We start from the raw sequence: 227,451 nt of genomic DNA, 5'->3' as shown, positions 1-227,451 counted from the left end.
AGACTGTTCATGCGACGGACTCCCCCACCCCGACCGCCAGCGCCCTCGCGACGAGTCGTCGAACCACCTCGACTGCGCACGCGAGTCCGAAGGCAGCAACAGCCAAGCACCCCGCTGCGGCGGCCCAACTCAGGCCGCCGGCCGCGGCCAGCGGTCCGGACAGACTGGCGGCGACCGCCGTCAGAAGCAGCACGTGAAGCAGCGGACCGAGCCACGGAAACGCCAGGATGCCTGCGAGCACCAGTGGTGCGATGAGGCCCTGTGTCCAGACGAGTCCGGCAGTGTCGGGCGCCGGATCGGACCGCAACAGGCCGGCAAGTGTCCACGCGGTCCGAGGCCACAAGGCAATCACCGCACTCTCGATCAGGGTGCCGGTCAACAGCAACCCGACGACTACGGGCCGGGACATCCCGGGACGGCGCGAGACGAGAGGTAGAACGCGTCCGGTCGCCTCCGACAGTCCGGCGATCAGCAGCAGCGCCACAACAGGCGACATGAGTCAGGCTCGCCGTGAGGGATCGACCGGCGCTTCGCGATCGACTGGCCCGGCCGCTCGCAGGTACTGCTCGAGCTCGTCGGCGGCCCGACGGAACCCACCCGGCTCACGCTCGGCGACCTGCAGGGCCGCTGCTGCCGTACGGAACTTGGGCTCCTCGAGAAGTTGGCGTGCGAGTTTCCGCCCGAGGGCCTCGGTAATGTCCTGGTTTCGGATCGTCAAACCGGCCCCGAGCTCGACGACCCGGCCGGCCACCAACGGCTGATCGGCTCCCTGGGGAACCACGAGCATCGGCACGCCGGCGTACATCGCCTCGTTGACGCCGTTCATGCCGCCGTGCGTCACGAACAGGGACGCGCGAGCCAGCACCTCCGGCTGAGGGACAGAGCGACGAACGAGAACGTTCGCGGGCAACGGCGTGAGCGCGGAGGGATCGGTCTGCCCAGTTGCGACGACCACTGTCTCGGCCAGAGGCGCGAGCGCGGTCGCGAGCGTGCGGAGCAGCTGCGGATCCGCTGTGAACACGGTGCCCATCGAGATGTAGACGACCCGGGACTGCAGTCTGTCGATCGGGAACGACGGGTCGGGCGGACGAGCCCCGATGCTTGGCCCGACGAAGCGGAACGACTCGTCGAACCCTTCGGCAGCCGGCTGAAATGTCCGGGAGGTGTAGACGAGATTGAGTGCCTGGCGAATGTTGCCCAAGTCAAGCAATGGCAGCCCGCGCGTCGCGAAGCGCCGACGTAGTTCCCACCGAGATCGCACATACCCCTTGACGTGGACCGGATGAGCCGCTGCCGCCAGCAGCAAGCTCCTCGACAGCCCGGTCGGGCTGGGCGCCCGCCGATTGAACGCGAAGGTCGTGAACGACGACGCCACCGGCACGTCGAGCTCGCGGGCTGCTATCGCACCCCACAGACAAGCAGAGTCATGGACGATGAGATCGGGCTGTACCTCACGCAGCTCACCGAGTACGTCGGGCAGCACTTGCACGGCGGTGCGCGCCAGCCCGTCCAGCAACGCAATCGGCGTAGGCGGATCGGGCAACGCCTGATCGCCGCCGGCGTAGCACCGTACCGTGGCGCCGGCCCGCTCGACCTGTGGCCTGAAAGCAGGCGAGGTGTGGTAGCTGACCGTGTGACCACGTCGGACCAGTTCGGCGACGATCGGAAGGGTCGGGTTGACCCGCCCGGGCATCGCGATGTTGAGGAAGGCGATCGTGCTCATTGACTCGTTCCTGTCTCGGCGCGAGCCTGCGACGGCTCGGTGTCAGGGTCGACTCGGTACAGCCCGGGGCCATCGACCTCGAGTTCCTCGAGAAAGCGCTCCGCCGTGACCGTCGCTGTGGTGATCAACCGCTCTGAATGCCCGAAGTCCCACGGGGCCGGCCATTGGTCGACGCCGGTAGGCAGCACGACGGTAGGGATGTGTTGGGACACATCGTGCAGATCGGACTCGATCTGATGGTGCACCTGGAGTACGGCGGCCCTCGAGGCGATCGCACCGGCGCGGCGGCGTGGTGTCACCGGCGGCAACGGCCAACTCGCCGGCCCGGTCGAGAGAACCAGCACGCTGGCCGCCCCCACCGCGTAGGCCGCCCGCACCGGAACGTAGGCGATCAGACCACCGTCGACAAGAGTCCGGTCGTCCCGTACCACCGGTGGCAGAACGCCGGGGATGGCAGAACTCGCCAGCAGCGCTGACTCGAGGTCTCCGCAGTCAAGCCGAACCTCGGCACCGGACGCGAGGTCCATTGCGACGGCGGTGAACGGGATCGGCAAATCGTCGATCCATGCCGGCAGCTCAGCACCTGCGATCAACCGGCGCAGGCCACGATCGGAGAACAGGCTCGCACGCGAGGACAGGTAGCCGAGCGGGAACACCTCACGACGACGCAGATGAATCCACACCTCGTCCAACCGTGCCGCGGCAGAGGCGGGATGCGCAGCGGCAATGGCACCGGTGAGGGCCCCGACCGACGTACCAACGATGAGGTCCGGGACGAATCCGCGACGTTCCAGCGCGTGCCCGACGCCGACATGGGCCGCGCCGAGCACACCACCACCGCCCAGGACCGCGGCGACCGGACGGGGCAGCGCCGCCAACCCTCCACTGCTCATGCCCTGCATGGCCCACCTCGTGGCGCTGACTGACTGACTCACTCACAGAGGAAGACCGAGTACCTCCCCTCTGTGTGACACACCAGCGGCCGAACGCTTTCGAGTGCCAGCTGCCACGCCAGCGAGGTCGTGGGTCAGGCGGTCTTGTGGCGGGCTCCGCCCTCGAGGTGGATCGTCTCTCCCGAGATGAAGCCCGCGTGGAGGAGCCACATCACCGTGTCGACGACGTCCTCGGTCTCGCCGTGCCGTCCGACCAGCGTGCCGGCGGCGCTCTTGCTCAACAGGGCGGCCTTCTTGTCGCCGAGCCGGTCCCAGGCACCCGAGTCGACGACACCGGGCGAAATGGCGTTGACCCGCACCGGGGCGAGGTCCGCCGCGAGGTGGCGAGCGAGAAACTCGACCGCGCCGTTCGTGGTCCCCTTGACCAGTGAGCCCGGCCCAGGCCGCCAACCGACAATGCCGGAGAACAACACGATCGATCCAGCCGGCCGCAGCACCGCAGCGAACTGCTTCGCAACCAGCATCGGTCCGATCACCTTCGCCGTGAACGCGGCCACCAGTTCGTCCTGGTCCAGGTCGACCGCACGAACGTCGTGCGGCGCGGAACCAGTCATCACGATGTGATCGACGCCATCCTCGAGCCGTGCGGCCGCGGCGGCGATCGTCGTCTCGTCCTGTAGATCGATGCGCACCGCGGTCGCACCGATCTCGCTCGCCAGCGCGTCGGCGGCCGCCAGGTCGCGTGCGCCGATCACCACGTCGTACCCGTCCTTCACCGCACGCCGCGCGACGGCCGCCCCCAGCGCCCGTGCACCACCGATGACCAGGATCCGCTGCATCTGTGTCACTCCCTTTCGTAGGATCGGATCAACGGTATGGATTTGATACCGGTATCTTCAACGGAACTGGGAGCACCCATGGGCAAGGCCTACAACGTGATGGCAGCCAGCTGCCCGAGCCGTACGGTGCTGCACCGCATCGGTGCCCGCTGGACGGTGTTCGTCGTCAACGCCCTCGCCGACGGACCGCGTCGCTTCACCGACCTGAAGTCCCACATCCAGGGCATCACGCCGAAGGTCCTGACCGAGACCCTCCGCTCCCTGGAAGTCGACGGTCTGATCAGCCGGCACGAGTACGACGCGAACCCGCCGCATGTCGAGTACGACCTGACGCCATTGGGACGTTCCCTCCTCGTCCCGCTCCTCGCCGTACGGCGCTGGGCCGAACAACACGTCCCCGACATCGAAGCCGCCCGAGCCCGCCACGAGAACGTCACTGCACCTTCTTCTCGCCGGCCGTGACCGGCAAACCGAGCCGGTTGCCCGGAATCGGCGCAGGGCAGGTCCCGTACGCCGTGAACGCGAACGGCAGATTCACCGTCCGGTTGAAGTCGACCAGGACGGACTGGTCGCGCTCGACCACCCCGGTGGTGACCGTGCGCCACGGAGCCGTGCCGTCGCCGTTGGTGTCGTCATGGAACGACAGCGACAGCCGGCCATCACCCGCGGGCGTCGCCACCAGCTCGTACGCCGAGTCACCGAGCGCAAGGTGGACAGTGCCCACCGCAGTGACGTGCTGACGCAGATCATTGCGGGCCGTGGAAACCTCCACCCGCTCGGGTTCGGCGTACGGCGTGTAGTAGAGCCGCGCACCACCCAGTCCTGATTCAACGGGTACGTCGGAACGCCAGTGAAGTCACGCCGTGTCGGGGCCTGCGGATCGCGCTGGCGAACGGCGTACCGCCCGCCCCGCAGCACCAGTTCGACGAGCCGATCTCCACAGAGCAACCAACTGAGCGAAGCCGCCTCGGCCACAACAGACGAGACCGTGCCGTGGACCGGATCACCGTTCACGGTGAGCTCGCCGTCGGCAGTGACGTACGCACGTCCGTCGGTGGCCCACCAGATCCCCGGCAAACCGGACAGGGCGGTCGGTGACGCGGGCAGCCAGTCGAAGGCGACCACGGTCAGCCAGCCGTAGTCCGTGTTCAGATCTTGCTCGCGCGCCGCATGCCAGGTGTGCCAGTCCTGCTCGAGGTCGGAAACGACAGTCATGAGGCCAGCTCCTTCCGGGTCTGCTGCTCGCGGTGCGCCACTTCGGACCGCACCGACGGGATGACGTCGCGACCGAAGTCGATCGCATCGTCGTAGATGTCGTACCCGCGGGCGGAGAAGATCCGGATCCCGAGGTCGTCGTAGTCCAGCAACGCGGCCGCGACGGTGTCCGGCGTACCGACCAGCGCGGTCGAGTTGCCGCCGCCACCGGTCAGGCCGGTCGGTGCGGTCCACAGCGCGCGGTCGTGCCGCTCGCCCTCCGCGACCGCCTTCAGCAACCGTTGCGATCCCGCGTTCTCCGGCGACTTCGAGCGCAGCCGCGTGCTGATCGGGACGTCACCTGCCTGGACGTCCTTGATCCGGCCGAGGATGCTCTCGGCCTTCTCCCAGGCCAGCTCCTCCGTCGGAGCGAGGATCGGGCGGAACGCGATCTGGATCGTCGGTCGATCGGGGCGGCCGGCCCGCGCCGCCTCGGTGTCGATCGTGGCCACCTGGTCGCGGGTGCCGGCGCGGCTCCCCCCACAACGCGAAGATGTCCGCCTCGGCCGCACCCACGGCGTACGCCGCCTGCGACGATCCACCGAACGAGATCCGCGGCCGCGGTTGCTGCAGCGGCTTGATGTCGGCCACGAACTGCTCGAACCGATAGTGCTGCCCGGCGAAGTCGAAGCGCTCGTCCGAAGTCCAGGCCTGCTTGAGGATCTGGATGAACTCTCGGGTCCGGCCGTACCGGTCGTCCTTGGCCAGGAAGTCGCCTTCGGCGGCCTGGTCGGCGGTCGACCCGCCGGTGATCACGTGCACCTCGTCCGCTCCGGACGAGCGGTGAAGAGCTGTTGATAGTGGGCGAAGGTCAGCTCCTTGTCGATCAAGGGCCGCAGCTGGCGATCGAAATCCAGTACACCGTCACCCAGCTCGGTCAGCGCCGCCTTGGTCAGGTAGCGGGTCGGCACCGGTTTCGTCCCGGCGACGGTGTAGCCGAGTTTCGCGTGATACGGCACACCGCGCCGGGACCCGACGTACAGGATCGGCTCGTGGCCGGACGGGCGATAGCTGAGCAGGCCGTCGCACTCGTCGTACCAGCCGCCGCGGCCCTCGGTGAGGAGCACCATCAGGTCGATGAACGCCTGGCCGAAGCCACGCACGATGACGTTGTCGCCCGGGTGCAGGTCGTCGAGATCGACGTCCGCGGTGTACCCGGGCGGGATGTACGTCAGGCCGGCGTCGTAGGCCTGGGCCGCCCAGGCCGCCTCCGAAGCCGTCGGGAACCGCTCGAGGTAACCGAGTGCGAGGACGACCACGTCCGCCCGCAGCTCTTTGCCAGAGGCAAGGATCACGCGATGGTCGGCGGTCAGCTCGATCGCTCGTTCCGGATGGGTGGTGACGGTCGCCGGGACCTCGCCGACGACGCGTTGCCAGGCCCAGGCGAGGTACTCCGCCTGCACCACGCGCGGCGGGAAGTCCATCGGGCCGGGCAGCTCCAGCCCGGCCCGCTCCAGGATCACCGCGCCTTCTCCGGCGACCCAGGTGGCCAGATCCGGCCCGGGCACCACAGGTCCTTCGCACTCCACCGATTCGTCGGTGAAGATCGTGACGTCCGACGTCATCGAGTTCATCCAGAGCAGCCGCGACTGTTCCCGCCGCCAGATCCGTCCGCCGCCGGCCGGATACGGATCCACGACGTGGATCTCCACTGGGCGGTCGCCCAGCAGCTCCGGCGCGTTCGCCGCGAACCGCTCGAGGAGCCCGACGGTCCGCGGTCCGCCGCCGACGAACACGACCGTCGCGGGCGGCTCCTCCCACGATCTACGCAGGTCGGCCACGGTCATGCCGTCACCCCGAGGTGGGAGCGGAGCGTCGTACCGGCGTACTCGGAACGGAAGACGCCGCGCTCGCGGAGCAGCGGGACGACGCGGTCGACGAAGTCGTCCAAGCCACCGGGTGTGAGATGCGGGACGAGGACGAAGCCGTCCGCCGCGTCCTCCTGCATGTGACGGTTGATCGCCTCGGCGACCGTGGCCGGTGAACCGATGAAGGTCTGGCGGTTCTGCTGGTTGATCACGGTCTGCCGCAGTGACCAACCGTTCGCCTCGGCCTGAGCCCGCCACCCGGCGACGATCGGGCCGGGATCGTTGTAGCCGACCCGGCCTTGGGTCACCGTCGACCCGACCACCGGGTCCTCCGCCGGCAGCGGACCATCCGGGTCGTACCCCGACAGGTCGCGACCCCAGAGCAGCTCCGCCAGGACGATCGCGGTCGGTCCGGACACCTGCTGCTCCCGGATGTACTGCGCCTTCTCGACAGCCTCGGCATCGGTGTCGGCGACCACCACCGTCACCGCGGGCATGATCTTCAGCGACTCCTCGCTCCGCCCGTACCGCGCCATCCGTGCACCGCGCCGAGCGCGAACCCCAGCACAGTGCCGTAGACAGTCAGCTGCACCGTCACCCAGAGCGCCGAGAAGATTGTCCTGGTGGTGAAGAACTGGAAGAACGTCGGCCAGTCCCAACCCGGGTTCGTGGCGAGTCCGTGCACGAACATCGCCAGCAGCACATTATGCGGACACCCGTAGTGCGACTGTCGCGGCTCGTGCTGCGGAGGGAGCGATCGTGCGCGCGCAACAGAAGCGGCCGCGGACCTGAGGTCCGCGGCCGCTCTCGTAGTGCTACATAGGGGATCAGGTGCCCGGAGCGATCGCACAGGCCGAGACACAGACCCAGGTGCCCTCACGCTTCTGGTACGCGTCCGTGTACAGAGCTTCCTGCTCCGCGCCATCGGCGAGCATCGTGTACGTGCTGCGACCGTGGATCAGTGCAACATCGCTGAGGATGCGGACCCTGACGTCGTGCACGGCGAGATCCTTGAAGGGCCGCGGCTTGGCGATGTACTCGAGGAACTCCTCACGGTTGCGGGTGACGCCCGGGGTCTGCACGACGAAATCCTCAGCAAGCAACTCGCTGAAGCGCGTGGCATCGCTGGCCTGGTCGGCTTCGACGTAGTCGAGGTTGAGCCGTTCGAGGATCGCCAGATCCTCGGGCGACTGCTTGGTGTCGCTCAATTCCCTACTCCTTCTGTGTGCGGTCCGACGGTCGTTGCAGGCGTGCACAGCGACCGGCGTCATCGTGCAAGTGATCAGTGTTCGGTCCGTGGCGCCGTCTTACCGATGCGTCGAGGGGCGCGCCAATTTGCGGAGTTGTTGGTAAGACGGCGCGACGGATCGACGCTCATCAGTGGACGAGGACTTCGCGGTTTCGGGACTGGAGAGAGGCACAACTCGATGCAAGGTGTGAGCCTGGCGATCAACCTGGGCCGCCGGGGCGGAACGCGCCGGCTGGCGTTCGTCTCCGCGGTGGTCTCGCTGATAGCCGTGTTTGCTGCGGTGGGCTCGACCATCCCCCTTTTCAACATCTACCGGGCCGAGGACGGGTTCACCAACGCCGACATCTCGCTGACCGTCGTCGCCTACTCCGCCGCGACTCTCAGCACGCTGCTGGTGCTGGGACGACTGTCCAATCATGTGGGCCGACGGCCGCCCGCCATCGCCAGCCTCGGACTACTCGTACTGGGTTGCCTGCTGCTCTTGAACGTGCACGACATCGGCATCCTGATCGCCGGCCGGCTCCTGATGGGCCTCGGCGCCGGGCTGGCCAGCAGCACCCTCACCGCCTACATCGTTGACGCCGCACCGGCCAGGCCGACCTGGCTTGCTTCCGTTGCGTCCAGCCAGACAGTCATGCTCGGTCTCGCCGTGGGTGCCATCGCCTCAGGTGCCTTGGTCCAGTTCGGCCCGTGGCCACGCGACCTCATCTACCTGGTTGTCATCGGCCTGCTCTTGCTGTCTGCCGCACTCGTCGCCATCAGCCCAGAGACAGTGACTCCGAGGCCGGGCGGTTGGCGATCACTGCGCCCCAGCGTTCGCGTGCCGGTCCGAGTCAGGCATCTGCTCCCCGTCGCGGCCGCGGTGCTCCTGGCCACCTGGGCGACTGGGGCCTTCTACCAGGCCTTCGTGCCCGCACTGGTCGCAGATCAACTTCACACCAACAACTCGCTCGTCCTCGGACTGGTGTTCGCCGCTTACATGGGCCCCAGCGCTCTGGGCGCTCCCCTTGGCGGCCGGTTCTCACCTGCGGCAGCTCAGCGCATCGGCATGATCGCCTTCCTGGCGGGATGGATCGGCCTGATCACAGCGATCAGCACCGGTGCATTGCCGTTGTTCATCGCCGCAACCATCATCGCGGGAGCCGCTCAGGGCATCGCCATCAGCGCCGCCACCCGTGGTCTGCTGTACGGCAGTACCCTGCCCGACCGGGCACCAACCTTCGCCGTGGTCTATCTCCTCAGCTACAGCGGCGCGACCGTTCCCAGCCTCATCTCCGCCCGACTCTCCACCATCTTCGCCCTACCGCAGATCGCGCTCGGATACGGCGGACTTGCCCTCGTCGCCACGCTGTTCACTGCCGCCGCTGCACACAACCCGCACACCCGAGACGACCAAGAACAGCCAGAATTCTGAGCGACCGACGTCGGAGCGCGCGGCAGGTTCACACTGCGACCGACCGCTGATCCCCTGCGTCAGGCCGAGCGGGTCGAACTGACCGTGGCCTCCTTGGCTTCGGTCTCGAACGCCTCCCGCGGGCTCTGGACCGAAGCCAGCGAGACGATGTCCCGACCGTAGAAGAACGCGATCAGCCAGACGGCGAGAACCCGGAACTTGCGGTCCCAGGTCGGGACGGCGAGCACGTGGTAGCCGCGGTGCATCAGCCACGCCGGCAGGCCCTTGATCACGATGCCGCGGTACTGGAAGATCCCCTTCCCCAGGCCGAGCGTCGCGATCGCGCCGAGGCTGCGGTGCACGTAGTTCCGCGGTTCGCGGCCCCGTAGCGCCCGGACCAGATTCTTCGCCAGCCGCTTGCCCTGCCGGACAGCATTCTGCGCGTTCGGAACCGTGAACGCACCCGGCACCGACGAGGCCAGGTCGGGAACCGCGGCATCGTCACCCGCGGCCCACGCGTCAGGCACGATCTCGTCGTCGGTGCCGATCCGCAGGTCGGCGCGGACCTGGACCAACCCCCGCGGAGTGTGCGGCAGATCGGTGTAGTTCCGGAGCAGTCTGGTCGCGGCATTACCCGCCGTCCAGACGACCAGCTCCGAGTCGAACGTCGTACCGTCCGACAGCACGACATGCCCGTCCTCGGCCGAGTCCATCGTGGTGCCCAGGTGCACGTGCGCGCCACGGCGTTCGAGCATCCTCACCACCCACCGGCCGGGCTTCTCGGTCACCTCCGGCAGGATCCGTCCCGTCGCCTCGACCAGGTGGAACGCCAGGTCGTCCGCGGACAGCTCCGGGTAATGCTTGACCAGCGCCTGCGCTAGCGACATCAACTCGGCGAACCCCTCCACCCCGGAGAAACCACCGCCGACGAAGGTGAACGTGAGCAACCTGCTCCGCTCCCGGCCCGGCGGCAGACAAGCCGCCTCGTCGAACGCGGTCAGCACCCGGTCCCGGATCGCCACCGCTTCCTCGACGTGCTTCAGCCCGATCGCGCGATCGGCCACGCCGGGGACATCGAACGTCCGGGTCACCGCACCAGCGGTCACCACCAGGATGTCGTACGTCATGGTGAAGTCCGACCCCTGCGCCGGCCGGATGACGACCGTCCGCGCCTGGTGCTCGATGTGGTTGACCATGCCGGCAACGAGCTTGGTCCGGTGCAGGTTGCGCCGCAGCGAGATCGCCGCGTGCCGCGCCTCGACCGAGCCGGCCACGACCTCGGGCAGGAAGGGCTGATAGGTCATGTACGGCCGTGGATCGACCACGACCACCTCGGCCTCATCGCGCCGAAGCTTCTTCTCCAGCTTCCACGCCGTGTAGAACCCGGCGTACCCACCGCCGATCACCAGGACCCTGCGCACCGACTCACCCTCCGTCCATTCACTTCACCAGTCGAGAACCAGCAGATACCCGATTCGTGCCATGACCTGGCCTCGATCTTTCGTGGTTGGTTGAGGGGTGGTGTCGGGTCACCCGTGGCAGTATCCCCCGCATCCCACAGAAGCCAGACGATGCAGGTCAGCCGTCGTCTCATCCAGGGTCAACGACTTGCATGGTGTCGTACGCCAGGGGCAGGCTCGTCCAATGGAGTTCCGCCTGCTTGGATCCTTCGAGGCAATGGATGCGGGCCGGCGTATCCCGCTGCGGCTTCGCCGGCAGGAGCGGTTGCTGCTAGGCATTCTGCTTCTCAATGCAGGGCGTACAGTTTCGATCGACCGGCTGACCGATCTGCTGTGGGACGGCGAGCCGACCCCGAACGCACGGCATGCGGTCCATACCTACATCGGACGGCTGCGGAAGCTGCTCGCGTCGTACAACGTCGAGATCGCCACTCAAGCCGATGGATACGAGTTCAAGCTTGCCGACCACTTTGTTGATGCCCTGGAGTTCCTGCAGTTGGCGCGCGACGCCGCTGCGACGACTGATCTTGCCGAACGTGCGCGTCATGCGGGCGCGGCGCTCGCCCTGTGGCGTGGCCCTGTCCTGGCAGATTTGACGAGTCCGTCACTGCGCTTGCGAGTCGGCGCAACTCTGGAGGAATCCCGGCTGACCACAGCGGAGACGTGGGCCAACATTCAGCTCGCGATGGGGCACCACGACCGCGTGATACTCGAGGTCGCTGGACTCGCGGAGCAGTACCCGGCCCGGGAAAGGTTGGTCGCCGCGGTCATGACCGCTCTTTACCGCGCCGCTCGGCAGGCCGATGCGTTGCACCTTTACGACCGTTCACGAAAGGCACTCGCTGAGGAGCTGGACATCGAGCCTGGACTCGAGCTCGAGACCGTATATCAACGGATCCTCACGAAGGATGTGCGACTGGAGCGACCGGCCGCCCCCATCTACGCCGTACTGGTGGGTGAGTTCTGGTTGCCGTGGAGTGTTGGCGGCCACCCAGCTCTGGAGTTCTGCAATACCTATGCCGGCTGGGGTGGACCACGCAGTCCCGGCGCCGAGTGGCTCCGTGGATATCCCACGCTGGCCGTTTGGGCCGGCCATCAGGACTTGCTGGACGACGCAACCATCACCGACCTACTCGGCGACGCACAGCGGGATCCACTCACTGCGGCCGGCGTACTGGATGAGGCGCGCAAGTTGCGCGGATGGCTGTACTCCTGCCTCACTGATCCTGGGGAGCCTCACGCCTTCGCCTCTGTCGCGAGGTACGTCGAAGAAGCCGCGCAGAACGCAACGTTCGGCTGCCGGTCGAATGGCGTTGCTCGGTGGAGTATCAACCGCGACGTCGGCCTTCGAGCGCCGATTCTCGCCGTCGCGCAGTCCGCGGGTCAGCTTCTCGCCGATCCTCGGCGACTGACCGTCTGTGCGTGCTCGAGTCCACAGTGCGGATGGCTCTTTATCGACGAGACCGGCCGACGCCGCTTCTGCAGCGTCGCGACCTGCGGCGATACCTTATGACACGACGGGATGCGATGTGGTGAGTTCGTGGTGAGCTGCCGCCGCCACTCTTGTCGACATGTCTAAGCGACTCTTCTTCCTAGCCCTTCTCATCACACTGCTCCTAGGGGCGACACCGGCTCGAGCGACCACAAGTGGTGGCTGGGTGCCGGCACCGTCAGCGCCATTCGACGCACCCGCCGGCACTCGGTGCGACTTCCCCGTCCATGCCGAACCGGTCCTCGACGAGGTAAAGACGCGGGTGCTCGCGCGCTATTCAGACGGCTCGACGAAACGCGAGGCGTACGTCGGCGACTTGATCTTCGACGTCACCAACCTCGCCACGAGCAGGACCATCCGCGTTGACATCGGCGGCAGCGCGCTCGTCGACTACGCCAGAGGTGGAACACTCGAAACGAACTCCACCTGGCACTTGGTCGGACCGGCGATGTTCGGCTTTCGCGAGAACGGAGGAAACCGTCCCCGTGGGATCTACGTCTTCGACGGCATCTTCCGTGTCGCGTTCGACGCCACCGGGGTAAAGACCGTAACCCGGTACCAGGGCATTGAACGCAACCTGTGCGAGGAACTCCAGAGGTGAGAACACCGCGCCGCGTGCGGGTGTGGTTCGGCGGGTGAGGTCAGCCCTTGCCTGACAGGGCCACGCGGGCGGCGGCCTGGCGTTCGGCCTCCAGGCGGTCCGCGGTCTCTCGTTCGGCCACCACTCTCCTGTCGTAGGCGGTGCGGGCCGCCGCGATGGCGATCTGGTGCTCCTCGGTCCAGACGACCAGGGCGCTGATGGTGCTGTGCAGGGTCGCGCCCATCGGTGTCAGCTCATAGTCCACACGTGGCGGGACGGTGGGATGCACAGTCCGGCTCACCAATCCGTCGCGTTCCAGATGCCGCAGCGTACGGGTCAGCATGCGCTGGCTGACCCCATCGATCGCGCGGCTCAGCTCGCTGAAGCGCAGGCTCCGCTTGTCGAGCAGCGCGATGACCAGAAGCGACCACTTGTCGGCGATGCGGTCGAGGATCTGCCGCACCTCACACTCCGCGCGCTGGTCCCACTGGAGAACGTCCTCGTCGATGCCGGTATCACCGCAGTAACCGAGGGACTCGAAAGTGCCGTCTTCCATAGCCCCTGATAGTGCCTGACGATGCTGTCACTTACAAGAAGGAACTAACGGACAATTGGGAACCGTCTCCGGATCGGTTCCCCGATGCAGAGGGGTTGGACACCGATGTCGAATGCGGTCAGCGTGCCGGCAGGCATGACAGTGCGCGCATGGGGCGTGTTGCTGGTCTTGTGCGGCGCGATCTTCCTCGAGGGGATCGACGTGGCGATGCTGAACGTGGCGCTGCCGTCGATCCGCCCCGACCTCGGGTTGTCCACCGGGATGCTCAGCGGCGTGGTCAGCGCCTACGTGCTCGGCTACGGCGGGTTCATGTTGCTGGGCGGCCGCACTGCCGACCTGCTGGGACACCGGCGGGTATTCGTGGTGTGCCTGACTGTCTTCACGCTCTTCTCCGGGCTCGGCGGGCTCGCCACCGAAGGCTGGATGCTGCTGGCCGCGCGGTTCGCCACGGGAGTGGCGGCCGCGTTCATGGCGCCGGCCGGGCTGGCGCTGGTCACCTCCAACTTCCCCGAGGACCGCGTACGCACCAAGGCGCTGGGCGTGTACGCGGGGACCGCGGCGGGCGGGTTCTCGCTCGGGCTGGTCGCCGGCGGCGTGCTCACGTCGTTCGGCTGGCGGTGGGTGTTCTTCGCGCCGGTCATCCTGTCCGCGCTGATCCTGGTGGCGGCGCTGATTCTGCTGCGCGAGTCCGGCGGCAAGCGGGCTCGGGGCGGCTTCGACGTGGCGGGATCGCTGTCCATCACCGGTGCCATGTTGCTGCTGGTGTACGGAGTGGTCCGGCTGGAGCACCCCGGTGACGGTACGTTCCTGACCGTTGCGACGTTCGTCACGGGGCTGGCGCTGCTCGGACTGTTCGTCGCGATCGAGCGGCGGTCGTCGTCGCCGCTGGTGCGGTTGGGCATCCTGCGCAAGGCGTCGCTCGTGCGCGTCAACGTGGCGGCGCTGCTGTTCCTCTTGGCGTTCGCGGGCTTCCAGTTCCTGGCCACCCTGTACTTCCAGGAGGTACGCGGCTGGAGCACGATGCAGACCGGCCTGGCCATGCTGGTGATCGGCATCGACACGGTGCTCGCGCCGACGCTGACGCCACGCCTGGTCAACCGCTTCGGAAACGTGCGGGTCTTGTTCGGCGGCATCGTGTTCGCGGCGGTCGCGTACGCGCTGTTTCTGCCCGTCGGCATGGACTCGGCGTACACCGCTATGCTCCCGGCGTTGCTCCTGCTCGGTCTGGCTTTCGCACTGGCGTACGGACCGCTGACCATGGCCGCGACCGAGGGTGTCGATGACGAGGAGCACGGTCTGGCGGGCGGTCTGCTCTACACGGCCATACAATTCGGCATGGCGCTCGGGCTGTCGGCCGTCACCGCAGTCAGCGTCTCCGCCGGGACCGGCCTGAGCGCGCTGCGGACCGCGCTGGTGGTCCCGCTGGCGGCGGCGCTGCTCGGTGCGCTCGTCATGGCCTTCGGTCTGCGCACCCCGGCCGCCTCTCCCGAACCCGCCGACGAGTCCGCGCCCGCCACCGTCTGACACCAGGAACGCCGCCGCTACCCTCGCCTGCCGATCAGTGCAGAAGGCGGGCGAGGTTCCCGCAGCGGTACGGCAGTCAGCGGCCGCCTGCCGCAGATCGAAGTGCGATCCGGATCACGTGTTGCCTCTTGCGCGTGCTGGAGACGGTAGACAAGTGGCTGTCGTTGAGTGAGAGGCCGAGAAGACGTGGATGTGTATGAAGCTGTGGACAGTCGCCGGGCTGTGCGGGCGTTCAGCGATCAGCCGGTATCCAAGAAGATCCTCGAACGAGTGCTGACCGCAGCGACGCGGGCTCCGTCGAGTGGGAACCTCCAGCCGTGGCATGTGTACGTCGTATCTGGTGAGCCCTTGATTGATCTGAAGAGACGCGCAACGGCCAGGGTACTGGCCGCAGACCCGGGTGACGAACGGGAGTACCCGATGTACCCGGCCGAACTGACCTCGCCGTACCTGGACCGCTTCTCCGCCGCGGCCGCCCAACGGTACAAAGCGCTGGGAATCGAACGCGACGACCCCGACAGGCCCTTGAAGATCGCCGCCCTCAACTCGAAGGCCTTCGGCGCACCGGTCGTTCTGTTCTGCTACCTCGACCACACGGTGGGGCCTGGGCAATGGGCGGATGCCGGGATGTACCTCCAGACGGTCATGCTGTTACTAAGGGCCGAAGGATTGCACAGCTGCCCCCAGGTGATGTGGACGATGTACCGCAAGACGGTCAGCCAGATAGTCGGAGCACGTGACGGGCTCGTACTGGTCTGCGGTGTCTCGGTGGGATTTGAGAGGGAAGCCGTCCCACGGCTGCGTACCGGGCGGGCGGACATGACAGAAACAGTGAGCTTCGTCGGACTGTGACCGGGCCTCTCGGACGCCGACGACAGACCTCCGCGCCACCATGACTGTCGGCTGAGAGGGCCCGGCGGGCGAGGGTGTCGGACGAGGTGCAGCGGGAGTCCGGCATACCGAGTGACGACGACCCCGACGACAAGCCGCGGCTGGACCTTGACTCACCCGTCGAGCACCTCGCGCAGCCGGGCCGCGAACGAGTCCGGGTCGCCGGTCTGGCCGTACTCCCCGCCCAGGAAGCCGCCGTGGTCGCTCGGGAATCTCGTCGGATCAACCCCGAGGGCCTCGGCAACGGCTACCGCGGCGCGTTGCGTGATCAGACCGTCCGACTCGATGCCGTACGCCAGCACTACGCGGGTCGGGGCGGCCTTGATCGCGGCGTAGTCAGGCTCGTATCCGGTGGTGTTGACGATGTGGCCGTGACCCAGCATCGGATCCTCCCGTGAGCCGTCGTCCTCTGTCGGCAATCCGAACTGGGCCGGGTCGGGAGCCGGCCGATCGGTCCAGTCGGCGGGGACTTCGCCGGCGTGCATGATCAGGCCCAGGAACTTGGCCATCCCTGGACCGAGGCCATCGCGCTCGTAGGCGTCCTGAGCATCGCGGACGGCTGCGAACGCTGACTCGCGGTCGGGCAACGCCGACACAAGCGGCGGCTCGTGGGCCACAAGGGTGCGAACCACATCAGGATGCGCCGCGACGAAGGCGAGCATGTTCACTGCGCCACCGCTGCTGGCGAGCACATCGACGGGGCCAGGACCGACGGGGACCTGGATCACCCGGCGGCTGCCATCGGCGCAGCAACCATGACCAGCGGCGTCTTGTCCGCATCGCTACCGGACCGAATGTCATAGGTCAGTACGGCGCCCGGTACGTCGATCGTACGGGTCGTTGCCTCAGTCATCTGAATCTCCTTCGCCCGCGTCGACTCCATCCTTCTCCCGCACCCCCGTGAGGTCGAGGCGCCCGGGCTGCGGTGAACCTGTCAACCGCGCCACGCGTACACATTGGTTGACTTGACCGGTTGCCTGGTCCTGGGGCCGCGGAATCCAGATGATGCGGAGCGTGCAGCGTCGCGGTGGATGGCGGATCGCAGCGTCGGCCGTGGCTGCGAGCGCGGTCATGAGCGAAGGAGCTTGGATGACTTTCACAACGGTGTGTGGGCAGGTCTTGCGGCGGTCCTGGTGGCGGCGGCCCGTCGGCAGCAGCGTCTCCGGCGATGGCCGCGAAGGACACCAGGCCACCTACGGCACCGAACAACCTGCACGCTGTCAGCATCACCGACCAAGACATCGTGCTGGCCTGGGACAGGTTCACCAGCGGACCACAGTTCGACGTCCACACGAACGTGGTGATCGGGATGATTCCCGGCTCCACGCACACGTTCCAAGTACGCGCCGAGGACTCCTCCGGCAGCGCCTCGTTCAGCAACAAGCTGTCAGGTGCACGCGGAGGGCGACGACGGTCCGCCGGCCGTCATGCCTGCGAAGGCAGCGCCCAGCAGGCATCTTGGCTGAATGGTCCCCGCAGGCATGACGCTGACCAGCTGATCGGGAGGTGCGCCCAGCGAGTCGTAGCCGTCTGCTGCGCGCATCTCCGATTCACAAGGGCAATGACACACGCACAGCACCCGCCAGTCCGACGAGGTGCGTGCACCTGCCGAACCATCGGTTCGCGCGTCATGATGCCAGTGTTGCGGTCACTCGCCGTTCTTCTTGGATCGAAGGATGATGGTGGTGTCAGCCGGTGCGCGAGTACCGCCGACGGGCTGCTGAGTGACGACGACCCAATTGCGATCGTTGATCAGCAAGCGTCCTTTCCCCGTCGCGTCCTCTTCGGCCAAGTTGAAGAAACCCGCGGCCTGCATGGTGTCCTGGGCCAGTTGGTGGTTCAGCCCAACGACACTTGGCACCACTCCCGTTTGGACGGAGGAGGGCTGGCTTGCCTCTGGCTGTTTGGTCGAAGGCTGCGCCGAAGTCGACAACACACTGCTCGGCGCGGCAGGCGCCGTCTGGGTGGCCGTCACAGTCGTAACCGCCGTCGCAGTCACGGTGGATTTGGAATCAGCGGCCCCGGATGTCCCACATCCCGCAAGCCCGATCGCCAAAAGGCCGACCGGCATGATCCTGCCGACAGTACGCAAACCTCGGTGCCAGCGGTCTGGCAGAGTGGTATCCAGCAAGAACACAGTTTCTATCCCCCGTAGTTGTTGGAACTCGGCACAAGACCCTGATGGTCCAGTCTTCCGAGCAGGCACCTGCCTCATCGCGTCACAACTACTCTTCGTTACATGCTGGCATCTCCTGATGCGACGCACTCACAGCCGGCCGTACAGCCGAGGTCCACAGCCTGAGCCATCGCGACTTCATGCCTGGCCGTGGCGACCGCGACCGAGGCATGCCGGGCCAGGATGTGCGCGATCGCTTCATCGTCGATGGTGAACGCCTTCGACTGGGTGTCGTACAGCGACAGGACGCCTGTTGTCCGGTCGCTGGCCCTCATCGAGACATGCAGCGCACTTCCGATCCCGGCGTCCGCGGCTGCGGACTGCCAGCCGGGCCAGCGGTGGTCGGTGCCGACGTCAGGAACGACGATTGTGTCGCCGGACAATGCGGCAAGCGTCGGCCCCTGACCGGTCTCGATCTCGATCCGGTACAAGGGTCTTCGTAGTACCGGGTCTCGTTCGCGCAGTACCCGAAACCGGCCCGAGAACCCGCAGCGGCTGGCGAATCCGGTGGCCGGGAGTGCCTCGTGACATCCGCGCCGACTTCCTCCGGGTAGGACTCACAGCGGCAGCGGTATGGGCAGTCGCCGCCGGGCTGTTCCTCTCGATCATTCCGTCGTACGCCGGCAAGCTCGTACTGCACACCCACAACATGGCGTTGCTCGCGCTGATCACCTCGATCATGCTCGGCTCGTCCTGCGTCACCCAGCTACTCATCCGCCACGGAGCGCCACCACGCCAAGCCCAGGCCGGCGGGTTGTTGCTGCTGGCAATCGGACTGCTCACGCTTGTCCTCGCCGCGCAAGACGACCTCACCCGGATCGCGCCCGCCGAGACGCGTGCCGAGGTCAGTGCCGCGTTCTACGTCTGCATCTACCTCGGGGTCGCCCTGCCGGTCATCGGCATCGGCGTACTCGCGGTCACGACAACGCTGTTCATCGCCGTGGCAACGTTCGCCGCAGTCACCGGCGGTGCATCCCGCCTCGTCGCCGGCTGGCACCTCACCCGGAACTGAGCAGGGTTGTTCGCCGGGAGTTGCCTCCCGGGGCTGGGTCTGCGGAGCCGTTGGCACACATCCCGGGGCAGATCCGGCCACCTTCCGGAGGAGGTATTTCCCGGTGCCCGTTGGACCCGACAGTGAAACCACCGAGCGCAGCTTCAGGCCCCCGGTGAGTGCGATCGACGAGGGTACCTGCGATGGTTGAGGGGTCGCCCCTCAGGTACAGCAGCGGAGCGACCCTTCTCGGGGTGATGGAGATGAACGATCTGGAGCGTACGACGCTCCTCGCGCGCCTGGCGAGGCAGATCGCCGGGACCGGCGCCGACCAGGCGCTCGAGTGGCGTCTGTGCCGCGCCTACCTGGCGATCATGGGTGGGGACGGCGCGGCGATCACCCTGTCGTATACCGACCCCAGCCGAGTCACTCTGTGCACCACCGACGACGTCGCCTCTCGCCTGGAGGACCTCCAAGACGTCCTCGGAGAGGGCCCTGGACCGACCGCCTACCAGACCGAGGCGATCACCACCGCCGACCTCCGCCAGCGCCGCGGACCATGGCCGCTGTTCACCGAGGCCGCCCGCGACATCCCGGGCCCGGCCATCCTTTACGCCGTGCCGATGCGTCCGGGTCCGAGCGTGATCGGAGTCCTGACCGTGCATCAGGACGCGGCCGCGGGCCTCCCCGACTATGAGCAGGCCCAGTTCCTGGCCGACGCGATCGGCGCGGCGCTGCTCAAGGAATCTCCGTCCTCGGAGTCCCAGCTCCAGTCCGGCCCCTGGTCGACCCGGGCAGGAATCCATCAGGCCACCGGGATGGTGGTGGTGCAGCTTCGCGTCGGGCCTGACGACGCCATCGCACTGATGCGAGCACACGCTTTCTCCCACAACATCACCCTGGCCGAGGTGGCCCACCGGATCACCAGCCGCCGATTGCGCTTCTCCGACGGCGCTGAAAGCGAGACCTCATGACTGCCAAGACCGCCTCGCAAGCATTCGTCGATGCCCTCGCGGCCGTCGTACAGGAAGGAGACCTCACCGACACTGTGGCCAATCTTCTGGAGAGCTGTGCCGAGCAGACCGGCGCAGCAGCGGTCGGGCTGCTGGTGAAGGACGGGCGCGGCCGGCTGGAGGTGCTGAGCGCCACCTCGCACCAAGTGGCCGAGCTCGAGCTGTACCAGTTGCAGCATGACGCCGGACCGTGCGTCGACGCAGCGCGTGAAGGGACCGCGCTCTCGGCGCACTCCGATGACGACATCACCGAACGCTGGGGCACGGTCGGCATAGCGATCGTCGCCGCGGGATTTCATGCCGTCCAGGCCGTCCCGTTGCGCTGGCACGGCCTGTTGATCGGTGCGATGAACGCGTTCCACACCAGCCAGGGTTCTCTCGACGACGAGAGCCTCCGGCTGACGCAGGCGTTCGCCGACATCGCGACCGTGGTGATCGTCCATGCGGCCGCGCTGACCAGCTCCGAGCTCGACGAGCGAGTCCAGACGGCTCTCGCCGGACGGACAGTGATCGAACAGGCCAAGGGAGTCCTGGCCGAGACCACCGGCTCCGACATGGCCACGGCGTACGAGCTCCTCGTCCAACGAGCCCAGCAGACCCAGGCCAGCCTGACCGACGCCGCGATCGAGATCCTCCGAGAGGGCCAAGAACGCCACTGACGCAGCGCAGCCGGCACTAATCGAGCAGCGGCCGCGGACAGACACCGAATGGCGCGGGACACTGGGCTTCGGCCGGCACCGAGTTCACGATCGTGAGTTCGGTCTTCCACCGCGACAGTCAGGCACTGGACTTCGCGGAGCGGTTCGAACCGGACAGAACGTCGTACTGCTCACCAACAGAGCTGCAGTCAGCCGCGTGGCCGAGCACTACGACCTCGAAGCCGACCTCGAAACCCGCAGCAGGCTCACCGGCCCGATGCCCACGACCTTCGACCACACCCGCATCCGGATCGGATTCTGGAGGACTCCTGAGCGAAGGCCCCGCCGAGGTCGGCGATCCACCACTGTAAGGAGATGACGACTGTGACGGTGAAGCTGAACAAGATCGCGTTCGACCACGCGAAGAGCCTGATCGGGAAGTCGCAGACCGTTCGGGACGAGCGGGACGACTGGAGCGAGCACGCACCGACCGCCAAGCAGGAGAACTCGTACCTCGACAAGCACGGGTGGAGCGAATACGGCCAGTGGCATCTCGGTGTCGACACCGAGATGGGTGACGAGACCAAAGGCCACTACAAGTTCCCGTACGGCGACTGCCGCGTGCACCGCTGCGGCCTCATCAGCGCCGAATCCCGTGCCGCCCAGAACGACTACGACGACATCACCAAAGCGATCGCGGAACTCCATGAACTCCTCGACGGCGAGCACGCCTGACACAACCCACCGCCCTTATCCGCCGAGCTGATCCCCCGCCGCTCGTGCTCCGGCCTACGTCGGCCCAACCGACAAATCCACCAGCGTGAGGTGCCGAGGCTCGGCGTGCAATCGTTATCCAGCGTCTGGTCGACTGAGTGCGGGACAGTCTTAGGCTGAATGTGGTCGCCTTCACCTCGAAGCCCACCCCCCGGCTCGGTGAAGGTGGCTCAGCGGGGCCGACCGTCGCTGGCGATGCTCAGGCGAGTGGTTCGTGCCGGAAGGTCCCGCTGTCCTCGATCAGCAGGACTCCTTCGCCCTTGCCCAAGGGAGGAATCGCTCGACCAGGTCCGGATCGACATCACGGACGGCCTCGACATCCGCACCCTTGCCCGCAGCCTTGACGGCGTCGCGCCACCGGTCGTCGACCATGGACCGCAGGGCCGATCGCCTCCACGATCGGGACGCCGTCCTGATCGGCCGCGGCCCGCAGGATCTTCAACATCTCGGTGCAACGAACCGCTCCGGTCGAGACGAACGCCGCATACGGCGGCCGCAGCCGGCCACCGATCGCCTCGGCATCCGCCACGCCCCTCGGCGTCAGGCGATCACCATCGTTCTCCGTGTGGCGGCGCAACTCGACGTACCGCATGCCTTCAGTCTGCCCGAGCCAGCCACGACTGCGACAGACGATCAGTGCAATGCAACGGTGAGCAACAGGACGGACGGTTCCACGGCTTCGACCTCATGACGTTGCAGCGGCACCGCGACCAAGCCGGCAACGAACTCGTCGCCGTCTACCGGATCCGGGTCGGCCGGAAGATCGGCTCTGCCGCACTCGTGGCCGACGGTCTGCACGCCCGGACCGACGGATTCACCTCACTCGCCGTCGTCATCGCCGCGCTCGGCGTCATGGCCGGCTTCACGCTCGCGGACACGATCATCGGCCTGCTGATCACGGTCGCCATCCTGGTCGTCGTGAAGGGCGCCGCCACCGACATCTACCGCCGGCTGATGGATGCGTCGAGCCCGAACTGGTCGACGCCGAGCACGCCCTCCTGCACGGCGTACTACGGCTGATCTCAGCCACCGTGCACCTCAGCCCGGCCGGCCACACCGGCGACGAACAGCACAGCACCCTCGACCACCACCGCGAGCCCGTCGGACGGTAGCGACGTGGTCATCCCGGTGACGCTCCCGTCGGCGCGGACGTCGGATGCGGTTGACGCTCTCCGTCACCGACGACGTGGTGGGCCGCTAGCGCCCAGCCCCACATGAGCGGCAGCAGCGCGTTCCCCATTGAGGTCACGTCCGTGATCACGAAGAAGAATGGCAGGAACAGGATCAGCAGCCAGGCCGTCGTTCGCGGCCGGAATCCGCTGCGCACCAGCATGATTCCCAGTACGGCGCCGCCGAGAGCGATGAGCGCCAGGGCCACCAGTCCGGCGCCGAAGAACTGCTCTGTCCACGGCGTGTAGTAGTCGCCGGCGACCGAAAGCGTCAGGATCGCGTAGGCCGCGAGTTGGACCCGCCAGGCCCACTTCTCGGCGCCCTTGGGCTGGCGGCGCCGGTAGACGAGGTAGGCCGCGGCGGCGAAGGCGAGGCAGACCGGCAGCCAGATTTTGCCGTAGGTCCAGTAGACGAAGTACGGGTCTGACCAGTTGAGCAGCGGCCGCAATGCGTCCATCGCGGGCACGGCCCAGGCACGGGTGAGCGGGTACGCGAGGTCGTTGGGGTGGCTGTTGATCCGGGCCAGCGCGTGCAGCTCACCGGCAACTGTGCCGAAGGCGGCCATCGTCCAGGCGACGAGGCTGATCCGGCGCGCCATGGTCGGAGTGATGGTGGTTCCTGTGTGGTGCATGTTCGTCCTCCCTCTGTCGGCCGGTTCGCCCGACCTCGCTTGCGAACGTACGGACCAGGGCCGCTCGCAGTCGTCGTGCGTGCGCAGGACTCCCGGTGGACCGGAGAAGGATTTTCGAGTCCTCCGCAGGTAGGACGTAAGGCAGCGCCTCGGGGCGTACCGTCTGAATCGTGAGCCGCCGGAACTGGGCCTTCGACATCGCTGTGGCGATGGTGGTCTTCGTGCTCGGGCAGTTTGAGGCCTGGTGGGGCATCGGTGCCACGCACCGACAGGGCCCGCTGTGGGCCCAGTCCCTCGTGTATGCCCTCACGGCGCTGCTGCTCGTGGGTCGCCGGGTGCGCCCGCTTGCCGTCCTCGTGGCAGTGGTGGCGGTGTACCTCGTCGAGTTCGCCGTGTTTGGCTCGCCCGAGGGGTACGGCGTTGGGCTCGCCCCGCTGGTCGCGATCTACAGTGTCGGGCGATACCTCGCGCCGGCGCGGGCGGCACTCGGGCTCGCGCTGGGCGTCGTCCTGTGGGCCGGCTGGGCGGGCTTCGATCCCATGAACGATGGGCTCTCCGACCGTCTCGACACAATCGTCTGGCTCGCGCCGTGGGTCATCGGCTGGCTGGTCGGGGCCCTTTTGCGGACGAGCGTGCTCTACCGCGAGCAGCGGCGGGTGACCCGCGAACATTACACGTCCCGGGCCGTGGCCGAGGAGCGCAACCGGATCGCGCGCGAACTGCACGATGTCATCGGCCACAGCGTCACCGTCATGACCGTTCATGCCTCGGCGGTGCGGCGCCGGCTGACCGACCAGCAGGCGGCCGAGCGCGAGGCACTCGAAACCGTTGAGGCGGTCGGACGGGAAGCACTCACGGAGATGCGACGGATGGTGGGTGTGTTACGTCAGGAGGGCGACGCCTCGGCAGCCGAGGAGCGCGAGCCGCCACCCGGACTTGACCAGCTCGACCGGCTGGTCGGGGAATTCCGGGCCGCCGGCCTACCGGTGGAGCTCACGGTGACCGGTACGACCCGCAGCCTCGCACCGGGTCTGGACCTCACGGCCTACCGGCTCGTGCAGGAGGGCCTCACCAACACGTTCCGCCATGCACCGAGCCCCCGCCAGGCTGAGGTAGCCATCGACTACGGACCGGACCTACTCCAGCTGGCCGTTCGGGACAACGGCCAGACACAACGGGCAGGTCATGCCCAACTGATCCAGCCCAGCAACGGTCTGCTCGGTATGCGCGAGCGGGTCGCGGTCTATGGCGGCTCGCTCGTCGCGCGGACGCGGCCGGAGGGTGGCTTCGAGCTGATGGCCTCATTGCCATTGGAGCCCACATGAGCCGGCCAGCGCCTCCGGTAGCAGGAGCCAAGGCCGCCAGCCCCATCGGCGTACTCATCGTCGACGACCAGGCGCTGGTTCGGGCCGGATTCACAATGATCCTCGAGATCGAACCGGACATCACCGTTGCAGGCGAGGCAGCGAACGGCGCCCAGGCGCTCGAACTGACCGCCCAGCTGCGACCCGACATCGTGCTGATGGACGTACGGATGCCCGGCATGGACGGCATCGAGGCTACGCGTCGACTGCAGGCCGACCGCGCCGCCCACTCCCGGGTCGTCATGCTGACCACCTTCGACATGGACGAATACGTCTTCGAGGCCCTTCAGGCCGGAGCCAGTGGATTCCTGCTCAAGGACGTGCAGCCCGAACTGCTGGTCGCGGGAATACGCGCCGTCCACTCGGGCGAATCCTTGCTCGCACCGTCCGTGACCCGCCGCCTCATCGAATCATTCCTCCAGACACCGAGAATGGTTGACCCTGCGGCCCGCACTCGACTCGACGCGCTCACCGCACGTGAGCAAGAAACGCTGCGACTCCTGGCCCGCGGGCTGACGAACTCCGAGATCGCGACCAAGCTCTACGTCTCGGAGACGACGGTCAAGACACACGTCGGGCGCGTGTTGATGAAGCTCGGCCTGCGCGACCGAGTGCAAGCCGTCATCTACGCCTACGAAACAGGACTCATCAGCCACAGCAACCGACCCAACTTGTGAGGGATGGGCACAACACGATCACTCAACGTGCCATCCAATCACCCGCGCGCTCCGTCCAGCACCGACCACAGAACTTCATGCCGCTTCGCTCGACTGAACGGAACTGTCACTAGCTCCCCCATTGACACATCTATCGGTTAGTTGCCTCAAGCAAATAGTTCGGAGAGATGTAACCAGCAGCCGGGCTGGGACTCCGACGTCACACGAGGCCACTGCGGAACGTCGATGCTGACCTGCAGCCCAGATCCAAGCCGGGCTAACGGTGCCGGTCGGCGATGAACATCGGGATGCAGCCCTGCCGTACGTCGTACTCCGCGCAGAACTCCGCGAGCGCGGTGTAGAAGTCGTCACCGTCATCGAAGTGGACGGCAAACGTTCGGCCCATGGTCAGTTCAGCGGCGCGCACGATCATCTCGCTCGAGGCTGTCGAGGTAGGCAACATAGCGAACCGCGGTGTTCAATCCGCGATCTCGGTGGACAACCTGCGCGTGGTGACCGCATCCCAGCCTTCCCCCTCGGCCAGGGAGCGCTGTCGCCGTGATGAGCCGGCAACGGGCTATGCGCTCGCGCTGCCGGCGATACTGGCTAGCCATACCTGACTGTAGCATCGCTAGATATTCTAGCGTTGCTATTGACCGGAGCTCCGCCAAGGGTTAGCGTTGCTAGAGCTAGCAGTGCTAACCCCTATGAGGAGACCGACATGACCCCGCCCGAACACCCGCTCGTTGACCTCTACGTCGAGATGCTCAACACCCACAACCCGGACTTGGTGGACCGATTCGTCGCCGAGGACTACGTCAATCACAACGACTTCGTCGCCGACGGACGTGAGGCCAACCGGCAGTTCTGGACCGCCTTCTTCACCGGCCTGCCCGATCTGGGCGTCACGATGGAGGACCTGATCATCTCCGGTGACCGCGTCGTGGGCCGCTTCATCTACCGCGGGATCCACACCGGGGACTTGCTGGGCATCCCCGCCAGCGGCAAACCTGTCGAGATGCGCAGCATCGACATCTGGCGCGTCCAGAACGGCATGTTCGTCGAGCACTGGGACGAGCTGAACCTGATGCAGATGTTCCAGCAGATCGGCGCACTGCCGCCGCTCGGCGGCCCCGAGACCCAGGCATGACAGTGCTCTCGCAACTCGTCGTGCTCTTGGCGATCGTCAGCACGGGGATTGTCTACGGCGCCGACGCCTTCTGTGCGCTCGTCCAGCGATCCGCACTCGCGCGAGTCGATGACAGCACTCTCACCGCGATGATGGGCAACGTGCACCGGTTCGCCGACCGGCGAATGCCCGTTCCCGGGATCCTCGGCATTGTCGCCGCCGCCGCCGCATCCGTGCTCGCCGCGGTGGCCGGCCACCCCGCCGGATCAGCGGCCGCGGGAGCAGCATTTCTGCTGCTGGTGGTCTGGGTCTTGCTCTACCTGCGCATCAGCGCACCCATCAACCGCAGACTCAGCGCGGCCGCCGAAGCCGGCGAAACTCCCGCCAACGCCCGCACCCTGCAACGGGACTGGGATCGCATCATCGTCCCCAGGGCCGTCCTGCAGGGCCTGGCGGTCCTCGCCCTGGGTGTGAGCCTCATCAGCTGACCCGGCACTCCGCTCCATGCTGCCCACCATGCAGGCCATACCGAGAGGATTCTGGCGATCGTGTACCAGCTCAGGATTTACACACTGCGCACGGCCGAAGTGCTCCGGGACTACGCGACCGTGCACTGGCCGCGGCACATCCCGAGCCTGCGCGCTTTGGGCGTTACCACGCACGGGATCTGGACCGACCACGACGGCGGCGCGCACCGTCTGGTCGCCCTGATCGCGTACCCCGACGGCGCCGAACCCGGCGAGGTCACCGCCGCGTACATGGCCAGCCCTGAGTTCGCAGCAGACATGCTGGGCTTCGACGTCAGCAATATCCTGAACGTCGAAGAAATACTGCTCGAGCCGACCGCCGCATCGCCGCTGTCCTGACTACCTGGAACCCAGCAATCGCACTCGGGAGATACAGGGCTTGGGGTGTTCAATGACGCGTCGCGCGGCTGTCTGGCCTGCCCCGGGACGCCTTTCGCCCAGATCGATTCGAAGCTTGCGGAGTACGAGCTGAGCATTTCGCTGTCGCCGGAGTGGCGGTAGGGGTAGACAGGCGAACTGGCCGCAGGGACACGTTGCGTCCTGGATCGCGTGGTCCGATGCCGAGCGCAACGAACCACGGCCGATCAACGGATGCCGCGGACAACCTTCATGAACCGGCTCACAGCGGGCCACACCAAGACTGCTCACGGCTGGGTCGCCTCTGGCCACGGTGAGCCGCCAAGGGCCGCAGAAGTCACTCAAGAACAGTCGTCACAGCTTCCGTCTGTCCGACTCGCGTCGCCGCGGCGAACACGTGGGCACTGGTCGATTTGGCTGTGGTCCCACAGCGGTATCGGGTGGTTCTCGCAGTGCAGCTGGGCGCAACAGCGACGGGATACGATGTCTCGATGAGCGGTCGGGCGAGCGGACTGGCAGAGCTGCTCGAAACTGAAGCTGCACGGTTCACACTGCAAAGTCCAGACGACACGGCCGCAGCGGGGGTCGTCGAACTTGAATCGCTGCGCGAACGCAAGCCCCTCGGTGTCGGCATCTACGTCAAGCACCTGGCGACCGGCGAGGAGGCCGCACTCCGGCCCGATGTCGTCTTCGAGACCCAAAGCGTCATCAAGCTGGCCCTCGCAATCCGGTCCTACCAACTCGCTGATGACGGCCAACTCGACCTCGACGGACGGATCCGCGTGACGAGGTCCGACATCCGTGGCGGCTCAGGCCTTTTCCGGTACTTCCAGGAAGGCCTGGAGCCGACAGTACGGGACCTCCTGACTGCGATGATCGTCGTGAGCGACAACAGCGCGACCGACTTGCTGCTCGCCATGATCGGGGGCGTCACCCCTCTCAACGCCTGGCTGGCCGCGTCCGGCTATCCACAGACGCGCATGGCGCAGAGCATCCTCGATGCCGATCGACTCCCGTACGTGCTCGCAGATGCGCGACACCTCTCGCTCACGAGTACCCAGGTCTACGCGTTGCGGAGCCGCACTCCGGAGTGGGCCGGGCTGACGCAGCAATGGCTGGAATCGATCGAGAGCGAGGTGGCCTCGCTTGCGGCGCGACCACTCGACGAGGTCCGTGCCCTGGCGCGTGAGCGCAGCCAGCCGCTCTGCTTCGGACAGATGACGCCGCGGGAGGCCGGCCGGATGCTGGAGTCGATCGAGTGCGCGACCGCCGTATCAGGCAAGAGCACTGCGGAACTGCGGGCTTCGCTCCTCCGACAGCAGCTAGGCGAACGACGCCTGCCAGGGCTCGTTGGCCATCCGGTCGGCCACAAGACCGGCGACAACCCACCGTGGGACGCCAACGACGTCGGCATCGTCTACTCGCCCTCGGGACCCATCATCGTCGCCGTGTTCGCGAACGATCTCGGTGGCAGCTACGAGGAGCAAGAAGATCGCATCGGCCGGATCGGACGCCTGATCGTCGACCACTTCGAACGCACCAACTGATCCGCCACGCAGGCCATCGGGCGGCCCGCCGCCGACGCCCTGCCGCAGGTCCATCACATTGACACTCGACAGAAGTGTTTCCAGCGTTGCCCGCGCAATACTCGCCACTTCCGATCTCAAATGCACCGGATGACGCGTACCCATGACGACGCGGCAGGTGCGGTGCGAGTGCGGCTACACGGCGCAAGGAGCGACCGACGAGGAGGTGATCGCGCGGACCCTCGCGCACGTTGCCGCAGACCACCCCGACCTGGCGGCCGCCGTGCCCACCAGAGGTCTGGTCGAGGCAAGCGCGGCGACCCTGCCCAGCGCCGGGTTTGCGGAGACCAATCGGCAGCGCTGAAGGTGCCCCCTGCTCGGGCACTCTGCCGCGATGCCGTCGGAATCACCCAGGCCCTCAGGGCCGTTCACTCCCAGCGGGTGACGTGATGGCCAGGTGACACTTACGGAGCGTAGGCTGACAACTCCCCTTCGTCGGGCGGCGACATGAGTTGCCAGCGGGGCGCGACGAAGGACTGATCGTTATCTGTGGAGGAGCGCAGTGAGCGACGCCGCCATGCCCGCCGTGGGTTGCCCCGAGTTCGACCCCTTCCAAGCACACCGCAACGATCCGTACCCGCTGTTCGAGCAGCTGCGCGAACAGTTCCCTGTCGCCCCGAGCCAGACGCTTGGTGGGGTCCAGTTGGTGACGCGGTACGACGACATCGAGCGCATCGCGGCCGATCCGGAGACGTTCTCGTCGGTCGGATCGCTGCCGGTTCCGGTGGCGGGCAACGTGCCGGAGGTGATCGCGGCGCTGCCGGAGTTCGCAGTGGATCCCGACGTCGCCAGTGGCGTCGAGGTCGACGGCGCCCGGCATGACCGGATGCGTGCGACGATTCAGCGTGCCTACCGCGGTCCCCGCGTGAGTGCCCTCGCCGCCGATGTGGAACGCCACGCCAACGCTTTGCTGGACCAGGTCGCCGGCGACGGCCGGGCGGACCTGGCCGCGGTGTACGCGCACCCGTTGGTGAGCCGGGCGACGAGCATGCTGCTCGGCGTACCGGAGGACTACCACGACCAGTACGAGATCTGGGCGCACTCCATGGCCGCGATCCTGACCCCGACGGTTCCGGTCGAGCAGAAGCTGCAGGCGGCCCGCCAGCTCCACGACTATCAGGCGTTCGCGCTGGATTGGCGCGACCAGCGGCGCCAGGCGCCCACCGACGACGTGTTCTCCACCTTCGCTGCCGGCGAGGTGGGAGAGGCCGGGCCGCTGCACGACAACGAGCTGCTCTACACGATGCTGCTGCACTGGGTCGCCGGGTACGACACGACGCGCAACGCCATCCTGTCCACGCTGTACCTCATGCTGCGCCACCCCGGTCTGTGGGAGCGTGCCACTGACCCGCGCCAAGCCGAACACATCGCCGAGGAGGCGCTGCGTTTCGAGGCGCCCCACCGGGGCCTGATGCGCGTCGCCACCAAGCCGGTCAGCATCAGTGGCACCGACCTCCCGGCCGGCACACCGCTGCTGCTGATGTTCGCCTCCGCGAACCGCGACGCAACGGCGTTCGCCGACCCCGACCAGTTCGTCGTCGACCGGCCGAACGCGAAACAACATCTTGCCTTCGGCAAGGGTCCCCACGTCTGCCCCGGCGCAACGATGGCCCGCTACGAGATCCGCACCGCGGCCCGCGTCGCAGCCACCCGCCTGCCCGGCGCCAAGCTCGCCAGCGAGCCGGAATGGCGCGCGGATTACTTCTTCCGCGGACTGACCGAACTGCACGTCACCTTATGAGCGACCTGTTGACAGGCCTTCCGACTGAGCCAGCCGGCAACCCGAACGTACATCTCGGACTGCCGTAGCACCTCGAAGCTTTACGGGCCGAGCGATCGATGTCCGAGCGCACTCGACCGTAGTCGCAAGCGCGCGCGACCAGGCCAGCCAGCACCGCCGCTGGACAGGTGAGGATGGCCGGCCGGCACGCCTGGACCTCCCGGGTCGCCGACATTCTCGACGCCGTCCGCGGCCACACCAACGCCAGTCCGCAGCAGCTCATCGCCTACTTCAGGGAGCCCAGGGTAGGACCTTGCCGTAGCGGATGAGTTGGCCGTAGGCGTCGGGAGCGAACGGCTCCAATGCGAGGTCCAGCAGCGGGACGGCTGCCTCAGCCGGAGTTGGGGCGGTACTGACGTCCCACCAGAGAGCGGACGTGGGAGTGTTCATCATCCCGGGGCAGACTGCGGCCATCAGAATGCCGCGGGCGAGGTCGTCCTCCCGGCGCTCGTGGGCCATCGCGCGTACGGCGGAGACCTGGGCGATCTTGGACGGGATGTTGATGAAGCCAGGCCATGCGGTGGCCCGGTCGCTGCCGTCCTTGACGAGGTCACGCCAAGCGGCGACCTCCTTGTCCACGTCCTCGAGGGAGGTCAAGCCGTCGAAGTGGTGATGCAGTACGGGCGCCAGGTAGTGAAGGGTGCCCAGCGAGCTGGCCACCACGAGGAACCGGCCGTCGTGGCGGAGCAGGGGCGCGAAGGCCCGCAGCATCCGGGTCGTCCCGAAGTTGTTCGTTTCGACGTAGGTGTCGACGATCGCGCGCGGGTCGTGATCCGGGCCGACGCGCATGACGGCGTTGTTGAACACGACGTCGACGCCGCCGTGCCGCTCTTTCAGTCGTACGGCGAGCTTGTCCGCGGCACCCGGATCGGACACGTCCAGGACCTCGGCACGAACCCGGGCTCCCCTGCCCGGGACGGCATCGACAGCGGCGGTCACGCGGTCGACGTCGCGACCGGTCAGGTAGACGGTGTCGGTAGGCGCCAGGCGACTGGCGAGTCCCTCGACCAGCGCCAGACCCAGGCCCTGGGTAGCGCCGGTGACGAGGGCGACTTTCGGTGTGGTGGTCATCGGTTCTCCCGGGAGTGTTGGAGCATGGTTTCGGACAGGGTCCACAGGCGCTGTGCGCCGTCAGGGTCGAGGGCGTAGCGCGCCACGCCGTGCAAGGGTGGCGCGTCGCCGCGGTGGTCGATCGTCTCGGTCTCGTTGCAGTCGACGAAGTAGCGTCCGCCGATGCCCTCCAGCTGAGGTGAGGTGGCCAGCAGGACCGAGGTCGCCGCGCCTTGCTCCGGCGTCTTGAAGAGCTTAGGCGGAACCGTGCCAGTGCCGCGGCCACCGGTGTAGCGCTGCAGGTTGGTGTAGATGGCACCCGGCATCAGGGCGTTCGCGGTGATGCCGTCACCGGCCCACCGGCGGGACGCCTCGACCGCGAACAGCACGTTGGCGGTCTTGGACTGGCCGTAGGCCAGCCACGGATCGTAGGGCCGGAACGCGAAGTTCACGTCGTCGAAGACAATCGGCGAGAGCTGATGCCCGCTGGAGCTGAGTGCAACAATGCGCGCGGCGCCGTCGGCGGCCAGCGCGTCGTGCAGACCGGCGGCGAGGGCGAAGTGACCGAGGTGGTTGGTGGCGAACTGCAGCTCCCAGCCCTGTGACGTGTACTGCTCGGGAGCCGCCATCACGCCGGCGTTGTTCACCAGAATGTGCAGCGGCCCGTCCCAGGCCGCAGCGAACGCCGCGACCGATGCCGGGTCGGTCAGATCCAGTTGCGCGACGCGCAGGGTCGTGCTGCCGGTGGTCGCAGCGATGTCCTTGGCAGTGCGCTCGCCGGCCTCGATGTCGCGGACCGCCAAGGTGACCTCGGCGCCGGTAGCGGCCAGGGCACGCGCTGTTTCCACACCAAGGCCGGACGACGCCCCGGTCACCACCACACGCCGGCCGGAGAGATCGATGCCTGCGGCAACCTCGGCCGCGCTGCCGGCGAAACCGAACGGAGTCTTGATCAGGTTCATACCGCCACGTTAGGCAACCAGAAGCCATGCCACCAACGAAAGATTGTCAACCATGGTATGCGTATATGTCATGGCCTTCACCGATGCTTCACTGACCGCTCTCCGAGTGTTCCGGGAAGTGGCAGAGCGCGGCACGCTCACCGCCGCGGCCACTGCTCTCGGCTACACGCAGTCCGCGGTCTCCCGGCAGATCGCGTCCCTCGAACGCGCCGCCGGTACGCCTCTGCTGGAACGGCGTCACGACGGCGTCAGGCTCACCCCCGCCGGGCGAATCGTCGTACGCCGGGCAGCCACCGTGATCGACGAGGTCGACGCAACCGCGCGGGAGCTGGTCGGCCTACCCGAGGAGCAGGGCACCGTCCGGCTCGGCTGGTTCGCCAGCGCAGGTGCGTGGCTGCTCCCCCGGGCGCTAGACGCGTTGGGCCAATCTCATCCGGCCATCACCGTGATCACCCGCGAGGGCAGCACCCCGGCCCTCGTGCGGGCGCTACGCGCCGGGACCCTGGACATCGCGCTGGTGGCCTCCGCGCCACCGTTCCGCCCACTCGACACCGAAACCCCCGCGCTGGAACTGCAGACGCTGACGGAACGCAGCCTCCGCATCGCCGTACCTGCTACACATCCGCTCGCCCGCGCCGAGTTCGTCGACATCGCCGACCTGCGCGGGCAGCGCTGGATCGCCGGCCCGGGCGGCGAGCACTTGATGGGAGTGTGGCCGGGTCTCGACGAGCGGCCGCGGATCGCCCACACCGCCCGCGACTGGCTCGCGAAGCTCAACCTGGTCGCCGCCGGTTGCGGGATCACCACCGTGCCCCCTACCTTCTCCCACGTGACACCGCCCGGCGTCCAGATCCTCCAGGTCCGCGGCGGTCCTGCCGAGCAGCGACGCATCCTGCTCGCACGACTCCCCCGACCGCTCCCCGAGCCGGTCGCCCGCCTCGCCGCCGCACTACGCACCGCCGCCATCGAAACAGAGCCGCCTGCAGAGTGACATGCTGCTTCGAAGCCGGCATCTGGACGGCTGAATTGTCCCGGCCTCATCCGCTCAGCTGGCCGCGTCCCTGCGGTGCCACCAAACCGGCGCGCAGGCGATCACGGCGTCCACCAGATCGTCGCTGCTCAATCCCCCGTCGGCCAACCAGGCCTTGATCGCCCCGGCGAATCCATGGGAGACGAACTGCGCATCAGGTCGCGGTTGCCGGCCGGAAGATCCGCGCTCGCCATGAAGGCCAGGTACTCGACCACACCGCTGGTCGCCCGGCGCAGCGCCCCGTCATTGGACGGCTTCTCGACTGCTCGCCACCGCTCCTCGCGCTGATACACCTCGGCCAGGTCCGCCTCGAGGACCGTCAGCAGGAGATCGAGCGGACCGCGAAACCGGTTGTAGAACGTCGGCCGCGTCACCCCCGGCCGCCTCGGCGACACTGATACGCGACACCGGCCGCTCGACGGCAAGACGCAGTACGGCGTCCGCCCGATCAGCCGACGCAGGAATTGCGCGGGCGCGACGCCCTCGCACCGGTCTTCGACAACCTCAACCAGTACGCCGCGACCACCCATTCAACGGCCAGAGCACAGTACTTGTCGATGGCAATCAAGCGAGCGGCGAGTGCTACACCATCGCTCACCACGCGACCATCGGCGACGATGGCCGGCGCACGCTGATGGTCGCCTCGATGCGCTACCTCGACCAGTACGTCAAGCAACAAGGCAGCTGGCACTTCGCCGAACGCCGACTTCTCGTCGACTGGACCGAGACCCGCTTCGACCGTTGGACGGAATGAAGAGCTCTGCTGCGGCCTCTTGATTCGAGTGGCCCGCGGCGACGAGCTCCGCGACCCGGCGTTCCGTTGCTGTGAGAAGCCGATGCCGGCGCCGTCTCGACGTACGCAGTACACGCCAGCCATCTGCGGACCATCAGCGCCTCGGTGCGCGACAACCAGGCGGCCGCCTGCTGGCTCGTCGTCACCGGCGACAACCGCTACGCCTACACCGTCAACGCGGCCAGCTCGTCGATCTCGTCGTACCGCATCACAGCCGACGGGCACGCGAAGCGCTCGAATTGAGAGCCTACCCACGACCCGACATCCCCGGCGGCCCTTCGCCTACAAAGCGATCGCCGAGATCGTGTAACGTCTCGCGCCCTCTGTGACACAGACATCTGGAAGAGCCAAAGCCACGCCGACAGCCGGAGTTCGCCAAGATGATGGTGCATCACTACAACGGGGACCGGGATCTGCTGCGCCCGCTCTTCCGGGAGGCCGACGACTCCGAGCAGCAGCTCGATACCTACCTCGACCTCGGCGCCGTGTTCGTGGCCGAAGACGACGGCGAGATCATCGGCCACCTACAGCTGATCACCGGCGACGACGTCGAGCTGAAGAGCATGGCCGTCGCCGGGAGCCGCCGTGGCACAGGCGTCGGCCGGGCTCTGGTCCGAGCAGCGCTCGAACACTGCCGACAGAACGCGGCGAAATGTCTCCTCGTCGCCACAGCTGCAGCCGACATCGGCAATCTGCGCTTCTACCAGCGTCAAGGCTTCCGCATGCTTCGGATCGAACGCGACGCGTTTGTGCCTTCGACCGGCTACCCCGATGAAATCGTCATCGACGGTATACCACTACGCGACCGCGTCTGGCTCAGCCAGGACCTGTAGGAGGGGCATGAAAACCGAACGGACACCACTGTTTTGCGACGCTGATCTGGCGCAGCGGATCGAGCTGGCCGAATCCAAGCTCATCGAAGCCACCGCCCTCGCCGCCCACCGCCGCCTCGGCAACGGCCGGGGCTTCGTGATCCCGATCGCGGGTGGACTCGCGAGCTTCGCCGACGACGACTCGCCGTTCAACAAGGTCGTCGGGCTCGGATTCGGCGGCGTACCGACCACCGGCGAGCTCGACGAGATCGAGCACGCGTACGCCGCCATGGGCACGCCAGTGCAGGTCGAGCTACCACACCTCGCCGACCCCGGGATCGGCATCGCCCTCAGCCGACGTGGATACGAGTTGGAGTCGTTCGAGAACGTCCTCGGCATCACCATCCACGACGCCGTCGACAACAGGTACGACGTCACGCTGCCCGACGGAATCGAGATCCGGCCGAGCGGCGACCAGGAGCTCGACGTCTGGCTGAACGTCATGGCCGACGCAGTCGCCGTACCGGACACACAAGGAGTGCCGTGGCGCGAGGAGTTCCCGCGCGACACCTACATCGAAGCCGAACGCGACGCCGCAGCAGCGGACATCAGGCGTTACATCGCCCTACTGAACGGCGAAATCGCGGGCGGTGCCGGGCTCCGCACAGCGGACGACATCGCCCAGTTCGCCGGCGCCGCAACGCTCCCCGCACACCGCCGCCACGGCATCCAGTCCGCTCTCCTGTTCACGCGCCTCTCCGATGCAGCTGCCGCGGGCTGCGAGGTCGGCGTGATCACCACCCAACCCGCCTCGAAATCCCAGCAGAACGCCGAACGCAGGGGCTTCAACCTTCTCTATACCCGCGCCGTTCTGGTGAAGCACAGTAATGCGTAACGCCAACCGACGACATCGACGGCTACCGGCAGCAGGCGAATGCTGACAATGGTGTGATCGTTGCGGCCTCCACCACGTACAAGGTTGACGGATACGAGTACAGCCCAGGTCGCGCGACTGTCCTGGGGTTCTTCATGCCGGGGCGACCCGTCGACCCCGATCTGGCTGTGACTGCGCGTCACGGGTGCGGGTGTCGGGCCGGGTGCGGCGTCGGCCGAGGATCACCACCAGGGCTCCGGGGAGGGTGGCGATCAGGGCGAGTACGCCGTACACGACCGCAACGGTGACGCCCTCCGCCGGGCTCAGACCGACCCAGCCGAGGGCCCACGCGGCGGCGCCCTCGCGCGGGCCCCAGCCGGCGATGTTCGTCGGCAACGCCGACGCCATCAGCACGACCAGTGCCAGTGGCAGCAGCCGAGCCGGCGACACGTGCGCCCCGGTCGCCCGCACCGCGATCATGAACACGGTGGCGTGACCGAGGACAGCGACGGCGGAGGCGAGCAGGATGCCCGGCCAGGCCCGCGGCGCGAGGACCGCGTCGCGGAGGTCGGTGGTGAAGCCGCGTGCGATCCGGGCCGGGAGGCGACGCGGGTCCAGGCGCAGGAGGACGGCGACCACCGCGATCCCGGCGACCACCGCGATCGGCAACGCGACCAAAAGCTGAAGCGAGCCGGCGGTCCAAGGCAGCAGGCACAGCACGACCACTGTCAGCATCAGGTGTACCGCGAACCCCGACGACCGCTCCCATGCGACGGCCCGCAGGCTCCGGCCCACGTCGCCGACGTCGCGCCCGTGGCGCACGGCCCGATGCACATCGCCCACCACCCCGCCGGGCAGCGTGGCGTTGAGGAACTGGGACCGGTAGTAGGCAGCCACCGCGGTCCGCAGCGGCACCTCGATGCCGAGTCCGCCCGCGACCAGCCTCCACCGCCACGCACAGCACAACGTGGTCAGCGACGTGATCGCCAGGGCAGCGAGGAGCGGCCATCCGGTCGTCAGTCGGAGCCCGTCCACCAACGGGCCGGCACCCACCCGCCACGCGAGGACGGCGAGGATCGCGGCGCCGCCCGCCAGGCGTACCAAGGTCCAGATGTTTCGGCTGATGGCGGTGGCTCCGATTCTCCGAGTTGGTCCCCCTGACAGTGATACGGCTGTCACCGGGCGCCGGTTCACCCGGCGATCTCCGTCAGCACGACCGACACCAGCGCGACCAGTGAGAGACCGGGCTGCAGACGCCGGTCCCGCCCCGTGAACCGATGCGACACCTTGCTCGTGTGATCGTTGTTGTCGTACCCCCAAACACGGAGGCACCGTGCGTCTGATTCAGGATCGAGTGCGCAGCCGCATCCTGGTCGGCCCGCTCACCGGCTTCGCCTGCCTGCTCGTGCTCCTCGGTGGGCTCGCGGCGACCACCGGCCTCGGCGTCGCCGGCTGGGCGACCGGCGTCGCCTGCGGAGCCGGCCTGGCCGGGCTGCTCGCCCACGCACTCGCGCGTCACCGTCGTGACGGGCTGCGCCCGGCGGACAGGGTGACACTGGCTCGCGCGGTCCTCGCCTGCGGGGTCGCAGCGCTCATCGCGGACTCGTTCGGCGGCCAGGCGCCGGTGGCGATCCTGGTGGTTCTCTCGTCGGTGGCGCTGGTCCTCGATGGGGTGGACGGTCAGATCGCTCGGCGGACCGGCACCGCTTCGGCGCTCGGGGCGCGTTTCGACATGGAAGTCGACTCGTTCCTCGTTCTGATCCTGAGCGTGTACGTCGCGCCGACGGTGGGCTGGTGGGTGCTCGCGTTGGGTGCGGCCCGCTACGTGTTCGTGGCCGCCGGTTGGGCGCTGCCGTGGCTGCGCGGTTCGCTCCCGCCCCGCTACTGGGCCAAGGTCGTTGCGGCGATCGTCGGCATCACGCTGACCTTCGCGGCGTCCGGCATCCTGCCCGATCCCGTGAACACCGTGGTGCTGCTGATCGCGCTGGGACTGCTGGCCGAGTCGTTCGGCCGTCACACCTGGAGCCTGTGGCGCCTGGCCGGCAGCCCGCGCGCCCATCGTGGCACCGTGGCGTCGGCGCTGGCGGTGCTCCTGGTCTGGGCTGCGCTCCTCGTGCCGGACCACACCGGCGACCTGTCGCCGGGCGCATTCCTCCGGATCCCGATCGAGGGCCTCGTGTTCGTCGTCCTCGTCCTGGTCCTGCCACCGCGACTCGCGCGGATGCTCGCACTCGGCGGCGGTCTCCTCGTCGGGGTGCTCGCGATCCTGCGGTTGCTCGACAGAGGCTTCTACTTCGCCTTCGACCGCCCCTTCCACCTCGCCTACGACACGGCGTACGCCGGCTCCGCGCTGGCCCTGCTCGGAGACTCGATCGGCCGCGCCGGCGCCCTCGCAGTCATCATCGGAGCCGGGCTGCTCTGCCTGGCCCTGCTCGCCCTGCTGGCGCTAGCGGCGGCGCGACTGGCTCGGCTCGTGGCGGGACACAGGCGGCCGTCGATCCGAATCGTCGCCGTCCTGGCCGCGATCGCGATATTCCCCGCACTGATTGGCATCCGGCCGGAGTCGCAAGGACACATTGCCTCCGCCGCAGCGGCTCGGCTCGCCACGCAGTTCCGGGACGATCTCCGCGACCAGCAGGAGTTCAGTCAGGCGCTCGAGCATGATCGATTCCGCGACACCCCGGACACCGACTTGCTGGCCGGCCTGAGGGGCAAGGACGTGCTCCTGGTCTTCGTCGAGAGCTACGGACGCACAGCACTCGATTCTCCGGTCGTCAGGTCGGCAATCGATGCCGGGGACCGGCGACTGCATCAGGCCGGCGTCTCCTCGCGCAGCGGCTTCCTCACCTCGCCGACCTTCGGCGGCCTCAGCTGGCTGGCCCACTCCACCTTGCAGTCCGGGATCTGGGTGGACAACCAGCGGCGGTACGACGACCTCGTCACCCGAGACCGAGTCACCCTCACCGACGCGTTCGGTCGCGCGGGCTGGCGGACTGTCGCCGACGTACCGTCGAACGACACGGACTGGCCGGAGGCGACGACGTACTACCACTACGACAAGGTCTACGACCGCCGGAACGTGGGGTACGCCGGGCCGTCGTTCAGCTACGCCTCGATGCCGGATCAGTACACCCTGGCCGAGCTCCAGCGCAGGGAGCTCGAGAAGGCGAACCGCGCTCCCGTCATGGCCGAGGTCGACCTGGTCTCCAGCCACACGCCCTGGGCACCGCTCCCCCGGCTCGTCGACTGGAGCCAGGTAGGCGACGGCTCGGTCTTCGACTCGATGCCGGCCGAGGGCGACTCGCCGGACGACGTGTGGCGGGAACAGGACCGCGTGAAAGCCGCCTACGCACAATCCATCGCGTACTCGCTCGACGCAGTGACCTCGTTCGTCCAGCAGCTCCACGACCGCAACCTGGTGCTCGTCGTCCTCGGCGACCACCAGCCGGCCAGCATCGTCTCCGGCGATGGGGCTAGCCGCGACGTGCCGGTGAGTATCATCGCCGCCGACCCTGCCGTGACGGATCGGGCCGCGGACTGGGGTTGGCAGGACGGGCTGCGGCCGGGCGGCAGCGCACCGGTCTGGCCCATGGATACCTTCCGGGACCGGTTCCTCACCACCTACGGCCACTAGCCCTCGCCCACCTCCGTCCTGCACACCGCGACCGAACGTCAGGCGGTTTGTGGCGGGCGCCGCCTTCGATATGGATGGTCCCGCCCGAGATGAAACCTGCACGGAGGAGCCACATCACCCGGCACGGTTGATGGCAGCAGTGTGGTTCGGTCACCAGAGGTTGCAGCAGGCCCTCTGGACTCCTGCACTGAGCGCGTGACAGGTTGAAACCTGCACCATGCAGGAGTCCGCCATCGTCAATGGAATGCGGGGTGTGCGGCGCGACATGACATGGGTCGAATGGGAGCGACGCTCCTTCGCGGGCGACTTCCGAGCCGCAGATCCCAATGCGCCGACGCTTTGTGCAGGCTGGACGACGCGACATCTGTGCGCACACCTGGTTCAGCGCGAGCATGCGATCCTGCACAACGTCTGGGACCAGGTGACCACGAAGACGCCCGGCGAGGAGCGGTTCATGCGACGGCTCGTCGACGAAGCCGCAACGCCGGACGGATACGCCGCGCTGGTCGGCAGGTTCGCGGCAGGACCTTCTCGACGCTCGCTGATGGGCCGGTTCGACGAGGCCCTGAATCTCGTGGAGTACGCCATCCACCACGAAGACCTCCGCCGCGGATCCGGTCCGGTTCCGCCTCGCGACATGCCTCCGGCCGAGCTCGACGAGATCTGGCGTCGCGCCCGGCCGATCCTCAAACGGGCCTACCGGAAGGCGCCCGTCGGGGTCGAGCTCGCACCCCAAGGCAGTGCGGTCACTGCTGTACGGAGCGGGCAGAGCACCGTCACCGTGGCCGGCCCACCTCTCGAGCTCCTCCTGCACGCATTCGGCAGACGCAGCGCCGCCGACGTACGAGTCGACGGGTCACCCGACGACGTGAGCTCGTTCACCCGTTGGGCGACCCAAGCCTGAGGTGCCAGGGATGCGAACCGCAACGCCGGCTGTGGTGCAGCCTCACCTCCGACGCTAGGCGAGTCGACGGGTCCGAGTCGTTCGCAAGTGCGCACGGTGTCGTTCCAGTCCGCGAGGGCCGATCAGGGGAGTAGCGTTCGGACTATGGTCGCTGCTCTGGGAAGGCTCGTGGTCCGCGCCCGCTGGTGGGTTATCGCCGCCTGGATCGTGGCCGCCGTAGTCATCGCGATGACCGCCCCCGCCCTGCAGTCCACGCAGGACCAGTCGGAGTTCCTGCCCGGGCACTACGAGTCCGTCAAGGCGCTCACCGTCCAGCAGGACGCCTTTCCCGAGCGCGGTGAGATCGGCGCGATCGTGGTCTTCGACCGCGAGGACGGCGGCCAGCTGACCGCGGACGACCAGGCCAAGGTGTCCTCCATCGCCGAGCAGCTCAACACCAAGGGCTATGACAATCTGGGCACTGCGACCGCTACCCCGGCGGCCGACAACGGGTTGGTGCAGGCGATCTTCGTGCAGGTCAAACCGGGGAAGAACGCCTTCGACCCGGCTGCTATCGAGGACGCCCGGAGCCTGCGCGCCGACCTCGAGCCACTGGTTGAGGGGACCGACCTCCGCGTGGGCGTGACCGGCCCGGCGGCCCAGTCGCTGGACGCCCAGGAGTCGTCCGAGCGGGCGCTCGTCGTGGTCAGCGTCGTGACCCTGTTGCTCATCGTGGTCCTGCTCGCGCTGATCTTCCGTAGCGTCATCGCGTGCGCCCTGCCCATCGTGACCGTCGCCCTGGTCGGGACGACCGCCACCGGGCTCATCGCGGTGGCGAACGAGGCGTTCGATCTCAAGGCCGACAGTTCCATTTCGGTGATCTTGTTCATCGTGCTGTTCGGCATCGGGACCGACTACATCCTGTTCTTCCTGTTCCGTTACCGGGAGGCCCTGCGGCTGGGCTTCGACGGTCGAGGCGCGGTGTCCCACGCTGTCGAGCGGGCCGGTGAGGCGATCGCCTCCGCCGGCGGGGCGGTCATCATCGCCTTCATGGCGATGGTGCTGTCGTCGCTGAGCATCTTCCGCTCGATCGGGCCGGCGCTGGCGATCGCGGTCGCGCTGGCCGTGCTCGCGGCGTTGACGCTGGTCCCCGCGGTCGTCGCAGTCCTGGGGCCAAGAGTCATCTCCTGGCCGTCGAAGAAGTGGATGGTCGCTCCCGAGGCCACCCGGTTCCGCGCCATCGGGCGGTCGGTTGCCGCTCACCCGGTCCGCTTCGCCGTCGTCTCGGCAGGGTCGCTCGCCGTGCTGTCGTTGTTCGCCCTCGGGTTCAACCCGACCTTCAACTTCTCCGACAGCAGCACCGAGAACACGGAGTCGGGCCAGGCGCTGATCACCTTCCAGAAGGGCCAGCCCAGTGGTGCCACCGACCCCACAACGGTGCTGCTGCGCTCTACAGGCGGCCAACGGCTCGATGATGCCGAGCTCAATGCGTACGCCGCCGAGCTAGGCACCGCAGAGGGCGTCGCGTCGGCGGCGCTGGCCGCCCGCACCGATGACGTCGCGGTGTTCACTGTCGTTCTCTCCGACGACCCCACGTCCGACGCGGCGATGGCCAACGTCGAGGGTCCCGTGCGCGACACCGCGCACTCGGCCGCGCCGGACGGGACCGAGGCTCTCGTCGGCGGCACCACGTCGATCTTCGTCGACCTCGACGACGCGATGGCGCGCGACTACTCGATCGTGTTCCCGGTCGCGGCAGTGCTGATCATGATCATCCTGGCGTTGCTGCTGCGCAGCCTCGTCGCGCCGTTCTACCTCATCCTCTCGGTAGGTCTCGGCTTCACCGCCAGCCTGGGTGCGACGGTGCTGGTCTTCCAAGGCCTGTTGGGACAGCAGGGGCTGATCTTCATCCTGCCGATCTACATCTACCTCTTCGTGGTCGCGCTGGGCACCGACTACAACATCTTGATGGTGGCGCGCCTGCGGGAAGAGGCACGGGGAGGGCTCGAGCCGCGGCCCGCGGCGGCCAAGGCGATCGAGCATGCCGGTCCGACGGTGGCGGCCGCCGGCCTGATCCTCGCCGGCACCTTCGCCTCCCTGATGTTCGCCGAAGGTACGTTCTTCAAGTCTTTGGGCTTCTCGTTCTCCCTCGGCATCGCCATGGCGGCCTTCGTGATGGCGCTCTTCCTGACCCCGGCGCTGACCGCACTCATCGGGCACGCCGCGTGGTGGCCCGGCCACGGGGACCAGGCCACCGACACAGTCGAGGAACCCGCCGAGAGGCGCGTCCTGGAGAGCTGACCCGCCGGGATCGGTCTCCGCGAGGAACCCCAAGCCTTGTCCACGAACAGCCATTCCAGCTGCTCGTACTGGCCCGCGGCCCCGACGAGCGTGCCGGCGAAGCGTCCGGCCGGCCCCTTCCCCAAGGTCATCGCGGTTGTCGTTCGGTGGATGTCAGCGGGCGGACCGAGGTGCGGATGACGATGTGGGTGCCGAGGAGTTGACGCTCGCGACCGGAGCCGGGGGCAGGACGTTCCATTGCGAGCCGGACGGCGGCCTTCCCCATCTCCTCGTGCGGCATGTAGACGGTCGTGAGCGGGGGCCACAGCTCCTGGGCGACCGGAATGTTGTCGTAGCCCACCAACGAGACGTCGCCGGGCACGCTCAGGCCTTTCTCGCGCAGCGCGGCGAGCGCACCAGACGCCATCACGTCGTTGTGCGCAAAGATCGCCGTGAACTCCAACCCGCTGTCGAGGGCCTGCTGGCAGCCCTGGAATCCTCCGCTGCGGTCAGCACTGCAGGCGATCCGCAACGACGGATCGACGTCGGCACCGAAATCGTCGTGTGCCTGCAGGTATCCCTCGACCCGGCCGATGGTGGTCGTGGACCGTTCCGGCCCGGTCAAGGTCAGGATCCGGCGGTGCCCCATGGACAGCAGGTGACTCGTCGCGGCGTACGCCCCACCGCGGTTGTCGTACTCGACGACAAGGGCTGGTACGCCGGCCGCGAGCGGGGGACGGCCGCAGAGCACGAGTTGGGAGCCGCGAGCGTGCAGCGCCCGGGCGTGCGCGGCCATCCGGCGCTCGTAGTCCGCGGTGATCTCCACACCGCCGACCAGGATGACCGCCTCGACGTCGTCCTGCTCCTCGAGCCACGCGAACACCTTCTCCTCGCGCCGCAGCTCACCGCCGGTGATGTACACGGAACTGAGGCGGTCGTAGTCACCAGCGGCCTCCGCGACGCCGGTGGCGACCAGGCTGCGCAGTGGGGACACGACGTCCGATACCACCATCGCGATGAGGGACGCGGAGGTGTTGCGTTTCGGTAGCCGTGGAGCCACGACATAGTTCAGCTCCTCCACCGCTCGCAGAACCTTGGCCCGGGTCGATTCAGCGACCGGGTAGTCGCTGGTCAGTGCGCGAGAAGCGGTCGCGACCGAGACCTCGGCGCGCCGCGCCACATCACGTAGCGTCGGTCCGCTCCGGCGCGGAGTGCCCTCGATCTCGGTCATCCAGTACTTCTTACCTGATTCCAGCGAAGATTGCGTCCAGGTCGAACGCCTGTCGCTCATTACCCCAGTCGACGCTGACGACCGAGCCATCGACCGCCGTATCGACGAATTCCTCCACCAGTACGCCGCTGAGCGACGCGGCCGCCACGTAGACCGTGCTCTCCGTCGACGTCGTGCCCACCAACTCGGGAACAACGGCCCATTCGCCATACGCGGTGCCGTACGAGGCCGACGCCGTACCCGCCGCATTCCAGCCGTGCAAGCCGACGAGTCTCGATCGGAGCCCACTCGCCTCGACATCGACCGTTAGTCGTCCGGTCACAACCTCGAAGTCGGACGGGTGGGGCGCCGCCACGGCCCATCCTCCGAGCCGGACCGGCAGGGACGGCGGAATCCAGACGAACCGATGGATCCGCACCTCGAGCGGTCCCTGCACGGCTGTGAGGCTCTCGATCCGCGCGGACGGCAGGACGGGCCCACCTTCAGCGGTGTCGCTGCCTTCCCAGGGCGAGAACCGCGGGAACCTCGGCGTGTGCCAGGAGGCGATCCAGTTCTGTCCGGAGGCGACCTTGTGCATCCTTCGGCGAGCGCTCCAGACGCGTCGGATCCGCACCTGGATGTCGTTGTCTGCCGGGTCGTGCAGGGACGTGGGTCCGGTCCGGGTGGAGTACCCGAACCGCGCGTACAGCGGGTCGGGAGCGCCCGCATCGGCGGCGTCCGGCTTCAGGTGATCGCTGCCATGGTTGTGCACCCTGACGAGGCCGTCGGCGGCGGTGTTCTGGATCAGCAGGCCGACATCCACTGCTTGCACATAGTCGTCGGTGTCTCCCGGGAGCGCGGCCTCGTTCTCTGTCCACACCGGATGGTCAGCCGGGAGCATCAATGCGAGGAACCCCTTCGACGCCCAGTACGGCGAGCCAGGCCCGGAGTACCGCTGGATCGTCGGCAGGTGCTCCGTGTGCCAGCCGAGGGACAGTACGCCGTTGTCCGTGATGGACCCGCGTTCGACGAAGTACCGCAGGCCGGCCGAGAGGACGCGCCGGGTCTGCCCCGGACTCAGCGGGGTGCGGCCGACCGCCTCGCCGAGGGCGACAGCTGCCAGCGTCGCCGTGCGATAGGTCATGCTCCGCCCGTGGTACAACGGTGCACCGTCGCGATCGAAGGTCCGGCCGAACGACTGCAGGAACTCCTCCAACCGATCCCCGTAGCGCTTCTCGAGCTCGGCGACGCCGCGTAGGCGTGCGTGCAGAACCGGGTAGAGATGCATGGCCCAGCCGACGTAGTGGTCGAATGCGTCACCGGCGCCGTCGGAGTACCAGCCCTGTCCGCGGTACCAGACCTCGATCAGCCCGAGCGCGCGGTCGAGCACGTACCGGGTCTGGTCGTCTCCCCGGCCAACGCCTTCGAGGAAGCTCGCGATCGTCGCGGGGAACAGATACCAGTTGTTCGGCGAGGGCTCCCGCTCGATGGTGTCCCGGAACCAGTCGGCCAGACGATCCTGTTCGTCCGGCTTGAGCCTCCCCCACGTGTCGTCCTTGGTGAGATGGAGACTGAGCGCGATCCCAGCTGCCTCGACGTGCGGTTGTCCATCGCGTCCGACATGTCCGACGACCGGCCACGACTCGTTGTCGTCGGCACCGATCGTGCGGGTGCCGGCGACCAGGCCGTCGACGTACTTCTGCAGATGGCCGTTGCGGTCCGCTCTCCCGGCGTGAAGGAAAGCGGCCAGCAGGAATGTACGGGCGAAGCCCTCCAGACCGTCCGTTGCGGGTCCTTGCTGCGACGGACGGCCTGGAAAGTTGATCCGCGCCCCTTCCGGAGAGCGGTAGGCGTCGGCCGAGGTCAGCAGATGGTCGGCGACCGCGATCCAGTGGTCTCTGGTGAGACCGGTGTACGGGCTCAGCGTGCGGTCCTCGGCAGGCAGTACCGAGGCGAGAGGTCCGGAGACTTGCAGCGGAGGCAGTACGGGTTTCATCGGGAACCTTTCGTCCGGAACGCACTCTGGTCGGTGGGAGCCGCGGTCATCCCTTGATCCCCGACGTCGCCATACCCGCGATGAAGTATCGCTGACCGAAGACGAACAACAAGATCATCGGGAGCGTGGCCAAGGCGGACATCGCCATCAGGAACGGCCACTGCACATTGCCCTGTCCCTGGGCGAATGTCGCCAGTCCGAACTGCAGCGGGCGCAGGCTCTCCGAGCTGGTCGCCACCAACGGCCAGATGAAGCCGTTCCAGGCGGACTCGACATTGAAGAGGGCGATGGTGACGAACGCCGGCGCAGCCAACGGCGCCATGATCCGGAAGAAGATGCCGATCTCCGACACCCCGTCGACCCGGGCGGCATCGGCCAGCTCGGCCGGCAACGAGACGAAGAACTGCCGCGCCAGGAAGGTGTACAACGGCGCGGAGACGAACGGCACGATCAACGCGGCCCAGGTGTTGAGCCAGCCCGTGCCGCCGTTGCCGAAAATGTCGTTGCCACCGGCCAACGGTACCCGGCGAACGACGAGGAACAACGGCACGATCAATACCTGGAACGGCACGATCAACAGCACGATGAAGTAGTTCAGGATTCCCTTGCGGCCGCGGATCGGCAACTGCGCCAGCGCATACCCGGCCGCCGTACAGAAGAAGAGCACCGGGATGGTCTGTCCGACCACCACGATCACGCTGTTGCGGAAGTACGTCGCGAACGGCGCCGCCTTGAGCGCGTTCACGTAGTTGCGCCACTCGATCTGGTCGGGCAGCCAGGAGAATCCGTTCACCTCGTTGAGGTTCTTGAACGAGGTGAGGAGCATCCACACAAACGGCACGATCATCAGGAATCCCGCGACGGCCAGGACCACGACGAGCAACGCCTTGGCCGGCGAGACCGACGTCCTGCGGGTCGCGTTTCCACCGGTGGTCGTGGCGGTGGCGCTGCTCATAGGTCCTCCCGGTTGCGCAGGCTCAGGCGGCCGAGGCTGATCAGGATGCCGACGAAGACCAGCATGATGACGGTCTCCGCCGAGGCGTAGCCGATGTGCAGCCGCTCGAACGCGTTGGTGAAGATGTCGAAGGTCAGCACGTTGGTGGCATTGGCGGGTCCACCACCGGTGGTCACATAGATCAGGTCGAAGACCTGGAACGAGCCCGCGATGGACGTGACCAGGACGAAGAAGTGCACCGGGCCAAGGCCTGGCCACGTCACGTTCCAGAACGTCTGCCACCTGGATGCACCGTCCAGCGTCGCCGCCTCCATGAGGTCCTGCGAGATGCTCTGCAACGCGGCCAGGTAGATGATCATCTTTGCGCCCAGCCCTTGCCAGACACCGACGACCATCAGCGCCGGCAGCGCGACGTCGGGGTCGGTCAGCCACCCCGATCTGGCCAGGCCGAAGAACGCCAGCACCTGGTTGCCGAGGCCGGCGGCCGGGTTGTAGATCCACAGCCAGACCGCTGCGACGGCGACGGTCGAGGTGACCACCGGGATGTAGAACAGTGTCCGGAACAGCCCTCGCGCCGGGATCTTCTGGTTCAGCCCCAGAGCCACAGCCAGCGACAAAGCCATCGCGACCGGTACGACGGCGATCGTGTACAGCAGCGTGTTCTTGACCGCATTGACGAACTGCGCGTCCTGGAACAGATCGAGGTAGTTCTTCAGCCCGATCCAGTCGCCCTGCCCAGCCACCCTGGCATTGGTGAAGCTGAGGTAGACCGCCATCAGGCCAGGGATCGCGATGAAGATGACCGAGTGCACCAGGGAGGGTGCCAGCAGCAACCAACCGGCGCGGGCCTTGGCCCCTTCGACGCCGCTGCGGCGGCGCCGGGACGGGCGCGGGCTCGTGGTGACGACCGGCCGTTCGATGGTCTGGGTGGTCATTTGCGCGCCACGGTGTCGAGTTCCTTGAGCACGTCCTGAGGCGACTTGCGGCCGAGGATCACCTCGTCGAGCGACGGACCGAACTTGGCCCGGAAGTCGAGGAAGGTGGCTCCGCCGTACTCGAAGACCGACTTGTCGAGGTTCTTCCAGGCGAACGACCCCGCCGGGTTCGACTTCACGAACGCGCTGTCGCCGGCAGTGCTGCTGATCGGAACACCGACGTCGAGCTTGGAGATCGCCTCCTGCGACTTCTGATCCTGCATCGCGCGGATGAAGGCGAGGGCTGCCTGCGGGTACTTCGTCCCGTCGCCGACGGCGGCGACCCGGCCACCGACGTACATGACCTCCTTGGCGTCCTTCAGGTTGAAGTAGACGAGATCCTTGCACTTCTCGCCGATGCCCTGCGCTTTGGTCGAGCAGTCGACGTACGGGCTGGCGAAGCCCATCGCGGCCTCCCCGGTCGTGACCAGAGCGGTCTTCGCGGTGTTCTGATATCCGTACGTCGAGGACTTGTCGACACTGACCATGTCGTGGATCTGTTGCAGAGCGTCGATTCCGGCCTGACTGTTGAAAGCGGGCTGGCCGTCGGCGGTGAACATCTGGCCGCCCTTGGCTCCCATGAACGCGACGAACTGCTGGCGATAGTTGCTGGCGGGTGCCCAGAAGTCGAAGCCCGTGCGGGTGATCTGGCCCTTGGCGTCGCGTTTGGTCAGCTTCTTGGCGTCTTCACGGAGCTCCGCCAGTGACTGCGGCGGCTTGGTGGGGTCCAGCCCGGCTGCGGCGAACGCACTCTTGCTGTAGGCAAGCAACCGCGGGTTCGCCACGATCGGTACGGCGTACAGCTCGTCGTCGTACTTCATCGGCGGCACGAACGCCGGATAGACCGACTTCTCCAGGTCCTCGGTCTTCACTCCGAGCTTGGTCAGCGACTGAATCGCTCCCAGGTCGGCCAACGGCTGCACCCAGCCGATGCCGGCGCTGACCACGTCGTAGTTCTTGCCGGCCGCGAGCGAGGTGGAGATCTTCTCGTTCAGGTTGTCGTACGGCACGAAGTCCGGCTCGACCTTCATCTGCGGATACGTCTTGTGAAAGATGTCGACGATTCCCTGGAAGACGGCCTGGCCCTCGTTGTTCGCCGGGAAGTTCGGAACAACCACCCGCAGGGTGCCTGTCGCCGTGGCCGGGTCCTGTCCCTCCTCGGCCGTGTCACCACCGGAGGAACATCCGGCGACCGCGGCCATCGCGACGGCCAGAGCCGCCGAGGCTGCGATCTTCAGTCCTCGCTGCATCACTCTTCACCACTTCCTGTCGGCGACCGCACCAGCGGTTCGGTAAACGCTTCCCGACACCATAGGCGTTTCTAGTATCGTTTCGCAATATCTCGGTCATGTCCCTGAAACAGAGAGACGGTCAAGCCATCAGGTCGTAGGTGTCCGGGAGTACTTCGTGCCGCAGGTCGAGGCCGTTCAGGTACCGCCGGATCTCGTCGATGACGATCGCTCCCTGGGTTCGCCGGGAGTGCCAGGTCCTCGCCCCGAGATGCGGGGTCAGCAGTACGTTCGGCAGCTGCCACCACTCCGAGTCGGGTGGCAACGGCTCCTCGTCAAAGACGTCGACTGCGGCGCTCAGGCGTCCACTGCGCACCTCGGCCAGCAGCGCATCGGTGTCGAGCAGAGCCGCGCGGGCCGTGTTGATCACCAGTCCCCCGTCCGGAATCAGCGCCAGAGTCTGTGCGTCGAGCATGTGCCTGGTCTCCTCCCGCACGGGAGCATGCAGAGCCACCACAACCGACTGACTGAGCAGCGTCTCCAGCGGGACCAACCTGGCGCCCAGGCTCTTGGCCTCTTGGTCATCCAGATAGGGGTCGTAGACCAGTACGTCGGAGCCGGCCGCCACCACCAGCCTCAGATAGGCGCGTCCGACCCGGCTGGCGCCGACCACGCCGACAGTGGCGCCCGCGAGCGTCCGCCCCAAACCGAAATCGGCTCCGGTCCAGTCGTGCGCCCCGGCCATCGCCCGATCGATACGGTCCAGATCACGCAGCCGGGCGATCGTCATGTACAGCGCGAGCTCGGCAACGGACTGCGCCATCCCCGCAGACGCCTGGCTCACCCGCACACCACTAGACAGCAATCCTTGTGGCGCCAGCGCACGGATCGTCCCAGCGCTGTGCACGACGAGCCGCAGGCGATCCTCGAGCCCGAGCCGCTCCGGCAACGGCGCAGACCCCCAGCCAGTGATGAGCACCTCCGCCCGCAACCTCGCGTCACTGTCACCATCGACGCTGCCGTCGCCCCTGCGGACGAGACGTCCGATCCCCCTCAGCTTCTGCTCGATCCCATCGCCGAAGAGCTCGGCTTCCAGCGCGCGGGGCAGGTCTACGTACACGACAGGCAGAACCATGATGGCCCTTTCGATGCAGTAACAGATAGAAACGTTTCTACATCGGCGACAATAACACGGCTCGTGTTGCCACCCGACGAGCGCCGGTCACGGCCCCGAGGCCGTTCCGCAAGCGGTGAGCTGACCCCTGCACCTGCCTCTCCTGGAGGCCCCGATTTCGCGTTAGTTGCGGTTGAGTTCATGGCAACTCAACGGCTCGTCGCCCACCACGAGCACCTTTGCGATGCCGGTAGTCGACCGACGGTCGAGCACCTCAGGCAGACGTCGCGACCCGGCGGGGCGATCAGTTGCTGATGGCTGGAGCCGCCTGGAGATAGGTGAGGTCGTCGAGCTGGCCGACGACCAACTGGCCGATCTTTCCGGTGGCACCGAACACCGTGACGTGCATGGACAGCTCCTGGCGAAGGCGTGCCAGTCGGGTGGGCGCGCTCAAACCAGAGTGATGCCGAGCTTGCCGAGCGCTCCGGCGCCGAAGTCAGCGAATGCCTGCGGGGCCTGCTCAAGCGGGTAAGTGGTGGTGACGGGCACCCGCAGACGGCCTGCGGCGACATCGGCGGCCAGGCGTTCCAGGGTCGCGGCGTTCGTGTCGGCCATCACGGCGACGACAGTCAGGTCACGACCCGCGACGGCGTCAGGACCGAAGCCGAGAGTCGAGGCGATCCGGCCGCCTGGTCTCACCAGCTCGGCGACGGCCTGGCCGTCTCCGGCCAGGTGGAGAGCCACGTCGACGCCGCTGGGAGCGACGTCCTTCAGCTGTACTGCGAGGTCAGCCGTGTAATCCACAACGTGAATGTCTGCCCCGAGGGACCGGACGAAGTCTGCGTGTGCGCCGGGCAGGGCGGTGGCGATTATGCGCACGCCGCGGGCCGCGGCGTACTGGATCGCGATCGCGCCGACGCCGCCGGTAGCTCCCACAACGAGGAACGTCTCTCCTTCCGCGGGCTCTACCGCAGCAAGGCTGTCGAGCGCGGCAGCGCCGGCAAGACCGAGGGCCCCAGCGTCGGTGGCCGAGACACCGTCCGGAATGCGCGCTATGCCAGACGCCGCGGGAACGACGACGTACTCGGCCAGCGAGCCCGCACCCAGGAACGGCTTGGCTACGACGCCGAACACGGGATCGCCGACAGCAAACTCGGTCACGCCCTCGCCGACTGCCTCGACAGTGCCGGCGAAGTCCTTGCCGAGAACCAGCGGGAAGCGATGCTCCATCATTCCCTGCACATAGCCGGCGGCAGTGGCCGCGTCGAAGCCGTTCACCGACGACGCCTCGATCCTGACCAGCAATTCACCGGCACCGGCCTGCGGCAGCGGCACGTCGTCCACGGTTGGCGTGGCTGGTACGGAGTGGACGAGCAGAGCGCGCATCGAGAGTCTCCTCAGCGAAGTGGATGGGGTTTTCCGATTCTCTTCCCCACCTTAGCAGCAGAAGTGGATGGGGTATTCCAGTTGGCTAGGATGACGACATGACACCTCCCGCGACTCCTGATGACATCCGGCAGGGACTGCGGACGGACGCCGAACGCAATCGTGCGCGCGTGCTCGCCGCGGCGCGTAGCGTCTTCAGTGAGCAGGGCCTCGAAGTGCCGATGACGGTCATCGCCCGCCAGGCCGGCGTCGGTATCGCGACGCTCTATCGGCGCTTCCCTACTCGTGAGGACCTCATCGGAGCCGTCTTCGACGACCGGATGGATGCCTACGTCGCCGCGATCAGCGAGGCACTCAATGACCCTGACCCGTGGCACGGGTTCACCACCTACGTCGAGCGAGTCTGTGCCATGCAGGCTGCCGACCGCGGCTTCGCCGATCTACTCACCCTGACCTTCCCCACCGCCAAGGCGCTGGAGGCCAAGCGCGACACGGCGTACAAGGGATGGCTCGCCCTGATTACCCGGGCCAAGGACAGCGGACACCTGCGTCCGGACTTCTCCCCGGAGGACCTTCCGGTCCTGCTGATGGCGAACGCGGGCGTCATCAGCGCCACCGGCGACGCCGCGCCCGACACATGGCGACGGCTGGTTGCCTACATGCTCGAGTCGTACGCCGCCGAACCGGTGCGATCCAACGAGCTACCGCCCGCACCAGCCCCCCGCGCCCTCTACCGCGCGATGATTCGCCTCACCCGACGATAAACGGAGTTCTGGTTGATGCTCCCGTCGTCCTACGACCGGACCCGGCAGGCAGTGGATCGCCGACTGGAGCGGCTGACGGCGCAGAGGTGATCACGGTCTCGAGCATGGACCGGTCGATGCTCGGCCCGGGCCTGATCTGACGAACTGCCGCGTAGGCTGAGATCCCCTTACAGATAAGGCTATTTGAGCTCGGCGGACGTCTTGCCGAGGAGTCTGCGGGCGACGATCAGCTGTTGGATTTGTTGGGTGCCTTCGAAGATGTCGAGGATTTTGGAGTCCCGGGCCCATTTCTCGAGGAGTTCGTGTTCTGAGTACCCGAGGGTGCTGGTGAGTTCTATGCAGCGGAGGGTGATGTCGTTGGCGGAACGGCCGGCCTTGGCTTTGGCCATGGAGGCTTGGAGGGAGTTCGGCTTGCCGTTGTCGGCCATCCAGGCTGCTTGCAGGGTGAGGAGATAGGCGGCTTCCCAGTCGGACTCGAGTTCGAGGTACGTCGCCGCGGCCGCGGGCTGGAGGTGGACGGAACGGTCGTAGTCGATCTCGACCCCGGCGTCGGCCAGCAACTCACGGGTGAGTTCGAGCGACGCACGGGCGCACCCGACGGCCATGGACGCGACCAGCGGACGCGTGTTGTCGAAGGTCTGCATCACACCCGCGAAGCCTTTGTCCGCGTCGATCTCGGGTGAGCCGAGCAGGTTGGCCGCGGGCACGCGGCAGTTGTCGAAGCGAAGAGTGGCGGTGTCGGAGGCGCGGATGCCGAGCTTGTGGTCGAGCCGTTCGACCGTCATGCCCGGTGTGTCCTTCGGTACGACGAACGACTTGATCGCGGCCCGCCCCAGCGACTTGTCGAGCGTCGCCCACACCACCACGGCGTCACAGCGACCGCCCGCGGTCACGAAGATCTTCTCGCCGTCGATGATGTAGTCGTCGCCGTCGCGGCGCGCGGTCGTCTGGATGTTCGCCGAGTCCGATCCGCACCCGGGTTCGGTGATCGCCATCCCGGCCCACACGCCGTCGAACCGCCGCAACTGCTCGTCCGAGGCAACCGATGCGATCGCGGAGTTGCCGAGACCCTGCCGCGGCATCGACAGCAGGAGTCCGACATCGCCCCAGCACATCTCCATGATCGACAGCACCGACGACAGGTTCGATCCGTTCACAACACCTTCACCGGCAGCGGTACGTCGTACTCCGGCCGCGCCCGCGCCGGAACTGGTGCCCGAGGCGCCTAATCCGTCGACCATTGCCGCGAGCATGTCCAGCTCGACCGGGTACTCGTGCTCGGCCAGGTCGTACCGCCGCGAGTTCGGACGCAGCATCTCCGCGGCGACCTGGTGCGCCTGGTTCACGAGGGCGCGGAACTTCCTTGGCGTCTCGAGGTTGATCATCAGACCAGCACCGCGCCTTCCATCACGCCGATCGCTCGCAGGTCGCGGTACCAGCGTTCGACCGGATGCTCCTTCACGAACCCGTGCCCGCCGAGCAGCTGCACACCGTCCGTCCCGATCTGCATGCCCTTGTCCGTGCACAACCGGCGCGCCAGCGCAACCTCGCGGGCGAACGGAAGCCCTTGTTCCGCACGCGATCCGGCCCGATAGGTGACGAGCCGCATGCCTTCCAGCTCGATCCCGATGTTCGCGACCATGAACGCCACCGACTGCCGATGGCTGATCGGCTCACCGAACGCCGTCCGCTCATTGACGTACGGCGTGACGTAGTCCAGCACCGCCTTCGCCGTACCCAGTGACAACGCACACCAGCCCAGCCGCGACAGCCGCACGCACTCGGCGTAATCCGACAACGTGCCCAACTGCACCGCCGGCACATCCTCGAGGATCACCCGGCTGAGCGACGCCGCTCGCAGCCCCATCGACGGCTCGGCCTCGATCGTCACGCCGGGATGATCGGACTCGACCAGGAACAGCGCCGGCCCCTGATCCTCCAACTGCGCCGCGATCACGAACAACTCAGCCTCAGCACCACGCGGCACCAGCGACTTCACGCCGTTCAATCGCCCGCCGACGGCCGTGGTCCGTAAGTCGAACGGATCGAACAACGGCCGCGGCTCCAAGACCGCCAACGCCGCCGCTGGGACCGACGACCCGGTGAACGCGGGCAAATACGTCGCCTGCTGCGTCTCGTCACCCCACAGCGAGATCGCCGTACTCACCGCCGCCGGCGCAAGGCACGCGACCGCCTGACCCATGTCACCGTGCGCCATCGCCTCGGCGACCAGTACGCCGGTCATCGCGGACCGCTCGGTGACGATGCCGCCGAGCTCCTCCGGCACCTCGATCAGACTCAGCCCGAGCTCGGCCGACGACTCCAGTACCGTTGGATCCGTCGTACACGCGGTGTCCGCCGCTGACGCCGCCGGACGCAGTACCTCGGCGGCGAACTCTTTCACGACCCCGACCACCATCTGCTGGTCCTCGGTCGGCGTCAGGTCGAAGCGGCCGCTCCCTCGCGCTGCCGGCAACCGGGACGGCTTGCTGAGCTTCGACGCCGCCGAGAAACTCCGAGACAGCGCTCCCGCCGTCCGGAAACCCGTCTTGGTCGCCTCGAACACCACCCGCTCGGTCCGCTTCCGCAAACCGAACCGATCGATTGTCCGCCACCGCGCGAGCCGGTTCAGCAGCGCGACCCCGACGCCGATCGCGTCCCGCCGGTCCCGCGCGCGTGTCCGCTCCTCAAGGCTCATACCCGCCACTGTAAACCGAAGTTACAACCCAGGTCACGTGACCGCAGTCACACGGAGATAGCCGCCGCCTTCGCCTGGAGGTAGCGCTGCTCCGGCAGGCTGGTGGTACGCCGGGCCGCGGCAAGGTAATGCTCCTGGGCCTTCGCCGGCTCCCCCGCCCGCTCATAGAGATGCGCCCGTACGGCGTCCAGACGGTGGGTCTCGGTGATGTTCTTGTTGCCGTCCAGCGTGGCGAGTAGGTCGAGACCGGCCTGCGGACCCTGCACCTGCGCGAGCGCAACCGCCCGGTTGAGCGTGACCATCGGATTCGGCGTGAGCCGCTCCAGCAGCACATACAGCGAGAGAATCTGGTTCCAGTCGGTCTCGTCGGCACTCGGCGCCTCGGAATGCACCGCGGCGATCGCGGCCTGCACCTGATACGGACCGACCGCGCTCTGGGCGAGTGTGGCCAGGATCAGCGTGGTGCCTTCCTCGATCTGCTCGCGATCCCAGAGCGTGCGGTCCTGCTCGTCGATGGGGATCAGGCCACCATCGGCGGTCGTTCGCGCCGTACGGCGGGAGTCCGTCAGCAGCATCAACGCCAGCAGGCCCGCAGCCTCACCGTCATCAGGCAAGGCCGAACACAGCATCCGGGTCAGGCGGATCGCCTCGGAGGTCAGGTCGAGCCGCTGCAGTTCCTCGCCGGAACTGGCGGTGTATCCCTCGTTGAAAATCAGGTACAGCACCTGCAGGACAACCCGCAGCCGGTCCGCGCGCTCCTCCTCCGGCGGCATCTCGAACCGGCTCCCGGCCGCCTTGATGCTCTTCTTCGCCCGGCTGATCCGCGGCGCCATCGTTGCCTCGGGCACCATGAACGCCCGCGCGATCTCGCCCGTGGTCAGACCGCCGACCGCGCGCAGCGTCAGCGCGACCTGCGACGCCGGCGTGACGGCCGGATGGCAGCACAGGAACAGCAGTGTCAGCGTGTCGTCCTCGTCCGGAGCCGTGTCGACATCGGCGCCAGGGGCAACCAACTCCTCTGGCCCGGCCATCGACGCGACGCTGTCCTCGCGGCGGCGGCGCGCAGCCTCACTGCGGAACTGGTCGGTCAGCCGCCGCGTCGCGACCGTGATCAGCCAGCCGCGCGGATTCGCCGGTACGCCGTCCGCCGGCCACTGCGTCGCGGCCGCGAGCAACGCCTCCTGGACGGCGTCCTCACACAGATCGAACTGCCCGTGCCGCCGCGCCAGGAACCCCAGCACCTGCGGCGCGAGCTCGCGCAGCAAGCCCTCCACTTGCGTCATCCGCACCTCCCTCCCAGCACCCTACGCGTCAGGAGTACGACCACCCGGACCATTGGTCGACCCGGATCCCGATCACCGGTCCACGCGGCGGGTCCGCCTCGTACTGCGGATACTTCGCCACCAGCAACTCCAGTGCCGCCGACCGGGCCTCCACCACTCGTGCGACGCCGTCGACCCGCACCCACCACAGATGCGTCCAGTCCTCGTCGTACTGGTCGACCAGGACCGCCACGCGTGCGTTCTCCGCGATGTTGCGCAACCGCTTCAGGTCAGTCGTCGTCTTCGGCTTCTGATCGATCCCGATGAACAACTCGTCCCCGCGTACCGCATAGGTCACCGGTACGACGTGCGGCCGCCGGTCACCGCCGACCGTGGCCAACCGCCCCACCCGCGCCGCCGCGACCCGCGCCCGGCACATCGCCTCATCCAGTCGCATACTCCCGACCCTAAACCGCCCCCACCACAGCTCCCGGGTGCCCTGCGTCGCCTGGCCACTGGCGGGTTGTCTCACCGCTGGCGCCGTACAACCCGCCAGCGGTTACACAAGCCGCTAGCCACACCGGCTCACTTCGAGGAGGCGATCAACGCTGGAGGTGGCGGAGGGTTGCGGTGGGCAGGGTCCGGGTGAGGGGCCCGATGATCGAGGCGTCGCGGAGGGCGGTGCGCGCGGCGAGGTGACCGCACGCTCCGTGGACGCCGCCGCCTGGGTGGATGGCGGAGCTGCCCAGGTAGAGGCCGGCGATGAAAGTGCGCGGACTGCCCAGACCGATGGTCGGGCGGAACACGAGCTGCTGGTGCAGTTGCATCGTGCCGCCACCGAGAGCGCCGAGGCCGAGGGCCGCGTTGCCGGACTCGAGGGCGCTCGGCCGTTGCAGATCACGCGAGATGATGAGCTCACCGAAGCCCGGTGCGAAGCGTTCGATCGCGCGTTCCATCCGGCCGGCCAGCTTGCCGGCGGACTCGTCGTCGGCAACCCCCCGCGGCAAGTGTGAGTACGCCCAGACGGCCTCGGTCCCTTCCGGCGACCGGGACGGATCCGACTTCGTGGACTGCCCGATCAGCAGGAACGGCTGCGACGGCAACCGGCCGGTGTCGAGGTCGGCGGACAGATGCACGAGCTCGTCCGCCGTCCCGCCCAGGTGGACCACCCCGGCGGATCGCGCCTCGGCCGACGTCCACGGGATCGGCCCGCTCAGCCGGAAGTTCAGCTTCACCGTCGGGTAGTCCCACTCGAACCGCTCGTCCAGATCCCGCCGCAACCCTGCCGGGATCGTTGCGCCAGGCAACAACTGGTTGTAGAGCACCGGAGCAGACGTGTCCGCGATCACTGCCCGGCTCACCGCGACCGTCTCCCCGGACGCCGTCCGTACGCCGGTCACTCGCCCGGATGACACGTCGATCGCGGAGACCGGCGTACCCGAGATGAGCAGGGCGCCCGCGCGCTCGGCTCGACGGACCAGAGCGCCCGAGAATGCGCTCGATCCCCCGATAGCCACCGGATAGCCGACGTCCTGCGCCATCATCGCGAGCAGCCAGCCCATCGTGCCGCTGACGCTGCCGGACAGCGGCGAGTCGGCGTGCAGCGCGTTGCCCGCCAGCAACGCCGCTCCGCGCGGGCCGGCGAACAGTTCCTTGCCCATCCGGTGCATCGGCATCGCCATGAACCGCGCGAACCGCAGCAGCTCGCCCGCGGACCCGAGCTTGCGCGCCAGCTTGATGCCAGGCACGACCGGCGGCCACGAGGTCAGCAGTGACTTCAGCAGCGGCTCGCGGATTGCGACGTACTGCTGGTAGATCCGCAGCCACGCCTCGCCGTCGCCCGGGTGGTCGGAGCCAACAGACTTCGCGGTGTCCTCCGGATCCGGGTGGATCGCGACCGAGGTGCCTTCCTCGGCATCGAGCAGATGCACCAGCGGAAGCGGCGCATGCGCCCACTTCAGGCCGAACTTCTCCAACTCCAGCGCGCGCATGACCGGTGACGCCACGCCCAACGGGTAGTTCGAACTGAAACGATCACTGATCCAGCCGTCGTCCTCGGTCGACCGGACCGCGCCGCCGAAGGTCTCGGCGGCCTCCAGCACCAGTACGTCCCAGCCCGCGTCGGCAAGGGCGATCGCGCTCACCAGGCCGTTCGGCCCCGAGCCGATCACCACGGCGTCAACACTGCGCGGCAGCATATGTCGAGCCTAACTTGACCTGGACTCGATCTCCCGCATCAGGGTGCTGAGCTCCCGGGCGCGCCCCACCATGGCGGGATCGACCATCCGGCCGTCCGGAAGGACAATGACGCCGCCGTCGGAGACCCCGGCCTTGTCGACCGCGGCCAGCAAAGCCTCCGCCTCGGCGAGCTGTACGGCGGTCGGCGTGAAGCACTCGACGATCGTGGCCAGCTGCCGCGGATGGATCGCCGTACGCCCGACGAATCCGAGCGCACGGCCCTCCAGACTGGTCTGCCGCAGTCCGTCGAGGTCGTTCACCCGCGGATGCACCGACATCATCGGAGCGCCGAGCCCGGCTGCCCGCGACGCCGACACCAGCCGCCCGCGCGCCCATGCCAATCCGACCGCTCCGTCCACACCCAGTGCACTCGACAGATCAGCCTCGCCGAGCGCGATCGCCACCACCCGCGGATCCGCGGACGCGATCTCGAACGCCCGTTCCAGACCCAGCGGCGACTCGATCAGCGCGGTGATCCTTGCCGTCGGCACCTGTTCCAGGATCGAGTGGACGTCGCCAACACTCTCCACCTTCGGCACCCGGATCCGGATCACCGGCAGGGCGGCCACCGCGGCCAGGTCGTCCTCGATCCACGGCGTCCCGGGCGCGTTGACCCGGACCTCCACCGAACCAGCCGCGTTCGCCGCGATCCAGGCGACCGCCCAGCCGCGCGCGTCCACCTTGTCGTCGACCGGAACCGCGTCCTCCAGGTCGAACACGACCAGATCAGGGCCTGCGGCAACGGCCTTCGCGAACCGATCCGGCCGGTTGGCAGGTACATACAGTGCCGTCAGCACTTCAGGCCCCCTCAGGCATCAGCGTCAGACCACGCCGGCCGCGCGCAGCGCAGCGAGTTGCTCCGGGCTGACTCCGATCTCGGCGAGCACCTCGTCGGTGTTCGCGCCGTGCGGCCGCCCGGCCCAGCGGATCGACCCCGGCGATTCGGACAACCGGAACAGCACGTTCTGCATCTGCACCGGTCCGCCGAGCTCGTCGTCGTCCACCGCGACGATCGTGTTCAGCGCGGCGTACTGCGGGTCGGTCATGATTCCGCGGATGTCGTGCACCGGACCGACGGCGGCCTCGGCCTTCTCGAACTCCGCCATCACCTCGTCCAGCGGCCGCTCGGCGATCCACGACCCGACCGCCTCGTCCAGTTCGTCGGCGTGCTGCGCCCGCTCCCGCCCGGTGGCGAACCACGGCCGCGCCACGAGGTCCGCGCGACCGACCAGCCTCACCACCCGCTCGGCGATGCTTTGCGAGCTGGTCGACACCGCGACCCAGCGCCCGTCTGCGGTCTTGTAGACATTGCGGGGAGCGTTGTTCGACGACCGGTTCCCCAACCGCGGCTGGACGTACCCGGTCTGCTGGTACGCCGTGATCCCACCACCGAGCATCATCAGGATCGGCTCGATGATCGCCAGGTCGATCACCTGGCCGGCCCCGGACCGATCCCGTTCGCGCAGCGCGACCATCACGGCGTACGCCGTGGCCAGCGCGGTGATGCCGTCCGCCAGCCCGAACGGCGGCAGCGTCGGCGGCCCGTCCGGCTCACCCGTGACGGCCGCGAACCCGCTCATCGCCTCGGCCAGCGACCCGAATCCGGGCCGGCTCGACCACGGGCCGACCTGACCGAACGCGGTCACCCGGGCGATCACCAGCCGCGGGTTCGCCGCCAGCAACAGGTCGGGCCCGAGTCCCCAGCGCTCCAGCGTGCCCGGCCGGAAGTTCTCGACCAGGACGTCGTGGGTGCGCACCAGGTCGAGGAAGACGTCGCGACCGCGGGACAGGTCGAGCGTCGCGATCCGCTTGTTCCGCCCGAGGGTCTTGAACCACAGCCCGACGCCGTCCTTCGATGCGCCGTGCGTCCGGGCGGCGTCGGGCCGCGCCGGGTGCTCGATCTTGGTGACATCGGCCCCGAAGTCACCGAGGAAGGTCGCCGCCAGCGGCCCCGCGAACAGCGTCGCCGCCTCGAGGACCTTCACGCCGTCAAGTGGAGCAGCCCTCATCCCGCACACCTGAAGCCGATGGTCTCCGAGCGATCGAGACCACCACCGGTCAGCACCAGCTTGAAGCTCACGTCCGGCGCCTGCGGACCGCCGTCGGCGTACCAGTCGGAGCCCTCGGCGGCGTAGTGCGAACCGCCCTTGAGGATGCAGAACCGGCTGCGGCCGTCCCGGTGCTCGCTCTCGGTCAGGTTCCAGACCAGCGGCTCGGCGCGGGTGAACCCGTCCAGCCCGGCGGCGAGCTGCCACTCGTCCTCGGTCGGCAACCGCCCACCACGCCAGGCCGCGTACGCCCGCGCGTCCGGCAGATCGACGTACGTCACCGGCTGGTCCTCGGTCCCCGGCGCGGGCGCGCCGTCGGCCCAGTGCGCGAGGAAGCGGTTCGGCACCAACGGCCGGTAGCCGGTCGCGGCCAGGAATGCGGCGTACTGCGCGTTGGTCACCTCGGTCGTCGCGACCGAGACACCGGAGAGCGAGACCTCGCGCGTCTCCGTCCGCAGGTCGTGCAGACGCGGCGGCAGCGGTTTCCACTCCTCCACGTACGGCGCCTGGTCGTACAACCCGGTCTCGCGTCGCCGATGCCGCACCTTCAGCACCCGGTCCCCCGCCGGTACGACGACCACCGGGCCGAGCGACGCGTCACCGGAAACCTCGGGAACGGGAACCCGCCGGGCCGGCGCCATCGGGAACGCGGAGTCCTTCAGATGCGGACGCGGCATCGTGCCGAGCCGACGGGCGGTCGTCCGGCAGGACGACCCGGCGGTCGCGCCCACCCGGATGATCCCGGCGACGCCACGACCCGGCACGACCAGGTGGACACCGTCGTCGTCCGAGGTGATCGGCACCCCCGACGTCACGTCGTACCAGTCGCCGACCTGGTCCTCCGAGCGCAGCACGATGCCGTCGAAGTCCTCCTCGTCGCGGTTGATCAGCGTCCAGAAGGTGATGTCGGCCAGGTCGAACCGCGAACCGTAGACGCCGTGCTCGCGCGCCTTGTCCGGGATCTCCGGGGTCAACTGGATCCAGTCGCCGTTGAGCAGCACCGGCGCGAACGCCCGCTGCGCCGCGACCATCCGCCGCAGCGTGGCGCGGTCCCGCGCGTTCCAGCCGACCCAGGCCGAGAACACGGACTCCCAGACCAGCATGCCGACGCCGTTGATCCAGGCGGACTGCAACTCGTCACTGTGGTCGCGGTTCCACCGGCGGGTGTGGTGCATCATGTGCCGGCGCTCGAACAGGTGCGCACGCAGAATGCCGGGCGCGTGGGTGTCGGCGAACCACTGCGCCCAGGACAGCGCGTGATCGCCGATCCTTGCCATCGGCAACCGTGACTCACCCTCGAGCGCGACCGCCGGATTCGCCTTGCGCAGCGCGCGAGTAAAGGCCGGGTCGCCCTCCTTCAACGTGTCCAGGAAGACCCCGTCGACGTCGTACTCCGTGACGAGGGCCGCGAACTCCTCGGCGTCCGAACGGGCCGCCCGGCGGGTGCCGACATCCCACGGGTTGTAGTCGAAGAACACCTTCAGCCCGAGCCGGTGCAGGTCGTCGATCAGCTGCCGCAGACCGGGCGCGTCCCGGTAGAAGTCGAACTGGTTGCGCGAGTCGATCCCGATCACCGGATAGGCGTGCCACAGCACGACCGCGTCGTACCCACCGAAGTCGGCGACACCGTGCTGGACGAACCTCTCCGGCGTGAACCGCCCGGTCTCGACGTCGTACAGCTGGTCGTCCCAGAGCCAGACCAGCGCCACCGAGTACGCCGTCTGGGTCCATTCGCGACCGGGGACCTCGTAGTGGGAGCCGTCGTACGGCGTCCGGTCGTAGGCACCGATCAGCCACTCGGCCAGCTTGGCCCGCCACCGCGGCAGGTCGGCCGGGTCCTCCGGGGCGCCGAGGATCTTGGCGTCGTCGAGGAACGACAGGTCGGCCCGAAGCCCCAGATCCACCCGGGCGGGCAGATCGATGGGCCGCGGCTCGAGCGGATTCACAGGTACACCTCCGCGTAGCGCGCGTCGATTGCATCCCCGTGAGGCACCGAGGGAATCGCCCCCGCCGCCTGAACACTCAATGACGCTGCCACGGTAGCGCGTCGGACCGCATTCGTCAGGTCGCTCGACGTAATCGCTCCGGTATTTGACACGGCAGACAATGCTGCCGCCAGCACCCCACAGAACGTGTCCCCCGCGGCCGTCGTGTCGACCACGTCGACCGGGAGGCCGGGAACCGCGATCTCGTCGTCGCCGCGCGTCAGGATCACCGCGCCGGCGGCGCCGAGCGTGACGACCGCGGCCGGCACCTTCTTCAGCAGCGCGGAACGGTCCGCGCCCGCGATCGCCTCGGCTTCGGTCTCGTTGACCACCAGCAGATCGACCTCGGCGAGCAACTCGTCCGGCAGCTCGGCCGCCGGCGCCGCGTTCAGGATGAAGTAGGAACTCGCCGCCGCCGCGTCCTGCACAGTCGGAAACGGGATCTCCAGCTGGGCCAGAACGACTTTTGCTGCCCGGACGGCAGCGGCCGCCGCGTCGGACAGCGACAACTCTCCGTTCGCGCCGGGGGCGACCACGATCGAGTTCTCACCACTCTCGTCGACCGTGATGATCGCCGTACCGGTCGGGGCGGAGGTCACCGAGACCAGCGAGAGGTCGACGCCCGAGCTGCCGAGGGCGTCGCGCATCAGCGCACCACCGTCGTCGTCACCGAGCGAAGCGACCATCGCCGTCCGTGCACCCGCCCGCGCGGACGCGACGGCCTGGTTGGCGCCCTTGCCGCCCGGTCCGCGGGTCATCACTCCCGCCAGCACTGTCTCGCCGGGGCGCGGGATCTGCTGGACCGGCAACACCAGATCCACGTTCGCGCTACCTACGACGACAACATCAGGCTCCACCCCGGGCCACCTCCACGGTCCTCAGTGCCAGCTCGTCGATCGCGATCTGGTTCATCCCCGGCAGGCTCGTGGCCACCCGGTTGTCCAGTGGTGTGGACCACTCTGCCGGAACCCCTCGCACAGCGCCAAACACCGCACCCACCGTCGCTCCGGCCGAGTCGGTGTCCCACCCGGCCATCACCGAGCGGCCGACCGCGGTGGCGAAGTCCGGAGCGGTCAGCGCGTACGCCGTCAGCGCGCTGTTGTTCACCGCGTGCACCCAGTGCAGGTCGCCGTACTCGGCATGCAGCGCGTCGAGCGCGTCGTCCAGCGGACGGTCGGCGAGATCCAGCCCGAAGCGAACGGCTCGCGCGATCGCTCCGTCCGCCGCGATCACCTCGAGCCCGGCGAGGGCGACCTCGCTCGGCGAGTCCAGCACCAGCGCGGCGGCGGACATCGCCGCGACCCAGAGGGCACCGTCGACGCCCGCGCCGGTGTGACTCAACCGGGCATCGACCAGCGCGACCCGGGCGGCCGCGGTGCGGTCTCCCGGATGGGCCCAGCCGTAGGCGTCGGTCCGGATCTGAGCACCGATCCACTCCCGGAACGGATTGCCGACCGACGCCGCCCTGGACGGCTCCACACCTTCCAGAAGGTTGCGGTAAGCCACACGCTCGGCGGTGAACACTCGCCCGGCCGGAAGGTCGTTCAGCCAGGCCTGCGCAACGTCCTCGGTGGTCAGGGCGGAGCCGTGCCGCTCCAGCAGTTGCAGCGCCAGGATGGCGAAGTTGAGGTCGTCGTCCTCAGGCATCCCGTCGATGACCTCGCGCAGGCTGGTCGGCTTCGACCGCTTGTTCCACGGCCATCTCTTCTGCACGTCCTCAGGTACGCCGACCGCCGTGATGTACTGCGACAGCGGCCACTGGCCCGACGACTGCAGGATCTCCCGGATGCCCTCGCGCGGGATCTTCTCCACCGGTTTGCCGAGCAGGTTCCCGGCGGCTCGGCCGAGCCAGGCGTTGAGCGTCCGCCGCTCGAGGTCTGCCGGTTCGCCCACCGACGGCAACTCGGGGATCACCGGCTCGTGCCACGCCCCCGCGCGTGCGTCCAACTCGGCGAGCAGCTCGCGCGCGAGTGTCCGTAGTTCGGGAGAGGCCGGTTCGTCCGATGCACCCGACGCCGGGGCGTCCGTCGCACCGCCGGCCGCACGCCAGCGCGACTCGACGTCGGCGACGTCGACACCCTCGGATCGCGATTGGACCAGTTGGTGCGGCAGCAGATCCTCCGGCTGCACCCAGGTCAGTCTCATCGGGCTTCTTCCTTCCCCTGTTGCATCACGCGAAACGTGTGCCTGGTTCGTTGTGTCACCGCGGACAGATACTCCGTCCCATGCCCACCCGCCGCAGCTTTCTCTCCGCCACCGGCGCCGCCGCCGCTCTTGCCCTCACCGGCACCCTCCCTGGTCTTGATGCAGTAGGGATACCGCACCGCACCGACAAACGCCCGCTGTTCACTCTCGGCGTCGCCTCGGGTGATCCGCTGCCCGACGCCGTGGTCATCTGGACCCGCCTCGCGCCGGGTCCGCTCGAGGCGTTCGGCGGGATGGACGACCGCACGGTCGGGGTCGAGTGGGAGGTCGCCGAGGACGAACACTTCCGCCGCGTGGTACGCCGGGGCACGGCCCACGCTCGCCCGGAGTACGCCCACACCGTGCACGTCGACGTCCGCGGTCTGCGCTCGTGGCGGCACTACTTCTACCGCTTCCGCGCGAACGGTCAGGTCAGTCCGGTCGGCCGCACCCGGACCGCGCCGGCGCCGGCCGACCAGCCCGCGGTGTCGATGGCGGTCGCTTCCTGCCAGGCCTACTACGACGGTTTCTACACGGCGTACCAGGACGTCGCACGCCGGGACCACGACGTCGTCCTGTTCCTCGGCGACTACGTCTACGAGGTCGGTGTCGGGCCGACGGCAGGCGTTCGCAACCAGCCGGTCCCGGTCGACTTCGCCGGCGAGATCTTCACGCTGGACGAGTACCGGGCGCGGTACGCGCTGCACAAGACCGACCCCGACCTGCAGGCCGCTCACGCCGCCGCGCCGTGGATCGTCACGCTGGACGACCACGAGGTCGAGGGCAACTGGGCCCGGTACATCTCCGAGGACGGCGTCCCGCACGACGACTTCGTCGTCCGTCGGGCGAACGGCTTCCGGGCGTACTGGGAACACATGCCGCTGCGCCTCGACCAGTCCCCCGACGGTCCGTCGATCCGGCTGTACCGGCACCTCCGCTACGGTCGCACCGCCGACCTCAGCGTGCTCGACACCCGGCAGTTCCGCGACGACCAGACCAGCACCGGTGGCTGGCTGCCGCCGGACGAGGTGTCGCAGGACCCGGCCCGCACGATCACCGGCGACGCGCAGGAACGCTGGCTGCTCGACACCCTCCACCGTTCCAGCAGCCGATGGAACGTCGTCGCCCAGCAGGTCGCGATGGCGCAACTCGACCGCAAGACCGGTCCTGACCTCGAACTGCCGATGGACACCTGGAACGGGTACGTCGGCTCGCGCGACCGGGTCCTGTCCGGCGTCCGCGACCGGCATGTCCGCAACTTCGTCGTACTCACTGGCGACCTGCATCGCGCCGTCGCGTCCGACCTGCGCGTGAACTTCGCCGACCCGTCGACGCCGGCGGTCGGCACCGAGTTCGTCACCACGTCGATCTCGTCCGGCAAGGACGGTGTCGACTCGGACGCCACCGGCAAGGCGCTGCTCGCCGAGAACCCGCACGTGAAGTTCCAGAGCGTCCAGCGCGGCTACCTCAGCTGCCGTCTCGACAGCTCCCAGTGGACGTCGGAGTACCGCGTCGTCGACCGGGTCATCACCCCCGGTGGTACGGCGTCCACCCGCGCCACCCTGGTCGTCGAGGACGGCCGTCCCGGTACCCACCTGGCCTGAACGGATCCGCACATGAAACGCGCACGCACCGCTCTGCTCGCCGTCCCATTCGCTCTCCTGGTCCCGGCCGTCGCAGTTGCCAGCAGCAACAATCAGGTCGAGATCAGCGCCACCCCGCAGCCGGTCGAGGTCGTGCCGCTGCCCTGCTTCCCGTCCGGCAAGCTCACCCTTGGCATGACCAATACCGGCCGCAAGCCCACCATTGCCGACATGCGCATCAGCGGCGACTCCTCGTTGACACTGTCCCGGCACCAGTTCTCGAGCTATCTGCCCGTCGACCAACTGGTCAAGGCGCCGCTCGAGATCACAGTGCCGCGCGGCACGGCTCCGGCGACGCACAACGTCGATCTCAGTGTCGGCCGCGAACACCTGTCCGTGCCCGTCACGATCAAGCCCGTCCCCGCGCGCGACAACCTGCTGCTCGGCGAGCAGGCGGTCGCGTCCTCCACGAACGGCGACATGAAGCTGTGTGGCGGAGTCGACGGCAACACCGACTCCGCGCAGTGGGGAGCCAGCGGCTGGCACGACGCCACCAAGGGCGTCTTCCCCGACACGTACGGCGTCGACTTCGTCCAGCCGACCACGATCGGCCGCGTCGTCGTGCAGACCCTCGACTCGGCCAAGTACCCGGCGGCCGTGATGGGGATCCGCGACTTCGACGTCCAGGTCCGCACCGGCAGCACCTGGACGACCGTCGGCGAGTTCCGCGACAACGTGCAGGGTCTCCTCACCGTGACCTTCGCCCCGGTGGCCGTCGACGCCGTCCAGCTCGTCATCCACGACTCCAACGACCACGGGTACTCCCGGATCATCGAACTCGAGGCCTACGGCAACTGACATTCAGACCAGGGCATCCATCGCGGCCGACCGCCGGGCCCACCGCTCGGCGTCGGCCGCACGGATGTCCTCCGCCACCGCGGCCATCACCCGGCCCGGCTGCTCGAGGTCGGTCTTGCTCGCCGCGGCGATGTCCGCAGCCCAGTCCGCCGGTACGCCGTTCAGTCCGCTGAGGGCACCCGTGATCGCACCGGCCATCGACGCGATCGAGTCCGCGTCCCGGCCGTAGTTCGTGCCGCCGAGGACTGCCCGGCGTACATCTCCCTCGGAGACGAGCACGAAGCCGAGGGCGACCGGCAGCTCCTCGATCGCCTTCGTCCGGCTCGGCCGCCGGGCGTCCAGCGACTGGTCGCGATAGTCCGGACCGACCGTGTCGAAGGGCTCGATCGCCTTGCGCAGCACGGGAATCGCCTGCCCCCAGTCGGTCAGGCCGTCCGCGGCGGCTGCCACCGCCTCGACGGCCCCTCGAGTACCGTCCTTGGCCAGCACGAGCGCCGCTTCCACAGCCGATGCGGCCGTCGCGCCAGGGGTCATCGCCGCGGCGACGGCGGCGGCGAACACGCCGGCCGCCTCCCGCCCGTAGCTCGACTGGTGCGCACCCGCGAGATCGATCGCCTCCGCGTACGCACCCTCGGGATCGCCGGCATTGGCGATTCCGACCGGCGCCATGTACATCGCCGCACCGCAGTTGACGATGTTGCCGACGCCGGCCTCACGTGGATCCACATGCCCGTAGTGCAACCGGGCGACCAGCCACTTCTCGGCCAGGAACACCCGCTGCAGCAGCAACGCGTCGGCCTCCAGCTCGGGCACCCAACGGGTCCCGGTCAGCATCTTCGGCACCAGCGACTCGGCGATCGCGTAGGCGTCCAGGTGCGTCCGGCGTTCGTCGTACACCTCGACCAAGGCGTGCGTCATCAAGGTGTCGTCGGTGATGTGCCCGTCGCCCTTGTGGTACGGCGCGATCGGCCGGGCGGTCCGCCATTCGTCGTACCACGGACCGACGATGCCGGTCACCCAGCCGCCGTGCCGCTCCCGGATCGCCTCCGGGGTCCACCCCTCGACGGCTCCACCGATCGCGTCACCGACCGCGGAGCCGACGAGGGCACCCGTGGATTTCTGTTCCAGCAAGGAGATCACTGGTTGGCCTGATCCCATCCGTCGCTCAGCTTCTTGCCCAGTGCCGCCAGATCGGTCTTGTTCGCCAGGTACTCCTGCAGCGCCGGCGTCGCGATCTGGTCCTTCCACTTCGGGTAGTTCTCCACGCTCTGGAACGGCGCCTTGGTCAGCTCGGCACCACTGGCCAGCGTCTGCTGCCAGCCGTCCTTGCCACCGGTCGTCTTCAGGATCGCGTCGCGGGCCGCCTGCGTGGTCGGGATCAGCCAGTCACCCTGACCGACCGCGGCCAGGTTGTCGGCCTTCATGAAGTAGTCGATGAACTTCGCCGACTGCTCGATGTGCTTGCCCTCGGCCGGAACCGACAGCGTCTGCGGGTTCGCCGCCTGCTTGGTGCTGGTGCCCTTCAGCGGCGGCAGCACCTCCCACTGGAAGCCCTTCGGCGCCTGCTCGACCATCTGCTGGGCGGTGTAGTTGCCCGCGACAACCATCGCGTACTTGCCGGCGAAGAAGCCCGGCAGGACGTCGGAGCCGCTCTGGGTCAGCGAGGTCGGGTCGATCGACTTGTCCGTATAGGCCATCGCGTTGATCCGCTTCGGCACCTCGAGCTCGGGGTCGCCGATCTTCGCCTTGGCGTCCCGGCCGGAGCCCTCGAAGAACTGCGCGTCGAAGTTCATGCCCAGGTTCAGCACGGTCGCGGTCGGGCTCTTCAGGCCCCAGCCCAGGCCGTACTTGCCGCCTGCCGTCAGCTTCTTCGCGTCGGCGGCCAGGTCGTCCCAGCTGAGCGAGTCACCGGTCGTGGTGATCGCGGCCTGCTTGAGCAGCGCGGCGTTGCCGAACACGACGTACGACTGGAGCAGCGTCGGCGCGGCGAGCGTCTTGCCGTCGCTGGAGACGGTGTCCCAGACCCCCTGCGGTACGGCGTCCTTGGTCTCCTGGCTCAGGTACGGCGACAGGTCGGCCAGGAACCCCTGGTTCGCGAAGCCGGTGATGTCGGCGGACTCGTCCTGGATGATGTCCGGCGCGGTCCCGCCCTGGAACTGGGTGACCAACTGGTCGTGCACCGAGTCCCAGCTGCCCTGGACGTACTCGACCTGGATGTTCGGGTTCGCGGCGTTCCAGTCCGCGACGATCTTCTTGGTCGCGGCGACCGTCGTCTTCTGGAAGGCGAGGCTCTGGAACTTCAGCGTCACCTTCTCGTTCGACCCCGAATCACCGGAGCTGTTGTCACTGTTGCTCCCACAGGCCGCGAGCGCCACCAGTGCACCCGCCGCCAGCAGAGCGGTTACTACTCTCTTCATGTGTCTCTCCTCAGGGGATCTCTAACCCTTGACTGCGCCGCTCAACAAACCGGAAGTCAGCCGGCGTTGGAGGAAGGCGAAGAAGATCAGGCTCGGCACGGTGGCCAGGACGGACGCTGCTGCCAGTGGACCGAACTGCACCTGGCCTTCGGCGCCGACGAAGCGCGCCAGGACCAGCGGCAGTGTCTTGAGCTCCGGGTCCTGCAGCAGGACCAGAGCGAAGAAGAACTCGTTCCACGCCGAGATGAACGTGAACATCGCGGTCGCGATCAACCCGGGCCGCAACAGCGGCATCACGATCGACACGATCGTCCGCACCCTGGACGCCCCGTCGACCGAGGCCGCTTCCTCGAGCTCGCGCGGTACGGCGGCGACGTACCCCTGCAGCATCCACAACGCGAACGGCAGCGACCAGACCATGTAGACGATCACCACACCGGGGATCGTGTTGGTCAGGTGCAGCGGCCGCAGGATCATGAACAGCGGGATCACGATCAGGATCACCGGGAACACCTGGCTGACCAGGATCCAGCCGTTCGTCACCGGCCGCAGCCGGGTGCGGAACCGGGCCAGCGCGTAGGCCACCGGCAGCGACACGATGAGCACGAGGACGGTGCTGGCGATCGAGATCTGCAGGCTGTTGCCGAGACCCCGAATCAGACCTTGCTCGTTCATCGCGTCGCTGTAGTTGGAGAAGTCGAGGTGCTCAGGCAGCAGGCTCGGCGTGATGCTGGCGAACTCGCGAGGTGACTTCAGCGAGCTCGAGATCAGCCACAGCAGCGGGAATCCGAGGAACACCAGGTAGCAGACGACAGCGACGTACTGCAGGAACCGGGCGGCCGGACGTGTTCTCATGCCTCGCTCCTCAGCCGGCTCCGCAGGTAGAAGGCGAGGAACACGATGATGATGACCACCATCACGTCACCCATCGCCGCGGCCATCCCGAAGTTCCCGTACCGGAACGCCTCGTTGTAGGCGAACAGCATCGGCAGCATGGTCTTGCCGCCCGGACCGCCGGCGGTCAGCACGTACACCAGGCCGAACGAGTTGAAGTTCCAGATCATGTCCAGGCTGGTGATCGCGACGATCACGGTCCGCAGCTGTGGCAGCGTGATGTTCCAGAACTGGCTCCACGCGCTCGCACCGTCGACCGCGGCCGCCTCGTACAGCGTCCGGTCGATGCCCTGGAGGCCGGCCAGCAGGGTGATCGTGGTCATCGGCATGCCGACCCAGATTCCGACCACGATCACGGCCGGCAGCGCCGTACTGAAGTCGCCGAGGAAGTTGATCGGGTGGTCGGTCAGGTGCAGCTTCTGCAGGATCTCGTTGACCGGGCCGTTGGTCGGGTGCAGCAGCAGCCGCCACATGATCGCGACCACCACCGGCGGCATCGCCCACGGGATCAGCGCCAGGGTCCGGGCCACGCCGCGGAACCTGATGGTCGTGTTCAGCAGCAGCGCCAGACCGAGCGCGGCGACGAACTGCAGGATCGTCACCGACAAGGTCCAGATGATGCCGATCCGGAACGAGTCCCAGAACAGGCCGTTGTGCAGGAGCTTGGAGAAGTTCTCGAAGCCGATGAAGTTCGTGTCGACGTTCAGCCCGGCGCGGGCGTCGGTGAAGCCGAGTGCGATGCCGCGGATCAGCGGGTAGACGCTGAGCAGCAACACCGGCAGCAGCGCCGGCAGGAACAGGAAGATCGCCTCCCGGTTCTGCTTCGGCTTTCCGGTCTTGCGCACCGGAGTCGGCGCCGGAGCCGTCATGGTCGCGGTCATGGGGCCTCCCGGCGTGGACTGAGGAGCGCAGGGAGCGAAGCGACCGGAGCGACGAGGGAAGGCCGGGAGCCAAGGCCCCATGACCCCCGCGCCGGAGGCGCGGCATTCAACACAGTCACGGGGTCGACTTCCGCACGCTCAGAGACGGTTGTACGACGATTCGCCGGGGCGTCCGGCTGCTGTCCTCGATCCTTGCCAATAGCAACTCAGCGGCCCGCCGGCCACGTTCGGCTGAGCCGAGGTTCACGCTCGTCAACGGCGGGAAGCACTGCTCGGCGAGCTCACTGTCGTCCATCCCGATCACCGCCACGTCGTCCGGAACGCCCAGTCCGTAGGCGGCGAGCTCGTGCATGACGCCGACGGCGAGCAGGTCGTTGGCGCAGACCACCGCGTCGGGGCCGCTCTTCTTGAACAGTTTCTTCCCCGCTTCGCGTCCGGCGGCGAAGGTGAAGTCGGCGGCCCCGATCTCACCTGCCGACGTCAGCTTGAACTCCTTCATCGCGTCGGCGAAGCCCTTCGCCCGGGCCGTTCCGGGCACCGTGTCCGCGGGGCCGTTGACGAACGCGATCCGCTTGCGTCCCTTGGACGTCAGGTGCTCGACCGCCAGCAGGATGCCCTTCGGCGAGTTGGCGCGGATCGTGTCGACGCCGGCCTTGGCGGGGACGTTACCGGCGACGACCACCGGCACCTCGCACTCGCGGATCGACTTGATCAGGTCCTCGTCGACGCGCAGCGGGCTGATCACCAGGCCGTCGGCGTACCCGCGGGCCATCCCCCGGACCAGCGCGACCTCGTCGACCACATCCGGCCCGGTCGTGGTCACCACCAGCCGATAGCCGGCCGCGGACACGACCTCTTCGACCGCTCGCATCATCGTCACGTAGACCGGGTTACCGACATCGGCGACCGCCAGCGTCAGCTGGAACGTGCGCCCGACCTTGAGCGATCGTGCCCGGGCGTCCGGCACGTACCCGAGCTCCTGCACCGCCCGCTGCACCCGCTCGACCATCTCCTCGGTCGCGGGCAGCCCGTTCAGCACGCGGGACACCGACGCCACCGAGACCCCGGCGGCCCGAGCCACCCCCGCGATCGTCGGACGACTCACGCCGACCTCCTGTAATCGTTCTTGTAATCGTTTACAAGCGAGACCTTAGGACGTCGGCGCCTCGCGGTCAACCTCGGGCTGGCAACGACCACCACACGCAATCGGACCGTGACCCGTCAGCGGGGTCACGGTCCGGTGAGTACGGCGATCAGGTGCGGTACAGCAGCCAGGCGTCCGCCATGCGCTGGGACTGGCCGGGGGTGAACTCCGTGTAGCAGGAGTCGAACGAGTAGTCCATGTAGTTGTGGATCGGGTCCAGGCCGGGGGCCGTGCAAGTGTCCTTGCCTGCCGGGCATCCGGACGTCGGTGTCTTCTCCTTCGGAGTGTCGTCGACGAAGTCGCCCTTCGCGTTGCAGCCGCCGAAGAACGTGTGCTCGAGGTTCAGCCAGTGGCCGACCTCGTGCGTCGACGTCTCGCCCTGGTCGTAGCGGCCCGCGTACGTGGTCGACGTACCGAGGAACGACTCCCAGTCGATGACCACGCCATCGAGGTATGCCTGGCCGGGCTTGGTCACGATGTCCGGCAGGTAGGCCCAGCCGAGGTAGTCGCCGGCCGTCGTCGAGTACAGGTTCAGGTCACCCGGCCCACCGGTGTGCAGCGCCTGCTTCATGCTGTGCTCGCCGGTGCCACCCGGGTTCGCGTAGAACCAGGCCGCGTTGTCGGTGCGCGTCACCCCGGCCAGCTTGAAGCTGAACCCGGTGCGGTCCCCGCCCTCACCGCCCGCGTAGGTGTTGTTCAGTACGTCGATCTGGGTCAGGATCTGCGGCATCGTGAGCGAGCCGACCGTACCGTCCGTCACCACATGGAAGTAAACCGGCACGGTTGCCTTGAACCCCGGCTTCGCCTTGCCCTTCGCCGCGGCCGGCAGGTCCTGTGCGACCTGTCCGAGATCAGGCTCGCGGGGTCCGCCCCGCGCCTGCACAACGCTGTCCTCAGAAACGCACGGGCCGATCCACTCGTTACCCGACGCAGCCGCCTGGCTCTGTGCCCCGGTCAGCCCCGCACACGCCATCGCCGCGATCGCGACGCCGGCAAGTTGTCTGTTCCACATCAGGCCTCACCCCTCAGCCGGACTTGAACTCCGCCTGATCAGAGACAACCACTCAGCGGCCAGGAGCGGAAGAGGTTACTCGTCCTCTTCGTCGGCGCCGGGGCGCTCCGCCCACGGCGTCTCCTTGGCCGGGCGGACGACGATCAGCTTGTCGCCGGCGGCCAGCACCGAAACGTTGGAGTCGTAGTACCGGTGCACCTTGCCGTCGCGGACGACCGAGACCACCCGGTCCGGCACCGCGGACGGCGGCTTGCCGACCTCACGGCCGAGCACCGGGCGTTCGGCGACCTCGAGGCCCTCGCCGTACGTGAGCAGGTCCTCCATCACCTCGCCCAGGTTCGGGCTGACGGCGGACAGGCCGAGCAGCCGGCCGACCGCCTCGGACGAGGTGACGACCGCGTCGGCGCCGCTCTGCCGCAGCAGCGGAACGTTGTCCTCCTCGCGGACCGCGACCACGATGTGCGCGGTCGCGTTCAGCTGCCGGACGGCCAGCGTGACCAGGACCGCCGCATCGTCACGGTCGGTCGTCACGATCACCTCGCGTGCCGACATCACCTCGGCCCGGCGCAGGACGTTCCGGTTCGTCGCATCGCCGTGGAACGCGGCCATCTGGTCGTTACCGGCGTCGCCGATCGCCTGTGCCCGCGGGTCGATCACCACGATGCTGTCGCGCTTCACCCCGTTGCTGATCAGCGTCTGGACGGCGGACCGGCCCTTGGTGCCGTAGCCGACGACGACGGTGTGATCCTTCATGCGCTTCCTCCATCGGGTGTCGCGCATGACGCGGCGACCCTCGTTGGCCAGGACTTCCAGTGTCGTGCCGACCAGCACCACCAGGAACGCGATTCGCAGCGGCGTGACGATGAACGCGTTCACGAGCCGCGCAGTCGGGGTCACCGGCGTGATGTCGCCGTACCCGGTGGTGGTGAGGGTGACCGTCGCGTAGTAGATCGCGTCGATCAGGCCGACGTCGCCGTCGTAGTTGTCCCTGTAGCCGTCACGGTCGAACACCACGATCAGCACCATCACCGTCAGCAGACCCAGCGCGACGAGGATTCGGCTGAACAGCTGAAAGAGCGGCGAGCGCGTGCTCGCGGGCATGTTGACCAGCAGCCCATGCGGGTTGCGACCGGAGGGAAGGGGTGGCACGACTCCGACGATATTGCACCGGCGGCCGATCCACCGCATGCGACAGGCTCTGGTCGGACAGCGCGACGGTCACCATCAGATTGTCACTGTCCTGGACCACTCTGGTCCGCATCCGCAGACCTTCGATCGTGCGAAGCATCGCGACGTTCTCCGGTTGCACCACACAGACGGCCCGGTCGGCCCCTCGGTCGCGCGCTGCACCGATCACGAGCCGGAGCAGTTGCCCGCCGAGACCACGGCCCTGCCAGCCGTCCTCGACCAGTACGGCGACCTCCATCGTCGTACGCCCGAGCTCCTCCCAGGGCGCGGCGGTCGCCATCCCGATGACGGCCTCGCCCACGGTCGCCACGATCGAGACGCCGCCGGCCGGTGCGGACAGGTGGCGCGCGGTACGCGCGGTCAGCTTCGGCATCGGTACGTGGTAGCGCCGGGTGCGGCTCTCGAACGAGCACCGCTCATGCATCGCGACGACCGCCTCAGCGTCGTCGACGGTCGCCGTACGCAGCTCGGGTTCGCCACTGCCTGGTCGCGGGCCCTCGGTCTCCTGCAGCCGCTCGGCCAGCCGTCCGGCGATCTCGACCAGGGCGTCGGCGCGGGCCCATTCGGCCGGCGTGTACTCGTCGAACCCCTGCAGATTGCCCAGCTCGTCATCCACCGACACTGGGTCATCGATCAACCGCAGTACGGCGCGCAGGTAGCGGGTCGGGCCATCACTCAGTACGTCGGCTTGGCACGGGCGGACCGTCGTACGTTGGCAACCCGCCTCAGCCGCGAGTGCGGTCAAAGCATCCGCCGTCCAGCCGACACCGGTAGAAACCACCAACTCGTCCACGGCACCACCCTCGGCCGTGAACACCTCGAGACTCAGGATGTTGATCTCATCCGCCCCACACCGCGCCGCAAGCTCAGCCAACGCCCCCGGACGATCGGCAAGTTCGGTCCTGATCTTCCAAAGCATGCAGACGCCTCCCTCGTAGACGTCCCACCCTCCACCCCCTCTGTTGCCCCACCGCGTCCCCCGTGTTACACCCACATCAACCTTCCCCCGCGCCCCTCGCGTCCCCACCACGCCGCCCACCGCGCCCCACCGCAGACGTCCGGGCCCTCACGTCCCCCCGCCGGCACCATCTGGTGACCGCGGACAGGTCCTGCCATGTCCAAGGTCCCCAGATCCCGTGCACGGGCACGCTGCGGGACGGGGTGGCAGAGGTTGGGTGCTGGGGTGCGGGTGAACCTGCCTCGAACACCATCCGGTGACCGCGGACAGGTCCTGCCATGTCCCAGGTCCCCAGAGCCCGTGCACGGGCTCCCCGCGCGACGGGGTGGCAGAGGTTGGGTGCTGGGGTGCGGGTGAGCCTCGCCTCGAACACCATTTGGCGGCCGGGGACAGGTCCTGCCATGTCCAAGGTCTCCAGATTCTGTGCAGGGGGCGCACTGCGGGACGGGGTGGCAGAGGTTGGGTGCTGGGGTGCGGGTGAGCCTCGCCTCGAACACCATCCGGTGACCGCGGACAGGTCCTGCCATGTCCAAGGTCCCGAGATCCCGTGCAGGGGCTCCCGGCTGGACGGTGAGCGGGGGCGGGGGTGGGGTGGGGCTAGCGGCGGCGGAGGTGTGGGAGGTGGGGGGTGAATTTGGGTTTGCGGGCGGCGAGGACTACCGCGGCTTCGCGCTTGTCCAGGTCGGCGTGGCGGAGGAGTTCTGGATAGGTGTTCTGGGGGACGGACGGGTACGTCGTGACGATCGCGTCGCCGGAGAACACGAAGAAGATCGCCTGCCCTTCACGGAGGATCTTGAGCAGGGACCCGTCGCGCACAGTCAGCGCGTGCTCGATCGCCTTCTTCCGCGCAGCCCGCTTCGCCAACGCCGCCTGCATCGCCTGCTGAGCCGGTTCCCGCCCATGCCTGAACGCCTCAACCGCCAACGGCCCGTACCGCACGCCGTACTTGACCAGATTCTTGGCCAGCTTCCCCTGCCCACCCTTAGCACCCGCCATACCCCCGACTGTAGCGACCCCTCAGACCTCCACCCCGAACTCCCGAGCCGCCAACACGGCCGACCGCACGCTCCAGCACTCAGCCCGAGCGGTCAGGGTGGCCGACGACCGGCCGGGTGGGTGTGCGGGGGTGGGCGGGGTCGGGCACGATGGGGCGTGTGAGTAGTCCTAATCCGCGCCGGCCGATCATGCCGGGGAACAAGTTGTTCGAGTCGTTGCCGGGGGCTGCTGATCCGGCGACGGTGACCGAGGTGGCGCATCGGACGGCTGAGTTGCTGGTGCGGGGGGTGCGGGACTCGGAGGATGCCGAGGTGCATGCTCGCGTCGTGAAACTGGCGGACGACTACGGGCTGGATGAGCTGGCTGAGCTGTGGTCGGATGCACCGTCGGACTCGTTGCCGGGTGCGCTCTGGAGGTTGTACCTGCTGCGGTCGTGGGTGCACTCCAACGCTGAAGAGGTGTCGTACGAGTTCGCCGCCGGGCGGAAGTACGCCGAGGTGCACGCGGTGGTCGCGGGTGTCGCCGAGCCGCCGGGGCCGACCGAGGTGCGGGAGATGGTGGACGCAGTACTGCGGGGTGTCGCGATCGGTGATTTCGCGACCACGCTGGACCGGGCGGCGGCGTTCGCGCGGATCGTCGCGACCGGGCGGGCGCATCTTGCCGACGACGGGCACGATCGGGTGCTGTCGGCCTCGAAGCTCGTCGAGACCGCGGACCAGCTGCAGACAGCGGCCCGCGCCGAACGCGCCGGCCAACTCTGGTAACGGTACGCCGCGCAACCCAGCGCAACGCGCCGTGCCGAGGGTGTGGTTGCACAGTTGAGGTTCGGGTGATATGGCGTCTTGAAGCCCGAGATGTCAACGGGACAAGGGGTTTTGGGACCCGTTACACTGTTCGAGGTGTCGGGCCGGTGCAAGCCCCGGGTCCCAAAATAAGCCGCTGCGAGCGGCCACGCGCCGTGAGGCGCTTCCCGGTCCGATGCCACACACCAGACGAACGCCCCGGCCGATGCAACGGCCGGGGCGTTCGAGTTTTCTAGTGGATTCCGTAGAAATGGTTCAGCGTCTGCGTGACCGACTTGCCGTTGGAGTCGGTCAGCTCGACCTTGAGTGTGACGAAGTCGGTCGCCTTCAGGTTGTTGACCAGGGCCACCGCTTTGCTCCCGAGGTTGAGCACCGGGACCTGGACCCAGGTCGCACCATCGTCGTACGACGCCGACACCCGGGCCGAGGTGAATCGGCCGGCCTTGTACCAGTGCCCGGACTCCGCCGTGATCGTGATCGGGAAGACCGGCAGCTTCGGAGCCCGGTCGTTCAGGTCGACCGCCATGTCGTAGTCCGGGAACAGCAGCGGCAACGGCTTGCCGGCGTCAGCCGACGAGCTCTTCCACTTCCACCGGGTCTGGACGGTCGACGGCGACTCCCACTTGTAGTCGCCCCGCTGCCACCGGTTCAGGTCGTACACGAGCTCGAGGTTCGTGGCCGCGGCCGGCACGTCCCAGATGCCCTGGCCGTAGAACCCGTACTGCCCCAGCGACACCCCGTCCGCCAGCAGTTCGGTCCCGCCCAGATCCAGGAAGCCCTGATGCGAGAAGTGACCCGGCTGCGTGTCCGCCCAGCTCGGGAAGTTGCTCCAGATCGTGTTCCCGTCGCGCGCCGCGGGCGCATACTTCTGCCCGGTCGTCTGGTCGGTCACCATGCTCGGTCGCAGCCCGGCCTTGTACCAGCTCTCGCTGTGCCTGCTCCCAGGCTTGTACGCCGTCGCCGTCGACGTCATCAGCGTCGCGAACGGCCACGCCATCGCATCCGCGTGCCCGACCATCTGCGTCACCTTGGTGTCCGGGTCGGCGGTGACCAGATGCTGCACCTGAGTCGGCGCCGCCACTGTCCCCCGGGTCCCGGTCGGGATCAGGTTGATGCTCCACGGCCGCCACACGTCGGTGTACTCGGAGTAGCTGTACGGCTTCCCCGGCGTGTAGTACGTCGCGTCGATCGTTGCCAGATCGCGATCGCGGACCCGATGCTCCGGCGTCCCGTTGACCTGCTGCTCGTGCGTGAACGCGAGGCTGTAGAGGTACGGCGACTTGGCGCCGGCCGGTGATCCGTACTGCCACCCCTCGATCACCTCGAACGTGCCCCGGCGCGCCTTCGGCGTCGTACCGAGGTAGATCGCCGAGACCCGCGGGCCGAAGCTGCGGCTCGACGCGAGGATCCAGTTGTCGATCACCCGCCCGTACGTCAGGCTGCCGCCGCGGCGCTCGCTCGGACGCTGCGTCGTCACCTTGGCCTCGGCCGCGGTCCGTACGTCGTAGGTGATCGTGGTGTTCTTGGTCAGCGTGATCTCGGGGTCGCCGAGGAACGCGTAGGAGTCGACGAGTCCGTCCGCGCCGTCGTGGGCGATCGTTGCCGCCAGAGAGTACGTGCCGGCCCGCAGGTGGAGCGTGCGGTCCGCACCGTCGAACCCGACCCGCTGGGCCGCGATGCTGTCCAGGTCGAAGACGTCCAGCGAGCTGATCGACGAGGCCGGCTTCCCGTCGCGGTCGATCAGCTTGAAGGTGACGTCGACGTACTGCGGCTCGAGGTAGAACCCGAACGGCGTCACCACCGTCCGACCATCGTTGCCGGTAGCAACCACGCGGACGCTGATCGCGCCGTACAGCCCGTAGTCCAACGCGGCCGCCGGGTCGACGGTGACCGGGAGGTCGGCGGTGCCACCGGCGGGCACGGTCAGCGACGTGGCATCGAAGTGGATCAGGGTATCCGGCAACGGCTTCCCGTTGTTGCCGCGCGCATCGGTCGCGAACATCAGGGTCACCGGTAACGTCCCACTGTTGCGGTACGTGAACTGTTTGGTGGTCTTCTGAGCTGCGGTGTGCGGCCAGGCGAAGGTCCCGAGGTCGACCGTGCTCGGCCCGGCCACAGTCGACGTGACCGCCTGGGCGACATCGAGCTCACCCGCGCCCTGCTCGTAGATCCCGACCTTGCTCTCCGAGCGCACCGAGTTCTGCAGAGCAGCCTTCAGTTGCTGACCGTTCCAGTCCGGGTGCTGCTGCTTCAGGATCGCCGCGGCACCGGCCACGTGCGGCGTCGCCATCGACGTACCGCTCATGTCGACGTACGCCTGGTCGCCGCGCCCACCGGCGCGGGCCGCGGTGATGTCCACGCCGGGTCCCGCGATGTCGGGCTTGACCGCGTGGTTGCCCAGCACCGGTCCACGGCTGGAGAAGTCGGCGGTGGTCTGGGTCAGGTCGGTCGCCGCGACCGTCATCGCCGACGCGGCACATCCCGGGCTGCTGATGGCTTCGGACGGACCGCCGAGGTTGCCGGCAGCAACGACGAACAGTACGCCGGACTCTGCGCTGATCCGGTCGACCGCGGCCGCCATCGGATCGGTGCAGTCGACCGGCTCGGACGTACCGATGCTCATGCTGATCACATCGGCGCCCTCGGCAACGGCCCACTCCATCCCGGCGATGATCCAGGACAGCTCGCCGCTGCCGAAGTCGTTCAGGACCTTACCCGCGAGGAGTTGCGTGCCCGGGGCAACGCCCTTGTTCTTGCCGTTGGATGCCACGCCGCGACCGGCCACGGTCGACGACGTGTGGGTGCCGTGACCGTCGTGGTCGGCGACGTCCGGGCTGTCGGTGAAGTTCTGCTGCGCCTTGACCGCGCCGATCAGGTCCGGGTGCTCCGCGTCGACGCCGGAGTCGAGCACGGCCACCGTGGTGCCGGTTCCGTCGTACCCGGCCGCCCAGGCCTGCGGGGCGCCGACGTACGGGACGCTCTGGTCAAGGGTCTTGGTGACCTTCGCGTCGAGCCAGAGCTTCTGGACGTCCCGACCCGTCGAGAGGGACTGCCAGGTGTCGTGAGCCTGGGTCTTGTCGGTCCGCAGCGCGGCGGCGCTGACCGACGACAGGGTGCGCGTACGGGTGGACCCGGCCGGGACCGCCTGCTGAGCGGCTCGCGCCGTCGGCTTGTACGTCGCGATGACCGGGATCTGGTTGGTAGAGGCGTCGTCGTACCCCTGCCGGATCAGGCCGCTCACGTTGAACAGCGCCTGGTCGACCTTGCCGCTGTTCACCAGTCGCGCGGCGCTGTCGGGTACGACGTACAGGTCCTTGCCGACCCTGCGGGTCTCGTAGCCGGCGTCAGAGGCATCGGCGGGGACGAACCGGACGTTGCTGCGGCCGGAGCCGGCCGGGGACAACTGCACCTTGTCCCCCGTGATCAGGGTGACGACCTTCGCGGCGTCGACCTGCACCGGCAGGGTCGGCCGGGCAGTCGGAGCGGACGGAGTGGGCGGGGTGACAGTGGCAGTGGCGGCGGCGGGTACGGCGCCGGCCGCGAGCAACGCAATGGCCGCGGCACCGGTCAGAAAGCGACCGGCCGGGGTTTTGCGCGCCAGGAAGCGGAAAAACATGGGGAGGACACCCTTCGGGACGGATTGTCGCCGGTCAGTCCATCGCAAAACCGCCAGCGAAGGAGGTGGCTGTGCTGGCAAGATTGCGACAATTCAGGTACCCGCCAGGGTCCAGCCGCCACATCGCCGTCTGCTGGGAGGCATCGTGCTCGACGTGCTCGGACTGGATGACTCCGAAGAACTCGCCTATCGGGCCCTCGTCGAGGTCCCGTCGTACGACGCCGTCGAGCTGGCGAGCCGGCTCACCTGCCACCCGGTCGAGGCGGCGCGGGCGCTGTCCTCGTTGGAGACGCTCGGCCTGGCCGCGCGGTCGAGCAGCGGCACGGATCGGTACGTCGCCTCGCCGCCCTCGGTTGCCCTCGCGGCGCTCGCAGTCCAGCGCGAGGAGGAGTTGCGCCGAGCGCAACGCGAGATCGAGTCGCTGGCCGAGGTCTATCGGGGCACGGACACCGAGCGGTCGATCAGCGACGTCGTGGACGTCGTCCGTGGCGCCAACGCGGTCGGCCAGCGGTTCGCCCAGCTGCAGATGTCCGCGCGGGAAGAAGTCCTCGGGTTCGTGAAGGCGGACATCGCCGTGGTGCCGCCCGAGGACAACAAGGAGGAGGACGCCGCCGTCACCCGTGGGGTCCGCTACCGCGTGATGATCGAGCGGAGCGCGTTCGACCGGCCGGGGTTCTTCGCCGCCGCGTCCGACTCGCTGAACGCCGGTGAAGAGGTTCGCGTCGTCCAGGAACTGCCCCTTCGGTTGCTGATCGTGGATCGTCGCATCGCACTCGTCCCGTTGCTGTCCGGACCGGGCGGCGCCATCGGAGCGCTGATCGTGCACAGCAGCGGCATGCTCGACGCGTTGCTCGCCCTCTTCGAGAGGGTGTGGCGCGACGGGCTCCCTCTGGTGCTGGGCACGAACGGCATGGTCGAGGGCTCGTCGGACGGTCTCCCGGAACTCGACGCCAAGATCTTCGGCCTGCTCCTGGCCGGCCTCACCGACCAGGCGGTGGCCAATCAACTCAACCTGTCCATGCGCACGGTCCAGCGCCGGGTCCGCGCGCTGATGGACCTGGTTTCCGCCGACACCCGCCTCCAGCTCGGCTTCCACGCCGCCCGGCGGGGCTGGATCTGACCGTCCGAAAGAGGCACACTCGGCAGCGGGGACGATCCGATCGGCTGGGGGCCGCTGATCCGTCGGGAGGGGCGATGATCGGCACGGAGGGGACAGCAGCACGCACGAATGCCGGCGTGGTGTACGCGGAGGACGTCGTCCGCGTGTACGGCGAAGGCGACACCGAGGTCCGGGCCTTGCGCGGCGTGGGCGTGCAGATCGATCCAGGACAGCTCACTGCGGTGATGGGACCGTCCGGCTCGGGCAAGTCCACGCTGATGCACATCCTGGCCGGGCTGGACCGGCCGACGTCGGGCTCGGTACGGATCGACGGGATCGAGATCACGACCCTCGGTGACGACGCGCTGACCAAGCTGCGGCGTCAGCACATCGGTTTCATCTTCCAGTTCTTCAACCTGCTGCCGATGCTCAGTGCCCGCGACAACATCGTGCTGCCACTGACGATCGCCGGCACGAAGCCGGATCCGCAGTTCTTCGAGGACCTGGTCGAGCGGGTCGGACTCGGCGACCGCCTCGAGCACCGGCCGGCCGAACTGTCCGGCGGCCAGCAGCAGCGGGTCGCGATCGCGCGGGCCCTGGTGTCACGGCCGACCGTGGTGTTCGCCGATGAGCCGACCGGCAACCTGGACTCGCGGACCAGCGGCGAGATCCTCGCGCTGATGCGCGGCTCGGTCGACGAGTACGGCCAGACCACAGTCATGGTCACGCATGACGCCCGCGCGGCCGCGATGGCCGACCGGGTGCTGTACCTGGCCGACGGCGAGATCGTGAAGGAGACGGGTCGGTCCAGCCAGCACGAGATCCTGCAGATCATCGACACGCTGGACCTGCAGTGATCCGGTTCGCGGTCCAGGGGTTGCTGGCCCGCAAGCTTCGCTCGGCGCTGACCGCGATCGGCGTCGTCCTCGGCGTCGCGCTGATCTCGGGCACGTACGTGCTGACCGATTCGATCACGTCCGCGTTCGACTCGATCTTCACCGAGAACTACAAGAACACCGACGCGGCGATCACCGGGAAGACGGCGTTCGACGCGGCCGAGGACGGGACCGTCACCGCGCCGCCGTTCGACGCCGGTCTGCTCACGCAGGTCCGGGAACTGCCCGAGGTCGGTGCGGCCGGTGGCGCAGTGGCCGGCGAGGCGCAACTGATCGGCAAGGACCGCAAGGCGATCGTCTTCGGCGGCGCGCCGAACCTCGCGTTCAGCGTGGATCCCGCGCTGCCGCAGTTCAACTCGCTCACCCTGGTCTCCGGTGCGTGGCCCGCGCCGGGCGAGGTCGTGATCGACACGCACAGCGCGCAGGAGAAGGGATTCGCGGCCGGCGACTCCATCGGTGTGCAGGCGCGTGGGCCGGCCGAACAGATGCGGATCTCGGGGCTGGTCGAGTTCGGCGCGGTGTCGTCGATCGGCGGTGCGACGCTGGCCGGGTTCGAACTCGGCACCGCGCAGAGGTTGCTCGACAAGTCCGGCAAGCTGGATCAGATCCTGATCGCGAAGAAGGACGGAACCAGCGAGCAGCAACTGCTCGACGCGGTGCGACCGATCCTGCCCGAGGCGACGCAGGTCCGGTCCGCCGAGGACCAGGCGGCCGAGGACGCGGCCGGGACCAGCGGCTTCCTGAGCTTCCTGCAGACGTTCCTGCTGGTGTTCGGCGGGATCGCGTTGTTCGTCGGCTCGTTCGTGATCGCCAACTCGCTGTCGATCACGATCGCCCAGCGGACCCGTGAGTTCGCGACCCTGCGCACTCTCGGGGCCTCCCGCCGCCAGATCCTCGGCACCGTCGTCCTGGAAGCGCTGGTGACCGGGCTCGTCTCGGCGGTGGTCGGGCTGTTCCTCGGGCTCGCGATCGCAACCGGGCTGTTCAAGCTGTTCGACGCGGTCGGTTTCACCCTGCCGAACAACGGACTGGTCTTCCAGACCCGGACGATCATCGTCGCGCTGGTGGTCGGCGTACTGGTCACCGTACTTGCGAGCCTTCGGCCTGCGTGGCGGGCGACCCGGGTGCCACCGATCGCCGCGGTCCGGGAGGGCGCGACGCTCGCGCCAGGCCGGTTGCATCGCTACCGCCCACTGGGAGCGGCCCTGCTCGCCGTCGTCGGGATCGCGCTCGTGCTGACGGGACTGTTCGTCGACGGCCTGTCGACCACCACGCTGCTGTCGTTGCTCGGTGCCGGCGTACTGCTGCTGTTCATCGGCATCGCCCTGTTCTCCGCCCGTCTCGTCCGGCCGCTCGCCGCCGTGTCCGATCCCGTCGCCCGCTGGGCGGTCGTCGTACTGACCGCGATCGCCTGGCCGTTCTTCCTGTTCCCGCTCTGGCTGGTACGACGGCTCCTAGGGCGGCCCGCCGAGTTCCCGCGAGTACTCCCTGACGGACCCGCGGTCGCGATCGGCGGCCAGAACAGCCGGCGCGATCCGCACCGGACGGCGTCGACCGCCGCCGCGCTGATGATCGGACTCGCGCTGGTCACACTGGTTGCCACCTTGGGCGCGGGCATCATCAAGCCGTTCGAGCAGGCCGTGGACGGGATCTTCAGCGCCGACTACGCCATCACCGCGCAGAACAACTTCAGCCCGTTGCCGCCGACAGTCGCGGCCGCTGTGGCCGAAGTACCGGCCGTCGAGTCCCAGACCAGCGTGCGCGGCGGCCAGGCGAAGGCGTTCGACAAGACGATCACGATCACCGCCGTCGATGCCGAGGCGCCCAGCCTGCTCACCTTCGACTGGCGGTCCGGCTCCCAGGCGTCGCTCGGTGAACTCGGCGCCGACGGCGCGATCGTCGATGCCGAGTACGCCGACACCCACGCGCTCTCGCAGGGCTCACGGTTCGCGATGGAGACGGCGACCGGGAAGGTCCTGCAACTCCAGGTCCGTGGCGTCTTCCGCCCGCCGGCCGGCGGATCGCCGTTCGGCAACGTGACGATCTCGACCGAGACCTTCGACTCGACCACCTCGCAGCCGCTGAACATCTACACGTTCGTCAACATGCGCGGCGGTGTCACCGCGGAGAACACGGCCGCCCTGGACAGCGCGCTGAGCACGTTCCCGAACGCCAAGGCGATGACCCGGGAGGCCTTCAAGAAGGCGCAGACCGACAACGTGAAGAGCATCCTGAACGTCCTCTACGTCCTGCTCGCGCTCTCGGTCCTGGTGAGTCTGTTCGGCATCGTCAACACCTTGGTGCTGACCGTCTTCGAGCGAACCCGGGAGCTCGGCATGTTGCGTGCGATCGGGCTGACGCGCTTGCAGGTGAAGCGGATGATCCGGCAGGAGAGCGTGATCACCGCCCTGATCGGCGCGGTGATCGGGATCGTGCTGGGCCTCGTCCTCGCGTCGCTGCTGGCGTCGCGGCTGGACGAGATCACCTTCACGATTCCGGCCGGTCAACTGGTGATCTTCGCCGTCGTCTCGGTCGTGGTCGGCATCTTCGCCGCGATCTGGCCGGCCCGGCGCGCGGCCAAGCTGAATCCGCTCGAAGCGCTCCAGTATGAGTAGTTGTACTCACGAGCGCTGATCCCTGGCGGTGTTAGCTTCCCGGACTGTGAAGCGAATCGCCGCCCCAGCAACCGTTCTCGCCGTTCTCGTCCTGACCGGCTGCTCGACCGTGGAGTCGAAGGACATCCGCACCAGCGGGATGACCGCAGGGATGGTCGTGACACTGCCGGAGAACACCGACGCGGCCGACGTGAGCGCCTCGCTCCGCGTTGGCACGCTGACGTTCGTCGAACTCGGCGACGGCGAAGGGATCACCGCCAGCGGTGGCGGCAAGTCGGCCGAGCTGAGACACCACCGGTCCGCCGGTGTCACCAGCTACACCAACCGGCTGGACGGCGTGACCGCAGCAGGGACCGAAATCACCTTCAGCCTCAAACGCGGCGGCGACAACGAGTCCGCTCCACAATCGACCGTCGTACTGCCCGAACGGGTCCGGATGGTTGCACCGGCCGCCGGTACGACTTTCTCGCGACGCAAGGACATCACTGTGCGGTTCACCAGCGAGCCGTCGCAGTTGCCGACGAACCTCGGCTGGGCGGGTGACTGCGTGCAAGCGGGCAGCCTCGAACTCGAGCCCGGGCGGACGTCCGCGACCATCGCGCGGGGCTCGATCAAGCCCGTGACGACCACGCCGGCCCCAGGCAAGAACAGCTCGCAGTGCCGGGTCCGGCTCACGCTCACGCGCCGTACCGAGGGGAAATTGGACAGCGCGTTCAAGGACGGCTCGGTGACGGCGGAGTCCCAGTCGGTGCGGGACGTCGTCTCCGCTCCGTAATCGGACGGCGACACGCGGCGGTCACCCGTCGGCCGTTTCTCGGCTACCTTCACGAAGGGACAGGTATCCCTGCGGCAGCCAGCCTCGGGGACGTCCGCCCACCCCTCCGGAAAGGTTCCCCTCATGCGCTGCCTCCCCCGCGCGCTGCTTCCGCTTGTCCTCGCTGCCGGTCTCGTCGCCCAGGGACTGGTCGCCGTACCGGCCTCCGCTTACCGTGGCGACTTCGACGTCCAGGCTCACCGCGGCGGTCTCGGACTGACCGTGGAGAGCACGATCGCGTCCTTCTCGCACGGCCTCGAGCTCGGCGTCAGCACGCTCGAGCTCGACGTCCAGATCACCCAGGACGGGTACGCCGTGGTCACCCACGACCGCAAGGTCACCGGGTCCAAATGCCGCGACACCGCGCCGTACACGCCGAACGACCCGGAGTACCCGTACGTCGGCAAGTTCATCAACACGCTGACGCTGAAGCAGGTCAAGCAGCTCGACTGCGGTTCGCTGCCGCAGGCGGGCTTCCCCGGTCAGCAGCCCGATCCGGGCGCCCGGATGCCTGAGCTGCGCGACATCTTCGCGCTCGTACACCGCTATCACGCGAACAACGTGAAGCTGAACATCGAGACCAAGGTCGAGGCGGGTGCACCGTCCGAGACCGCGCCGCGCGAGCAGTTCGTCCAGGTCGTCGCGCGCGAGGTCCGCACGGCGAAGATCGGCCGGCAGGTGACGATCCAGAGCTTCGACTGGGGTTCGCTGATGCGGATGCGCCAGGTCGCGCCGGAGCTGCCGCTGGTCGCGCTGACCAACTTCGACTTCCTCCAGGTCGGCCGGCCGGGCAAGTCGCCGTGGCTCGGTGGCCTGGACATCGACGACTTCGGTGGTGACCTGGTCAAGGCGACGAAGTCGTTCGGCGCTTCGGCGATCTCACCGGTGCACGGCTTCCCGCAGGACGGCAAGGTCACCGATCCGAACTACCGGCCGTACGTCACCGCGGACATGGTGAAGTCGGCGCACAAGGCAGGGATGAAGGTGATCCCGTGGACCGTCGACGACCCGCCGACCATGCAGGCGTTGATCGACGACGGTGTCGACGGGATCATCACCGACTACCCCGACCGGCTGCGTTCCGTCGTACAGGAGAACGGCTTCAGGCTCCCCAAGGCGTACGACGCTCCGGCCTTCCGGGCACTGCCGTCGGCGCATGCGCACAACGACTACGACCACCGGCGTCCGCTGCAGGACGCGCTGGATCGCGGGTTCAACAGCGTCGAGGCGGACGTGTGGCTGATCGACGGCGAACTGCGGGTCGCGCATGACCTGGACGACGCCGTGCCGGGTCGCACGCTGGAGAGCCTGTACCTGCAGCCGTTGGCCGATCGGGTGCGGGAGAACCACGGGCAGGTGTACGAGCACGGGCGCGACTTCCAGTTGCTCATCGACATCAAGAGTGACGGGCCGTCGACGTACGCAGCGGTGGACGAGGCGCTGCAGAAGTATCGCGGGATCAGCACGGTCTTCATCAACGGGCGGGTGCTGAAGGGCGCGGTGACGTCGGTGATCAGTGGCAACCGGCCGCTCGACGTACTGAAGGCACAGAAGGTCCGGTACGCCGGGTACGACGGCCGCCTCGGCGACCTGCAGTCGGGGATGCCCGCTTCGCTGATGCCGCTGGTGAGCGACAACTGGTCGAACGTGTTCACCTGGAAGGGCGTCGGTCCGATGCCGACCGACGAGCAGGTCAAGCTGCACGACATCGTGGTGACCGCTCACCACGCCGGCTACCGGGTGCGCTTCTGGGAGACGCCGGACCTGCCCGGCGCGGCCCGCGAAGCGGTGTGGACCGAACTCAAGGCGGTCGGTGTCGACCACATCAACACCGACGACCTCCACGGCCTGGAGGACTTCCTGAGGCACTAGACCGGAGAACTCCCGGTAGAGCGGTGCTCTACCGGGAGTCTCCCGTCAGTACAGGGCTCGCAGGCCCAGCACGTCCCCTTGCCGAGGGTCCGTTCCTTGGTGTCACAGGCACTCGACGCCGTGTACATGGTCAGATTTCCGGCGGATCAGGGGCCATTCGGGGCCGAGTCTGCTCTCGGCATAACGCCATACTGCGGGGATTGTGAAAGCGTGATGTCAATTCTTCGGTGCCGGCGTGATCTCGGTCAGGCCGGTGACGTCGCCGCCGGTGCGGAAGGCCTTGCGTTGCTTCACCGCGCCGTTGCCGTCGGTCAGGATCCGTTGGATGCCGTCGCTCACCAGGTCGAGCGCGTCGAGCTCCTGCAGGGCCGGCTCCACATGCCGCCGCAATCGCCCAACCACCTCGGCCATCGGCAATGACTCGGCCGTGCGAACGTCCAGGCCGTTGCCAGTCATCCCGTCGCGTGCGGCCAGCCAGTACGCCGCCCGCAGTACCTCCGGCTCCAGCGACGGACCGTTCGTGCCGTCGTCCAAGGCAGTCATCACCAGCGCACGAATGACAGTGGCCAGCAGCACGGTGTCGTCGACAGTCAGCGGTATGTCGCTGACCCGAACCTCCACCGTCGGCAGGTGCGAGGACGGCCGGACGTCCCAATAGACCATCCGCTCGTCGATGAGCGTGCCCGCCGCCAGATGCATTGCCACCAAGGCGTCATAGTGCTCGACCGACTCCAGATACGGCGGCGGACCGGCACACGGCCAGCGGGTCGTCATCAGCCAACGCCAGCTCGCGAAGCCGGTGTCCTGGTCGAGGTAGATCGGTGAGTTCGCGGTGAGGGCAAGCAGCGCAGGCAGCCAAGGCCGCAGGTGGTTGCTGACGCGGACCGCCGTCTCTTTGCCGGACACGTCGACATGGACGTGACAACCGCACACACCCTGCTCGCGCGCCAGCAGACCCCACTGCCCTGCCAGCTCTTCGTACCGCGGTTTCCGGGTGATCGACTGCGCCGCCTGACCGTGCGGCGGTACGGCGATCGCCAGCAGCCGGGCACCCTCACCTGCGGCCGCGTCGGCGAGCTTGGAACGCATGTCGGACAAGTGCCCACGCAACTCGGTCGACGTCTCGCAGACCGGCGTGTTGATCTCGACCATGGCCCGGGTCAGCTCGAGCTCGACATCGAGATCCTGCACGCCCGCCACGACAGCCTTGCTGCGCGGGAGTGGATGACCGGTGGCGGACACGAGCAGTAACTCTTCCTCCACCCCGAAGAACGGTAGCCTCACCCTCGGCCGGTACCCGACGGCAAACCGGTTAGGCTCTGCCGCGTGACTCTGCCGACCATCACCGCCACACGCTACGTGTTGCCGTTGCGCGAGGGCGGTTCGCTGCCTGGCGTTGTCGAAGGCAACGATCTCGGCACGTACGTGATCAAGTTCCACGGCGCCGGCCAGGGCCCGAAGGCGCTGGTGGCCGAGATCATCGTCGGTGAGCTGTTCCGCCGCCTCGGCCTGCGGGTGCCGGAGCTCAAGCTGATCCAGCTCGACCCGGCGATCGGCAAGTCCGAGCCGGACTTCGAGATCCAGGAGCTGCTGATCCGTAGCGCCGGCCTGAACCTCGCCGTCGACTTCCTGCCCGGCTCCTTCGGGTACGACGGTTCGGCCGGCAACCCGGGCGACCAGGCGATGGCCAGGATCCTGTGGCTGGACGCGTTCGTCGCCAACGTGGACCGATCCTGGCGCAACACGAACCTGCTGGTCTGGCACAAGAACCTCTGGCTGATCGACCACGGCGCCGCGTTGTACTTCCACCACTCCTGGATGCCGGCGGAGAAGTTCGCCACCCTCCCGTACGACGCCTCCGACCACGTGTTCTCGGTCGCGACACCCGACGTACCCGGGGTGGACGCGGAACTGGCGACTGCGATCACCCCGGAGCTGCTGACCGAGGTGATCGGGCTGGTGCCGGACGAGTGGCTGGACGACGGCGATCGGGAGCGGTACCTCGATTACCTGACCGCGCGGCTGGACAAGCGGTCCGCCTGGCTTCCGGGCGGTGCGCGATGACTGAGCTGGTGCCTTTCGACTACGTCATTCTGCGGGCGGCGCCGCGGATCCAGCGCGGTGAGTTCATCAATGTGGGTGCGGTGCTCTACTGCCGCGCGCGGGACTTCCTGGGCGCCGCGTGGGACGTCGATCCGGACCGGCTCAAGGCGCTGGATCCGGCCGTCGACGTGGACGTGGTGTGCGCATCGCTCGAGCACATCCGCGCGATCTGCGCCGGCGATCCTGCCGTCGGGCCGGCCGCGGCGACCGGGATCGGCGAGCGCTTCCGGTGGCTCGCCGCACCCCGCAGTACGGTTGTCCATCCCGGTCCGATCCACAGCGGGCTCACCAGCGACCCCGCCGCGGACCTGGACCGGCTCCTCGACGCCTTCGTGCGTTAGCCGAGGGCTTTGGAGACGACCTCCCGGGCCTGCTCGAAGACCTGCTCGAGGTGGTCGGCGCCCTTGAAGGACTCGCCGTAGATCTTGTAGAGGTCCTCGGTCCCGGACGGGCGAGCGGCGAACCAGGCCGACTCGGTGGTGACCTTCAGCCCGCCGATCGCGGCGCCGTTGCCGGGAGCACTCGTCATCCGGTCCAGGATCGGCTCACCCGCCAACTCGGTCGCGGTGACCGCGTCCGCGGACAGGGCCGACAGCTTGGCCTTCTGCTCGCGCGTGGCCGGAGCGTCCACCCGTGAGTACGCGGAAGCGCCGAACCGCTCGACCAGCTTCGCGTGGGCCTGCGACGGCGTCTCGCCGGTGACCGCGGTGATCTCGCTGGCCAGCAACGCCAGCAGGATGCCGTCCTTGTCCGTGGTCCACACCGTGCCGTCGAAGCGCAGGAAGCTCGCGCCCGCCGATTCCTCGCCACCGAAACCGACCGAGCCGTCGATCAGCCCCGGGACGAACCACTTGAACCCGACGGGGACCTCCCACAGCCGGCGGCCGAGGTCGGCGACCACCCGGTCGATCAGCGAGGACGACACCAAGGTCTTCCCGACCGCGACGTCCGGACCCCACTGGCGGTTGGCGAACAGGTAGGAGATGGCGACGGCCAGGTAGTGGTTCGGGTTCATCAGGCCGGCGTCCGGCGTGACGATGCCGTGCCGGTCCGCATCCGCGTCGTTGCCGGTGGACACGTCGTACCGGTCCCGCTGGGCGACCAGCGAGGCCATCGCGTACGGCGAGGAGCAGTCCATCCGGATCTTGCCGTCATGGTCCAGCGTCATGAACGACCAGGCCGGGTCGATCCGCGGGTTCACCACGGTCAGATCGAGGCGGTGCCGTTCCGCGATCGCGGCCCAGTAGTCCACACTCGCGCCGCCAAGCGGGTCGGCGCCGATCTTCACGCCGGCCGTGCGGATCGCGTCCAGATTCAGGACCGAGGGCAGGTCGTCGACGTAGTGGCCGACGTAGTCGTACTCCCCCGCCTCCGACCTGGCCTGGTCGAACGGCGTACGTCGTACCTCACGATTGCCGCCGGCGATCAACTCGTTCGCGCGCGCGGCGATCCAGCCGGTCGCGTCCGAGTCCGCCGGTCCGCCGTGCGGCGGGTTGTACTTGATCCCGCCGTCCCGCGGCGGGTTGTGCGACGGCGTGATGACGATGCCGTCCGCACCAGCCCCGGCGCCGCGGTTGAGCCGCAGGATCGCGTGCGACACCGCGGGGGTCGGCGTGAGCCGGTCCGCGCTGTCGACGAGCGTCTGTACGCCGTTGCCCGCGAGCACCTCGAGCACGGTCCGCCACGCCGGCTCCGACAGGCCGTGGCTGTCCCGGCCGACCAGCAGCGGCCCGGCCGTCCCCTCACCGGCCCGGTACTCGCAGATCGCCTGCGTGATGGCCAGGATGTGCGCCTCGTTGAAGGCACCGTCGAGGCTCGAGCCACGGTGGCCCGAGGTCCCGAAGACGACCTTCTGGGCGGGGTTGTCCACATCCGGCGTGATCTCGTCGTACGCCGTCAGCATCGCCTGGACATCGACGAGGTCCTCGGGCTGAGCTGGCTGGCCTGCGCGTGGGTGCATGACCTCATGCAACAAGCCCACGCCCCGGAGCACAACTCCGGCGGCCCGTATCTCAGCTGACGTACGGCGTGAGCAGCTGATCGACCGGTGCGTAGTCGTCGGTCAGCACCGGCGCGTTGCCGACGAACCCGGTCAGCTCCTGCTGCACCTGCATCGCCGGCCCGACCTTGGCCGCGATCGCCGCTGCCTCGATCGGCCGGTCCGAAGCGACCAGCACGAAGTTGCCCCCGCTCTGCCCCGCGAGCTCGTCCTTGCGCGCAACCACCGCGACCTGCGGGAACTCGGCGGCGACCGTCGCGATCTCCGCCTTCAGGAACGCGGCCGCGCCGAAGTCGATCACGTTGATCAGGTACACCCCGTCCGGGCGCAGTACCCGGCGTACGTCGGCGACCAGCTCACGCGTTGTCAGGTGCCACGGCACCGACAGACCGCTGAACGCGTCCATGATCACCAGGTCGCGGCTGTCCGTCGCTTCGTCGCGCACACCGAGCCGGCCGTCGCGGACGACCACATCGAGATCCGGTCCGGTCCGCACTCCGAGCTCCTTCTTGTCCAGCTCGACGACCGCGGAGTCGATCTCGTACACCTTGTTGTGGGTGCTCGGCCGGGTCGCGGTCAGGTACCGCGGCATGGTGAGCCCGCCACCGCCGACATGCAGCACGTCCAGCGACTTGGCGGCCGGCCAGCTGCCATCGATCGCGGCCGCGAAGTTCTTGATGTACTCGAACTCCAGATGCATCGGGTCGTCCAGGTCGACGTACGAGTGCCGCAACTGGTCGAGGTACAGCGTCCGTCCGCCCTCCCGGTTCGGATCCGCCACCACGCGAGCACAGTGGTACGCCGTTTCCACCTCACACGGCCGGGGTGCGACGACGGTGAGCGTGGCACCGATCAGCGCGAGCGCCACCGGCTTCACAGCCGCCTGCCGACCTCGCAGTACGACGGTCAGGATGGCTCCGGCGACGACCAGCAGACCGCCGAGGGTGAGCACGATCGTGCTGATCGGGGTCTTCGCCACGAACACGAAGCCGGTCAGCACGGTGCCCGCGATCCCGCCGACAGTCGCGTACGCCGACAGACGGCCGACCACCGTGCCGGTCTCGGCCAGTGACTCCAACCGCAGCTTGGTCACCATCGGCGTCACCGCCGCCAGCAGCGACGCGGGCACGAACAGTGCGATCGCCAGCACGAGGAACACCAGGTCGGTGCTGCCGCCGCGCAACGCCTCACCGGTCCAGCGCACGACCGGAAGGACCAGCATCACCAGCGCACCGGCGAAGATCACCAGCGGACCGAGCGTCCGGACCGGCGGCACCGCGTCCGCGAAGCGACCACCCAGCGCAGCGCCCGTCGCGATCGCGGCGAGCGCGACGCCGATCACCGCCGTGTTCGTCTCCAGCGTCAGCCCGATGTACGGCGCCACGAGACGCAAGGAGACGAGCTCCAGCACCATGACGGCGCCCGAACTCCCGAACGCCAACGCGATGGCCAGTCGCGGCCCGACCCCACCCTTCACCATCGCGTCACCCTATCCGGGGAAGTTGTCGATCCCGAGCGCGTTCGTTCGTCATCATGAGCAAAAGGAGGTAGTGATGGACTCGACGACCAGCGCAGAGCTGTACCGCGCGACCCGGGAACGGGTGACCGCTGCCGTCCGCGGACTCGACGCGGCCGACCTGGACCGCCAGGTGCCGGCCTGCCCGGAGTGGACCGTGCACAACCTGGTGTCCCACCTCGCCGGAGTGGCAGCCGACTTCGCCGCGGGCAACGTCGAGGGTGCGCCTCGGCCGCCCTGGACCGCCGTGCAAGTCGACGCACGGCGTTCGATGCCGATCGACGCCGTCCTCGACGAGTGGGCCGAGACCGGGCCGGCACTCGAGCGGGTGATCCTCGGCGAGACGACCTCGAATCCGCTCGTGTGCAACCCGTGGGTCGACTCAGGAACACATGAGGCGGACCTGCACGGAGCGCTCGGGACCGGGCGACGACCACCGTCGGAGCTGTGGATCGGCACACTGGAGTGGCTGCTGTCGGATCCGCCGTCTGACGGCGTGCAGGGGTCGCTTTCGATCGTCACGCCGGATGGGACCTACCAGCTCGGGTCGGGCGATCCTGTCGCTGAGGCGCGGACTTCGTCGTACGAGCTGTTCCGGGCGGTCTTCGGCCGCCGCAGCGACACACAGGTCCGGTCGTGGACGTGGTCGTCACCTGAGCACGCCGATCTCTGGAGCCCGGAGATCCCGCACCTGCAGCAGACCGACGTGGCACTCACCGACTAGGTCTCGTCGAGCCGGGCGATCAGGGTCTTCGGTGCGATCTGGCGGTAGGCGTCCTCGACGATGTCCTCGAGGTGTCCCCAGTCGATGGTGTCGACGTCCAGGTACACCCCGAGCCAGCCGCGGTGGCCGACGTACGGCGGCCGGTAGAAGTGCTCCGGATCCTCCTCGACCAGCGACTGCTGGACGCCGGGCGGCGCCGCGCACCAGAACCCGACCCGATCGTCGTGATGCTGGTTGGCGTACATGACGAACACCTTCTTGTCCCGGACGAACCACGTCGGTTCGCCGTGACTCAACCGCTCGGTCGCCTCCGGTAATGCGAGGCAGAGCGCCCGTACCCGCTCCAGGACGTCCATCCACACGCTCCTTTCACCGTCGTGGGCCCGGCACCACGACGCCGGCTTCATAGGCGTACACCACTACCTGTGCCCGATCCCGCAGGCCGCGGTAGGGGGTGCACTGTGACCCGGATCACAGTGACACCGGTCCGTGCGACGGCGTTACACGGTCAGTGCCGGACGGCGTCAACGACTTCAGTACACATCCTGAGCGCCCCGATGGTGCGAGCGGCCACGCCGCGGCCGACTGGAGGTTCGGACACCATGCGCATTCGGAACCTGGCGGTGACCGCCACGCTGATCCCGGTTCTGCTGCTCGCCGGCTGTGGCACCGACAGCAACGCCGACGTCGCCGCCTCGTCGCCCGGCGCCAAGAAGGCGTCCAAGCACGGGCCGGCCGAGGAAGGCTTGGCCGGACAGGTCGTGGGAGCCGGCGACCCGGTGGTGAACGCGTACTACGACTACCGCTCGGCGCTGGACCAGATGATGCGCAGCGGCGGCCGCACGATCACCCAGCTCCAGCCGGTGATGACACCGAAGGTCTTCCAGGCGATCAGCGCGCAGGCCAGGTACTTCCGCACGAAGAAGCTGCACAACACCGGCACGACCAAGGTCCTGTGGGCCAAGCGGACGCTCGCCGCGAACGGCGTCATCATCTCCGCCTGCTACGACACCACCGCGGCGCGCACCGTCGACGCGAAGGGCCGCTCCGTCATCCCTGCCACGACACCCACGCGCTGGCTGGACCAGATGCGGGTCCAGCAGCTCGAAGGCCGCTGGGTCGTGGACGGCGGCACCACCACTCCCAACGCCTGCTGACCTGGACCCCGGACTCCCGGGCACCGTCTCCGTTCGCTGCCACCCGGCACACCTCGCAACCGGAGCGCAGCAGCGCGGAGAGGCACCCCCTCCGCGCTGCTGCGTTGTCAGCTACGGATGGCGGACCATCTGGCGCAGCAGGGCCTCCACGGCGCCCTTGAGGTCGGTGTCATGTTCAGGTCCGGACCACACGACGACGCATCCCTTGTCGCCGAGCTTCGCGGCGATCAACTCGCGCGCCGGAGTCGGGTCTCCCTGATTCAGCACGACGACCAGCCGCCGGCCATCGCGCTGCAACCGGTCCAGCAACGGCGGCAACGTGGACCCACGGAACAGACCGGGGTCGCTCTTCACCTTCGTCTCCACCATCACGCCCCGGCCGCGTACCACCAGCAGAAAGTCGGCCCGGTCCCGGGTGAACTCGCGATCGTGATAGATCCGCGCCTTCGGCCACAACCGTTGCAGCGCCTCGTCGACCTCGGCGTCGTACCGCGCTGCCAGCCGGCTCACCCGTGAGCTCGTCCCGCGCGGCCGGAAGGACTCCGGCGTACGGCGATCGGCGCGCCGCCGCCCGAACAGCGGCAGCAACCAGCGCTTCCATCGCGTGTCGATCATCGGCGGACCCCTCGACCTAGCCGGCACTCACAACCAGTCTCCCCACCGGCCGGCCAGGCCCAACCGCGCCCACCCCGATCGTGACCGCACCTCAACACAGCAGAGATCCCGCGGACGGGTGTCGCGGGACCTCTGCAGTTCTCGTGCTGTGTGCGGTCAGGTGTTCTTGATCGCCGAGACCTCGATCTCCAGCGTGACCTTCTCGCTGACCAGCACGCCGCCGCCCTCGAGGGCCGCGTTCCAGCTGACGCCGAAGTCCTTGCGGTTGATCACGACGGACCCCTCCAGGCCGACCCGCTCGTTGCCCATCGGGTCGGTCGCCGAGCCGGTGTACTCGAACGCGATCTCGACCGGCTTGGTCACCCCGCGGATCGACAGGTCACCGGCGACCGTGAACGTCTCGTCCCCGGTCTGCTTGATCGAGGTCGACACGAACGTGATCTCCGGGTGCGTGTCCATGTCGAGGAAGTCATTGCTGCGCAGGTGCTCATCGCGCTGACTGTTGCGCGTGTCGATGCTCTTGGCCTGGACCGTCACCCGACCCGACGAGTTCGCCGGGTTGTCCCCGTCGAGGTGCGCCGAGCCCTCGAATTCGTTGAACGACCCCCGTACTTTCGTCACCATCGCGTGCCGGGCGACGAACCCGATCCGCGAGTGCGCTGTGTCGAACGTGTAGTCGCCGGTCAGTGCGCCGTACTGGTTGGCCATCGAGGCTCCTCCAGAGAACTAATTGAAGTTTGCATAGTCCACTTTTCACCTAATGCGCCTGGATGTCCACCCTCAGTACGAGGCGTGTCCGGGCCTGGCAGAGAATTGGTCGTCAGTCAGTCAAGGCCGGTTCGTCCTGCCCGACGGACGCACCGAGGACGCCCGGGTCGAGGAGGCGGTCCAGGACCGGCTCTACCGGCTGCGGTACTTCGGCAGCACCTGGACGTTCACGCTGGTTCCGGACGAGTCCGGCGGCACGGACCTGACGCTCAGCTGCGACGATGCCCAGGACGGCAGCGACCACGTCTCACTGCTGCTCCGGCTGAAGGCGTTGGTCGATTTCGGCGTCGATCTGCGCAACCACGACGACGGCCGGACCGCGGCGTACGTCGACAGCTGATCGTTGCCGCCAGCAACCATACGGGGATATTCGGTTGCGGGATCAAGGGCCGGGCGGGTCTCATGGCTGGTCGAAGGATCGGAGGACTGTCGTGGAACCGCTCAGCGTCGAGGAGATCAGGCGCTCGTTCGTCAACTCAACCAAGAGCCTGGTCAAGGCGATGACGCCGCCGCCCGGCTTCACCGAGCTCCCCTGGGAGTCGCTGGACTTTCTGGGCTGGCGCGACCCGAAGGCGCCCAACCGCGGCTATCTGGTGGTACGGCGCGACAGCGGCGTGACCGGGATCGCGGTGAACACCCAGGCGACCGGCAAGCCACGGCGCGGGACCGGTCTGTGCGACCTGTGCAACACCGCGCACCACGTGACCGACGTGGCGTTGTTCGCCGCGCGGCGGGCGGGTACGGCGGGCCGGCAGGGCAACACGGTCGGGACGTACATCTGCGCGGATCTGGCCTGCTCGCTGTACGTCCGCGGGCTACGCGAAGTCGAGGTACCGCAGGGCGAAACCGCGCCACCGCAGGTCCGGGCGGAACGGCTGGCCACGCGACTTGAAACTTTCGTAAATCGAGTGCTCGTCTGAGCTTCCCCAGCGGGTCCGGCCCACTACGCTTGAGTTGTAGACCGGCCCGCGGGCGAAAGGGAGAGCGAGTCGCGATGACTGAGTTCAGAATCACGCACGAGATCCACGAGGTTCACCCGGACATCCGCGAGAAGCTCACCCAGACAACGATCGAGGCGATCAACGAGTCCAGTTCCCGCTCCGCGGAGGACGCCGCGCTGGTGCTGCGCCACAAGCTCGGTGAGATCGGCGTTCACATGAGTGAGGACGCCTGCCTGGCCGCGATCGAACGCATCCGCTCCGGCAAGCAACTCCGCTTCGAAGTAGAACGCGAAACCGCCGAAGCCGAGGACTGACTCCGGCCGATCCCGGCCGACGGCAGCAGCTCAGCTGGTGCCTGGAGTCAGGTCGTCCAAGGTCAGGAGCGCGTGCAGCGTCAGACCTGCCTCGGCGAGCGGCGCCGGGGTCGTGGGGTTGCGATTGATGACGCAGAGGGCGTCGGTGATCTCGGCGCCCAGCGCGCGGAGGTCGTTGGTGGACAGCACGATCTGACCACCGGTGGTGACGACGTCCTCGACGATCGTCACCCGCTTGCCGGCGGTCTCGGCCCCCTCGGCCAACCGGCGAGTCCCGTAGGCCTTGGCTTCCTTCCGCACGAACGCACACTGCAGCCCGGTATGCCGCCCCAGCGCGGTCACCACCGGGATCCCACCCATCTCCAGCCCGGCCAGCACCTCGGTCCCCTCCGGCACGAGCGGCACCATCGCCTCGGCGACCGCATCCAGCAGCACCGGATCAGCCTCGAACCTGTACTTGTCGAAGTACTCCCCCGTGACCTGCCCCGACCGCAGCACGAACTCCCCGGTCAGATGGGCACTCGCGTAGATCCGCCGCCCCAGCTCGCTCAATTCCACGCCGGAACCCTAACCCGCAGCCGCCGGGCGCTGTCTGTCAGCCGGCCCGGCGCTGAGGCTCAGGCCGGATGAGCCGACGGAAGTCGTCGGTGGAGATGATCGGGATGTTGAGGTCGCGGGCGGCCCGGGCTTTGACCGACAGGCTGTCCACGTCCGCTGCCACCACGAACGTCGTATCGGGGCGGACGAACTCCTGCGGCACGAAGCCGGCCGCCACCGCACGATCCCACCAGACCTCACGTGCCTCGACCATGTCACCGGTGAACACCATCGAGCTCCCCAGCGGGAACCCGTTCGCCCCAGGACGAGGAGGTACGACGTACCGCCCGGAGCTGGCTCGCAGTAGCGCGTCGTCCACGTCGGATGCCCGATGCCCGAGCATCACCGCCACCCGGTCCAGATCGCTGCGCTGCTCCGGCGTGATCTGACCACCGTCCCATGACGCTCCGGCCAGCGCGGACACGTAGTACCGATGGAGTTCGTCGACCTGGGGTCGGGTCAGGCCGAGGTCCGTCGCGGCCTGGACGAGTTGGTCGGCATCGGCCGCAGTGATCTCGCGGTTGGCGAGGATCATGTCGAGCAGCGCCAGATACGAGTCGGCCTGCGGCGGCTCGGGGACGCGCGGCAACTGATCGACGAGTCGACTCATCCATCCGTGTCGTCCACCGGCATGCACCGGCCGGACGGTCGGCGGGACGTCGGAGCCGGGCAACACCGGCCACCGCAGTCCGCGGATCTCCTCGTACGCCCACTGCCACGGCGGCGGCGCCGGAAACGACTGCAGATACCGACCGAACAGCTCAGCCGTCGCCCGTGTATCCGCGAGCGCGGAGTGCCACCCCTCGATCGAGATCCCGGCCGCCGCACAACATGCGCCGAGCGTCCGCTTCGCCCCCGGATACAGATACCCGGCCAGCGCCATCGTGCACATCGATCGCTCGGTGATCAGCGGCACCGCGAACCCCAGCCGCGCGAACTCCGCCCGCAGGAAGCCCAGATCGAACTCGACGTTGTGCCCGACAACCATCCGCCCCGCGAGCAACCGACCGAGCTGCCGCGCGATGTCCCCGAACTCCGGCGCGGCCAGCACGTCGGCGGTCAGGATCCCGTGAATGTGTTGCGGCCCCAGATCGCGCTGCGGATTCAGCAACGTCACCCACTCGTGCTCGACCCGGCCGCGCGCATCCAGCAGCACCACGGCGATTTCGATCACCCGATGCCGATGACTCGGCAGCAAGCCGGTCGTCTCGGTGTCGATGACGGCGTACATCCGTGGGGCCCTCCTCCGGCTCGGTTACCGACCCAGAACAACCCAATCACACGCCACGGACAGTTTCGGCCGCATCACTCCGCCGGGATGTCGACCGCGATCTCGTCCCCCAGCTGAGCTCCGTGCGTCAGCTCGAGCTCGTCGCCACTCCAGAACCGCCCCGGGTCGTACCAGTTCGCCGGCCGCCCGCGCAGCAAACCCATCTCCTCATACGTCACCGCGACCACCTCCGCGCAGTACGCCGACTCGAGCTCCAGCTCCCGCGATCCACGCCGGAACGCCGGAACCCGCCCACGTACCCACCGCGACGCCAGCCGAGCCGTCGACGGGAACGGCGTGCCGTCCAGCCGCGCGACAGTCCGCAGTACGGCGTCCTCCATCGACCGCGTGACAGGGTGGTCGAGCTGCCGCATCCAGGCCTGCTGACCGTACTTGCGCACCCATACGAGTACGGCGTCCCGCAGATCGTGCAACTGCACCCCGCGATGGTGGGTCCCACTCCACATGTCCGGGAGCGAACGGCCCAGTTCGGCGTGCCACATCAGCGGCGGCAGGTCCTCGATCACGATCGCCATACCGACGTGGTTCACCGGGCTGTTCGTGGTCAGCTGGATGGCGCGATCGGCCGTGCTTCCACCGCGGAACAGCCAAATGTCACCTGTTCGTGTCAGTTCCGTAGCGTCATCCAGTGCTATCCGGCTCTCCACGAAGCTAGGTTAGTCCGCATGAAGGTATGGAAGGTGGTAGGACTTGCGGGGCTCGTCGGCGTGGCAGCGACGGGCGTGGTGATCGCGCGGGGCGAGCGGAAGCGCCGCGCCTACACACCGGAAGAGGTGCGGGACCGCCTCAAGACCCGGGTCAAGGAAGCAGCCAACGCCTGAGTCCCGGTACGACGATCGGCCGGGTGTGAGAAGTACGCCGTAACTCGGTGGTACGGCGGAAACTTTCTCACGCCCGGCCGAGGTCGTTGTTCACCGCAACAACCGTTAATTCGCCGCAACAACCATTAAAGGTTGTGCAGAGCAACGTCTTTCAGCCGGCCGGCGACGATCGTCGCGGTCTGGTAGGTGCAGTACGGCTGCGAGCGCCGATCCGTCGGCGATCCTGGGTTGAGCAACCGCAGACCTCCGGGGCTGGTCGTGTCCCACGGGATGTGACTGTGCCCGAACACCAGCAGGTCCACGCCCGGGTACGCCTTCTCGCAGCGCTCCTCACGGCCCTTGGCCGATCCGGTCTCGTGCACGACCGCGACCGAGAGCCCGTCGAGCGTCACCCGCGCGACCTCCGGTAGCCGGGCTCGCAGTTCAGGCCCGTCGTTGTTGCCCCAGCATCCGATCAGCCGCGCCGCACGACTCTCCAACTCGTCGAGCAGCGCGACGCTCACCCAGTCGCCCGCATGGATGACCACGTCGGCACTCTCGACCGCGTCCCAGACCGGCGTGGGCAGCTTCTTGGCCCGCATCGGCAGATGAGTGTCCGAGATCAGCACCAGTCGCATCCGCCCACTCTCTACTCCGGCAGGGACTCGAGCAACTCGTGCTCCTTCGCTGGGCTCAGCCCGGCCCGACGCTCGCGATCTAATCCGAGCTCACGCTCCCAAGCCAGTACGTCGGTCAGGAACTCGCGCCGCGACCGGTGTGTCAGTCCGGCCTGCAACGCCGCTTCACCCTTGCGGCTGGACCAGCCCTCGTACCCCGGCTCGACCAGCCACATCGCCACCGAGTCCGGGCCCATGTACTGCTCGACCTTCTGCTCCACCAGCCAGTCCCGCGGCGCAAGCACGACGGGCCCGGTGTGACCGCCGACCTCACGCACCAACTCGATCCACTCCCCGAACGGCACGATCGGCCCGCGCACGTCGAACGTCCCGGTCCGACCCTGCGTCGCACAGTCCAGCAACCACGACGCGAGGTCGCGGATGTCGATCACCGAGGTCGCGAGGTCGGGCGTGTCCGGCACCAGCATCGGCTCCTCGGGTGCACGAGCCGCGCGCGCCACCCATGCACCGGCGCGATCGCTCTTGTCCCCCGGCCCGCCGATCAGCCCGGCCCGCGCGATCACCAACCGATCCCCGACCGTCTCGACCGACGCCAGTTCGCACGCAACCTTCGCTTCGCCGTACTGCTCCCGGTCCGCTGCGTCGAGGTCCGTCGGCTGCCGCAGTACGGCGGACTCGTCGGCGCCTGGCGTGTCGTACTTCTCGTAGGCGTTGCCCGACGAGACATAGGTCCAATGCTTGGCCCGCGGACCGAAGGCCGCGAGTGCGTCGCGGACGAATCCGGGCTGCCACGACACCTCGAACACCGCATCCCAGTCCTTGTCCGGTACGCCGTCGTACGCGTCCGGACTGCTGCGGTCGGCGGCGATCAGCGTCGCGCCCTCGGCGACGTCACCACTCTCACCGCGCGCCAGGCAGGTGACCGCGTGCCCACGCGCCACCGCCTGCGTCGCGATCTCACGACCCAGCCAGGCAGTCCCACCGAGAATCAGAATCTCCACGCGGACAAGCCAATCAGGCGTCGCCGACAAATCCCACTTCCTCTGCCGAGGGCAGAAGCGAACCCTTCGTGATCCGTCGCGGGCGTCAGGTCACCGTAAGCCGTGACCTCTTGCGGAGCAGACGATCCAGGCGCAGTGTCGGCCTTGACAGGCACCTGGGGTGGGTGCCCAGGGCAAGGGGGAGAAATGGCAGGGTTCGTACAGATCATCGAGTACCGGACGTCGAAGCCGGACGAGGTCGCGGCGCTCAACGAGCAGTACCGCAAGGAACGCGAAGCACAGGGTGACGGCCCGGCCCCTAGCCGTGGCATCACGTGCGCCGACCGGGACGACCCGGGGCGCTATTTCGCCATCGTCGAGTTCGCCTCGTACGAGGACGCGATGGAGAACTCCGGCCGTGCCGACACCGGCGAGTTCGCGGCCAAGATGATGGAGCTGTGCGACGGGCCGACCACGTTCTACAACCTCGACGTGGCCCAGTCCTTCGAGATGAGCTGACCGCCGGTGGACTCGGGCCCAGCCGTATCGCGAGTCCGGCTGGGTCCCAGGGAATGGGTGGCCGGTGCCGCAAGGGAGGTTCGGCACCGGCCCGCCCGTTTCAGACCGGGTCCGCGGCGCCGGACCCGGTCCGGCTCATCGCAACACCCGGTACGACGCCCCGCCGGCCGGCGGGGCACCGCCGTGCGCACCGAGGTCGCGGTCACGGTGCAGCGGGTCAGGGTCCTGTGGCTCGGGGGCGGAGTGCAGATCCGGCCACGGTCGGGGCGGGAGAGTCTCGCGGGGTGGCAGCTTGAGGTCGGGATCGGGGCCTTGCTCGGGGTCGATCCACTCGACCACCGTGGCCCCGCCGTGACCGTGGATGGCGACGACGGACTCGATGCCGTCCCACACGGTCGTGGTCGGATAGTCGCCGTACCAGCGCAGCGCCACGGCGCCGTCGGTGAACTGCACACCTTCGGCGACGGGGCCGGTGCCACTGACACCGGAGACGTCGTGATGGCGGATCAGCCGGAAGCGACGCGACGTCATTTCGGGCTTACCTCCCAGAGCCGTTCGCCCGGCAGCACGCGGCCCGGGCCTGGATCGGTGTCGGGGATCGGATCGCTGGTCACGCGCAGTCCGGCGAACCGGCGCGACATGGCTTCGGCGTAGCGTTCGGCCAGTTCGGCCTCCGCCCGGTAGTCCGCGACGACGTGGTCCCCGAACCACACTCGTACGCGGCGACGTTGCGGTACTGGATCGCCGGCGGACATCTCAACGCACCCGGCGAGTGGGACGACCAACCGCCATGAAAGATCTGCGAGTCACATCGATCACTTCCACTTCCCTGTGTGGATGGCTTCACAGGTAGTGACGGCCCCCACAACCGATCATGACGCGACTTCCCCAAAACTCTTCCCGCCCCATGTCTCACCCACGACCGCACTTTGAGCACCGGCCAACCATCCGACCGCCGCTGAAATGGTCGACCGGTGCTCAAAGTCAGACCAGGCCGGCCTCGCGGATTGAGGTCAGGTGCCGATGGCCCACGGGCGCCAGGCTTCGATGTCGGGGGCGTCTGGGCTGATCAGGTCGGCGAAGGTGTGCGTGCCGACGCCGGGGAGGTGCGCCGCGATCAGCGTGTCAAGGTTGTGGACCAACAGCATCGGAATCTCAGGCCGCGCGGCGACGAGCGCGTCCAGCAGCGCCTGGGTCTCACGCAACTGCAGCCGCTCGTCCTTGCGACCAAAGAGGCGGAGATTGACGTCGATCGGGTACGAGTCGAGCGCCGAGATCTCGTCCGGCTCTGGATCGACCTCGCCATAGTTGTTCGGCGCGACCAGCAGCCCGATCTCTCGCTCACTGGTCCGCGCCGACCCACGGAGGAGGCGTTCGTCCTGCTTCAGCTCGGGGTCCGCGACCGCCTGCAGGTCGAGCACAGCGGCCAGCCACTCGGCGACCCGCGCAACAGACTCGTCCGAGGCCAGAAACACGTTGTCGCTCGTCGACATCATCGCTCCTTCGCGAAGGTGACCATTCGCCCGTCACCGAGAATGACATGAGTTGTGGCCGGGGTCGGTTTGCCGGGCTGACCGCAGGCCATCCGGAACGCCCGTTGCGCCATCGACTCCACCAGCCCGACCTTCCGACCGTCGATGAAGACCTCGCCCAATGGTCCGGCCTGGTCGGTTCCCTGGTGGATGTTGCGCTTCACCGCAGCGAGCGAGGCCCGATCCAGGGTCTTGAACTCGACGATCTTCCCCTCGTCGGATCCGTTCCGCCGAAGCGTCGCATCCGGATTCTTCAGCCTGTGCACCGTGTGGTTCTCCGGGCGGGCATCGACGCGCCATCCCTCGCGCTCCAGACGTTCGGCGATCTCATGTTCCTTCGGTTCGAAGCGCTTCAGTGGATCGTGAACGCCTGCAGCGAAGTCTGGGCCGAGGGGACGGAGGTCGAGGGCCGGGTCGAAATCGAGGTCGTCCGAGGCGGGAAGTGGGGGGTGTTCGATGTCTACGACGATCGGTGCGGGCCGGTGCTGGTCGGGGTAGTCGAAGGTGGCTTCGACGCGGGTTGGGTTGATGGTGAGGGTGGCGTGGTCCCATTGCCGGTCGGCGGAGTCGGCCATCACCGCTAGGAGCTGTTGGGCTGCTTCGGTGAGGTCTACGGCGATCTCGAAGTCCTGAAGGAGGTGATCTTCTCGCTTCTGGTCGTCTTTTTGGTCGCGTTCCTCGATCTGCAGCTCGCCGGTCTCGGTGACCAGGATCTCGACCTCGAGGGGTTCGTCGGGGTGGTCCTCGTCCTTGTCCTTCTCCCTGGCCTTGCGGAAGGTTTCGAAGGCTTTGCGGGCGACGGTGATGAGGGGTGGCTCGTTGTCCTTGGGGGTTTCGAGGTCGTCGAAGGTGGCGGTGAGGCGTTTGGTGCGGCCCTTCGAGTCGCGTTCAGCCAGGTCGCCGGTGCCGCCGGTCAGCTTGTTGCGGTCGGCGGAGTCGGACGACGGGCGGTCGGTGCCGCGGCCGCCGCCGACCAGACGGTCGGCCCAGGCCCGGGCCTTCGGCGGCGCCATCGACAGGTAGTGCGCAGCGGCCTCGCAGGCCCGAGCGGCCGCGTCCAACTGCTGGGCAGCGACCGTCGCCCGCCCCTGAGAGGCGGCGATCGCCAGGGCGGCGTTCTCGCGGCAGCGGTCGGCGGTGCGTTGCAGGTGGCTGACCACCTGCGGCACCTCATCGAGGCATTCGACCAAGCCCCGCGCGACCCGCTGAAGGTCCGACGCCATGGGTCAGATCTGGTCGGCGTAGCTCTTGCATCCGGCCGAGGCGATCTCCAGGGCCTCGGCGGCCTGCTCGACGGCCTTGCCGGCCGCCTCCAGGATCTCGGTGATGTCGCGGTCGACGCCGGTCGCCGTACCGGCGATCAGGCTCTCCACCTGCTGGCTGTGCTGGGTGAAGCGCAGCTTGAATCCGGCCAGGCCGCCCGCCGCCTGCTTGGCCTCCATCGAGACCTGGTGCAGCTGTTCCTTGAGCCGCTGTACATCGGACACCTGAACCCACTCCTGACCTAGTTGCGCTTCTTCGGCAGCACGATCGCCGTACCGGACACCACCACCGGCACCAGGATCGCGATCCACCAGGGCAGCCCGGCGGCCATCAGTACGACGACCGCCACCGCACCGCCCCAACCCCACCACCGGGCACCGGGCAGCCGCGGCAACCCGAGCACCCGGGACGCGGCCAGCATCGTGACAGCGGCGATGGCCGCGGCCTCGACCCCGGCCAGGAACGATCCGGTGACCACCCACACCACCAGGAACCCGATCAGTGTCAGGGCCGCGCTGATGGTACGGCGCATGCGTCGCTCCTGGAGCTCCCGGGCCCGAGAGCGGACCTCCTCGAGTGTGTCGACTGCCTCACCCAGCTGCTTGGTGAGGCGGGTGGCCACTGTCTCGATGTCGTTGAGCGCACGGATCTCCGGCAGTGCGACGTTCGCCCGCTTCCCGTCGGCGGGCAGTCCGGCGCGCTGCAAGCTGGCCGCGGCCTTTTCGGCCAGTGTGTTGAGTCGGGCCTCCAGCTGCCGCCCGCGCTCGGCCATGGCTTCGGCCTCGGCCATCGCAGCGGCCTCCGCCTTCGTTTTGTGAGCCGTCAGCCGGTCCTGCGCCTGCTGCGCGTCCACACGAGCCCCAGCGACCGTCCGCAACGTCCGTGCGTACTCGGACCACATCTGCTGTTCCGTCTTCATCGCCGTACCTGCTCCACTGCACGGTCCACCTCGTCGGACCGCAGTGCGGCAAACGGTACGACGATCTGCGCCTCAGGGTGCAGTCCGTCCCACAGCAACCCGCGGTGTGGTTCCGAAGCCCACCGCACCAGCGGACCGCACACCGCCCGTACGCCGTCCTGCGGGTGCCGGAGGAACAGGTGAGTCGCCACGTTGGCACGCCCGTACCCGAGCTGCTCGGTGCAGACATGCAGCCGGTTCCACCACCCGAAGGTGACGAGCCCCTGCGCCGGACCATCCCGCACGATGTCCTGCAGCGCGTTCGCCGGGCTCTCGAAGAACCCTTCGGCGTGCAGCTGCATCCGCGGTACGCCGTGGAAGCCGAACCCGAGCAGGTACGTCTCGCCGACCTGCCCGTTGCGGACCGCGTCCCGCAGGGAGAACAGCCGCGGTACGACCTCGTCGTGTTTGTCGACCGTCTCAACCTCGCAACCGAGCTGCCGCAACGCCTGCACCAGCGCGTCCTTGCCCTCGGCAACAGCAGGCGCGGAGTTCGTACCGTCCATGAAGATGAACCGCGGCGGATCCACCGCTGCGGCCGCGGTCGACAACGCAAGACCGCTCAGCACCCCGAGCGCATCGGCTGGACCGTCACCCAGCACCAGTACGCCGGCCCCCGGCTCAGGCCGCACCTCGACCTGCACAGGCTCCTCGGTCACCGCGATCGGCAAACCGGTCCACGGCCGCCCCAGCTCGGGCTTCACCGCCGCAGCGGTCTCCGCCAACCGAGCCGGCTCCGCGAGATGGAAGACCCGGGGCGGACGCGCCGCCTCACCCGCACGCAGCCACAGCTCACGCCGCAGGTCGTCCAGCACCACCTTGTCTGCAAAACTGACCAGCACATGCTGGTTGTCGTCGGGCGACCCGAAGTTCGCGTTCAGCACCGCTTCACCACGGAACTGCAACTCAGCCGCAGCGGTGTTCCCGCTCCGCAAGATCGCCTGCGAATCCGCCGGCGTGGTCTTCAGTGCGATCCGGTACGGCACCTGGCCGAAGATCGAGTCCCGCCGCGTCGACAGCCGCTTCACACCCTCGATCGTCTGGGTCGCCAGCACGACATGTACGCCGTACGCACGCCCCAACCGCACCAACCGCTCCAGCAGCTTCGCTGCCTCGTCGGCGAGCTCGTCGTCGTCCTCCAGCAGCACCTGGAACTCGTCCAGTACGACGAGGATCCGCGGCGGCCGCTCCGGCCCGGGCTCGAGTTCGGCGATGTCGGCGACATTCCCGTGCGACTTGAAGATCTCGCTGCGCCGCGCCAGTTCGTCGGACAGATGACGCAGTACGGCGAGACCGAACTCCCGGTCGCTGTGGATCCCCAGCACGCGCACATGTGGAAGCCAGTGCTCCCGCTCCCCCGCCGGACCCAGCGCGGAGAACTCGACACCGTGCTTGAAGTCGAGCAGGTACATCTCCAGATCCACCGGGTCGTGCCGCGCGGCGAGACCGTGGATCATCACGAGCAGCAGGTTCGACTTGCCTTGACCGACCGCACCGCCGACGAGGACGTGCGGCAGCGCCGGGTTGCCGCTGCGCAACCTCACCAGCGCCGGCGTGCGGTCGTCGTACCCGATGACCGTGTTGAGCTCGTCCGTGACCGGCTGCCACCAGGTCGAGCGGTCCGGCAGGGTCCGGTCGAAGTCGATGGTCGGCAGGACGGCGATCTCCGCCAGCTCCGCGATCACGTCACAGATGCCAGCGGCAACGTTCGCGTCGAACGCCGGGTCCAGCTTCGCCGCTACGCCGGGCAGTTGTGCGACCTCGACCTTGTCGTTGGCGATGGCAACAGATGTGAGGTGGTCGAGCAACTGCTTGGTGTCGACATCGGACTCCGCCGGCGTCGACGGGTCGTGGTGGATGAGGAAGCAGATGCCGCGTTCGCCGGCCGTCGCGGCCAGCCGGAGCAGGTCCCGCTGGGCGAGCGTGTCGATGCCGGCCGGGTAGTCGAACAGGATGACCAGCCGGTACGGATCGGTCACCCGGCCGGTCTCCCGGATCAGGTCCTCGAACCGCTTGTGCCCGAGCTGCGCCTGCCGGCTGGCCCGCAGCGACGACACATCGACCAGCCCGGACAGCACACCGTGCAGCTGCTCCGCGGTGTGCGTTGCCCTGGGCACCAATTGCGGGTACTTCGTGGTCAGGTGTCCGAGCAGCCCCATCATGCCGGTCAGACGCGGGTCGTAGGCGTCCACCCTGATCCGGAAGGGTTCGGCCGCCGCGACCAGTCGCATCGCGACGCTCTGCAGGAGCCGGCGGGCGGCCTCGTCGCGGTCGGCGGTCACCTTCCAGCCGTTCGTCCGCAGCAGCGGCGCGACGACCGGCGTACCAGCGTCCAGCTCACCCACCCGGATGTACGACGGGACGCCCGCGCCGACCAGTTGGCGCGAACGCCAGCGGGCGTCGTTCGGCGGGACTGCCGCGAGACCGGGTGCCAGCCGGTCCGCGAGGAGGCGCGCGGCCGGCTCGGCCTCGGCCAGTGTTTCAGCGGTCTTGGCATCGACCAGCCCGCGGGACTCACGACGGGCGATTGCGGTCTGCTCCTGTAACTGACGATGCAGCTGCACGGCCCGCTGGTGCTCGCCGTGTGTCAGCCGGTGGGCGTTGTCCAGCAACTGCCCGAGAGCGTGTTGGAGACCACGGATCCGCGCTTCCAGGAGCTCCGGCGAAACCGGTCCGGGCGGACTTCCCCCGTCAGGCTTCTCCGTCACGAGCACCGTCCTTCCACCCTTGCCCCGCGACCGTACTGATTGCCTGGTGTAACCATGTCACACCAACAGTCCCTGGTGTCACTCCAGGCATCAGTAGTCTCACCCTCCGACCCAGTTACTCGGGGGCGACGATCTCGAGCTCGTAGCCGTCCTCGTTGTGCAGGAAGGCGGCGTAATGCTGCGGGCCGCCGGCGTACGGGTGGCGGTCGGCGAACATCAGCGTCCAGCCGTTCCGGGCGGCTTCGCCGACGATCGAGTCGACCTCGGCGCGACCGGCCGCGTTCAGCGCGAGGTGGTTCATCCCGGGGCGCATCCGGTCGTGCTCCTCGGCGGACATCGCGGGGCTCTGCTCGACCACGACATAGCTGCCGTCGGGCGCGGTCCAGGTCATCCCGCCGGGCCAGCCGTCACCGTCCTTCCAGCCCAGCCGGTTGAGGATCCAGCCCCAACTGCTCCTCGCCCGGGACAGGTCCGGGACCCAGATCTCGACGTGATGCACAGCGGCTGCCATCGGAGCATTATCTGTGCTCGTCGAAACGGCTCGACACCGCCATCGAGACCAGTCCCGACACGACCAGCCAGACCAGTGCCGCGACCAGCCACGGCCACCACTCGCGGCCCTGGGCGGCGTCGGCGACGGCCTTGCCGAACATCCCGCCGGCGGGCGCGAAGACCAGCACGAGCAGCGCCCGCGCGATCGTCGTCTCCCTGGTCATTCCTTCATTGTGCGAGCCGGTCGCGAACCCTGCAGAAACCTTGGCGTTTCGCGCCCCGTCACCTTTCTGTCCGTGCAAGGGTTTACCGTCTGCGGTGACAGTCAAAGCATCGGGGGTTTCGGTGAGCACCACCCGGATCGAGAGCACGGCCTACGGTGCGGCCGCGCTGGAGCGCCTGCAGGCCGTGGTCGCGCGGCTGAAGGCGGACGATCCGATGAAGCCCGTCACGCTGCTGCTGCCGAACAACCTGTCCGGGGTCGTCGCCCGCCGCCACCTTGCGCTCTCCGGGATCGCGGGCCTCTACCTGGCGACCTTGGAGCGACTGGCCGAGCAACTCGCGGCCGGGGTCCTGTCGCCACGCCGGCCGGCGACGCGCCCGATCGTGGCCGCGACCTGGCGGACCGCGCTCTCGAAGGCGCCTGGGATCTTCCAGGACGTCGCCGAGCATCCGTCGACGATCCAAGCGCTTGCGTCAGCCCACCGCGAGCTCCGCGACCTGACCGACGCAGCGCTCGACAATGTCGCCGTTGCATCCGTGCTCGGCCCCGACCTGGTCCGGCTCCACCGCCACGTCACCACCGAGCTCGCCGCGGAGTGGTACGACGAGACCGATCTACTGCGCGCCGCGGCGTCACGCGTCGCCGCGGACTCCGCGATCGTCGGTGAGCTCGGGGCTCTGGTGCTCTATCTGCCCCAGGAGCTCACCCAGTCCGAGGCCGCCTTCGTCGAGGAGCTCGGCGCCGCGGCTGCCGACCTCACGGTCATCATCGGTCTGACCGACGTACGACGGGCGGACCGGGCGGTGCGGCGTTCGCTGGAACGCATCGGCATCGATCTGCCGACGTCGATCTCGAAGAACTACCCGGTCGCGACCGAGATCCTGAATGCGTCCGATGCCGACGACGAGGTGCGTTGCGTGGTTCGCGATGTGGTCGCGTCCCTCGAGCGCACCCCGGCCCATCGCATCGCGGTGCTGTACACGGCCTCGGCGCCGTACGCACGGCTCCTGCACGAGCATCTCGCCGCAGCGCAGATCGAGGTCAACGGTCCCGGCACGCGACCGGTGCACGAGCGGGCGATCGCGCGGACCCTGCTCGAGGTGCTGGCGCTCGTCGACCACGATCTGCCGCGGGCCGATGTGTTCCGTGCGCTCGCCAACGCGCCGACGCGCGACTTCACCGGCGAGCGGATCCCGGTGCCGCAGTGGGAGCGCATGTCCCGAGCCGCCGGTGTGGTTCGCGGCGACGACTGGGACACGCGTCTGGCGCGGTATGCCGAGGCCGAACGTCGTACGGCCGATCAGGAGGAGGCCGCCGAGGATCCACGACCGGCCGCGATCCGGCGGGCGCAGTACAACGCGAAGCGGGCCGAGCGGTTGCATGCGTTCGCCTCGGAGCTTCGCCGCCGCCTGGGTGCTCTCGCGCTGCTGGAGACCTGGGCCGCGCTGGCCGACGGGGTGCTGCAGCTTTTCCACGATCTGCTCGGCGATTACTCGTCCCTTCCGATCGAGGAGCAGTACGCCGCTGTCGCGGTCGAGGGATCGCTGAAAGGCCTGTCCACGTTGGACGAGCTCGGTACGCCGGCCAGCCTCGCAGTGCTGCGCGACGTACTCGATCTGGAGCTGCAGCAGTCGCTCCCCCGCGTCGGCACGTTCGGCACGGGCGTGCTGGTGGCGCCGATGTCCGCGAGCATCGGGTTGTCGGCCGACATCGTGTACGTCGTCGGCCTGTCGGAGGATCTGTATCCGGGCCGGGTGCACGAGGACGCGCTGCTTCCGCATCGGGTTCGCGAGGCCGCGGCGCCGGAGTTGGCGTCGTTCCGGGATCGGCTGGACGAGAAGCAGCGACACCTCTTGGCAGCGTTCTCCGCCGGGTCCCGCAAGGTGGTGGCGTCGTTCCCACGTGGCGATCTGCGCCGGTCCTCACGGCGGTTGCCGACGCGGTGGTTGCTCGGGTCGCTGCGGTCACTGACCGGCGATCATGCGCTCGCGGCGACGCAGTGGGACCAAGGCGAGTACGGCGATCAGCTGCGGACGTCGGCGTCGTACGCAGGATCGTTGACGACAGCAACCATTCCAGCGACGGAGCAGGAGTGGCAGGTCCGGTCGGCGGCGGCTGGACTGTGGCTCAACGACGCGGTGCTGGTGCGTGCCCGGGAGCTGCTGCGTGGGCGTGGCAGCAACGCGTTCACTCGTTTCGACGGCGACCTGTCCGGGGCGCCCGGCCTGCCGGAGTACGCGGTGGAGGACCGGATCGCGTCGCCGACGTCGCTGGAGGCTTACGCGACCTGCCCGCACGCATACTTCGTCGAGCGGTTGCTTCAGGTGGAGCCGCTCGAGGCGCCGGAGGACCTGCTCGTCATCTCGCCATTGCAGATCGGCAACCTGATCCACAACAGTCTCGATGCGTTCGTTTCGCGGCTGGCCGGTTCGTTGCCCGGGTACGGCGAGGCGTGGTCGGCCGAGCAGCGAAACTTGCTGCTGGCAATCGGTGCGGACCTCGCCGATCAGTTCGAGGCGGAAGGACTCACCGGCCATCCGCGCTTGTGGCAACGCGAGCGGCTGCGGATCCTGCACGACCTGATGGAACTGCTGGCCGACGACGAGCGATGGCGGTCGCTGCGGGACGCGTCGGTGGTCGCGAGTGAGCTGCGATTCGGGTTCGAGGGCGAGCCGCCGGTCGAGATCCCAGTGCCGTCGGGCCGCGTGCTGTTGCGCGGTTCGGCCGACAAGGTCGACCTCGGCCAGGACGGGACCATCTACGTCACGGATGTGAAGACCGGTGGGTTCTCGCGCTATGAGGCGATCGAGTCCGACCCGGTCGCGGGCGGGACGAAGCTGCAGCTGCCGGTCTACGCCTACGCGGCCCGCGCTCGCCTGGGTGAGCAGTCGACTCCGGTCGAGGCGGCGTACTGGTTCGTCCGACGCGGCGGGAAGCGGATCCCGGTGCCGCTGACCCCGGAGGTCGAGGCGCGGTACGTCGACACCCTCGACGTGATCGTGTCGTCCATCGCGGCCGGGTTCTTCCCGCCGAAGGCGCCCGAGATTCCGGACTTCCTCTGGGTGCAGTGCCCGTACTGCAATCCCGACGGTCTCGGCCACAGCGAGGTGCGGGCGCGGTGGGACCGCAAGCGCCACGATCCGACGTTGGAGCGTCTGGTCCGGCTGATCGACCCGGTCGCGTACGAGGAGGCCGGCGATGAGTGAGCAACTGCTGGACGAGCCGGCCCGCGAGCGGATCCGGTCGGACACATCGTCCACGCTGTTCGTCGAGGCGGGTGCCGGGTCGGGGAAGACGCACGCGCTGGTCGATCGCGTGACCACACTGGTCCTGCGCGACGGCATACCGCTGCGGACGATCGCGGCCGTCACCTTCACCGAGAAGGCCGGGGCGGAGCTGCGCGACCGGTTGCGGGTCGAGTTCGAGAAGGCGCGGAAGGGGCCGGCCAGGACGCTGGCGGACGAGGCGTTGGACGACCTCGACTCCTCGTCGATCGGGACGTTGCACGCGTTCGCACAGCAGCTTCTGCTGGCGCATCCGATCGAGGCCGGCCTGCCGCCGCTGATCGACGTACTGGACGAGGTCGGGTCGTCGGTCGCCTTCGAGGAACGCTGGGCCGAGTTGCAGCAACAGTTGCTGGACGACGACTCGATCGCCGAGCCGCTGCTGCTGGCGATGGCGGTCGGGGTCGAGCTGAAGCATCTGCGGTCGCTGGCGCGGCTGTTCGGGAACGACTGGGACCTGATCGCCGAGCGCGTGCTGGTGGACCCGCCCGAGTTGGTGGCGATGCCAGACCTCAGCGGGTTGATCGCGGCGGCCGCGCAGATCGGCGGGGCGGCCGGGGCGTGCATGGATCCCGAGGACCGGCTGCTGCCGAAGGTGCACTTCATCCGCGAGCTCGGGGTGATGCTGGACGCCGCGACGGACCAGGAGCGGCAGCTGGCGATCCTGCAGTCGTTGCGGGGGCTCAAGCTCGGGCGGATCGGGCGCAAGGACAACTGGCCGGACATCACCAAGGTGCGCGACGACTGCTCCGCGGTCGTCGACGTGGCCAACTCGCTGGTCGACCTGCTCCTGGATGCTTGCCTTCGGCACCTTTCGCACTGGATCGCGGAGCGGGTGCTGGAATCGGCCGAGCTGCGCCGGGCCGAGGGGCGGCTCGAGTTCCACGACCTGCTGGTGCTGGCGCGCGATCTGCTCCGGCGGGAGCCATCGGTGCGGTCGGCGTTGCAGGAGCGGTACGAGCGGCTGCTGCTGGACGAGTTCCAGGACACCGACCCGATCCAGATCGAGCTGGCGGTCCGGATCGCGGGCGGCGCGGAGGCGGACGCCGAGGACTGGCGTGACGTCGAGGTCCCGGAGGGGCGGCTGTTCGTGGTCGGCGACCCGAAGCAGTCGATCTACCGCTTCCGTCGCGCGAACATCGCGACGTACCTGACGGCGCAGGACCTGCTGGGAGAGACGGTCGCGCTGACGACGAACTTCCGCACGGTTCCGCCGATCCTGACCTGGATCAACACGGTCTTCGAGACGCTGATCCAGCCTCAGGAAGCCGCCCAGCCGTCGTACCAATCGCTGTCGCCGCATCGGAGCGGTCCGACCGGGAAGCCGTCCGCACCACCGAAGACCGTCCAGCCGGACAGTGTGAGCGGCGACCAGCTGTCGCTGCTCGGCTTCGGCGATGGCGACGCCGACGATCAGGTCACTGACCTCGCGGCCGTTCTCCCCTTCAGACGGCCCGGCGAGGACGCACCTGAGCCTGCGACGCCGGTGGCGTACGACGAGTCCGTCTCGGGTCCTGCCGTGACCATCCTCGGCTCCGAGCCGCACGCCGACCTTCCCCGCGCGCAGGCGTCCGTCCTGCGCGAGCGGGAAGCCATCGACGTTGCCGCCGTCATCGAGCAGGCGCTCCGCGACGGCTGGCAGGTGTACGACGAGCGCGCCGGGACCTGGCGTGCGGCCGAGGCCGGCGACATCGCCGTACTGGTTCCAGCACGTACGTCCCTGCCGTTCCTCGAGGACGCCCTCGATCGCGCGGACATCCCTTACCGCGCCGAGGCAAGTTCTCTCGTCTATCAGACCGCCGAGGTGCGTGACCTGCTTGCCTGCGCTCGGGCGCTGGGCGATCCGAGCGACCAACTTGCGCTGGTCACCACCCTGCGTTCGCCGCTCTTCGGATGCGGCGACGACGATCTCTTCGTGTGGAAGCGCTCCGGTGGCTCCTTCACCCTGACCGCGCAGGTTCCGGACCAGTTGCTCACTCATCCCGTGGGCGAGGCGATCGAGTGGCTCCGGCGGACGTACTACGCCGCCCGCTGGCTCACCCCGAGCGAGGTCCTGGCCAAGATCGTCGCTGACCGCCGCATGCTCGAGGTTGCCGCGATCGGCCCGCGAGCGCGCGACGCCTGGCGCCGGATCCGTTTCGTCGTCGATCAAGCTCGCGCGTGGTCGGAGGTGGAGCACGGCGGTCTGCGTTCGTACCTCGCCTGGGCCGCGCACCAAGGTGAGGAGACGTCACGGGTCGCCGAGGCGGTCCTGCCCGAGACCGACGCGGACGCGGTCCGCGTGATGACGATCCATGCCGCGAAGGGCCTGGAGTTCCCGATCGTCATCCTGTCCGGCATGACCGCGGCGCCGAACCGGCAGCGCGGCGTGCAGGTGCTCTGGCCGCAAGACGGTGGCTACGCGGTGAAGCTGAAGTCGTCGGTGCAGACCGAGGACTTCGACCTCGTCCAGCCGGTCGATGAGCAGATGGACGGGTTCGAACGCCGCCGGTTGCTGTACGTCGCGGCCACCCGCGCCCGCGACCATCTCGTCGTCTCGCTGCACCGCTCCGGCAACCGCAAGCACTCCAGCAACGCGGAGCTCATCGCAACCGCCGGCGGGGTCGAGGCTCCGCACGGGACGCTGTTCGAGAGCCCAGCACCGGTCGTGCGCGATCCGCGGACGACGGCGGACGTCACCCCACCAATGGCCCGTACCGAGTGGGACACCCGCGTCTCCGCGGCCCGCGCCGCGAGTCGCGCCCGCTCCGCGCAGAGCGCCTCCGGTTTGGAGGGCACCGGTCCTGATGTCGCCCTGGCCGAGGTGGATCCCGGGACCGCGAAGGCGCCTCGCGATCTCGAACTGCCGCCGTGGTCGAAGGGCCGGTATGGCACCGCGATCGGCCGCGCGGTTCACGGCGTACTCCAGGTGGTTGACTTGAGCACCGGCGCCGGGCTCGAGGCCGCTGTGTCGGCGCAGTGTCTCACCGAAGGTGTCCTCGAGTACGCCGACGTGGTCACGGCGCTCGTGCGCTCGGCGCTCGCGTCCGAGGTGGTGAAGCACGCCGCTGCCCGGGAGCACTGGCGGGAGTCGTACGTCGGCACGGTCCAGCCCGACGGCACGATCCTCGAGGGGTTCGTCGACCTCATCTACCGCGAGGATGACGGGCGCCTCACGATCGTCGACTACAAGACCGACGCCATCCCCGCCGCGGCCCTGGACAGCCGGGTCGCGTATTACGCACCCCAGCTCCAGGCGTACGCAGCCATCCTCCCCAACACCGCCCCACCCATCCTCCTGTTCCTCAACCCGACCACCGCCACCGAACGCCGCCTCTAGCCCACCGGACTCGGCCCTCACGTAGCGTGAGGTTGGAGTTGGGGTGCATGAGTGATAACCTGGCAATAGACGCGAGCCCGGAACCCTGCACCCGTAGCGACGCCCGGCCGATCGATCTCCGGTCCACGCCGCCGCAACCCCGCCCTGTGCCCCGCCGGCGCAACCCCGCCCTGGCCCGCGCCGGCGCAACCCCGCCCTGTGCCGCGCCGGCGCAACCCTGCCCTGTGCCCCGCCGGCGCAACCCCGCCCTGTGCCCCACCGGCGCAACTCCGCCCTGTGCCCCGCCAGCGCAACTCACGCCCTGGCCCGCGCCGGCGCAACCCCGCCCTGTGCCCCACCGGCGCAACTCACTCCCTGGCCCGCGCCGGCGCAACTCGCGCTCTGGGCCATGACGGTGCAACGCCGGCCCTAGGTCCGTCGGCGGGTCACGGACCTCCGGCACTCACCAACCGTGTCCGCCCCGGGCTCCGCACGCTCAACGATCCGCCGACTCCGGCCGATCCCCGGGGTTGTTGAGTGGCCCAGGTCCGCGACGAGCCGTTGTGGGCTAGGCGATCAGGCGGATGGCGAGGGCGCTGATGACGGTGCTGGAGGCCAGCGCGGTTAGTAGGCGGCCGAGGTGGCCGGTGAGGGCTCGGCCTAGTAGGGCGCCGCCGGAGGCGAGGAGGAGTTGCCAGCTGGCGGAGGCGACGAACGCGGCCAGTACGAAGACGACGCGTTCGACCACGGCTGGATCGGGCGACCCGGATCCGCCGAGGACCAACGCGGCGAAGTAGATCACCGTCATCGGACTGAGCAGCGTCATCCCGAGCATCCCGAAGTACGCCGTACGTCCGGCAACCGGCATCTCCTGGCTGATCCCGGTCAGCCTGTGCGCGCGATACCGGCGTACCGCCCTGATGGCTCCCATCGCGGCGAGACCCAGCAGGACCACGAGCGAAACCCACCGCAACGGCGTCACGATCGGCACGAGGAGCGGCGCCAACGCGGACCCGGCGGCCGCGGGGACCAACGCGTAGATGCCGTCGGCCGACGCGATCCCCAACGCGGCACAGGCCGCGACCCGCAACGAACTCCGCGCACTCAGCGCCACGAGATAGGTCCCCACGGGCCCGACCGGCATGGCGATCCCGTACCCGGCCAACAGCCCGGCGACCAACGCCGCGGTCACGACTGACCGAAGCTGGACCCTCCCCAACGACCCGCCTGCTGCTGAACCCGGGCCGCCGATCCGGCCCCCAGGTTCAACAGCACCACACGCACAGTCGTCGTAGTCATGCGCCCATCATGAGCATCCCCACCACCGCCCTCAACCCATTTACAACCCGTTGCCCACCACAACAATCCCCAAGTCCACAAGATCTGCAGCCATCGAGCGGCGGTGGGCGTTGACAGGTAAGTCTATATAGGTAGACATTGAGGGGTATGGGGCGGATTCGGCGGCCTTCTGGGCAGACGTTGGCGGTACTGTGGGCGCTGGCGGAGGAGGCGCCCGCGTGGGTGCATGGGTATGAGTTGTGCCGGGCGACCGGGCTCAAGGCGGGCACGGTGTATCCGATCCTGATCCGCCTCGCCGAGCGAGGGCAGCTTGATGCGCGGTGGGAAGCCGACGCGCCGCTCGGACGCCCGGCGCGTCATCTGTATCGGCTGTCAGCAGACGGCGCGCAGTACGTCGCCGACCTCCGGCGCGAAGCCGCGAAACCCAGCCGCACCCCAAAGCCCCAGATAGCGGGTGCCTGACGATGAAGGCGGCTGTGGCGGCCGGCTTGGTCTTGCTGACCCCGTGGCTTCTGGCCGCGGCCGCGATCGTCTACCACTCAGCCCGAGCAGCAACCGGCCCGGATCTGCCGGCCCGCCACGCCTCCTGGTCGACCGCGGGACGGCGCGGCGCGAGGGCGGACTGGGGAGCCGCCATGCGCGCCGAACTCGCCAGCATCGACGATCCAAGAGAACGCCGCCGTTTCGCCCCTCGGCTGCGCGTGGGCCGCCGTACGCACCGGATGGGGTCGCGGACCGCTGCTGGTCGGTGCTGGGTCAGCAGTCCTCGTCGCACTTCTCACCTTCACCGCCTCAAGGCTGATGCTCGCCGGTCACCGCACCGGCCTCCTCGCCGCCGTCCTCGTCGGCGCACCACAGCTTCTGTTCGGCGGAGTAGCACTGACCGCCGCCCGCCGAGCACGCTCCTTCCGGACCGGCCTCGAGTACGGAGCCGCCGTACTCCTCACCTCTCGCCTGGCCATCCTCACGGTCGCCATCCCCGAATCCATTCGCTGGTACGACGAAGCCGGCGTCTGGCTCCTGGACGGCGACTCCCCCGCCTCCGGCATCCCCAACGCCCAGGCCCGCCGTACAGGACGCGCTGGGCGGCCTCACGTTCTTCTTCCTCCTCTTCACCATCCCCTGGCCCGTCCTCGGCGCCTACCTCGGCAGCCATCTCCCGCAGGGCCTCCCCGGCACGCGCGGTTGAAAGTTTGCGACTGAGAGTCCGTGGAGACGGGGGCACTGGGGAGCCGATGATTACCGGCTGTGGATCACGGGAAGTGACCCTGGCGTGTGGGTGAGCGCGGGGTCGCCTACGATCTGCGGAAACGGAGTGAGGATTCGTTCGGAATATGGTCCGCCCGCTGGCGGGTCTGCCACCAAGAGTGTGAGGGTGTGGCTCATGAACATCGGTACTCGGAAGATCGTCGTCGACGAGGCGATCGCCCAGCTACGGCTGTACGCCGAAACCAACGGCGCCGTACTGCGGTACTACGACGGTCTGCCGGGGATGACGCTTGTCGGTGGCGCCGAACCGAACCACGTGACGCTGTCGGACCTGGGCCGGATGATGGTGATCGGCGCGGACCTGCGGGCGCAGGACATCCCGTGGCTGCTGGAGGTCGAGGCGGAGAAGGAGTTCGCCGCGATCCCGGTCGACGCGCGGCTCGAGGACGCGGCGCCGGGCAGTGACCTGTTCGAGGCGGCCATGGCGCTGGACGAGAAGTTCTCCGGCCACCGTGGCTTCGGCCAGGCGAAGAAGTCGAAGCTGCTGCACCTGAAGCGGCCGTTCCTCTACCCCGTCAGCGACAGCTTCATCCGGATGACGTACACCAACGCCGCCGCCGGCGCCGAGTTCCTGTCCGCCGTCCACCGCGACCTGGTCAACCCGGCCAACCTCCGCGACTTCAAACTCCTCCAGGTCCGGCTGATCGCCGAGCCCGCCACCTCGGCCGCCCGGCTGCTCGGCGAAGCCCCCACCCTCCGCCTCCTCGACATCCTCGCCTCACTGCTCGGCGAGGCGAAGTAGCGACCTCACATCACGCCGAGCCGTGCCAGCGGCTCGACCAGTTCGCGCTCTTCGTAGGACAGGTGGGAGAGCAGCGTGTCGTCCAGGAGATCGACTGCCGCACGGAGACCGTCCAGGTTGCCGGAGCCGTCGACCAAAGCGACGAGTGCCTTGTCGACGCCCTCGAGGACGTCGTGGATGACGCGGTGCTCCTCCTGCAGGCGATCAACGACCGGGACGAGTTCGGGATCGGCTCGGCGCAAGTGCGGGAAGAGTGAAGCGTCCTCGATCGAATGGTGCGTGGTGACCAGCCGGCAGTAGGACTCGCAGTACGTGCCGAGGGTCCAGTTGTTCTGCCGCATCGTCATCGTGTTGATGTGCGACCGCGCCTGCCCGACACCGAGCGAACCGGCGGCGACCTGCTCGACGAGGTCGCGGATCTGCTCCAGTTCGGCCCGCAGATGATCGTGCACCTCGATCAGATGCTGACCCGACGAGAGCTGGTACGGCGTATACGTCCGGGACGGATCCAGCGCCGGACCGGTCGGCCGCTCCGACTCGTCCAGCAGTTGTACGGCGCTCCGTCGTACAGCGGGAGGTGGAGTCGGTACGACGGTGAACCCATCGGACCGCACCGGAGCAGCTGCTGTCTCGACGCGCCGGCCGGTTGAGCGTGCGGTGTCGACGGACTCGCGGACGCCGGCGGCCACCTCGGCGAAGCGCCGGATGTCATCGGGGTCGTCGGAGCCGAGGATGTACGTGCTCATCCCCTCGCCCAGCGTCAGGTCGGTGAGCTGGTCGATCCACACCTCCTCGGGCCCTTGCAGGAAGCCACCATTCCCCTCGAACCGTCCGGACAGGTTGTACAGACGCCGTACTGACGCGGGATCGCGGCCGGCATCCACCGCGGCCTCGTCGATGATCTTGTTCATCGCCGCCAGTTCGTCGGGTCCGGCGTACGCGCTGCTCGGAAGCCAGCCGTCGGCGAGCCGGCCGGTGACGGCGAGCATGCGCGGCTTGTAGGCACCCAGCCAGATCTCCACATCGTGGGCGGGTTGCGGGCCGCGCTTGGCGCCGGCGACCGGGTAGTGCTTGCCGGGCAGCCGGATGCCACCGCCGGTCGGAGTCCAGACCTCGCGCATGATCGCGATGGCCTCCTCCAATGCGGCGATGCTCTGGCCGGTGGTCAGGCGCGGGCCGGCGTTGGCGGCCACGGCGTCCAGGAAACCGCCGGCGCCGAGACCGAGCTCGACGCGGCCGCCGGTGATCAGGTCGAGCGTGGCGACGCTGCGGGCCAGGACGATCGGGTGGCGCAGCGGCAGGTTGGCGACGTTCGTCGTGACCTTCACGCGCTGGGTCTGCGCGGCGACGACGGACAGCAGGGTCCAGGCGTCCATCAGACGCGGCTGGTACGGGTGGTCCTGGAAGCTGACCAGATCGAGGCCGACCTGCTCGGTCAGCTGGGCGAGCGCGATCACCCGCGCGGGATTGTCGACCGTAGGGGTCAGGAACGTGCCGAAGACCAGCTCGTGGCCGTAGTCCATGGTTCACCTTGCCTGTGGGGATGGTTCGTCGACAGCAAAACTACTTCGCTGGGCAAATAATCTCAACCACAGAACATCTGGTGGCCAACTGGATCACAGCAGCTGGAAGGCCTCCTGCGGTCTGAGGGCGGCACCGGCGGCGTACGCCTCCGCGTAGGCGGCGTCGCCCAAGGCAGAGCGGACGGTCTCGATGGCGCGGTCCAGATCCGTGAGATCGACCGTGGCCGCCAGTTGCGGGTCGGTGGCCCGGGTCGCGGCGGCGGCGCCCAGAAGTTTGGCGGCGACCGTCTTGTCGGGGAGACAGGCAGCGATGCCCTCCAGCGCCCAGCACATGCTGCGGAGCGAGTCGTACTCGGTGGAGATCCGGAAGGCCTCCTTGTGCGACTCCAGCGCCTCGGCGTACTCGCCGCGGAGCTCGAGGAGGAACCCCAGCTCCTCGAGGACCATCGACAGGTAGAGCACCGGCTCGTTCTGCCGGCGGGCCGAGGCGACCAGCGCCCGCAACCACCGCTCGGCCTCGTCGAGGTCGCCGCTGCGACGGGCAGCGAAGCCGAGGACGATCTCGGCCAGTGCCTGCGCCGCGCGCTGTCCTTGCTCTGTCGCGAGCCGCAGCGCGCGCTCACCCTGCGACCTGGCGGCGTCGTAGCGGGCTTGCCGTATCGACGTCCAACCGAGACCGCCCAAGGCCGAGGCGACCTCCGGCCAGAGCCCGAGCTCCTCGGCCAGCTGAACGCCCTCGAGTTGCAGGCGTTCCGCCTCGCCGAAGTCTCCGGCGCGCTCCGCACGCGCACCGAGCCAGCTCAACGCCTGCAGCATGCCCCACCGGTCCCCCAACGACCGGAAGATGCGAGCGCTCTCCGAAGCATCCGCGTGCATAGCAGCAAGATCGGATCGCACATGTGAGTGCTTGGACCTGGACGCCAGCGCGGCGGCTACACCCCACTGGTCGCCGTCGGCCTCGAAGCTTTTCAAGGACCGCTCCAGCAACGTCAGAGGGGTCGCCAGGTCGCCCACATCGCTGCCCGTGTGGGCGATCCACCATTGTCCACGTGCGTCGGCCGTCTCGATCCATCGGTCTCGTTCGCCCGGCGCTCGCGGGTCACCCTGCAGATACAGGAACCCAACCCGCCAGGCCTCAACCCGCGGAGAACCGGGCACCGCCTCCAGCGACCGCTGAGCCTCGGCCAACCGTCCACGTAGGAACCAGTACCAGGCCAGCGCATCCACCAATCGCTCACCCAGATCCAGCCGCCCGACAGCCACCGCCCGGTCCAGTGCGGTCCGCAGGTTGGCAGCGTCCTCGTCCAGCAACTGCAACCATCGGCTCTGCTCCCCGCCGTACAGGTGCGGACGGGCCGACTCAGCCAGCTCCACGTAGTAGTCCAGGTGCCGCTGCCGCACCGCATCCAGCTCGCCCGTGGCCCGCAGCTTCTCCACGCAGTACGCCGCCACCGACTCCAACAACCTGTACCGCGGCCCTTCCACCCCATGCACCGGTACGACGAGCGACCGGTCCACCAGACGGATCAACACATCCAGTACGTCGGCCTCCCCGCACACCGCCGCCGCAGCCTCCGCCGTACATCCATCAGCGTGTACGGCGAGCTTCCGCAGAACGGACTGCTCATCCGGATCGAGCAGCTCCCAGCTCCAGTCGATCATCGCGAGCAGTGTCTGCTGACGCGGCGCAGCACCGCGGTGTCCGGTCGCCAACAGCCGGAACCGGTCATCCAGCCGCGCCACGAGCCCACGGACCCCGAGTGCGCGTACCCGGGTCGCAGCGAGCTCCAGCGCCAGTGGGATCCCATCCAGCCGCCGGCACAGCACAGACACGTCGGCAACGGTCTCAGCGGACAACGTGAAGTCACGAGACGCTGCAGCCGCGCGAGTGACGAACAACTGCACCGCACTGCACTCACCCACCGCGTCGAACCCGAGCGCAGGCGACGGCACCTCCAGCGGCGGCACAGTCCAGACCACCTCACCGGCCAGACCGAGTGGCTCACGGCTGGTCGCCAGCACCCGAAGACCCGGCGCGGCCGCCAGCAAGCGGTCAGTCAGCTCAGCAACCTCCGCAACGACCTGCTCGCAGTTGTCCAGCACCAGGAGCCGCGTCCCCATGACAGCCGCCAGCCGCTCAACCACAGCGTCAGCAGGACCGGCGCTGTCCCGCAGATCCAGGGCCGCCTGCACCGAGTCCGTCAATGCGTTCCGCACCGAGCGAGCAGCAGGCGTCACAGCCGCCAGCTCAACCAGCAGGACCCCATCCGGGAACCGGTCCGCGACCGACGCTGCAGCCGCCAGAGCCAACCGTGTCTTGCCGACTCCCCCAGGCCCGGTCAGCGTCACCAGCCGTGAAGACTGGAGGCCCGAGCTCACCTCCGGCAACGCCTCCGAACGCCCGACCAGCTCGGTCAGCTGCGCCGGAAGGTTGGTCCGCGCGTTCGGCAGGTCCTGCGTCAGGATCGACTGCTGCAGAGCCACCAGCTCAGGACTCGGGTCCAGCCCCAGCTCGTCCAACAGCAGCTGCCTCAAGTGCTCGTAGCTCTCCAACGCCTCGCTCTGGCGTCCGGCCCGATACAGCGCCCTCATGTGCGCGGCCCGCAACCCCTCACGCAGCGGATGCTCCGCAACCAGGACGGACAGCTCACTCACCGGCACCTCAGCACGCTCGAGCGCTGCCAACCGCTGCTCGGTGAGCCGCGCGACAGCCGTCTCCACGAATGCCTCGTCGGCAAAGTCGGCGTACGCCGGACCACGCCAGAGAGCAAGCGCCTCGTCGAGTCGGCCGGCGTCGACCCGCTCCGCGAACGTCAAGGCGTCGTACGACGAGCTGTCGACGGTGAGCGAGTAGCCGGCCGGACCCGACTTGACCAGGACGCGGCTGCCGGGCTCCGCGTCCTCGAAGGCACGGCGGAGCTGCGACACCTTGGCGGACAGCGTGCCGGACGGGTTGCCGGGCAGGTCCGAGCCCCACAGGTCGTCGATCAGCCGGTCAGCCGGGACCGGTCGGCCCTCGTGGACGAGGAGGTCCGCCAGCAGGGCGCGCACCTTCAGGCCTGGGATGGTGACGGGCTCCCCCGCGTCCGTCCAGGCGGTGACCGGTCCGAGCACCCCGAAGCGCATGGCCGCACCCTATCTTTCCGCCCCGGCCGGCGGTGACCGGAAAGAAACCGTAAACGGGATCCGGCAGAGTCTGAAGCACCGGAAAGGAGGCAGGACGATGCGACTGGCAGTGATCATCGGCAGCACCCGCAACGGCCGGTTCGGACCGACCGTCGCACACTGGCTGGCCCGGCAGGCGGCCAAGCAGTTCGAGGTCGACCTGGTCGACCTGGCCACCGCCGCTCTGCCGGCGACACTGCCCGACACCGACGACGAGACGCCGGCGGAGGTCGCAGTACTCGCACCGAGGCTGGCCGCCGCGGATGCGTTCGCGGTGGTGACGCCGGAGATCAACTGCAGCTTTCCGGCACCGCTGAAGACCGCACTGGACTGGTACTACGAGGAGTGGCACGCCAAGCCGGTCGCGATCGTCAGCTACGGCCGGGAATCCGGTGGCCGGTGCGCCGCCGCGCAACTGCGACAGGTCTTCACCGAGCTCCAGGCCGTCACCATCCGCAACACCGTTGCCCTGCCCTGCTACTGGGAACAGTTCACCGCCGACGGTAACTGGCCCCGGCCTACCGCCGGCTACGAAGCCGGCGCCAAGATCATGCTTGACCAGCTCGTCTGGTGGGCCGAAGCGCTCCGGGACGCGCGCTTGAAGCGTCCTTACCAACAGTAAGAAAGGGAAAGACCCATGAGGAAGCTGATCGAATCCACCTTCATGACCCTGAACGGCGCCATCGACAACCCGCAGAACTGGAGTGCGCCGTACTGGGACGACGAGCACAGCGCCTACTCGGTGGCCCTGATGGACGGGGTCGACGCCCAGGTGCTGGGCCGGGCCACCTACGAAGCGTTCGCCGAGGCCTGGTCGCAGCGCAGCGGCGACCCGTACACCGACGCCTTCAACGCGATGCCGAAGTACGTCGCCAGCCGCACGCTGAAGGAGACGACCTGGAACGCCCAGCTGCTCGAGGGCGACGCCGCCGAGGCGGTCGCCCGGCTCAAGCAGACCGAGGGCGGGAACCTGATCAAGTTCGGCACCGGCTCCTTCTCGAAGACGCTGCTGGAGAACAAGCTGGTCGACGAGTACCACTTCTGGATCTTCCCGGTGGTGGCCGACGGCGAGACCATGTTCCAGGGTCAGGGCGTGGACGTCACCCACCTCGACCTGCTCGGCACCACCACCTTCAAGTCCGGCATCGTCGTGCACAAGCTGGCCCCGAAGGCCTGACCGCTCCACTCGCATCCAGCCGGCCCACCTGCAAATGGTGGCCGGCTGGATGCTTGTGCGCGCACTTCGTGGGTACCGGTCCGGCCTCGGGGATGTGAGGCGGAGCTGGGGACCGCCTGCCGCAGGTCCTCGCGATCGGTTCGCCAGATCGCAGGTCCGCACAGTCGAATCGGACTGGAGGTCTGATGGGTACCGTCCTGACTATCGTCGTGATCGTCGTTGTTCTGCTCGCGGCGGCCGCGCTGTTCTTCGCCTACCAACGCAGACGTTCCGGCGAACTGCGTGAGCGGTTCGGACCGGAGTACGAGCGCAGTGTGGAGGAATCGGGCGATCGTCGCAGCGCCGAACGTGAACTGCGCGGACGTGAACGCCGGGTCTCGCAGCTCGACATCACGCCGCTGAGCCATGAGTCCGCCGAGGCCTACCGGGTCGAGTGGGCGCAGGTTCAGCAGAGCTTCGTCGACCAGCCGGCGGCCGCGGTGGCCGACGCCGATCAGCTGGTACTGCGGATGATGCGCGAGTCCGGCTACCCGGTCGACGAGTTCGACCAGCGCGTGAACGACATCTCGGTGGAACATCCGGAGGTCGCGGCACACTATCGCGACGCGCACCGGATCGCCGTCGCGCAGGAACGCGGCGAGGCCGACACGGAAGATCTCCGCCAGGCCGTCACCGCTTACCGCTCGCTCGTCGAGGCCCTGCTGGCCGACAGCGACGACCTGACCGCACGCCATCGCGTGCAACCGACCGACGCCAAGGAGCAAGCATGACCATGCACGACGACCGCCGCATGAACGAGCCGACCGAGGACGATCGCCTGATCGGGACGACCGACGACGACCGGCTGATGAACGCCAAGCCTGTCGACGATCGGACGGACGACCTGACCGACGACCGCCGGGTGGACGGCACGACGGACGATCGCCTGATGGACGACCGCCGGGTGGACGGCACGACGGACGATCGCCTGATGGACGACACGACCGACGACCGGATGATGGACGACACGACCGACGATCGGCTGATGAGTGGCGACGAGCGTCCGTCGGCGGCCGGTGAGCAGGCCGTGGAAGCACCGGCGGCCGACGAGCCGTTGCTGGCCACGGACCTGATGGTCGACTACCGAAGCCGGTGGGAGGTCATCCAGCAGGGCTTCGTCGACGATCCGCGCAATGCGGTGAGCGAGGCGGACAACCTCGTCGACGACGTACTCAAGCGCCTGTCGGAGTCCTTCGAACGCCAGCACCAGGGCCTGGAGAAGCAGTGGTCCGACGGCGAGCCGTCGACCGAGGACCTGCGCTCTGCGCTGCAGAAGTACCGCGCCTTCTTCCAGCGGCTGCTCACCCTCTGAGCGAACCCGGCCGGCGCCGTACGACGAACCGTCGTACGGCGCCGGCCGTTGGTTGCCTAGGGCACGATGTTCTGGTTCAGATGGAACAGGTTGCCCGGGTCGTACTTGCGCTTGACCTCGACCAGCCGGTCGTAGTTCTGCCGGTAGTTGTCGCGGATCCGGCCCTGGTCGTCGTCGGCCATGAAGTTGATGTAGCCGCCGGGCTCGGAGTGCGGCGCGATGTCGTCGTAGTACGACCGCACCCAGTCGATGTTCGCCTCGTTGTCCGCCGCGTCCGGCCACATGCCCGCGATCACCGTCGCGAAGTTGGCGTCACGGTAGGCGAAGGCGGTGCCGTCCGGGGTCACCCGGTGCACGGCTCCGTCGATCGGGTAGATGTGCACGGTCGAGTGCACCGACGGCAGGCTGGGTGCGTGGCGCAGGTGCGTCTGGATCGCCTCGTCGGTCAGCTCGCGGACGAAGCTCGCCTTCCAGTAGTGCTGCAGACCCGTCGGGTAGAGCGCGTCGAAAGCGCTGTTGAGCGCCGGGTACGGCATCGGCCCGACATGTTCGGCAACCACCGGAGCGAACTCCCGGAACCGCGAGATCTCCTCCTCGCCACGGTCCGGATCACCGGCCCAGCACCCCACGATCAGCGCGAAGTGGTCGCCGTGCCGATCCTCGGGGATGAACGGCAGCGGCGGGGCGATCTGGAAGCCCGGGAACCCGCCGAGCTGCTCGGGTGCGTCCCCGATCATGTCGCGGAAGCCCGCCACGACCGCTGTCGCGTCCGACATCTCGAAGAACATCGGGCCGCCGTAGACCGTCGACACCGGAGCCAACCGGTACTCGAGCGCGGTGACCACGCCGAAGTTTCCGCCACCGCCGCGCAACGCCCAGAAGAGATCCTCGTGGTCCTTCTCGCTGGCGACCACGAACTGCCCGTCCGCAGTCACCACATCCGCCGAGATCAGGTTGTCGCAGGACAGCCCGAGTCCGCGGGCGAGGTACCCGATTCCACCGCCGAGGGTCAGTCCGCCGATACCGGTCGTCGACACGACGCCGCCGGTGACCGCGAGCCCGAAGGCGTGCGCCGCGTCGTTGAGATCACCCCAGGTGGCGCCGCCGCCTGCCCGCGCCGTCTGCGTCGCCGGATCCACCCGCACCCCGCGCATGGCGCTGAGGTCGATGACCACACCGTCGTCGACCGTGCCGAAGCCAGGGACGCTGTGCCCTCCGCCCCGGATCGCAAGGTCGAGCTCGTTCGTTCGCGCGAAATCGATCGCGGCCATCACGTCGCCGGCGTTCTCACACCGCACGATGACCCGCGGACGCTTGTCATGCATGCCGTTGCGAACCCGGCGGCCCTCGTCGTACCCCTCGTCGCCTTCGGTGAAGATCTGCCCGCGGGTGCGTTCCGTCAAGTTGTCGATCGTGCCCATGTCGGCTCCCCGGCCTTTCGCTGTGTCGCGGAGCGGCGCACGTGAAAGCACGGCGCCGCACAAACCGGTCGTGACCGTCGAGCGTTGCGCGAAACCTCACCCCAGAGAGCGTCTGAACCCCCGACGAGCAGCCGGCCCTCCCCAGACCCGCCCGTTCGACCCCGAGCCTGCCTGTCCCGCCGACTTTCGTCAATGCCTGGAATCCGATGTCAAGGCCCACCGGCCAGGTCCGACCAGACGGTACAAGCAGAGACCGTCCGGAGGACATCATGCGGAAGATCATGTACTACGTGCACCAGTCGCTGGACGGGTTCATCGAGGGACCGAACGGCGAGTTCGACTGGGCCGAGCTCGGTCCGGAGCTGGGCGAGTACTCGATGGAGCTGACGGAGCGGGCCGACACCTTCCTGTACGGACGGAAGGTCTGGGAGCTGATGTCGTCGTACTGGCCGAACGCCGAGTCGATGAACCCGGATGAGCACGCGGTCGCGTTCGCGCCGGTCTGGCGTACGACGCCGAAGGTCGTGCTGTCGACCACGCTGGAGAGCGCGGACTGGGACACCCGGATCGTCCGGACCGCCGAGGAGATCAGGGCGATCAAGGACGCACCGGGCAAGGACATCCTGCTCACCGGCAGCGCGACGGTCGCCGCTGCTTTGACCGAGCTCGGGCTGCTCGACGAGTACCACGTGATCGTGCACCCGGTGATCCTGGGTGGCGGCAAGCCCGTCTACCAGCCGACCGGTCGCCGCACGCTGCGCCTGGCCGAGACCCGCGCGTTCGACGGACGCACCGTCCTACTGCGGCACGACCTCGTCTGACGCCTGCTGCAGCGTGGTGAGCAGCCGGCCCTGGGCCTGTTCGAGATGGTAGGCGAGATGCTCGGCGGCTGCATCGGGATTCCCATCCTCGATCGCCTTGAGGATGGCGGCATGCTCCTCGGCCACAGTGGTCGGCGCAGCCTTCCGGTGGGCCTGGTACTGGCCCATCGTCAGGTGCACCTCGCCGATGATCAGCTCGTGCATCCGGGACAACCGCCGGCTCCCGACCGCGGCGACCAAAGCGGTGTGGAACGCGATGTCCGCTTCGACCTGGTTCTCGAAGAGACGGTCGCGAGCGGCGTACTCGATCGCCACTTGCGCACGGGCCGCGTCGGCCGGCACCTCGCCGGTCGCGGCCAGCGCGGACACCGCCGCCTTCTCGATCGTCATCCGGCTGAAGAACAGGTCCCGGATCTCGGCCTGGTCGAGCACCGGGACGACTGCCGTTTTGTGCGCCGTACGCCGGAGCAGGCCGAGTGCAGTGAGTCGCTCCAGCGCCGCCTTCGCGGTCGGCCGGGCCACGTTGTACTCGCCTGCCAGCCGAACCTCGGTGAGCTTCTCGCCCTGCGGGATCTCGCCGTTCACGATCCGCTTGCGAACCGACTCGTACAGCGCATCGGTCAGCGAGGACGGCCCGAGCTCCAGGCGCGCTTCGGTACTCACTGCACCCCCTGTGGAATCCAACTGGTCAGGCAAGTGTACGGGCGAGACACGCCCTAATATCCGGCGGACTTGTCGACGATGTTGTGCAGCGGCTCGCCGGAGACAAAACGACGCAGATTCTCGGCCACGATCTCCTGGCTGCGGCGCCTCGTACCGGTGCTGGTGGCTCCGTTGTGTGGCGTGACGATGACGTTGGGCAACGACCAGAACGGGCTCTCCGGCGGCAACGGTTCCACGCCGTGCGCGTCGAGTCCGGCTCCCGCGATCTGTCCGGTCCGCAACGCCTCCAGCAAGGCGTCGTCGTCCGCGATCCCGCCGCGGGAGATGCAGATGAAGTACGCCGACGACTTCATCCGCGCGAACGCGTCGGAGTCGAACACCCCTGCCGTCGAGGGCGTCCGTGGTGCTGTGACCACGACGAAGTCCGATTCGGCCAGCAGTTGGTCCAGCGAGCACAACTCGTCGACGTTCGGCGATGGTTGCTCAGGGCGCCGACGTACGCCCAGCACCCGCATGTGGAACGCCTTCGCCTTCAGCGCGAGGTCGATCCCGGAGTTGCCGAGACCGTAGATGCCGACCGTCAAGCCGACCAGCTCGCTGTGGACGAAGTGGTCCCATCGGTGCTCCGCCTGGGCGCGCATCCAGCGCGGCACGTCGCGGTTCAGCATGAGCATCAGCAGCAGCGAATGCTCGGCCAGCGAGATGCCGCCGTTGCCCGCACTCGACGTCAGCACCACAGGCGACGCCAGCATCTCCGGCGTCAGGTCGGCGTCGACACCGGCTGACGGACTGTGCACCCACCGCAGCTTCGGCGCCTTCGCCAGCACATGCGGCGGCACCCGGCCGATCACGGCCTCCATCTCACCGAACAGGTCCGACGCATCGTCGAGGGAGTCGACGAAACGCAGCTCGGCCCCGGCGGCCGCCTCGACGTACACCGGCGACTCTTTGCCCACCACAACGATCCTCATCACTTCAGCCCCGTGGTGGCGATCCCGCGGATCAGGTACTTCTGCGCGACCGCGAAGAAGATCAGGATCGGAACCAGTGACAGCAACGACATCGCGAACAGCATGCCCACCCCACTCTGGGTCTCGGAATCGACCATGGAGTTCAGCGCCACCGGCACGGTGAACACCTGCGTCCTGGTCAGGTAGATCAACGGTACGAAGAAATCGTTCCACGTCCAGATGAACGTGAAGATCGTAGTGGTCACCAACGCCGGTCGCATCAGCGGCAGGACGACGTACCAGAAGGTCAGGAACGGGCCGGCACCGTCGATCCAGGCGGCCCGGTCGAGCTCGCGCGGCAGGGTCCGGATGAACTGCACCATCAGGAAGACGAAGAACGCATCGGTGGCCAGGAACTTCGGGATCAGCAGCGGCCAGTAGGTGTTCACCAGGTCGAGCTGGGAGAAGAAGATGTACTGGGGGATCACGAGCACGTGGAACGGCAGCATCACCGAGGCCAGCGTGATCGCGAAGTACACCTTCCGCATCCGGAACTGCAGCCGGGCCAGCGCGTACGCCGTCAACGAGCAGGAGAACAGATTGCCGGCAATCGACCCGAGAGTGACGATCAGCGAGTTGACGAAGAACACCGAGAACGGCCGGTTCAGCGCATGCCAGCCTTCCTTGAAGTTCTCGAATGTCAGGTCGGACGGGATGATGCCCGGCTCGGTCAGGATCTGCTCGGGCGGTTTGAAGGCGCTCACGACCATCCACACCAGCGGATAGATCATGAACGCCACGAAGACCAGCAGCCCGGTGTGCTTCAGGACGGACCGGAACCGGCCCTGCCGGACCGGCGCCGGGCTGCTGATCACCTTACCTGCGGTCAGAGTCGCCATCAGCTGTCTCCGTAGAAGACCCAGTACTTCGAGACCTGGAAGTGCAGTGCAGTGACGACGGCGATCGCCACCATCAGCACCCAGGCGAGCGCGGACGCGTAGCCCATGTCGAACGCAACGAAACCCTGCTGATACACGTACAGCGTGTAGAACAGCGTCGAGTTCGCCGGCCCGCCGGTGCCACCGCTGATGATGTGCGCCTGGGTGAAGGTCTGAAACGCGCCGATCGTCTGGAGGATCAGGTTGAAGAAGATGATCGGCGTGAGCAGCGGCACCGTCACGTGGGTGAACTGCCGCCACACCCCGGCGCCGTCGACCTTCGCCGCCTCGTACAGCTCGTCCGGGATCTGCCGCAGACCCGCCAGGAAGATCACCATCGGCGACCCGAACGTCCAGACGTTGAGCACGATCAAGGTCGCCAGCGCAGTGCGAGGGTTCTGCAACCAACTCTCGCCGTGGATCCCGATCAACGCCAGCCCTTTGTTGATCAGTCCGTCGTCGCCGAAGATCTCCCGCCACAGAATCGCAATAGCTACCGAAGACCCCAGCAGCGACGGCAGGTAGAACGCGCTGCGGTAGAACGCGAGTCCGCTCAGCCCGCGGTCGAGGATCAGTGCCAGCAGCAATGCGAAGCCGAGTTGCAGCGGCACCGACACCACGACGTAGATCAGGGTCACCTTCACCGACGCCCAGAACTGGTCGTCGTGGATCATCCGCTGGAAGTTCTCCAGCCCGGTCCACTCCGGCGGGTTCAGGATGTCGTAGTTCGTGAACGCCAGATAGAGCGACGCGAACAGCGGCACCGCGGTGATCAGCAGGAAGCCCAGCTGCCAGGGGATCAGGAAGACGTGCGCCGCCCTCCCCTGGCGGTTGAGATGGAACGCCGACCGCGACCTCATGCGGCCCGCTTGATCCCGGCGTTCACGTCATCGAGCAACTTCTTCGCGCCGTCCGGGACACTCGTCTTGCCGAGCGCGATCTCCTCGCAGATCCGGGTCATCGTCGTACGCCAGGTGCTCGATCCCGGCGGTGCCTCGTAGCGCGGCTTGCGCTCGGCGGCCCGCTCCTTCTCGACGACGGCGAGCATCTCCTTCTCGTCCGGGCTGGCGAACGCCTTCGCCTGCTCGGCCACCTTCGGATTCGTCGGTGCGCCCATGGTCAGGCGGACAGTCTTCAGCATCTCGGGGTTGTTCGCGTTGTAGTCGAGCACCTTGCCGGCCGCCTCGAGGTTGCCGTCGTCGATCCGCTGGTAGATCGCCATCCGCGGGAAGTACAGGTACTTGTGACCTGCCTCCGCGGTCGGCGCGATCGGCGCCGCACGCAGCCGGAACTTCTCCTTCGGGAACATCTTCGCGTCGTCGATGATGTGGTTGGAGTTGCCGAAGTTCACCAGGACCTTCTTCCCCACCTGCGCCCAGTCCGGGCCCATCCCCTCCTGCTCGCTGAGCGACAGCGCGCCGCCGGCCTTGCGCAGCTTGTCCCACCAGTCGAGCCAGCTCGCCAGTCCGTCGACGGTGAACCCGGCCTGACCGTCCTGGGTCCACAGCTGCTCGCCTCGCTGCCGCAGCCACGCCTCGAAGGTCAGGTCGTGGTCCGGTGCGTACGGCGTACCTTTCCGCTGGCCGGGGTTGTTCTTGCTGTAGGCAACCAGCAGCTCGGCGAGGCTGTCCCAGGTCCAGCCCGCACCCTCGGCCGGGATCGTGACCCCGTCGGCCTTGGTGACGGTCTCGTTGTAGCGGATCACCGGCGTGAAGATTGCGAACGGCAACGTGTTCAGCTCGCCGGCCAGCTTGAACGTCTCCTGGTCCTGCTTGCTGTAGTCGCCCCAGTTCAGCGTCGGGACGTCGTCGAGCTTCCGGTACAACTTGCTCTTGTGGTACGTCATCACCTGCGGCGACGCGATCCAGAAGATGTCCGGTACGTCGCGAGCCGCGATCTGGGTCGTCATCCGCTCCTGGAACGCGGTGTACTCCGCGAACTCCGGTTCGATCGCGATCGACGGGTTCGCCGTACTGAACTGCTTCAGGGCCTTGGTGTAGTTCTGCTGCCGGATGTTGTTGCCCCACCACGCATAGCGCAGCGTCACGTTCCCGCCGTCACCCGACGGCCCACCACCGCCACCACTACACCCGGCCACCGCAGCCGCCGAGAGTCCTGTGGCCAGCGACAGCTTGAGAAATCCTCGACGATCCATCTCGCTCTCCTCACACACAGATCAGTGCTTCGAACAACCCGATCTCCGGCACCTGCACCCAGCCGTCGGTCACCGGCAGGCGCTCACCGGACCGCAGCGCTTCGACTTCCCGCACACCGTCCGGCAGCCGTAGCCGCGCCGGACCGACGGGGACGGGCGGAGCGAACCGCTGGTCGGTATCCCCCGATCTGTTCAGCAGATGCACGACCGTCCCGGCCGCGGACCGGCCGAGCACGATCTCGATCTGCTCCGGCAGGTCCGTCGCCATTGACGGTCCTCCGGTCCCGATCACCTCGTCGACAAAGAGATCCCGGTGCACACCCAGCCCGACCTCCCGGTACGAACGGCCGATGGTCCACGGGAACAGCACTGTGTTGCCGCGCTTGACGACCCCCGGATGCTCGAGCTGCACCTGCCCATGACACTTCTCCGGCGGCCCGTACGGCGCCCTCGACAACGCCGGCAAGCCCGTCTCGACACCAGGTCCGGCCTCGACCACGTGAAAGGCCCCGACCACAGGCACCCCACCCTGGAGATGCAACCCCCGTGTAGCTGCCTCGGTCTCGTAGCTCGCCAACCGCCTCACGGGCAGTCGCTCCACCTCTGTGGCACCCGTGGCAACAATCCCACCGTCGTACTCCCCGAGCTCGACCACTCCAAGATCGGGCAGCACGGCCACGCGATAACGGCGCAGGTCGAGGTCGAGGAGCCGCTTCTCCGGCAACACATCGAACGGCACGTGACGCTGGAGCAACGACAGGTAGAGCCCCTGGAACTCGGGCGTCGAGCCTTCCTTCGGCCTGACCAGCAAGGTCTCGGCGGCCGGCACGAGGTCGCGATAGACGTCCTCATGATCGCGATGGAACCTGGTCAGCTCCCCTGCGACCTGCAGGCAGGCGTACGGATTGTCCGACGGCGTCCCCATGATGTACGTCGACGGATTCGCGCCACGAGCGATTGCCTGGAGCAAATACTGCGCGAAGTGATGAGGATCCTCGCTCGCCATCCGGTACGGCATGTCCACGAACCCGACCGAGTTCGTCAGCACCGGGACCGTCGGGCGGTAGGTCTTCGCGGCACTCACGGCCTCGCTGGTGCGGTGGTGCCACAGGCGACGGCCGACGGCGTTGTTCGCCTCGTGGAACACGATGTCGGCCTGGTCACCGAGCACGAGCGGCGCCTCGGGCCGACGTGCCGCGAGGTGATCCCGGATCCGCTGTGTCAGGTCGGCGAGAACCGTTGCCGAGAACAGTTGCCAGTCCTCATAGCCCGGTGAATCCCGCCCGTCCGGCAGCCGCCCGTCGTACCGCTCGTGGCAGGACACGCAGTGGCAGACGCCGTGGTACACGCGGCTGTAGTCGACCTCGTTGAACGACATCCAGTTGCAGAAGAAGCCGTCGAGTGGGTAGCGATCGAGGACTTCATCGAGGACCTCGAACAGCTTCACCTGGTAGTAGTCGCCGCTCGGGCAGACGCTGGTCAGGCCGTTGTAGACCTGGCGCGCGCCCTGCGGTCCGACGAAACACCAGTCCGGGTGGGCCTCGGCGCGGCGGTGGTCGATCTTGGAGAAGTCCATCCGGCCCATCACCCGGATCCCGCGGCGCGCGGCCGCCTTCACGGCGTCGCCGACCAGGTCGCCGGACGGACGCTCGGCCAGGTGCGGGTTGCGGGTCTGGAAGTCGAGGTCGGTCGGGTAGTTCGACAAGATCCCGCCGACGCTCAGCAGCCAGGTGTTGGCGCCGAACTCCTCCAGATAATCGAGCACCTTCTCCACATCCAGCCCGGCGTCGATCTCGCGCAGGTTGGTCTGGAACATCCGGAACGGGTCGTGCCACCACAGCCTCATGCCGGCCCCCGGCGCAGCGTGCGGTAGAGCGCGGAGTGGTCGAGATCGCCGTCGCCATCCGCAATGGCGGCGTTCATCAACTGCTGGGTCGCGGCGGTGTTCGGCAGGGCCAGGTCGAGCTCGGCGGCCGCCTGGACGGCGAGGCCGAGATCCTTGCGGTGCAGGCGGATCCGGAACCCAGGGTCGAAGGTCTGCGTCACCATCCGCTCGCCGTGCAACTCGAGGATCCGGGAGCTCGCGAAGCCGCCCATCAAAGCCTCGCGGACGACGGCCGGATCCGCGCCGGCGGCCTTGGCGAACAGCAGTACCTCGGCCACGGCCTCGATGGTCAGAGCGACAACGATCTGGTTCGCGACCTTCGCGGTCTGGCCGGCGCCGGCGCCGCCGATCAACGTGATGTTCTTGCCGAGCGTCGCGAAGATCGGGCGGGCTCGCTCGAACACCTCCGGCCGCCCGCCGACCATGATCGTCAGCGTCGCGTCCCGCGCACCGACCTCCCCACCTGACACTGGTGCGTCGAGGTAGGCGCAGCCCAGTTCTTCGATCCGCGCCGCGAACCCGACGGTCGCGGTCGGCGAGATCGAACTCATGTCGATCACCAGCGAGCCCTCTCGGAGGCCCGCGGCCACACCGTCAGGACCGAACAGCGCTGACTCGACGTCGGGAGTGTCCGGGACCATCAGGATGACGACCTCGGACCGCTCGGCCGCCTCCTTCGCGGAGCGGCAGACGTGGCCCTCGAGATCGGTACGGCCGCGGTACAGCGAGAGTTCGTGGCCGGCGGCAAGCAAGTTGGCTGCCATCGGCCGACCCATCACCCCGAGACCGACGAATCCGATCCTCATGCGTCGCCCCAATCCACATGCACGACCTCCAGCAGGCCCGCGGTCGGGATGACGATCTCCGCGCGACTGTCCACGACCGTCGGCTCGACATCCACCCCGGCGACCAGCAGCCGCACCTTCACCGGCCGATCTGGTACGGCGATCGACACACGCTGGGGCGGCAGCGGGAGGGTCTCGCGGATCGGGCCGCGCATCGCCATCGGGTTCGTCAGGTTGACCAAGGCAACGGCCACGCCGGAATCACAGCGATGGACCGCGACGTCGACCAGGCCGGCGCCCTCGACGGTCACCTCCGGCGCCTTGCCGAGCGCCCAGGCGACGGCGTTCGCGATCAGCCGGCCGTGGTCGGACTGAAGCGCCTCCCAGAAGATCGCGCCGAGGTTGAACGGGAAGTAGACGGTACGGCCGCCGTTCGCGTTCTCGGTGCAGATCACCGCGGGCCGGTCCGGCGCCTCCCGCGCATACACCTCCTCCATCGGCAGATCCGGGAAGTCCGGGATGAACCTCCACGGAACGACCCCGGTCGCCTCGACGCCCAGGATGTTGGTGCCGCCAATGATGCGGGTCGTTCCCTCGAAGCCGGCGTTCAGCGGATGCTCGTCCATCAGCGCGATGTAGTTGTTCTTGACCGCACGACTCGGCTCGCTCAACCGAACCCCGAGCACATCGCCGAGTCCGAAGTCCGCCCGCGCCTGCCCGTGTTCGTCGTACAAGGAGCTCTGGTACGACGCCACGAGTGAACCGCCCTGGGCGACGTACTCACGCAGGACCGCACACTGGTCGTCGCTGAGTTGCTCGGCGTTCGCGAGGACGACGAGCTTGAACGGGCTGAGCCGTTCGGCGGACAGGAGTTGGTCGGAGACGAACTCGAACGGGACCCGTGCCTCGACCAGCGCCTGGTAGAAGCCGTCCTCGTGATCGTGGTCGCCGGCGTGGAGTTGGCCCGTGCGGGTCGGGTCGAGCAGGGCCACCTCGGCGGTGATGCGCAGGTCGCGCAGTACCGGCTCGACGGTCGCGTGCAGGTTGAAGGCGTCGACAATCGGCTGCACCCAGCGGTGGTCGGGCACGCTCGCGTTGAACTTGGTGAACCAGGGCAGCGCGCCGTGGGCGAACCCGTCGACAATCCAGGTCTTCACCTCTTCGCCCGGCGCGACCGAGTCCTTCCAGCGGTACTGGTGCTCCGGGCCGACCGACGTGATCAGGCGGACCGGCCGATCCGGGAAGACGCCGCGGTTGCGCTTGCCGTTGCGGCCCGCGGCCCAGGGCGCCTCGATCCCGTGCCGGCCTTGTTTGTCGATGATGAACAGCGGCGCGAGTGGCTCGGCCAGATCGCGGGCCAGGTCGCGCGCGGCGAGTGCACCCAGGTTCGGGACGAAGCGTGCATGCGGGCGGAGTTCGCGGACCGCCTGGTCCCAGATGCCGACGAGTTCACCGAGTCTCCGGTGGCGCCAGGCGACGTACTCCGGCCAGCCTTCGGCGTACTCGGCGGCGGGCAACTCGAGGCCGGTCTCGTCGCGGAACGACTTGCGCGCGGCCTCGCTGTAGGAGATGCCGTAGTACCCCTCCCACCGGTTCGCGAAGACCGCGTCGACGCCGTAGTCGCGGACGATCTCGCGGATCACGTCGGTAATGAACTCCCGGTGGTACGACGTGAACGCGCAGGTCAGCCAGATGCCGGGATACGCCCAGTGCTCGATCGGGTTGCCGTCGCGGTCGCGGGCGAGCCACTCCGGATGCGCCTCGGCCGCGTCGGCGTGGATCGCGTGCGGGTCGACACGCGCCATCACGCTCATGCCGAGGCTGCGGGCGCCCTCGACCAGGGTGCCGAACGGGTCGGTGTCGCCGAGGTACTTGCTGCGGTGGTGGTACTCGAGCCGCGTCGGGTAGTAGGCGACGTACCCGCCGGCGCTGATGCAGGTCGCGTTCGACTTGCTGTCGCGCATCAACTGCAACCAGAAGTCCGCGTCGAAGTGCGCGGGATCGTCCTCGGCCAACGTGATCTGGGCCCACCGCGTAGCCGCCAACGGCCAGTCCGGATCGGAATCGGCGGCTGGGGCCTGCTGCTCGGGCTCGGTGTGCATCGCGCCTCCGGAGTCGTCGGGTCCTAAGATTGTTAGACAAGAATGCACGACTGGCAAGAGCTGGTGTTAGCCTTTTCACCACGAGGTACTGGGACCACGAGCTGAGCGCGAACCTCTGTTCACAGAGCAGCCGTATCCGGACCGGCAGCTACAGCTGGCGGACCGACACCAGCCTGGTTTGGATCTAGAGGCTTTCGCCGGCAGCTGCGCGGAGTGCGTCCGCGACGGCGGCGACCGCCGGGGTCTGGGTACGTCGCGTCAGCAGGAAGACCTCACGGCCGACTGAGCCCTCTGCCGGAAGCTTCACCGCGACTCCTGACGGCGCGCCGTGGCCGAGAACCAGGTCCGGGAGGAGCGCGCCGGCACCCGTCGTACGAACCAACTCGAGCAGGATCAGGAAGTCGTCCGAGCTGTAGCGCAGATCCGGTTCGAACCCACCGAGCTCCCGGCAGACCCGCACCTGCATCTCGCGATGGCCGGTGCCGGGTTGGCAAGACGCCCACGGAACGTCGGCCAGGTGCGTGATCGACACTCGGTCGGCGGCAGCCTCGGGATGGTCTTCGGGCAGCACGACGCGGATCTGTTCGCGCAGCAAACGCCCGCGAACCAAGTCGGCATGCACGGCCCGCGGCTGACCGTCGTACTCGTCGCCGACCACCACGTCCAGTTGCTGCAACCTGAGAGCCGGCGCGGCCTGCTCCACCTCGGTCTCGGCGGCCTCGATGCGGATCTCAGGGTGGCTAGCGGCCAAGGCCCGCACGGCCGGAGCCACGATGCGCAGGAACGCGGACTGGAAGGACGCGACCCGAACAACCCCGGCCACCCGGCCCGCCGCTACCGCGGCCAACTCCGCCTCCGCTGCCTCCACGCCCTCGAGCAGGATCGATGCATGCCGGACCAGAACCTGACCAGCCGCAGTCAACCGGACATTGCGCCCGATGCGTTCGAGCAGCGGAGTTCCTGCTTCACGCTCCAGCACGGACAGCTGCTGCGAGATGGCGCTGGGCGTGTAACCGAGGGCGCGGGCCGCTCCGTGCACGGTGCCGCGACCGTGGACTTCCCGCAGAAGTCGGAGGCGATGCAGGTCCAGCATCTGTTCAGAATAGCTACACGATGCTGTCCATGAAGCCGCGATGGACGTGAACAATCGGTTGGCCCGACCATCGATGCCGTGGGTGCTCTCTTCTGTCTTCTCTCCGCCGCCGGGTTCGGGGCGATGGCCGTGTTCGGCAAACTGTCGTACGACGCTGGCGTGTCGGTCGACGCGCTGTTACTCGTCCGCTTCGGTCTCGCGGGTGCGGTGCTGCTGGCGATCGCGCTGGCCCGCGGCGCGCTGCGCAACCTCCCCCGCCGGGCCGTGCTCGCCGGTCTGGGGATGGGCGTCTTCGGCTATGCGGCACAGGCCGGTCTGTACTTCTCCGCGCTGGCCCGGATCGACGCGTCGCTGGTGGCGCTGATCCTGTACGTCTACCCCGTGCTGGTCATGGCCGGCGCCGTCGTACTGCGACGAGAGCGCGCATCGAGGCGGAGAGTGTGGGCACTCGGCTTGGCGCTGGTCGGAATCGGGCTGGTACTCAGTGGCGCGGCGACCGGCCGGTTCGACATGGTTGGCGCACTGCTGGCGCTGGGCGCGGCGATTGTCTACACCGGCTACATCCTGGTTGGTGATCGGGTCGACATCTCCCCGCTCGCGCTTGCGGCACTGGTCTGCACCGGCGCGTTCGGCACGTTCCTGCTGACCGGGCTCGTACGCGGCGGCACCGATCTTGGCTTCGCGCCGGCCGGGTGGTTGTGGCTGGGCGCCCTGGCCCTCGTCAGCACGGTCGCGGCGATCCTGTTGTTCTTCGCCGGGATGGCCCGGGTCGGCCCGTCGGTCGCGTCGATCCTGTCGATCCTCGAGCCGGTCGTGACAGTGATTGCGGCGGCCGTGGTGTTCGGCGAGGTGCTCACGCCGATCCAGTGGCTCGGTGGTGCGCTCGTGCTGTCCGCCGTGCTGATTGTCCAGTGGCCCAGCCGGTCCTCAGCTCAGGCCGGGCGCGCGGCCTCAGCTCAGGCCGGGCGCAGGTCGTCTGCTCAGGCCGGGCGGCAGACCGGGGCCGTGGCGAGGTCGGCGTTGGCTCGGGTCGCCGCGTTGAGGTTCTTCGGAGCGGAGGACCAGGCGGAGACCCACAGCGACTGCGCGTGTTCCGAGCCGAAGTCGCCTGCCGCGTGAGCGGCCATCATCGACAGGTGGTGGGCCCAGTCGGCGGCGGCCGCGCGGTCGGCGGTCGCTACCCGGCCGAGGACGGCCATTCGCTGTTTGCAGGCCGCGGCCGTACTCCCGGTAAGTTTCGCGCAGCCACCCGCGGACCTGGCCTGCGCGGTCACGGCGGCATTCAACGCGGCGATATCTGCCGGTCCGGCCAAGCGCGTCCGCTTCCAGATCGCTTTCGTGACCTCTTCGGAATTCTTGCCGCTCAGTAAATCGGTCCTGGCCTGAACGTGTTCGCGCCAATGCCCGGCAGCCGTCCGAGCCGCGGCAACGACGGCCTCAGTCGTCCGGATCTCCGCAGTACACGCATCGGCGGGCGCACTGCTGGTGACATTCCGCGCCGACTCGGACACGCTCGCTGTCGGTGCCGGATGGCTTGCATTGTGTACAGCATGATCCGCAGTGGGTGGAGGCTGAACACTTGGCTTGTCACCCGACCCGAGTTGCGCGATCGCCACGCCCGCGGCGGCGACGACCGCGGCGATCACCCCCACGGTGACCAGCAGCGTAGGCCGCCGTTGCCGGTGTATTGCCCGTCTGGCTCGCGACATATTTCAAGTCCCCCAACTTGAACAATCGACCGTCCGGGCCAAAATGCTGCCACGGCACGCGGAAAAGCGCGAACAATTCACGGTACGCGGCAGTAATCGTGCATTCTGTACTCCGACTGGAATTGCGACAAAATCACAGACCGGATCGGGCCGAACACAGCGTGCCGACAATCGTTGCCGGATCTTTCGCTGGATTCGCGGTGTACGACGGCAGACTGGATGACATGAACCGGCGGATGGCGTGGGCGGGAGTCGCCGCACTCGCGACGACGGCCGCGGTCGCGTGTACCAGCGACGACGATGCGGCACCCCCTGCGTCCACTCCGAGTGTGGCCACCTCGACCCCGGCCACGCCATCCGCTGTTTCCTCGCCCACTCGCTCCTCCGCAGCGCCAACGCCCACGCCGACGGCCGCGCCCCATCCCGTCTCACTGCAGGCGCTGATCGCGAAGAAGTACGACGGCCGCAACCTGCGCCTCGTCCGCGTACTGGCGCGCAATGCCGCCTACACGCGCTATCACGTGACGTACTCCAGCGGCCGGCTGACGATCTCCGGGATCATGAACGTGCCGACCACGCCCGGACCACACCCGGCCCTCGTCCTGAACCACGGCTACATCGACCCGGCCGTCTACACCAACGGCCGCGGCCTGATGCGTGAGCAGGACTACCTCGCGCGCCGCGGGTACGTCGTACTGCACACCGACTACCGCAACCACGCGCAGTCGACCGACGACGCACGAGCCGAACTCAACCTGCGCCTCGGCTACACCGAGGACGTGATCAACGCGGTCCTCGCGCTCCGGACGTCGCAGTACGTCGACCCGGAGCGGATCGGACTGCTCGGCCGGTCGATGGGCGGCGGGATCACCTACAACGTGCTGGTCGCGCAACCCGGGCTGGTCAAGGCCGGCGTCGTCTTCGCGCCGGTCAGTTCCGACACTGTCGACAACTTCAACCGCTGGACCCGGGACGAGCGGCCGGTCGCCACAGCGATCGTGGGCGCGTACGGCGAACCGGCGCGGAACCCGACGTTCTGGCGCAACGTGTCACCGGTGAACTTCTTCGACCGGGTCACCGAACCGGTCCTGATCCACCACGGCACGTCCGACTCGACCTGCCCGATCTCCTGGTCGCGCGAGACTCTCGCCGCGCTGAAGGCCGCCGGCAAGGACGCCACGATGTACACCTACCCCGGCGAGGAACACGCCTTCGGCCCCGCCTGGCCGACCTCGATGGCCCGCACGGTCGCCTTCCTCAAACAGCACGGGGTTTGAGCGCGCTGACGGCGTACATCGTCAGCGACATGTGGAAGGCGCCTCGGTCGGCTGCTTCGTTGAGGGATCGGGAGAACGCATCCGCCTCGGCCGGGGTGATCACGCCGGCCTGGGCGGCGGTCAGATGCATCATCGCGATGAAGCCCTGGCGTGCACCTTCCTGCGCTTCGATCCAGGTGGACGCGGTCTCGCCGGTGATCTCCAAGCCGGCTTGGGCCAGCAGGCCGCGGAGTTGTCTTCCGGAGAACGGATTGGCGGACTCGGACAGGAAGTAGCCGACCATTCGCTGCAGTACGTCGGGGTCGGCCGGATGGATGATGGCCGTCGCCCAGTCCGTGTCGATCAGGGCGATCCGCCCGCCGGGACGGAGTACGCGCGTCATCTCCTGCACCACCGCGGCCGGATTGTCGACGTGCTGCAGGACGCGCTCACAGCGGAGGACGTCCACGGACTCGTCGGCGAACGGGAGCGCCTCCGCGTGACCCTCGAGGTACTCCACCTGTGCACCGGCGGACCGTCGTACCGCCTCGGCCTCTCGTGCTGCGTCGGACCCTCGTGCCGCCTCGGCCTCTCGTGGTGCGTCGGACCCTCGTGTTGACTCGGACCCTCGTGTTGACTCGGCTCGTCGGGTTGCCTCGGCGCGGAGGCCTGGATTCGGCTCGACACCGATCGCGTGGCCGTCCGGTCCGATCAACTCCGCGAAGGTGACCACGTCCTCGCCCGTGCCCGAACCGACGTCGACCGCCGTCTCCCCCGGCGCCGGTGCCAACTGCTGGAGCGCCCACGTCTTCAGCGCCTTCACGGCCGGCCGCGACGCCATTTGGTCGAGGATGAACGCCTGCCGCTCGATGTTCTGCTCCGCGACGTGCGTGAGCTTGAAGCTCCCCCGCGTCGCGTCGACCACGGGCTCGTCCGGCACCTGCGTCTCCGTCATCTGATCTCCCCCTTCAGTACGCCGAGACTAGCGCCGGACGAGCCCGCCCCCGAAGCCCTTTCCCAGAAGGCCCTTGAAGACACCGCCCTTCAGGGCAACGGCTGCCATTCGTCGTTGGTCATCCGGAGGATCGCCCACCCCACCGCGGCGAACCCGGCTGCCTGCAGACCCCAGCCGAACAGATCCAGCGCGTGGCTGGGCACGATGATCGCCGCGACGAAGTGGATCGGCTGCGACACCATCACCGCCACCGCGGCCCACCGAGCCACGATCCGCGACCGCCACATCGCGATCCCCAGGACGACCGTCCCGACCACGTGCCCGAAGACGAAGATCGCACCCGCCAGATTCATCGATCCGTGCGTCACGTCGACCGCCTTGGTGATCGACCCGACGTCCAGCCCCGCCGTCCCGGCCGACCAGGTGAACAGGTCGCTGGACGCAGTCCACGGCAGCGCCAGATACCCCGGTACGACGAGGAAGAGCGCGATCGCGGTCAGCCATGGAGCCCGCCGGCGGGTGAGCCGGCCGACAGCGTAGGCACCCGGGACCAGCGTGAGGATCCCGATGAAGCCGAGCCAGATCACCATCGAGCTTCGATCCAGATTGTCGACAATCTTCGTGACGATCGTCGACACGTCGTCCACCGTGTCGTACGGCAGGAAGTACCGCAGCAGCGCGATCGCGGCCGGTCCGATCGGCAGGATCAGAGCCGTGAACCACCGCGAGACGGGGCGTACGTCGGCGCCCGTCGTACGCGTCATCGTCTGGCTCATCGCGCACCCACCAGCTCACGCGACGGCAGGAGCACCGCGATCACACCGAAGATCGTCAGTGCCACCCCGATCCCCGCGGCGGCGACTGCCGGCGCCGGGACATCGGACGCGAAGAACGCCGGTACGGCGAACAGCGCCGAGGCGATCCGCAGGGTGATCAGCGGCGCCAACGCCCACCGCTTTCCCCGCCAAGCGAACCCGATCAGCACGAGGCTGACCAGCCCGACCACGGCCGCACCGACCGCGATCTCCATCGGCGGGTGCTCCCCATCGGTCAGCAGCGGCGTGAACAGATCCACCACCGACAGCAGCCCGAGCACAACCAGCCCGGCCTTGTTCCTTCCAGACATCTCGCTACCCCCTCAACAGGTTCTGACCGCTCCACCGTCGCGCGCCGGCCGGTGGTTTCACTTGGGGCCGCACTCCCAGCGGTCCAGGCATCTCCCCGGCCGATCCGGGATCGCGTTCCCGAGACGCCAGGACACCTCCGGGCGCACACTGCCGGTATGACCGCATCCAGCGCCCCGTCGAAGCGCTTGCTCGCGGGCGGTCTGGGTGCGTTCGCCGTCGCCGAGGTTGTCGCCGGACTGGCGATCGCCGCCGCGATCGGGTTGAGCTGGGCGGAACTCGTGGACGCGTTCGTGGTGACGAACGGCCTGATGGGCCTGACCTTCGGACTCTGTGGTGCAGTGATCGCCTGGCACCGCCCGTCGAACCCGATCGGCTGGCTCTTCATCGCCGACGGCATCGGCCACGCCACCACCGCATTCGGCGGGCCGCTCGCCGTAGCTCTCCCGGACGGGAGCACGATTCAACGCCTGACCGTTACCGTCGCTCTGGCGGCGTGGCCATGGTCGATCGGCCTGTTCCTCCCGCTCGCCCTGCTCCTGTTCCCCACCGGCCATCTGCTCTCACCACGGTGGCGCTGGGCCGCGATCGGCATCATCGCCACCGCGCCACTGTTCGTCCTCGAGATGGTCGGCAGCGGCGACACTCTGACCCCCGGCACGTCCAGTGGCTACCTGACCATTCCCTCGTACGACGACCTCCAGCCGCTCTGGACAGCGACCGAGGCCCGCGACCTGGTCGCGATCCTGATCGCCGTCGTCTGCCTGCTGATCCGCTACCGCCGCGCCGACGAGATGGCTCGCCGACAACTCCTGTGGTTGGTTCTGGCCACCGTCATCGCGCTGCTCTTCGTCACCCCGTGGTCCTTCGTCGCCGGCACGCCGATCTTTGTATTGTTGACAATTCCGCTCATCCCGATCGCCGTCGCGGTCGCGATCGTGCGGTACCAGCTGCTCGACATCCGGCTCGTCGTCTCCCGCGCACTGACCTGGGCGCTGCTGTCCTTGGTTGCCATCGGCGCCTATTCCGCCCTGGCCGCGCTCCTCGGCACGTTGATCTCGTCGCACGTCGGCCGATCCGCCGCGATCACTGTGCTCCTCGCGCTGATCCTCGCGCCGATCCTTCCCCGTCTCCAGAGCCTCGTCGACCGCGCCCTGTACGGCGACCGCCGCGACCCCGCCCGCGTCGCGTCCCGGGTCGGCGAGCAACTCTCCGCCGGAGCCCGAACCGCTGCCCGCACCGGTGCCCCCGCCGGCTCCGGTGCCGGCGCCGGTGCCGGTGCCGGCGAGCAACTGACGGCCGGCCTCCCCGGCGTGGTCGCCGCCATCCGCGCCGCTCTCCGGTTCCCGTACGTCGGTCTGATTGTCGACAACACGACTGTCGCCACGGACGGCACGCCACCGCAGACCGTCGTACCGCTGGAACTCGAGTACGGCGGCCTGGTGGTCGGAGCGCTCGAGGTCGGCTTGCGATCCGGCGAGTCCACGGTGTCGTCGACGGACCGCGACGTTCTCGCGCTGGTCGCCGTACCACTCGCGGCTGCCGTGCATGCAACCCGATTGTCGACAGAACTCCAGTCGTCCCGAGAGAAACTGGTCTCTGCGCGAGAAGAGGAGCGCCGGCGAATCCGCCGCGATCTGCATGACGGCCTCGGCCCCACGCTGACCGGCGTCGCGTTCACCGCGGACGCCGCCGCCAATCTGGTGTCGACAGATCCGGTCAAGGCGGGTGATCTCCTGGCCACCCTGCGCGCCGACACGCGTACCGCCATCGCCGACGTACGTAGGCTTGTTGACAATCTGCGACCACCCGCGTTGGACGAACTCGGCCTGGTCGGAGCGCTGCGACAGCGAGCAGACCAGTTGTCCTTCCGTGCAGACGGCGCGGCCGTTCAGGTGGAGGTTTCGGCCGACGGACTGCCGGCACTGCCCGCTGCTCTGGAGGTCGCTGCCTATCGGATCGCCACCGAGGCGCTGAACAACGTCGTCAAGCACTCGCACGCGACCACCGCCGTACTCGCTCTACGCTGCGGCTCCGACCTGGAAGTCGAAGTCACCGACAACGGCCCACCCAACGGCGCCTGGCGCCCGGGCGTAGGCCTCCAAGCCATGCACGACCGAGCCACCGAACTGGGCGGCCACGTGGAAGCCGGCCCCACTCCCACCGGCGGCAAAGTCCAAGCCCACTTCCCCTTGGAGCCCAGATGACGTCACGCGCCGATCGGCTTTCGCCTGGGGACGAGACGATCCGTGTCGTGCTTGCCGACGATCACCCGGTTGTTCGCGCTGGTCTTGCTGCCTTGCTGACGTCCTTGCCGGGCATCGAGGTGGTCGGTGTTGCCAAGACCGGACGAGAGGCAATCCGTGAGGTCATCACCACCCGGCCACACGTCGCCGTACTGGACCTGCAGATGCCCGACATCGACGGATTCGCCGCGACCCGCGAGCTGGTCCGGTCCGCGCCGGAGGTCGCCGTACTCGTGTTGACAATGTTCGAGGACGACGACTCGGTGTTCGCCGCGATGCGCGCCGGCGCCCGCGGCTACCTCGTCAAAGGCGCCGAGCAGGAAGAGATCGCCCGCGCGATCCGCGCGGTCGCCGCCGGCGAGGCCATCTTCGGCCCCGGCATCGCCCGCCGAGTCCTCGGCTTCTTCTCTGCCCCACCACCCACCGCGGACCCGTTCCCCGAACTCACCACCCGCGAACGCGAGATCCTCGACCTGCTAGCCGCCGGCCTCTCCAACCCCGCCATCGCCACCCGCCTGGACCTCGCCCCCAAAACGGTCGCCAACAACGTCTCCGCCATCTTCACCAAACTAGGCATAGCCGACCGCTCCACCGCCATAATCCAAGCCCGCAACGCCGGCCTAGGCACAGACCACTCCTAAGCCTCTACGGGATTGCGTTCAGGTAACGGTTGCCGATGGTTTTGAGGTGGTCGATCAAGGCTGGTGGGCCGTCGACGTGGAAGTCGAGGCCGAGCATGCCGATGTAGACGGCAACGATCTCCAACGAATCAGCGCCGGTGACGAGGACACTGGTGCTCTCGTCCACCGACTCCACAATCCCAACGGCGGCATGGATCCGGGACAGGACCTCCTGCGCCGGAGCAAGGACCCTGATCCGCGCGTGCACCTTCCACCCGGTCGACGCGACATCCCGGAGTACGAACTCGGTGTAGTCGTCACCCGGCATCGGCCGGGGCTTGTAGCGCCGACCTGTTGCCATCCGCAACGACATCCAGTCGACCCGGTACGTCCGCCATACGTCGGAATCGTCCCGCGCGACGAGGTACCAGTACCGCTGCCAGCTCACCAGACGATACGGCTCAACGAGAATCGGCAGATCGCTCCCGACCCCTGACCCTGGGCCACGAATCGGCACATCCACGGGGATCTCGTAGTCGAAACGCAGGTAATGCTCATCCCGAATGCAGGCCGCGATAGCCGTCAGCACCCCAGGATCGATCTCCGGATCCGCCACGTTGGAGCCAGTGTTGTCAGGACCCTTCTCCATCGTGCTGCTGATCGCATTCACCTGACGCCGGAGCCGATGCGGCAGCACCTGCTCCAGCTTCGTCAACGCCCGCACACTGCTGTCCGCCATTCCGACAACACCGGCGCCCGTCCGCAAGCCGACCGCGACCGCCACCGCCTCCTCGTCATCCAGCAGCAACGGCGGGAGCTTGGCACCAACGCCCAACTGATAGTGCCCAGCGGCACCTCGAGTCGCGTCGACCGGATACCCGAGCTCGCGAAGCCGTTCGATGTCGTTGCGGATCGTCCGCGTCGTCACCTCCAACCGCTCAGCCAACTCGGTGCCGGTCCAGGCCGGCCGGGCCTGCAGCAACGCCAGGAGAGACAGCAACCGCGACGAGGTCTCGAGCATGCAGAAAATCATCGCACAAACAGGAATGTAATGTTCCTATATGGATTCTACGGTGAAGCCATGACCACGAACGAGAGCATCCGGCCCTTCACCGTCGACATCGCCCAGGCTGACCTGGACGATCTGCTCGCCCGCCTCGCGCGGACGCGGCTGCCCGAGCCGGCCCCCGGCGACAACTGGGACCTCGGCACCCCGAACCACTACCTCCGCGAGATGGTCGACCACTGGCAGCAAGGGTTCGACTGGCGCCAGCAGGAAGCGCGGATGAACGAGTTCCCGCACTACCTGACCGAGATCGACGGCCAGACCGTCCACTTCATCCACGTACCGTCGAAGGTCGAGGGCGCGACACCGCTGCTGTTGCTGCATACCTACCCGGGGTCGTTCGTCGACTTCCTCGACATGATCGGCCCGCTCACCGATCCGGTCGCGTACGGCGGCTCGGCCGACGACGCCTTCTCCGTCGTCGTACCGTCGATGCCCGGCTTCGGCTTCAGTACGCCGCTCGTCGACCGGGGCTGGACGATGGCCAGGGTCGCTCGCACGTACGACACCCTGATGCGCCGGCTCGGCTACTCGTCGTACGGCACCCATGGCTCCGACGGTGGCGCGATGATCTCCCGCGAACTCGGCCTGCTGAACCCGGAAGGCTTCCTGGGGCTGCATGTGCTGCAACTGTTCTCGTTCCCGTCCGGCGACCCGGCGGAGTTCGAGAAGTTCACGCCGGAGGACTACGCGGCGCTCGAGCACCTGAAGTGGTTCCAGTCGGTCGGCGGGTACAACGCGATCAACGCGACCCGGCCGCAGACCGTTGCCGTCGGCATCTCCGACTCACCGGTCGGCCAGCTCGCCTGGAACGAACTCTTCAACAACTTCGGCGACGGCACCAGCCTGGTCTCCCGCGACCAGATCCTGACCGAGGTCTCCCTGTACTGGTTCACCAACACGTCCGCCGCAGCCGGCCGGTACCACTACGAAGAGGCCCACGCCGGCACCGAGCCTCAGCTCAACCACGCCCCCACCGGCGTCGCGGTCTTCACCGACGACTTCAAGACCATCCGTGCACTCGCCGAGCGCGACAACACCAACATCGTCCACTGGTCCAACTTCAGCAAAGGCGGCCACTACGCCTCCCTCGAGTGCCCCGACGACGTCACCAACGACCTCCGCACCTTCTTCCGCAACCTGTAACCAGTCGTCGTGCCAAGAGGGGAGCCCGGAGTGCTCACGCACTCCGGGCTCCTTTGGGCTCCACCCTTCTGGAGGGAGGTCCGGGCAGAGCTTCCTATCACGGGCCCGCAACCGGCGAGGACCACTGAACCCGAACCACCACCCCCACCAACGTCATCCCCGAACCCCGTCTTCGACGCTACGCCGCACCACCCACCCCGACAACGACTCACTCCTGTCGCCGGGACGTTCAAACGCTCGCTCTGCTAGTGCGTGGTGAGAAACGCCGCGAGTTCCCGTTCCCGGTCGTCGAACGTCGGCCGGTCCACCTCGATCGAATCGCCTTCCAGCGTCAGGGTCACCGTTCCCGGATTCTTCCGCCGCCGAATCCAATCCCCCAGTGCGGCGACCACGGTCTGCTCCGCGCCCGCGCCCATCAACGCGACCGCGATCGCCACCTTTCCGTCTGACGGCTCAACAACATCCTGTGTGGGCAGTTCCTCCCCCGCGAACTCCTTCCGCAACTGTTGGAGGGACTTCACACACTTCTTCTCATCCACCCCGTGCCCAGCCGTCGCCCGCACCTCGACCCAGCGCCCTTCGCCCATCCCAGCTCCTCCAACGGTTGCGTCCGGCCCCATTCCCCGGCCTGTGGATAACTCCGGCGTCGCGTGCTTCCCGACCCCTATCCTGATCAAGACGTCCCCCAACCGGAAGGATTTCAATGCCTTTCAACGAAGCGCCGCACATCCTCCCCGACGGAGCCCACGTCTGGGTACAGCCCACCGCCGAGGCGTCGACGTACCTTCCAGACCTGCTCAGCCTGTTCCGCGCCGGCAGCACCGAGCCCTTCGTCTTCGGCGACGAAGGCGAGCCGGAGGCAGCCATCATCCCCGTCGAAGTCTGGCGCGCCCTGGTAGCCGTAGCCACCGACGAAGACGGCTACGACCTCAGCCACCTTCTCGTCCAGGCTCGCCCCGAGCTCCACTGAGACGTCAGCCGAACGCCCGCGCCGCCCGGTGGAACCGATCGCCGACAGCACGAACCGCCTCGGCCAACTCCGGCGCATCCAGTACTTCGAAGTCCGCGTCCAACAGCCCCAACCACAACGCCAACTGATGCGGATCGTCCGACCCCAACTCGACGATGCACCTGTTGTCGTCAACCACCTCGGGCTCGATCGGGATCGGCATCCGATTCTGCACGTACAGACTCGACGCCTCCACCCGGATCCGCGCCCGGTAATGCCACGACGCCTCGCCCACAGAGCGCCGTACGAACTCCTCGACGTCGACCTCGTCCAACTCCCGCGGCACAAACCTCGCGCCATTAGGCGTCCGGACTGTCATCCGATCCACCCGGAACGTCCGCCACGCGTCCCGCCCGTTGTCCCAAGCAACCAAATACCACCGCCTCCCCCAAGCCACCAACCGATGCGGCTCCACCACCCGAGGCGGCTGTACGTCGTCCTGCTCGGCCTCATCACCACGCGGCGCGTCACCCCACACCCCACCACCCGACCCGCCGGCATAGTCGAACCGCAACCGCTCCCGATCCCGAATCGCCGACGCAATCGCCGTCAACACCTCAGCATCAACCCGCGGCCCACCCCCACCCACAGCAACCGTCGCCCCCGCCACCGCCCGCACCCGATGACGCAACCGCGACGGCAACACCTGCTCCAACTTCACCAACGCCCGTACCGACGTCTCCTCAATCCCCGCCACACCCCCAGCCGCCGCAGTCCGCAACCCCACCGCAACAGCCACCGCCTCCTCGTCATCCAACAACAACGGCGGCAACTCCCCACCAGCCCCCAACCGATACCCACCCGCCACCCCCGGCCGCCCCTCAACCGGATACCCCAGAACCCGCAACCGCTCCACATCAGCCCGCAAAGTCCGCGTAGAAACCCCCAACCGCCCCGCCAACTCAGGCCCCGCCCAATCCCGCCGAACCTGCAACAACGAAAGCAACCGCAACAACCGAGCCGACGTCTCCAACATCCCCCCACCATCCCACCAATCGCGGAACAGAACCTTCCGCGATTGCCCTCGACCTCACTCAGTGAAGCGAAGCTCTGAGATCTCCGTCAGGTCGATCCCGTATCGCCCGTACACCTTGAGGGTGTTCTCCCCCGTGAGCTCGTCCTCGGAGAAGCCCAACAAGGCCCCAACCTCCAGAACGTGCTCGCGGGTCCGCCCTTCGATCTCCAGGTACGGCGGGATCCGCGGCCACCAGTCGATCTCCAACTGGGCACCCTCGAACTCGAAGCTCATCCGCCGATTCTCCTGGTACGACTTCGGCTCGAACCCGATCCGTCCCAACAACTCGTTCGTCGCCTCGAAGTCACCAACCTCGACCTCGGTCTCCATCGTCCCGTCGATCCCGTCGTGCGCGATCTCCTTCACGGTCAACGTCACCGCCGTACCGCTGTCCCGCAACCGAATCCACCGGGTCTCGTCCCCCGCCGCAATGTCATAGACATGCCGCCGCATCAGCCGATCCCCCACCCGCCGCCCACCCAGCCGAAGAATCCTCTCCGCAAGCTCATCCGGCTCGACATCCAGCACTTTGGCCTCGAATTCGATGGGCATGCGGGCCATCCCTCTCTACCGGTGGAGTGGCTTAGCAAGGTCATGCCTTCTCGGGCGCGTGCCCACGGACGTCGTCCGGTGGAAACCTCGATGCCGATCCGCTCAACTTCCGCAGGGCGGCATCCCCCAGGTCGATCTCGAGTACGTCGGCCAATCGCACCAAATACAGGAGTACGTCGGCCATCTCCTCACCAACTCGGCTCCGAAGCGGCTCGTCCTGCACGCGCGCAGCCGCCGAATCCGCCGGCAACCACTGAAACAGCTCAGCAAGCTCACCCACCTCACCGACCAGAGCAAGAATCAGCGACTTCGGATCATGAAACTGAGCCCAGTCCCGCTCCTCGGTGAAGGCCCGCATACGGTCTCGCAACTCGATCAGATCAGACACCCCGCGAGCATGCCACGGATCTCCCGCCGCCCGCGCAGTGGATCGAGTCGTCAATGCGGGCCTCGACGCCCTCCACCAACTTGTCAACAGCTGATTCGGTAGGGATGGCAACTATCTGGCCATCACATACCTCAAGGTCCAGCGGGATGTCGGATGCGTCTGGCAAGCTCCTCCGGGAGGGGTGGTGGGCAGATGGAGCCAGGGATTTACGACGCGCTCGTGACGAATGGGCTGCTTGAGGCGATCGGGGAGGGTGATGGGCTGGTCGCGAAGCTGCATGATGTTGATTTGGCGGATCAGCCGGAGGTTCTGGCTCGGCACGTGCGGGACGCCGTACTGCGGGTGCTTGGGAACACTCGCGATGAGGGCAAGCGTGTTGCGCTGGTCAACGACCTGTTGCAGCGCCTTGCCGTAAATGGCGAGGAGCTACCCGACGGACAGCTTCGGCAACTGCATTCGCTGCATCCGCCGGTCCGGCCTGGCGCCACCACCTATAGCGAGGCCCGGCCGACCACTCCGCTCTCCGATGCCGCCCTGCTCACCAACGCACACGGTGAGCCTTCGCTAGGTCCGGAGTTGCGAGCCGAGATCGACACCTCGGACGAGGTGGACCTGATCTGTGCGTTCGTGAAGTGGTACGGCCTTCGCCTGCTCGAGCCTGAGCTCCAACGTCTCCGGCTCCGTGGCGCGCCCTTTCGCGTCATCACCACCACTTATCTCGGGGCAACGGATCGCACTGCGCTTGACCGACTCGTCAACGAGTTCGGCGCCGAGGTCAAGATCCAGTACGACGTACTTCGCACTCGGCTGCACGCCAAAGCGTGGCTGTTCCGCCGAAACACTGGCTTCGACACGGCGTACGTCGGATCGTCCAATCTCTCGCGAGCCGCGTTGCTCGACGGCGTCGAGTGGAACGTCCGTCTCTCGCGGATCGCGACACCGAGCTTGCTCGACAAGTTCGAGGCAACTTTCGACACCTACTGGCACGACGCAACTTTTGAGAAGTACGACCCAGCGCACGACCGTGATCGCCTCGACGATGCACTGGCCGAGGCAGGCAATCGCAAGTCCTCGGACCGAGTCACGATCTCGCTCGCCGGCCTTGAGGTAAGACCGCGGCCGTACCAAGCCGAGATGCTCGAGGAGATCGAGGTCGAACGCGAGGTTCATGACCGCCATCGCAATCTGGTCGTCGCGGCAACCGGCACCGGTAAGACAGTGATCGCCGCGCTCGACTATCGCCGCCTTCGCGACGCCGCGCTGAAGCGTGGCGAGCCGGCGCCGTCACTCCTGTTCGTAGCCCACCGTCGAGAGATCCTGCAGCAGTCGCTCCGCACGTACCGCGAGGTCCTCGCCGACGCCACCTTCGGCGAGGAGTACTACTCGGGAGCACGCCCGGAGCGGTGGCGACACGTCTTTGCCTCCGTTCAGGCGCTCACTTCGTACGACGTCACGACGATGCCCGCGGAGACCTTTGATGTTGTCGTCGTTGACGAGTTCCATCACGCGGCCGCACCGACCTATCGCCGACTACTGGATCATCTTCAGCCTCGTGAACTGCTCGGGCTGACGGCTACGCCCGAACGCACCGACGGCTTTAACCTGCTGAGCTTCTTCGGTGGACGAACGGCGGTCGAGCTTCGGCTGTGGGACGCGCTATCTGCGGATCTCCTGTGTCCCTTCCATTACTTCGGGATCTCCGACAACACCGACCTCGCTGACCTGCAATGGAAGCGAGGCAGGTACGACGAGCGGCAACTCGAGAACCTGTACACGGGCAACGACAGACGTGCGTCCATTGTCCTCAACCAGGTTCGTGACAAGCTCACAGACCTACGCACCATGAGAGCTCTCGGCTTCTGCGTTTCGGTCGCCCATGCCGAGTACATGGCGGATGTCTTCAGCAAGGCGGGCATCCCTGCACGCGCCGTGTCCGGCCAGACTCTGACCTCCGACCGGGATCAGGCGCTGCGAGACCTCAAAGACCTCCGGGTCAACGCCCTGTTTGCCGCGGACCTCTTCAACGAAGGTCTTGATCTCCCAGAGGTCAATACTGTCCTGTTCCTTCGCCCGACCGAAAGCCCGACTGTCTTTCTCCAGCAGCTCGGCCGAGGTCTGCGCCAATCCGAAGGCAAGCCGGTTCTCACGGCCCTCGACTTTGTCGGTCACCAACGCAAAGAGTTCCGCTTCGACCTACGCTTCCGCGCACTGACTGGCGAGACCCGAAAAGGGCTAGAACGTCAGGTTGAGCAGGGCTTCCCGTTTCTGCCGTCTGGCTGCCAGATTGTGCTCGACAAGGTCGCGCAAGAGGTGGTCCTGTCGAACCTTCGCAGCCAGATTGCCGGCCGCTGGCAGGACATGGTCAAGGAACTCAGGGCTCACGGCGAGCAGACCTTGCCGACCTTCCTCCAGGAGTCCGGTACGGAGCTCAGCGACGTACTGCGCCCCGGCCGCAGCTGGACGAACCTGCGCCGCGACGCCGGACTCCACACGCGCTCCGGATCGAGCCTGGAGAAAGCTCTTCTCCGACGCGTACGCGCACTGGCCCACGTCGACGACCCGGACCGAGCCCGCGTCTACCGACGACTCTTGCAGGACGACGGACCGACGTACGACGAATTGGACCCAGCCCACAGTGCGTTCGCCCGCATGTTGTTCTTCTCGCTCTGGCCCGACGGCGGCGGATTCGCGTCGTACGCGGAAGGCATTGACGCACTGCGCCAGGAGAATGCCCTGCGCGACGAGTTGCTGGAGATCACCGACTTCGCCATGGATCACGCCCGGCATCGCGCCTTCCAGCTCAGCGGTCGACTCGGCGACCTGCCCCTTCGCGTGCATGCGCGGTACCAGCGGGAGGAAATCTTGGCCGCCCTCGACTACGCCAACCTGCAGCGCAAGCCGAGTACGTTCCAATCCGGCGTGCTCTACTCACACGAGCGGAACCTCGACGCGTTCCTCGTCACCCTGACCAAGTCCGAGGCGGACTACTCCCCCACGACGATGTATCAGGACTACGCGATCAGCCCAACGCTGTTCCACTGGGAGTCCCAGAGCAACACCGCGGTCGACTCGCAAACAGGCCAGCGGTACCTGAATCACCGCGAGCGTGGCAGTGACATCCTCATCTTCGCCCGCCAACACAAACGCACCGACGGAGCCACCGACCCCTACCTCTTCCTCGGCCCAGCGACGTACACCACTCACACCGGCGAGCGCCCGATAGCCATCACCTGGCAACTAACCCACCCCATGCCCACCGAGGTATTCCAAGCTGCTTCCGTGGTTGCGTGATCCTGATCCTCGCGAGCACTGCAACTGAGGCGCTCCCAGACGTGCGTCAGCCGTCACGCCAGGTACTCGGGCTAACTCCGCGCTGGGCTTAGCGGGTTAGGTCGGCGGTGAATTGGTAGGCGTCGCCTCTGTAGTGGTTGGTGCCTGAGAGGAGGGGGGTGGTGGTGTCTTGGGCGAAGGCTATTTCGGTGGCTACGAGGATGGCTCCGCCGGTGGGGAGGTTGAGGAGGTTGGCGAGGGTGGCGTCGGCGTTTTGGGCCTGGACTGTGTAGCGGGAGTAGGAGAACTCGATGCCGTGGGTGGAGAAGAGTTCGTAGAGGGATGCGTTGGTCAGGTCGGCGGTGGGTAGCCAGGGGGCGATGGCTATGGGGATGACGAGGTCCTCGACGGTGACGGGGCGGCCGTCCATGCCGCGGAGGCGGCGGATGGATACGACGGGGGCGGTGGGGGCCAGGTGGAGACGGTGGGCCTCGTCGAGGGTGGCTGGTCGTTCGCGGTGGTCGAGGATTTCCGAGCTGGGGCGGAAGCCCAGTTCGTGAGCCATCTCCGTGAAGGACTGGAGCCGGCTCGGGGGCTCACGCAGTACGAGATCGCGTACGTACCAGCCTCGTTGGGGTGACGGGACGATCAGGCCCTCGTCGGAGGCGGCTTGGAAGCCGGCCCGGACGGTCATGCGGCTGAGGCCGGTCTCGATCGCGAACTGCCGTTCGCTCGGCAGTCGGCTGCCGCTCGGGTAGCGCCCGCGCACTATCCCGTCTTGGATCCGTTTCTTGACCCGTTCGACCGCGGGCTCTGCTGCTGTCACGGCCGTCACTATACCAGTTTCGGGCCTGGATGCGCTCGCATCCAGCAACTGGTTGGGACTGGCATAACTGGTTTCAGAGTCGTAGGGTGGCCGGAAGTCACGGGAACGGACGAAGGAGTCACGATGGTCACCAGGCGGACCGTGTTGAAGTCGGGAGCCGCACTCGGCCTGTTCACGCTGGCTGGTTGCGCGCCGCAGGGCACCAAGGCGAGCAGCGCGCCCTCCACGCCTGCCAAGTCGATCGATGTCGCCAAGGCCGGCACGGTGACGCTGTCGATGCTGGACTTCTGGGGCGGTGATTCCGCCAAGTGGGTGGGCAACGCGGTGAAGGCGTACCAGCTGAAGTACCCGAACGTGACGATCAAGCGCACGTCCGTCGACTGGGGTCAGCTGACCCAGACGGCCAACCTGCGGTTGAAGGAGAAGAACCCGCCGGACATCATCACGGTCAACAACGGGTGGCAGTCCCTGGGCACGCTGTCCAAGGCCGGGCTCGTCCTCAACCTGGACGGCTACTCGAAGTCGTTCGGCTGGGACAGATTTCCGAGCACGATCCTGCGTCAGACCCAGTTCACGGCTGACGGCACGGAGATGGGCTCGGGATCGCTGTTCGCCACGCCGGTCGCCAGCTCGTCGCTGATCGGCCTCTACTACAACAAGGCAGTCCTGGAGCGCGTGGGTGCCACGGTGCCCACCGACCTCGCGTCGTTCGAGGACGCCTGTACGAAGGCCAAGGCCGCGGGCGTTGTGCCCATCGGCTACGGGTCCCAGGACAAGGGGTCGTCGACGGCGATCCTGCTGGCCCTGCAGGACTTGTTCGGCGATCAGAAGAAGATCAACGACTTCGTCTACTCGACCGGTTCGGTGAAGGCCGACGAGATCGGCCTGAAGGACGCGGCGGAGCGGCTGAAGTCGTACCAGGACAAGGGCTGGCTCACGCCGAACCATGCCGGCATCCAGTTCGCCGACGCCGGCGATGCCTTCCTCAAGGGGAAGTCGGCGTTCCGCTTCGAGTACACGGGAACCTTGGCCTTCCAGGGCGCCCAGAAGCAGGAGTACGGCTACGTGCAACTCCCGCAGGTCACGGGCGGGAAGGTCGTCGGTACGGGCGCATCCACCGCTGTCGCGCTCGGCTCGAAGTGCAAGAACCCGGATGTCGCCGCCTCGTTCCTCGACTTCCTCGCCGGCCCGCAGACCGCGCAGTACGTCGTCGAGAACGGTTTCCTGCCACTCCTGAACGACGTCAAGGCGCCGGCGGACAACCCCGAGTTCGGTACGGAGATCACCGGTCAGCGGTCGCTGGACAAGGACAACGGGTACGTTCCGTACTTCGACTGGTCCACACCCTCGATGCTCGACACCCTCGGTGGACAGGTCCAGCAGTTGCTGGCCGGCCGGAGTACACCCGACGCACTGGTGAAGGCGGTTCAGGCCGACTACGACAAGTTCCAGACCGCCCGATGACTGTTCAGACTTCGCGTCTGAGCGTCCGGGCCAGGCCAAGGACGCGAGCCGTCTCGAGACAGACCCGCAAACGGCGCTGGATCGGGCTGCTCTTTTTGTCCCCCGCCCTCCTGCTGTACGGCGCGATCGTCCTCGTGCCGTTGATCCAGACGGTGAACTACTCCTTCTACAAGTGGGACGGAGTCAGCGAGCCGACCTGGATGGGACTGCAGAACTACCTGGAGTTCGGACGCGACCCGCGGATGTACGCCGCCTTCGGGCACGTGCTGGTGCTCATCGTCATGTTCGGTCTGATCCCGCTCGGCCTCGGGCTGATCAGTGCCGCCCTGCTCAGCCGGGCGAAGATCCGCGGCGAGGGCATCTACCGCTGGTTCCTCTTTCTCCCGCAGGTGTTGACGAGCGTCGTCGTGGCGATCATCTGGAAGCGCATCTACGCGCCCGATGGCCCACTGAACACCGTGTTGCGCTGGGTCGGCCTGGGTCAGCTCACCCGCAACTGGCTGGGCGATTTCACCTGGGCCCTCCCGTCGCTCGGCATGATCGGGGTCTGGGGCGGCTTCGGATTCACCATGGTGCTGTTCCTGGCCGGCATCCTCGCCATTCCGGACGAGCTCTACGAGGCCGCACGGTTGGACGGATCGACACGGTGGCAGGAGTTCTGGCTCATCACGCTCCCCAGCCTCCGCGGACAAATGGCCATCGCACTGACCCTGACCATCACGGGTGCGCTGCGGACCTTCGACATGGTCTACATCACGACCCAGGGCGGCCCCGGGGACGCGACGACGACCCCTGCGCTGCTCCTGTACCAGTTGGCGTTCGTCAATCCCGATGTGGGCAAGGCGTCCGCCACTGGCGTCGTACTCGCCCTTCTGTGCCTTGGGATCGCGGTCGGTATAACTCGGATGATGGAGAACAAGGACCGATGATCTCCAGGTACGAGCGTCTCTCGAACTATGTGATCGTCATCGTGCTGACGGTCGCGGTGCTCTTCCCCGTCGCCTGGTTCGTGCTGACCTCCGTCAGCCCCAACACCTCCGGTGCACTTGACCTGTCCAGGATCTCGCTGAGCAACTTCAGCGCGGCCTGGCGGGACGGGAACCTCGCGCACTCCATGTACGCGTCGCTGGTCATCACGGTGTCGGCTGTGATCGGGCAGACCCTGCTCGCGATCCTTTCCGGCTACGCGTTCGGCGTCCTCGGGGTTGTCGGCGAGCGGTTCCTGTTCCCGGTCATTCTGCTGGGGATGATGGTCTCGACCGAGGTGATCGTGATCCCGCTGTACTACGAGTTCCAGCGCCTCGGCCTGACCAACTCCTGGCTGGGGCTGGTCATCATCCAGCTCGGGATGGGTGTCCCGTTCGGGACCTACTGGATGCGGGCCACCTTCAGGGCGCTGCCTCGCTCGGTGATGGACTCCGCGGCCGTCGACGGCGCGGGCGTGTGGAGCACCTTGTGGCGGATCCTCGTCCCGATGGCTCGTCCCGCGGTTCTCACCTTGGTCATCTTGTCGGTCATGTGGACGTGGAACGACTTCTTCCTGTCGCTGATCTTCCTCGGCGACCCCGAGAAGCAGACCGCGACCGTTGCCCTGGGCGCCTTTCAGGGCCGACACGTCCTGCAGGTGAACCTGATGGCGGCCGGCTCACTGATCGTCTCGTTGCCGGTCGTGGCTCTGTACCTGTTCTTCCAGCGTGAGTTCATCAGCGGCGTCATGGCCGGCGCGGTCAAGGAGTGACGTGGCGACACCTATCACCGTGATGCCCTCTGCCGCCGAGATCGGCGAGGTCGTCGCGCAGCAGATTCTCGACGGCCTCGCTGCGACGGATCGCTACGTCGTCGGCTTTCCTGCCGGTCGCAGTGCGACTCCGGTGGCTGCTGCCTTGGATCGGCTCGCGCATCAGCGCGGAGTCCGTGTCGACAATCTGCGGATCGTGATGATGGACGAGTACGTCACCGGACAATCCGGAGAGTGGAAGCTCCTCTCCCCCCTCACACCGCACAGCTGCATCGGATGGGCCCGGCGGAATCTCCTGGAGCCTCTCGGCGACCTTGGCCTGCGATCGACCAGTCTCATCGCCCCCGACCCCAACGAGCCCGCTGCCTTCGAGAAGGAACTCGTCGATGGAGGTGGCATCGACGTGTTCCTGCTGGCCAGCGGCCAGGGTGACGGTCACGTCGCGCTGAACGGACCGGGTACGCCGCGGAACGCACCCACCCGCGTTGTCGAGTTGCCGGAGTCGACCCGCAGGGACAACGTGTCCACCTTCCCGAGTCTGCGGTCGCTCGACGACGTCCCGGCGTACGGCGTCACGATCGGTACGGCGGAACTCGCGGCGCTCTCGCGCTCGGTGGTGATGCTCCTGTGGGGACCGAACAAGGCGTACGCCTTCGACCGGATCCGCCAGGCCGACAGCTACGACCCGGAGTGGCCGGCGACCATCGTGCACGACTGCCACAACGCCCGCATCTACGCAGATGAACAAGCCGCACAGTCAGAACGAGAAGGGGTCTCATAGGACATGGCTCGAATCAAGATGGCCTACATCGGCGGAGGATCCTCCAGAGCGGCCGGCACCATGGCCTCGTTCTTGTGGCACGGGCCGGAGTTCGCGGGATCCGAGGTCGTGCTGATCGACAAGGACCCGGAGCGTCTGGAGACCGTCCTCAGGATTGCCGAGAAACTCGCGGCAGAAGGCGGTGACGGGATCACCGTCACGGCGACCACTGACCAGCGCGCTGGACTGGCCGATGTCGACGCGGTGCTGACCAGCTACCGTCCCGGGAACTTCGCCGCCCGCGCGCTCGACGAACGCATTCCGATCAAGCACGGCGTCATCGGTCAGGAGACGCAGGGCCCTGGTGGATTCTTCATGGCGCTGCGCTCGATCGACGACATGCGCACCATCACCGATGACCTGCAGGCAGTTGCCCCGGACGCGGTGATCTTCAACTACACCAACCCGGTCAACATCGTCTCCCAGGCAGTTGCCGACCACACGCCCGTACCTATCTACTCGATGTGCGAGGGGCCGATCGTGTTCCCGCCCGTCGTCCTTAGGGCCGCCGGACTCGACCCCGAGCGAGCCAAGGTCACCATGGCCGGCGTGAACCACAACTGCTGGAGCTACGAGCACCTGTACGACGGGGAAGACGTCATGCCGCTGCTCGACGCAGCGTGGGAACGGCGCAAGGACGACCCGACCCTCGATGCGAACTCCAAGCGGGCACTGCACCTGGCCGTGGTCATGCGGTCCATTCCGTCGGACTACTTCAACTACTACTACTTCCGGAACGAGGTGTTCAGGGATCAGCAGGCCGCGCCGCGGACCCGGTCGGAAGTGATCATGGATGCGGTTCCGGGCTACTGGGATCACTACCGCGAACAGGCTGAGTCCAGCCATCCCCACCTCGATCCGGCCCGGTCGCGGGGCGGGATCCACGAACTCGAACTGGCCATTGACGTGATGAGTGCCTACTACAACGACACGGGTGCGCGTCTACCCGTCAACCTGCCGAATGTCGACAATGCACTGCCGGGCTTCGACGCGGAGACCGTCGTCGAGGTCTACTGCACTGTGGATCGGAAGGGTTGCCACATCGAGCCGCAGCAGCCGCTGCCACTCGCCGTCCGCGGCATCACGCGTCAACTCGCCGACTACCAGATGCTGGCGGCCAAGGCTGCCTGGGAAGGCACCCGGGCCGATGCGATCCGCGCGCTGGTCGCGAACCCGCTGGTACCCGACCTGTCCATCGCCGAGAACCTGTACGACGAGATGGCCGCGGCGCACGCGGCGTACCTGCCGGAAAGACTTCTTCAGTGAAGGACGTCTTTCTCGCTGTCGACGCCGGGAACACCAAGACCTGGGCGGGGTTGACGACAGCCGATGGTGACCTCGTCGGCCTGGCCCGTGGCGGCGTCGGCGACATCTACGCGCCGGCCGGGGCTGAGGCGGCGAAGGCTGTCGTCCTCGGCCTGGTCGGCGACGTCCTCGAGTCGGCGGGACTCCGGGCATCCGACATCAAGCACGCGGCGTTCCGCTTGGCGGGTGTCGATTGGCCGGGTGACGCACGATTCTGGAGTGCGACTCTAGAGCCACGCTTTAGTGACCTCAGCATCATGAACGACGGGTTCGCCCTGATCCGGTGCGGGCGGCTCGATGGGCAGGGGATCTCCGTCGTCCTGGGTACTGGGGCCGCGCTGGCGGGCAGAGGTCCGGCGAAGGAGTGGGCGCTGTCGTGGTGGCTGCAGCATCCGCTCGGCGGGGCAGGCCTGGTCGGCGAGGCGCTGCGAGCTGTGTATCTGTCGGAGCTCGGGCTGGGCGAGTCGACGAAGCTCACCGCCGTACTGCCTGCGTTGTTCGGTGCCTCGACGCCGGAGGAGATGCTCGAGGTGACCACCAAGCGGGAGAACACATTCGACTTCGCGACGTTGGCGGCGCATGCTCCGTCGGTCTTGGCGCTGATCGACGACGATCCTGTGGTGGCTGGGCTGGTGGATACGCAGGCATCGCGCCTCGCCGACTACATCGTCAGCCTGGCGGGCAACTGTGGACTCACTGAGCCCGTGACCGTCGTTGCCGGCGGCGGCCTCCTGCGGGAGCCGGGTGCGCCCGTGTTTGCGGCGCTCCGTCGTACCTGCGAGAGTCGCGAGCTCAACCTCGACCTCCAGCACACGCAGGACCCCGCGCTCGTGGGCGCACTTCTGGACGCATTGGCTGAAGGTGGGGCTCAGCCGACCGACGCGGTGCGGAGCAGGTTGTCGGAGGCGACGCGCGCCCACGGGTGACTCAGAAGCTCTGGTGATGGGACTGAGCTGATTCTTTTGTTGGAAGTCTTAGCGGGCGCGCGGGAGGGTGGAGGTATGGACTTTACTCAGCTTGGACGTACGGGACTGAACGTCAGTCGAATCGTGTTGGGGACCATGAACTTCGGGCCTCACACCGAGGTGGCGGATGCGCACGCGATCATGGACGCGGCGCATGAGAAGGGGATCAACTTCTTCGACACCGCCAACGGGTACGGGCGGGCGATCTACCCGGGGCGGACCGAAGAGATCATCGGTGAGTGGTTCGCCAAGGACCCGGGGAACCGGCACAAGACGGTGCTGGCGACCAAGGTCTACGGAGACATGGGCGACGGGTGGCCCAACGAGGGAAAGCTGTCGGCGCTGAACATCCGGCGCGCGCTGGACGCGTCGCTGAAGCGACTGCAGACCGACTACGTGGATCTGTACCAGTTCCACCACGTGGACCGGAACACGCCGTGGGACGAGATCTGGCAGGCGATCGAGGTCGCCATCCAGCAGGGCAAGATCCTGTACGCCGGGTCCTCCAACTTCGCGGGATGGCACATCGCGCAGGCTCAGGAAGCGGCGGCGCGGCGCAACTACATCGGCCTGGTCAGCGAGCAGTCGATCTACAACCTGCTCGTGCGTGACGTCGAGCGCGAGGTGCTGCCGGCGGCGCAGGAGTACGGCCTCGGCGTGATCCCGTGGTCGCCGCTGCAGGGCGGTCTGCTCGGCGGCGTCATCCGCAAGGAGAACGAGGGCGTACGTCGTCTCGAGGGTCGCGCCAAGGAGACCCTGGAGAGGCTGCGGCCGCAGATCGAGCAGTACGAGGCCCTCGCCGACGAGCTCGGCCACGAGCCGGGTGAGGTCGCACTCGCCTGGCTGCTGCACCAGCCCGCCGTCACCGGCCCGATCGTCGGACCGCGCACGATGGAGCAGCTCGAGTCCGCCGTACGCGCCGTCGACGTCAAGCTCGACGAGAAGGCGCTGGCCCGCCTCGACGAAATCTTCCCGGGCTACAAAACCGCCCCCGAAGACTACGCCTGGTAACACCCCTGTACCCGGCCTGCCTCTCGTGGGCAGACCCACGAACCAGTCGGCCGCCGTACCCCAGGGTGCGGCGGCCGTCCGCGGACGCGGTCTGATGGGTTGACCCAGCAGATTGTGGGTTCACCCACGGCAGGCGACTGGCCAACCCACAGTCTCGTGGGTCAACCCACCAGCCAGGAACCGCCTCGTGGGTCAGCCCACCAGCCGGGAGCCCTCTCGTGGGTCAGCCCACCAGCCGGGAACCGGGGTGGCGCGGAGACGGGTCGGGCGGTGCGGCGGCCGGTCTTAGTGGTGGACGGCTGTGGTGGGGAGCATGCCTATGAGGGCGTCGGCGGCCAGGGAGGCGGCGGGGCTGGTGGGCATGGCTACTGAGACTTGCCAGTCGGAGGCGCTGCCGGGCGTGAGGGGGACGGTGATGTGGTCGCCTCGTTTGGCGGCGATGCGTTCGGGGACCAGGGCTACCCCGAGGTTGTGGGCGACCAGGGCGAGGAGGGTGTGTACGTCGTTCACCTCGATGGTCACGGGGTGCGCGACGCCGGCGCCGGCGAAGGCGCGATCGGAGATGGCGCGGGCTCCCCAGGTCGGGTCGAAGTCGACGAACGACTCCCCCACCAGATCGTCCAGGGACACCGCGGTCGCCGGAGCCAGGCGGTGGTCGGGGGCGCAGACGAGGACCATCGACTCGGTCGACAGCGGGCGGAGGTCGAGGCCGTCGACCGGGTCGCCGGCGGTGGCGACGAACGCGATGTCGAGCCGGCCGGAGGCGAGTTCGTCGAGCATCGGGGTGGAGCCGCCCTGGCGGACCTCGATCTCGACGCCCGGGTACGCGGAGCGGAACTTGGCCAGCAGAGCCGGTACGTCGACCACGCCGAGGCACTGCTCGAGCCCAACAGTCAGGTGACCGCGGAGCAGTCCCTGGACCGCGGCGACCGCGTCCTTGGCGGCCTCGGCGGCGGCGAGCGTACGGCGGCCTTCGCACAGGAGGGCACGCCCGGCCTCGGTGAGCTCGACGCTGCGGGTGTTGCGGAGGAAGAGCGGAGCGCGAAGCTCACGCTCGAGCGCACGGATGGAGGCGGACAGGCCGGACTGCGAGATCGACATCGCCTCGGCCGCGCGGGTGAAGTGCTTCTGCTCGGCCACCGCCACGAAGTGTTCCAAGTGCCTCAGCTCCATGACTCAGAAGTCTAGTCGATCGAACCAATGCGATTCACCTGTCCCAACTCTCAGGACAGCGAGCAGGTGGGATCGAAGCGCACAGGCCGGGGTCGATAGGGTGTGCCTATGGCGGATGAGGAGTTTCGGGTTGAGGTCGTGCTCGGTAGCGAGGAGCACGGGTTGACGATGTGGGAGCGGTTCCGGGCGCACGATCTGGACGACGACGCGCGGAAGCGGCTCGGGGGTCAGGTGACGGTGACTCGCGACGGGAACCGGATGCTGCTGTACACGCACACGCTCGAGGACGCCCAGGAGGCGGAGCGGACAGCCAAGGAGGTCGTTGCCCACGACAACCTCATCGCCGAGTACACGGTGACGCGGTGGAATCCGGCCGAGCAGGCCTGGACCGACCCGAGCGTCCCGGTCGGCGAGCACGACGCGACCAGTGACGCCGCGAAGAACAAGGGCATGGAGGTGCCGGATCCCCGGTACGTCGTGATGCAGGCCTACAAGCCGGAGTTCCTCCGCGACCTCGGCCTGTAGACGCGCTACGCGGTGCCGTGGCCGAGCCAGGCGAGTAGTCGCATTTCCGGCTCGTCACGAGGACCGAGGTGGCCGCCGTCGACCGTGATCAGTTCGGCCGCGGGCAACCGCCGTACCAGCCACTGACCGTGCGCGGCGGGCACTGACGTGTCGTCCCGCGCCACCATGATCCGCGTCGGGACCTCAACGGCCGAGAGCGCGAACCCCCATTCGCCGACCAGGCTCAGAAGATCGTCGATGTACCCCGACGATCCTTGCCGGCCGGCCTCGTACGCCGCTTCGATCCACATCGCGCGATCGCCGGCCGCGATACCAGGCATGCCCACGTCCACCCATTCGACGAACTCCCGCCAGCACGGCTGAAGCGCCGCCGCACCCTGCACAGCCAACCGCCACTCCTGCCGCTCGCCCTCCGCCATCCCGGCCGAGAAGTCGAGCCCGTCCGCCGCGAACGGCGCAAGCCCGCAAACGACGGCACACCGAACCACCCGCCCCGGGAGCAGCGCCGCCGCAGCCAACGCGCCCGGACCGCCACCGGACACCCCAGCGACCCCGAAGTGATCGAGCTCGTAGGCGTCGGCGATCGCACGGATGTCGTCCGCCACCTGCGCGGCCCGTCGGCCCGGCAACCGTGTCGACCGCCCGTAACCCGGCCGGTCATAGGTGAACACGCGCAAACCGCGACTCACGTACCCGTCATCGGGGTGCCGGAGGAACCGGCTGCCCGGCGTCCCGTGCAGCCAGAAGATCGACTCACCCCCGGGATCTCCCCACACGCACACCCCGATCTTCCGACCGTCCGGAGTGATCACCGTCTGCTCGTCCATAGCGCCCCCATCCCCCTCCTCCGAGGGTAAGGCCGCGGCTACCGGGACGGCACGTACCCGGTCTCCTCACGCATCCGGGCGGCCGCGGCCCGATACACCGCGGCCTCGTCGTCTCGTCCGAGATCGGTGCAACAGCGAGCCAGCAGGACCTGCGCGTGGTACTCGCCGACGCGGTACTGCACTGCTTCGAGTTCGGCGAGGGCAGCGGCCGCGAGTTCGTGGGCTGTCGCCGTACGGCCGTCAAGATAGGTGCACTGGGCCAGGAGACAGTGGGTGTCGGCCAGCATCGTGTCGTAGCCGGACTTCGTGGCGAGGGCGTCGGCCTGCTCGAAGAAGGTCCTCGCGGTGACGTGGTCGCCGGCCTCCAGATGACATTCGCCGACCACCATCCGGCTGAGCGATTCATGATACGCCGATCGGATGTCGAGGCTGTCCTGTACGGCGTCGGACGCGTACTGGAGTGCTTCCGAGTGCTTGCCCTGCCGGTTGCGGAGGGCCGCCATCGCAACCCGCCAGGCGATGACGTCACGACGGTCGGCGCCCAGGGTCGCCGTCTGGAGGTCCGCGGCCGCCTTCTCGAGGTCGCCGAGCCTGCAGTAGGCGCCCGCACGGTTGACGTAGGCGGCGAGCGTGTCGGGGTCGCCCTCCGCTGCCTTGATCTCGAGATATTCGGTCGTGCAGTCGATGGCATCGTGGAAGCGGCCCAGATGCTCGTGGTTCATCGACAGGTTGAGCAACGCCCTCGGCAGGAACCTGACCTCGCCCAGCCCGCGGAAGATCGCAATGCCGGCGGACAGCGCCTCCGTGGCATCGGTCAGTTGGCCGCGATCGTTGTAGGCCAGCCCGAGGTTGCACAGCAGCGCGGCCTCACCCAGTTCGAAGCCGCCGGAGCGATACAGCTCGATCGCCTTCTTGACGTGCTCGACGGCGCCGCTCGCATCACCGGTGATCCGGTCCAGCACGCCGAGTGCGTGCTCGATCGCCCCCTCGCCGAGCCGGTTGCCGGCGGCAGAGCCCGCGCCGAGACGCACCAGACGTCGCCAGGCATCGATCAGGCTGTGCTCGTAGAGATACACGCGCAGGATGTCCGCGAGGAGCCAGGCGGCGTCCGGCGGTCCCAGGACCTGGGCCCGGGTGGCGACGGCCTCGATGTTGATCAGTTCGCTCTCGAGCCAGCCCGCCGCGTCGTCGACCGGACGGCGCTCGTACGACGTGACCGGCACGCGGACCGCGGTCGGGAACAACGTGTCGACGGCGCAGTCGGCCGTACCGATGTACCAGGCACACAAGGAGTTCCAGGCGCCGGCGTCCGGCTCGGCGCGTTGGCCGGCGTACTGCTTGACGAGGTCGTGCATGACGTAGCGGCCGGCGCCGACCGGCTGGAGGAGGCTGGCTGATTCCAGCCGGGCGAGGACCTCGGCGTACCCGCGGCCGATGAGCGCCTGCGCCGCACCAGAGCCGAACTCCGGGCCAGGGAAGAGCGACAGCAACCGGAAGCCGCGCTGGGTGGCGGGATCCAGGAGGTCGTACGACGTGGTGAAGGCGGTGCTGACCGCAGTGTCGTCGTCGATGGTGAGGACCGGCAGGGCGCCGGCGGCGCGCATGCGGTCGACGAGCCCCGAGACGGGTCCGCGCGACGCGACGGCACCGGCGATGCGGAGCGCGAGTGGCAGGCCCGCGCACATCGCGACGAGTTCGGCGATGTCGCTGTCGTACGGGCGACCGAGGAGCGAGGCGATCAGGGCGGCGCCGTCGTCGGGGGTCAGCGTGGCGACGCGCAATCCGATCGCGCCGTCGAGGGCAACCAGGCTGTCCAGCGCATGACGGCTGGTGACGAGGACCGCGCTGCCGGCTGTACCGGGGAGGAACGGGCGGACCTGCGCGGCGTCGCGGGCGTCGTCGAGGACCAGAAGGACGCGGCGGCCGGCAAGGCGGGCGCGGAACGCCGCTGCCCGAGCATCGAGATCGTCCGGGATCGCCGAGGGATCGAGGCCGGAGGATCGCAGGAGTTCGACCAGTACGTCGTCCGGCCGGCGCGGCTGGTCCGAGGCACCCCGCAGGCGGACGAACCACAGGCCGTCGGGGAACGACGATGACAGCTGATGCGCGGACCGGACCGCGAGAGCGGTCTTGCCGACCCCAGGCGTGCCGGTGAGGACGACGATCGGCACACCGTCGGTCTGCGCGGCGAGCCTCACGATCTGGCCGACGAGGTCGTCCCGGCCGACGAGAGTGCGGATGTCGAGCGGTAGATGGTTCTGCCGGACCCAGTCCCCCGTTGGCCGCGGCTCCGGTTCGAGGGTCGAGGTCAGGATCGACTGCCGGAGTTCGCGCAGTTCGTCGCCCGGGTCGAGGCCGAACTGGTCCACGAGCCGGGCCGCGATCTCGTCGTACGCCGCCAGCGCCTCGGCCTGTCGTCCGCAGCGGTAGAGCGCGATCATCAGCTGCGCGCTGAACCGTTCGCGCAGCAGTTCCCTGGCGCTCGACGCCCGGAGCTCGGGTAGGAGGTCGGTGTGGTCGCCCTGCGCCAACCGCGCGTCGTAGTACTGCTCGAGCGCGGTCAGCCGCTCCTCGACCAGTCCGACGGCGTAGTGGTGCTCGACCGCGAGCGGATCACCGCGCCACTGGTCCAGCGCTCGCTGGAGGTGCTCGACCTCGCGGGCCGGCTCATCGGCGGCCTTGGCGAGATAGGAGCGGAAGGCAACGAGATCGGCGGCCTCGGCGGCCAGCAGGTACCCGCCGGGACGGGTCTGCAGGACGTCCGCGCCGACGATGGCGCGCAACCGGCGTACGTAGGTGTGGATCGAGGAGGTCGGGTTGGCAGGCAGGGTCTCGTCCGCCCACAGCCGGTCGATCAGCTCGCCGATCGGGACGACCCGATGCGGCCGCAGCAGCAAGGTGGTGAGGAGCGCGCAGAGCCGCGGCGCAGGCGTCGGGACCGGGCGACCGTCGACGACGATCTCGAGCGGGCCCAGGATGCGGAACTCCATCGACCTAGTCTGTCAGTATGCGGATTGAGCTGCGGCCTGTGGATGAAGGCGATCTTGACCTGTTCCGGCGATTCGCGGTGGAGCCGTGGCTGATCGGGCTCGACTGGACCGGGTTCCGCGACGCCCAGGCGTCGGGACGTCGGTACGCCGAGGACGGATTCCTCGGCGCGGACGACGGACGGCTGATGGTCCGCGCGGACGACGAGACCGCCGGGTTGGTGAGCTGGCGATCGGGATCGTTCGAGGGCAGGACGAAGTACTGGGAGATCGGGATCGCTTTGTTGCCTGAGCACCGCGGTCGTGGGATCGGATGGCGAGCGCAGGCGATGCTGACCGACTACCTGTTCTTCCACACGCCGGTGATGCGCATCCAGGCGGCGACACATCCGGAGAACGTGGCCGAGCAGAAGTCCTTGGAGAAGGCGGGTTTCCGGCTCGAGGGCGTGATCCGGGCGTGCGAGTTCAGGGCCGGAAAGTACCAGGACGGGTACTTGTACAGCAGGTTGCGGGACGACCCGGGACCGGTGGTCGACAACAGTTCGGTGACGGCCCCGGCGGAACGTCCGGTCGGCGGCCCCTCGGCGGACTAGCCTCTCCGGCGTTGCGTTACCGCTTGGAGCGACGTGGTTCTGCGACTCTGAACAGTGCTGAGGGAGAGGGGAATCATGTCGCGTCGACGTGGTCTGGTGGCCGGTGCGGTCGTTCTGTCGTTCGTGCTCGCCGCGTGTTCCGACGTGGCCGCGAGCGAAACCAGCCCGTCCTCCGCCACCACTACGTCCAGCACGCCGAGCACGACGCCTTCCGCCACATCGACTCCGACGCCGACGGTCAAGCCCACACCGAAGCCGAAGAAGGTGAAGCAGAAGCCGCAGTACTACGCGCTCCGGGTGGAGAAGCAACTCGACAAGCTCGGGTACCCGGTTGGCGACGTCGACGGCGACATCACCGTGCGGGCCAAGCAGGCGCTGTGCGCGTGGCGTGAGACCCACGGTCTGCCGGTCAACCGCGCCGGCCTCAACCTGACCGACGCGTTTTCGGTGCTCAACGCAACCAAGGCCCCGGTGCCGACGCGTGCCCCCGGCATCTACGTGAACAAGACCTGCCAGGTGCTGTACCAGATCGTCGGGAAGGCCTACAAGCGGATCGTCTGGGTGTCGACCGGCGGCCCCGGCTACGAGACCCCGAACCGCACCGGCAAGGTCTGGCGCAAGTGGGCCGGCGCGCACGAGAGCAGCCTGTACGAGGACGCGTACATGTACGACTCCCTCTACTTCCTGAAGGACCGTCCCGGCATCGCCCTGCACGGCTCCCGCGTGAACTCCCTGGTCAAGTCCTACCCCGCCAGCCACCGCTGCGTCCGGGTCCTCCGCCCCGCAATCCACCAGATCTTCGACGAAACCCCCATCGGCACCAAGGTCCAGGTCTACGGCGAGTACTAGCTAGGAGTGCCTCGGGAGGCGTTCTACGTGGGGGCGAGGAGAGCCGTCGTAGAGGTTCGGGGGGAGGCCGGTGAGGAGTTCGGGGAGGTGGAAGGACTGGAAGAGGGTCAGGTCGAAGAAGGCGACGGCGTGGACGATGCCGGCCGCGGTAAGGGCCAGGACCTGGAGCTGGAAGGCTCGGTGGACGTTGTCCTTCGGGTCTCGCATGTAGACGGCGAAGGCGGGTTGGTGGTTGGCCTGGATCGGGACCATCAACTGGTCGCCGGGGCCCTTCGCCGGGCAGTGGGTGGAGATGAGGCGGCCGATGTTGCGCGGGCCGCGGAACCATGAGGTGAACGGCGGCATCTCCCAGACCGCGTCGGCGGCGAAGAACGTGACGATCGCAGGTACGTCGTACTGCTCGAACGCCTCGCGATAGCGGGCCAGCAGAGCGTCGTCGGTCACCGACGACATCGGAGCGTGTAGCTGCGGGAGCTCGACCGGGCCGAGCAGGTCGGTGACCTGGCTGAGCGGCCAGCCTTCCAGGTTGTGCAGCAGTGCGGCCGCTCGTTGGCGGGTGGGGAGGTGCTGGAGCGCGGCGATGTAGCCGAGGTCGATCGGGTGGTGGTCGGCGAGGTCGCTCGGGATGGGTTCGAGCCAGAGGAGTTCGGAGCGTTGGTGCAGCTCGCCTTCCGGGTCGTCGCTCGCGGCGGCGAGGTCGGTGGGAAGCGGACGGCTGCCCGCTCGGGTCAGGCACTCGCGGGTGGCGAGTTCGTACGATCCCCGCGCGGACTCGGCGACCTCGACGGCCTCGGTGATGGAGGCGAGCATCCGGTAGCAGTGCGAGACCAGCCGGCGCTGCTGTGCGTCAGCGCCGGTTCTCGCTCCGCTGTAGCCGTCCATCAGACCCAGACCTCACTCCATGGGCCAGTTTCGCCGCTCGGTCTGCTGGCTGTCGAGGTATCCGGCCAGACCGAGCGCGGTCAGATCCTGATGATGCGGTACGGCGAGCTGCGCACCGATCGGCAGACCCGCGGCGGACCAGCCGACGTTCACCGTGGTCGCCGGGTGCGCTGACATGTTGTACGGAACCGTGAACGCGATGTGTTCGAACGGCTTCGCCGGATCGTCGGTCGGGTACGCCAGCTCGGCGGGGAACGCGGTGATCGGAGCCACCGGCGACAAGATGACGTCGTACGACGTGAAAACCGCGGTGACCGCCGCCGCCATCGCACCCATCTGGCTGTGCCCGTGAAAGACGTCGAATCCGGACAGGTCGGCGGCCGTGGACACCCAGGACCGGATCTGCGGGAGGACCTTGGCGCGCCGATCCTCGGGCAGGGCGGCGATATCCACGGCCGACCGGACCCGCCAGAAGCGGTCCAATCCGTCGAGCATCTCGCGGGTGATGATCGGGCCGATCGGTTCGACGGTCGCGCCGGCCTTCTCGAGTACGGCGGCCGCCGCCGAGACCGCTGCGGTGACCTCGGGGTCGACGGGCAGTCCGAGGCCGGCATCCAGGAGGAGCGCGACGCGAAGGCGGTCGGGGAGAGCGCTCTCGGTGTAGCTCTCCGGGGTCGGGGGAAACGATGTGTGGTCGCGCGGGTCGTACCCGGACATGACCGACAACGCCAACGCCGCGTCTCGCGCCGTACGTGTCAGCGGGCCGATCGCCCGGCCGGGGTACGGGTTGCCGACCGCGATCCGGCCGTGCGTGGGCTTGAGGCCGACGATGCCGCACCAGCCGGCGGGCAGGCGGATCGATCCGCCGATGTCAGTGCCGACGTGGATCGGACCATAGCCCGCCGCCGCGGCCGCCGCGGCACCGGCGCTCGAACCGCCGGCCGTCTTCGACACATCCCACGGGTTGCGGGTCAGGTGATGGAAGGTAGAGACGCCGGACGAGAGCATCCCGTACTCCGGCATCGTCGTCTTGCTGAAGATGACCGCTCCCGCCGCCCGCAGGCGTGCTGCCGCCGGTGCGTCTTCGGTGGCCGGGATCAGCTCGGTCGCCGCGGTGCCTTGCGGGACCGGGGTGCCGCGGGTGGCGATGTTCTCCTTGACGGTGACCGGTACGCCGTCCAGCGCTCCGGCAGTGCCGTCACGCCAGCGGCCCTCGGACTCCTGTGCCGCGGCGCGGGCGCCGTCCGGGTCGAGCGCGTACGTCGCGCAGATTCGTGGCTCGAGCTCCTCGACCCGTGCGAGCACGTCCTCGATCACCTCGACCGGTGAGAGCGCACCTTCGCGGTACTTCGACACCAGCTCGGTCGCAGTCAGGTCAGCGAGAGTCATACGTGCTCCTCAGTTCGGCGGGTCGAAGCGGCCATCGACTGCGGTCCAGCCGCCGTCCACGGCCAGGACGCTTCCGGTGACGAAGCTGGCGGCGTCGGAGGCGAGGTAGACGACCGCGCCGGCGAGTTCCTCCGGGCCGGCCCAGCGGCCGAGCGCTCCCTTCTGCGCGTAGGCGTCGTACCAGGCCTGGTTTGCCTTGATCTGGGCGGTGAGCGGTGTCTCGACGACGCCGGGAGCTATCGCATTCACTCGTACGCCGCGTGGACCGAGCTCGGCCGCCGCGGTCCTCAGCAGCTGGACGAGGCCGGCCTTGGTTGCCGCATACACCGATTGGCCCGGCTCGACCGTCGTACCGCGGATCGAGCTGAACCCGATGATGCTGCCGCTCCCCCGCTCCGACATCTGCTTGCCGAAGGCACGCAGCAGCTGGAACGACGCCCGCAGGTTGAGCGCCACGACGCGGTCGAATTCCTCACCGGTGTAGTCGAGGATCCGCTTCCGCACGTTGGTCGCCGCGGTGAAGACCAGCACATCCACATCCCCGAGCTCGACAACCGCCCGCGTGATCGCGTCGTCGTCCAGCACATCCAGCTCGTAGGCCACGAGCTGAGGGCTGTTGCCTTGGGCTACGGTTTGTTCGGCGGCGGGGAGGTCGCGGTCGGCGCAGGTGACGCGGGCACCGTGGGCGGCGAGAGCGAGTGCGCTCTCCCGGCCGATCCCACTGCCGCTGCCGATGACGAGGACGTGCTTGCCGTCCAGACGGAAGAGGTTCGCGTAGTCGGTCACGGGCGGGTTCACCTCTCAGGGACGCGGGCGGATGATGGCCATCCGGGTGGTGGTCAGTTCCTCGATCGCGAAGCGCGGTCCCTCGCGGCCGATACCGGAGTCCTTCACCCCGCCGTACGGCATCACGTCGGAGCGGAAGCCGGGCACCTCGTTGATCACCACGCCGCCGACGTCGAGCCGGTCGATCGCGGTGAACGCGGTGTCGAGCGAGGACGTGAAGACGCTGGCATGCAGCCCGTAGCGCGACTCGTTCACCGTTCGGAACGCGGTGTCGAGATCAGGCACCGACCGTACGGCGATCACCGGCCCGAAGATCTCCTCGTCCCAAGCCAGCTGCCCATCCGGCACATCCGTCAACACCGTCGGACCGAGCACCGCGGTGGAGGCGTCGGCGCCGGGATAGGCGACGGCGGCGCCTGCGGCGAGGGACTGGCTGACCCAGGAGCGGACGCGGTCGGTCGACTTGGGGTCGATGAGGGCGGAGACGCGGGTGGTGGGGTCGCGGGGGTCGCCGACTACGACTGATGGAAGACGGGCGTTGAGTTTGTCGAGAAGGGCGGCGTGGATGGAGTCGACGGCGATGACGCGTTGGACCGAGATGCAGGCCTGGCCGGACGCGTAGTACCCGCCTCGGATGATGGCGTCGGCGGCCGCGTCCAGGTCGGCGTCGGCGGCAACCACCAGCGCCGAGTTGGACCCGAGTTCGAGGAGCACCTTGGTCGGCGCGGCATCACGCGCGATCTGATGACCCACCGCCGCCGAACCCGTGAAGGAGACAGCGCCGACCCGGCGGTCCGTGGTGAGGGTCGCGCCAACGTCCGCTCCCCCGGTGACCAGTTGCACCGCGCTCTCCGGCGCGCCCGCCTCGAGCAGCGCGGAGCGCATGAGATGCACGAGCCACAACGTCGCGAGTGGAGTCTGCGGCGCCGGCTTGATGATGATCGGACAGCCCGCAGCGAACGCAGGAGCGATTTTATGGGCCGCCAGCAACAAGGGATAGTTGAACCCGGTGATCCCGACGACCACCCCGACCGGCTTTCGGACCCAGAACCCGACCAGCCCGTCCCCACTCGGCAGCAGATCCAGTGGCACGGTCTCCCCATGCAACCGAGCGACTTCCTCGGCCGACGTCTCCAACGTCAGCAGCGTCCGATCGATCTCGACCCGGCAGTCGACCAGCGGCTTCCCGGTCTCCAGGACGAGCAGGTCGACGAAGGCATCGCGCTCGGCCAGGACCGCGGAATGCACGCTCTGCAAGACTTTCCGGCGCAGGTACGACGGCAGCCGGCCGACGGTCTCGCGGACGCCGAGGGCGTGGTCGAGGGCTTGGCGGGCCAGCTCGACGTTCCCAACGGGCGCGTCGGCGACTGTGGAACCGTCGTACGGGAAGATCACCGGGGCGGTGGACGGGGCCTCGATCCAGGTCTCACCGATCGGTAGGCCGGCTGGCAGTTTCACGCTGGTTCTCCCTTCGTCGCGAGCAGGTCGGACGTGGTGGCACCGGAGAGCGCCCTCTGGAGGGTCGGGATGGCCGAGACGAGACGCTGGGTGTAGGCGTGCTGAGGGGCGGCGTACACGTCGCCCGTGTAGCCGGTCTCGACGATCTGGCCGGCATGCATCACGGCGACCCGATCGCAGACGTGCTTGACCACGGACAGGTCGTGGGAGACGAACACCAGGGTGAGGTCGAGTTCGTCGACCAGGTCCGAGATGAGGTTGAGCACCTGGGCGCGGACAGAGACGTCGAGAGCGCTTACCGGCTCGTCGGCGATCAGGATCCGCGGCCGCGGCGCGAGGGCTCGCGCGATCGAGATGCGCTGACGTTGGCCGCCGGAGAACTGATGCGGATAGCGGTCCCCCGCGTCCGCGGACAGGCCGACCGCCTCCAGCAACTCGCGAACGCGCTCTCCGGAGGCGGGATGCCCTTGGACGACGAGTGGTTCGGCGATGATGTCGCGGACCCGCATCCGGGGGTCCAGCGAGCTCATCGGGTCCTGGAAGACGAGTTGGAGGTTCTCGCGGAGGAAGCGCAGCCGGCGTTCCGGGAGGCGGGTGACGTCGGTGCCTTCGACAACGACACGACCCGAGGTCGGATGGTCGAGGGCGGCGATGATGCGGAGCAGGGTGGACTTGCCGCATCCGGATTCGCCGACGATGCCGAAGCGTTCGCCCTGCTTGACGTCCAGGCTGACGCCCCGGAGAGCCTGCACGACCGGTGCCGGACGCAACAACGATGTGCGCGGACGGGGATAGTTGCGGACGACATCGACCACCTGGATGGCCGGCACGGGCACGTCGTCAGGCATGCGCGCCTCCCGCAGGGAGTCGGGGGCTCGACGCAGGCTCAGCCGGGTGGTGGCAGGCGAAGCCGTCCGCGATCGGTCCGGTCCATTCCGGCGTACTGGCGCAGATGTCGGTGGCGTGGGGGCAGCGGGTACGGAAGACGCAGCCGGTGGGGAACTGGCCTGCAGCTGGAACGTTGCCGCGGATGGTGGGGAGGCGGCGGTCGGCGGTGTCCAGGTCCGAGGCGGCGAGGAGGCCTCGGGTGTAGCGGTGGCGCGGATTGGTGAAGACCTCGCCGACCGGGCCGGATTCGACGACGCGGCCGCCGTACATGACCAGGACGCGTTCGCACACGGTGGCGACGACGGCGAGGTCGTGGGTGATGAACAACAAGGCGGAGGAGCGCGCGACGACGCCCTTGACGATGAGGTCCAGGACGAGTGCCTGCACGGTGACGTCCAGTGCGGTCGTCGGCTCGTCGCAGATCAGCAGAGCCGGATCGTTGGCCAGGGCAAGGGCCAGAACGATTCGTTGTCGTTGGCCACCAGACAGCTGGTGTGGGTAGGCCCGCATCAGATCCGCCGGGAGCTGGACTCGCTCCAGGAGTTCGAGGGCAGCGGCTCGGGCGGCACCTCGACCAGGCCGCGTCCGGTGGATCAGCATCGCTTCGGCGATCTGGTCGCCGATGCGCATGGTCGGGTTGAGGGCGGTCATCGGTTCCTGGAAGACCATGGCGAGTTCGCGGCCGCGGACCCTGGACATCCGGCGTTCGTCCGCGCCGATCAGGTCGTGGTCGACTCCGGTCAGCCGCACCGACCCCGAAGCGACCACATCCTCGGGTAGCAGACCGAGCACGCTCAAGGCGGTCAGCGACTTTCCAGAGCCCGACTCGCCGATCAGCCCGACCCGCTCCCCCGGCCCCACGGTGAGATCCACATCGGAGACCAGCGTCTTGTCCCGCACCGTCACAGTCAGCCCCTGCACGATAAGTACGTCGTTCATCGCCGGTCCTCCAGCTTCGGATCGAACCGGTCCCGCAACCCGTCGCCCAGCAGGTTGAACCCGAGTACGGCGATCGCGATCGCCACCCCCGGGAAGATCGCCAGCCGCGGCGCACTGAACAAGAACTCCTGGCTCTCCTGCAGCATCCGCCCCCACGACGGAGTCGGCGGCGGCGTACCGAATCCGAGGAACGACAGCGCGGCCTCGGCCAGCACAGCGATCGCGAACGACACCGACGCCTGCACCGTGATCAGACCCGTCACGTTCGGCAGCACATGCCGCACCGCGATCGGCCAAGGCTGCCGTCCCGCCGCCCGCGCGGCCAGCACGTACTCGGTCCGCATCACCTGCAACGCACCACTCCGGATCACTCGGGCGAACAAGGGCACCGAGGCGATGCCGATGGCAATCATCGCGGTCAGCGTGCTCGTCCCGAAGACAGCCCCGAACATGATTGCCAGCAGCAACGCCGGGAATGCCAGCACCAGATCGTTGGTCCGCATGATGAACTCGCTCGGCCACCGCCGCGCCATGGCGGCGAGAATCCCCAGCGGTACGCCGATCACCGCGGCCACGCCCACCGCGACCACGCCGACGAACAGCGTGGTCCGTGAGCCGACCATGATCTGGCTGAGCACGTCCCGTCCGAACTTGTCGGTCCCGAACCAGTGGTCCCACGACGGTTTCGCCAACCGGATCGACGGGTCGACGAACGTTGCGTCGTACGGCGTCCAGAGGAACGACACGAGCGCCATCAGCACGATGACCCCGACGATCACGCCGCCGGCGACAAGACTCGGGTTCAGCCGCCTCATCGCGACCCCACTCGCAGCCGCGGATCCAGGGCGACGTACAGCAGATCGACCAGGAAGTTGACCAGCAGTACGGCGATGACGAGCACCATCACCACGTCCTGGACCAGCAGCAGATCGCGGTTCGATACCCCATCCAGCAGGAGACTGCCGAGCCCCGGGATCACGAACACCCGCTCCACCACGACAGCACCGATGAGCAGCGTCGCCAGTTGCAACCCGAGGACCGTCACGACCGGCACGGCCGCGTTGCGCAGACCGTGCCGCCACAACGCCTGGAACGGCCGCAGTCCCTTGGCCCGCGCGGTTCGCAGGTAGTCCTCCCGCAGTACGTCGAGCACCGAGCTGCGGACGTACCGGGTCAGCACGGCGCCCTGCACCAGCCCGAGCGCCAACGCCGGCAGGATCAACTGTTTCAGGAACATGGCCGGGTCCTGGGCCGGCGGCGTCCAGCCGTTCGCCGGCAGCCAGCCGAGCTTCACCGCGAACAGCATGATCAGCAGGATGCCCGCGAGGAACGCCGGTACGGCGACGCCGATCTGCGAGACCGCGGACAGCGCCAGGCCGGAGATCTTCCGATGCCGCGCCGCCATCAGAGTCCCGGCCGGGACCGCGATCAGCAGCGCGATGATCATGGCGGCCACGACCAGCAACAGCGTCACCTGCAACCGGTCGAACACCTGCGGACCGATCTCCGCCTTCGACACGTACGACGTCCCGAGGTCACCGTGCACCAGGCCGCCGAGCCAGTCGACGTACTGCGTGGTGAGCGGCCGGTCGAGGCCGAACTGCCGGCGCAACTCGGCGACAGCCTGCTCGGAGGCGTTGACGCCGAGGGCGACCCGGGCCGGGTCGCCGGGCAGCACGGCCATGAACGCGAAGACCAGCACCGAGCTCACCGCAAGGCTGACCAAGAGCACTCCGGTGCGCTCGATCAGGCGGAGGATCACTCAGGTCACCTCGCCAGCTTCGACAGGTCGAAGTTCTCGGTGATCGCGTTCTGGGGCAGGCCCTTGATGTTCTTGTCCGCGACGATCAGGTTCGGCAGCAGGAACAGCCAGTCGCCGGCGGCCTGCTCGGACAGCCGCCGCGCCGCCTTCTTCATGTTGTCGACCTGCGCGGCCTCGTCACCGGAGTCCGCCGCGGCCAGATACTGCTGCAGCGTCGGGTCGTCGTACCGGGTGTAGTACTCCGGGTTGAACACGGCACCGAGATCCCGCGGCTCGACGTGCGCAATGATCGACATGTCGTAGTCGGCGTTCTTGAAGACCGTGTTCAGCCACGCCGCCGGGAACTCCTGCGGATCGATCCGGACCTTCAGCCCGGCCTGCTCCAGCTGGCTCTTCACCACCTGGCCGCAGGACGTTGCGTACGGCAACGTCGGCAGCCGGAGCAGCAGCGTCTTGCCGGCCGCACCCGATGCCTGCAGCATCGACTTCGCCTTGGCCAGGTCGTACGGCGCGATGCTCGTGAGGTCCTCGTACCACGGGTCGGTCGGCGGGACCATGCTGCCGATCAGCTTGCCGCGACCGGCGAAACACGTGTCCAGCAAGGCCTTGTGGTCGATCGCCATCCGGATCGCCTGCCGGGTCCGGATGTCCTTGAACACAGGTCGCGAGTTGTTGAACGACAGCAGCACCTCGCCGTTCGTGGTGCCCTCGATCACCTGGTACTTGTCGTTGCTGGTGAACTGGCTGAGCGCCTCCGGCGCCTGCACCGTGCCGATCACGTTGATCGTGCCGGTGAGCAACGCGTTGTTCAGCGCGGTCGGATCCTTGAAGTACTTCAGCGTGACCTGGTTGAAGAAGGGCTTGGTCCCCCAGTAACCGTCGTTGCGCTCGAGCACGATCGAGTCGCCGCGGTTCCACTTGGAGAACTTGTAGGGCCCGGTACCGATCGGCTGGGTGGCCAGCGCGCTGACGCCGCTCTCCGAGAACATCGCGCCGATCCGGGTCGTCATCCGGAACAGCCAGTCGTTGCTCGGCTTGCTCAGCGTCACCTGGAGCTGCGTCGGCGACAGCGCCTTCGCCCCGGAGACAACGTCCATCGCTGCCTTCAGCGAGGTGGTCCACGCGGTCTTGACCCGGTTGATGCTGAACACCGCGTCGGACGCGGTGAACGGCTTGTCGTTGGTGAACTTCGCGTTGTCGACCAGGTCGAACGTGTAGGTCTTGCGGTCCGGCGACACCGTCCACGACTTCGCCAGCGAGGGCACGATCTTGCCGGAGTCGTCCTGCTTGACCAGGCTCTCGTACACGTTGCCGAGCAGTACCTGCGGGATCGCGGCGCCGTCAGTGGTGGTGAAGTCGAGGCTGGCCGGCTCAGCAACCAGACCGATCGACAGTGACTGGTCGCCGCCGGGTGAGCTACCGGACGACGTACTGGATCCGGCTGAGCAGGCGCTCACGGCCAGGATCGCCGCAGCGGCGAACGCGACCGCACGGGTAGGCAGCGCCATCTTGATGAAAGGGGACTTCACGCGAACTCCTCCAGTGCCTCGAGCTGTCGCCGCATTCTGACGATCCCGGCCCGCTCGCGCGACCGCGGCCACGCGGTACGGCGGACTTCGCCGTCCAGCTGTGACTGGTCCGACCAGTGGACTAGGTATCAGTGGGCCACTAGGTTTGTCGGAACGCAGGGGTCTGTCAAGGCGATTGGGGTGCACCGGATGACCAAGGGTCCGCAGTTCCAGCCGGTGCAACCGGTGCGCGCCTACCAGCGGATCGTCGAACAGGTCGAGGACGCGCTCGCCCGCGGTGATCTCGCGCCGGGTCACCGCCTGCCGAGTGAGCGCGAACTGGTGGCGCAGTTCGCGGTCAGCCGCTCCACCGTGCGCGAGGCTCTACGGGTCCTGGAGAGCAACGGCGTCGTACGGTCGCGGCCCGGCGATCCGAACGGGCCGGAGATCCTGCCCTTCTCCCAGTCGGCGCTGCGCAAGCAGATGGTCCGGCTCGCCCGCGTCGACGAGTTGACCCTGGCGGAGCTGATCGGATTCCGGATGATCATGGACGGCGCCGCGATCCAGGTCACGTCCCGCCTGCGGACGCCGGAGCAACTCGCCGACATCGAGGAGACGCTGGTGGCGATGCGGGCGGCGATCGATGTCGACTTCGCGGCGTTCAGCGAGGCGGATCTCGCCTTCCACGACGTGATCGCCCAGGTCAGCCGCAACTCGCTGATCCAGACCTGCAACGAGGTCGTCCGTGGCGTCGTACTGAGCCTGATCTCGGACAAGATCACCCACGCCTCGAACAGCCGGGCCCTGATGCTCGAGTCGCTGCAGCATCACGCCGAGGTGGTGGAGGCGATCCGCGCTGGTGACGGCCACGCGGCGGCGCGGATCGCCCGGCAGAACATGTACGACTACTACGCCGGGTATGTGCCCGAACCCGAACGGGAAACGCTGCGCGCCCTGATCGAGGACTGAGGCAACTTTTTCGGCCACGTCAGGGAATCTCGTGGCATCCTGACGGAATCGGTCCACTGGGGGGCACCACGGGATCGGTCCACTGCTGGGGGGCACCGCGTGACCAAACCTGCGATTCTCACCGTCGACGACGACCCGATGGTTTCGGCAGCCATCTCCCGTGACCTGCGCCGGCGGTACGGCGACGACTACCTCGTGGTCAAGGCGACGTCGGGCGACCAGGCGCTCGCCGCGCTGACCAAGCTCGCCTTGCGTAACCAGCCGATCGCGATGATCGCCACCGACCAGCGGATGCCCGGGATGACCGGCATCGAGTTGCTCGAGCGGGCCCGCGAGCAGGCGCCGAGCGCGAAGTACCTGCTCCTCACGGCGTACGCCGACACCGAGGTCGCGATCAGGGCGATCAACGACATCGGCCTGGACTACTACCTGCTGAAGCCGTGGGATCCGCCCGAGGACCAGCTGTTCCCGGTGATCGACGACCTGCTCGGCGACTGGCGCCACGCCAACCGCGAGCACACGTCCGACGTCCGCGTCGTCGGGCATCGCTGGTCGGATCGCGCGCACGACATCAAGACCTTCCTGGCGCGCAACCACGTTCCCTACAGCTGGTACGACGTCGATCGCGATGCCGAGGCTCAACGGCTGCAGGACCTCGCCGACGCGGCGGACGCCGACCTACCTCTCGTGCTCGTCCCCGACGGAGACACGCTTCGTGCACCGTCCGCGGTCGACCTCGCGTCCGCCCTCGGCCTGCGGACCCGGGCCGAGCAGCCGCTGTACGACGTCTGCATCGTCGGAGGTGGACCCGCCGGACTGGCGGCGGCCGTGTACGCGGCGTCCGAAGGGCTGAGCACCGTGATCGTCGAGCGGGAGGCACCCGGCGGTCAGGCCGGCCTGAGCGCGGCGATCGAGAACTACCTCGGATTCCCCCGCGGACTGACCGGATCCGACCTGGCGCAGCGGGCCGTCGCCCAGGCGTCCCGCTTCGGCGCCGAGATGGTGCTGGCCCGATCGGTCATCGGTGTCGAGTCGCGTGGCCCGGTGCACGCCGTACTGCTGGAGGGATCGGGCGAGATCGAGGCCCGCGCGCTGATCGTCGCGACCGGCGTCTCGTACCGGAGCCTGGATGTCGACGGTCTCGCGAACTTCACCGGGCGCGGTGTGTTCTACGGAGCGACGGCGAGCGAGGCCACGCAGTGCCGGGACGAGGAGGTGTACATCGTCGGCGCGGCGAACTCGGCGGGTCAGGCGGCACTGAACCTCGCGCGCTACGCCAAGCGGGTCGTGCTGCTGGTGCGTGGGGAGGCGCTGGAGAGCTCGATGTCGCGGTACCTGATCGACAAGATCGCCAAAGTCACGAACATCGAGATCCGCTGCCGCACGGAGGTGGTGGGCTGCCGGGGCGACGGCCATCTCGAAGGGCTGACGCTGGCGGACCGCACATCCGGCCGGGTCGAGGAGGTGCAGGCGGGCTGGCTGTTCGTGTTCGTCGGCGCCTCGCCGCGGACCGAGTGGCTCGGACAATCGGTGCTCCGCGACGACAAAGGCTTCGTGATGACCGGTCCGGAGCTGATCGGGCAGGATCGCTGGCAACTCCCCCGACCGCCGTACGCGCTGGAGACCAGCGTGCCGGGTGTCTTCGCGGCGGGCGACGTACGGCTCGACTCGATGAAACGGGTCGCGTCGGCCGTCGGCGAGGGCGCGATGTCGGTCTACCTCGTCCACCGCTACCTGGCGACAGTCTGATGAACGTCGACGACCTGCGCGACCTCGCCCTCTTCGCGGGACTGACCGATGCTCAACTCGGCGAGCTGATCGACGGCAGCACCACGGTGCCGATCGAGCCCGGTGCCGACTTGTTCCACGAAGGCGAGCCGGCGGACTTCTGGTGGGTGCTCGTCGACGGTGCGATCGCGTTGCATCGCAAGATCGGTCGCGAGGACACCGTGATGGGCAAGATGGACGTCCCCGGTCGATGGGCCGGTGGATTCCGCGCCTGGGACGACCACGGCGTCTATCTGGCTAGCGGCCGCGGCATCGCCGAAGGGCGGGTACTGCGAGTGCCCACCAACCTCCTGCGGGAGCGGATCGATGTGTGGTTCCCGCTCGGCGGGCACCTGATCAAGGGTGTCTACGGGACCGCCCGGGCGATCGAGTCGACGGCTCGGCAGCGGGATGCGCTGGTCACGCTCGGCACGCTGGCCGCGGGGCTGGCGCACGAGATCAACAATCCGGCCGCGGCGGCCTCGCGCTCGGTCAGTGCTCTCGACACGGCCTGCTCTTCCTTGCTGTCGTCACTGCGCGGTCTCGCGGGGAAGGTGAGCGAGGATCAGTTCGGCCGGCTGGATTCGTTGCGCTTGGAGCTCGGCTCTAGGACCGCGATTCTCGATCCGGTCGACCTGGCCGACAACGAGAACACCATCTCGGACTGGCTGGCCGATCACGATGTCGAACGCGACTGGTTGATCGCCCCGCCGCTGGCTGCGGCGGGGGCCGATGTCGAGTGGTGCGAGCGCGCGGCCGACGTACTGGGTGATGCTCTGGAGCCTGGGTTGGAGTGGGTCGGGAGCACGCTCGCTGCGACCACTCTGCTCGGCGAGGTGAAGGAGTCGACGCGGCGCATCACCGAACTCGTCGCCGCGGTCCGGTCGTACTCCCAGATGGACCGCGGGTCGATCCAGACCATCGACGTGACCGAGGGCATCGAGAGCACGCTGGTCATGCTCGGCCACAAACTCCGCGACGGCACCGACGTGATCCGGGCGTACGGCGATGACGTTCCACGGATCGATGCGTTCGCGGGCGAGCTGAACCAGGTGTGGACCAACCTGATCGACAACGCGGTCGACGCGATGGACGGCACCGGGACACTCCGGATCACGACCCGGACAGACGGCGACCGGATCGTGGTCGAGTTCACCGACACCGGCCCCGGCATGCCGCCCGAGGTCGTCGCGCGCGCGTTCGAGCCCTTCTACACCACCAAGGACGTCGGCAAAGGCACCGGCCTGGGCCTGGACATCGCGCAGCGGATAGTGGCCGAACACCACGGCGGCACCATCACCATCACCTCCCACCCAGGCCAAACCACAGTCCAGGTCCGCCTCCCCCACCAACCCATCCCCCGCTGACCCCCGCCGCCCCCGCGGGACCGCGCGGGCCCGCTGACCCGTCGGCCCGCCGGCCCCGCTGACCTCGCCGGTCGCTGGCGGGTTGTTTGGCCGATGGCGGGACAACTACCGGCCAGCGGTGACATAACCCGCTATCGAGCCCGGCTGCGCTCGCCCAATCGCCCGCCGGATGCGGGCCAGGAGATCGAGCGGGCGGGCGAGGTCCGGCCAGCTGACCCGGACGACCTGGTAGCCGAGGTCCCGGAGGCGGTCTTCTCGGACCTTCTCCGCGATCAGCGTGTCCGGGGTGCCGTCGCCGTACTTGACGGCGCCGTCGAACTCGATGACAACACCGCACTCCGCCAGCAAGAAATCGACCCGTGCCACCAGAGCACCGTGCTCATCGCGAATCTCGGCCTGCAGCGTCGGCACCGGCAAGCCCAGGTCAGCGAGCATGACCCGCAGCCGGGACTCGCCGACCGACTCCGAGCGGCCGTCCGCGAACAGAACCGCGCGAGTCGCCGTCGTATTGCCAGGTCGGCCCTCGAAAAGGCTCAAGGCAGCCGCCAACTCTTCGGCCGTGGCGACGCGGCGTCGCAACGCTTGATCCACAACCGACACCGCAACCGGGTAGCTGGCCGCACGGACGGCCTCCACGACGGCACGGGCACCGTGAGTCAGCAGTACGCCGTCATGTTCGACCGACTCGCCGATCGGCGGACGCGCCGCATGCTGACACACCGTCGAGCCGGAGCGGCCCAGCCCGGAGATCCTGGTGACGTGCACACGTCGTAGATCGAGCTCCGAGACCTGGACGCCGTACAGCAGGAGAGCCGACTGGTGGCTCACGACGGCGCGACCGGCCAAGCGTTGGTAGACGGCCTTCGCGGCGCGTCGGTGCAGCCAAGCCGCCCGGTCCCACGCGGCCATCGACGCGACCTCGGAACCGGCTGCGCATACGCACCCCGGGTGAGCCTGACCCAGCGACCGGACGTCACCCGCCGGTGAATGTCCGCATCCGTGTACCCGGCGGCGCACGCGTCTGCTCGCGTGAACCAGTCCCCACGGCCGGCGGCGATGAGCATGAGTTCGGTGTTCATGCCCGAGAACATGCCGCGTTCCCGGGCGCTCGGACCGGCGAATTCCGCAGCTGGGGATAGCGGGTTGTTTCACCGCTGGGCGGTTACATCGCGGCAGCGGTGGAACAAGCCGTCATTCGGCTCAGGTGTCGTGTTCGAGGATTCGGACTCGGGGGACCTTGAGGGTTTTGCGGGCTCTGGTGGTCCAGTCGGAGCAGAGGAAGCGGGCGGCGGTCTCCGGCCAGGCGACCACGACGACCTCGCGGCTGTTGGTGGTCTTCACCAGTGTTTTGAGGGCCAGCAGGACCTCGCCGTGGGTGATCGAGACGTTCACCGGATATCCGCTGGCGCCGCGCAAGTGACGCGAACTGTGTTCGATCACCGAGCCGAGGTCGAACAGCGGGTCCGCGAGCGTCGTCGTCGTACTGGCTGCCCGGGCTGCCGCCGGACCGGACACGCCGGTCACGTCGTCGAATGTCGACCCGAGCAGCGCCAGCGGGCCGCCGAAACCGCTCTCCGGCTGGCTCGTGACGAGCAGGTGGTAGTCGACGGACTCCTCATACCTTGCGTGCAGGGCGGCAACGCGGCGCGCGTCGCCCTCGCTCATCTCCCGCTCGATGAGCACCACCACGTCGTACGTCATGCGTGGCTCCCTTCGCCTTCTCTTCCGTTGTACTCCCGTACCCCTGCATGCCAAAGAACCGGGTACGGCAACGTCACAGAATTGTCAGAACCGTCACAGGGTTCTCTCAGGAAGCAGTGGCCCGATCAGGTCGGGAGCGGCGCGTGCGCCCGCGTGTCGGGGGCCAGCGCGCTCAGGAGCTGCGGAGCGTCGATCAGGGTGTGAGCGGCGGAATCGAGCAGGTGCGGGTGCAATGCGTAGACCTGTGCGCCGTGGCGAGGCGTGATGTCGCCGGTCAGGACCGCGGCGAAGTCGGACCGGCTCGCGGCGTCCTCATCCCATGGCCGGTCGGGCTCAAGACGAGCCGTCAGGCGGCGCGCGAATCCGGCCGGATCCTCGGCGGGATCACGCACATACCCGACGACCGAGCCATCGGCACACCGTACGACGACCTCGTCGGAGCGGGCCGCGGCATGCCAGCAGCACACCTCCCACAGGCTCACCCGGTCGCCCGAGCCGTGCACGTCCTCCAGCGTCGCCGCCATCAGTGCGATGTGACCGCCGTACCGCGCGATGTTGTGCCCGTAGCCGGCCGCGCCGAGGTTCACGTCGTACCAGCGCAGCTCCTTGGTGTGCAGGTCGACGCCGAACGGCAGCAGGATCTTCGCCGGTCCGGCGAGATCGAAGCGTTCCTCGACCGCGGCCGGGTCGAACAGGCCGGCCGGTTGCCGTATCACCCCGACGAACCCGCGCTCGAGCTCGTCGAACGGTACGTCGTTGTAGCTGAACACCACCGGCAGCACATACCGCCCGCCGACCCGCCGCACCGCGCGCAGGTCGAGGTCCACGAACTCCGTCGAACCATCGGGCGCCGGCGCGGAGGTGAGGTCGCCAGAGTGCACCAACGCGTCCTGGTCGAACCGCAGGCGCGTGTAGTCGCACAGCCCGACGAAGGCCCATTCCTGGTCGAACACCGCCACCGACAGATCGAGATCCACCCGCCGGCCAACTGGCTCGACCCAGTGCAGGAACAGCCGCAGCAACTCGTCCGGCGGGATCGGCACCGCGCTCCCCCGGGTCATCCGCCGCAACGTCGACGACGCATTCCGCTCCGAACCAGGGGCCGCCAGCCGCGCCAGCTCCTCGTCCAGGAACACCCGTCGCAGCCGCGGCAGAGCCGTTGCCCGGCGCAACATTTCACCCACGAGTACGTCGGTCAACGCGGAAGCCGTGTCGGCGGGCAGCGGCTCGCGCTCGTCCACCGACGTCCAGATCCGCGCCGTCCCGCCGCGGGGGAAGAAGAGCCGCAGATCGCCAGGCGGCGTGCGGACCTGCCCGATCGCGGCCGTGATCACCACCGGCGACACGTCCGAGACGGCCGTCGCCAGCGCGTCCACCAACGCGCCGTGCTGATCAGGCGGCAACGCTCGCGCCAGCTGGACCAGGCGCCGCACCAACTCGCCCGGCCGCTGACGCAGCAGGTCGAGCACATGGCCTGGTCGCCCGTCCGCGAACGCACCCTCGACCCGAGAGGCGAACGTGCTGGTCGCGAGCCGCTTGCCCTCGAGCCGCACGAACGGATGCTGCGAAGCCTCGCCCAGCACCGCCCGCCCCGCCGCCGTACCAAGATCCAGATCAGTACGCCGCAGGATCGCGAACGCCAGCGCCGCCACCGGGTGACGGGTCGCGAATTCGAACGGATGCAAGTTCTCCGCCATCCGCTTCCAGGCGCGCTCGTGCCGCAGCATGTCCTCGACCAGGTGCTCGGCCGGCAACCGGTCGAGCCGCGCGAGCACCAGCCGTCGCGTTGCCCGAGGCAACGACTGCCGCCGGACCGGCGGCGTCCGCAACCCCGGATCGGCATCCATCAGCGCGTGCAACACCCGCAGTACGTCGGTCGCGGTGCCGGCCCGATCGATCAGGTCAGGATGGTCGGCGAGGAAGTGCGCAATGACCAGCGCCCGGGTCTCGCGGACCGGGATGTCGTCCGGCAGCCAGGACGGGTCCGCACCGGACAACAGCACCTGCAGGTCCGCGCGATCCGCGGCGGACAGCGGGGAGCGTCGTACCAGCAGGTCGTCGACCGTCGTCCGCACAGCGTCGGACTGCGCGAGCGACAGGAGACGCAGGCGATCCGAGCGCACGTGGGCCGGCTGCACCTCGTGGAAGGACGGCTTGAGGAACGGGTCGAGCGGATCGATCCGGCGCAGGCACAGCGGACAGGCGCTCAGCTCGGAGCCGTCCCAGCAGGTCCGGCAGACCAGGTGGGCGCAGGGCGAGACGGCGTGCACCGACTTCGTGTCTCCGCACAACACACACGGCTGCTCCGGCTCCTGCAGCAACCGCGCGAAGACGCGGTTCACATAGAAGGTCTCGGTGTTGCCCGGCACGCTCTCGGGGAAGCCGCGGAACAGCGGCACATGCTGGGCGTTGTGACCGGACTCCGCATCGAGTAGGTCCAGCAGTTTGCCGCCGAACCCCGCAAGCGCAGGGGCTGACAGCGACGCGCAGTACCGGTACAGACCGACGGACAGGAGGAAGCCGCGCTGGACCAGGTCGGCCTGCAACGCGGACAACCCGGCCTGGATGGTGAGCGGCCGGCGCAGCCACTGCCACGCGGAGCGGCGTACCGGAGGGGTCAGTGCCGTGGTGTCGACGAGCCGACGGCGGCGGAGCAGGACAGCTGCCTGGTTCTCCTCCGAGGCGTGCTCCGGCATCGTGGCCTCCCCGCTGGCTGGGCGTCTGGTCTGTCATGGCGTAGCGGACGACAAGGCCAGGGGCGGAGAGCGGACGCGCTACATGGCCTGGTGAAGGAGAAGGAAGCACGTCCTGGAGCCGCCCCTGGCAACAAGAACGCTACCGGTCGCCACCGACAGTTTCCGCCGGCCTGAATCACGGCGAGTCGGGGACCTGAGAAGGTCCGCACAAAGAAGAGCTCCGGTACCAGGGTCGGGGCCGCCCCGCCCAGACCCCGGTACCGGAGGTCTCCAGAGTAGAACGTTCACCCAAACGCTGCGCCACCGGGATCACAATCTGGCACTGATGCGCCGTGATCAAACCATTGACCCAGGCCGCACAGGGTGCAGGGAAACCCTTTCAGTTACAGGCGGCAGGTGTTACGCAACGGATTGTGGTTAGGGTCGTAGGTATGGCGGGTGGGGTGATCGAACGTGCGCGCTGGCGCGATGTGTTCGGACATGCGGAGTTCAGGGCCCTGTTCCTGGCCGGCGTACTGTCCGTCGCAGGCGACCAGCTGGCCCGCGTTGCCTTGTCGGTGCTGGTTTTCGACCGCACCGAGTCCGCCGGGCTGACCGCACTCACCTACGCGCTGACCTACATACCCGACCTGCTGTTCGGTCCGTTGCTGGCCGGATTCGCCGATCGGTACCCCCGCCGTACTGTGATGATCGTCACCGACCTGGCCCGGGCGGTCCTGGTTGCGGCGATGGCGGTGAAGGCGTTGCCGTTGCTGGTTGTGATCCTGCTCCTGCTCGGACTGCAGGCGTTCGGGTCGCCGTTCAACGCGGCACGAGCCGCCACGCTCCCCGCCGTACTGCCGGGCGACCACTACGTGCTGGGCAAGGCCGCCAACGACATGGTCGTCCAGTTCAGCCAGGTGCTCGGCTTCGGCACCGGCGGTGTGATCGTCGTAGCCGTCGGAACGTCCGGTGGGCTGCTGCTCGACTCCGCCACCTTCTTACTGTCCGCAGTACTCATTGCTGTCGGCGTACGACGTCGTCCGGCGCCGCCGCGTGCGGCAGACGAGTCACACAGCAGCTACTTCAAAGACCTGGCCGCCGGCGTCTCACTCGTCACACGCACGCCGAAGCTCCGCGCACTGGTCATCCTGGCGACGATCGCGGGCTTCTACGTGACGGTGGAGGGCCTGGCAGTCCCCTATGCGAACGAGATCGGCGGTGGGCCGAAGGCAGCCGGTCTGCTGCTGGCTGCCAGCCCGGCCGGGGCCGTGGCAGGCATGTGGCTCATCACTCTGTGGGAGCCGGAGAAACGTATGCGGCTCCTCGGACCGCTGGCCGTGCTGGCCTGTGTGCCGCTGATCGCGTGCTTCATGGCGCCCGGTCTGCTACCCACTGTCGTGTTGTGGGCGGTGTCGGGCATGGCGTCGGCCTATCACCTGCCGACCAGCGCGGCGTTCGTCCAGGCGGTGCCGGACGCCCAGCGTGGTCAGGCCTTCGGCGTCGCGAGCACCGCCCTGAAGAGCAGTCAGGGCCTTGGAATCCTGCTCGCGGGGCTGGTCGCGGACCAGTCCTCACCGTCGGTCGCGCTGGGCGTCATGGGCACCGCGGGAGCCGTCGGAGCCGCGGTGGCGGGCGCCGCCTGGGCACGCGCCCGCCGTTCCCGCTCCGGCGTCGTGGAGATGGGTACCGGATGAGCCGCCGGAGAATCAGGGGAAATATCTCCGGACCAGCATCGTAAAATATCGGTTAAGAAATTTCGGTCAGGTCGCAGGAATCACCACTCGTTGCCGGTGGTGAACCATTCGTTGCCGGATCCGCCCGGCCGGTGCAGCCACTCGTTGCCACCCTGCGTGAACCACTCGTTCCCGCCGTGCAGCCACTCGTTCCCCGCGTGGAACCACTCGTTGCCGCCCCCGGTGAACCACTCGTTGCCGCCGTGCAGCCACTCGTTCCCGGTGCTGATCTTCGACATGGTGCTGTCCTTCCTTCGCCATCCGTCAGATGGAATAACTGCGGGTCGGGGATGACCTCGCGTGAACAGGCAGTTACTATTCAGGAATAACCGTTCAGGTCTATCCGTGTGAGGCCACCATGATTCTGATCGGTCGGAGCAGGTGGGTGCCACCCCGTCGATGGAAGCTCTGGTCGTTGCCGCGCCCGGCACTGAGCTATGTGCTCGGCGTCGAGGCCGTCGCAGTCGTCATCACCGCCTTGGCTGTGGCCTCGACGGTCTCCGGCGCCCGCACCGGCGTCAGGCCGACCGAGTGGGTCGCCTTCGCCGTACTGGCGGCCGCCTCGGTGCTTCACCTGGAGTCTGCCCGCGGAATCGAGCGCCGACGCGAGATGGCGGCGAACACTTCGCCGTACACCAACCTGAAGAGTCTGTGGGTGTTCGCCGGCCTGTTGCTGCTTCCGCTGAGCCTGGTCGTCGCCCTCGTCGTGGTGTCGTACGGGTACTCGTGGATCCGTGTCTACGGACGGACGATCGCGCACCGCAAGGTGTTCTCGGCCAGCACGTTCGTCCTCGCCAGTGGAGCCGCGGCCGCAGTGCTCCGCGCCGGAGGTCTGCTGAACGAGCCGCGGGTGCCGACCGGGCCGTGGACCCTGCTGGTCGTGGTGGCCGCTGCGTCCACGTGGTGGCTGGTGAACTTCGCGCTGGTGATCGGTGCGATCCTGCTGTCCTCCCCCGAAGCCACCGCCCGTGGCGCACTGGGAGACCTCGCGGATCAGCTCGTCGTGGTGGCCGGGCTCGGCCTCGGTGTGGCGGTTGCCGGACTGCAGGCGTCGTACCCATGGGTGGTGCCGATCCTGATGGTGACGGTGCTCGCGCTGCACCGCGATCTGCTGCTGCCGCAGTTCCAGCGCGCTGCTGGGACGGACGTGAAGACTGGTCTGGCGACTCCGGCGTACTGGGCCAATGCAGTGCCGACGGAGCTGGCTCGGGCGGAGACCATGCGCAGCACGGTCGGTCTGCTGATGCTGGACCTGGACCGGTTCAAGGAGATCAACGACACCTACGGCCACCCGGCCGGGGACCAGGCGCTGCGTGCGGTCGGTGAGAGCGTGCGCGCGGAGGTCCGGGTCGGCGACTTGGTCGCACGGGTCGGCGGAGACGAGCTGGCTGTGCTGCTGCCGGGAGCCACCGAGACTGAGGTGCTCGAGGTGGCCGAGCGGATCCGGGACCGGCTCAGCACGCTGAGCGTGTCAGTGGACACCAGCACGGATACCACCGCAGTGATCTCCGGAGTGCCGGCGTCGTTCGGCGCAGCGGTGTATCCGGAGGTCGCCGCCACGATGGACCAGTTGGTACTCGCGGCGGACAACGCACTCCTCACCGCGAAGCGGGGCGGACGCAACCGGATCGTCGCGGCCCGCCCGAACCCGCCTGCGGTGACCGACCACACCGATCAGCCGGTCGGCGACTGAGCCACTCGGATCAGGGCCTTGCCCAGGAGCGTGCGCTGCTCCAGGGCAGTGTGGGCGTCGGCCACGTGATCGAGGTCGTAGGTCTGGTCGATGACGGGCACCAGGTCTCCGGCGACGGCTCGCTCGAGCACGGCTGCACCGCTGACCGTCGTAGTGGTCGAGTCGGCGCGCAGATCGACGATCCCCTTCACCGTGATGCCCCGGCGCTCCGCCTCGGCCGCGTCGTACGCCGCGAAGCCGCCGCTCGGAGCGCCATGCGCGGAGAACCAGCCGCCGTCCTTGACGATCGTGAACGCGGTCGCGCCGAGCTCACCGCCGGCGCCTTCGAAGACGATGTCCGCGCCGTTGGTTGCATCGAGGACCAGCTTGTCCCAGCCGGGCCTGGAGTAGTCGACCACAACGTCGGCGCCCTGCGCCTTGCTCAGGTCGAGCTTCGCCTGACCGCGGGCAGCTGCGATGACATGTGCGCCGGCCTTGTGCGCTAGCTGGGTCAGCAGCAGACCCATGCCGCCTGCGGACGCGGTGACCAGCACCTCCTTGCCCTGCATCGGTGGCGCGAGCTCCTCCAGCATCAGGGCCGTGAAGCCGTCGCCGAAGACGCCGACCGCGGTCTCCAGGTTGAGTCCGGCGGGCGCCTTGACCAAACCGTCCGCGGCTGCGACCGCAAGCTCGGCGTGGGCGCCGAAGCCGACGGCCCGGCCGACCACGGTCTGACCGATCCAGTCGTCCGCCACGCCCGGTCCGACCGCGCGCACCCGGCCACCGAGCGAACCACCCGGGACGTACGGCGGTGTCACGTCGAAGAACTGGCTGTGCTGGCCACGCCGGATAGCGGTCTCGACGAAGATGACGTCGGCCACCTCGACCTCGACCAGCACCTGGCCGGCCGCCGGCACCGGATCCGGCCACTCCTGGGTCCTGATCACCTCGGGCCTGCCGAACTCGGTCACCACTGCTGCACGCATGCTCACTCCTTCGCTCTGATTTACCTCCGAGCCTGCAACCTCAACGTTGGTTCAGGTCAACTCCGAGGGTTGTCCACAGGTCGTCGGCGACGGGCGGGAAGTTGTCGGTGGTTCGGCGTACTGTGCAGGGCATGTTCGACGCCGTCTTCGTCCCTGCCGACCCGCCGCGCGCGGGTCGGCTGGCGTTGTACGGCGATCTCTCGGCGACGGGCGAGACGGCCGACGGGACCGTGGATCTCGTGCTGCCCAAGGGATCCCAGGTGCGGCGTACCACCGTGCCGGCCCGTCTGCTGAGCATCGGCGAGGTGCTCGAGTGGATCGGCCGACCGCTCGAGGGCTCGGTCAGCTGGCAGGCGTGGCGGGCCGCAGCGTTCGCGGGGATGGGGTTGATCGCACGCGGTCGACTCGTCCCGGATCGAAGTCCGAGTGGGTACGGCGCTTGGCGGGTGGCGCCGCTGGATCCGTTGGACCGGGGGTGGTTGCGGAACCTTACTGCGGCGATGCCGCCGTACGGGCACGCGTTGCCGATCGAAGGGACGCGGCCGGTGCGGCTGGTCGACCCGGAGCCGCTGGTGCGGTCGTTCTGGGACGCTCTGGCCGACACTCTGGTGCGGACAGCGGCCGCGCCTGTCGCCGTACGTCCTGGCGCGGCGGCGTTTGCTGGGGTTGATCCGGTGGAGGTGACCGGAGCGACTGCATGGTTGGAAGAGACCGCGCTGAGCGAGGAGGCTGGGGCGCGCCTGGTGCTGCGGATCGAGCCGCCTTCGGAGTCGGCCGACGAGTTCCGCGCTGTGCTGCAACTGCGCAGTGGTGTGGATCCGAGTCTGCTGATGGACGTGTCGGATGTGTGGAGTGCGCCGGCGGCCGTGCTGGCCGCTCTCGGGGAGCGTGCGGAGACCGATCTGTTGTTGGCATTGCGGCGCGGTGCTCGGGTCTGGCCGCCCTTGGGTGCAGCGTTGCGGGACGCGGCGCCGGCGGAGGTCGGGGTCGATGACGAGGCGTTGGAGGAGTTGACCGAGGGCAGCACGGCGCTGGAGGGCGCCGGGATCGAAGTGCTCTGGCCGACCGAGCTGTTCGCTGGCGAGCTGGCTGTGCGCGGGACTGTCGCGACGCCGACGCCCGGAGCGGTGACCGGGCCCGACTTCAGCCTGACCGATCTGGTCGCGTTCCGTTGGCGACCGACGCTCGACGGGCAGGAGTTGACCGAGCAGGAGGTGGCGGCGCTCGCGGAGGCCAAGCGGCCGATGATCCGGATGCGTGGGCGATGGGTCCGGGTCGATCACGACCTGGTCCAGAAGCTGCGGCGTGGTGCGAGTCGCAAACTCACCGGAGCCGAAGCGCTCGGCGCTGCGCTGACCGGGACGATCGAGGTGGACGGTGAGCTCGTCGCGTTCGACGCGAACGGGTCGCTGGCCTCGATGATCGCGCGGCTGCGGGCAGCCGAGGAGCCTGCGCCGTTCGAGGAGCCGGCTGGGTTGCAGGCGACGTTGCGCGACTACCAGCGGCGCGGTGTCGCGTGGATGGCGCACCTCGCCGATCTCGGTCTGGGTGGCTGTCTCGCCGACGACATGGGTTTGGGCAAGACGATCCAGGTGATCGCGTTGCACCTCCGGCTCCTCGGTCGTGGTCGCGGGCCGACGTTGGTGGTCTGTCCGTCGACGCTGCTCGGGACCTGGGAGCGGGAGTTCGCCCGGTTCGCGCCGGACGTCACGACCCGGCGGTACCACGGCACCGGGCGGAGCCTCAGCGACCTCGCACCGGACGAGGTGGTGCTCACGACGTACGGCGTGGTTCGGCAGGACCACCGCGTGCTCGGTGAGGTGTTCTGGGGATTGGCGGTCGCGGACGAGGCGCAGCATGCGAAGAACCCGCTGTCGCGGACCGCGCGATCACTCAGGACGTTGCCGTCGGCAACCAGGATCGCGTTGACCGGGACGCCGGTGGAGAACCGGTTGTCGGAGCTGTGGTCGATCCTGGACTGGGCCGCGCCGGGGTTGCTCGGCACGCTCGACCGGTTCCGCCACGACGTCGCCGTACCGGTGGAGCGGTATCACGACGAGGAGGCGACCGCGCGGCTCGCTCGGGTGACGCGGCCGTTCCTGCTGCGGCGGCGCAAGAGCGATCCCGGGATCGCGCCGGAGTTGCCGCAGAAGTCCGAGCACGACGTCGTCGTACCGCTCACGACGGAGCAGGCCACGCTGTACCAGGCCGTTGCGAAGGAGACGCTCGCCAAGATCGAGTCGGCGGAAGGGATCGCGCGGCGCGGTCTGGTGCTCAGCCTGCTGACGCAGTTGAAGCAGGTCTGCAACCACCCGGCCCAGTTCCTGCACGAGCCGGGACCGCTGGAGCGCCGTTCGGGCAAGCTCGCGGCACTGGACGAACTGCTCGACGTGATCCTGGCCGAAGGCGAGTCCGTGCTGATCTTCAGCCAGTACGTCGAGATGTGCCGGCTGATCGAGGCCCATCTGGCCGCGCGACGGGTCCGGACGCTGTTCCTGCACGGTGGGATCGGGGTGCGGAAGCGGGAGCAGATGGTCGAGCAGTTCCAGGCCGGCGAGGCTCAGGTGTTCCTGCTGTCACTGAAGGCCGGTGGGGTCGGGCTGACACTGACCCAGGCGACGCATGTCGTCCACTACGACCGCTGGTGGAACCCGGCGGTCGAGGATCAGGCGACGGACCGGGCCTATCGCATCGGTCAGGATCGGCCGGTTCAGGTGCATCGGCTCGTCACTGAGAACACGTTGGAGGATCGGATTTCGACGGTGATCGCAGCCAAACGCAATCTGGCGGATGCGGTGGTCGGTTCGGGTGAAGCGTGGTTGAGTGAGCTGTCGGATGCGGAGCTGAGCGAGCTGGTCGAGCTGTCGACCGGGCCGGTGAAGTCGGGGTCAGCCAGTGCCTACAACCCTTCTGCTGTTGGGAAATCAGCTCCTGGAGCCGGCCCCCTGGAGTTGGCCCATGAATGAGCGTGTGCCTTGGCAGGGATGGCGGCGGTCAGGTGAGGACGCAGGGTTGCCGGCCGCCAAGGGTCCGGGGAGCCGGCGTCCGTTCGGCGCGACGTGGTGGGGACGGGCGTGGTTGGAGGCGTTGGAGCATCGCGCTCGGTTGGATCCGGGCCGGCTCTCACGTGGGCGGTCCTATGCGCGGCGCGGGAGTGTGCTCGAGCTGACGGTGTCGCCGGGTTCGGTCGATGCGGTCGTGCAGGGCAGCCGGGCCACGCCGTACCAGGTGACGGTGCGGATCCGCGCGTTCTCCTCGGCCGAGTGGGACGCCGTACTCAAGGTGGTGTCGTCGCAGATCGGCCGCGTGGCGGCGCTGCTCGACGGCGAGTTGCCGCCCGAGGTCGTCGATGATGTGCGTGCCGCTGGGCTGGACCTGTTGCCTGGTGCGGGTGAGGTGCTGACCAACTGCAGTTGCCCGGACTTCGCCGTACCGTGCAAACACTCCGCCGCCGTCTGCTACCTGGTCACGGACGCGCTGGATGACGATCCGTTCGCCTTGCTGCTTCTGCGCGGCCGCCGCAAAGACGAACTGCTCAACATCCTCCGCTCCCGACGCACCGGCCCGTCCCCCACCACCCCGCCCCGCACTCCCCCACCCCCAGGCATCCCAGCCATAGCCGCCTTCGCCAAAACCTTCGCGGCCCGCGTCCCGAGCCGCGCCACCACTGACGCCTCCGGCCGTGCCGCCGCAGACCACGCCACCTCCGCCACGGCTGGCGCTACTGCTAACGGTGGAGTGCCTGTGCCGGTTCCGCCGCGGCCGATGGGGTCGCCCGGATCGCCGGCGGCGGTGCGGGCCTTGGATCCACCGCGTTCGTCGGGCGTCGACGTACGCGATCTGATCGCCCTCGCCACAGACGCGGCACGCCGAGCCTGGGAGGTCGCATCCGGCGACGGCGACGCGGGGCTAGGCCTCACCTCCGACCAGGACCTGGCCCGCCGCGCCTCCCACCTCCTCGGCACTCCGGAGCTGGCCGATCTGGCCCACCGAGCCGGCGTACCAGCGCGTCAACTCACCAGCTGGGCCGTCGCCTGGCGCGAAGGTGGCCCCGGCGGCCTCTCCGCGACCGTCGACACCCCAACCAGCATCGACGAAGCCGCCCTGGCCGAGGCAGCCCAGGCCCTCCCCGGCGCCACCATCGAAGCCAACCGCGTCACCGCCGGCAAAACCCAACTTCGCCTCGGCTTCGACGCCCTCTGGTACCGCTTCGACCAACACTTCAACGACTGGACCCTCACCCGCCCACCCTCCCCCGACCCCCAAGACCTCCTCACGCCCTTGGCGTGATCGGCAGGCTGCTCCCATCCAGCCCGAGGGCGGCCGTGCCCCACCGGGCTGCGGCGCACCGGGCTGCGGCGCAACTTCCGCTCTTCGGAAACTTCTGGTCACCTGCCGGCCATTTGTTTCCGCAGATGCCCGCACCGCCAGTCAGCCGACCCTCGGGGATCCACCAGCCAATCCCCGCAGCCAACCCACCTAGGTCAGCGCGGTGACGAAGGCTTGGGTCAGGGTGGTGATCAGGTTGTAGGGGATGGGGTGTTCGAGGGGGAACTTGAGGGTGCCTTTGCCGGAGCGGTAGGGCTCGATCGCGGCGGAGAGGGCGTCGTCGAGGGGTGGGATCGGGTAGAGGGCGATGTGTTCTTTCCATCCGCTGAAGTAGAGGAGGGACTTGCCGTCGAGGGTGATGGTCGGGATCTGGTAGCTGATCTTCTCGCCCGCGTCGGGGACGACGGCGTGGATCGTACGGCGTACCTCCTGCAGGATCTCCTGGACATCGGCCGGGAACGACGCGATGTACTCGTCCACGCTCGTGAACTTCTCCGCCATACCGCCATGGTGCCCGAAGGTCAGGACGGGCGCAGCGGCGTGAACGGCATCGGGACGGGCGTCGGGTTCGGGTCCCAGGTCTCCGCAAGCGGTGTTGGCCGCCATTTCCAGGACGCGGGCGGCGGGGTGGCCGGGATCTGCGCGCGACCGGTCAGCCAGCGGAGGTTGAGCCAGGGATCAGCCGTCGCGCGCGGCTCGCGCGGGAACATCCGGGTCAGGACCCGCTCGCAGAGGTCAGGCGGCGGGGTGAGCGAGCAGCCGAGTCCGGTGGTGAGGTCGTGGCCGTGTACGAGCGCCTCCACGCACGCCATGCCGGTGAAGCCCTCAGGATCGCCGATGCCCCACGGATGAAACGCACGCACGTCGGGTGGGCTCGCGCGAACCACCAAGGCGAGGATGCTCCCCGCCGCCTCGACGAAGTCGAGTACGCCGGCAGGCGGGGCGAGTTCCTGCGCCCGCGCGGACCAGCGAACGTACTGCGTCCGCGCACCGACCGCGAGCTGCGACGCCCAGTGCAGCTGTGCCTGCCCGAGATGCTCGGCGGTCGCGCGGCAGGTCCACTCGATCGACCCGGCCGGCACGTTCCAGTCCGCATCCACAGCGGAGCGCAAGGCTTGGACGAGGCTGTCGACCGCTGACTCGAGGTCGTCCGCGGTGATCATCCGCGACGGCGGAGGGTTGTGTGGGTTTCGAGGGCGGGGATGAGGTGGGCGGCGATCTTGGCATGGCCGGCCACCGAGGGGTGGACAAGGTCGGTGCAGTCGTCCTCGGTGATCCAGCCCGTCGAGTCGATGCAGACGACGTTCGGGTCGTCGAGCGACTTGACCGCCGCGGCGATCGTGTCGGCGTGCTTACCGTTGAACGGGGTCAGCGACACGATCGTGGTCTCCGGGTACGCCGATCGCACCCGCGCCACGTAGGCGGCGTACGGCTCCGGCTCCAGCGTCTCGTCGTTGACGCCGAGGTTGAGTACGACGACATCCGGCGCGGTGACCCGTTCAGCGGGTGAGCCGGCGAAGTTCCACCCGAACGACTCCGGCCCCGGCGGCACCTCGCCGTTGCCCGGCTTGATGATCCCCTGGCTGCCGAACCCGACCTGGTGGGCCGTCGCGCCGAACGCGCGGGCGGTCAGATACGCGTACGTCGTCGTACCGTCGGCACCCTCCGACTCGGAATGCGTACCCAGCGACCGCACTCCCTGCGTGATCGAGTCGCCGTAGAACTCGATCCGCGGACCGCCCGGCCGCCCGCTGAGCCGCACTCTAGAGTTCACGTCTAGCAACAGACCCGCGAACACCACTGCGCACTCGAACGGCGGGTTCCACCGGTTGACGTGCTCGTTGACGTCCTTGACTACGACCTCGACCTGATGCCTGCCCGTCGGCGCGGTCAACTCGATCACCGGGTTCTCGATCAGGTGGAGCACCGGCGCACCGTCGTCGATCGTGATCCACAGGTGCGGCGCGACGGTCAGCCCGGCCGTGTCGAACAGCAACTGCACACTCTCGCCCGCGAACGAGAACGAGATCCGCGAGCCGGAGTTGACGGTGATCGCCACCCCGGGCTGCTGACCCCACTGGCCTTCCAGGACGATGCGCGGATCTGACGGGGCGACGACCTCGCCTGGTTCGAACGGCACGTCTCACACTCCTCGTGGTGGGTGGCGGTGCAATTCTGCCTGGCCGATCACCAGCCGTCCTTGCGAGCCCGCGCTTCGAACAGCAGAATGCCAGCGGACAGCGCGACGTTCAGCGAATCCGCCTGGCCGAGCATCGGGATGGACACGCCGCCGAAACCCTGCGCGTGCCATTCCTTCGACAACCCGTTGCCTTCCGAGCCGACAACGAACGCGGTCGGCCCGTCGTAGTCGACGCCGCGGTAGCTCCCGCCGGCGGCTGGGTCGGCGAGATGGACGCGGAAGTTGTGGCCGCGCAGCCACGCCGCCGCGCTCGCGATGTCGTCGAACTCCAGCACCGGCGTCGACAGGATCGTCCCGCGGCTGGCCGAGTACACGGACGGGTGGCTTGGCCGTGCCCGCCTGCTGGTGAGGATGAGGCAGTCGGCCTTGGCAGCGTCGACGGTGCGGATCAAGGTGCCGAGGTTGCCGGCGTACTCGACTCCGTCCGCGACCAGGACGAGCGAGGACGTGGTGAAGCGGAACGACTGCGGCTTCCACACCGGCAGCCGGGCGATCGAGATCAGGCCGTCGGAGCGGGTCTTGCGGGACAGCCGGGCGAGCAGCTTCTCCGAGATCCGGTACACCTGACCGGCGCGCTCGGCGATCCGGCGTGCGGCGTACGTCGTACTGGCCCCAGGGCACCAGTAGAAGGTGTCGATCGTGGTGTCGGTGGCAAGCAGGCGGTCGTGTTCCCAGCCGCCTTCGACCATGATCCGGCCGGGTGAGGCGTCCTTGCGGACGGTGAGCAGGTCGCGAACGCTAGGGTGTTGCGCGCCGATCGGGCGCGCGTGCGGCACAGTCATGTGCGTAACTCCGGTACGGAGAGAACGAGAAAGCTCGCCGGGGACCCTGTGATGGGTTCCGCACCGGCGTGGCGAACGCCCTAAGGCGCCGTGGTATGGACGCGGTCTACCTGGACCGCGTCAACCAATGATGCTTTGGATTCTCTCCACGCCAGGATGGTAGGCAGCGGCCTCCACACCCGTCATCCGGTTTTCACACACCAGTCGTCCACAGGCTCCGGATGCGCCCCACCCAACCGCCGTCTTGTCTTTGTCCACACGCTCGGGGCGAACCCGGTTTGGACTGTCGGCGCGCTCCACCAACCGCTGTTCTTGCCTTTATCCACAGGTCCGACGCGGCCCGGTTTTGGACTGTCGGTGTGGGTGGTTAGAGTCCTTTCTCTGGTTGCCGGTCGCTCGCGGGGGCGGCGCCACACGGGAGGAGCAGGCGATGGACGCGACGTTGCTGGACGCGGAGGCCGAGGCGGCCGTACTGCGCGTCTACCGTCAGGTGTTCGCGGTGCTCGCCCGCGAGGCCGGCGCGATGATCGTGGACCCCGACCTGCTGGACGTCGACCAAGCAATCCTGGACGCGTTCGCCGAGGCCGGCAGCGACGGCCTGACAGTCGAGCAGGCGACCCTCGCCTGCCGGACCTATCCACATGACGTGATCGTCCGTCGCTTCGAGGTCCTACGGCAGTACGGCGCGATCACCAAACTCGTCGACCGTCCGAACGAACTGCGTCACCGAGCCGCATTCGCGCCGTACGTGATGCTGATGTTCCTGCGCCGGATGTCGGTGCAGGGCGGTCAGGGTGAGCTGCACCAGTTGCTCACCCTCGAGGCGCACAGCGTCAGCGATCCCAGCGCGACCGAGGACGAAGGCATGGCCTCGATCGAGCGGCTGACGAAGGTGTTCCGGCTGCTCGGCAACGAGCTCGCGATCCTGGTCTCGACCAGCACGACCGCGCAGCTCCGGGAGAACGCACAGCTCGCGTGGGGAAATGAGCGCCTGATCGAACAGGCCGAGAAGGTGCACAGGATCGTGCTGGACCGCTGGCCCAGCCTGCATCGCGCGTGTACGTCGCTGCGGATGGCGCTGGCGGCGTACGCCGACGCCGTACAACTAGCGGCCGGCCGGCTGGTAGAGAGAGCGGGTACGACGCGCGCACTCGGGCTGCTGCCGATCGAGACCTGGCTGACGTTCACGCGAAGCAGTGAGCCGGAGGTGCTCGCGAGCGTGGTGGACGGGCTCCTGTTCGATGCGGCCGCGCCGGACTTCTCGCCGCAGACGATGGTCGAGGCCGTCGAGACAGGGCGGCGGAGCGGGACAGCGCGCATGGCGCCACCGCGACCGACCGCGGACGCCGACGCGCCTGAGTCTGCGGCCGCGACGGATCGGGAGGAGCTCCGAGCCGAGGCCGAGCGCGTGCTGGCCGGGAGGTCGTCAGTCGACGTCGTCGAGGTCGTGGACGATGCCGGCGACTGGATCACGGCGCGGCGCGTGCTGGCTGAGCTGACGGCCGCGCACCTCCACGACGAGCTCGACTACGAGCTGGTGTGGTCCGACGGCATGCGAATCGATCCGGCTGCTGGGACGCCGTGGGCGACCGAGGGCGTGTTCCGGCGGGTGACGCGGTGAGTACTCCGTCCGAGGCCGTCGAACGGCGGCTGTACAACGCATTGTGGTGGGCAAAGGTGCAGTCCGCTGGGCCGCTCGAGGTGTCGCCCGATACGCCCGCGGTTGCAGGCCTGACTCGGGCTGCCTCTCCGGATGGCTCGAGCGTGTGGCTGGTGCCGACAATGCCTTCCGGCGCTGGTCATGCCGTGCTGGATGAGTTGGGCACTCCCCCGGTCGCCGTGGAACAGCCGAACGAAACCGCGCGGGTGCTCGCGATCTGCGTCGCCTGCTGCTGGACCGACCGCAGCGGACCGGCCTGGCCAGGCTCGACCGGGACGCTTGCCCAGATCAGGTCCGTGTACGCCGGGATGCGGGGCCGCGCCGAGCAATCGAGTGATCTCACCCTGATCATCGGAAGCCTCCGGCGTCTGCACGCCACGCACTGGCTGCTGTGGAACGAGAAGGCCGGAGAGGTCCGCCTCGGTCCACGCGTCATCACCTGGACCCCGACCGATCAATCCACCCTCCGCGACCTCTGCCGTCACCTACCCGACCCACCGCCTCCCGTCCTCGCCACCTCACCGCCGGTCGACCCGACTCGGGAGGACCCGCTTCCGGACGCAGCCGCGACGGCCGTTGCACCCCCGGCCACGGACGCCTCCTCCCAGGCGACCGACGCTGCATCGCCGGCGACCGGTGGTGCATCCCCGGCCGCGGAGGGTGCGTTCCCGGCGACCGACGCTGCATCCCCGGCGACGGATACCGACCCGGCACTTACACCCACCCATCCCGCTGCTACGGACACCGACCTGCCCGCTGCGGACAGCGACCTGGCGAACACCTCCCGGGTGGAGGTGTCGGATGACTGAGCAGCATGTGTTGTTCGACGCTCTGCTGCAGGATCTGAGCGACCGGTCCCGCGACGAGGTGCTGGCTGCTTTCAGCGCCGTGCAGTACGCCGCGCATCCGGTGGCCGAGGTGCAGTTGGCCGGCCTCAGGGACGTGACGCTTCGTCGACATGTCCAGAAGATGCTGAAGCTCATCGGGCGCACTCTGGTCCATGTCGACGGCACGCACTGGACCTCCGGATACGCCGACGACATCGCCGCGACGCTGACGAGGCAGGGCTGGCAGCCCTTGTCTGTGGTGGACCGTGCCGTGCTGGTGCTCGTGCTGATCCACTCCGTCGCGATCCCCCGCAGCGAAGGCATCCTGACCGGCGACAGCTGGAAGTCGGCCCGGCCGACCACAGTCGACGAACTGCGGACCACGAGAATCAGCGGCGAGGAACGACGGCTCGCACTGCAACGCCTACGCGCGGCCGGCTTGATCCAGCTGTCCGGCGATCACTCGGGCGGGCCGAGCTACATCCCCGGTCCACAGCTCCAACGGCTCACACCGGCCGCGCGGCGCCGACTGCAAGATCAGCTGATCCTCGCCGCGGCGCCGGCCAGCCCGATCGCCGAAGCCATCCGAGCCCGCAACGGCACAGCGATCGCCGACCCTGACATTCAGCAAGACAGCAGTGTGGAAGAAGGAGCGGCGTGAACGAGCGTAGCGAGTTCACCATCGAGCACAGTGCGTTGGGTGCCTCATCCGCGCCCGGAGCGAAGCGAGGACGTGGATGAGCGGCGCGGTGGAGGATGGTCCCTTCGACATCCTCGGTTCCAAGGTGCTGCTCGGCGTACAGGTCGTGGATCTGTCGCGGTTGTCGACGCACCCGATTCCGATGGTCGGACAGGGCCTCGTCACGGTTGCCGGCCAGGGGCCGACCGACTCGAACGGCGCCGGCAAGTCGTCCTGGATCGCCGCGCTCAGCCTGCTGCATGCGGACGACCAATGGCGGCTGACCAGCGGCGCGCCTGGCGCAGCCGAACTCCTGTTCACCGCGGAGGCGGCCGGGCAGGAGGGCAACTGGTCCAACGTCGACCGCGGATACATCGTGGGCGTCTTCTCCGATCCCGAGCTGACCGATCTCGACGAGCTCGAAGCGGCCGCGATCACCGTGTGGATCCGGATCAACCGCAAGGCGTCGTACATCGATCTGCGCTGGAAGAGCCGCCTGCACGTCCCGTACGGCGCGACCGAGGCCGAGCGGGCCGCAGGAGCGGACGCGCTGTGGGCTGCCCTGCCGCACTCGAACGGCCGCACCGACTTCCACGCGAACAAGCTGTCCACGGTCCTGTACGGCGGCCAGGTGCGGTGCGTCTCATTCCTGTCGACGTCGGTGCGGTCCAGCCCGACCGCGAACCTGCTCGCCGAGCCGCTCAACGAGCTCGGCCCGGCGCGCATCTTCAACGCGATCGCAACGCTGACCGGACTCGATCACGAGCTCGAGCAGGAGCAGGCGCATCGCTCGGCTGAACACACCCAGCGCGAGGCGACCAAGCAGGCGACGGCCGATCTGCAACGGTGGGAGCAGGAGATGGCGACCGTCGAGGCCGGCATCCTCCAGCGCGGCGCCGCCCGGGGGGCATTGGCCGCGGCGAAGGAGTCCTGGCGGGCACGGTGTGCGCGGCACCTCATCGACGGCGACGCGCGCAACAGCGAGATCGTCCAGGAGCTCGCCGTACTCGATGAGCGGGTCGCGGAGCAGGAGGCGCGGCGCGAGGCGGTCGACCACGAGATCGATGCCTTTGGCAATGAAGAGCTGCTGCTGCGCGACGTACAGCTCACGCGGCAGGAGCGGGACAAGCTGGATGCACGCGACCGGGAACTCGACCTTGCGCAACGTTCGGTGCGCGAGCAGCTCGAGCGGCTCGGCCAGGAGCATCGGCGGCTGCTGGAGGAGGGGCGTTCGGCGGACGGGCGCGACCTCGCCGCTGCGGCCGACGAGCAGTCCGAGGCGCGCGCCGTACTCGAGGAGCACATCGGACGGGACCACGCGGCGCGGTCCGCGGTCGACTACGCGACCGCCGAGCTGCGCGAAGCCGAGAGCGGTCAGACCGTCTCGGCGACGCAGCAGCAGGTGCTGGAGAACGCAGGCATCGAGTGCGGTGCGCTGACCGACATCACCGAGCTGTCGTCGTCCGCGCGTGCCGAGTGGGAGCCGCGGCTGGCGCCGTACCGCGAGGCTGTCGTCATCGACGCCGGTGATGCGGCAGTCGCGTCGACTGCTCTCGCGGATGCCGGGTACGCCGGATTCCTGCTGGTGCTGGCGAATCGGCCCGATGCTCGCAAGGGATTGCGCGGCGGACCGAAGTCAGCGGACAAGCGCTTCACGCTGGACGAGTTCTTCGTTGTGCTCGGCGAGCGCGCGACCAAGGAGAACATCGACGACGTCGCCGGCGTCCTGGCGGTCGGCCAGTTCGACGAGCCGCTGACCGGTCGGACCGCGCGCATCGAGGCTGCTCGCCGCCGGGTGGAGGCCGCAGTCGAAGCCCGCGGCGTTGCGTCAGGAGCGCTCGACCAAGCGCGTGCACGAGTCGAGCAGGCAGAGCGTCGTACGGCGGCCGCCCGGGCGCTGGCCGACGCGGAGTCGGTGCAGGAGCAGATCCTTGCGCTGCGCGATTCCATCGACAGGCACGAGAACGACCGTGATTCGCTCGCGCCGCAGCTCCAGGCGGCAAAGGAATCCGCAGAGGCGGCGGCCGGGCAGCAACTCGTCCGCGACGAACGGCTGAAGAACCTCGAAGGGACCCGCCGCGACCACGAGCGGATCCTCGACGATCTGGCCGCGCGCCGCCTGACGTTGCTGGAGGAGCAGACCTCACTCGACCTGACCACGCGAGCCACGGCGTGGGGTACGACGCCCGCGGAGGCTGAGGAATTCATCCTCGGACTGCCTGACGACGCGCAACGTCGTACCACCGCTGACTGGAACCATCAGGCCTGCACGCAGCTCGACGACGTCATCCGCCGCTGCTTCCCGAACGCGCGGTCGCGGGAGGAGATCCCGACCGAGCTCTTCGAGATCCTGAACGGAGCGGACGGCTGGACCAACGGCACGCTCGGCACCCGCGTCGGCCTGGTCCCGGCGCTGCACCGGACGCTCAGCAGCCACCTCGCACAGCACGAGACGTTCGACAGCCTGCAGCAACAACAGATCGCCAGCCAGCGCGCCGAACGCAACGCCGCGCTCGAGCGCGCCCGCGAAGGACTCGGCGAGGCCGAGAGTACTGCCCGCGCCCACCGCGCATCCCTTGCCGACGGCATCAAAGCGCGACTTCGGCTGGTGTCACAGGAGTTCGACCGCCTCGACCAGCAGTACGGCGGCTACGGCGCGAAGCTCGAGTACCCCGAGCCTGACCCGCCCGCCGAGCCGGACAAGCCGTGGCGTTGGACCGTCACACCCAAGTGGCGACGCTCTGAAGGCGGCCCGTACTCCGCGTTCAACGTGAAGGGCAACACCGCGCAGATGGACGAGAAGGCGGTCAAGCTCGTCTGCGCCGCCGCGCTGGCGGGTGGTTCGGACCGTCCACTGCTGCTGATCCTCGACGAACTCGGCCGCAACCTCGGTTCGCAGCACCGCCGCGAGGCGGTTGCCCTGTTCGAGCAGATCGGCCGCGACCGGAACATCACCGTCATCGGGGCCCTCCAAGACGACATGGAACGCTACGCGCTGGCGTCGTCCCGCCTGTACGTGAAGCTCCGCCGCAGTTCGGACACCATGGCCTACAACCAGGCGCCCGTTGTCAAGGGCAACGAGGACTACGCCGCGCGGGTCGAGCTCCTTCGTACCTGGCTGACGTCGTACCGAGGTCCAACGCCCACTCTCGAGCTCGCGACTCTCACCCCGTGACATTGGCTTTCCTGCGGGCCGACACTCCATCGCGCACCCGATGCCGGTATGGCGGCGGAGACTCGCCGACCTCGCGTTTGGTGCCGAGCCGATTGTCGCGTCTGACGTCGTACCGCATGCCATTGATCCGGAGTCGGCGCAGTGGCTGTGGGACCCTGAGCTCCTGATGGTGTGATGCTCTCGACTTCACCGGCTTGTGTCGGCGCCGTAGCGGAGTCCGTCGACGAGCAGCCCGACCATCCGCTGGCTGTACGCCGGTCCCTCATCGGTCAAGGGCATGCACAGCGTGGAGACGGCGTACAGCAAGTCCTTCGGGCTGATGTCCGCGCGGATCTCGCCGGCGGCGGCTGCTGCTTCGAGCAGTCCGCCCAGGGCAGGTCCGAGTCGCTGCATGAAGTAGTCGGGCAGCGCGTCGAACGCCGGATCGCCGGAATGGAGCGCTGTCGCGAGACCCCGTTTGGTGGCGATGAACTCGGTGAAGCGGTCGAGCCATTTCGCGAGTGCCACTGCCGGCTCGTGCTCCCCGGCCAGCGCCGGCGCCGCATCGGCACACGCATCCACCTCGCGCTGGAACACGGCCTTGACCAGGTCCGAGCGCTGCGGGTAGTGCCGGTACAGCGTTCCGACTCCGACCCCGGCCAGATCAGCGATCTCTTTCGCGGGCGCGTCCACGCCTGAGCCGGCGAAGACGGTTTTCGCTGCTTCGAGCAACGAACCGAGGTTGCGTTGCGCGTCGGACCGCATCCGGCGCGGCGCCGTCTTCTCGGTCACGTGACTCCTTCCCCTTGCTTTTCCGGAAAGCCGTTCCGTATAGTTCCGGAATAGCGTTCCGCTTCTGCCCAGCGTACGGCATCCGGCGGGCACTTCACATCCCACGATCAACACCTCAGGAGAATCCCTATGCAGTACCGCACCCTCGGCGGGACCGGCATCCAGGTCAGTCCCTTCGCGCTCGGCGCCATGATGTTCGGTGCCGCCGGCAACCCCGACCACGACGACTCGATCCGGATCATCCATCGGGCGTTGGATGCCGGGATCAACTTCGTCGACACGGCGGACATGTACTCCCACGGCGAGTCCGAGGAGATCGTCGGGAAGGCGCTCAAGGGGCGCCGCGACGACGTCGTACTCGCCACCAAGGCACGCTTCCCCGTGAACTACGACCCCACCGGCGCCACTCCCTTCGTTCCGAACCGGTCAGGAGCCTCACGCAGCTGGCTCATCCGTGCCCTGGACGGCTCGCTGCGCCGGCTGGGTACCGACTACATCGACCTGTTCCAGATTCATCAGCCCGACCCGGACACTGACATCGAGGAGACTCTCTCGGCGCTCACCGACCTTGTGCGTGCCGGCAAGGTCCGGGCCATCGGCACCTCCTCGCTGCCGGCCTCGGACATCGTCCAGTCCCACTGGGTCGCCGAGCGGCGCGGCCTGACCCGGCTGCGCACCGAGCAACCGCCGTACTCGATCCTCAACCGGGGCATCGAGCGCGAGGTCCTGCCGGTGGTCCAGCAGTTCGGTATGGGCACCTTGGTCTGGAGCCCGCTCGCGGGCGGTCTGCTCACCGGCCGTTACCGCAAGAATCAGGAGAACACCACGCACCGGTCGCAGTTCGGCTTCCGGCACCTGACCGACGAGCGCCGTCTGGACGCCGTCGAGGAGCTCATCACACTCGCCGAGGACGCCAAGCTGCCGCTCACCCACCTGGCCATGGCCTTCGCGATCGCGCATCCCGGCGTCACGTCCGCGATCATCGGCCCGCGCACGATGGAGCACCTCGACGACCTCCTCGCCGGCCTCGACGTCACGCTCACCGACGACGTCCTCGACCGGATCGACGAGATCGTTCCGCCCGGGACCGATATCGGCGCCCTCGACATGGCCTACCAACCCCCGGCCATCCAACGCTCGAACCTCCGCCGTCGACCCGTCAGCGAGCGCGCCGCCGCCTGACCGGGGTCCCGGCGGTCTGGACCGACCGCTGCCGGCCGACTTCGGCCGCGTACTTTCCAAAACCCCACCCCCGCGGTCGGACCCGACGGCCCGGTGCAGCAAACTGGGTCGGTGACTTCTCTGGGGAACTGCCGAAACTGCTCACGCCGAGTAGGCGGAACCCTGGCCAACCGTCCGACTACCGGCGTACCGTCTGCTGGGCAGGTCCGACCGGGTGACGAGCGGAGGGCGTGAATGGCATCGTGGCTTCTCCGCGCCCAGTGGAACCACCGTGACGAGTCTGTCGAGCACCGTGCCCTCCGCGTCGGCCGCACCCTGACCGCAGTCGCCGTCGCGTTTCCCGACGTACACGTCTGGACCCAGGACGAGCGCTGGGGGTACCACGTCCTCGAGGCCGACGGCTCCACGCCGCTCCAGGAGATGGTCGAGGCAACCACCAAGGTTCTCGCGAACGGGTCCAGCACGACCCGGCTGCATCTGCAGAGCACCGGCGAGCTCCCGTGGTTGTTCGACCTCTCCATGGGCGGCACGCTCACAACCGTCTCGGATCAGCTCACCCTGCACTGGAGCGACGAGGACGCGCTCACCCAGTCCGACCGCTTCGCCCAGGTCCTTCGCGCTGTCGTCTCGATCTGGGAACCCGAATGGGCCAGCATCGCCGACACCGAACTGGCTGCCGCGGCCGGCGTCTTCCGCCGGGGCATCCCGATGGTGGGGTGGCTGACGTACGTCCGCGGCATGGTGGCCGGTGCCTATGGCATCGACATCGACCTCACGCCGTTCGAACGCGGCACGCTCCTCCAGGCTCCGGTCGCCCCCGCCGACCTCACGCCCGTACACATCTGCGCGGCCGCCGCGCTCGTCGGCATCGCCCCTGAGGCGTAGCCCTACTCTGTCACCACGACGGCCCGATCCCACCGCGCCAACTCAGCCGGCCCGGGTACGTCGAACGAAGCGCTGTACAGCTCCAACTCGTCGCGACTGATCCGAAACGTCCCCTTGGACACCGCCGCATTTCGCGCGTCGATTCGCGGCCACAACACCTCCATCGGCAGATCCAGTACGACGATCTCCGCCAGAGCACCGAGGTCGTGGGCGCGAGTCCGGAACAGATCCCGCTCTTCCTCGGACCAGCATCCGTAGTCCAGGATCGCGTCTACGCCCAACTCGAGCACCCGCGCCGCCAAACCCCAGAGCAGCTCGGACTCCAGCACCCACCGCCGACCGTCGACCTCGTTCGTCCCGAACAAGGCGTCCATCCACTCGTCCGGAGTCAACCGAACGCCCGCCCGCTCCGCCTCGAGCCGCCGAGCCCAAGTAGTCTTCCCTGCCCCTGGCAATCCCACGATCAACAACATCACAGCCACCCCCGAACTTTACGCAGTGCGTGGGACCGCTGGGTGGGCAATGTCCGAATCGTTCAAGACAAGTATCGGGAGTGTGCGGCACGATCTGCGTATGTCTCCTACGCAGCGCACGAGGACCGCCTCAAGCTCTCGCTCGGATCTCACCGACCTCATGAACGTGGGTCAGGCGGTGGCCGGCTATTTCCAACGGGCCGGCATCACGCGGATCAGCGAGCTGGCCGGGCGGGATCCCGTCGAGATCTACGAAGACATGTGCGAGGCCGACGGCCAGCGTCTGGATCCGTGCCTGCTCGACACCGTCATGTCCGCGGTGGACCAGGCGGACGGCAAGCCGGCCCGTCCGTGGTGGTCCTACACCGCACACCGCAAACAACTGCTTGACCAGTGAGGTGCGGTACTCAAAGTATCTGGACAAATGTTAAGGGCCACCCCTTGTGGGGTGGCCCTTAACAGTGTGAATGTCCGGCGGCGTCCTACTCTCCCACGACCTCCCGGTCGCAGTACCATCGGCGCTGTCGGGCTTAACTTCCAGGTTCGGAATGGAGACTGGGTGTTTCCCCGACGCTATGGCCACCGAAACTCTATCGAAATATCAAACCAACCACTACTGCTCAAACCACACACACCCCCGGCGGGGTGCGGGTGAGGCTGGGGTTGACCGTATTTCGGGAACCGTACAGTGAACGCGAACAACTCTAGTTACATAGCGCAGCTTGAAAGTCTTGGTCCACACACAAGTGTGTGGGTGTGTGACAAGCCCTCGGCCTATTAGTACCAGTCAGCTACACACCTTGCGATGCTTCCACTTCTGGCCTATCAACCCAGTGGTCTACTGGGGGCCTTACCCGGTTAACCCGGTGGGAGACCTCATCTTGAAGCGTGCTTCCCGCTTAGATGCTTTCAGCGGTTATCACTCCCGAACGTAGCCAACCAGCCGTGCTCCTGGCGGAACAACTGGCACACCAGAGGTTCGTCCACCCCGGTCCTCTCGTACTAGGGGCAGCCCTTCTCAAGTCTCCTGCGCGCGCAGCGGATAGGGACCGAACTGTCTCACGACGTTCTAAACCCAGCTCGCGTGCCGCTTTAATGGGCGAACAGCCCAACCCTTGGGACCTACTCCAGCCCCAGGATGCGACGAGCCGACATCGAGGTGCCAAACCATCCCGTCGATATGGACTCTTGGGGAAGATCAGCCTGTTATCCCCGGGGTACCTTTTATCCGTTGAGCGACGGTGCTCCCACATGCCACCGCCGGATCACTAGTTCCGACTTTCGTCCCTGCTCGACATGTCTGTCTCACAGTCAAGCTCCCTTGTGCACTTACACTCGACACCTGATTGCCAACCAGGCTGAGGGAACCTTTGAGCGCCTCCGTTACCTTTTAGGAGGCGACCGCCCCAGTCAAACTACCCACCAGGCACTGTCCCTGATCCGGATAACGGACCAAAGTTAGACAGCCAGAACAACCAGAGTGGTATTTCAACGATGACTCCACCCGAACTGGCGTCCGAGCTTCACAGTCTCCCACCTATCCTACACAAGTTGTACCGACCACCAATACCAAGTTGTAGTAAAGGTCCCGGGGTCTTTCCGTCCTGCTGCGCGTAACGAGCATCTTTACTCGTAATGCAATTTCGCCGAGTCCACGGTTGAGACAGCGCCCAAGTCGTTACGCCATTCGTGCAGGTCGGAACTTACCCGACAAGGAATTTCGCTACCTTAGGATGGTTATAGTTACCACCGCCGTTTACTGGCGCTTAAGTTCAAAGCTTCGCCGGCCGAAACCAGCTAACCTGTCCCCTTAACGTTCCAGCACCGGGCAGGCGTCAGTCCGTATACATCGAATTACTTCTTCGCACGGACCTGTGTTTTTAGTAAACAGTCGCTTGGGCCTGGTCTCTGCGGCCATCACCGCTTCCCCCAGCAAGTGAGGTAACGGTTCCGGCCCCCCTTCTCCCGAAGTTACGGGGGCATTTTGCCGAGTTCCTTAACCATGGTTCACTCGATCGCCTTGGTATTCTCTACCTGATCACCTGTGTCGGTTTGGGGTACGGGCGGCTCTAACACTCACTGCGAAGTTTTTCTCGGCAGCATGGGATCATCCACTTCCCCTAAACGGGTCCGCCTCGGCTCTCAGGCTCAATGAGACACGGATTTGCCTATGCCTCGCCCTACCACCTTGCCCGCGGATCAGCTTACGCCTACCATCGCCGCGGTTGGACTACCCTCCTGCGTCACTCCTCAATGCACCTACTACCACCTCGGGTCAAACCGTCCACCACTCAACCCGAAGGCCTTGTGGATTCTGGCTCTTAGCATCAGCGGGTTCGGTCGGGTCGTGTTAATGCCGGTACGGGAATATCAACCCGTTGTCCATCGACTACGCCTGTCGGCCTCGCCTTAGGTCCCGACTTACCCAGGGCAGATTAGCTTGACCCTGGAACCCTTGATCATTCGGCGGACGGGTTTCTCACCCGTCATTCGCTACTCATGCCTGCATTCTCACTCGTGCAGCATCCACAACTCCATCACTAGGCTGCTTCACACGCTGCACGACGCTCCCCTACCCATCCACACACCTGGACCACACCCCGAAAGGTGAAGCCGGGTACGAGTGTGAATGCCACAGCTTCGGCGGATTGCTTGAGCCCCGCTACATTGTCGGCGCGGAATCACTTGACCAGTGAGCTATTACGCACTCTTTCAAGGGTGGCTGCTTCTAAGCCAACCTCCTGGTTGTCTGGGCAACTCCACATCCTTTTCCACTTAGCAATCGCTTAGGGGCCTTAGCTGGTGATCTGGGCTGTTTCCCTCTCGACTACGGAGCTTATCCCCCGCAGTCTCACTGCCGCGCTCTCACTTACCGGCATTCGGAGTTTGGCTGATTTCGGTAAGCCGGTAAGCCCCCTAGACCATCCAGTGCTCTACCTCCGGTAAGAAACACGCGACGCTGCACCTATATGCATTTCGGGGAGAACCAGCTATCACGGAGTTTGATTGGCCTTTCACCCCTATCCACAGGTCATCCCCCAGGTTTTCAACCCTGGTGGGTTCGGTCCTCCACGCGGTCTTACCCACGCTTCAACCTGCCCATGGATAGATCACTCCGCTTCGGGTCTAGAGCATGCGACTAAAGCGCCCTATTCAGACTCGCTTTCGCTACGGCTACCCCACACGGGTTAACCTCGCCACACACCACTAACTCGCAGGCTCATTCTTCAAAAGGCACGCCGTCACACCCCACAAAGGAAATGCTCCGACGGATTGTAGGCAACCGGTTTCAGGTACTATTTCACTCCCCTCCCGGGGTACTTTTCATCTTTCCCTCACGGTACTAGTCCGCTATCGGTCACCAAGAAGTATTTAGGCTTAGCGGGTGGTCCCGCCAGATTCACACAAGATTTCAAGAGTCCCGTGCTACTCGGGAAAACACTCGAGAGTCACCGTCTTACGCCTACGGGGCCATAACCCACTACGGCTCAACATTCCAGAAGATTCGACTTCAACGATGATTTATAACTCTCCGACACCACGGCATTAGTGTCTGAATGCTCCCACAACCCCACATACGCAACGCACGCCGGCTATCACACGCACATGGTTTAGCCTCATCCGCTTTCGCTCGCCACTACTCACGGAATCACTGTTGTTTTCTCTTCCTGCGGGTACTGAGATGTTTCACTTCCCCGCGTTCCCTCCAGAACCCTATGTGTTCAGGCACTGGTAACTGGCTTTAGAATGCCAGCTGGGTTTCCCCATTCGGACACCCCCGGATCACAGCTTGGTTGCCAACTCCCCGGGGCTTATCGCAGGCTCCAACGTCCTTCATCGGCTCTTGGTACCAAGACATCCACCGATTGCCCTTAGTAGCTTGTCACAAAACAAAACAACAAAATTACGCTACAAAGAGATGCTCGCGTCCACTATACAGTTCTCAAAATACGGGCAGGAACACCAGCCCTTCCATCACCACCTATCGAGTGAACACCCAGCCCCAGGGAAACAACACACCCAGAACAAGACACCCACACCAACGGTTTGGTGAGAGCCGGCCCCAGCCACCCACCACACCAAACCCTCACGGATCCAGTGCGATCGTGACCCAGAGACAACCAGTCCAACTCCCCCACCAAGGGGAAGCAGGCCCGATTTCTCAGGACCCAACAGCGCGCCTCGGCCTCTCACCCGGTCTCACTCACGTTCCACGCACCCACCCACAAGGAGCAGCTGCAGTACTAGATTCGATCGATCGGGATCCAGGCCTAATGGTCAATGTTCCACATTCCGAAGCACCGTCGCCCTGGAACGAACGTCCAGGAAACAACGAATTGACGACCACCCTTGCGGGTCGATCGCCGAATGCTCCTTAGAAAGGAGGTGATCCAGCCGCACCTTCCGGTACGGCTACCTTGTTACGACTTCGTCCTAATCGCCAGCCCCACCTTCGACGGCTCCCTCCACAAGGGTTAGGCCACCGGCTTCGGGTGTTGCCGACTTTCATGACGTGACGGGCGGTGTGTACAAGGCCCGGGAACGTATTCACCGCAGCGTTGCTGATCTGCGATTACTAGCGACTCCGACTTCATGGGGTCGAGTTGCAGACCCCAATCCGAACTGAGACCGGCTTTTTGGGATTCGCTCCACCTTACAGCTTCGCAGCCCTTTGTACCGGCCATTGTAGCATGCGTGAAGCCCTGGACATAAGGGGCATGATGACTTGACGTCATCCCCACCTTCCTCCGAGTTGACCCCGGCAGTCTCCTATGAGTCCCCACCATAACGTGCTGGCAACATAGGACGAGGGTTGCGCTCGTTGCGGGACTTAACCCAACATCTCACGACACGAGCTGACGACAGCCATGCACCACCTGTATAGGACCCTTACGGACCCCCCATCTCTGGAGGATTTCCCTATATGTCAAACCCAGGTAAGGTTCTTCGCGTTGCATCGAATTAATCCGCATGCTCCGCCGCTTGTGCGGGCCCCCGTCAATTCCTTTGAGTTTTAGCCTTGCGGCCGTACTCCCCAGGCGGGGCGCTTAATGCGTTAGCTGCGGCACGGAGGACGTGGAATGTCCCCCACACCTAGCGCCCAACGTTTACGGCGTGGACTACCAGGGTATCTAATCCTGTTCGCTACCCACGCTTTCGCTCCTCAGCGTCAGGTAAGGCCCAGAGAGCCGCCTTCGCCACCGGTGTTCTTCCTGATATCTGCGCATTCCACCGCTACACCAGGAGTTCCGCTCTCCCCTGCCTACCTCTAGTCTGCCCGTATCGGAAGCAGGCTCGGAGTTAAGCTCCGAGTTTTCACTCCCGACGTGACGAACCGCCTACGAGCCCTTTACGCCCAATAATTCCGGACAACGCTCGGACCCTACGTATTACCGCGGCTGCTGGCACGTAGTTGGCCGGTCCTTCTTCTGCAGGTACCGTCACTCTCGCTTCGTCCCTGCTGAAAGAGGTTTACAACCCGAAGGCCGTCATCCCTCACGCGGCGTTGCTGCGTCAGACTTTCGTCCATTGCGCAATATTCCCCACTGCTGCCTCCCGTAGGAGTCTGGGCCGTGTCTCAGTCCCAGTGTGGCCGGTCGCCCTCTCAGGCCGGCTACCCGTCGACGCCTTGGTAGGCCATTACCCCACCAACAAGCTGATAGGCCGCGAGCCCATCCCCAACCGCCAGAACTTTCAACCCCCCACCATGAAGCAGGAGATCATATCCGGTATTAGACCCCGTTTCCGAGGCTTATCCCAAAGTTGAGGGTAGGTTGCTCACGTGTTACTCACCCGTTCGCCGCTCGTGTACCCCCGAAGGGGCCTTACCGCTCGACTTGCATGTGTTAAGCACGCCGCCAGCGTTCGTCCTGAGCCAGGATCAAACTCTCCGTTGAAAAATATAGACAAACCAGCAAGCTGGTGAGCCAACAACATTGAATGATCCTTTGAATCAGAAACAATCAAACTGACTGAATCCATAAAAATACTTCAAAGGAATCCGCCACAGACAACAAACAACCACCCACCGAAACACCATCAAGGCATCCCAGCAGAAAAATCATCCGAAGCCCATGAACGGGGATAATGCATCTTTCGGCATTGACTTTCGGCACGCTGTTGAGTTCTCAAAAATCGGGCGCACACCGCGCTTCAGACTTTCGTTTGAAGCTCCGGGGCAACTCGCCAAACTTTACTGTTTCGTCCGCGGCCGGTCAAATCGGCCTCTTTCGTCCCAGTCCCCCTGCGCGACTCAGTGTCCGAAACCCGCCGAGGCGTGTTTCGGCTTCCGAGACCTTCAGGGAGTTTGTCGGAGGACCGGCCGCTTTCGCGTCCTGCGCCTCGCTCCAACAAGAAGAACATTACTGACATTCGCGGTGCGGATGCAAATCGGGGTCCTGGACCCCTCCGATGCCCGCCGGCCACGGCCAGCTGGTCCCTCTGTTCCCAGCCGTCACTCACGTCTCCGCGAGTGGTGGACTCCCATCATCCACCCCCGGTCAAGGGGCGGCAGGTGGGTCGGGTGGGAGACGATCGCTCGTCCCCCACCCGAGGTCCTGCGACTGTCCGGCAGACGCCTCTCGGCGAGTGGCCGCTCGAGGCGGCGAAGGTTGAGGCCCGGGGTCATACATCGGACAGTCGAAGGCTGTAACCCCAGTGCTCCCGCACCTATTCCCGGGCACGACACACTCTCTTCGAGCACTACGAGCACAGTCGGTTACTCAGGTCGTGCGGGTGCAGGGGATCTCCTCGTCGTTCTGGATGAAGACCAGGTCGCCGTCGCGTAGCTCGAGCTCGGTGTCTGCGGTGGTGGCTGCGAACCTGGTCTCGGAGCGCGCGCTGAACTGCAACGGGTTCTGCTTCTCGAACGTCACCTCGAGTCCACTCCCCTGCAGTGCGATATCGAACGCCGGGCCGCCATCCAGCCGGTACGCACCGGCCAGCTCAGCCAGGGCCGGTGACGGGAGGTCCGGCAGCTCGACGTCCATCGGGTAGCCCTCCCAGCCGTACGCCGCGGCTGCCGCAGCGAACGCGCGCAGGACAAGCCACATGCCGTTGTCGCTGTTGGTCATCACCACCACACCCTGTCCGGTGTCCCGGTACGCCAGCAGGTGGCATTTGAATCCCTCGTTGCCTCCGCTGTGGCCGAAGCGCTGTCCGACGTCGTCGAGGAACAGTCCCAGTCCGAGATGACTCAGGCCACCGATCCGCTCGCTCGCGGAGATCTGGGGCGTGAGCATCTCGCGCGCGAGGTCCGGCGACAACACCGCACCATCCACTCCCGCGTAGGCCTGCTGGATGCCGATGGCGAACTTGGCGAGATCGGTCGGCGTCGTCCACAGTCCCGCAGCGGCCAACTCCGGGTAGGCATGCCAGCGTCCGTCGATGGGCCGGCCGACCTGGTCGTGAGCTGTCGCTGCGGTTTCGTACAGCTCTGGCGGCAGCGGCTGGGCGTAGTCGCTGGATGACATGTTCAGTGGTTCGAGAACCAGCTCGCGGACGAGCTGCCGGAACGGTGTGCCGGTCACGTCCTCGAGTAGCTGCTGCAGGACGATCGTGCCGCCGCCGGCGTACCGGAACTGAGTCCCGGGGACGGTGTCGACCCGTACGCCGAAGGTGTTGGTCGGGCTGACGCCGTCGAGGATCTGCCTGGTCGTCGGCAGCGTGGCCTCGTGGTGGTACCCCGGGAATCCGTGCACCGTGAGGCCCGCACTATGGCTGGCCAATTGCCTCAACGTGACGACTGGCTGCCAATCTCCGGTCGGCGGCACCTGCCACGACGTCAGCCGTTTGTTCACATCCTCATCGAGATCCAGCAGGCCGCGGTCGACCAGCCGGAGCATCGCGAGGACCGCGACCGGCTTGCTGATCGAGCACGCCTGGAACAGGGTGCCCGGACCCACCGGCACAGACTCGCCCGCCTGCATCACGCCAGCGGTCCCGGTGTACTTGATCTCGCCGCCATCGATCACCACCCAGCTCGCGCCGGGCACCCGGAACTTCTCGAGATCGGCCTCGATTCCCTCGCGCAGAACGTCCACGTTCCCTCCCCTCGGCTCCAACCGGCTCGGAGCCTCGTGGAGGGAACGCTACGACGCGAACGGTCCTACCTCGACGGTTGCGGCGCGGTGCAGTCGATCTTCGGGTTCGCGCCGATGTAGTTCAGTGGGCCGGCGACGATGGTGACCAGCGTCGTGCCCACCTTGGCGCACGTCGCGTCCGAACCCGCGAAGTAGTTGCGCTGAACCGCAGCCGCGAGGCCGATGAGCAACCAGACGAGAACGATGATCGTGATGGTTCGGGAACTGGTCGTAGACGCTCTACGTGTGCGCATGTCCACCTCCTGGGCTGGGCGCTCCCCCCGTGTGGAACGCCCTTCCGGTGCCCGCTGCGCGACCACCGGAAACGCAGAGTCAGACTTCGCGACAGTCGTAGTACGGCTTGATGTGCTTGTTCACGTACGCGCCGATGCTCGGTGCGGCGAGCAGACCGGCGTACGTCGGTTGCGGGACTTCGTCGTACTGGTAGACGTAGCCGTTGACGTACTCGAGTTCGAGCGTGCCGTCGGACCAGCCGACCGACTTGATACTCGACGAGTTCACCGGCCGCCGCCTCATCCCTCAGCTCCTTCGCTACGCCGTACGCCGCCACAGGTCAGTGTGCCGGTGATCGCTCCGGATCGGGCGACTCCAGGCGCGCCAAGGCCCGGGCCAGGTCGCCGATCGCCGTGTTGAGCTGGTCGAGCACGGCATGGTCGAGCGGGATCCGTCGCTCGTCCAGGCCGAGATTGGCCTCGAACCGGACCAAGGCATCGGGCGGCGCTTTCTTGAGTGAGGTGTCGAGGGCCTCCTGCAAGTAGGGACTGGGCACGATCTCGGGTCTCTCCCGCCACTTCGTGACCGTGCGGGGCGCAATGCCGAGGTGCTCGGCGAAGGCCTCGTTCGTCAGCCGCAGCGCCGTCCGCAAGGCGTGCGCGTGCCGGCCGGTCCATTCTTCGATGACTGTCATCGGGTTCGCTCCTTGCGCGTCGATCACTCCTTGCAATCAGGTTACGGCGATCGGGTCACCGTCGGAGTGCACAATTTGTGCCCTGTGGATACCGGTTGGGTTCATGGTGCGGACCGGCTCCGGCGCGTTGACTTCAGGCATGAACGAGATCGGCGGAAGAACCCCGACGCTGCTGCGGACGATCCCGCGCCGGCGTCATCTGAAGGTCGCGAACAAGTCCGGGCCACGCTGCTTCCAGCTGGTCCGTCATATCGACGTCTCCGGCATCAGCGGTACGGGCGTCGTCGCCGAAGGGGTCGAGTGGAGCGACGGGACAGTGGCCCTGCACTGGGGAGGCCGCTATCCCACGACCACGGTCTGGCCGGACGGCGTGCACGCGCTCCTGACCGTCCATGGTCACAACGGTGCGACCACCATTCGCTGGCTGGACGAGTAGCCATGCGGACCCGATCTCGGTGGGGCGGGCCTCCCCTGCAGCCGGCCCGCCTCACCGGCCTACTCCGAGAAGAACTGCTCGCGGTACTCAGCCGGGGTCTGCTTGCTCGATCTGGGTGCGGAGCCGTTCAGTCCCGCAGACCTGGCGGACGTCTGGCTGGGCTTGTCGTCCTCGCTCGGCGGCTGTGTGCCGGCGTCAGGCGGCGCGGGTACGCGCGTTTGTCCTGCTCCATCCGGCGTTCGAGCAGAGTCCTCTGCTCCCGGCGGTGCAGAGCCGCCAGGTGCTGGAGATGCTTCTGGTCGGCGTCGGGCAGCCGCAGCCGGATCTCGGTCGCCCAGCAGCGCACGTGCCCCTTCTCGTCCAGCGCGGGCTCACCAAGGGTGGCGGCGAGGCGGTGCTGGTTGAGCGACTCTTCGGTGACCTGCTGGGTCGCGGTCAGAGCCCGGGCCCGCTCGAGCAACGCGTGGACCGCGACTGCGCCGAGATCCGCGTGGCGCGAGCCCGACAGCACGGTCGACCACTGCACCACCGCCGAGAAGCTGAACTGGAAGTCAGGCGACGCGGACGGCAGCCGTATGTCGGCCACCGTGCGCGACGGCGGTCCGGAGAAGACGGGATCTGGATCGGGCAGGACGACGGATGGTGCCGGCGTCGGCCTCGCGACTACGGGACGCGGTTCGTCGGGCTGCTTCCAGACCACCGCAAGCAGCACGAGCAGCACCACTGTGAGTACGACGGCGGCCCAGCTCGGGAGGCCGACGACGAGCGACACGACGTACAGGACCAGGACAATCGCGGCAGCAGTCAGGAGGGAATTCCGGTGGAGCTTCATGGTGGCGTTCCTTCACCGCGTCGGGCGGACGTCAGGAGGCCGGCGCATGCGTACCTGACGGCTTCCCCGTCTTCCGCCACCCAGGTCACCGGCAACCCAGACCACGGATCTCGCCACGCGGCGAGACCACGAAAGGTTTCACACGCCTCACCGAAAGTAGCCGCCCGGAGCGTGTCGCTAGCTGAGCGTGAGTCAGCCGGTGAGGGAGCGGAGGGCTCGGCGGGAGGGGGTGAGCACCACGGGCTTGTAGGGGCAGCGGGCGTCGGTGAGAGTTTCGTAGGCGCGGATAGCCCGGTTGGCGGCGTCCCAGCCTTGCTCGGCAGGGGTGCGGCCGAGGCCTCGGTTGCGGACCAGGGCGCCATAGAAGGCAGAACAGAAGACGGTCGCTTCGTACCAGCCGATGACGGTGCTGGTGCCGATGTAGGTGATGTCGTCCTGGAGACAGTCGCGGATGGCCCGCTGCCACTTGCCGATGCCGGTCTTGCAGCCGTCGGCGATGACGACGCCACTGGCAATGCCCCACTGCCGGTCCAGGAACCACTCCGCGAGCGAGCGCAGCGAGACCTGGGTCTTGCCGTCGGTCGACAGGAAGGACGGCTCCTCGCTGTGGTCACCGTGTGCCATCACATGAAGGACCGTCGATGGGGTGGTCAGGGCGGAGAACGCGGTCTCGTGGTCGCGGGTGCGGACGAAGTTCACGTCGATCACCGGCTGGTCCCAGCCGGCGTTGATGTTGCCGGTGATGCCCTGGACGAAACTCATCGAGGCGTCGAACGAGCTGTCCAGACCGAGATCCACCAGGGTGATCAGCCGGTTCTTCATTCGCCCATCCCTCCCAAGCGTTTCGTTCCCCGCCGCACCATGATGAACCACGGATCCGACAGTTTGCTCCCCTGTTTACCTGGGCTGAGACGGCCTGCCCGACCCCGAGCCGGGCCGTACGACGTACGGCGATCGTGCGCCGGTAGACGACGCGGAAGCGGACCGTGATCGGCGCTACGGTGGCGGGCAGCGGCCGCCGAAGGAGGACAGGATGAGTCAGGTTCCGAGTGTCACGCTGAGTCATGGATCGGTGCTGCCACGGGTCGGTCTGGGGACGTCACCGCTGAACGACGCGGACGCGGAACGGGCGGTCAGCCAGGCGCTCGAGGCCGGCTATCGACTGTTCGACACGGCGGAGAACTACCGCAACGAGGTCGGCGTCGGGCGGGCGCTGCGTGGTGCGCCGCGCGATCAGGTGTTCGTCACGTCGAAGTTCAACAAGCGGTGGCACAGCGTCGAGGGCGCGCGGACCGCCTTCGAGGCCAGCGCGGAGAAGCTGGGCCTCGAGTACCTCGACCTGCTGCTCATCCACTGGCCGAACCCGGACCAGGACCGGTACGTCGATGCGTGGCGCGGGCTGATCGAGTTGCGTGCGGCGGGGCTGGTGCGGGCGATCGGCACGTCGAACTTCAAGCCGGCTCACCTGTCGCGGCTCATCGACGAGACCGGGGTGGCGCCTGAGGTCAATCAGGTCCAACTGAGTCCGGTGTGGGCGAAGGCCGCGGAGCGGGAGTTCCATGCGCAGCACGGGATCGTCACCGAGGCGTGGAGTCCGCTGGGTAAGGGGACCGATCTGCTGAGCCACCCGGCTGTGCAGGAGATCGCCAAGGCCCACGGGCGGTCGCCTGGTCAGGTGGTCCTGCGTTGGGAGACTCAGCAGGACGTCGTACCGATTCCCAAGTCAGTGAACCCCAGCCGCCTCGCGGACAACCTGGACATCTTCGACTTCGACCTGACGCGCTCCGAGCTCTCCGCACTTGCAGCCCTCGACGGCACCAGCCGCCCCGCCGCCGACTCCGACCGCTCCGGCCACTGACCGCCCCGGACCGCCACAGCCCGGGCAAGCGGCCCCAGGCCGCCGCAGGATGGGGTGGCTCCGCAGGCCGCCGCAGCATGGGGGTGGTCCGCAGGCCGACGCAGCATGGGGGTGGTCCGCAGGCCGACGCAGCATGGGGGTGGTCCCAGGCCGACGCAGCATGGCGCGGCTTCTGGACGACTCAGTTCTTGTGGGCCAGGTAGTAGGCGTTGAAGGCGTCTGCTTCGACGTGGGCGATGTCTAAGGAGGCGAAGCCGGCGTCGGTGAGCATTTCGCAGGCCTTCTGCCGGCCCCAGACGGTGCCGAGGCCGGCGCCGCCGGCGGACAGGGAGACGGTCATGCAGTGCATGGTCGAGACGCCGTACAAGAAGGTCGCGAAGGGATTGTCCAGGTTGTCCTCGAGGTTGCTCGACGCCTGAATGTCGACCATCAGGAAGACACCGCCGGGGCGCAACGACGCCGCGATACCGGCGAGCACCGCCGCCGGCTGCGCCTGGTCATGGATCGCGTCGAAGGCGGTGACAAGGTCGAAGCGTTCGTACTCCCCCAGGTCAGCAACATCGCGAACGACGAACTCCGCGTTCCCGAGCCCGTCTGCCTCAGCACGACCGGCCGCGATGCCTTCGGCGGAGATGTCGTAGCCGACGCACCGGCTCCGCGGATAGGCCGCGGCGATCAGGTTGATGGCATGCCCGCTGCCACACCCGATGTCGGCAACGTGGATGCCGTCGACGAGGCGCTCCGGCAGTCCCGGGACCAGCGGCAGGATCGAGTCGAGCAGTGCCGCGTCGAAGAGGGCACCACTGTCTTCCGCCATCAGCCGATGAAACTCGGTGTACTCCGCGTACGGAACACCGCCACCGTGGCGGAAGCACTCGACCAGCCGCGATTCCACCCCAGCAAGCAAGGCGATGAACTGCGTCGCGCCCGCGAGGTTGTCCGGTCCGGCAGCGCGGGTCAGGAGAGCAGCATGTTCCCGCGGTAGCCAGTACGTCCGGCGATCGGCGTCGTACTCCACCACCCGGGCGACCGTCATCCCGCCCAGCCACTCCCGCACGTACCGCTCCTGCAGGCCCGCGGCTCCCGCGAGTTCGTGGCTCGTGACCGGTGGCAGCTCCGCCATCGTGTCGAAGAGACCCACCTGATGTCCGATGCTCATGAGTAGCGTGAGCACCCCGTGGTTGAGCACCTCGCCCATCTGTACGCCGAAAGCCTCGACGCGCGGAGTATCCAAAAGCATTGTCTCCACCTCCCACAGGCAGCATCACCCCGGGAGATGGGCGCAGCATCGGTGAACTCGCCTATTCCTTCAGGCGGGTGAGGTAGGCGGCCGCCTCGGTCCGGTTCCGGACGCCGAGCTTGGAAAGGATGCTGGCCACGTGATGCTCGACAGTACGGCGACTGATGTACAGACGTGCCGCGATCTCCGGATTGGCCAGCCCCTCAGCCAGCACGCCGAGTACGTCTCGCTCCCGTTTCGTCAGCAAACCAACGCCCCTGGGACCGGAACGAGCCGCGGACGCACCAGCCGACCGCAGCCAGGCGGCAGCCGCATCCGCATCGCGCGAGGCACCGACGTCTTCGAACACCGTGAGCGCCATCCGGGCCTCGGCCACAGCAGGCGCCGAGCCGCCCTCGGCACACAGCGCCTCGGCCAGCAACATCCGGGCCCGCGCGACCTCGACCGGCATCTCCAGCAGGCCGAACCACGTCAGCGCCGCCGACAATCGGCGCACCGCCGCATCGGCTTCCCCCTGTGCCAGCAGGGCTCGCCCGCACAACCGAGCAGCCCGTGCCGCGATCAGTCCGCTGTCGGTCGTCGTACCCAAAGCGGAAAGGTGGTCGGCCTCCACAGCAGCGCCGGCGGCATCACCGCGAGCGAGACAGGCCTCGCCAAGCACCTCACGGAGTCGGGCCGCCTCCAGCGGGTTCGCGTCGACCAGCTGACGCCGCACCAGTGACTCAGCCATCGCCACGTCCCCGGCTGCGAGGTGGACGGCTGCCAGCACCGGCCGTACGACGGGGCGATCCTCGAAGCCGACGAGGAGTCGCCGAGCCTCGGCAATCCGGCCCTGACCGAGTCGGAGCTCGGCCAGGAAGGCCGCCGCCTCTGCCTGGACGGCAGGCAACGAGTTTCGCGACAACTCGGCCGCGGCGGTCAGCTCGTGCTCCGCGCGTGGCCAGTCACCGGTCGACACCAGGACAGCGCCGTACGCCGCTCGGCAGGTCGAGTGCAGGTACGGACAGCCGTAGCGATCGATGAACTCGTCCAGCGAACGCATCCACTGCACAACGCGCACGAAGTCAGCACCGCGAACGCACGACCGCATCAGCAGACAGCTGGTGAGGACGACCGTGTCAGGTCGAGCCCCCTCGCCACCCAGCGCGCCGGCCAAAGCCTCGTCCAGCAACGCGGTGCCTTCCAGCACATGTCCGAGGTCGATCAGCGCCGCGCCCCAGATGCTCAACGCGCACAGCTCAAGATCGCGATCCTCCGCCACGGCAGCAGCGTCGTACGCCGCCTCCGACCAAGCTGCCGCGAGCTCGGGATCGTCGGCGGACGACGCCCGGGCCAACGACGCCCACGCTGCTAGTACGGGCTCGGCAACCTCCGAGGCGATGCGGACGGCCCGCGCCGCCCATCCCTGTGCGGCGGCCCGATCGCCGAAGTTGGCGTCGTACGAGAGGCTGAGGCCAAGGGCCACGAAGACGGCGTCAGCGGAATCGGACTGGCGGTAGAGCGCGTAGGCGCGTTCCCAACAGGAGAAGGCGGCGGGCACGTCGCCCAGCCACCACTGGGCGTCACCCAGCCCAGCCAGACCTCGAGCCGTTGCCGAGATCCCGACCGCTTCCGCGAACACGGCGCGTGCCGCGCTCCAGTCTCCCTCGCCGAGTGCCTTCGCCCCGGTCGCGAGGAGACCGTCCATCCCCTCCACAGCTTCGACGGTAAACGCGCCGCGGTCCCCGGGAAAGTGGTAACTCCTGGTGTTCGACCCCATCCGTGGGGTGGCTCGCTGCGAAGGCCCGGGCATTCGACCCCGACACTCGGAAGGACGGGACATGACTCTGCGCAATCGCGCCGCGGTTGCGGTGCTCACCACCAGCACCCTTGCCCTCGCCACCCTTCTCGGTGCGAGTGCGCACGCCACGGAGTACCAACCGCCGGGGTCGTCGGGGCTGGTCTTCGTCCTGGACGGGGGTCGCTGCAGCGCCTTCGACCCGCCCGACGGCGTCAGCGCCAACGAGTTCGTCGACCTCAACGACCGCGGACAGGTGGCCGGAACCTACTCCGACTCCGACGCCGGAGCCAGCCACGGGTTCCTCCGTGAGAAGCGCGGCCGGTTCACCCGCTTCGACGCGCCGGACGCGAAGCTGACCTTCCCCACCGACATCAACGATCGCGGACAGATCGCCGGCTTCACCACGGATGCGCTGCCGTTGCCCACGGCCACCGATATTCAAGGCTTCGTGCTGAAGAACGGACCCACCGGTCCCTTCACTCGGATCGACTACCCGGGCGCGTCGCGCACGATCGTGTTCGGCCTCAACGACCGCGGCAGCATCACCGTCGTCTACGAGAACCCGAACGCGACGCCACCCAGCGCCGTCCGGCCAGAGGAAGACCGATGAAGACCCGCGCCCTGGCCGGCGCCAGGTCCGCGGTCGCGGCACCAAACCGTCGAGCACAGCCGCCGACCGACCTCACCGCGGTTAGACGCGCTGCGGCCCCCGGGGAATGTGGGAAGTCCCGGGGGCCGTGGCGCTTTCAGTTGGGGTGGTGCAGCGCGACTGGCGCTTCGCGGGTCAGCTGCAGCCGGAGGTGCTGCCGCAGCCTTCGCAGACGTAGCAGGAGCCGCTCGGGCGCATCTTGGTGCCGCAGGTGAAACAGAGCGGCGCGTCGACCGAGGT

Annotated in this window: 215 protein-coding genes, 3 rRNA genes and 1 pseudogene (2 of these 219 cut by a window edge); 88 read left to right on the top strand and 131 right to left on the bottom strand. The window is 67.8% G+C overall.

Features of this window, described 5'->3' with window-relative positions:
- The 5 genes from OG817_RS08320 to OG817_RS08300 all read right to left on the bottom strand — a co-directional run.
- On the bottom strand, positions 1-11 hold the start of the coding sequence (locus OG817_RS08320; RefSeq protein ID WP_406053121.1) for a hypothetical protein. Its footprint begins 925 nt before the window's first position; the window shows 11 of its 936 coding nt (coding positions 1-11); its start codon is at positions 9-11; its stop codon lies beyond the left edge, outside the window.
- The gene (locus OG817_RS08315; RefSeq protein WP_406053120.1) at positions 8-496 is read right to left on the bottom strand and encodes a hypothetical protein; all 489 of its coding nucleotides are present in this window, start codon (positions 494-496) and stop codon (positions 8-10) included. The genes OG817_RS08320 and OG817_RS08315 overlap by 4 nt, the downstream gene beginning before the upstream one ends.
- Before the next feature lie 3 nt (positions 497-499).
- The gene (locus OG817_RS08310) at positions 500-1,723 is read right to left on the bottom strand and encodes a macrolide family glycosyltransferase (protein ID WP_406053119.1); all 1,224 of its coding nucleotides are present in this window, start codon (positions 1,721-1,723) and stop codon (positions 500-502) included.
- Positions 1,720-2,616, bottom strand: coding sequence for a patatin-like phospholipase family protein (locus tag OG817_RS08305; protein WP_406053118.1), 897 nt, complete (start codon positions 2,614-2,616; stop codon positions 1,720-1,722). Before OG817_RS08305 ends, OG817_RS08310 begins: the two co-directional genes overlap by 4 nt.
- A gap of 134 nt (positions 2,617-2,750) precedes the next feature.
- Positions 2,751-3,455, bottom strand: a complete 705-nt coding sequence (locus tag OG817_RS08300; protein WP_406053117.1) for an SDR family oxidoreductase — start codon at positions 3,453-3,455, stop codon at positions 2,751-2,753.
- A gap of 78 nt (positions 3,456-3,533) precedes the next feature.
- On the opposite strand from OG817_RS08300, the gene OG817_RS08295 reads away from it, so the two are divergent.
- Positions 3,534-3,917 carry a winged helix-turn-helix transcriptional regulator gene (locus OG817_RS08295; protein WP_396395721.1) on the top strand — a complete coding sequence of 128 codons (384 nt, stop codon included), beginning with the start codon at positions 3,534-3,536 and terminating at the stop codon, positions 3,915-3,917.
- On the opposite strand, the gene OG817_RS08290 is transcribed toward OG817_RS08295, so the two are convergent.
- From OG817_RS08290 to OG817_RS08265, 6 genes and pseudogenes are all read right to left on the bottom strand, one after another.
- Positions 3,889-4,227: a DUF1684 domain-containing protein gene (locus tag OG817_RS08290; protein ID WP_406053116.1), complete on the bottom strand. Its 339-nt coding sequence runs from the start codon at positions 4,225-4,227 to the stop codon at positions 3,889-3,891. The genes OG817_RS08295 and OG817_RS08290 overlap by 29 nt on opposite strands.
- 439 nt (positions 4,228-4,666) lie before the next feature.
- A pseudogene (locus OG817_RS08285) lies at positions 4,667-5,465 on the bottom strand (LLM class flavin-dependent oxidoreductase).
- Complete coding sequence (locus OG817_RS08280; protein WP_406053115.1) at positions 5,462-6,496, bottom strand: FAD/NAD(P)-binding protein; 1,035 nt, start codon at positions 6,494-6,496, stop codon at positions 5,462-5,464. Before OG817_RS08280 ends, OG817_RS08285 begins: the two are co-directional and overlap by 4 nt.
- On the bottom strand, positions 6,493-7,053 hold the full coding sequence (locus OG817_RS08275) for a hypothetical protein (protein ID WP_406053114.1): 561 nt from the start codon (positions 7,051-7,053) through the stop codon (positions 6,493-6,495). The genes OG817_RS08280 and OG817_RS08275 overlap by 4 nt, the downstream gene beginning before the upstream one ends.
- Positions 7,020-7,208, bottom strand: coding sequence for a hypothetical protein (locus tag OG817_RS08270; protein ID WP_406053113.1), 189 nt, complete (start codon positions 7,206-7,208; stop codon positions 7,020-7,022). The genes OG817_RS08275 and OG817_RS08270 overlap by 34 nt, the downstream gene beginning before the upstream one ends.
- A 136-nt stretch (positions 7,209-7,344) precedes the next feature.
- A complete protein-coding gene (locus OG817_RS08265; RefSeq protein WP_406053112.1) occupies positions 7,345-7,725 on the bottom strand; it encodes a nuclear transport factor 2 family protein in 381 nt (126 codons plus the stop codon).
- 219 nt (positions 7,726-7,944) lie between these two features.
- On the opposite strand from OG817_RS08265, the gene OG817_RS08260 reads away from it, so the two are divergent.
- Positions 7,945-9,180, top strand: coding sequence for an MFS transporter (locus OG817_RS08260; RefSeq protein ID WP_406053111.1), 1,236 nt, complete (start codon positions 7,945-7,947; stop codon positions 9,178-9,180).
- 59 nt (positions 9,181-9,239) lie between these two features.
- On the opposite strand, the gene OG817_RS08255 is transcribed toward OG817_RS08260, so the two are convergent.
- Positions 9,240-10,580, bottom strand: a complete 1,341-nt coding sequence (locus OG817_RS08255) for an NAD(P)/FAD-dependent oxidoreductase (RefSeq protein ID WP_406053110.1) — start codon at positions 10,578-10,580, stop codon at positions 9,240-9,242.
- A gap of 223 nt (positions 10,581-10,803) precedes the next feature.
- On the opposite strand from OG817_RS08255, the gene OG817_RS08250 reads away from it, so the two are divergent.
- Together OG817_RS08250 and OG817_RS08245 are read left to right on the top strand one after the other, a co-directional pair.
- Positions 10,804-12,132, top strand: coding sequence for a BTAD domain-containing putative transcriptional regulator (locus OG817_RS08250; RefSeq protein WP_406053109.1), 1,329 nt, complete (start codon positions 10,804-10,806; stop codon positions 12,130-12,132).
- A gap of 58 nt (positions 12,133-12,190) precedes the next feature.
- Complete coding sequence (locus OG817_RS08245) at positions 12,191-12,712, top strand: hypothetical protein (protein ID WP_406053108.1); 522 nt, start codon at positions 12,191-12,193, stop codon at positions 12,710-12,712.
- Between the two features lie 40 nt (positions 12,713-12,752).
- Here the strand turns inward: OG817_RS08245 and OG817_RS08240 are convergent, their stop codons facing one another.
- Complete coding sequence (locus OG817_RS08240; protein WP_396395737.1) at positions 12,753-13,247, bottom strand: winged helix-turn-helix transcriptional regulator; 495 nt, start codon at positions 13,245-13,247, stop codon at positions 12,753-12,755.
- A 135-nt stretch (positions 13,248-13,382) separates the two neighbouring features.
- On the opposite strand from OG817_RS08240, the gene OG817_RS08235 reads away from it, so the two are divergent.
- Positions 13,383-14,771, top strand: a complete 1,389-nt coding sequence (locus tag OG817_RS08235) for an MFS transporter (protein ID WP_406053107.1) — start codon at positions 13,383-13,385, stop codon at positions 14,769-14,771.
- Positions 14,772-14,963: 192 nt separating this feature from the next.
- Positions 14,964-15,623: a nitroreductase family protein gene (locus tag OG817_RS08230; RefSeq protein ID WP_406053106.1), complete on the top strand. Its 660-nt coding sequence runs from the start codon at positions 14,964-14,966 to the stop codon at positions 15,621-15,623.
- A 152-nt stretch (positions 15,624-15,775) separates the two neighbouring features.
- Here the strand turns inward: OG817_RS08230 and OG817_RS08225 are convergent, their stop codons facing one another.
- The 4 genes from OG817_RS08225 to OG817_RS08210 form a co-directional block, all read right to left on the bottom strand.
- A complete protein-coding gene (locus tag OG817_RS08225; protein WP_406053105.1) occupies positions 15,776-16,390 on the bottom strand; it encodes a hypothetical protein in 615 nt (204 codons plus the stop codon).
- Positions 16,387-16,515, bottom strand: a complete 129-nt coding sequence (locus tag OG817_RS08220; RefSeq protein ID WP_406053104.1) for a hypothetical protein — start codon at positions 16,513-16,515, stop codon at positions 16,387-16,389. Before OG817_RS08220 ends, OG817_RS08225 begins: the two co-directional genes overlap by 4 nt.
- Before the next feature lie 795 nt (positions 16,516-17,310).
- The gene (locus OG817_RS08215; RefSeq protein WP_406053103.1) at positions 17,311-17,637 is read right to left on the bottom strand and encodes a hypothetical protein; all 327 of its coding nucleotides are present in this window, start codon (positions 17,635-17,637) and stop codon (positions 17,311-17,313) included.
- Between the two features lie 260 nt (positions 17,638-17,897).
- Complete coding sequence (locus tag OG817_RS08210; protein WP_406053102.1) at positions 17,898-18,269, bottom strand: GAF domain-containing protein; 372 nt, start codon at positions 18,267-18,269, stop codon at positions 17,898-17,900.
- A gap of 86 nt (positions 18,270-18,355) precedes the next feature.
- On the opposite strand from OG817_RS08210, the gene OG817_RS08205 reads away from it, so the two are divergent.
- The 3 genes from OG817_RS08205 (at position 18,356) to OG817_RS08195 (ending at position 20,501) form a co-directional block, all read left to right on the top strand.
- Positions 18,356-18,850 (top strand): hypothetical protein, encoded by a 495-nt coding sequence (locus OG817_RS08205; protein WP_406053101.1) that lies wholly within the window; start codon positions 18,356-18,358, stop codon positions 18,848-18,850.
- Positions 18,851-19,092: 242 nt separating this feature from the next.
- A complete protein-coding gene (locus OG817_RS08200) occupies positions 19,093-19,803 on the top strand; it encodes an ANTAR domain-containing protein (RefSeq protein ID WP_406053100.1) in 711 nt (236 codons plus the stop codon).
- Positions 19,800-20,501, top strand: coding sequence for a GAF and ANTAR domain-containing protein (locus OG817_RS08195; RefSeq protein WP_406053099.1), 702 nt, complete (start codon positions 19,800-19,802; stop codon positions 20,499-20,501). Before OG817_RS08200 ends, OG817_RS08195 begins: the two co-directional genes overlap by 4 nt.
- Positions 20,502-20,619: 118 nt before the next feature.
- On the opposite strand, the gene OG817_RS08190 is transcribed toward OG817_RS08195, so the two are convergent.
- A complete protein-coding gene (locus OG817_RS08190) occupies positions 20,620-20,778 on the bottom strand; it encodes a hypothetical protein (RefSeq protein WP_406053098.1) in 159 nt (52 codons plus the stop codon).
- Between the two features lie 77 nt (positions 20,779-20,855).
- Here OG817_RS08190 and OG817_RS08185 point away from each other — a divergent pair, with 77 nt between their 5' ends.
- Entirely contained in the window at positions 20,856-21,215 is a 360-nt protein-coding gene (locus OG817_RS08185) for a hypothetical protein (RefSeq protein WP_406053097.1), read from the top strand.
- Positions 21,216-21,494: 279 nt separating this feature from the next.
- On the opposite strand, the gene OG817_RS08180 is transcribed toward OG817_RS08185, so the two are convergent.
- Entirely contained in the window at positions 21,495-21,626 is a 132-nt protein-coding gene (locus OG817_RS08180) for a hypothetical protein (protein ID WP_406053096.1), read from the bottom strand.
- A 315-nt stretch (positions 21,627-21,941) separates the two neighbouring features.
- On the opposite strand from OG817_RS08180, the gene OG817_RS08175 reads away from it, so the two are divergent.
- Positions 21,942-22,274 (top strand): cation transporter, encoded by a 333-nt coding sequence (locus tag OG817_RS08175; protein WP_406053095.1) that lies wholly within the window; start codon positions 21,942-21,944, stop codon positions 22,272-22,274.
- A gap of 100 nt (positions 22,275-22,374) precedes the next feature.
- On the opposite strand, the gene OG817_RS08170 is transcribed toward OG817_RS08175, so the two are convergent.
- Positions 22,375-23,055 carry a hypothetical protein gene (locus tag OG817_RS08170; RefSeq protein WP_406053094.1) on the bottom strand — a complete coding sequence of 227 codons (681 nt, stop codon included), beginning with the start codon at positions 23,053-23,055 and terminating at the stop codon, positions 22,375-22,377.
- Positions 23,056-23,225: 170 nt separating this feature from the next.
- On the opposite strand from OG817_RS08170, the gene OG817_RS08165 reads away from it, so the two are divergent.
- Positions 23,226-24,380 (top strand): sensor histidine kinase, encoded by a 1,155-nt coding sequence (locus tag OG817_RS08165; RefSeq protein ID WP_406053093.1) that lies wholly within the window; start codon positions 23,226-23,228, stop codon positions 24,378-24,380.
- The gene (locus tag OG817_RS08160; protein ID WP_406053092.1) at positions 24,377-25,096 is read left to right on the top strand and encodes a response regulator; all 720 of its coding nucleotides are present in this window, start codon (positions 24,377-24,379) and stop codon (positions 25,094-25,096) included. The genes OG817_RS08165 and OG817_RS08160 overlap by 4 nt, the downstream gene beginning before the upstream one ends.
- A gap of 256 nt (positions 25,097-25,352) precedes the next feature.
- On the opposite strand, the gene OG817_RS08155 is transcribed toward OG817_RS08160, so the two are convergent.
- The gene (locus tag OG817_RS08155) at positions 25,353-25,502 is read right to left on the bottom strand and encodes a hypothetical protein (RefSeq protein WP_406053091.1); all 150 of its coding nucleotides are present in this window, start codon (positions 25,500-25,502) and stop codon (positions 25,353-25,355) included.
- Between the two features lie 294 nt (positions 25,503-25,796).
- On the opposite strand from OG817_RS08155, the gene OG817_RS08150 reads away from it, so the two are divergent.
- The 6 genes from OG817_RS08150 (at position 25,797) to OG817_RS08125 (ending at position 30,415) form a co-directional block, all read left to right on the top strand.
- Positions 25,797-26,225 carry an ester cyclase gene (locus OG817_RS08150; protein ID WP_406053090.1) on the top strand — a complete coding sequence of 143 codons (429 nt, stop codon included), beginning with the start codon at positions 25,797-25,799 and terminating at the stop codon, positions 26,223-26,225.
- Complete coding sequence (locus OG817_RS08145) at positions 26,222-26,692, top strand: hypothetical protein (RefSeq protein ID WP_406053089.1); 471 nt, start codon at positions 26,222-26,224, stop codon at positions 26,690-26,692. The genes OG817_RS08150 and OG817_RS08145 overlap by 4 nt, the downstream gene beginning before the upstream one ends.
- 60 nt (positions 26,693-26,752) lie before the next feature.
- The gene (locus tag OG817_RS08140; protein ID WP_406053088.1) at positions 26,753-27,070 is read left to right on the top strand and encodes an NIPSNAP family protein; all 318 of its coding nucleotides are present in this window, start codon (positions 26,753-26,755) and stop codon (positions 27,068-27,070) included.
- A 509-nt stretch (positions 27,071-27,579) separates the two neighbouring features.
- A complete protein-coding gene (locus tag OG817_RS08135; RefSeq protein ID WP_406053087.1) occupies positions 27,580-28,635 on the top strand; it encodes a serine hydrolase in 1,056 nt (351 codons plus the stop codon).
- Between the two features lie 142 nt (positions 28,636-28,777).
- Positions 28,778-28,978: a DUF1059 domain-containing protein gene (locus OG817_RS08130; protein ID WP_406053086.1), complete on the top strand. Its 201-nt coding sequence runs from the start codon at positions 28,778-28,780 to the stop codon at positions 28,976-28,978.
- 198 nt (positions 28,979-29,176) lie between these two features.
- Positions 29,177-30,415, top strand: a complete 1,239-nt coding sequence (locus OG817_RS08125) for a cytochrome P450 (protein ID WP_406053085.1) — start codon at positions 29,177-29,179, stop codon at positions 30,413-30,415.
- Between the two features lie 270 nt (positions 30,416-30,685).
- On the opposite strand, the gene OG817_RS08120 is transcribed toward OG817_RS08125, so the two are convergent.
- Both OG817_RS08120 and OG817_RS08115 read right to left on the bottom strand, forming a co-directional pair.
- Complete coding sequence (locus tag OG817_RS08120; RefSeq protein WP_406053084.1) at positions 30,686-31,525, bottom strand: SDR family NAD(P)-dependent oxidoreductase; 840 nt, start codon at positions 31,523-31,525, stop codon at positions 30,686-30,688.
- Positions 31,522-32,466: an SDR family NAD(P)-dependent oxidoreductase gene (locus OG817_RS08115; RefSeq protein ID WP_406053083.1), complete on the bottom strand. Its 945-nt coding sequence runs from the start codon at positions 32,464-32,466 to the stop codon at positions 31,522-31,524. Before OG817_RS08115 ends, OG817_RS08120 begins: the two co-directional genes overlap by 4 nt.
- Before the next feature lie 70 nt (positions 32,467-32,536).
- On the opposite strand from OG817_RS08115, the gene OG817_RS08110 reads away from it, so the two are divergent.
- Positions 32,537-33,457, top strand: a complete 921-nt coding sequence (locus OG817_RS08110) for a LysR family transcriptional regulator (RefSeq protein WP_406053082.1) — start codon at positions 32,537-32,539, stop codon at positions 33,455-33,457.
- A 128-nt stretch (positions 33,458-33,585) separates the two neighbouring features.
- Here OG817_RS08110 and OG817_RS08105 read toward each other — a convergent pair whose 3' ends face one another.
- The gene (locus OG817_RS08105; RefSeq protein ID WP_406053081.1) at positions 33,586-33,870 is read right to left on the bottom strand and encodes a hypothetical protein; all 285 of its coding nucleotides are present in this window, start codon (positions 33,868-33,870) and stop codon (positions 33,586-33,588) included.
- On the opposite strand from OG817_RS08105, the gene OG817_RS08100 reads away from it, so the two are divergent.
- The 4 genes from OG817_RS08100 (at position 33,759) to OG817_RS08085 (ending at position 35,996) form a co-directional block, all read left to right on the top strand.
- Positions 33,759-34,250, top strand: coding sequence for a nuclear transport factor 2 family protein (locus OG817_RS08100; protein ID WP_406057401.1), 492 nt, complete (start codon positions 33,759-33,761; stop codon positions 34,248-34,250). The genes OG817_RS08105 and OG817_RS08100 overlap by 112 nt on opposite strands.
- Before the next feature lie 144 nt (positions 34,251-34,394).
- On the top strand, positions 34,395-34,532 hold the full coding sequence (locus tag OG817_RS08095) for a hypothetical protein (RefSeq protein WP_406053080.1): 138 nt from the start codon (positions 34,395-34,397) through the stop codon (positions 34,530-34,532).
- Positions 34,533-34,669: 137 nt separating this feature from the next.
- Positions 34,670-35,122, top strand: a complete 453-nt coding sequence (locus OG817_RS08090; protein WP_406053079.1) for a GNAT family N-acetyltransferase — start codon at positions 34,670-34,672, stop codon at positions 35,120-35,122.
- A gap of 7 nt (positions 35,123-35,129) precedes the next feature.
- Entirely contained in the window at positions 35,130-35,996 is an 867-nt protein-coding gene (locus tag OG817_RS08085; protein WP_406053078.1) for a GNAT family N-acetyltransferase, read from the top strand.
- 132 nt (positions 35,997-36,128) lie between these two features.
- On the opposite strand, the gene OG817_RS08080 is transcribed toward OG817_RS08085, so the two are convergent.
- Positions 36,129-37,079 (bottom strand): YbhN family protein, encoded by a 951-nt coding sequence (locus OG817_RS08080; RefSeq protein ID WP_406053077.1) that lies wholly within the window; start codon positions 37,077-37,079, stop codon positions 36,129-36,131.
- Positions 37,080-37,308: 229 nt separating this feature from the next.
- On the opposite strand from OG817_RS08080, the gene OG817_RS08075 reads away from it, so the two are divergent.
- From OG817_RS08075 to OG817_RS08065, 3 genes are all read left to right on the top strand, one after another.
- Positions 37,309-39,609, top strand: a complete 2,301-nt coding sequence (locus OG817_RS08075) for a CDP-alcohol phosphatidyltransferase family protein (protein WP_406053076.1) — start codon at positions 37,309-37,311, stop codon at positions 39,607-39,609.
- A 265-nt stretch (positions 39,610-39,874) separates the two neighbouring features.
- Complete coding sequence (locus OG817_RS08070) at positions 39,875-40,513, top strand: TIGR03085 family metal-binding protein (RefSeq protein ID WP_406053075.1); 639 nt, start codon at positions 39,875-39,877, stop codon at positions 40,511-40,513.
- A gap of 144 nt (positions 40,514-40,657) precedes the next feature.
- Entirely contained in the window at positions 40,658-42,793 is a 2,136-nt protein-coding gene (locus OG817_RS08065; protein WP_406053074.1) for an MMPL family transporter, read from the top strand.
- A gap of 127 nt (positions 42,794-42,920) precedes the next feature.
- Here the strand turns inward: OG817_RS08065 and OG817_RS08060 are convergent, their stop codons facing one another.
- The 7 genes from OG817_RS08060 to OG817_RS08030 form a co-directional block, all read right to left on the bottom strand.
- On the bottom strand, positions 42,921-44,003 hold the full coding sequence (locus OG817_RS08060; protein WP_406053073.1) for a LacI family DNA-binding transcriptional regulator: 1,083 nt from the start codon (positions 44,001-44,003) through the stop codon (positions 42,921-42,923).
- A gap of 10 nt (positions 44,004-44,013) precedes the next feature.
- Positions 44,014-45,978 carry a DUF2264 domain-containing protein gene (locus OG817_RS08055; protein WP_406053072.1) on the bottom strand — a complete coding sequence of 655 codons (1,965 nt, stop codon included), beginning with the start codon at positions 45,976-45,978 and terminating at the stop codon, positions 44,014-44,016.
- 46 nt (positions 45,979-46,024) lie between these two features.
- Positions 46,025-46,933 (bottom strand): carbohydrate ABC transporter permease, encoded by a 909-nt coding sequence (locus tag OG817_RS08050; RefSeq protein WP_406053071.1) that lies wholly within the window; start codon positions 46,931-46,933, stop codon positions 46,025-46,027.
- Complete coding sequence (locus OG817_RS08045; RefSeq protein ID WP_406053070.1) at positions 46,930-47,868, bottom strand: carbohydrate ABC transporter permease; 939 nt, start codon at positions 47,866-47,868, stop codon at positions 46,930-46,932. The genes OG817_RS08050 and OG817_RS08045 overlap by 4 nt, the downstream gene beginning before the upstream one ends.
- Positions 47,865-49,157: an extracellular solute-binding protein gene (locus OG817_RS08040; protein WP_406053069.1), complete on the bottom strand. Its 1,293-nt coding sequence runs from the start codon at positions 49,155-49,157 to the stop codon at positions 47,865-47,867. Before OG817_RS08040 ends, OG817_RS08045 begins: the two co-directional genes overlap by 4 nt.
- A gap of 121 nt (positions 49,158-49,278) precedes the next feature.
- Positions 49,279-50,271 carry a hydroxyacid dehydrogenase gene (locus OG817_RS08035; protein ID WP_406053068.1) on the bottom strand — a complete coding sequence of 331 codons (993 nt, stop codon included), beginning with the start codon at positions 50,269-50,271 and terminating at the stop codon, positions 49,279-49,281.
- A 429-nt stretch (positions 50,272-50,700) separates the two neighbouring features.
- Positions 50,701-51,636, bottom strand: coding sequence for an NADP-dependent oxidoreductase (locus OG817_RS08030; protein ID WP_406053067.1), 936 nt, complete (start codon positions 51,634-51,636; stop codon positions 50,701-50,703).
- A gap of 98 nt (positions 51,637-51,734) precedes the next feature.
- Here OG817_RS08030 and OG817_RS08025 point away from each other — a divergent pair, with 98 nt between their 5' ends.
- Complete coding sequence (locus OG817_RS08025; RefSeq protein ID WP_406053066.1) at positions 51,735-52,400, top strand: TetR/AcrR family transcriptional regulator; 666 nt, start codon at positions 51,735-51,737, stop codon at positions 52,398-52,400.
- A 179-nt stretch (positions 52,401-52,579) separates the two neighbouring features.
- Here the strand turns inward: OG817_RS08025 and OG817_RS08020 are convergent, their stop codons facing one another.
- The 10 genes from OG817_RS08020 to OG817_RS07975 all read right to left on the bottom strand — a co-directional run bounded on the left by OG817_RS08020 (position 52,580) and on the right by OG817_RS07975 (position 64,776).
- Positions 52,580-53,785, bottom strand: a complete 1,206-nt coding sequence (locus tag OG817_RS08020) for an acyl-CoA dehydrogenase family protein (protein WP_406053065.1) — start codon at positions 53,783-53,785, stop codon at positions 52,580-52,582.
- The gene (locus OG817_RS08015) at positions 53,785-55,098 is read right to left on the bottom strand and encodes an acyl-CoA dehydrogenase family protein (protein WP_406053064.1); all 1,314 of its coding nucleotides are present in this window, start codon (positions 55,096-55,098) and stop codon (positions 53,785-53,787) included. The genes OG817_RS08020 and OG817_RS08015 overlap by 1 nt, the downstream gene beginning before the upstream one ends.
- A gap of 47 nt (positions 55,099-55,145) precedes the next feature.
- Positions 55,146-56,381, bottom strand: a complete 1,236-nt coding sequence (locus tag OG817_RS08010) for an RNA polymerase sigma factor (protein WP_406053063.1) — start codon at positions 56,379-56,381, stop codon at positions 55,146-55,148.
- A 28-nt stretch (positions 56,382-56,409) separates the two neighbouring features.
- A complete protein-coding gene (locus OG817_RS08005; RefSeq protein WP_406053062.1) occupies positions 56,410-56,817 on the bottom strand; it encodes a TIGR03668 family PPOX class F420-dependent oxidoreductase in 408 nt (135 codons plus the stop codon).
- Positions 56,818-56,962: 145 nt separating this feature from the next.
- On the bottom strand, positions 56,963-58,558 hold the full coding sequence (locus OG817_RS08000; protein WP_406053061.1) for a phytoene desaturase family protein: 1,596 nt from the start codon (positions 58,556-58,558) through the stop codon (positions 56,963-56,965).
- Positions 58,559-58,567: 9 nt separating this feature from the next.
- On the bottom strand, positions 58,568-59,395 hold the full coding sequence (locus OG817_RS07995; RefSeq protein ID WP_406053060.1) for an HpcH/HpaI aldolase/citrate lyase family protein: 828 nt from the start codon (positions 59,393-59,395) through the stop codon (positions 58,568-58,570).
- A gap of 24 nt (positions 59,396-59,419) precedes the next feature.
- Positions 59,420-60,607 carry a CaiB/BaiF CoA transferase family protein gene (locus OG817_RS07990; RefSeq protein ID WP_406053059.1) on the bottom strand — a complete coding sequence of 396 codons (1,188 nt, stop codon included), beginning with the start codon at positions 60,605-60,607 and terminating at the stop codon, positions 59,420-59,422.
- Positions 60,604-62,592 carry an SUMF1/EgtB/PvdO family nonheme iron enzyme gene (locus tag OG817_RS07985; protein WP_406053058.1) on the bottom strand — a complete coding sequence of 663 codons (1,989 nt, stop codon included), beginning with the start codon at positions 62,590-62,592 and terminating at the stop codon, positions 60,604-60,606. Before OG817_RS07985 ends, OG817_RS07990 begins: the two co-directional genes overlap by 4 nt.
- A complete protein-coding gene (locus OG817_RS07980; protein ID WP_406053057.1) occupies positions 62,589-63,488 on the bottom strand; it encodes a ribokinase in 900 nt (299 codons plus the stop codon). The genes OG817_RS07985 and OG817_RS07980 overlap by 4 nt, the downstream gene beginning before the upstream one ends.
- Positions 63,478-64,776, bottom strand: coding sequence for an ADP-ribosylglycohydrolase family protein (locus tag OG817_RS07975; RefSeq protein WP_406053056.1), 1,299 nt, complete (start codon positions 64,774-64,776; stop codon positions 63,478-63,480). The genes OG817_RS07980 and OG817_RS07975 overlap by 11 nt, the downstream gene beginning before the upstream one ends.
- Before the next feature lie 80 nt (positions 64,777-64,856).
- Between OG817_RS07975 and OG817_RS07970 the strand changes: the two genes are divergently transcribed.
- Complete coding sequence (locus tag OG817_RS07970; RefSeq protein ID WP_406053055.1) at positions 64,857-66,419, top strand: alkaline phosphatase D family protein; 1,563 nt, start codon at positions 64,857-64,859, stop codon at positions 66,417-66,419.
- Between the two features lie 12 nt (positions 66,420-66,431).
- Complete coding sequence (locus OG817_RS07965) at positions 66,432-67,256, top strand: hypothetical protein (protein WP_406053054.1); 825 nt, start codon at positions 66,432-66,434, stop codon at positions 67,254-67,256.
- Positions 67,257-67,259: 3 nt separating this feature from the next.
- Here the strand turns inward: OG817_RS07965 and OG817_RS07960 are convergent, their stop codons facing one another.
- The 9 genes from OG817_RS07960 to OG817_RS07920 all read right to left on the bottom strand — a co-directional run bounded on the left by OG817_RS07960 (position 67,260) and on the right by OG817_RS07920 (position 76,746).
- The gene (locus OG817_RS07960; protein WP_406053053.1) at positions 67,260-68,414 is read right to left on the bottom strand and encodes an ADP-ribosylglycohydrolase family protein; all 1,155 of its coding nucleotides are present in this window, start codon (positions 68,412-68,414) and stop codon (positions 67,260-67,262) included.
- The gene (locus OG817_RS07955; protein ID WP_406053052.1) at positions 68,393-69,673 is read right to left on the bottom strand and encodes an extracellular solute-binding protein; all 1,281 of its coding nucleotides are present in this window, start codon (positions 69,671-69,673) and stop codon (positions 68,393-68,395) included. Before OG817_RS07955 ends, OG817_RS07960 begins: the two co-directional genes overlap by 22 nt.
- A gap of 21 nt (positions 69,674-69,694) precedes the next feature.
- Positions 69,695-70,528 (bottom strand): carbohydrate ABC transporter permease, encoded by an 834-nt coding sequence (locus OG817_RS07950; RefSeq protein WP_360450717.1) that lies wholly within the window; start codon positions 70,526-70,528, stop codon positions 69,695-69,697.
- Positions 70,525-71,448: a carbohydrate ABC transporter permease gene (locus OG817_RS07945; protein WP_406053051.1), complete on the bottom strand. Its 924-nt coding sequence runs from the start codon at positions 71,446-71,448 to the stop codon at positions 70,525-70,527. Before OG817_RS07945 ends, OG817_RS07950 begins: the two co-directional genes overlap by 4 nt.
- 115 nt (positions 71,449-71,563) lie before the next feature.
- Positions 71,564-72,553 carry a LacI family DNA-binding transcriptional regulator gene (locus OG817_RS07940; protein ID WP_406053050.1) on the bottom strand — a complete coding sequence of 330 codons (990 nt, stop codon included), beginning with the start codon at positions 72,551-72,553 and terminating at the stop codon, positions 71,564-71,566.
- 148 nt (positions 72,554-72,701) lie between these two features.
- Positions 72,702-73,604, bottom strand: coding sequence for a zinc metalloprotease (locus OG817_RS07935; protein WP_406053049.1), 903 nt, complete (start codon positions 73,602-73,604; stop codon positions 72,702-72,704).
- Positions 73,605-73,679: 75 nt separating this feature from the next.
- On the bottom strand, positions 73,680-74,705 hold the full coding sequence (locus OG817_RS07930; protein WP_406053048.1) for a potassium channel family protein: 1,026 nt from the start codon (positions 74,703-74,705) through the stop codon (positions 73,680-73,682).
- The gene (locus tag OG817_RS07925; RefSeq protein ID WP_406053047.1) at positions 74,602-75,711 is read right to left on the bottom strand and encodes a GNAT family N-acetyltransferase; all 1,110 of its coding nucleotides are present in this window, start codon (positions 75,709-75,711) and stop codon (positions 74,602-74,604) included. Before OG817_RS07925 ends, OG817_RS07930 begins: the two co-directional genes overlap by 104 nt.
- A gap of 636 nt (positions 75,712-76,347) precedes the next feature.
- Positions 76,348-76,746 (bottom strand): hypothetical protein, encoded by a 399-nt coding sequence (locus OG817_RS07920; RefSeq protein WP_396395785.1) that lies wholly within the window; start codon positions 76,744-76,746, stop codon positions 76,348-76,350.
- 158 nt (positions 76,747-76,904) lie between these two features.
- Between OG817_RS07920 and OG817_RS07915 the strand changes: the two genes are divergently transcribed.
- Positions 76,905-77,510, top strand: coding sequence for a hypothetical protein (locus OG817_RS07915; protein WP_406053046.1), 606 nt, complete (start codon positions 76,905-76,907; stop codon positions 77,508-77,510).
- Between the two features lie 271 nt (positions 77,511-77,781).
- On the opposite strand, the gene OG817_RS07910 is transcribed toward OG817_RS07915, so the two are convergent.
- Positions 77,782-81,165 (bottom strand): S8 family serine peptidase, encoded by a 3,384-nt coding sequence (locus tag OG817_RS07910; protein ID WP_406053045.1) that lies wholly within the window; start codon positions 81,163-81,165, stop codon positions 77,782-77,784.
- A gap of 145 nt (positions 81,166-81,310) precedes the next feature.
- On the opposite strand from OG817_RS07910, the gene OG817_RS07905 reads away from it, so the two are divergent.
- The 5 genes from OG817_RS07905 (at position 81,311) to OG817_RS07885 (ending at position 88,461) form a co-directional block, all read left to right on the top strand.
- On the top strand, positions 81,311-82,285 hold the full coding sequence (locus OG817_RS07905) for a helix-turn-helix domain-containing protein (protein WP_406053044.1): 975 nt from the start codon (positions 81,311-81,313) through the stop codon (positions 82,283-82,285).
- 74 nt (positions 82,286-82,359) lie between these two features.
- The gene (locus OG817_RS07900; protein WP_406053043.1) at positions 82,360-83,121 is read left to right on the top strand and encodes an ABC transporter ATP-binding protein; all 762 of its coding nucleotides are present in this window, start codon (positions 82,360-82,362) and stop codon (positions 83,119-83,121) included.
- Positions 83,118-85,775: an ABC transporter permease gene (locus OG817_RS07895; RefSeq protein WP_406053042.1), complete on the top strand. Its 2,658-nt coding sequence runs from the start codon at positions 83,118-83,120 to the stop codon at positions 85,773-85,775. The genes OG817_RS07900 and OG817_RS07895 overlap by 4 nt, the downstream gene beginning before the upstream one ends.
- A 46-nt stretch (positions 85,776-85,821) precedes the next feature.
- A complete protein-coding gene (locus OG817_RS07890) occupies positions 85,822-86,550 on the top strand; it encodes a hypothetical protein (RefSeq protein ID WP_406053041.1) in 729 nt (242 codons plus the stop codon).
- A 123-nt stretch (positions 86,551-86,673) separates the two neighbouring features.
- On the top strand, positions 86,674-88,461 hold the full coding sequence (locus tag OG817_RS07885) for a glycerophosphodiester phosphodiesterase family protein (RefSeq protein WP_406053040.1): 1,788 nt from the start codon (positions 86,674-86,676) through the stop codon (positions 88,459-88,461).
- A 216-nt stretch (positions 88,462-88,677) separates the two neighbouring features.
- On the opposite strand, the gene OG817_RS07880 is transcribed toward OG817_RS07885, so the two are convergent.
- Positions 88,678-89,745: a glutamate--cysteine ligase gene (locus OG817_RS07880; protein WP_406053039.1), complete on the bottom strand. Its 1,068-nt coding sequence runs from the start codon at positions 89,743-89,745 to the stop codon at positions 88,678-88,680.
- A 42-nt stretch (positions 89,746-89,787) separates the two neighbouring features.
- On the opposite strand from OG817_RS07880, the gene OG817_RS07875 reads away from it, so the two are divergent.
- Positions 89,788-90,525, top strand: coding sequence for a HipA family kinase (locus tag OG817_RS07875; RefSeq protein WP_406053038.1), 738 nt, complete (start codon positions 89,788-89,790; stop codon positions 90,523-90,525).
- Positions 90,522-90,905, top strand: coding sequence for a DUF3037 domain-containing protein (locus OG817_RS07870; protein WP_406053037.1), 384 nt, complete (start codon positions 90,522-90,524; stop codon positions 90,903-90,905). The genes OG817_RS07875 and OG817_RS07870 overlap by 4 nt, the downstream gene beginning before the upstream one ends.
- Here the strand turns inward: OG817_RS07870 and pgm are convergent.
- Together pgm and OG817_RS07860 are read right to left on the bottom strand one after the other, a co-directional pair.
- Positions 90,902-92,524, bottom strand: coding sequence for a phosphoglucomutase (alpha-D-glucose-1,6-bisphosphate-dependent) (pgm, locus tag OG817_RS07865; RefSeq protein ID WP_406053036.1), 1,623 nt, complete (start codon positions 92,522-92,524; stop codon positions 90,902-90,904). The two genes, OG817_RS07870 and pgm, sit on opposite strands and share 4 nt — an antisense overlap.
- A 52-nt stretch (positions 92,525-92,576) precedes the next feature.
- Positions 92,577-94,043, bottom strand: a complete 1,467-nt coding sequence (locus tag OG817_RS07860; protein WP_406053035.1) for a fused MFS/spermidine synthase — start codon at positions 94,041-94,043, stop codon at positions 92,577-92,579.
- 73 nt (positions 94,044-94,116) lie between these two features.
- On the opposite strand from OG817_RS07860, the gene OG817_RS07855 reads away from it, so the two are divergent.
- A complete protein-coding gene (locus OG817_RS07855; protein ID WP_406053034.1) occupies positions 94,117-94,803 on the top strand; it encodes a maleylpyruvate isomerase family mycothiol-dependent enzyme in 687 nt (228 codons plus the stop codon).
- Here the strand turns inward: OG817_RS07855 and OG817_RS07850 are convergent.
- Positions 94,800-95,159 (bottom strand): MmcQ/YjbR family DNA-binding protein, encoded by a 360-nt coding sequence (locus OG817_RS07850; RefSeq protein WP_393381361.1) that lies wholly within the window; start codon positions 95,157-95,159, stop codon positions 94,800-94,802. The genes OG817_RS07855 and OG817_RS07850 overlap by 4 nt on opposite strands.
- 246 nt (positions 95,160-95,405) lie before the next feature.
- Between OG817_RS07850 and OG817_RS07845 the strand changes: the two genes are divergently transcribed.
- Positions 95,406-95,960: a hypothetical protein gene (locus tag OG817_RS07845; RefSeq protein ID WP_406053033.1), complete on the top strand. Its 555-nt coding sequence runs from the start codon at positions 95,406-95,408 to the stop codon at positions 95,958-95,960.
- A 111-nt stretch (positions 95,961-96,071) separates the two neighbouring features.
- On the opposite strand, the gene OG817_RS07840 is transcribed toward OG817_RS07845, so the two are convergent.
- On the bottom strand, positions 96,072-96,575 hold the full coding sequence (locus OG817_RS07840) for a hypothetical protein (protein ID WP_396395800.1): 504 nt from the start codon (positions 96,573-96,575) through the stop codon (positions 96,072-96,074).
- Between the two features lie 156 nt (positions 96,576-96,731).
- Positions 96,732-97,283 carry a YceI family protein gene (locus OG817_RS07835; RefSeq protein WP_396395801.1) on the bottom strand — a complete coding sequence of 184 codons (552 nt, stop codon included), beginning with the start codon at positions 97,281-97,283 and terminating at the stop codon, positions 96,732-96,734.
- Positions 97,284-97,335: 52 nt separating this feature from the next.
- Between OG817_RS07835 and OG817_RS07830 the strand changes: the two genes are divergently transcribed.
- The 3 genes from OG817_RS07830 (at position 97,336) to OG817_RS07820 (ending at position 98,598) form a co-directional block, all read left to right on the top strand.
- The gene (locus tag OG817_RS07830; RefSeq protein WP_406053032.1) at positions 97,336-97,683 is read left to right on the top strand and encodes a hypothetical protein; all 348 of its coding nucleotides are present in this window, start codon (positions 97,336-97,338) and stop codon (positions 97,681-97,683) included.
- 91 nt (positions 97,684-97,774) lie between these two features.
- A complete protein-coding gene (locus OG817_RS07825; RefSeq protein ID WP_406053031.1) occupies positions 97,775-98,263 on the top strand; it encodes an FBP domain-containing protein in 489 nt (162 codons plus the stop codon).
- Between the two features lie 74 nt (positions 98,264-98,337).
- Positions 98,338-98,598, top strand: coding sequence for a hypothetical protein (locus OG817_RS07820; RefSeq protein WP_131364398.1), 261 nt, complete (start codon positions 98,338-98,340; stop codon positions 98,596-98,598).
- 30 nt (positions 98,599-98,628) lie between these two features.
- On the opposite strand, the gene OG817_RS07815 is transcribed toward OG817_RS07820, so the two are convergent.
- The 3 genes from OG817_RS07815 to OG817_RS07805 form a co-directional block, all read right to left on the bottom strand.
- Positions 98,629-99,156, bottom strand: a complete 528-nt coding sequence (locus tag OG817_RS07815; protein WP_406053030.1) for an orotate phosphoribosyltransferase — start codon at positions 99,154-99,156, stop codon at positions 98,629-98,631.
- A 37-nt stretch (positions 99,157-99,193) separates the two neighbouring features.
- Complete coding sequence (locus OG817_RS07810; RefSeq protein ID WP_406053029.1) at positions 99,194-100,426, bottom strand: exonuclease domain-containing protein; 1,233 nt, start codon at positions 100,424-100,426, stop codon at positions 99,194-99,196.
- A 74-nt stretch (positions 100,427-100,500) separates the two neighbouring features.
- Positions 100,501-101,133 carry a hypothetical protein gene (locus OG817_RS07805; protein WP_406053028.1) on the bottom strand — a complete coding sequence of 211 codons (633 nt, stop codon included), beginning with the start codon at positions 101,131-101,133 and terminating at the stop codon, positions 100,501-100,503.
- An 18-nt stretch (positions 101,134-101,151) separates the two neighbouring features.
- Between OG817_RS07805 and OG817_RS07800 the strand changes: the two genes are divergently transcribed.
- Entirely contained in the window at positions 101,152-101,307 is a 156-nt protein-coding gene (locus tag OG817_RS07800; RefSeq protein ID WP_165546543.1) for a hypothetical protein, read from the top strand.
- A 125-nt stretch (positions 101,308-101,432) separates the two neighbouring features.
- On the opposite strand, the gene OG817_RS07795 is transcribed toward OG817_RS07800, so the two are convergent.
- A complete protein-coding gene (locus tag OG817_RS07795) occupies positions 101,433-101,924 on the bottom strand; it encodes a metallophosphoesterase family protein (protein WP_406053027.1) in 492 nt (163 codons plus the stop codon).
- An 11-nt stretch (positions 101,925-101,935) separates the two neighbouring features.
- Positions 101,936-102,925 (bottom strand): oxidoreductase, encoded by a 990-nt coding sequence (locus tag OG817_RS07790; protein WP_406053026.1) that lies wholly within the window; start codon positions 102,923-102,925, stop codon positions 101,936-101,938.
- Positions 102,926-103,111: 186 nt separating this feature from the next.
- Between OG817_RS07790 and OG817_RS07785 the strand changes: the two genes are divergently transcribed.
- Positions 103,112-103,423: a hypothetical protein gene (locus OG817_RS07785; RefSeq protein ID WP_396395809.1), complete on the top strand. Its 312-nt coding sequence runs from the start codon at positions 103,112-103,114 to the stop codon at positions 103,421-103,423.
- A gap of 135 nt (positions 103,424-103,558) precedes the next feature.
- Here the strand turns inward: OG817_RS07785 and OG817_RS07780 are convergent, their stop codons facing one another.
- The 9 genes from OG817_RS07780 to OG817_RS07740 form a co-directional block, all read right to left on the bottom strand.
- Positions 103,559-103,954, bottom strand: coding sequence for a hypothetical protein (locus tag OG817_RS07780; protein ID WP_406053025.1), 396 nt, complete (start codon positions 103,952-103,954; stop codon positions 103,559-103,561).
- Positions 103,951-104,178 carry a hypothetical protein gene (locus OG817_RS07775; RefSeq protein ID WP_396395810.1) on the bottom strand — a complete coding sequence of 76 codons (228 nt, stop codon included), beginning with the start codon at positions 104,176-104,178 and terminating at the stop codon, positions 103,951-103,953. The genes OG817_RS07780 and OG817_RS07775 overlap by 4 nt, the downstream gene beginning before the upstream one ends.
- 258 nt (positions 104,179-104,436) lie before the next feature.
- The gene (locus tag OG817_RS07770; RefSeq protein WP_406053024.1) at positions 104,437-104,916 is read right to left on the bottom strand and encodes a hypothetical protein; all 480 of its coding nucleotides are present in this window, start codon (positions 104,914-104,916) and stop codon (positions 104,437-104,439) included.
- Positions 104,916-106,178 carry a hypothetical protein gene (locus OG817_RS07765; RefSeq protein WP_406053023.1) on the bottom strand — a complete coding sequence of 421 codons (1,263 nt, stop codon included), beginning with the start codon at positions 106,176-106,178 and terminating at the stop codon, positions 104,916-104,918. Before OG817_RS07765 ends, OG817_RS07770 begins: the two co-directional genes overlap by 1 nt.
- A 3-nt stretch (positions 106,179-106,181) precedes the next feature.
- On the bottom strand, positions 106,182-106,442 hold the full coding sequence (locus OG817_RS07760; protein WP_131364376.1) for a hypothetical protein: 261 nt from the start codon (positions 106,440-106,442) through the stop codon (positions 106,182-106,184).
- Positions 106,443-106,459: 17 nt separating this feature from the next.
- Positions 106,460-107,137: a hypothetical protein gene (locus OG817_RS07755; RefSeq protein WP_406053022.1), complete on the bottom strand. Its 678-nt coding sequence runs from the start codon at positions 107,135-107,137 to the stop codon at positions 106,460-106,462.
- A complete protein-coding gene (locus tag OG817_RS07750) occupies positions 107,134-109,884 on the bottom strand; it encodes an FtsK/SpoIIIE domain-containing protein (RefSeq protein WP_406053021.1) in 2,751 nt (916 codons plus the stop codon). Before OG817_RS07750 ends, OG817_RS07755 begins: the two co-directional genes overlap by 4 nt.
- A gap of 115 nt (positions 109,885-109,999) precedes the next feature.
- Positions 110,000-110,395 carry a VOC family protein gene (locus tag OG817_RS07745; protein ID WP_406053020.1) on the bottom strand — a complete coding sequence of 132 codons (396 nt, stop codon included), beginning with the start codon at positions 110,393-110,395 and terminating at the stop codon, positions 110,000-110,002.
- Positions 110,396-110,402: 7 nt separating this feature from the next.
- Complete coding sequence (locus OG817_RS07740; RefSeq protein WP_396395816.1) at positions 110,403-110,600, bottom strand: hypothetical protein; 198 nt, start codon at positions 110,598-110,600, stop codon at positions 110,403-110,405.
- Positions 110,601-110,721: 121 nt separating this feature from the next.
- Here OG817_RS07740 and OG817_RS07735 point away from each other — a divergent pair, with 121 nt between their 5' ends.
- A complete protein-coding gene (locus OG817_RS07735) occupies positions 110,722-113,805 on the top strand; it encodes a PD-(D/E)XK nuclease family protein (RefSeq protein ID WP_406053019.1) in 3,084 nt (1,027 codons plus the stop codon).
- Complete coding sequence (locus OG817_RS07730) at positions 113,798-117,202, top strand: UvrD-helicase domain-containing protein (protein WP_406053018.1); 3,405 nt, start codon at positions 113,798-113,800, stop codon at positions 117,200-117,202. The genes OG817_RS07735 and OG817_RS07730 overlap by 8 nt, the downstream gene beginning before the upstream one ends.
- 547 nt (positions 117,203-117,749) lie before the next feature.
- On the opposite strand, the gene OG817_RS07725 is transcribed toward OG817_RS07730, so the two are convergent.
- Positions 117,750-118,373: a LysE family transporter gene (locus OG817_RS07725; RefSeq protein WP_406053017.1), complete on the bottom strand. Its 624-nt coding sequence runs from the start codon at positions 118,371-118,373 to the stop codon at positions 117,750-117,752.
- Between the two features lie 254 nt (positions 118,374-118,627).
- On the opposite strand from OG817_RS07725, the gene OG817_RS07720 reads away from it, so the two are divergent.
- Positions 118,628-118,942 carry a PadR family transcriptional regulator gene (locus tag OG817_RS07720; RefSeq protein WP_406053016.1) on the top strand — a complete coding sequence of 105 codons (315 nt, stop codon included), beginning with the start codon at positions 118,628-118,630 and terminating at the stop codon, positions 118,940-118,942.
- A 330-nt stretch (positions 118,943-119,272) separates the two neighbouring features.
- On the opposite strand, the gene OG817_RS07715 is transcribed toward OG817_RS07720, so the two are convergent.
- The gene (locus OG817_RS07715; protein WP_406053015.1) at positions 119,273-119,599 is read right to left on the bottom strand and encodes a hypothetical protein; all 327 of its coding nucleotides are present in this window, start codon (positions 119,597-119,599) and stop codon (positions 119,273-119,275) included.
- A gap of 265 nt (positions 119,600-119,864) precedes the next feature.
- Here OG817_RS07715 and OG817_RS07710 point away from each other — a divergent pair, with 265 nt between their 5' ends.
- On the top strand, positions 119,865-120,491 hold the full coding sequence (locus OG817_RS07710) for a DUF6308 family protein (protein WP_360450851.1): 627 nt from the start codon (positions 119,865-119,867) through the stop codon (positions 120,489-120,491).
- 5 nt (positions 120,492-120,496) lie between these two features.
- On the opposite strand, the gene OG817_RS07705 is transcribed toward OG817_RS07710, so the two are convergent.
- Both OG817_RS07705 and OG817_RS07700 read right to left on the bottom strand, forming a co-directional pair.
- On the bottom strand, positions 120,497-122,014 hold the full coding sequence (locus OG817_RS07705; protein ID WP_406053014.1) for an LLM class flavin-dependent oxidoreductase: 1,518 nt from the start codon (positions 122,012-122,014) through the stop codon (positions 120,497-120,499).
- A 93-nt stretch (positions 122,015-122,107) separates the two neighbouring features.
- Positions 122,108-125,140, bottom strand: a complete 3,033-nt coding sequence (locus OG817_RS07700) for a BTAD domain-containing putative transcriptional regulator (protein ID WP_406053013.1) — start codon at positions 125,138-125,140, stop codon at positions 122,108-122,110.
- A gap of 97 nt (positions 125,141-125,237) precedes the next feature.
- On the opposite strand from OG817_RS07700, the gene OG817_RS07695 reads away from it, so the two are divergent.
- From OG817_RS07695 to OG817_RS07680, 4 genes are all read left to right on the top strand, one after another.
- Positions 125,238-125,801, top strand: a complete 564-nt coding sequence (locus tag OG817_RS07695) for an NADPH-dependent FMN reductase (protein ID WP_406053012.1) — start codon at positions 125,238-125,240, stop codon at positions 125,799-125,801.
- Between the two features lie 15 nt (positions 125,802-125,816).
- Positions 125,817-126,356 (top strand): dihydrofolate reductase family protein, encoded by a 540-nt coding sequence (locus OG817_RS07690; RefSeq protein WP_406053011.1) that lies wholly within the window; start codon positions 125,817-125,819, stop codon positions 126,354-126,356.
- A 185-nt stretch (positions 126,357-126,541) separates the two neighbouring features.
- Positions 126,542-127,126, top strand: a complete 585-nt coding sequence (locus tag OG817_RS07685; RefSeq protein ID WP_360450863.1) for a hypothetical protein — start codon at positions 126,542-126,544, stop codon at positions 127,124-127,126.
- Positions 127,123-127,707, top strand: a complete 585-nt coding sequence (locus OG817_RS07680) for a hypothetical protein (RefSeq protein WP_406053010.1) — start codon at positions 127,123-127,125, stop codon at positions 127,705-127,707. Before OG817_RS07685 ends, OG817_RS07680 begins: the two co-directional genes overlap by 4 nt.
- A 56-nt stretch (positions 127,708-127,763) precedes the next feature.
- Here OG817_RS07680 and OG817_RS07675 read toward each other — a convergent pair whose 3' ends face one another.
- Entirely contained in the window at positions 127,764-129,128 is a 1,365-nt protein-coding gene (locus tag OG817_RS07675; RefSeq protein ID WP_406053009.1) for an FAD-binding oxidoreductase, read from the bottom strand.
- 269 nt (positions 129,129-129,397) lie between these two features.
- On the opposite strand from OG817_RS07675, the gene OG817_RS07670 reads away from it, so the two are divergent.
- On the top strand, positions 129,398-129,949 hold the full coding sequence (locus OG817_RS07670) for a dihydrofolate reductase family protein (protein WP_406053008.1): 552 nt from the start codon (positions 129,398-129,400) through the stop codon (positions 129,947-129,949).
- On the opposite strand, the gene OG817_RS07665 is transcribed toward OG817_RS07670, so the two are convergent.
- The 9 genes from OG817_RS07665 to OG817_RS07625 form a co-directional block, all read right to left on the bottom strand.
- Positions 129,926-130,612 (bottom strand): GntR family transcriptional regulator, encoded by a 687-nt coding sequence (locus tag OG817_RS07665; protein WP_360458422.1) that lies wholly within the window; start codon positions 130,610-130,612, stop codon positions 129,926-129,928. The two genes, OG817_RS07670 and OG817_RS07665, sit on opposite strands and share 24 nt — an antisense overlap.
- A 53-nt stretch (positions 130,613-130,665) precedes the next feature.
- Positions 130,666-131,583 (bottom strand): D-2-hydroxyacid dehydrogenase, encoded by a 918-nt coding sequence (locus OG817_RS07660; RefSeq protein ID WP_406053007.1) that lies wholly within the window; start codon positions 131,581-131,583, stop codon positions 130,666-130,668.
- Entirely contained in the window at positions 131,583-132,461 is an 879-nt protein-coding gene (locus OG817_RS07655) for a carbohydrate ABC transporter permease (RefSeq protein WP_406053006.1), read from the bottom strand. The genes OG817_RS07660 and OG817_RS07655 overlap by 1 nt, the downstream gene beginning before the upstream one ends.
- The gene (locus OG817_RS07650; RefSeq protein WP_406053005.1) at positions 132,461-133,360 is read right to left on the bottom strand and encodes a carbohydrate ABC transporter permease; all 900 of its coding nucleotides are present in this window, start codon (positions 133,358-133,360) and stop codon (positions 132,461-132,463) included. Before OG817_RS07650 ends, OG817_RS07655 begins: the two co-directional genes overlap by 1 nt.
- The gene (locus OG817_RS07645) at positions 133,357-134,655 is read right to left on the bottom strand and encodes an ABC transporter substrate-binding protein (protein WP_406053004.1); all 1,299 of its coding nucleotides are present in this window, start codon (positions 134,653-134,655) and stop codon (positions 133,357-133,359) included. The genes OG817_RS07650 and OG817_RS07645 overlap by 4 nt, the downstream gene beginning before the upstream one ends.
- A gap of 10 nt (positions 134,656-134,665) precedes the next feature.
- Positions 134,666-136,501 carry an alpha-amylase family protein gene (locus tag OG817_RS07640; RefSeq protein ID WP_406053003.1) on the bottom strand — a complete coding sequence of 612 codons (1,836 nt, stop codon included), beginning with the start codon at positions 136,499-136,501 and terminating at the stop codon, positions 134,666-134,668.
- Positions 136,498-137,346: a 2-hydroxy-3-oxopropionate reductase gene (locus OG817_RS07635; RefSeq protein ID WP_406053002.1), complete on the bottom strand. Its 849-nt coding sequence runs from the start codon at positions 137,344-137,346 to the stop codon at positions 136,498-136,500. The genes OG817_RS07640 and OG817_RS07635 overlap by 4 nt, the downstream gene beginning before the upstream one ends.
- Positions 137,343-139,427, bottom strand: coding sequence for an alpha-amylase family protein (locus OG817_RS07630; protein WP_406053001.1), 2,085 nt, complete (start codon positions 139,425-139,427; stop codon positions 137,343-137,345). Before OG817_RS07630 ends, OG817_RS07635 begins: the two co-directional genes overlap by 4 nt.
- Positions 139,428-139,611: 184 nt before the next feature.
- Positions 139,612-140,520, bottom strand: coding sequence for a LysR family transcriptional regulator (locus OG817_RS07625; protein ID WP_406053000.1), 909 nt, complete (start codon positions 140,518-140,520; stop codon positions 139,612-139,614).
- A 78-nt stretch (positions 140,521-140,598) separates the two neighbouring features.
- Here OG817_RS07625 and OG817_RS07620 point away from each other — a divergent pair, with 78 nt between their 5' ends.
- Both OG817_RS07620 and OG817_RS07615 read left to right on the top strand, forming a co-directional pair.
- Positions 140,599-141,639, top strand: a complete 1,041-nt coding sequence (locus OG817_RS07620) for a DMT family transporter (RefSeq protein WP_406052999.1) — start codon at positions 140,599-140,601, stop codon at positions 141,637-141,639.
- 814 nt (positions 141,640-142,453) lie between these two features.
- Positions 142,454-143,506 (top strand): alpha/beta hydrolase family protein, encoded by a 1,053-nt coding sequence (locus OG817_RS07615; RefSeq protein WP_406052998.1) that lies wholly within the window; start codon positions 142,454-142,456, stop codon positions 143,504-143,506.
- Here OG817_RS07615 and OG817_RS07610 read toward each other — a convergent pair.
- The 3 genes from OG817_RS07610 to OG817_RS07600 all read right to left on the bottom strand — a co-directional run bounded on the left by OG817_RS07610 (position 143,487) and on the right by OG817_RS07600 (position 145,566).
- Entirely contained in the window at positions 143,487-144,440 is a 954-nt protein-coding gene (locus tag OG817_RS07610; protein ID WP_406052997.1) for a methyltransferase domain-containing protein, read from the bottom strand. The two genes, OG817_RS07615 and OG817_RS07610, sit on opposite strands and share 20 nt — an antisense overlap.
- Positions 144,441-144,529: 89 nt before the next feature.
- A complete protein-coding gene (locus OG817_RS07605) occupies positions 144,530-145,204 on the bottom strand; it encodes a hypothetical protein (RefSeq protein ID WP_406052996.1) in 675 nt (224 codons plus the stop codon).
- An 8-nt stretch (positions 145,205-145,212) separates the two neighbouring features.
- Entirely contained in the window at positions 145,213-145,566 is a 354-nt protein-coding gene (locus OG817_RS07600) for a hypothetical protein (RefSeq protein ID WP_406052995.1), read from the bottom strand.
- 156 nt (positions 145,567-145,722) lie between these two features.
- On the opposite strand from OG817_RS07600, the gene OG817_RS07595 reads away from it, so the two are divergent.
- Together OG817_RS07595 and OG817_RS07590 are read left to right on the top strand one after the other, a co-directional pair.
- The gene (locus OG817_RS07595; RefSeq protein WP_406052994.1) at positions 145,723-147,771 is read left to right on the top strand and encodes a histidine kinase; all 2,049 of its coding nucleotides are present in this window, start codon (positions 145,723-145,725) and stop codon (positions 147,769-147,771) included.
- Positions 147,768-148,451: a response regulator gene (locus OG817_RS07590; RefSeq protein ID WP_406052993.1), complete on the top strand. Its 684-nt coding sequence runs from the start codon at positions 147,768-147,770 to the stop codon at positions 148,449-148,451. The genes OG817_RS07595 and OG817_RS07590 overlap by 4 nt, the downstream gene beginning before the upstream one ends.
- Before the next feature lie 4 nt (positions 148,452-148,455).
- Here the strand turns inward: OG817_RS07590 and OG817_RS07585 are convergent, their stop codons facing one another.
- Complete coding sequence (locus OG817_RS07585; protein ID WP_406052992.1) at positions 148,456-149,451, bottom strand: helix-turn-helix transcriptional regulator; 996 nt, start codon at positions 149,449-149,451, stop codon at positions 148,456-148,458.
- Between the two features lie 60 nt (positions 149,452-149,511).
- Between OG817_RS07585 and OG817_RS07580 the strand changes: the two genes are divergently transcribed.
- Complete coding sequence (locus OG817_RS07580) at positions 149,512-150,642, top strand: epoxide hydrolase family protein (protein ID WP_406052991.1); 1,131 nt, start codon at positions 149,512-149,514, stop codon at positions 150,640-150,642.
- Positions 150,643-150,887: 245 nt separating this feature from the next.
- Here the strand turns inward: OG817_RS07580 and OG817_RS07575 are convergent, their stop codons facing one another.
- Positions 150,888-151,229, bottom strand: coding sequence for a hypothetical protein (locus OG817_RS07575; RefSeq protein ID WP_406052990.1), 342 nt, complete (start codon positions 151,227-151,229; stop codon positions 150,888-150,890).
- 116 nt (positions 151,230-151,345) lie between these two features.
- Between OG817_RS07575 and OG817_RS07570 the strand changes: the two genes are divergently transcribed.
- A complete protein-coding gene (locus tag OG817_RS07570; RefSeq protein WP_406052989.1) occupies positions 151,346-151,612 on the top strand; it encodes a hypothetical protein in 267 nt (88 codons plus the stop codon).
- A gap of 4 nt (positions 151,613-151,616) precedes the next feature.
- On the opposite strand, the gene OG817_RS07565 is transcribed toward OG817_RS07570, so the two are convergent.
- Genes OG817_RS07565 through OG817_RS07555 form a run of 3 tightly spaced genes read right to left on the bottom strand, consistent with a single transcriptional unit; the run spans position 151,617 to position 153,606 of the window.
- A complete protein-coding gene (locus OG817_RS07565) occupies positions 151,617-152,627 on the bottom strand; it encodes a helix-turn-helix transcriptional regulator (protein WP_406052988.1) in 1,011 nt (336 codons plus the stop codon).
- Positions 152,628-152,681: 54 nt separating this feature from the next.
- Complete coding sequence (locus tag OG817_RS07560) at positions 152,682-153,218, bottom strand: class IV adenylate cyclase (RefSeq protein ID WP_406052987.1); 537 nt, start codon at positions 153,216-153,218, stop codon at positions 152,682-152,684.
- A 40-nt stretch (positions 153,219-153,258) separates the two neighbouring features.
- The gene (locus OG817_RS07555) at positions 153,259-153,606 is read right to left on the bottom strand and encodes a nucleotide pyrophosphohydrolase (RefSeq protein WP_406052986.1); all 348 of its coding nucleotides are present in this window, start codon (positions 153,604-153,606) and stop codon (positions 153,259-153,261) included.
- A gap of 192 nt (positions 153,607-153,798) precedes the next feature.
- On the opposite strand from OG817_RS07555, the gene OG817_RS07550 reads away from it, so the two are divergent.
- Positions 153,799-156,897, top strand: a complete 3,099-nt coding sequence (locus OG817_RS07550) for a DUF3427 domain-containing protein (RefSeq protein ID WP_406052985.1) — start codon at positions 153,799-153,801, stop codon at positions 156,895-156,897.
- A gap of 88 nt (positions 156,898-156,985) precedes the next feature.
- Here OG817_RS07550 and OG817_RS07545 read toward each other — a convergent pair whose 3' ends face one another.
- Positions 156,986-157,702: a GntR family transcriptional regulator gene (locus tag OG817_RS07545; protein ID WP_406052984.1), complete on the bottom strand. Its 717-nt coding sequence runs from the start codon at positions 157,700-157,702 to the stop codon at positions 156,986-156,988.
- 123 nt (positions 157,703-157,825) lie between these two features.
- Here OG817_RS07545 and OG817_RS07540 point away from each other — a divergent pair, with 123 nt between their 5' ends.
- From OG817_RS07540 to OG817_RS07510, 7 genes are all read left to right on the top strand, one after another.
- Positions 157,826-159,166, top strand: a complete 1,341-nt coding sequence (locus OG817_RS07540) for an ABC transporter substrate-binding protein (protein ID WP_406052983.1) — start codon at positions 157,826-157,828, stop codon at positions 159,164-159,166.
- Between the two features lie 95 nt (positions 159,167-159,261).
- A complete protein-coding gene (locus tag OG817_RS07535) occupies positions 159,262-160,095 on the top strand; it encodes a carbohydrate ABC transporter permease (RefSeq protein WP_396395856.1) in 834 nt (277 codons plus the stop codon).
- Entirely contained in the window at positions 160,092-160,904 is an 813-nt protein-coding gene (locus OG817_RS07530; RefSeq protein ID WP_406052982.1) for a carbohydrate ABC transporter permease, read from the top strand. The genes OG817_RS07535 and OG817_RS07530 overlap by 4 nt, the downstream gene beginning before the upstream one ends.
- Before the next feature lies 1 nt (position 160,905).
- Positions 160,906-161,685, top strand: a complete 780-nt coding sequence (locus tag OG817_RS07525; protein WP_406052981.1) for a 6-phosphogluconolactonase — start codon at positions 160,906-160,908, stop codon at positions 161,683-161,685.
- Positions 161,686-161,688: 3 nt separating this feature from the next.
- Complete coding sequence (locus tag OG817_RS07520; protein ID WP_406052980.1) at positions 161,689-162,990, top strand: glycoside hydrolase; 1,302 nt, start codon at positions 161,689-161,691, stop codon at positions 162,988-162,990.
- Positions 162,987-163,955 (top strand): hypothetical protein, encoded by a 969-nt coding sequence (locus OG817_RS07515; protein WP_406052979.1) that lies wholly within the window; start codon positions 162,987-162,989, stop codon positions 163,953-163,955. The genes OG817_RS07520 and OG817_RS07515 overlap by 4 nt, the downstream gene beginning before the upstream one ends.
- A 75-nt stretch (positions 163,956-164,030) precedes the next feature.
- Positions 164,031-165,005, top strand: coding sequence for an aldo/keto reductase (locus OG817_RS07510; RefSeq protein WP_406052978.1), 975 nt, complete (start codon positions 164,031-164,033; stop codon positions 165,003-165,005).
- Positions 165,006-165,290: 285 nt separating this feature from the next.
- Here the strand turns inward: OG817_RS07510 and OG817_RS07505 are convergent, their stop codons facing one another.
- Positions 165,291-166,178, bottom strand: a complete 888-nt coding sequence (locus OG817_RS07505; RefSeq protein ID WP_396395862.1) for a LysR family transcriptional regulator — start codon at positions 166,176-166,178, stop codon at positions 165,291-165,293.
- 108 nt (positions 166,179-166,286) lie between these two features.
- Between OG817_RS07505 and OG817_RS07500 the strand changes: the two genes are divergently transcribed.
- A complete protein-coding gene (locus OG817_RS07500) occupies positions 166,287-166,703 on the top strand; it encodes a hypothetical protein (RefSeq protein WP_406052977.1) in 417 nt (138 codons plus the stop codon).
- Positions 166,704-166,708: 5 nt separating this feature from the next.
- Here the strand turns inward: OG817_RS07500 and OG817_RS07495 are convergent, their stop codons facing one another.
- Both OG817_RS07495 and OG817_RS07490 read right to left on the bottom strand, forming a co-directional pair.
- Positions 166,709-167,530 carry an alpha/beta fold hydrolase gene (locus OG817_RS07495; protein ID WP_406052976.1) on the bottom strand — a complete coding sequence of 274 codons (822 nt, stop codon included), beginning with the start codon at positions 167,528-167,530 and terminating at the stop codon, positions 166,709-166,711.
- 38 nt (positions 167,531-167,568) lie between these two features.
- On the bottom strand, positions 167,569-170,520 hold the full coding sequence (locus OG817_RS07490; protein ID WP_406052975.1) for a BTAD domain-containing putative transcriptional regulator: 2,952 nt from the start codon (positions 170,518-170,520) through the stop codon (positions 167,569-167,571).
- Between the two features lie 17 nt (positions 170,521-170,537).
- Here OG817_RS07490 and OG817_RS07485 point away from each other — a divergent pair, with 17 nt between their 5' ends.
- Both OG817_RS07485 and OG817_RS07480 read left to right on the top strand, forming a co-directional pair.
- Positions 170,538-171,110 carry a GNAT family N-acetyltransferase gene (locus OG817_RS07485; protein ID WP_396395866.1) on the top strand — a complete coding sequence of 191 codons (573 nt, stop codon included), beginning with the start codon at positions 170,538-170,540 and terminating at the stop codon, positions 171,108-171,110.
- 75 nt (positions 171,111-171,185) lie between these two features.
- Positions 171,186-171,959: a L,D-transpeptidase gene (locus OG817_RS07480; protein ID WP_406052974.1), complete on the top strand. Its 774-nt coding sequence runs from the start codon at positions 171,186-171,188 to the stop codon at positions 171,957-171,959.
- On the opposite strand, the gene OG817_RS07475 is transcribed toward OG817_RS07480, so the two are convergent.
- From OG817_RS07475 to OG817_RS07435, 9 genes are read right to left on the bottom strand one after another with little or no spacing between them, the layout of a single operon-like run.
- Positions 171,960-172,841 (bottom strand): hypothetical protein, encoded by an 882-nt coding sequence (locus OG817_RS07475; RefSeq protein ID WP_406052973.1) that lies wholly within the window; start codon positions 172,839-172,841, stop codon positions 171,960-171,962.
- Positions 172,842-172,853: 12 nt separating this feature from the next.
- Positions 172,854-174,230: an amidase gene (locus OG817_RS07470; protein WP_406052972.1), complete on the bottom strand. Its 1,377-nt coding sequence runs from the start codon at positions 174,228-174,230 to the stop codon at positions 172,854-172,856.
- 9 nt (positions 174,231-174,239) lie between these two features.
- Positions 174,240-175,016 carry an SDR family NAD(P)-dependent oxidoreductase gene (locus tag OG817_RS07465; protein WP_396395873.1) on the bottom strand — a complete coding sequence of 259 codons (777 nt, stop codon included), beginning with the start codon at positions 175,014-175,016 and terminating at the stop codon, positions 174,240-174,242.
- A gap of 15 nt (positions 175,017-175,031) precedes the next feature.
- Positions 175,032-176,474, bottom strand: coding sequence for an aldehyde dehydrogenase family protein (locus OG817_RS07460; RefSeq protein ID WP_406052971.1), 1,443 nt, complete (start codon positions 176,472-176,474; stop codon positions 175,032-175,034).
- The gene (locus OG817_RS07455) at positions 176,471-177,322 is read right to left on the bottom strand and encodes an ATP-binding cassette domain-containing protein (protein WP_406052970.1); all 852 of its coding nucleotides are present in this window, start codon (positions 177,320-177,322) and stop codon (positions 176,471-176,473) included. Before OG817_RS07455 ends, OG817_RS07460 begins: the two co-directional genes overlap by 4 nt.
- Complete coding sequence (locus OG817_RS07450) at positions 177,315-178,301, bottom strand: ABC transporter ATP-binding protein (RefSeq protein ID WP_406052969.1); 987 nt, start codon at positions 178,299-178,301, stop codon at positions 177,315-177,317. Before OG817_RS07450 ends, OG817_RS07455 begins: the two co-directional genes overlap by 8 nt.
- Positions 178,298-179,116, bottom strand: a complete 819-nt coding sequence (locus OG817_RS07445; protein ID WP_406052968.1) for an ABC transporter permease — start codon at positions 179,114-179,116, stop codon at positions 178,298-178,300. Before OG817_RS07445 ends, OG817_RS07450 begins: the two co-directional genes overlap by 4 nt.
- Positions 179,113-180,063 carry an ABC transporter permease gene (locus OG817_RS07440; protein WP_406052967.1) on the bottom strand — a complete coding sequence of 317 codons (951 nt, stop codon included), beginning with the start codon at positions 180,061-180,063 and terminating at the stop codon, positions 179,113-179,115. Before OG817_RS07440 ends, OG817_RS07445 begins: the two co-directional genes overlap by 4 nt.
- A gap of 5 nt (positions 180,064-180,068) precedes the next feature.
- Positions 180,069-181,592: an ABC transporter substrate-binding protein gene (locus OG817_RS07435; protein WP_406052966.1), complete on the bottom strand. Its 1,524-nt coding sequence runs from the start codon at positions 181,590-181,592 to the stop codon at positions 180,069-180,071.
- A gap of 189 nt (positions 181,593-181,781) precedes the next feature.
- Between OG817_RS07435 and OG817_RS07430 the strand changes: the two genes are divergently transcribed.
- The 3 genes from OG817_RS07430 to OG817_RS07420 all read left to right on the top strand — a co-directional run bounded on the left by OG817_RS07430 (position 181,782) and on the right by OG817_RS07420 (position 185,674).
- Complete coding sequence (locus OG817_RS07430; protein ID WP_406052965.1) at positions 181,782-182,540, top strand: FadR/GntR family transcriptional regulator; 759 nt, start codon at positions 181,782-181,784, stop codon at positions 182,538-182,540.
- Positions 182,541-182,639: 99 nt separating this feature from the next.
- On the top strand, positions 182,640-184,289 hold the full coding sequence (locus OG817_RS07425) for an FAD-dependent oxidoreductase (protein ID WP_406052964.1): 1,650 nt from the start codon (positions 182,640-182,642) through the stop codon (positions 184,287-184,289).
- Positions 184,289-185,674: a sensor histidine kinase gene (locus OG817_RS07420; RefSeq protein ID WP_406052963.1), complete on the top strand. Its 1,386-nt coding sequence runs from the start codon at positions 184,289-184,291 to the stop codon at positions 185,672-185,674. Before OG817_RS07425 ends, OG817_RS07420 begins: the two co-directional genes overlap by 1 nt.
- A 105-nt stretch (positions 185,675-185,779) precedes the next feature.
- Here the strand turns inward: OG817_RS07420 and OG817_RS07415 are convergent, their stop codons facing one another.
- From OG817_RS07415 to OG817_RS07400, 4 genes are all read right to left on the bottom strand, one after another.
- A complete protein-coding gene (locus OG817_RS07415) occupies positions 185,780-186,583 on the bottom strand; it encodes a hypothetical protein (protein ID WP_406052962.1) in 804 nt (267 codons plus the stop codon).
- A complete protein-coding gene (locus tag OG817_RS07410) occupies positions 186,499-186,738 on the bottom strand; it encodes a type IV toxin-antitoxin system AbiEi family antitoxin domain-containing protein (protein WP_406057399.1) in 240 nt (79 codons plus the stop codon). The genes OG817_RS07415 and OG817_RS07410 overlap by 85 nt, the downstream gene beginning before the upstream one ends.
- A 136-nt stretch (positions 186,739-186,874) precedes the next feature.
- A complete protein-coding gene (locus OG817_RS07405; RefSeq protein ID WP_406052961.1) occupies positions 186,875-187,375 on the bottom strand; it encodes a hypothetical protein in 501 nt (166 codons plus the stop codon).
- 125 nt (positions 187,376-187,500) lie between these two features.
- Positions 187,501-190,071: an MXAN_6230/SCO0854 family RING domain-containing protein gene (locus tag OG817_RS07400; RefSeq protein WP_406052960.1), complete on the bottom strand. Its 2,571-nt coding sequence runs from the start codon at positions 190,069-190,071 to the stop codon at positions 187,501-187,503.
- A 431-nt stretch (positions 190,072-190,502) separates the two neighbouring features.
- Between OG817_RS07400 and OG817_RS07395 the strand changes: the two genes are divergently transcribed.
- Positions 190,503-191,747, top strand: coding sequence for an MFS transporter (locus OG817_RS07395; protein ID WP_406052959.1), 1,245 nt, complete (start codon positions 190,503-190,505; stop codon positions 191,745-191,747).
- A gap of 80 nt (positions 191,748-191,827) precedes the next feature.
- Here the strand turns inward: OG817_RS07395 and OG817_RS07390 are convergent, their stop codons facing one another.
- Positions 191,828-192,025, bottom strand: a complete 198-nt coding sequence (locus OG817_RS07390) for a DEAD/DEAH box helicase (protein ID WP_406052958.1) — start codon at positions 192,023-192,025, stop codon at positions 191,828-191,830.
- A 146-nt stretch (positions 192,026-192,171) separates the two neighbouring features.
- On the opposite strand from OG817_RS07390, the gene OG817_RS07385 reads away from it, so the two are divergent.
- Positions 192,172-193,479, top strand: a complete 1,308-nt coding sequence (locus tag OG817_RS07385; RefSeq protein WP_406052957.1) for a diguanylate cyclase — start codon at positions 192,172-192,174, stop codon at positions 193,477-193,479.
- Here OG817_RS07385 and OG817_RS07380 read toward each other — a convergent pair.
- Positions 193,461-194,444: a zinc-binding dehydrogenase gene (locus OG817_RS07380; protein ID WP_406052956.1), complete on the bottom strand. Its 984-nt coding sequence runs from the start codon at positions 194,442-194,444 to the stop codon at positions 193,461-193,463. The two genes, OG817_RS07385 and OG817_RS07380, sit on opposite strands and share 19 nt — an antisense overlap.
- Positions 194,445-194,575: 131 nt before the next feature.
- Between OG817_RS07380 and OG817_RS07375 the strand changes: the two genes are divergently transcribed.
- Positions 194,576-197,410: a DEAD/DEAH box helicase gene (locus tag OG817_RS07375; protein ID WP_406052955.1), complete on the top strand. Its 2,835-nt coding sequence runs from the start codon at positions 194,576-194,578 to the stop codon at positions 197,408-197,410.
- Entirely contained in the window at positions 197,403-198,734 is a 1,332-nt protein-coding gene (locus OG817_RS07370; protein WP_406052954.1) for an SWIM zinc finger family protein, read from the top strand. Before OG817_RS07375 ends, OG817_RS07370 begins: the two co-directional genes overlap by 8 nt.
- Before the next feature lie 189 nt (positions 198,735-198,923).
- On the opposite strand, the gene OG817_RS07365 is transcribed toward OG817_RS07370, so the two are convergent.
- Genes OG817_RS07365 through OG817_RS07350 form a run of 4 tightly spaced genes read right to left on the bottom strand, consistent with a single transcriptional unit; the run spans position 198,924 to position 201,755 of the window.
- Complete coding sequence (locus OG817_RS07365) at positions 198,924-199,274, bottom strand: iron chaperone (RefSeq protein ID WP_406052952.1); 351 nt, start codon at positions 199,272-199,274, stop codon at positions 198,924-198,926.
- A 20-nt stretch (positions 199,275-199,294) separates the two neighbouring features.
- Entirely contained in the window at positions 199,295-199,936 is a 642-nt protein-coding gene (locus OG817_RS07360; RefSeq protein WP_406052951.1) for a maleylpyruvate isomerase N-terminal domain-containing protein, read from the bottom strand.
- A complete protein-coding gene (locus OG817_RS07355; RefSeq protein ID WP_406052949.1) occupies positions 199,933-200,913 on the bottom strand; it encodes an SGNH/GDSL hydrolase family protein in 981 nt (326 codons plus the stop codon). Before OG817_RS07355 ends, OG817_RS07360 begins: the two co-directional genes overlap by 4 nt.
- Before the next feature lie 47 nt (positions 200,914-200,960).
- Positions 200,961-201,755: a TrmH family RNA methyltransferase gene (locus OG817_RS07350; RefSeq protein ID WP_406052948.1), complete on the bottom strand. Its 795-nt coding sequence runs from the start codon at positions 201,753-201,755 to the stop codon at positions 200,961-200,963.
- 430 nt (positions 201,756-202,185) lie between these two features.
- Between OG817_RS07350 and OG817_RS07345 the strand changes: the two genes are divergently transcribed.
- From OG817_RS07345 to OG817_RS07330, 4 genes are all read left to right on the top strand, one after another.
- Complete coding sequence (locus OG817_RS07345; protein WP_406052947.1) at positions 202,186-203,376, top strand: hypothetical protein; 1,191 nt, start codon at positions 202,186-202,188, stop codon at positions 203,374-203,376.
- A complete protein-coding gene (locus OG817_RS07340) occupies positions 203,373-204,224 on the top strand; it encodes a hypothetical protein (protein WP_406052945.1) in 852 nt (283 codons plus the stop codon). Before OG817_RS07345 ends, OG817_RS07340 begins: the two co-directional genes overlap by 4 nt.
- The gene (locus OG817_RS07335; RefSeq protein ID WP_406052944.1) at positions 204,217-204,903 is read left to right on the top strand and encodes a hypothetical protein; all 687 of its coding nucleotides are present in this window, start codon (positions 204,217-204,219) and stop codon (positions 204,901-204,903) included. Before OG817_RS07340 ends, OG817_RS07335 begins: the two co-directional genes overlap by 8 nt.
- A gap of 76 nt (positions 204,904-204,979) precedes the next feature.
- On the top strand, positions 204,980-208,096 hold the full coding sequence (locus tag OG817_RS07330) for a chromosome segregation ATPase (protein WP_406052942.1): 3,117 nt from the start codon (positions 204,980-204,982) through the stop codon (positions 208,094-208,096).
- Between the two features lie 186 nt (positions 208,097-208,282).
- Here the strand turns inward: OG817_RS07330 and OG817_RS07325 are convergent, their stop codons facing one another.
- On the bottom strand, positions 208,283-208,867 hold the full coding sequence (locus OG817_RS07325; protein WP_406052941.1) for a TetR/AcrR family transcriptional regulator: 585 nt from the start codon (positions 208,865-208,867) through the stop codon (positions 208,283-208,285).
- A gap of 129 nt (positions 208,868-208,996) precedes the next feature.
- Here OG817_RS07325 and OG817_RS07320 point away from each other — a divergent pair, with 129 nt between their 5' ends.
- Both OG817_RS07320 and OG817_RS07315 read left to right on the top strand, forming a co-directional pair.
- Positions 208,997-210,049 (top strand): aldo/keto reductase, encoded by a 1,053-nt coding sequence (locus OG817_RS07320; protein ID WP_396395914.1) that lies wholly within the window; start codon positions 208,997-208,999, stop codon positions 210,047-210,049.
- Positions 210,050-210,283: 234 nt separating this feature from the next.
- Positions 210,284-210,934, top strand: a complete 651-nt coding sequence (locus OG817_RS07315) for a hypothetical protein (RefSeq protein ID WP_360452619.1) — start codon at positions 210,284-210,286, stop codon at positions 210,932-210,934.
- 2 nt (positions 210,935-210,936) lie between these two features.
- On the opposite strand, the gene OG817_RS07310 is transcribed toward OG817_RS07315, so the two are convergent.
- Positions 210,937-211,407, bottom strand: a complete 471-nt coding sequence (locus OG817_RS07310) for an AAA family ATPase (RefSeq protein WP_406057397.1) — start codon at positions 211,405-211,407, stop codon at positions 210,937-210,939.
- Between the two features lie 49 nt (positions 211,408-211,456).
- Here OG817_RS07310 and OG817_RS07305 point away from each other — a divergent pair, with 49 nt between their 5' ends.
- Positions 211,457-211,804, top strand: coding sequence for a helix-hairpin-helix domain-containing protein (locus OG817_RS07305; RefSeq protein ID WP_406052938.1), 348 nt, complete (start codon positions 211,457-211,459; stop codon positions 211,802-211,804).
- A gap of 72 nt (positions 211,805-211,876) precedes the next feature.
- On the opposite strand, the gene rrf is transcribed toward OG817_RS07305, so the two are convergent.
- The 7 genes from rrf to OG817_RS07270 all read right to left on the bottom strand — a co-directional run bounded on the left by rrf (position 211,877) and on the right by OG817_RS07270 (position 220,416).
- A 5S ribosomal RNA gene (gene rrf / locus OG817_RS07300) occupies positions 211,877-211,994 on the bottom strand.
- Between the two features lie 170 nt (positions 211,995-212,164).
- Positions 212,165-215,293: ribosomal RNA gene (locus OG817_RS07295) — 23S ribosomal RNA — on the bottom strand.
- Positions 215,294-215,786: 493 nt separating this feature from the next.
- Positions 215,787-217,304, bottom strand: a 16S ribosomal RNA gene (locus OG817_RS07290).
- Together the 16S, 23S and 5S rRNA genes form the textbook arrangement of a ribosomal RNA operon.
- 825 nt (positions 217,305-218,129) lie before the next feature.
- The gene (locus OG817_RS07285) at positions 218,130-219,449 is read right to left on the bottom strand and encodes a serine hydrolase domain-containing protein (RefSeq protein WP_396394160.1); all 1,320 of its coding nucleotides are present in this window, start codon (positions 219,447-219,449) and stop codon (positions 218,130-218,132) included.
- Between the two features lie 65 nt (positions 219,450-219,514).
- Complete coding sequence (locus OG817_RS07280) at positions 219,515-219,742, bottom strand: hypothetical protein (protein WP_360452078.1); 228 nt, start codon at positions 219,740-219,742, stop codon at positions 219,515-219,517.
- Between the two features lie 79 nt (positions 219,743-219,821).
- Positions 219,822-220,025, bottom strand: a complete 204-nt coding sequence (locus tag OG817_RS07275; RefSeq protein ID WP_360452080.1) for a KTSC domain-containing protein — start codon at positions 220,023-220,025, stop codon at positions 219,822-219,824.
- Between the two features lie 37 nt (positions 220,026-220,062).
- On the bottom strand, positions 220,063-220,416 hold the full coding sequence (locus OG817_RS07270) for an XRE family transcriptional regulator (protein ID WP_393397205.1): 354 nt from the start codon (positions 220,414-220,416) through the stop codon (positions 220,063-220,065).
- A gap of 139 nt (positions 220,417-220,555) precedes the next feature.
- Here OG817_RS07270 and OG817_RS07265 point away from each other — a divergent pair, with 139 nt between their 5' ends.
- On the top strand, positions 220,556-220,852 hold the full coding sequence (locus tag OG817_RS07265) for a hypothetical protein (RefSeq protein ID WP_396394158.1): 297 nt from the start codon (positions 220,556-220,558) through the stop codon (positions 220,850-220,852).
- Between the two features lie 127 nt (positions 220,853-220,979).
- Here the strand turns inward: OG817_RS07265 and OG817_RS07260 are convergent, their stop codons facing one another.
- Together OG817_RS07260 and OG817_RS07255 are read right to left on the bottom strand one after the other, a co-directional pair.
- Positions 220,980-221,684, bottom strand: coding sequence for a hypothetical protein (locus OG817_RS07260; RefSeq protein WP_406052937.1), 705 nt, complete (start codon positions 221,682-221,684; stop codon positions 220,980-220,982).
- A 192-nt stretch (positions 221,685-221,876) separates the two neighbouring features.
- Positions 221,877-222,506 carry a hypothetical protein gene (locus OG817_RS07255; protein WP_131517650.1) on the bottom strand — a complete coding sequence of 210 codons (630 nt, stop codon included), beginning with the start codon at positions 222,504-222,506 and terminating at the stop codon, positions 221,877-221,879.
- Positions 222,507-222,717: 211 nt separating this feature from the next.
- Here OG817_RS07255 and OG817_RS07250 point away from each other — a divergent pair, with 211 nt between their 5' ends.
- On the top strand, positions 222,718-223,542 hold the full coding sequence (locus tag OG817_RS07250; RefSeq protein ID WP_406052936.1) for an aldo/keto reductase: 825 nt from the start codon (positions 222,718-222,720) through the stop codon (positions 223,540-223,542).
- Between the two features lie 181 nt (positions 223,543-223,723).
- On the opposite strand, the gene OG817_RS07245 is transcribed toward OG817_RS07250, so the two are convergent.
- Together OG817_RS07245 and OG817_RS07240 are read right to left on the bottom strand one after the other, a co-directional pair.
- Entirely contained in the window at positions 223,724-224,782 is a 1,059-nt protein-coding gene (locus OG817_RS07245; protein WP_406052935.1) for a class I SAM-dependent methyltransferase, read from the bottom strand.
- Positions 224,783-224,843: 61 nt separating this feature from the next.
- Positions 224,844-226,469, bottom strand: a complete 1,626-nt coding sequence (locus OG817_RS07240) for a LuxR C-terminal-related transcriptional regulator (protein ID WP_406057395.1) — start codon at positions 226,467-226,469, stop codon at positions 224,844-224,846.
- Between the two features lie 133 nt (positions 226,470-226,602).
- Between OG817_RS07240 and OG817_RS07235 the strand changes: the two genes are divergently transcribed.
- The gene (locus OG817_RS07235; protein ID WP_406052934.1) at positions 226,603-227,172 is read left to right on the top strand and encodes a hypothetical protein; all 570 of its coding nucleotides are present in this window, start codon (positions 226,603-226,605) and stop codon (positions 227,170-227,172) included.
- Between the two features lie 174 nt (positions 227,173-227,346).
- Here the strand turns inward: OG817_RS07235 and OG817_RS07230 are convergent, their stop codons facing one another.
- On the bottom strand, positions 227,347-227,451 hold the 3' end of the coding sequence (locus tag OG817_RS07230) for a vitamin B12-dependent ribonucleotide reductase (protein WP_406052933.1). Its footprint extends 2,799 nt past the window's final position; 105 of the gene's 2,904 nt are visible here — the last part of the coding sequence; its start codon lies off the right edge, out of view; the stop codon is at positions 227,347-227,349.

It is taken from the genome of Kribbella sp. NBC_00889, assembly GCF_045207705.1.
Classification (GTDB): domain Bacteria; phylum Actinomycetota; class Actinomycetes; order Propionibacteriales; family Kribbellaceae; genus Kribbella.
The sequence above is the reverse complement of the archived record's forward strand: the minus strand, read 5'-3'. Positions and strand labels throughout refer to the sequence as shown.

What these genes read in the sequence shown, in the direction of transcription:
- OG817_RS08315 (WP_406053120.1), bottom strand. Translation starts at nt 496, where the DNA reads ATGTCGCCTGTTGTGGCGCTGCTGCTGATCGCCGGACTGTCGGAGGCG.
- OG817_RS08310 (WP_406053119.1), bottom strand. Translation starts at nt 1,723, where the DNA reads ATGAGCACGATCGCCTTCCTCAACATCGCGATGCCCGGGCGGGTCAAC.
- OG817_RS08305 (WP_406053118.1), bottom strand. Translation starts at nt 2,616, where the DNA reads ATGAGCAGTGGAGGGTTGGCGGCGCTGCCCCGTCCGGTCGCCGCGGTC.
- OG817_RS08300 (WP_406053117.1), bottom strand. Translation starts at nt 3,455, where the DNA reads ATGCAGCGGATCCTGGTCATCGGTGGTGCACGGGCGCTGGGGGCGGCC.
- OG817_RS08295 (WP_396395721.1), top strand. Translation starts at nt 3,534, where the DNA reads ATGGGCAAGGCCTACAACGTGATGGCAGCCAGCTGCCCGAGCCGTACG.
- OG817_RS08280 (WP_406053115.1), bottom strand. Translation starts at nt 6,496, where the DNA reads ATGACCGTGGCCGACCTGCGTAGATCGTGGGAGGAGCCGCCCGCGACG.
- OG817_RS08275 (WP_406053114.1), bottom strand. Translation starts at nt 7,053, where the DNA reads ATGGCGCGGTACGGGCGGAGCGAGGAGTCGCTGAAGATCATGCCCGCG.
- OG817_RS08270 (WP_406053113.1), bottom strand. Translation starts at nt 7,208, where the DNA reads ATGTTCGTGCACGGACTCGCCACGAACCCGGGTTGGGACTGGCCGACG.
- OG817_RS08260 (WP_406053111.1), top strand. Translation starts at nt 7,945, where the DNA reads ATGCAAGGTGTGAGCCTGGCGATCAACCTGGGCCGCCGGGGCGGAACG.
- OG817_RS08250 (WP_406053109.1), top strand. Translation starts at nt 10,804, where the DNA reads ATGGAGTTCCGCCTGCTTGGATCCTTCGAGGCAATGGATGCGGGCCGG.
- OG817_RS08245 (WP_406053108.1), top strand. Translation starts at nt 12,191, where the DNA reads ATGTCTAAGCGACTCTTCTTCCTAGCCCTTCTCATCACACTGCTCCTA.
- OG817_RS08240 (WP_396395737.1), bottom strand. Translation starts at nt 13,247, where the DNA reads ATGGAAGACGGCACTTTCGAGTCCCTCGGTTACTGCGGTGATACCGGC.
- OG817_RS08235 (WP_406053107.1), top strand. Translation starts at nt 13,383, where the DNA reads ATGACAGTGCGCGCATGGGGCGTGTTGCTGGTCTTGTGCGGCGCGATC.
- OG817_RS08220 (WP_406053104.1), bottom strand. Translation starts at nt 16,515, where the DNA reads ATGACTGAGGCAACGACCCGTACGATCGACGTACCGGGCGCCGTACTG.
- OG817_RS08200 (WP_406053100.1), top strand. Translation starts at nt 19,093, where the DNA reads ATGAACGATCTGGAGCGTACGACGCTCCTCGCGCGCCTGGCGAGGCAG.
- OG817_RS08195 (WP_406053099.1), top strand. Translation starts at nt 19,800, where the DNA reads ATGACTGCCAAGACCGCCTCGCAAGCATTCGTCGATGCCCTCGCGGCC.
- OG817_RS08185 (WP_406053097.1), top strand. Translation starts at nt 20,856, where the DNA reads ATGACGACTGTGACGGTGAAGCTGAACAAGATCGCGTTCGACCACGCG.
- OG817_RS08180 (WP_406053096.1), bottom strand. Translation starts at nt 21,626, where the DNA reads ATGGTCGACGACCGGTGGCGCGACGCCGTCAAGGCTGCGGGCAAGGGT.
- OG817_RS08175 (WP_406053095.1), top strand. Translation starts at nt 21,942, where the DNA reads ATGACGTTGCAGCGGCACCGCGACCAAGCCGGCAACGAACTCGTCGCC.
- OG817_RS08170 (WP_406053094.1), bottom strand. Translation starts at nt 23,055, where the DNA reads ATGCACCACACAGGAACCACCATCACTCCGACCATGGCGCGCCGGATC.
- OG817_RS08160 (WP_406053092.1), top strand. Translation starts at nt 24,377, where the DNA reads ATGAGCCGGCCAGCGCCTCCGGTAGCAGGAGCCAAGGCCGCCAGCCCC.
- OG817_RS08150 (WP_406053090.1), top strand. Translation starts at nt 25,797, where the DNA reads ATGACCCCGCCCGAACACCCGCTCGTTGACCTCTACGTCGAGATGCTC.
- OG817_RS08145 (WP_406053089.1), top strand. Translation starts at nt 26,222, where the DNA reads ATGACAGTGCTCTCGCAACTCGTCGTGCTCTTGGCGATCGTCAGCACG.
- OG817_RS08135 (WP_406053087.1), top strand. Translation starts at nt 27,580, where the DNA reads ATGAGCGGTCGGGCGAGCGGACTGGCAGAGCTGCTCGAAACTGAAGCT.
- OG817_RS08130 (WP_406053086.1), top strand. Translation starts at nt 28,778, where the DNA reads ATGACGACGCGGCAGGTGCGGTGCGAGTGCGGCTACACGGCGCAAGGA.
- OG817_RS08120 (WP_406053084.1), bottom strand. Translation starts at nt 31,525, where the DNA reads ATGACCACCACACCGAAAGTCGCCCTCGTCACCGGCGCTACCCAGGGC.
- OG817_RS08115 (WP_406053083.1), bottom strand. Translation starts at nt 32,466, where the DNA reads ATGAACCTGATCAAGACTCCGTTCGGTTTCGCCGGCAGCGCGGCCGAG.
- OG817_RS08110 (WP_406053082.1), top strand. Translation starts at nt 32,537, where the DNA reads ATGGCCTTCACCGATGCTTCACTGACCGCTCTCCGAGTGTTCCGGGAA.
- OG817_RS08090 (WP_406053079.1), top strand. Translation starts at nt 34,670, where the DNA reads ATGATGGTGCATCACTACAACGGGGACCGGGATCTGCTGCGCCCGCTC.
- OG817_RS08085 (WP_406053078.1), top strand. Translation starts at nt 35,130, where the DNA reads ATGAAAACCGAACGGACACCACTGTTTTGCGACGCTGATCTGGCGCAG.
- OG817_RS08070 (WP_406053075.1), top strand. Translation starts at nt 39,875, where the DNA reads ATGACATGGGTCGAATGGGAGCGACGCTCCTTCGCGGGCGACTTCCGA.
- OG817_RS08065 (WP_406053074.1), top strand. Translation starts at nt 40,658, where the DNA reads ATGGTCGCTGCTCTGGGAAGGCTCGTGGTCCGCGCCCGCTGGTGGGTT.
- OG817_RS08060 (WP_406053073.1), bottom strand. Translation starts at nt 44,003, where the DNA reads ATGACCGAGATCGAGGGCACTCCGCGCCGGAGCGGACCGACGCTACGT.
- OG817_RS08055 (WP_406053072.1), bottom strand. Translation starts at nt 45,978, where the DNA reads ATGAAACCCGTACTGCCTCCGCTGCAAGTCTCCGGACCTCTCGCCTCG.
- OG817_RS08050 (WP_406053071.1), bottom strand. Translation starts at nt 46,933, where the DNA reads ATGAGCAGCGCCACCGCCACGACCACCGGTGGAAACGCGACCCGCAGG.
- OG817_RS08045 (WP_406053070.1), bottom strand. Translation starts at nt 47,868, where the DNA reads ATGACCACCCAGACCATCGAACGGCCGGTCGTCACCACGAGCCCGCGC.
- OG817_RS08040 (WP_406053069.1), bottom strand. Translation starts at nt 49,157, where the DNA reads ATGCAGCGAGGACTGAAGATCGCAGCCTCGGCGGCTCTGGCCGTCGCG.
- OG817_RS08035 (WP_406053068.1), bottom strand. Translation starts at nt 50,271, where the DNA reads ATGGTTCTGCCTGTCGTGTACGTAGACCTGCCCCGCGCGCTGGAAGCC.
- OG817_RS08030 (WP_406053067.1), bottom strand. Translation starts at nt 51,636, where the DNA reads ATGCGCGCTCTGCTCGTCCACTCCGTACCAGCCACGCCAACCGTGGAC.
- OG817_RS08025 (WP_406053066.1), top strand. Translation starts at nt 51,735, where the DNA reads ATGACACCTCCCGCGACTCCTGATGACATCCGGCAGGGACTGCGGACG.
- OG817_RS08020 (WP_406053065.1), bottom strand. Translation starts at nt 53,785, where the DNA reads ATGATCAACCTCGAGACGCCAAGGAAGTTCCGCGCCCTCGTGAACCAG.
- OG817_RS08015 (WP_406053064.1), bottom strand. Translation starts at nt 55,098, where the DNA reads ATGAGCCTTGAGGAGCGGACACGCGCGCGGGACCGGCGGGACGCGATC.
- OG817_RS08010 (WP_406053063.1), bottom strand. Translation starts at nt 56,381, where the DNA reads ATGACGCAAGTGGAGGGCTTGCTGCGCGAGCTCGCGCCGCAGGTGCTG.
- OG817_RS08005 (WP_406053062.1), bottom strand. Translation starts at nt 56,817, where the DNA reads ATGCGACTGGATGAGGCGATGTGCCGGGCGCGGGTCGCGGCGGCGCGG.
- OG817_RS08000 (WP_406053061.1), bottom strand. Translation starts at nt 58,558, where the DNA reads ATGCTGCCGCGCAGTGTTGACGCCGTGGTGATCGGCTCGGGGCCGAAC.
- OG817_RS07990 (WP_406053059.1), bottom strand. Translation starts at nt 60,607, where the DNA reads ATGAGGGCTGCTCCACTTGACGGCGTGAAGGTCCTCGAGGCGGCGACG.
- OG817_RS07975 (WP_406053056.1), bottom strand. Translation starts at nt 64,776, where the DNA reads ATGAGACTGACCTGGGTGCAGCCGGAGGATCTGCTGCCGCACCAACTG.
- OG817_RS07970 (WP_406053055.1), top strand. Translation starts at nt 64,857, where the DNA reads ATGCCCACCCGCCGCAGCTTTCTCTCCGCCACCGGCGCCGCCGCCGCT.
- OG817_RS07965 (WP_406053054.1), top strand. Translation starts at nt 66,432, where the DNA reads ATGAAACGCGCACGCACCGCTCTGCTCGCCGTCCCATTCGCTCTCCTG.
- OG817_RS07960 (WP_406053053.1), bottom strand. Translation starts at nt 68,414, where the DNA reads ATGGGATCAGGCCAACCAGTGATCTCCTTGCTGGAACAGAAATCCACG.
- OG817_RS07955 (WP_406053052.1), bottom strand. Translation starts at nt 69,673, where the DNA reads ATGAAGAGAGTAGTAACCGCTCTGCTGGCGGCGGGTGCACTGGTGGCG.
- OG817_RS07950 (WP_360450717.1), bottom strand. Translation starts at nt 70,528, where the DNA reads ATGAGAACACGTCCGGCCGCCCGGTTCCTGCAGTACGTCGCTGTCGTC.
- OG817_RS07945 (WP_406053051.1), bottom strand. Translation starts at nt 71,448, where the DNA reads ATGACCGCGACCATGACGGCTCCGGCGCCGACTCCGGTGCGCAAGACC.
- OG817_RS07935 (WP_406053049.1), bottom strand. Translation starts at nt 73,604, where the DNA reads ATGTGGAACAGACAACTTGCCGGCGTCGCGATCGCGGCGATGGCGTGT.
- OG817_RS07930 (WP_406053048.1), bottom strand. Translation starts at nt 74,705, where the DNA reads ATGCCCGCGAGCACGCGCTCGCCGCTCTTTCAGCTGTTCAGCCGAATC.
- OG817_RS07925 (WP_406053047.1), bottom strand. Translation starts at nt 75,711, where the DNA reads ATGCTTTGGAAGATCAGGACCGAACTTGCCGATCGTCCGGGGGCGTTG.
- OG817_RS07920 (WP_396395785.1), bottom strand. Translation starts at nt 76,746, where the DNA reads ATGGCGGGTGCTAAGGGTGGGCAGGGGAAGCTGGCCAAGAATCTGGTC.
- OG817_RS07910 (WP_406053045.1), bottom strand. Translation starts at nt 81,165, where the DNA reads ATGTTTTTCCGCTTCCTGGCGCGCAAAACCCCGGCCGGTCGCTTTCTG.
- OG817_RS07900 (WP_406053043.1), top strand. Translation starts at nt 82,360, where the DNA reads ATGATCGGCACGGAGGGGACAGCAGCACGCACGAATGCCGGCGTGGTG.
- OG817_RS07885 (WP_406053040.1), top strand. Translation starts at nt 86,674, where the DNA reads ATGCGCTGCCTCCCCCGCGCGCTGCTTCCGCTTGTCCTCGCTGCCGGT.
- OG817_RS07870 (WP_406053037.1), top strand. Translation starts at nt 90,522, where the DNA reads ATGACTGAGCTGGTGCCTTTCGACTACGTCATTCTGCGGGCGGCGCCG.
- pgm (WP_406053036.1), bottom strand. Translation starts at nt 92,524, where the DNA reads ATGCACCCACGCGCAGGCCAGCCAGCTCAGCCCGAGGACCTCGTCGAT.
- OG817_RS07860 (WP_406053035.1), bottom strand. Translation starts at nt 94,043, where the DNA reads ATGGTGAAGGGTGGGGTCGGGCCGCGACTGGCCATCGCGTTGGCGTTC.
- OG817_RS07855 (WP_406053034.1), top strand. Translation starts at nt 94,117, where the DNA reads ATGGACTCGACGACCAGCGCAGAGCTGTACCGCGCGACCCGGGAACGG.
- OG817_RS07850 (WP_393381361.1), bottom strand. Translation starts at nt 95,159, where the DNA reads ATGGACGTCCTGGAGCGGGTACGGGCGCTCTGCCTCGCATTACCGGAG.
- OG817_RS07845 (WP_406053033.1), top strand. Translation starts at nt 95,406, where the DNA reads ATGCGCATTCGGAACCTGGCGGTGACCGCCACGCTGATCCCGGTTCTG.
- OG817_RS07840 (WP_396395800.1), bottom strand. Translation starts at nt 96,575, where the DNA reads ATGATCGACACGCGATGGAAGCGCTGGTTGCTGCCGCTGTTCGGGCGG.
- OG817_RS07835 (WP_396395801.1), bottom strand. Translation starts at nt 97,283, where the DNA reads ATGGCCAACCAGTACGGCGCACTGACCGGCGACTACACGTTCGACACA.
- OG817_RS07830 (WP_406053032.1), top strand. Translation starts at nt 97,336, where the DNA reads ATGCGCCTGGATGTCCACCCTCAGTACGAGGCGTGTCCGGGCCTGGCA.
- OG817_RS07820 (WP_131364398.1), top strand. Translation starts at nt 98,338, where the DNA reads ATGACTGAGTTCAGAATCACGCACGAGATCCACGAGGTTCACCCGGAC.
- OG817_RS07810 (WP_406053029.1), bottom strand. Translation starts at nt 100,426, where the DNA reads ATGTACGCCGTCATCGACACCGAGACGACCGGCTTGCTGCCGAGTCAT.
- OG817_RS07800 (WP_165546543.1), top strand. Translation starts at nt 101,152, where the DNA reads ATGAAGGTATGGAAGGTGGTAGGACTTGCGGGGCTCGTCGGCGTGGCA.
- OG817_RS07795 (WP_406053027.1), bottom strand. Translation starts at nt 101,924, where the DNA reads ATGCGACTGGTGCTGATCTCGGACACTCATCTGCCGATGCGGGCCAAG.
- OG817_RS07785 (WP_396395809.1), top strand. Translation starts at nt 103,112, where the DNA reads ATGGCAGGGTTCGTACAGATCATCGAGTACCGGACGTCGAAGCCGGAC.
- OG817_RS07780 (WP_406053025.1), bottom strand. Translation starts at nt 103,954, where the DNA reads ATGACGTCGCGTCGCTTCCGGCTGATCCGCCATCACGACGTCTCCGGT.
- OG817_RS07775 (WP_396395810.1), bottom strand. Translation starts at nt 104,178, where the DNA reads ATGTCCGCCGGCGATCCAGTACCGCAACGTCGCCGCGTACGAGTGTGG.
- OG817_RS07770 (WP_406053024.1), bottom strand. Translation starts at nt 104,916, where the DNA reads ATGTCGACGAGCGACAACGTGTTTCTGGCCTCGGACGAGTCTGTTGCG.
- OG817_RS07765 (WP_406053023.1), bottom strand. Translation starts at nt 106,178, where the DNA reads ATGGCGTCGGACCTTCAGCGGGTCGCGCGGGGCTTGGTCGAATGCCTC.
- OG817_RS07755 (WP_406053022.1), bottom strand. Translation starts at nt 107,137, where the DNA reads ATGAAGACGGAACAGCAGATGTGGTCCGAGTACGCACGGACGTTGCGG.
- OG817_RS07745 (WP_406053020.1), bottom strand. Translation starts at nt 110,395, where the DNA reads ATGGCAGCCGCTGTGCATCACGTCGAGATCTGGGTCCCGGACCTGTCC.
- OG817_RS07740 (WP_396395816.1), bottom strand. Translation starts at nt 110,600, where the DNA reads ATGACCAGGGAGACGACGATCGCGCGGGCGCTGCTCGTGCTGGTCTTC.
- OG817_RS07730 (WP_406053018.1), top strand. Translation starts at nt 113,798, where the DNA reads ATGAGTGAGCAACTGCTGGACGAGCCGGCCCGCGAGCGGATCCGGTCG.
- OG817_RS07720 (WP_406053016.1), top strand. Translation starts at nt 118,628, where the DNA reads ATGGGGCGGATTCGGCGGCCTTCTGGGCAGACGTTGGCGGTACTGTGG.
- OG817_RS07715 (WP_406053015.1), bottom strand. Translation starts at nt 119,599, where the DNA reads ATGGTGAAGAGGAGGAAGAAGAACGTGAGGCCGCCCAGCGCGTCCTGT.
- OG817_RS07710 (WP_360450851.1), top strand. Translation starts at nt 119,865, where the DNA reads ATGAACATCGGTACTCGGAAGATCGTCGTCGACGAGGCGATCGCCCAG.
- OG817_RS07705 (WP_406053014.1), bottom strand. Translation starts at nt 122,014, where the DNA reads ATGGACTACGGCCACGAGCTGGTCTTCGGCACGTTCCTGACCCCTACG.
- OG817_RS07700 (WP_406053013.1), bottom strand. Translation starts at nt 125,140, where the DNA reads ATGCGCTTCGGGGTGCTCGGACCGGTCACCGCCTGGACGGACGCGGGG.
- OG817_RS07695 (WP_406053012.1), top strand. Translation starts at nt 125,238, where the DNA reads ATGCGACTGGCAGTGATCATCGGCAGCACCCGCAACGGCCGGTTCGGA.
- OG817_RS07690 (WP_406053011.1), top strand. Translation starts at nt 125,817, where the DNA reads ATGAGGAAGCTGATCGAATCCACCTTCATGACCCTGAACGGCGCCATC.
- OG817_RS07685 (WP_360450863.1), top strand. Translation starts at nt 126,542, where the DNA reads ATGGGTACCGTCCTGACTATCGTCGTGATCGTCGTTGTTCTGCTCGCG.
- OG817_RS07680 (WP_406053010.1), top strand. Translation starts at nt 127,123, where the DNA reads ATGACCATGCACGACGACCGCCGCATGAACGAGCCGACCGAGGACGAT.
- OG817_RS07675 (WP_406053009.1), bottom strand. Translation starts at nt 129,128, where the DNA reads ATGGGCACGATCGACAACTTGACGGAACGCACCCGCGGGCAGATCTTC.
- OG817_RS07670 (WP_406053008.1), top strand. Translation starts at nt 129,398, where the DNA reads ATGCGGAAGATCATGTACTACGTGCACCAGTCGCTGGACGGGTTCATC.
- OG817_RS07660 (WP_406053007.1), bottom strand. Translation starts at nt 131,583, where the DNA reads ATGAGGATCGTTGTGGTGGGCAAAGAGTCGCCGGTGTACGTCGAGGCG.
- OG817_RS07655 (WP_406053006.1), bottom strand. Translation starts at nt 132,461, where the DNA reads ATGGCGACTCTGACCGCAGGTAAGGTGATCAGCAGCCCGGCGCCGGTC.
- OG817_RS07650 (WP_406053005.1), bottom strand. Translation starts at nt 133,360, where the DNA reads ATGAGGTCGCGGTCGGCGTTCCATCTCAACCGCCAGGGGAGGGCGGCG.
- OG817_RS07645 (WP_406053004.1), bottom strand. Translation starts at nt 134,655, where the DNA reads ATGGATCGTCGAGGATTTCTCAAGCTGTCGCTGGCCACAGGACTCTCG.
- OG817_RS07640 (WP_406053003.1), bottom strand. Translation starts at nt 136,501, where the DNA reads ATGAGGCTGTGGTGGCACGACCCGTTCCGGATGTTCCAGACCAACCTG.
- OG817_RS07635 (WP_406053002.1), bottom strand. Translation starts at nt 137,346, where the DNA reads ATGAGGATCGGATTCGTCGGTCTCGGGGTGATGGGTCGGCCGATGGCA.
- OG817_RS07630 (WP_406053001.1), bottom strand. Translation starts at nt 139,427, where the DNA reads ATGCACACCGAGCCCGAGCAGCAGGCCCCAGCCGCCGATTCCGATCCG.
- OG817_RS07625 (WP_406053000.1), bottom strand. Translation starts at nt 140,520, where the DNA reads ATGCTGGACCTGCATCGCCTCCGACTTCTGCGGGAAGTCCACGGTCGC.
- OG817_RS07615 (WP_406052998.1), top strand. Translation starts at nt 142,454, where the DNA reads ATGAACCGGCGGATGGCGTGGGCGGGAGTCGCCGCACTCGCGACGACG.
- OG817_RS07610 (WP_406052997.1), bottom strand. Translation starts at nt 144,440, where the DNA reads ATGACGGAGACGCAGGTGCCGGACGAGCCCGTGGTCGACGCGACGCGG.
- OG817_RS07605 (WP_406052996.1), bottom strand. Translation starts at nt 145,204, where the DNA reads ATGACGCGTACGACGGGCGCCGACGTACGCCCCGTCTCGCGGTGGTTC.
- OG817_RS07600 (WP_406052995.1), bottom strand. Translation starts at nt 145,566, where the DNA reads ATGTCTGGAAGGAACAAGGCCGGGCTGGTTGTGCTCGGGCTGCTGTCG.
- OG817_RS07595 (WP_406052994.1), top strand. Translation starts at nt 145,723, where the DNA reads ATGACCGCATCCAGCGCCCCGTCGAAGCGCTTGCTCGCGGGCGGTCTG.
- OG817_RS07590 (WP_406052993.1), top strand. Translation starts at nt 147,768, where the DNA reads ATGACGTCACGCGCCGATCGGCTTTCGCCTGGGGACGAGACGATCCGT.
- OG817_RS07585 (WP_406052992.1), bottom strand. Translation starts at nt 149,451, where the DNA reads ATGCTCGAGACCTCGTCGCGGTTGCTGTCTCTCCTGGCGTTGCTGCAG.
- OG817_RS07580 (WP_406052991.1), top strand. Translation starts at nt 149,512, where the DNA reads ATGACCACGAACGAGAGCATCCGGCCCTTCACCGTCGACATCGCCCAG.
- OG817_RS07575 (WP_406052990.1), bottom strand. Translation starts at nt 151,229, where the DNA reads ATGGGCGAAGGGCGCTGGGTCGAGGTGCGGGCGACGGCTGGGCACGGG.
- OG817_RS07570 (WP_406052989.1), top strand. Translation starts at nt 151,346, where the DNA reads ATGCCTTTCAACGAAGCGCCGCACATCCTCCCCGACGGAGCCCACGTC.
- OG817_RS07565 (WP_406052988.1), bottom strand. Translation starts at nt 152,627, where the DNA reads ATGTTGGAGACGTCGGCTCGGTTGTTGCGGTTGCTTTCGTTGTTGCAG.
- OG817_RS07560 (WP_406052987.1), bottom strand. Translation starts at nt 153,218, where the DNA reads ATGCCCATCGAATTCGAGGCCAAAGTGCTGGATGTCGAGCCGGATGAG.
- OG817_RS07550 (WP_406052985.1), top strand. Translation starts at nt 153,799, where the DNA reads ATGGAGCCAGGGATTTACGACGCGCTCGTGACGAATGGGCTGCTTGAG.
- OG817_RS07540 (WP_406052983.1), top strand. Translation starts at nt 157,826, where the DNA reads ATGGTCACCAGGCGGACCGTGTTGAAGTCGGGAGCCGCACTCGGCCTG.
- OG817_RS07530 (WP_406052982.1), top strand. Translation starts at nt 160,092, where the DNA reads ATGATCTCCAGGTACGAGCGTCTCTCGAACTATGTGATCGTCATCGTG.
- OG817_RS07520 (WP_406052980.1), top strand. Translation starts at nt 161,689, where the DNA reads ATGGCTCGAATCAAGATGGCCTACATCGGCGGAGGATCCTCCAGAGCG.
- OG817_RS07510 (WP_406052978.1), top strand. Translation starts at nt 164,031, where the DNA reads ATGGACTTTACTCAGCTTGGACGTACGGGACTGAACGTCAGTCGAATC.
- OG817_RS07505 (WP_396395862.1), bottom strand. Translation starts at nt 166,178, where the DNA reads ATGGAGCTGAGGCACTTGGAACACTTCGTGGCGGTGGCCGAGCAGAAG.
- OG817_RS07500 (WP_406052977.1), top strand. Translation starts at nt 166,287, where the DNA reads ATGGCGGATGAGGAGTTTCGGGTTGAGGTCGTGCTCGGTAGCGAGGAG.
- OG817_RS07495 (WP_406052976.1), bottom strand. Translation starts at nt 167,530, where the DNA reads ATGGACGAGCAGACGGTGATCACTCCGGACGGTCGGAAGATCGGGGTG.
- OG817_RS07490 (WP_406052975.1), bottom strand. Translation starts at nt 170,520, where the DNA reads ATGGAGTTCCGCATCCTGGGCCCGCTCGAGATCGTCGTCGACGGTCGC.
- OG817_RS07485 (WP_396395866.1), top strand. Translation starts at nt 170,538, where the DNA reads ATGCGGATTGAGCTGCGGCCTGTGGATGAAGGCGATCTTGACCTGTTC.
- OG817_RS07480 (WP_406052974.1), top strand. Translation starts at nt 171,186, where the DNA reads ATGTCGCGTCGACGTGGTCTGGTGGCCGGTGCGGTCGTTCTGTCGTTC.
- OG817_RS07475 (WP_406052973.1), bottom strand. Translation starts at nt 172,841, where the DNA reads ATGGACGGCTACAGCGGAGCGAGAACCGGCGCTGACGCACAGCAGCGC.
- OG817_RS07470 (WP_406052972.1), bottom strand. Translation starts at nt 174,230, where the DNA reads ATGACTCTCGCTGACCTGACTGCGACCGAGCTGGTGTCGAAGTACCGC.
- OG817_RS07455 (WP_406052970.1), bottom strand. Translation starts at nt 177,322, where the DNA reads ATGCCTGACGACGTGCCCGTGCCGGCCATCCAGGTGGTCGATGTCGTC.
- OG817_RS07450 (WP_406052969.1), bottom strand. Translation starts at nt 178,301, where the DNA reads ATGAACGACGTACTTATCGTGCAGGGGCTGACTGTGACGGTGCGGGAC.
- OG817_RS07445 (WP_406052968.1), bottom strand. Translation starts at nt 179,116, where the DNA reads ATGAGGCGGCTGAACCCGAGTCTTGTCGCCGGCGGCGTGATCGTCGGG.
- OG817_RS07430 (WP_406052965.1), top strand. Translation starts at nt 181,782, where the DNA reads ATGACCAAGGGTCCGCAGTTCCAGCCGGTGCAACCGGTGCGCGCCTAC.
- OG817_RS07420 (WP_406052963.1), top strand. Translation starts at nt 184,289, where the DNA reads ATGAACGTCGACGACCTGCGCGACCTCGCCCTCTTCGCGGGACTGACC.
- OG817_RS07415 (WP_406052962.1), bottom strand. Translation starts at nt 186,583, where the DNA reads ATGGCCGCGTGGGACCGGGCGGCTTGGCTGCACCGACGCGCCGCGAAG.
- OG817_RS07410 (WP_406057399.1), bottom strand. Translation starts at nt 186,738, where the DNA reads ATGCTCATCGCCGCCGGCCGTGGGGACTGGTTCACGCGAGCAGACGCG.
- OG817_RS07405 (WP_406052961.1), bottom strand. Translation starts at nt 187,375, where the DNA reads ATGACGTACGACGTGGTGGTGCTCATCGAGCGGGAGATGAGCGAGGGC.
- OG817_RS07400 (WP_406052960.1), bottom strand. Translation starts at nt 190,071, where the DNA reads ATGCCGGAGCACGCCTCGGAGGAGAACCAGGCAGCTGTCCTGCTCCGC.
- OG817_RS07395 (WP_406052959.1), top strand. Translation starts at nt 190,503, where the DNA reads ATGGCGGGTGGGGTGATCGAACGTGCGCGCTGGCGCGATGTGTTCGGA.
- OG817_RS07390 (WP_406052958.1), bottom strand. Translation starts at nt 192,025, where the DNA reads ATGTCGAAGATCAGCACCGGGAACGAGTGGCTGCACGGCGGCAACGAG.
- OG817_RS07380 (WP_406052956.1), bottom strand. Translation starts at nt 194,444, where the DNA reads ATGCGTGCAGCAGTGGTGACCGAGTTCGGCAGGCCCGAGGTGATCAGG.
- OG817_RS07375 (WP_406052955.1), top strand. Translation starts at nt 194,576, where the DNA reads ATGTTCGACGCCGTCTTCGTCCCTGCCGACCCGCCGCGCGCGGGTCGG.
- OG817_RS07370 (WP_406052954.1), top strand. Translation starts at nt 197,403, where the DNA reads ATGAATGAGCGTGTGCCTTGGCAGGGATGGCGGCGGTCAGGTGAGGAC.
- OG817_RS07365 (WP_406052952.1), bottom strand. Translation starts at nt 199,274, where the DNA reads ATGGCGGAGAAGTTCACGAGCGTGGACGAGTACATCGCGTCGTTCCCG.
- OG817_RS07360 (WP_406052951.1), bottom strand. Translation starts at nt 199,936, where the DNA reads ATGATCACCGCGGACGACCTCGAGTCAGCGGTCGACAGCCTCGTCCAA.
- OG817_RS07350 (WP_406052948.1), bottom strand. Translation starts at nt 201,755, where the DNA reads ATGACTGTGCCGCACGCGCGCCCGATCGGCGCGCAACACCCTAGCGTT.
- OG817_RS07345 (WP_406052947.1), top strand. Translation starts at nt 202,186, where the DNA reads ATGGACGCGACGTTGCTGGACGCGGAGGCCGAGGCGGCCGTACTGCGC.
- OG817_RS07335 (WP_406052944.1), top strand. Translation starts at nt 204,217, where the DNA reads ATGACTGAGCAGCATGTGTTGTTCGACGCTCTGCTGCAGGATCTGAGC.
- OG817_RS07330 (WP_406052942.1), top strand. Translation starts at nt 204,980, where the DNA reads ATGAGCGGCGCGGTGGAGGATGGTCCCTTCGACATCCTCGGTTCCAAG.
- OG817_RS07320 (WP_396395914.1), top strand. Translation starts at nt 208,997, where the DNA reads ATGCAGTACCGCACCCTCGGCGGGACCGGCATCCAGGTCAGTCCCTTC.
- OG817_RS07315 (WP_360452619.1), top strand. Translation starts at nt 210,284, where the DNA reads ATGGCATCGTGGCTTCTCCGCGCCCAGTGGAACCACCGTGACGAGTCT.
- OG817_RS07310 (WP_406057397.1), bottom strand. Translation starts at nt 211,407, where the DNA reads ATGTTGTTGATCGTGGGATTGCCAGGGGCAGGGAAGACTACTTGGGCT.
- OG817_RS07305 (WP_406052938.1), top strand. Translation starts at nt 211,457, where the DNA reads ATGTCCGAATCGTTCAAGACAAGTATCGGGAGTGTGCGGCACGATCTG.
- OG817_RS07280 (WP_360452078.1), bottom strand. Translation starts at nt 219,742, where the DNA reads ATGCGCACACGTAGAGCGTCTACGACCAGTTCCCGAACCATCACGATC.
- OG817_RS07275 (WP_360452080.1), bottom strand. Translation starts at nt 220,025, where the DNA reads ATGAGGCGGCGGCCGGTGAACTCGTCGAGTATCAAGTCGGTCGGCTGG.
- OG817_RS07270 (WP_393397205.1), bottom strand. Translation starts at nt 220,416, where the DNA reads ATGACAGTCATCGAAGAATGGACCGGCCGGCACGCGCACGCCTTGCGG.
- OG817_RS07265 (WP_396394158.1), top strand. Translation starts at nt 220,556, where the DNA reads ATGAACGAGATCGGCGGAAGAACCCCGACGCTGCTGCGGACGATCCCG.
- OG817_RS07260 (WP_406052937.1), bottom strand. Translation starts at nt 221,684, where the DNA reads ATGAAGCTCCACCGGAATTCCCTCCTGACTGCTGCCGCGATTGTCCTG.
- OG817_RS07255 (WP_131517650.1), bottom strand. Translation starts at nt 222,506, where the DNA reads ATGAAGAACCGGCTGATCACCCTGGTGGATCTCGGTCTGGACAGCTCG.
- OG817_RS07250 (WP_406052936.1), top strand. Translation starts at nt 222,718, where the DNA reads ATGAGTCAGGTTCCGAGTGTCACGCTGAGTCATGGATCGGTGCTGCCA.
- OG817_RS07245 (WP_406052935.1), bottom strand. Translation starts at nt 224,782, where the DNA reads ATGCTTTTGGATACTCCGCGCGTCGAGGCTTTCGGCGTACAGATGGGC.
- OG817_RS07240 (WP_406057395.1), bottom strand. Translation starts at nt 226,469, where the DNA reads ATGGACGGTCTCCTCGCGACCGGGGCGAAGGCACTCGGCGAGGGAGAC.
- OG817_RS07235 (WP_406052934.1), top strand. Translation starts at nt 226,603, where the DNA reads ATGACTCTGCGCAATCGCGCCGCGGTTGCGGTGCTCACCACCAGCACC.